The organism is Microbacterium sp. PRC9 (genome assembly GCF_031844125.1).
GTDB lineage: Bacteria > Actinomycetota > Actinomycetes > Actinomycetales > Microbacteriaceae > Microbacterium.
The window spans coordinates 1-230,686 of sequence record NZ_JAUZUR010000005.1 but is presented as its reverse complement, the minus strand read 5'-3'; the positions used below and the strand labels follow the sequence as shown (position 1 = coordinate 230,686).

General features: G+C 69.6%; 192 protein-coding genes, 2 tRNA genes and 2 pseudogenes (1 of these 196 cut by a window edge). 98 read left to right on the top strand and 98 right to left on the bottom strand.

What is annotated here, in order from left to right:
• The 4 genes from Q9R33_RS12715 to Q9R33_RS12700 form a co-directional block, all read right to left on the bottom strand.
• A protein-coding gene (locus Q9R33_RS12715) for a dihydroxyacetone kinase family protein (protein ID WP_311294000.1) crosses the window boundary here: on the bottom strand, positions 1-808 show its beginning. The gene continues 974 nt to the left of window position 1, outside the view; only the first 808 of its 1,782 coding nucleotides appear in the window; the start codon lies at positions 806-808; its stop codon lies beyond the left edge, outside the window.
• Entirely contained in the window at positions 805-2,232 is a 1,428-nt protein-coding gene (locus Q9R33_RS12710; protein WP_056371778.1) for an MFS transporter, read from the bottom strand. Before Q9R33_RS12710 ends, Q9R33_RS12715 begins: the two co-directional genes overlap by 4 nt.
• 151 nt (positions 2,233-2,383) lie before the next feature.
• Positions 2,384-4,066 carry a hypothetical protein gene (locus tag Q9R33_RS12705; RefSeq protein ID WP_311293999.1) on the bottom strand — a complete coding sequence of 561 codons (1,683 nt, stop codon included), beginning with the start codon at positions 4,064-4,066 and terminating at the stop codon, positions 2,384-2,386.
• Positions 4,067-4,141: 75 nt separating this feature from the next.
• Positions 4,142-5,455 carry an ABC transporter substrate-binding protein gene (locus Q9R33_RS12700; RefSeq protein WP_056371774.1) on the bottom strand — a complete coding sequence of 438 codons (1,314 nt, stop codon included), beginning with the start codon at positions 5,453-5,455 and terminating at the stop codon, positions 4,142-4,144.
• A 146-nt stretch (positions 5,456-5,601) separates the two neighbouring features.
• Between Q9R33_RS12700 and Q9R33_RS12695 the strand changes: the two genes are divergently transcribed.
• From Q9R33_RS12695 to Q9R33_RS12680, 4 genes are all read left to right on the top strand, one after another.
• Positions 5,602-6,339 (top strand): FadR/GntR family transcriptional regulator, encoded by a 738-nt coding sequence (locus Q9R33_RS12695; protein WP_056371772.1) that lies wholly within the window; start codon positions 5,602-5,604, stop codon positions 6,337-6,339.
• A 24-nt stretch (positions 6,340-6,363) separates the two neighbouring features.
• A complete protein-coding gene (locus Q9R33_RS12690) occupies positions 6,364-7,614 on the top strand; it encodes a D-arabinono-1,4-lactone oxidase (RefSeq protein WP_311293998.1) in 1,251 nt (416 codons plus the stop codon).
• 115 nt (positions 7,615-7,729) lie between these two features.
• Positions 7,730-8,776: a nucleoside hydrolase gene (locus Q9R33_RS12685; protein WP_311293997.1), complete on the top strand. Its 1,047-nt coding sequence runs from the start codon at positions 7,730-7,732 to the stop codon at positions 8,774-8,776.
• On the top strand, positions 8,773-10,269 hold the full coding sequence (locus Q9R33_RS12680; protein WP_311293996.1) for a DUF1593 domain-containing protein: 1,497 nt from the start codon (positions 8,773-8,775) through the stop codon (positions 10,267-10,269). Before Q9R33_RS12685 ends, Q9R33_RS12680 begins: the two co-directional genes overlap by 4 nt.
• Before the next feature lie 89 nt (positions 10,270-10,358).
• Here the strand turns inward: Q9R33_RS12680 and Q9R33_RS12675 are convergent, their stop codons facing one another.
• From Q9R33_RS12675 to Q9R33_RS12645, 7 genes are all read right to left on the bottom strand, one after another.
• A complete protein-coding gene (locus tag Q9R33_RS12675) occupies positions 10,359-11,876 on the bottom strand; it encodes a glycoside hydrolase family 43 protein (protein WP_056371768.1) in 1,518 nt (505 codons plus the stop codon).
• A gap of 22 nt (positions 11,877-11,898) precedes the next feature.
• Positions 11,899-13,029, bottom strand: coding sequence for a serine hydrolase domain-containing protein (locus Q9R33_RS12670; protein ID WP_311293995.1), 1,131 nt, complete (start codon positions 13,027-13,029; stop codon positions 11,899-11,901).
• The gene (locus tag Q9R33_RS12665; RefSeq protein ID WP_311293994.1) at positions 13,026-15,455 is read right to left on the bottom strand and encodes a glycoside hydrolase family 3 C-terminal domain-containing protein; all 2,430 of its coding nucleotides are present in this window, start codon (positions 15,453-15,455) and stop codon (positions 13,026-13,028) included. Before Q9R33_RS12665 ends, Q9R33_RS12670 begins: the two co-directional genes overlap by 4 nt.
• Positions 15,456-15,542: 87 nt before the next feature.
• Positions 15,543-16,391, bottom strand: a complete 849-nt coding sequence (locus Q9R33_RS12660) for an ATP-binding cassette domain-containing protein (protein ID WP_310249064.1) — start codon at positions 16,389-16,391, stop codon at positions 15,543-15,545.
• Entirely contained in the window at positions 16,388-18,250 is a 1,863-nt protein-coding gene (locus Q9R33_RS12655; RefSeq protein ID WP_311293993.1) for a dipeptide/oligopeptide/nickel ABC transporter permease/ATP-binding protein, read from the bottom strand. Before Q9R33_RS12655 ends, Q9R33_RS12660 begins: the two co-directional genes overlap by 4 nt.
• Complete coding sequence (locus Q9R33_RS12650; protein WP_056371757.1) at positions 18,247-19,188, bottom strand: ABC transporter permease; 942 nt, start codon at positions 19,186-19,188, stop codon at positions 18,247-18,249. Before Q9R33_RS12650 ends, Q9R33_RS12655 begins: the two co-directional genes overlap by 4 nt.
• A gap of 64 nt (positions 19,189-19,252) precedes the next feature.
• The gene (locus Q9R33_RS12645; RefSeq protein WP_056371755.1) at positions 19,253-20,785 is read right to left on the bottom strand and encodes an ABC transporter substrate-binding protein; all 1,533 of its coding nucleotides are present in this window, start codon (positions 20,783-20,785) and stop codon (positions 19,253-19,255) included.
• Between the two features lie 196 nt (positions 20,786-20,981).
• Between Q9R33_RS12645 and Q9R33_RS12640 the strand changes: the two genes are divergently transcribed.
• Together Q9R33_RS12640 and Q9R33_RS12635 are read left to right on the top strand one after the other, a co-directional pair.
• On the top strand, positions 20,982-21,719 hold the full coding sequence (locus Q9R33_RS12640) for a TetR/AcrR family transcriptional regulator (RefSeq protein ID WP_056372038.1): 738 nt from the start codon (positions 20,982-20,984) through the stop codon (positions 21,717-21,719).
• Positions 21,716-24,139, top strand: coding sequence for a glycoside hydrolase family 2 TIM barrel-domain containing protein (locus Q9R33_RS12635; RefSeq protein ID WP_311293992.1), 2,424 nt, complete (start codon positions 21,716-21,718; stop codon positions 24,137-24,139). Before Q9R33_RS12640 ends, Q9R33_RS12635 begins: the two co-directional genes overlap by 4 nt.
• An 18-nt stretch (positions 24,140-24,157) precedes the next feature.
• Here Q9R33_RS12635 and Q9R33_RS12630 read toward each other — a convergent pair whose 3' ends face one another.
• Both Q9R33_RS12630 and Q9R33_RS12625 read right to left on the bottom strand, forming a co-directional pair.
• Positions 24,158-25,519 (bottom strand): MFS transporter, encoded by a 1,362-nt coding sequence (locus tag Q9R33_RS12630; RefSeq protein WP_056371750.1) that lies wholly within the window; start codon positions 25,517-25,519, stop codon positions 24,158-24,160.
• Positions 25,516-25,989, bottom strand: a complete 474-nt coding sequence (locus Q9R33_RS12625; protein ID WP_056371749.1) for a MarR family winged helix-turn-helix transcriptional regulator — start codon at positions 25,987-25,989, stop codon at positions 25,516-25,518. Before Q9R33_RS12625 ends, Q9R33_RS12630 begins: the two co-directional genes overlap by 4 nt.
• Before the next feature lie 110 nt (positions 25,990-26,099).
• Between Q9R33_RS12625 and Q9R33_RS12620 the strand changes: the two genes are divergently transcribed.
• From Q9R33_RS12620 to Q9R33_RS12605, 4 genes are read left to right on the top strand one after another with little or no spacing between them, the layout of a single operon-like run.
• The gene (locus Q9R33_RS12620) at positions 26,100-26,951 is read left to right on the top strand and encodes an alpha/beta hydrolase (RefSeq protein WP_056371747.1); all 852 of its coding nucleotides are present in this window, start codon (positions 26,100-26,102) and stop codon (positions 26,949-26,951) included.
• Positions 26,952-27,008: 57 nt separating this feature from the next.
• On the top strand, positions 27,009-28,058 hold the full coding sequence (locus tag Q9R33_RS12615) for a biotin/lipoate A/B protein ligase family protein (RefSeq protein ID WP_311293991.1): 1,050 nt from the start codon (positions 27,009-27,011) through the stop codon (positions 28,056-28,058).
• Complete coding sequence (locus Q9R33_RS12610) at positions 28,037-29,071, top strand: site-specific DNA-methyltransferase (protein WP_235560281.1); 1,035 nt, start codon at positions 28,037-28,039, stop codon at positions 29,069-29,071. The genes Q9R33_RS12615 and Q9R33_RS12610 overlap by 22 nt, the downstream gene beginning before the upstream one ends.
• A gap of 10 nt (positions 29,072-29,081) precedes the next feature.
• Complete coding sequence (locus Q9R33_RS12605; protein WP_311293990.1) at positions 29,082-30,068, top strand: LLM class F420-dependent oxidoreductase; 987 nt, start codon at positions 29,082-29,084, stop codon at positions 30,066-30,068.
• Between the two features lie 97 nt (positions 30,069-30,165).
• Here Q9R33_RS12605 and Q9R33_RS12600 read toward each other — a convergent pair whose 3' ends face one another.
• Positions 30,166-31,668, bottom strand: a complete 1,503-nt coding sequence (locus tag Q9R33_RS12600; RefSeq protein ID WP_311293989.1) for a carboxylesterase family protein — start codon at positions 31,666-31,668, stop codon at positions 30,166-30,168.
• 24 nt (positions 31,669-31,692) lie between these two features.
• Complete coding sequence (locus Q9R33_RS12595; RefSeq protein WP_311293988.1) at positions 31,693-33,000, bottom strand: MFS transporter; 1,308 nt, start codon at positions 32,998-33,000, stop codon at positions 31,693-31,695.
• Between the two features lie 188 nt (positions 33,001-33,188).
• On the opposite strand from Q9R33_RS12595, the gene Q9R33_RS12590 reads away from it, so the two are divergent.
• Both Q9R33_RS12590 and Q9R33_RS12585 read left to right on the top strand, forming a co-directional pair.
• The gene (locus Q9R33_RS12590) at positions 33,189-33,974 is read left to right on the top strand and encodes a histidine phosphatase family protein (RefSeq protein ID WP_311293987.1); all 786 of its coding nucleotides are present in this window, start codon (positions 33,189-33,191) and stop codon (positions 33,972-33,974) included.
• A gap of 50 nt (positions 33,975-34,024) precedes the next feature.
• Complete coding sequence (locus Q9R33_RS12585; RefSeq protein ID WP_311293986.1) at positions 34,025-35,227, top strand: ROK family protein; 1,203 nt, start codon at positions 34,025-34,027, stop codon at positions 35,225-35,227.
• On the opposite strand, the gene Q9R33_RS12580 is transcribed toward Q9R33_RS12585, so the two are convergent.
• On the bottom strand, positions 35,228-35,902 hold the full coding sequence (locus Q9R33_RS12580) for a helix-turn-helix domain-containing protein (protein WP_311293985.1): 675 nt from the start codon (positions 35,900-35,902) through the stop codon (positions 35,228-35,230). It abuts the gene before it with no gap.
• A 111-nt stretch (positions 35,903-36,013) separates the two neighbouring features.
• Between Q9R33_RS12580 and Q9R33_RS12575 the strand changes: the two genes are divergently transcribed.
• Entirely contained in the window at positions 36,014-38,296 is a 2,283-nt protein-coding gene (locus Q9R33_RS12575; RefSeq protein WP_311293984.1) for a glycoside hydrolase family 3 C-terminal domain-containing protein, read from the top strand.
• A 66-nt stretch (positions 38,297-38,362) separates the two neighbouring features.
• Here the strand turns inward: Q9R33_RS12575 and Q9R33_RS12570 are convergent, their stop codons facing one another.
• From Q9R33_RS12570 to galT, 3 genes are all read right to left on the bottom strand, one after another.
• Entirely contained in the window at positions 38,363-39,205 is an 843-nt protein-coding gene (locus Q9R33_RS12570) for an alpha/beta hydrolase (protein WP_311293983.1), read from the bottom strand.
• Between the two features lie 306 nt (positions 39,206-39,511).
• Positions 39,512-40,708, bottom strand: coding sequence for a galactokinase (gene galK / locus Q9R33_RS12565; RefSeq protein WP_396654104.1), 1,197 nt, complete (start codon positions 40,706-40,708; stop codon positions 39,512-39,514).
• A complete protein-coding gene (gene galT / locus Q9R33_RS12560) occupies positions 40,705-41,901 on the bottom strand; it encodes a galactose-1-phosphate uridylyltransferase (protein WP_056372034.1) in 1,197 nt (398 codons plus the stop codon). Before galT ends, galK begins: the two co-directional genes overlap by 4 nt.
• A 99-nt stretch (positions 41,902-42,000) precedes the next feature.
• On the opposite strand from galT, the gene Q9R33_RS12555 reads away from it, so the two are divergent.
• The gene (locus Q9R33_RS12555) at positions 42,001-43,005 is read left to right on the top strand and encodes a LacI family DNA-binding transcriptional regulator (protein WP_311293982.1); all 1,005 of its coding nucleotides are present in this window, start codon (positions 42,001-42,003) and stop codon (positions 43,003-43,005) included.
• 180 nt (positions 43,006-43,185) lie between these two features.
• On the opposite strand, the gene galE is transcribed toward Q9R33_RS12555, so the two are convergent.
• Entirely contained in the window at positions 43,186-44,172 is a 987-nt protein-coding gene (galE, locus tag Q9R33_RS12550; RefSeq protein WP_056371721.1) for a UDP-glucose 4-epimerase GalE, read from the bottom strand.
• Positions 44,173-44,372: 200 nt separating this feature from the next.
• On the bottom strand, positions 44,373-45,065 hold the full coding sequence (locus Q9R33_RS12545) for a ThuA domain-containing protein (protein ID WP_311293981.1): 693 nt from the start codon (positions 45,063-45,065) through the stop codon (positions 44,373-44,375).
• Between the two features lie 87 nt (positions 45,066-45,152).
• On the opposite strand from Q9R33_RS12545, the gene Q9R33_RS12540 reads away from it, so the two are divergent.
• Positions 45,153-46,280, top strand: a complete 1,128-nt coding sequence (locus Q9R33_RS12540) for a glycerate kinase (protein ID WP_311293980.1) — start codon at positions 45,153-45,155, stop codon at positions 46,278-46,280.
• Between the two features lie 109 nt (positions 46,281-46,389).
• Here the strand turns inward: Q9R33_RS12540 and Q9R33_RS12535 are convergent, their stop codons facing one another.
• The 7 genes from Q9R33_RS12535 to Q9R33_RS12505 all read right to left on the bottom strand — a co-directional run bounded on the left by Q9R33_RS12535 (position 46,390) and on the right by Q9R33_RS12505 (position 54,431).
• A complete protein-coding gene (locus Q9R33_RS12535; protein WP_311293979.1) occupies positions 46,390-47,853 on the bottom strand; it encodes an aldehyde dehydrogenase (NADP(+)) in 1,464 nt (487 codons plus the stop codon).
• A 31-nt stretch (positions 47,854-47,884) separates the two neighbouring features.
• Positions 47,885-49,009 (bottom strand): mandelate racemase/muconate lactonizing enzyme family protein, encoded by a 1,125-nt coding sequence (locus Q9R33_RS12530; protein WP_311293978.1) that lies wholly within the window; start codon positions 49,007-49,009, stop codon positions 47,885-47,887.
• On the bottom strand, positions 49,006-49,905 hold the full coding sequence (locus Q9R33_RS12525) for a 5-dehydro-4-deoxyglucarate dehydratase (RefSeq protein WP_056371714.1): 900 nt from the start codon (positions 49,903-49,905) through the stop codon (positions 49,006-49,008). The genes Q9R33_RS12530 and Q9R33_RS12525 overlap by 4 nt, the downstream gene beginning before the upstream one ends.
• Complete coding sequence (locus Q9R33_RS12520) at positions 49,902-50,876, bottom strand: NAD(P)-dependent oxidoreductase (protein WP_056371712.1); 975 nt, start codon at positions 50,874-50,876, stop codon at positions 49,902-49,904. Before Q9R33_RS12520 ends, Q9R33_RS12525 begins: the two co-directional genes overlap by 4 nt.
• Positions 50,873-52,228 carry a Gfo/Idh/MocA family oxidoreductase gene (locus tag Q9R33_RS12515; protein ID WP_311293977.1) on the bottom strand — a complete coding sequence of 452 codons (1,356 nt, stop codon included), beginning with the start codon at positions 52,226-52,228 and terminating at the stop codon, positions 50,873-50,875. The genes Q9R33_RS12520 and Q9R33_RS12515 overlap by 4 nt, the downstream gene beginning before the upstream one ends.
• A gap of 67 nt (positions 52,229-52,295) precedes the next feature.
• Positions 52,296-53,306, bottom strand: coding sequence for a LacI family DNA-binding transcriptional regulator (locus Q9R33_RS12510; protein WP_311293976.1), 1,011 nt, complete (start codon positions 53,304-53,306; stop codon positions 52,296-52,298).
• A 90-nt stretch (positions 53,307-53,396) separates the two neighbouring features.
• Entirely contained in the window at positions 53,397-54,431 is a 1,035-nt protein-coding gene (locus tag Q9R33_RS12505) for a LacI family DNA-binding transcriptional regulator (protein ID WP_056371706.1), read from the bottom strand.
• A gap of 85 nt (positions 54,432-54,516) precedes the next feature.
• Between Q9R33_RS12505 and Q9R33_RS12500 the strand changes: the two genes are divergently transcribed.
• Positions 54,517-56,817 (top strand): beta-L-arabinofuranosidase domain-containing protein, encoded by a 2,301-nt coding sequence (locus Q9R33_RS12500; protein WP_311293975.1) that lies wholly within the window; start codon positions 54,517-54,519, stop codon positions 56,815-56,817.
• Positions 56,818-56,979: 162 nt separating this feature from the next.
• Here the strand turns inward: Q9R33_RS12500 and Q9R33_RS12495 are convergent, their stop codons facing one another.
• The 7 genes from Q9R33_RS12495 to Q9R33_RS12465 all read right to left on the bottom strand — a co-directional run bounded on the left by Q9R33_RS12495 (position 56,980) and on the right by Q9R33_RS12465 (position 68,722).
• Positions 56,980-57,861, bottom strand: coding sequence for a sugar phosphate isomerase/epimerase family protein (locus Q9R33_RS12495; RefSeq protein ID WP_311293974.1), 882 nt, complete (start codon positions 57,859-57,861; stop codon positions 56,980-56,982).
• Positions 57,862-57,949: 88 nt separating this feature from the next.
• Entirely contained in the window at positions 57,950-59,167 is a 1,218-nt protein-coding gene (locus tag Q9R33_RS12490; RefSeq protein WP_311293973.1) for a dihydrodipicolinate synthase family protein, read from the bottom strand.
• An 11-nt stretch (positions 59,168-59,178) separates the two neighbouring features.
• Positions 59,179-60,381, bottom strand: a complete 1,203-nt coding sequence (locus Q9R33_RS12485; protein WP_181911818.1) for a Gfo/Idh/MocA family protein — start codon at positions 60,379-60,381, stop codon at positions 59,179-59,181.
• A 145-nt stretch (positions 60,382-60,526) separates the two neighbouring features.
• On the bottom strand, positions 60,527-61,831 hold the full coding sequence (locus Q9R33_RS12480; protein ID WP_311293972.1) for an alpha-galactosidase: 1,305 nt from the start codon (positions 61,829-61,831) through the stop codon (positions 60,527-60,529).
• A 28-nt stretch (positions 61,832-61,859) separates the two neighbouring features.
• Positions 61,860-64,058 (bottom strand): beta-galactosidase, encoded by a 2,199-nt coding sequence (locus Q9R33_RS12475; RefSeq protein WP_311293971.1) that lies wholly within the window; start codon positions 64,056-64,058, stop codon positions 61,860-61,862.
• 163 nt (positions 64,059-64,221) lie between these two features.
• Positions 64,222-65,754 (bottom strand): alpha-N-arabinofuranosidase, encoded by a 1,533-nt coding sequence (locus Q9R33_RS12470; protein WP_311293970.1) that lies wholly within the window; start codon positions 65,752-65,754, stop codon positions 64,222-64,224.
• A 61-nt stretch (positions 65,755-65,815) separates the two neighbouring features.
• On the bottom strand, positions 65,816-68,722 hold the full coding sequence (locus tag Q9R33_RS12465) for a glycoside hydrolase family 2 TIM barrel-domain containing protein (protein ID WP_311293969.1): 2,907 nt from the start codon (positions 68,720-68,722) through the stop codon (positions 65,816-65,818).
• A gap of 242 nt (positions 68,723-68,964) precedes the next feature.
• On the opposite strand from Q9R33_RS12465, the gene Q9R33_RS12460 reads away from it, so the two are divergent.
• From Q9R33_RS12460 to iolG, 7 genes are read left to right on the top strand one after another with little or no spacing between them, the layout of a single operon-like run.
• A complete protein-coding gene (locus Q9R33_RS12460) occupies positions 68,965-70,242 on the top strand; it encodes an ABC transporter substrate-binding protein (RefSeq protein WP_082497184.1) in 1,278 nt (425 codons plus the stop codon).
• A gap of 2 nt (positions 70,243-70,244) precedes the next feature.
• Positions 70,245-71,210 (top strand): carbohydrate ABC transporter permease, encoded by a 966-nt coding sequence (locus tag Q9R33_RS12455; protein ID WP_056371687.1) that lies wholly within the window; start codon positions 70,245-70,247, stop codon positions 71,208-71,210.
• Entirely contained in the window at positions 71,207-72,067 is an 861-nt protein-coding gene (locus tag Q9R33_RS12450) for a carbohydrate ABC transporter permease (protein WP_056371685.1), read from the top strand. Before Q9R33_RS12455 ends, Q9R33_RS12450 begins: the two co-directional genes overlap by 4 nt.
• Before the next feature lie 3 nt (positions 72,068-72,070).
• Positions 72,071-73,765, top strand: coding sequence for a hypothetical protein (locus Q9R33_RS12445; RefSeq protein WP_311293968.1), 1,695 nt, complete (start codon positions 72,071-72,073; stop codon positions 73,763-73,765).
• A complete protein-coding gene (locus Q9R33_RS12440) occupies positions 73,762-74,658 on the top strand; it encodes a deoxyribose-phosphate aldolase (RefSeq protein ID WP_311293967.1) in 897 nt (298 codons plus the stop codon). The genes Q9R33_RS12445 and Q9R33_RS12440 overlap by 4 nt, the downstream gene beginning before the upstream one ends.
• A 39-nt stretch (positions 74,659-74,697) precedes the next feature.
• Entirely contained in the window at positions 74,698-75,615 is a 918-nt protein-coding gene (locus Q9R33_RS12435) for a sugar phosphate isomerase/epimerase (RefSeq protein ID WP_311293966.1), read from the top strand.
• Between the two features lie 40 nt (positions 75,616-75,655).
• Positions 75,656-76,666, top strand: coding sequence for an inositol 2-dehydrogenase (gene iolG, locus Q9R33_RS12430; protein ID WP_311293965.1), 1,011 nt, complete (start codon positions 75,656-75,658; stop codon positions 76,664-76,666).
• Positions 76,667-76,683: 17 nt separating this feature from the next.
• Here the strand turns inward: iolG and Q9R33_RS12425 are convergent, their stop codons facing one another.
• The 11 genes from Q9R33_RS12425 to Q9R33_RS12375 all read right to left on the bottom strand — a co-directional run bounded on the left by Q9R33_RS12425 (position 76,684) and on the right by Q9R33_RS12375 (position 91,580).
• Positions 76,684-78,744: a beta-galactosidase gene (locus tag Q9R33_RS12425; RefSeq protein ID WP_311293964.1), complete on the bottom strand. Its 2,061-nt coding sequence runs from the start codon at positions 78,742-78,744 to the stop codon at positions 76,684-76,686.
• Positions 78,745-78,826: 82 nt separating this feature from the next.
• Positions 78,827-80,110, bottom strand: coding sequence for an ABC transporter substrate-binding protein (locus Q9R33_RS12420; RefSeq protein ID WP_056371675.1), 1,284 nt, complete (start codon positions 80,108-80,110; stop codon positions 78,827-78,829).
• Between the two features lie 32 nt (positions 80,111-80,142).
• A complete protein-coding gene (locus Q9R33_RS12415) occupies positions 80,143-82,233 on the bottom strand; it encodes a beta-galactosidase (RefSeq protein WP_311293963.1) in 2,091 nt (696 codons plus the stop codon).
• Between the two features lie 48 nt (positions 82,234-82,281).
• A complete protein-coding gene (locus Q9R33_RS12410) occupies positions 82,282-82,929 on the bottom strand; it encodes a DUF624 domain-containing protein (RefSeq protein WP_311293962.1) in 648 nt (215 codons plus the stop codon).
• 33 nt (positions 82,930-82,962) lie between these two features.
• Positions 82,963-83,886 (bottom strand): carbohydrate ABC transporter permease, encoded by a 924-nt coding sequence (locus Q9R33_RS12405; RefSeq protein ID WP_310250473.1) that lies wholly within the window; start codon positions 83,884-83,886, stop codon positions 82,963-82,965.
• A complete protein-coding gene (locus tag Q9R33_RS12400) occupies positions 83,883-84,878 on the bottom strand; it encodes a carbohydrate ABC transporter permease (protein ID WP_056371667.1) in 996 nt (331 codons plus the stop codon). Before Q9R33_RS12400 ends, Q9R33_RS12405 begins: the two co-directional genes overlap by 4 nt.
• Positions 84,879-84,953: 75 nt before the next feature.
• On the bottom strand, positions 84,954-86,258 hold the full coding sequence (locus Q9R33_RS12395; protein WP_310250470.1) for an extracellular solute-binding protein: 1,305 nt from the start codon (positions 86,256-86,258) through the stop codon (positions 84,954-84,956).
• 366 nt (positions 86,259-86,624) lie between these two features.
• Positions 86,625-87,593 carry a family 43 glycosylhydrolase gene (locus tag Q9R33_RS12390; protein ID WP_311293961.1) on the bottom strand — a complete coding sequence of 323 codons (969 nt, stop codon included), beginning with the start codon at positions 87,591-87,593 and terminating at the stop codon, positions 86,625-86,627.
• On the bottom strand, positions 87,590-88,684 hold the full coding sequence (locus Q9R33_RS12385) for a Gfo/Idh/MocA family oxidoreductase (RefSeq protein WP_311293960.1): 1,095 nt from the start codon (positions 88,682-88,684) through the stop codon (positions 87,590-87,592). The genes Q9R33_RS12390 and Q9R33_RS12385 overlap by 4 nt, the downstream gene beginning before the upstream one ends.
• Before the next feature lie 101 nt (positions 88,685-88,785).
• Positions 88,786-90,573: an ABC transporter ATP-binding protein gene (locus tag Q9R33_RS12380; protein ID WP_311293959.1), complete on the bottom strand. Its 1,788-nt coding sequence runs from the start codon at positions 90,571-90,573 to the stop codon at positions 88,786-88,788.
• A complete protein-coding gene (locus Q9R33_RS12375) occupies positions 90,570-91,580 on the bottom strand; it encodes a LacI family DNA-binding transcriptional regulator (RefSeq protein WP_311293958.1) in 1,011 nt (336 codons plus the stop codon). Before Q9R33_RS12375 ends, Q9R33_RS12380 begins: the two co-directional genes overlap by 4 nt.
• Before the next feature lie 330 nt (positions 91,581-91,910).
• Here Q9R33_RS12375 and Q9R33_RS12370 point away from each other — a divergent pair, with 330 nt between their 5' ends.
• Genes Q9R33_RS12370 through Q9R33_RS12360 form a run of 3 tightly spaced genes read left to right on the top strand, consistent with a single transcriptional unit; the run spans position 91,911 to position 95,675 of the window.
• Positions 91,911-92,912, top strand: a complete 1,002-nt coding sequence (locus tag Q9R33_RS12370; RefSeq protein WP_200919530.1) for a sugar ABC transporter permease — start codon at positions 91,911-91,913, stop codon at positions 92,910-92,912.
• 11 nt (positions 92,913-92,923) lie between these two features.
• Positions 92,924-93,880, top strand: a complete 957-nt coding sequence (locus Q9R33_RS12365; RefSeq protein ID WP_211255851.1) for a carbohydrate ABC transporter permease — start codon at positions 92,924-92,926, stop codon at positions 93,878-93,880.
• A gap of 43 nt (positions 93,881-93,923) precedes the next feature.
• Complete coding sequence (locus Q9R33_RS12360; protein WP_056371653.1) at positions 93,924-95,675, top strand: hypothetical protein; 1,752 nt, start codon at positions 93,924-93,926, stop codon at positions 95,673-95,675.
• Between the two features lie 327 nt (positions 95,676-96,002).
• On the opposite strand, the gene Q9R33_RS12355 is transcribed toward Q9R33_RS12360, so the two are convergent.
• From Q9R33_RS12355 to Q9R33_RS12345, 3 genes are read right to left on the bottom strand one after another with little or no spacing between them, the layout of a single operon-like run.
• Positions 96,003-96,608, bottom strand: coding sequence for a YesL family protein (locus Q9R33_RS12355; RefSeq protein ID WP_311293957.1), 606 nt, complete (start codon positions 96,606-96,608; stop codon positions 96,003-96,005).
• A 13-nt stretch (positions 96,609-96,621) separates the two neighbouring features.
• Entirely contained in the window at positions 96,622-97,608 is a 987-nt protein-coding gene (locus tag Q9R33_RS12350) for a LacI family DNA-binding transcriptional regulator (RefSeq protein ID WP_311293956.1), read from the bottom strand.
• Positions 97,602-100,259 (bottom strand): glycosyl hydrolase family 95 catalytic domain-containing protein, encoded by a 2,658-nt coding sequence (locus tag Q9R33_RS12345; protein ID WP_311294139.1) that lies wholly within the window; start codon positions 100,257-100,259, stop codon positions 97,602-97,604. Before Q9R33_RS12345 ends, Q9R33_RS12350 begins: the two co-directional genes overlap by 7 nt.
• A 115-nt stretch (positions 100,260-100,374) precedes the next feature.
• On the opposite strand from Q9R33_RS12345, the gene Q9R33_RS12340 reads away from it, so the two are divergent.
• From Q9R33_RS12340 to Q9R33_RS12330, 3 genes are read left to right on the top strand one after another with little or no spacing between them, the layout of a single operon-like run.
• On the top strand, positions 100,375-102,423 hold the full coding sequence (locus Q9R33_RS12340) for a beta-galactosidase (protein ID WP_311293955.1): 2,049 nt from the start codon (positions 100,375-100,377) through the stop codon (positions 102,421-102,423).
• Complete coding sequence (gene yicI / locus Q9R33_RS12335; RefSeq protein WP_311293954.1) at positions 102,420-104,801, top strand: alpha-xylosidase; 2,382 nt, start codon at positions 102,420-102,422, stop codon at positions 104,799-104,801. Before Q9R33_RS12340 ends, yicI begins: the two co-directional genes overlap by 4 nt.
• Complete coding sequence (locus tag Q9R33_RS12330; RefSeq protein WP_311293953.1) at positions 104,798-107,479, top strand: glycoside hydrolase family 3 C-terminal domain-containing protein; 2,682 nt, start codon at positions 104,798-104,800, stop codon at positions 107,477-107,479. Before yicI ends, Q9R33_RS12330 begins: the two co-directional genes overlap by 4 nt.
• A 163-nt stretch (positions 107,480-107,642) precedes the next feature.
• Here Q9R33_RS12330 and Q9R33_RS12325 read toward each other — a convergent pair whose 3' ends face one another.
• The gene (locus Q9R33_RS12325) at positions 107,643-108,557 is read right to left on the bottom strand and encodes a PmoA family protein (RefSeq protein ID WP_311293952.1); all 915 of its coding nucleotides are present in this window, start codon (positions 108,555-108,557) and stop codon (positions 107,643-107,645) included.
• Positions 108,558-108,741: 184 nt separating this feature from the next.
• Between Q9R33_RS12325 and Q9R33_RS12320 the strand changes: the two genes are divergently transcribed.
• Positions 108,742-109,023 (top strand): GlsB/YeaQ/YmgE family stress response membrane protein, encoded by a 282-nt coding sequence (locus tag Q9R33_RS12320; protein WP_056366820.1) that lies wholly within the window; start codon positions 108,742-108,744, stop codon positions 109,021-109,023.
• 89 nt (positions 109,024-109,112) lie between these two features.
• Here Q9R33_RS12320 and pgm read toward each other — a convergent pair whose 3' ends face one another.
• Positions 109,113-110,756 carry a phosphoglucomutase (alpha-D-glucose-1,6-bisphosphate-dependent) gene (pgm, locus tag Q9R33_RS12315; RefSeq protein ID WP_311293951.1) on the bottom strand — a complete coding sequence of 548 codons (1,644 nt, stop codon included), beginning with the start codon at positions 110,754-110,756 and terminating at the stop codon, positions 109,113-109,115.
• Between the two features lie 193 nt (positions 110,757-110,949).
• Between pgm and pheA the strand changes: the two genes are divergently transcribed.
• Positions 110,950-111,930: a prephenate dehydratase gene (gene pheA, locus Q9R33_RS12310; protein WP_056366826.1), complete on the top strand. Its 981-nt coding sequence runs from the start codon at positions 110,950-110,952 to the stop codon at positions 111,928-111,930.
• A 15-nt stretch (positions 111,931-111,945) separates the two neighbouring features.
• Here the strand turns inward: pheA and Q9R33_RS12305 are convergent, their stop codons facing one another.
• A complete protein-coding gene (locus Q9R33_RS12305; RefSeq protein WP_311293950.1) occupies positions 111,946-113,010 on the bottom strand; it encodes an LLM class flavin-dependent oxidoreductase in 1,065 nt (354 codons plus the stop codon).
• A gap of 106 nt (positions 113,011-113,116) precedes the next feature.
• Entirely contained in the window at positions 113,117-113,758 is a 642-nt protein-coding gene (locus Q9R33_RS12300; protein ID WP_311293949.1) for an NAD(P)-binding domain-containing protein, read from the bottom strand.
• Positions 113,759-113,874: 116 nt separating this feature from the next.
• Between Q9R33_RS12300 and Q9R33_RS12295 the strand changes: the two genes are divergently transcribed.
• Positions 113,875-114,861, top strand: a complete 987-nt coding sequence (locus tag Q9R33_RS12295) for an aldo/keto reductase (RefSeq protein ID WP_311293948.1) — start codon at positions 113,875-113,877, stop codon at positions 114,859-114,861.
• A 21-nt stretch (positions 114,862-114,882) separates the two neighbouring features.
• On the opposite strand, the gene Q9R33_RS12290 is transcribed toward Q9R33_RS12295, so the two are convergent.
• Both Q9R33_RS12290 and Q9R33_RS12285 read right to left on the bottom strand, forming a co-directional pair.
• Complete coding sequence (locus Q9R33_RS12290; RefSeq protein ID WP_311293947.1) at positions 114,883-116,238, bottom strand: deoxyribodipyrimidine photo-lyase; 1,356 nt, start codon at positions 116,236-116,238, stop codon at positions 114,883-114,885.
• A 60-nt stretch (positions 116,239-116,298) separates the two neighbouring features.
• Positions 116,299-117,660, bottom strand: a complete 1,362-nt coding sequence (locus Q9R33_RS12285) for a diacylglycerol kinase family protein (protein ID WP_311293946.1) — start codon at positions 117,658-117,660, stop codon at positions 116,299-116,301.
• A 97-nt stretch (positions 117,661-117,757) separates the two neighbouring features.
• On the opposite strand from Q9R33_RS12285, the gene serS reads away from it, so the two are divergent.
• The 3 genes from serS (at position 117,758) to Q9R33_RS12270 (ending at position 120,074) form a co-directional block, all read left to right on the top strand.
• The gene (gene serS / locus Q9R33_RS12280) at positions 117,758-119,023 is read left to right on the top strand and encodes a serine--tRNA ligase (protein WP_310250416.1); all 1,266 of its coding nucleotides are present in this window, start codon (positions 117,758-117,760) and stop codon (positions 119,021-119,023) included.
• Entirely contained in the window at positions 119,020-119,928 is a 909-nt protein-coding gene (locus tag Q9R33_RS12275; protein ID WP_056366845.1) for an HAD family hydrolase, read from the top strand. Before serS ends, Q9R33_RS12275 begins: the two co-directional genes overlap by 4 nt.
• A 61-nt stretch (positions 119,929-119,989) precedes the next feature.
• Positions 119,990-120,074 (top strand) — tRNA-Ser (locus tag Q9R33_RS12270).
• A gap of 38 nt (positions 120,075-120,112) precedes the next feature.
• On the opposite strand, the gene Q9R33_RS12265 is transcribed toward Q9R33_RS12270, so the two are convergent.
• Positions 120,113-121,957, bottom strand: coding sequence for a DUF4012 domain-containing protein (locus Q9R33_RS12265; protein WP_311293945.1), 1,845 nt, complete (start codon positions 121,955-121,957; stop codon positions 120,113-120,115).
• A 394-nt stretch (positions 121,958-122,351) separates the two neighbouring features.
• Between Q9R33_RS12265 and Q9R33_RS12260 the strand changes: the two genes are divergently transcribed.
• A complete protein-coding gene (locus Q9R33_RS12260; protein WP_056366852.1) occupies positions 122,352-123,638 on the top strand; it encodes an LCP family protein in 1,287 nt (428 codons plus the stop codon).
• An 80-nt stretch (positions 123,639-123,718) separates the two neighbouring features.
• Positions 123,719-124,954 (top strand): LCP family protein, encoded by a 1,236-nt coding sequence (locus Q9R33_RS12255; RefSeq protein ID WP_311293944.1) that lies wholly within the window; start codon positions 123,719-123,721, stop codon positions 124,952-124,954.
• A gap of 46 nt (positions 124,955-125,000) precedes the next feature.
• On the opposite strand, the gene Q9R33_RS12250 is transcribed toward Q9R33_RS12255, so the two are convergent.
• On the bottom strand, positions 125,001-125,693 hold the full coding sequence (locus tag Q9R33_RS12250) for a DUF2278 family protein (protein ID WP_311293943.1): 693 nt from the start codon (positions 125,691-125,693) through the stop codon (positions 125,001-125,003).
• Between the two features lie 121 nt (positions 125,694-125,814).
• Here Q9R33_RS12250 and Q9R33_RS12245 point away from each other — a divergent pair.
• Positions 125,815-125,903, top strand: a tRNA-Ser gene (locus Q9R33_RS12245).
• A gap of 145 nt (positions 125,904-126,048) precedes the next feature.
• Here Q9R33_RS12245 and Q9R33_RS12240 read toward each other — a convergent pair.
• Together Q9R33_RS12240 and Q9R33_RS12235 are read right to left on the bottom strand one after the other, a co-directional pair.
• Complete coding sequence (locus tag Q9R33_RS12240; protein ID WP_311293942.1) at positions 126,049-127,194, bottom strand: tyrosine-type recombinase/integrase; 1,146 nt, start codon at positions 127,192-127,194, stop codon at positions 126,049-126,051.
• On the bottom strand, positions 127,187-127,777 hold the full coding sequence (locus tag Q9R33_RS12235; RefSeq protein ID WP_311293941.1) for a helix-turn-helix domain-containing protein: 591 nt from the start codon (positions 127,775-127,777) through the stop codon (positions 127,187-127,189). Before Q9R33_RS12235 ends, Q9R33_RS12240 begins: the two co-directional genes overlap by 8 nt.
• Before the next feature lie 112 nt (positions 127,778-127,889).
• On the opposite strand from Q9R33_RS12235, the gene Q9R33_RS12230 reads away from it, so the two are divergent.
• The 7 genes from Q9R33_RS12230 to Q9R33_RS12200 are packed head-to-tail and all read left to right on the top strand — an operon-like array spanning position 127,890 to position 131,340.
• Positions 127,890-128,117 (top strand): hypothetical protein, encoded by a 228-nt coding sequence (locus tag Q9R33_RS12230; RefSeq protein ID WP_311293940.1) that lies wholly within the window; start codon positions 127,890-127,892, stop codon positions 128,115-128,117.
• Positions 128,110-128,805, top strand: a complete 696-nt coding sequence (locus Q9R33_RS12225; protein ID WP_311293939.1) for a ParA family protein — start codon at positions 128,110-128,112, stop codon at positions 128,803-128,805. Before Q9R33_RS12230 ends, Q9R33_RS12225 begins: the two co-directional genes overlap by 8 nt.
• A 2-nt stretch (positions 128,806-128,807) precedes the next feature.
• Positions 128,808-129,320, top strand: a complete 513-nt coding sequence (locus tag Q9R33_RS12220; protein WP_311293938.1) for a hypothetical protein — start codon at positions 128,808-128,810, stop codon at positions 129,318-129,320.
• The gene (locus Q9R33_RS12215) at positions 129,317-130,393 is read left to right on the top strand and encodes a hypothetical protein (protein WP_311293937.1); all 1,077 of its coding nucleotides are present in this window, start codon (positions 129,317-129,319) and stop codon (positions 130,391-130,393) included. The genes Q9R33_RS12220 and Q9R33_RS12215 overlap by 4 nt, the downstream gene beginning before the upstream one ends.
• Positions 130,390-130,698, top strand: a complete 309-nt coding sequence (locus Q9R33_RS12210; protein ID WP_310244859.1) for a hypothetical protein — start codon at positions 130,390-130,392, stop codon at positions 130,696-130,698. Before Q9R33_RS12215 ends, Q9R33_RS12210 begins: the two co-directional genes overlap by 4 nt.
• Positions 130,699-130,736: 38 nt before the next feature.
• Positions 130,737-130,952: a hypothetical protein gene (locus tag Q9R33_RS12205; protein ID WP_311293936.1), complete on the top strand. Its 216-nt coding sequence runs from the start codon at positions 130,737-130,739 to the stop codon at positions 130,950-130,952.
• Between the two features lie 40 nt (positions 130,953-130,992).
• A complete protein-coding gene (locus Q9R33_RS12200; protein WP_310244862.1) occupies positions 130,993-131,340 on the top strand; it encodes a hypothetical protein in 348 nt (115 codons plus the stop codon).
• Between the two features lie 8 nt (positions 131,341-131,348).
• On the opposite strand, the gene Q9R33_RS12195 is transcribed toward Q9R33_RS12200, so the two are convergent.
• Genes Q9R33_RS12195 through Q9R33_RS12185 form a run of 3 tightly spaced genes read right to left on the bottom strand, consistent with a single transcriptional unit; the run spans position 131,349 to position 133,152 of the window.
• Entirely contained in the window at positions 131,349-131,918 is a 570-nt protein-coding gene (locus Q9R33_RS12195; RefSeq protein ID WP_311293935.1) for a recombinase family protein, read from the bottom strand.
• Positions 131,915-132,925, bottom strand: coding sequence for a zeta toxin family protein (locus Q9R33_RS12190; RefSeq protein WP_311293934.1), 1,011 nt, complete (start codon positions 132,923-132,925; stop codon positions 131,915-131,917). Before Q9R33_RS12190 ends, Q9R33_RS12195 begins: the two co-directional genes overlap by 4 nt.
• Positions 132,922-133,152 (bottom strand): hypothetical protein, encoded by a 231-nt coding sequence (locus Q9R33_RS12185; RefSeq protein WP_311293933.1) that lies wholly within the window; start codon positions 133,150-133,152, stop codon positions 132,922-132,924. The genes Q9R33_RS12190 and Q9R33_RS12185 overlap by 4 nt, the downstream gene beginning before the upstream one ends.
• 204 nt (positions 133,153-133,356) lie before the next feature.
• Between Q9R33_RS12185 and Q9R33_RS12180 the strand changes: the two are divergent.
• From Q9R33_RS12180 to Q9R33_RS12130, 11 genes and pseudogenes are all read left to right on the top strand, one after another.
• A pseudogene (locus tag Q9R33_RS12180) lies at positions 133,357-134,391 on the top strand (IS256 family transposase); the annotation flags it as partial.
• A gap of 255 nt (positions 134,392-134,646) precedes the next feature.
• On the top strand, positions 134,647-135,729 hold the full coding sequence (locus Q9R33_RS12175; RefSeq protein WP_311293932.1) for an IS110 family transposase: 1,083 nt from the start codon (positions 134,647-134,649) through the stop codon (positions 135,727-135,729).
• A pseudogene (locus tag Q9R33_RS12170) lies at positions 135,725-135,925 on the top strand (transposase); the annotation flags it as partial. The gene Q9R33_RS12175 and the pseudogene Q9R33_RS12170, both read left to right, overlap by 5 nt.
• Positions 135,926-136,498: 573 nt before the next feature.
• Positions 136,499-137,683, top strand: a complete 1,185-nt coding sequence (locus tag Q9R33_RS12165; RefSeq protein WP_311293931.1) for an IS110 family transposase — start codon at positions 136,499-136,501, stop codon at positions 137,681-137,683.
• A gap of 156 nt (positions 137,684-137,839) precedes the next feature.
• On the top strand, positions 137,840-139,708 hold the full coding sequence (locus Q9R33_RS12160) for an alkyl sulfatase dimerization domain-containing protein (RefSeq protein ID WP_311293930.1): 1,869 nt from the start codon (positions 137,840-137,842) through the stop codon (positions 139,706-139,708).
• Positions 139,709-139,929: 221 nt separating this feature from the next.
• Positions 139,930-140,937 carry a TIGR00341 family protein gene (locus Q9R33_RS12155; protein ID WP_052676663.1) on the top strand — a complete coding sequence of 336 codons (1,008 nt, stop codon included), beginning with the start codon at positions 139,930-139,932 and terminating at the stop codon, positions 140,935-140,937.
• Positions 140,938-141,660: 723 nt separating this feature from the next.
• Positions 141,661-142,887 carry a chromosome partitioning protein gene (locus Q9R33_RS12150; RefSeq protein WP_311293929.1) on the top strand — a complete coding sequence of 409 codons (1,227 nt, stop codon included), beginning with the start codon at positions 141,661-141,663 and terminating at the stop codon, positions 142,885-142,887.
• Between the two features lie 77 nt (positions 142,888-142,964).
• Entirely contained in the window at positions 142,965-143,204 is a 240-nt protein-coding gene (locus Q9R33_RS12145; RefSeq protein ID WP_311293928.1) for a glutaredoxin domain-containing protein, read from the top strand.
• Positions 143,201-143,362 (top strand): hypothetical protein, encoded by a 162-nt coding sequence (locus Q9R33_RS12140; RefSeq protein WP_311293927.1) that lies wholly within the window; start codon positions 143,201-143,203, stop codon positions 143,360-143,362. Before Q9R33_RS12145 ends, Q9R33_RS12140 begins: the two co-directional genes overlap by 4 nt.
• A 145-nt stretch (positions 143,363-143,507) precedes the next feature.
• Positions 143,508-143,789, top strand: coding sequence for a hypothetical protein (locus tag Q9R33_RS12135; protein WP_311293926.1), 282 nt, complete (start codon positions 143,508-143,510; stop codon positions 143,787-143,789).
• 160 nt (positions 143,790-143,949) lie between these two features.
• Entirely contained in the window at positions 143,950-144,159 is a 210-nt protein-coding gene (locus Q9R33_RS12130) for a hypothetical protein (protein WP_311293925.1), read from the top strand.
• 104 nt (positions 144,160-144,263) lie between these two features.
• On the opposite strand, the gene Q9R33_RS12125 is transcribed toward Q9R33_RS12130, so the two are convergent.
• From Q9R33_RS12125 to Q9R33_RS12110, 4 genes are all read right to left on the bottom strand, one after another.
• Complete coding sequence (locus Q9R33_RS12125; protein ID WP_311293924.1) at positions 144,264-144,920, bottom strand: helicase associated domain-containing protein; 657 nt, start codon at positions 144,918-144,920, stop codon at positions 144,264-144,266.
• 178 nt (positions 144,921-145,098) lie between these two features.
• On the bottom strand, positions 145,099-146,589 hold the full coding sequence (locus Q9R33_RS12120) for a hypothetical protein (protein WP_311293922.1): 1,491 nt from the start codon (positions 146,587-146,589) through the stop codon (positions 145,099-145,101).
• Positions 146,590-146,848: 259 nt separating this feature from the next.
• Positions 146,849-147,475: a DUF2510 domain-containing protein gene (locus Q9R33_RS12115; protein WP_311293921.1), complete on the bottom strand. Its 627-nt coding sequence runs from the start codon at positions 147,473-147,475 to the stop codon at positions 146,849-146,851.
• Between the two features lie 374 nt (positions 147,476-147,849).
• Entirely contained in the window at positions 147,850-148,821 is a 972-nt protein-coding gene (locus tag Q9R33_RS12110) for a G5 domain-containing protein (protein ID WP_311293920.1), read from the bottom strand.
• Between the two features lie 182 nt (positions 148,822-149,003).
• Here Q9R33_RS12110 and Q9R33_RS12105 point away from each other — a divergent pair, with 182 nt between their 5' ends.
• The 4 genes from Q9R33_RS12105 to Q9R33_RS12090 all read left to right on the top strand — a co-directional run bounded on the left by Q9R33_RS12105 (position 149,004) and on the right by Q9R33_RS12090 (position 153,649).
• The gene (locus Q9R33_RS12105) at positions 149,004-149,816 is read left to right on the top strand and encodes a nuclease-related domain-containing protein (protein WP_311293919.1); all 813 of its coding nucleotides are present in this window, start codon (positions 149,004-149,006) and stop codon (positions 149,814-149,816) included.
• A gap of 152 nt (positions 149,817-149,968) precedes the next feature.
• Positions 149,969-150,730, top strand: a complete 762-nt coding sequence (locus Q9R33_RS12100) for a thermonuclease family protein (RefSeq protein ID WP_311293917.1) — start codon at positions 149,969-149,971, stop codon at positions 150,728-150,730.
• Between the two features lie 137 nt (positions 150,731-150,867).
• Positions 150,868-151,638 (top strand): hypothetical protein, encoded by a 771-nt coding sequence (locus Q9R33_RS12095; RefSeq protein ID WP_311293916.1) that lies wholly within the window; start codon positions 150,868-150,870, stop codon positions 151,636-151,638.
• Between the two features lie 250 nt (positions 151,639-151,888).
• Positions 151,889-153,649 (top strand): hypothetical protein, encoded by a 1,761-nt coding sequence (locus Q9R33_RS12090; RefSeq protein WP_311293915.1) that lies wholly within the window; start codon positions 151,889-151,891, stop codon positions 153,647-153,649.
• A gap of 264 nt (positions 153,650-153,913) precedes the next feature.
• Here Q9R33_RS12090 and Q9R33_RS12085 read toward each other — a convergent pair whose 3' ends face one another.
• From Q9R33_RS12085 to Q9R33_RS12075, 3 genes are all read right to left on the bottom strand, one after another.
• Positions 153,914-154,861, bottom strand: coding sequence for a hypothetical protein (locus Q9R33_RS12085; RefSeq protein ID WP_311293914.1), 948 nt, complete (start codon positions 154,859-154,861; stop codon positions 153,914-153,916).
• Positions 154,862-154,974: 113 nt separating this feature from the next.
• Entirely contained in the window at positions 154,975-156,351 is a 1,377-nt protein-coding gene (locus tag Q9R33_RS12080; protein WP_311293913.1) for a DUF1214 domain-containing protein, read from the bottom strand.
• 135 nt (positions 156,352-156,486) lie between these two features.
• The gene (locus Q9R33_RS12075) at positions 156,487-157,311 is read right to left on the bottom strand and encodes a type II CAAX endopeptidase family protein (protein ID WP_311293912.1); all 825 of its coding nucleotides are present in this window, start codon (positions 157,309-157,311) and stop codon (positions 156,487-156,489) included.
• Positions 157,312-157,804: 493 nt separating this feature from the next.
• On the opposite strand from Q9R33_RS12075, the gene Q9R33_RS12070 reads away from it, so the two are divergent.
• Positions 157,805-160,900 (top strand): AAA family ATPase, encoded by a 3,096-nt coding sequence (locus Q9R33_RS12070; protein WP_311293911.1) that lies wholly within the window; start codon positions 157,805-157,807, stop codon positions 160,898-160,900.
• Positions 160,901-160,926: 26 nt separating this feature from the next.
• On the opposite strand, the gene Q9R33_RS12065 is transcribed toward Q9R33_RS12070, so the two are convergent.
• A complete protein-coding gene (locus tag Q9R33_RS12065; protein ID WP_311293910.1) occupies positions 160,927-161,193 on the bottom strand; it encodes a hypothetical protein in 267 nt (88 codons plus the stop codon).
• Between the two features lie 382 nt (positions 161,194-161,575).
• Here Q9R33_RS12065 and Q9R33_RS12060 point away from each other — a divergent pair, with 382 nt between their 5' ends.
• On the top strand, positions 161,576-162,196 hold the full coding sequence (locus Q9R33_RS12060) for a PadR family transcriptional regulator (RefSeq protein ID WP_311293909.1): 621 nt from the start codon (positions 161,576-161,578) through the stop codon (positions 162,194-162,196).
• 71 nt (positions 162,197-162,267) lie between these two features.
• Positions 162,268-163,788 (top strand): DHA2 family efflux MFS transporter permease subunit, encoded by a 1,521-nt coding sequence (locus Q9R33_RS12055; protein ID WP_396654108.1) that lies wholly within the window; start codon positions 162,268-162,270, stop codon positions 163,786-163,788.
• A gap of 140 nt (positions 163,789-163,928) precedes the next feature.
• On the opposite strand, the gene Q9R33_RS12050 is transcribed toward Q9R33_RS12055, so the two are convergent.
• Entirely contained in the window at positions 163,929-164,834 is a 906-nt protein-coding gene (locus Q9R33_RS12050) for a siderophore-interacting protein (protein ID WP_311293908.1), read from the bottom strand.
• 237 nt (positions 164,835-165,071) lie between these two features.
• Between Q9R33_RS12050 and Q9R33_RS12045 the strand changes: the two genes are divergently transcribed.
• The 4 genes from Q9R33_RS12045 (at position 165,072) to Q9R33_RS12030 (ending at position 169,719) form a co-directional block, all read left to right on the top strand.
• Entirely contained in the window at positions 165,072-165,971 is a 900-nt protein-coding gene (locus Q9R33_RS12045; RefSeq protein WP_311293907.1) for an amidohydrolase family protein, read from the top strand.
• A 1-nt stretch (position 165,972) separates the two neighbouring features.
• Positions 165,973-167,667: a thiamine pyrophosphate-binding protein gene (locus Q9R33_RS12040; protein ID WP_311293906.1), complete on the top strand. Its 1,695-nt coding sequence runs from the start codon at positions 165,973-165,975 to the stop codon at positions 167,665-167,667.
• Between the two features lie 69 nt (positions 167,668-167,736).
• A complete protein-coding gene (locus Q9R33_RS12035; RefSeq protein ID WP_311293905.1) occupies positions 167,737-168,774 on the top strand; it encodes an Ldh family oxidoreductase in 1,038 nt (345 codons plus the stop codon).
• 3 nt (positions 168,775-168,777) lie between these two features.
• Positions 168,778-169,719 carry an NADP-dependent oxidoreductase gene (locus Q9R33_RS12030; RefSeq protein WP_311293904.1) on the top strand — a complete coding sequence of 314 codons (942 nt, stop codon included), beginning with the start codon at positions 168,778-168,780 and terminating at the stop codon, positions 169,717-169,719.
• 116 nt (positions 169,720-169,835) lie between these two features.
• Here Q9R33_RS12030 and Q9R33_RS12025 read toward each other — a convergent pair whose 3' ends face one another.
• Positions 169,836-170,261 carry a cupin domain-containing protein gene (locus Q9R33_RS12025; RefSeq protein ID WP_311293903.1) on the bottom strand — a complete coding sequence of 142 codons (426 nt, stop codon included), beginning with the start codon at positions 170,259-170,261 and terminating at the stop codon, positions 169,836-169,838.
• Positions 170,258-173,092: a family 78 glycoside hydrolase catalytic domain gene (locus tag Q9R33_RS12020; RefSeq protein ID WP_311293901.1), complete on the bottom strand. Its 2,835-nt coding sequence runs from the start codon at positions 173,090-173,092 to the stop codon at positions 170,258-170,260. The genes Q9R33_RS12025 and Q9R33_RS12020 overlap by 4 nt, the downstream gene beginning before the upstream one ends.
• A 131-nt stretch (positions 173,093-173,223) precedes the next feature.
• On the opposite strand from Q9R33_RS12020, the gene Q9R33_RS12015 reads away from it, so the two are divergent.
• The 7 genes from Q9R33_RS12015 (at position 173,224) to Q9R33_RS11985 (ending at position 180,836) form a co-directional block, all read left to right on the top strand.
• Positions 173,224-173,808, top strand: coding sequence for a carboxymuconolactone decarboxylase family protein (locus tag Q9R33_RS12015; protein ID WP_311293900.1), 585 nt, complete (start codon positions 173,224-173,226; stop codon positions 173,806-173,808).
• 41 nt (positions 173,809-173,849) lie between these two features.
• Positions 173,850-174,902 carry a hypothetical protein gene (locus Q9R33_RS12010; RefSeq protein ID WP_311293899.1) on the top strand — a complete coding sequence of 351 codons (1,053 nt, stop codon included), beginning with the start codon at positions 173,850-173,852 and terminating at the stop codon, positions 174,900-174,902.
• Positions 174,903-175,296: 394 nt separating this feature from the next.
• Positions 175,297-176,202, top strand: a complete 906-nt coding sequence (purU, locus tag Q9R33_RS12005) for a formyltetrahydrofolate deformylase (RefSeq protein WP_311293898.1) — start codon at positions 175,297-175,299, stop codon at positions 176,200-176,202.
• A gap of 41 nt (positions 176,203-176,243) precedes the next feature.
• Complete coding sequence (locus tag Q9R33_RS12000) at positions 176,244-177,077, top strand: methylenetetrahydrofolate reductase (protein ID WP_311293897.1); 834 nt, start codon at positions 176,244-176,246, stop codon at positions 177,075-177,077.
• A 40-nt stretch (positions 177,078-177,117) separates the two neighbouring features.
• Entirely contained in the window at positions 177,118-178,470 is a 1,353-nt protein-coding gene (locus tag Q9R33_RS11995; RefSeq protein ID WP_311293896.1) for an aminomethyl transferase family protein, read from the top strand.
• 61 nt (positions 178,471-178,531) lie between these two features.
• A complete protein-coding gene (locus tag Q9R33_RS11990) occupies positions 178,532-179,875 on the top strand; it encodes an ATP-binding protein (protein WP_311293895.1) in 1,344 nt (447 codons plus the stop codon).
• A 28-nt stretch (positions 179,876-179,903) separates the two neighbouring features.
• Positions 179,904-180,836 carry a bifunctional methylenetetrahydrofolate dehydrogenase/methenyltetrahydrofolate cyclohydrolase gene (locus Q9R33_RS11985; RefSeq protein ID WP_311293894.1) on the top strand — a complete coding sequence of 311 codons (933 nt, stop codon included), beginning with the start codon at positions 179,904-179,906 and terminating at the stop codon, positions 180,834-180,836.
• 61 nt (positions 180,837-180,897) lie between these two features.
• Here Q9R33_RS11985 and Q9R33_RS11980 read toward each other — a convergent pair whose 3' ends face one another.
• The gene (locus tag Q9R33_RS11980; RefSeq protein WP_311293893.1) at positions 180,898-181,380 is read right to left on the bottom strand and encodes a MarR family transcriptional regulator; all 483 of its coding nucleotides are present in this window, start codon (positions 181,378-181,380) and stop codon (positions 180,898-180,900) included.
• Between the two features lie 132 nt (positions 181,381-181,512).
• Here Q9R33_RS11980 and Q9R33_RS11975 point away from each other — a divergent pair, with 132 nt between their 5' ends.
• The gene (locus Q9R33_RS11975; RefSeq protein WP_311293892.1) at positions 181,513-182,892 is read left to right on the top strand and encodes an aminomethyl transferase family protein; all 1,380 of its coding nucleotides are present in this window, start codon (positions 181,513-181,515) and stop codon (positions 182,890-182,892) included.
• A gap of 151 nt (positions 182,893-183,043) precedes the next feature.
• Here the strand turns inward: Q9R33_RS11975 and Q9R33_RS11970 are convergent, their stop codons facing one another.
• On the bottom strand, positions 183,044-184,378 hold the full coding sequence (locus tag Q9R33_RS11970) for an aminomethyl transferase family protein (RefSeq protein WP_311293891.1): 1,335 nt from the start codon (positions 184,376-184,378) through the stop codon (positions 183,044-183,046).
• Positions 184,379-184,729: 351 nt separating this feature from the next.
• Here Q9R33_RS11970 and Q9R33_RS11965 point away from each other — a divergent pair, with 351 nt between their 5' ends.
• From Q9R33_RS11965 to Q9R33_RS11900, 14 genes are all read left to right on the top strand, one after another.
• Complete coding sequence (locus Q9R33_RS11965; protein WP_311293890.1) at positions 184,730-186,274, top strand: ABC transporter substrate-binding protein; 1,545 nt, start codon at positions 184,730-184,732, stop codon at positions 186,272-186,274.
• A gap of 97 nt (positions 186,275-186,371) precedes the next feature.
• A complete protein-coding gene (locus tag Q9R33_RS11960) occupies positions 186,372-187,319 on the top strand; it encodes an ABC transporter permease (protein WP_311293889.1) in 948 nt (315 codons plus the stop codon).
• A complete protein-coding gene (locus Q9R33_RS11955) occupies positions 187,316-189,220 on the top strand; it encodes a dipeptide/oligopeptide/nickel ABC transporter permease/ATP-binding protein (protein ID WP_311293888.1) in 1,905 nt (634 codons plus the stop codon). Before Q9R33_RS11960 ends, Q9R33_RS11955 begins: the two co-directional genes overlap by 4 nt.
• Positions 189,217-190,125 (top strand): ATP-binding cassette domain-containing protein, encoded by a 909-nt coding sequence (locus Q9R33_RS11950; RefSeq protein WP_311293887.1) that lies wholly within the window; start codon positions 189,217-189,219, stop codon positions 190,123-190,125. Before Q9R33_RS11955 ends, Q9R33_RS11950 begins: the two co-directional genes overlap by 4 nt.
• 141 nt (positions 190,126-190,266) lie before the next feature.
• A complete protein-coding gene (locus tag Q9R33_RS11945) occupies positions 190,267-191,169 on the top strand; it encodes a LysR substrate-binding domain-containing protein (RefSeq protein ID WP_311293886.1) in 903 nt (300 codons plus the stop codon).
• Positions 191,170-191,251: 82 nt separating this feature from the next.
• Complete coding sequence (locus tag Q9R33_RS11940) at positions 191,252-191,788, top strand: MarR family winged helix-turn-helix transcriptional regulator (RefSeq protein WP_311293885.1); 537 nt, start codon at positions 191,252-191,254, stop codon at positions 191,786-191,788.
• Between the two features lie 4 nt (positions 191,789-191,792).
• Positions 191,793-192,731 (top strand): VOC family protein, encoded by a 939-nt coding sequence (locus Q9R33_RS11935; protein WP_311293884.1) that lies wholly within the window; start codon positions 191,793-191,795, stop codon positions 192,729-192,731.
• Positions 192,728-194,215, top strand: coding sequence for an NAD-dependent succinate-semialdehyde dehydrogenase (locus Q9R33_RS11930; protein ID WP_311293883.1), 1,488 nt, complete (start codon positions 192,728-192,730; stop codon positions 194,213-194,215). The genes Q9R33_RS11935 and Q9R33_RS11930 overlap by 4 nt, the downstream gene beginning before the upstream one ends.
• A 34-nt stretch (positions 194,216-194,249) precedes the next feature.
• A complete protein-coding gene (locus tag Q9R33_RS11925; RefSeq protein WP_311293882.1) occupies positions 194,250-195,104 on the top strand; it encodes a fumarylacetoacetate hydrolase family protein in 855 nt (284 codons plus the stop codon).
• On the top strand, positions 195,101-195,577 hold the full coding sequence (locus tag Q9R33_RS11920; protein ID WP_311293881.1) for a VOC family protein: 477 nt from the start codon (positions 195,101-195,103) through the stop codon (positions 195,575-195,577). Before Q9R33_RS11925 ends, Q9R33_RS11920 begins: the two co-directional genes overlap by 4 nt.
• Before the next feature lie 63 nt (positions 195,578-195,640).
• Entirely contained in the window at positions 195,641-196,447 is an 807-nt protein-coding gene (locus tag Q9R33_RS11915; RefSeq protein WP_311293880.1) for an alpha/beta hydrolase, read from the top strand.
• Position 196,448: 1 nt separating this feature from the next.
• Complete coding sequence (locus Q9R33_RS11910) at positions 196,449-196,916, top strand: heme-binding protein (RefSeq protein WP_311293879.1); 468 nt, start codon at positions 196,449-196,451, stop codon at positions 196,914-196,916.
• Positions 196,917-196,929: 13 nt separating this feature from the next.
• On the top strand, positions 196,930-197,982 hold the full coding sequence (locus Q9R33_RS11905; RefSeq protein ID WP_311293878.1) for a hypothetical protein: 1,053 nt from the start codon (positions 196,930-196,932) through the stop codon (positions 197,980-197,982).
• Positions 197,979-198,266 (top strand): antibiotic biosynthesis monooxygenase, encoded by a 288-nt coding sequence (locus Q9R33_RS11900; RefSeq protein WP_311293877.1) that lies wholly within the window; start codon positions 197,979-197,981, stop codon positions 198,264-198,266. Before Q9R33_RS11905 ends, Q9R33_RS11900 begins: the two co-directional genes overlap by 4 nt.
• 245 nt (positions 198,267-198,511) lie before the next feature.
• Here Q9R33_RS11900 and Q9R33_RS11895 read toward each other — a convergent pair whose 3' ends face one another.
• The 15 genes from Q9R33_RS11895 to Q9R33_RS11825 form a co-directional block, all read right to left on the bottom strand.
• Positions 198,512-199,795, bottom strand: a complete 1,284-nt coding sequence (locus Q9R33_RS11895; protein ID WP_311293876.1) for an MFS transporter — start codon at positions 199,793-199,795, stop codon at positions 198,512-198,514.
• Positions 199,792-200,235 (bottom strand): flavodoxin domain-containing protein, encoded by a 444-nt coding sequence (locus tag Q9R33_RS11890; RefSeq protein ID WP_311293875.1) that lies wholly within the window; start codon positions 200,233-200,235, stop codon positions 199,792-199,794. The genes Q9R33_RS11895 and Q9R33_RS11890 overlap by 4 nt, the downstream gene beginning before the upstream one ends.
• 11 nt (positions 200,236-200,246) lie before the next feature.
• A complete protein-coding gene (gene lhgO / locus Q9R33_RS11885; protein ID WP_311293874.1) occupies positions 200,247-201,548 on the bottom strand; it encodes an L-2-hydroxyglutarate oxidase in 1,302 nt (433 codons plus the stop codon).
• Positions 201,548-202,996, bottom strand: coding sequence for an aldehyde dehydrogenase family protein (locus tag Q9R33_RS11880; RefSeq protein ID WP_311293873.1), 1,449 nt, complete (start codon positions 202,994-202,996; stop codon positions 201,548-201,550). The genes lhgO and Q9R33_RS11880 overlap by 1 nt, the downstream gene beginning before the upstream one ends.
• Before the next feature lie 453 nt (positions 202,997-203,449).
• Positions 203,450-203,896: a single-stranded DNA-binding protein gene (locus Q9R33_RS11875; protein WP_311293872.1), complete on the bottom strand. Its 447-nt coding sequence runs from the start codon at positions 203,894-203,896 to the stop codon at positions 203,450-203,452.
• Complete coding sequence (locus tag Q9R33_RS11870; RefSeq protein ID WP_311293871.1) at positions 203,893-204,414, bottom strand: hypothetical protein; 522 nt, start codon at positions 204,412-204,414, stop codon at positions 203,893-203,895. Before Q9R33_RS11870 ends, Q9R33_RS11875 begins: the two co-directional genes overlap by 4 nt.
• Entirely contained in the window at positions 204,411-204,806 is a 396-nt protein-coding gene (locus Q9R33_RS11865) for a hypothetical protein (protein ID WP_311293870.1), read from the bottom strand. The genes Q9R33_RS11870 and Q9R33_RS11865 overlap by 4 nt, the downstream gene beginning before the upstream one ends.
• The gene (locus Q9R33_RS11860) at positions 204,803-206,644 is read right to left on the bottom strand and encodes a TraM recognition domain-containing protein (protein WP_311293869.1); all 1,842 of its coding nucleotides are present in this window, start codon (positions 206,642-206,644) and stop codon (positions 204,803-204,805) included. Before Q9R33_RS11860 ends, Q9R33_RS11865 begins: the two co-directional genes overlap by 4 nt.
• A 14-nt stretch (positions 206,645-206,658) precedes the next feature.
• Positions 206,659-207,978 (bottom strand): AAA family ATPase, encoded by a 1,320-nt coding sequence (locus Q9R33_RS11855; RefSeq protein ID WP_311293868.1) that lies wholly within the window; start codon positions 207,976-207,978, stop codon positions 206,659-206,661.
• 2 nt (positions 207,979-207,980) lie between these two features.
• Positions 207,981-209,588: a hypothetical protein gene (locus tag Q9R33_RS11850; protein WP_311293866.1), complete on the bottom strand. Its 1,608-nt coding sequence runs from the start codon at positions 209,586-209,588 to the stop codon at positions 207,981-207,983.
• A complete protein-coding gene (locus Q9R33_RS11845; RefSeq protein WP_311293865.1) occupies positions 209,588-211,081 on the bottom strand; it encodes an SCO6880 family protein in 1,494 nt (497 codons plus the stop codon). Before Q9R33_RS11845 ends, Q9R33_RS11850 begins: the two co-directional genes overlap by 1 nt.
• The gene (locus Q9R33_RS11840) at positions 211,078-212,523 is read right to left on the bottom strand and encodes a hypothetical protein (RefSeq protein ID WP_311293864.1); all 1,446 of its coding nucleotides are present in this window, start codon (positions 212,521-212,523) and stop codon (positions 211,078-211,080) included. Before Q9R33_RS11840 ends, Q9R33_RS11845 begins: the two co-directional genes overlap by 4 nt.
• A 14-nt stretch (positions 212,524-212,537) precedes the next feature.
• Positions 212,538-212,834: a hypothetical protein gene (locus Q9R33_RS11835; protein ID WP_159841709.1), complete on the bottom strand. Its 297-nt coding sequence runs from the start codon at positions 212,832-212,834 to the stop codon at positions 212,538-212,540.
• Between the two features lie 21 nt (positions 212,835-212,855).
• Positions 212,856-213,455 carry a M23 family metallopeptidase gene (locus tag Q9R33_RS11830; RefSeq protein WP_311293863.1) on the bottom strand — a complete coding sequence of 200 codons (600 nt, stop codon included), beginning with the start codon at positions 213,453-213,455 and terminating at the stop codon, positions 212,856-212,858.
• 13 nt (positions 213,456-213,468) lie between these two features.
• Positions 213,469-214,011, bottom strand: a complete 543-nt coding sequence (locus tag Q9R33_RS11825; RefSeq protein ID WP_311293862.1) for a hypothetical protein — start codon at positions 214,009-214,011, stop codon at positions 213,469-213,471.
• A gap of 576 nt (positions 214,012-214,587) precedes the next feature.
• Here Q9R33_RS11825 and Q9R33_RS11820 point away from each other — a divergent pair.
• The 3 genes from Q9R33_RS11820 to Q9R33_RS11810 all read left to right on the top strand — a co-directional run bounded on the left by Q9R33_RS11820 (position 214,588) and on the right by Q9R33_RS11810 (position 216,551).
• Entirely contained in the window at positions 214,588-214,911 is a 324-nt protein-coding gene (locus Q9R33_RS11820) for a helix-turn-helix transcriptional regulator (RefSeq protein WP_311293861.1), read from the top strand.
• 216 nt (positions 214,912-215,127) lie between these two features.
• Positions 215,128-215,364, top strand: a complete 237-nt coding sequence (locus Q9R33_RS11815; protein WP_311293860.1) for a helix-turn-helix domain-containing protein — start codon at positions 215,128-215,130, stop codon at positions 215,362-215,364.
• 164 nt (positions 215,365-215,528) lie between these two features.
• Entirely contained in the window at positions 215,529-216,551 is a 1,023-nt protein-coding gene (locus Q9R33_RS11810; RefSeq protein ID WP_311293859.1) for a tyrosine-type recombinase/integrase, read from the top strand.
• Between the two features lie 345 nt (positions 216,552-216,896).
• Here the strand turns inward: Q9R33_RS11810 and Q9R33_RS11805 are convergent, their stop codons facing one another.
• The 7 genes from Q9R33_RS11805 to Q9R33_RS11775 form a co-directional block, all read right to left on the bottom strand.
• A complete protein-coding gene (locus Q9R33_RS11805; protein ID WP_311293858.1) occupies positions 216,897-217,643 on the bottom strand; it encodes an SDR family NAD(P)-dependent oxidoreductase in 747 nt (248 codons plus the stop codon).
• Complete coding sequence (locus Q9R33_RS11800) at positions 217,640-218,476, bottom strand: carbohydrate ABC transporter permease (protein ID WP_311293857.1); 837 nt, start codon at positions 218,474-218,476, stop codon at positions 217,640-217,642. Before Q9R33_RS11800 ends, Q9R33_RS11805 begins: the two co-directional genes overlap by 4 nt.
• Before the next feature lies 1 nt (position 218,477).
• Positions 218,478-219,452, bottom strand: a complete 975-nt coding sequence (locus Q9R33_RS11795) for a sugar ABC transporter permease (protein WP_311293855.1) — start codon at positions 219,450-219,452, stop codon at positions 218,478-218,480.
• A 3-nt stretch (positions 219,453-219,455) separates the two neighbouring features.
• Complete coding sequence (locus tag Q9R33_RS11790; protein WP_311293854.1) at positions 219,456-220,784, bottom strand: sugar ABC transporter substrate-binding protein; 1,329 nt, start codon at positions 220,782-220,784, stop codon at positions 219,456-219,458.
• Between the two features lie 164 nt (positions 220,785-220,948).
• On the bottom strand, positions 220,949-221,719 hold the full coding sequence (locus Q9R33_RS11785) for a DeoR/GlpR family DNA-binding transcription regulator (protein WP_311293853.1): 771 nt from the start codon (positions 221,717-221,719) through the stop codon (positions 220,949-220,951).
• Positions 221,720-221,812: 93 nt separating this feature from the next.
• Positions 221,813-222,682 (bottom strand): aldolase, encoded by an 870-nt coding sequence (locus Q9R33_RS11780; RefSeq protein WP_311293852.1) that lies wholly within the window; start codon positions 222,680-222,682, stop codon positions 221,813-221,815.
• A 73-nt stretch (positions 222,683-222,755) separates the two neighbouring features.
• The gene (locus tag Q9R33_RS11775; RefSeq protein ID WP_311293851.1) at positions 222,756-223,622 is read right to left on the bottom strand and encodes a PfkB family carbohydrate kinase; all 867 of its coding nucleotides are present in this window, start codon (positions 223,620-223,622) and stop codon (positions 222,756-222,758) included.
• A 302-nt stretch (positions 223,623-223,924) separates the two neighbouring features.
• Here Q9R33_RS11775 and Q9R33_RS11770 point away from each other — a divergent pair, with 302 nt between their 5' ends.
• From Q9R33_RS11770 to Q9R33_RS11745, 6 genes are all read left to right on the top strand, one after another.
• Entirely contained in the window at positions 223,925-224,728 is an 804-nt protein-coding gene (locus Q9R33_RS11770) for a DeoR/GlpR family DNA-binding transcription regulator (RefSeq protein WP_311293850.1), read from the top strand.
• Positions 224,725-225,747, top strand: a complete 1,023-nt coding sequence (locus Q9R33_RS11765; protein WP_311293849.1) for an alcohol dehydrogenase catalytic domain-containing protein — start codon at positions 224,725-224,727, stop codon at positions 225,745-225,747. Before Q9R33_RS11770 ends, Q9R33_RS11765 begins: the two co-directional genes overlap by 4 nt.
• Entirely contained in the window at positions 225,744-226,823 is a 1,080-nt protein-coding gene (locus tag Q9R33_RS11760; protein WP_311293848.1) for a tartrate dehydrogenase, read from the top strand. The genes Q9R33_RS11765 and Q9R33_RS11760 overlap by 4 nt, the downstream gene beginning before the upstream one ends.
• A 19-nt stretch (positions 226,824-226,842) precedes the next feature.
• Positions 226,843-228,258: an aldehyde dehydrogenase family protein gene (locus Q9R33_RS11755; RefSeq protein ID WP_311293847.1), complete on the top strand. Its 1,416-nt coding sequence runs from the start codon at positions 226,843-226,845 to the stop codon at positions 228,256-228,258.
• A gap of 81 nt (positions 228,259-228,339) precedes the next feature.
• Positions 228,340-229,656, top strand: a complete 1,317-nt coding sequence (locus Q9R33_RS11750; RefSeq protein ID WP_311293846.1) for an MFS transporter — start codon at positions 228,340-228,342, stop codon at positions 229,654-229,656.
• Between the two features lie 15 nt (positions 229,657-229,671).
• The gene (locus Q9R33_RS11745) at positions 229,672-229,812 is read left to right on the top strand and encodes a hypothetical protein (protein WP_311293845.1); all 141 of its coding nucleotides are present in this window, start codon (positions 229,672-229,674) and stop codon (positions 229,810-229,812) included.
• A gap of 679 nt (positions 229,813-230,491) precedes the next feature.
• Here the strand turns inward: Q9R33_RS11745 and Q9R33_RS11740 are convergent.
• On the bottom strand, positions 230,492-230,686 hold a 195-nt coding region (locus Q9R33_RS11740), incomplete at its 5' end, for an IS3 family transposase (protein ID WP_311293844.1).

Sequence of the window (230,686 nt, the reverse complement as noted above, 5' to 3'; positions counted from 1 at the left end):
CCTCGTACTTCAGCGACCCGAGGCCGTTGAGGATCGGCACCACTCGGGCGCCGGCGACCTGCACCCCGGCGGGCACCTCGCCCAGCAGCCGCTCCACGAGCAGCTCCGCCAGTCCGTCGGCGGTCGGGATGCCGGTCTCGTCGATGCCCGGCTCGCCGTGGATGCCGAGACCGATCGCCATCCGTCCCTCCGGGACGGTGAACAGCGGCTTCTCGGCGCCGGGCAGCGTGCAGCCGGTGAACGCGACCCCGAACGAGCGGGTGCGCTCGTTCGCGAGGCGTGCGAGCCGGGTGACCTCGGCGAGGTCGGCGCCCGCCGCGGCGGCCGCGCCGGCGATGCGGAACACCGTCAGGTCGCCCGCGATACCACGGCGCTTGTGCTTCTCATCCGGGGTGGCGCTGACGATGTCGTCGGTCACCGTGACGGTCTCGCACGCGATGCCCTCGGCACGCAGCCGCTCCTGCGCGGCGTTGAAGTTGAGCACGTCGCCGGCGTAATTGCCGTAGGAGAAGAACACGCCGCCACCGCCTTCGGCGGCCTTCGCCACGCTGTACACCTGCTGCGTCGAGGGCGACGCGAACAGGTTGCCCATCGCCGCGCCGTGCGCGAGCCCCGGACCCACCAGCCCCCCGAACGCGGGGTAGTGACCCGAACCGCCGCCCACCACGACCGCGACCTGACCCGCCGGTGACACCGTCGAACGCACCACGCCGCCCGGCACCCGCCGCACATACCGCTCGTTGGCCGCGACGAAGCCGTCGATCATCTCGTCGGCGAAATCCGCCGGCTCGTTCCAGAGCCGCGTCATCGCGCATCCCCCTTGGGCTCTGCCGCGGTGTGCAGAGCCTCGGCGTCCACGGCGGGTGCAGGGTCCGTGCTCACGGCTGCGTCGTCGACGACGACCGGGTTGATGCGGTTGCTGCGGGCCAGCAGCACCATCAGCACCGCCGAGACGAGCATGACGAAGCCGACGATGAACATCGGAACCTCGTAGCCGCCGGTCCAGTCGTGCACGAAGCCCGTGACGAACGGAGCCGAGAAGCCGGCCAGGTTGCCGATCGTGTTGATCAGCGCGACACCGGCCGCCGCGGCAGCGCCCGTGAGGAAGCGCGTCGGGAGCGTCCAGAAGTTCGGCAGCGCCGCGAAGATCGCGCACGCGGTGATCGTGATGACGGCGATGGTGGCCGCCGGCGATCCCATGAACAGCGCGAGCGGGATGCTGACGGCGCCGGCGATCGCGGGACCCGCGATGTGCCACGTCTTGAGGCCGCGCTTGGAGGCGTCTCGCGACCAGAAGTACATGACGACGGCGGCCGGCAGGTACGGGATCGCGGTGATGAGGCCCTTCTGCAGCGTGTCGAAGGTCTGACCGGTCTGGCTCTGGAACCCCTCGATGATCGTGGGGAGGAAGAACGCGAGTGCGTACAGGCCGTAGATGAAGCCGAAGTAGATGAACGAGAGCACCCACACGCGACCGCTCTTGAAGGCGAAGCGCGCCGACACGTGGCCGTGCTCCTTCTTCTGCGTGGCGGCCTTCTCGCGGTCGAGCGCGTCGGTCAGCCAGACCTGCTCGTCACGGGTGAGCCAGGTCGCGTCGGAGGGCTTGTCCTTGAGGTAGAACCACGCGATGACACCGACGATGATCGCCGGGATCGCGACGCCGAAGAACATGAAGCGCCAGCCCTCGAGGCCGAAGAACACCTCGTGCTGCTGGATGAGCCACCCGGCCAGCGGGGCGCCGATGACCGTGGTGAGCGGCTGCGCCAGGTAGAAGAGCATGAGGATGCGGCCGCGGTACTGCGCGGGCACCCAGAGGCTGAGGAAGAGGATCGCCCCGGGGAAGAAGCCGGCCTCGGCGACGCCGAGGAGGAAGCGCAGTACGACGAGCTGCTCGAAGTTCTGCACCCATGTGAACAGCAGCGCGACGATGCCCCAGCTCACCATGATGCGCGAAAGCCAGCGGCGGGCGCCGAACTTGTGCAGCGCCAGGTTCGAGGGCACCTCGAGAAGGATGTAGCCGATGAAGAAGACGCCCGAGGCGAATCCGAACTGAGCGGCGCTCAGTGCGAGGTCTTCGTTCATCCCGTTGGGGGCGGCGAAGCCGATCGCGGTGCGGTCGAGGTAGTTGATGAAGAACATCAGCGCGACGAACGGCACGAGGCGGATCGACACCTTGCGGATGGCGGATCGCGCGACGGGGGGCGCGTCGGCGACGGTCTGGTTCTGGTCCACGGTGACTCCTGCTCATCGACGGTGATCGAGGTGGTTTCCGACGACCATTGTGACAAACCGGTTGACCAATTGCAAGTGAGAAGGGATGCCGCGGCCGCGCCGCCGCGTCACGCACGGAGCTGTGCGCACGCCGGTGCGAGGAAGCGCGGGTTCAGGCGACGCGGCGGGTCGCAGCATCCGCGATCTCGAACTCGAGCGTCTCGCCGCCGGGACTCGTCGCGGAGATGCGCAGATCGACATCGCCGAAGCGCTGCGTCCAGACGTCGGGCTCGCCGGCGTGTGCGGCGATCGCGTCCTGCGCGGCGTCGTCGTCGAGCGTCTCGTACACGATCCAGCTTCCGCGGCCGACCCGCGCGGACCGCGGACGCTCGGGATCGCACAGCCAGGCGGCGATGAGCACGGTCGCGCCGGCCTGCGCGTGGGCGCGCAGCGCCTCGAGCGTCGTGCGGGGGAGCCGGCTGCCCGCGACCACGACCAGACCCGCGTCGGCGAGCTGATCGGCACGCACATGCTCGTCGAACACGAGCGTGCTGCGGGTCGGCTGGAACAGCCCGTGCATGCGGGTCGGCTCGGCGGCGCCCGCGTCGAGCGGGAACTGCGGCCGGGGGATGCCGTTCAGCTCGTGACGGGGGAAGTCGTAGCCGGGGATGTGGAGGCAGCTCCCGTGGTCGGGAAGCTGCCCGTGGCTGAGCGCGTGCCAGGCCTCGAAGACGCTGCGGGAGGTGGCGGGCGCCGTCGTCGCACGGTTGCCGAACGGCCGCGCGCCACGGCCGAAGTCGCTGTCGTCGGCATGGACGAGGGCGATGTCGGCGCGGGCATCGCGATGGCTCCAGCGGAGTGGATGCCGCGGCACGAAGTCGCGGACGAACTCCCGCCAGACCTGGCCGTGGGCGGTGCGCTCGAACGCTCCCGAACCGCGGTGGCGCACCAGCACGTCGATGTTCTCGACGAACAGCCGCGTGGGGGCGAAGAGGTAGGCCAGGCGCAGCGCCGACGCGAACTCGGCGGGCGAGTGGCCGGGGAAGCCCGGGGCGCGGGTGAGCCACGGCCCGATGTCGGGGCCCCACAGATCCGCGCAGATCCACAGTTCGCGCCCGTACTGGACGGCCGCACCGAGCGCGGTGCCGAGCTGCAGCGGCTGGAACGACTCCTTCATCACCTTGGGCGCCGGCGTCATCCCGGCGCGGGCGAGCGTGTGGAACATCACGGGGAACACCTGCTCGGCGAGCACCGGAACGGACGCGGAGCCCGTAGCGGAGGTCGCGGCGTCGACGTCGCGCACGATGCCGCGCACGGCGTCGTCGATCACCGCGACGGCCTCGTCCGCCCCGAGGCCCTCGGTCTGACCGAAGTGGGGCAGGTGGGCGTCGTGCCGGTACTGATCGGCGTGGATCTGGAGGTGTTCGGGCTCGTCGTACAGCACGCCGGCGAGCACGCCGGCGGCCGCAGCATCCCGGATCAGATCCGCCGGGAGGTCGTACCGGTTCGTGCCGTCGGCGAAGGGCCCGTTGATGTTGCCGTACTCGTTGCCCAGCACGAGGTCGATGCCGGCGTCGGCGAGGTCGCCCAGCAGCGCGCTGCGGTCGGCGTGGGTCGGGATCACGTGGTGCACGTAGAAGTCGGCGCCGAGGTCGCGCAGCACGCCCACGAACTCGCGCGGCGTCGGCGGCGGATCCTGCGACGGGATGGGGATGCCGGTCCCCGTGCGCATGATCTCGTCCGAGGCGGCTCCCGCCCAGGGGTCCTGGAACGCGACGACCGGCCCCTGGATGCCGAGCGACGGACGGGGCGAGGTGGGGGCGGATGAGGGGGCGGCGGATTCGTCGACGGGCACGGGGAGGCTCCTCGGAGGGTGAAAGCGAGGTGCGGCGGCCGACGTTCCCTGGAGTCGGCCGCCGCACGGAACGGGCTACTGGTTCAGCACCACGTCCATCTCGGCGAAGAACTGCTCGACGGCCTGGTCGACCGTGAGCGTGCCGAAGTTCAGCTCCTCCGTCAGCTCACGGAACTTCTCGTGCAGCGAGCCGTAGCCGACGATCGGCGCCGGCGGCGCCTCGCCCAGCCGGTCGGCGATCGACGCCTCGTAGTCCACGATGTCCTGGCTCACCGGATCGAGGTCCGCGGCCTCCCGCGCCGTCGCCGAGGCCGGCAGGCCGCGGTTGGTGCCGAAGATCTCGCCCGACTCCGGCGAGTTGATGAGGAAGTCGATGAGCGTGGCCGCCGCGGCGGGGTGCTCCGAGTTCGCCGCGATGGAGTACATCTGCGACGCCTTGAGGTAGAGGTCCTTCGCGCCGTCCACCGACAGCGGAGGTGCCTGCAGCGTGACCTCGTTGCCCTCGCCCAGGTTCGCGAGGTAGCCCGCGAGGAAGTTGTCCGTCTGCGTGTCGCTCGCGCCGAGTCCGGCATCGAAGGCGGTCAGCGGCTGCACCTCGGCGACCCGCTGCTGGGGCACGAAGGCGCCGCCCTCGCGCGCGTCGGCGCCCTCTTCCCAGTACTCCGTGAGGCGCTCCTCGTCGAAGCCGGGGTTGCCCTCGTCGTCGAAGAGATCCTTGCCCTCGGCGCGCAGCTGCATCTCGAAGTTCACGAAGCGCGAGGACGGGTCGACGCCGCCCCAGACGTCCGGCACGCCGGCCGCCTGCGCGGCGTCGGTCACCTCGGCGACCCACTCGTAGTACTCGTCCCACGTCCCGCCGGCGAACGGCTCGACGCCGACCTCGTCGAGCGTCGTCGTGTTCATGAACATCGACCAGGCGTTCGTGGAGATCGGCACCGCCGTGGTGACCCCGTCGACCACGCCTGCGCCGAGCACCGACGGCTCGATCGGGTCGGTCTGGATGATGCTGCCGAGGTACGGCTCGAGGTCGAGCAGCGACCCGCTCTGCGAGTACTGGCGGATGTAGGCGAGATCCATCGTGACCACGTCGGGCAGGCCCCCGCCGCTGGCCTCGATCTGGCGCTTCTCCCAGTAGTCGTTGGGGGAGAGGAACAGCACGGAGACATCGATGTTGGGGTGCTGCTCCTCGAACGCGGCGATCGCTTCGTTGTAGAGCTCGGCGCGCACGTCGTTGCCCCAGAACGTGAAGGTGATCGATGCTTCCTCGTCGGGGTCGAGGGTCGGCTGGCTGCTCACGGGGGCAGCGGACGCGCAGCCCGTGAGTCCGGCGAGGGCGATCAGGCCCACTCCCGCCACTCCCGCGATGAGCCTCCTGTTTCGGAACTTCATTGTGATCGACCTCTCGTCTTCGAGCTTCAGGAAACGTTTTCTCATTCGGCTGTGAGAAAGGCGACTGACGTCGCCGATCCACAGTCTGACAAACCGGTTGACCGAAAGCAATCCCAGAGTCGTCGCGACTGCCGTAAGTTGTTCGCATGCCCGCCTACCCCGACGATCGCTCGGCCGAGATCACGGCGGCCCTGGGCGCCCTCCCGGCCGGCACACCGGTCTCGGAGGTCGCCCGCCGCCTGATGGACCTCTTCACGAGCGGCGACCTCGAGGCGGGCACCCGCCTGCCCCCGGAGCGACAGCTGGCGGCGACGCTGGGCGTCGGGCGGTCCGCGGTGCGAGAGGCCCTCGCTGCGCTCGAGATCCTCGGCATCGTCGACGTCCGCCCCGGCTCGGGCACGTACCTCCGCGGGACCGCGAGCGAGCTGCTGCCGCAGACGCTGCGCTGGGGGCTCCTCATCGGCCAGAAGAACACGGCCGAGCTGCTCGAGCTGCGCTCGGGGCTCGAGATCTACGTCGCGCGGCTCGCCGCGGGCCGGGCCGCAGCATCCGATCTCCGCGCGATCGCAGGGTCCCTCGAGCGCATGCGGTCCGGCGTGGGCGACCTCAAGGCCTTCGCGCGCGCGGACCTCGACTTCCATCACGCGCTCGCCGCGGCCGCGGGCAACGACACGCTGATCGACCTGCTGCATGTGGTGCGGTCGCTGCTGCAGGTGTACGCGGACCGGGCCGTCCACGACGAGGCCGAGGCCCGCACCGCCATCGACGAGCACGACGCCGTCTTCCGCGCGATCGAGGCGCAGGACGAGGATGCCGCCGCCTCCGCGATGGCCCTCCACATGGCGACCGCCTCGCAGCGCCTCGCGGCCGAAGCCGCACACTGACCCGGATCGTCCGAAGGAGGCGCGATGCCGCGCAATTGGGCTGGAACGTACGAGTACGCCGCGCACCGGATCGTCGAGGCGACGTCGGTCGACGACGTGCAGCGGGTGCTGCGTGAGCCGGGGCGCGTGCGCGCGCTCGGCACGCGGCACTCGTTCACCGACCTCCCCGACACCACCGGCACGCTCGTCGATGTGACCGGGTTCGCGGCCGAGTTCGAGCTGGACGAGGCCGCGCAGGCGGTCACGGTGCCCGCCGGCATCCGCTACGGAGTGCTCGCCGTGTGGCTCGACGACCGCGGGTGGGCGCTCGGGAACATGGGTTCGCTGCCGCACATCAACGTCGGCGGCGCGACGGCGACGGGCACCCACGGGTCGGGCGACGCGAATCGGGTGCTCTCGGCCTCCGTCCGGGCGCTGCGCTACGTCGGAGCCGACGCCGAGGTGCACGAGGCGCGCCGCGGCGAGCCCGACTTCGACGCCCTCGTCGTGGGCCTCGGCGCCTACGGCATCGTGGTGTCGCTCACCCTCGACATCGTGCCCGCGTTCCGCATGCGCCAGGACATCTACACCGGCATCACGTGGGAGGCCGCGCTCGCCGACTACGACGCACTCACGTCCGCCGGATACAGCGTGTCGGTGTTCTCGCGCTGGGAGGAGCCGTCGGTCGGCTACGTGTGGCTGAAGACGCGCCTGGCCGCGGACGACGACTCGGTGCCCGACACGATCCTCGACGGCGTCCGCGCGACGGAGGGCGACTCGCCCCTCGGCGTGGAGGACAACATCACCGAGATCGCAGGCGTCCCCGGACCGTGGATGCTGCGCCTGCCGCACTTCCGCCTCGATGCCGAGCCGTCGTTCGGCGACGAGATCCAGAGCGAGTATTTCGTGGCGCGCGCCGATGCGCGGGCAGCGCTGGAGGCGGTGCGGACGCTGGGCGACAGCATCCGTCCCCATCTCATCTGGACCGAGCTGCGCACCGCCGCCGCGGACGAGCTGTGGCTGAGCCCGGCCTACCGTCGCGACGTCGTGATCATCCACTTCACCTGGCACAACCACCCCGACGACGTCGCCGCCGCGGTCGCACGCGTCGAAGCCGCGCTCGAGCCGTTCGACGCGCGCCCGCACTGGGGCAAGCTCCACGGCTTCGACCGCGCCGCGATCGAGCGCGTGCACCCGCGTCTCGCCGACGCACGCGCGGTGTTCGAGCGCCTCGACCCCGAAGGCCGCTTCTCGAACGCGCACCTCGAGCGCCTCGGCGTACGCGACCCCCGCTGACCCGGCGCGTCGCGTGGAGGACCGACAAGGCGGGAGTCGACCGTGAATTGGTCAACCGGTGTTACAGTTATCCGGGAGATCGTTCGTGACGCCGCGGCGAAAGGGAAAGTCGAAGATGACGCAGATTCCGAGCGGGGACACCCGCCCGACCGACCGCGCCGCGCGCAGCTGGAGCCTCGGGACCACGCCGTGGCAGAAGCTGCCCCCGCTGGGCCCTCCGCGCGCGAGGATCATCATCGACAACGACTTCTCGGGCGATCCCGACGACCTCTACCAGCTCGTGCACCACCTGCTGTCGCCCAGCGTCGAGGTGCGCCTCGTCGTCGCCTCGCACCTTCGTGCCGATGACGGCTTCGACCCCTCCGGCCGGAGTGCGCAGAACGCCGCCGTGATCGCGAACGACGTCTTCGTCCGCATGGGGCTGACCTCCACCGAGGTGATCGTGGTCGGGTCCGACGAGCCTCTCGCTGACCGGAGCACTCCGCGCCCGTCGCCGGCCGTCGACGCGATCATCGCCGAGGCGCTGCGCGACGACGTGTCGACCCCGCTGTTCTACGTCGCCGGCGGCGGGCTGACCGACATCGCCTCGGCCTACCTCGTCGAGCCGCGCATCGCCGAGCGGCTGACGCTCGTGTGGATCGGCGGCGAAGAGCACGAGGGGCTCGCGGTGCCGCCGCCGAGCGCCATGCCGATCGAGTACAACCTGCTCATCGACCCGGTCGCGGGGCAGGTCGTCTTCGGCGACTCGCCGATCCCGCTGTGGCAGGTGCCGCGCGACGTGTACCGCCAGTGCCTCGTCTCGGATGCCGAGCTGCGCGTGCGCGTCGCCGAGACGGGTCCGTTCGGGCGCTACCTGTACGACGAGGTGGCCTTCGTCATGCGGATGGTCGCGACCCACGTCGGCGGCGGAGCAGAGACCTACGCCCTCGGCGACTCGCCGCTCGTGCTGCTCACGGCGCTGCAGTCGGTGTTCGAGGCCGACCCGTCCTCGAGTCGGTACGTCGAGCGCCCGACCCCTGCCCTGAGCGACGACGGAGGGTATGTCGACGTCCCCGGTGCGAGACCGATGAGGGTCTACACGTGGGTCGACACGCGGCTCATGTTCGAGGACTTCTACGTCAAGCTGGCCGAGTTCGGCCGGTGGCAGGCGGCGGGCGCGTGACCGCCCCGCCGAACGTGGCCCCGCGGCCCCGGACCATCGTCACCGCCGACCCTGAGCTCGACGACCTCAACTCGATGATCCGGCTTCTGCTGTTCAGCAACGAGGTCGAGATCGAGGGCCTCGTCTACGCGAGCAGCAGGTTCCACTGGCGCGGTGACGGCGCCGGCACGGAGTTCTTCCTGCCCGGTCGCGAGTACGACGCCCCGCAGACCTCCTGGCGCTGGGCGCCGGGGGAGCGCTTCATCGACGACGCCGTCGACGCCTATGCCGAGGTGTACGACAACCTCGTCGTGCACGACCCGCGGTATCCGGATCCGTCCCACCTGCGCTCGCTCATCCGTGAGGGCAACGTCGACTTCGAGGGCGACATCTCGTCGGAGTCGCCGGGCTCGCGCCTCATCGCCGACGCGCTCCTCGACGATCGGCCCGGGCCGCTCCACCTGCAGCTGTGGGCCGGGCCGAGCACGGTCGCTCGCGCACTCCTGTCGATCGAGGAGCGCTTCGCCGACACCGCGGACTGGGAGCGGATCCGCGCAGAGGTGTCGGCGAAAGCCGTCATCACGAAATTCGCCTCTCAGGACGCCACCTACGACGAGTACATCGCGCCGACGTGGCCCGGCATCCGGGTGATCGAAGTGGCGACCCTCGCCTGGGGGTACATGGCACGCAAGACCGTACCGGCGCGTGATCAGCATCTGCTCGGTGCCCGGTGGATGCGCGACAACGTCACGAGCGTCGGTCCGCTCGGCGCGCTCTACCGCGTGTGGGGCGACGGGCGGCAGATGGTGCCCGGCGACGTCACGGACTACTTCCACCTCTCCGGTGTGTCGGCCGACGACTTGCGGGCGCAGGGTTACCAGGTGTGGATGGACCCGCAGCCCGTGGGCGAGTGGATCTCCGAGGGCGACACCACGAACATGCTGAACCTTCTCGCGCCGGGGCTGCGCGCCCACGAGCATCCGTCGTACGGCGGCTGGGGCGGCCGCTACGTCCGGACCGACGAGGGCGCCGACACGTGGGGTCTCGCGGATGCCGCGTTCCGGCCCGGCGGAGCCGAATGGGCGGACGGCGCCCCCGCGGGCGACGAGGGATCGGTGGTGCGGTGGTTCGCCCACGCACAGGCCGACTTCGCCGCACGCCTCCGGTGGAGCGTGACCCCGCGGTTCGAGGATGCCGACCACCACCCCACGCTGACGATCGAGCAGGGTGTCGACCTGGAGGTCGTGGCGGGCTCCGACACCCGGCTCTCGGTCGTGGTCGGCGGACCGGGCGGCGCGCATGCGCAGGTGGGCTGGTGGATCCACCGCGAAGCGGGCACGTGCACGGCCGCCGTCGTGCTCGAGCCCGCCGAGGGTTCGCAGGTCACCGTCCGGGTTCCTGGCGACGCGCGCCCCGGCGACACGATCCACGTGGTGGCCGAGGCATCCGACCCCCGCACACCGCTGCCGCTCCACGCCTACCAGCGAGTGATCCTCACGGTCGTCGCCGGGTAGCGCCCCCGGTTCGCCGAAACAGGGGACCCTCGCCGAACCAAGGGCCGAAGTCCTCGGTCTCGTCGCGGATCCCCTGTCTCGGCCCGCCGTCAGACGTCGTCGCCTTCTGCGACCCAGCGCAGCACGGCGACGTCGCCCTCGACGGCGTACACGCCGATCACGCGGCCGGTGAACGACTCCGTCGTCTCGGACGACAGGAAGCGGCCGTCGACCTCGGCGAGCTCGACACGCTCACCTCCGGCCGCGGTGAAACCGAGGTGGAAGACGTCGCTCGTGCGCGGGAACCCGCGAGTCGGCTCGGGCGCCCGCGACTCGAGATGCAGATCGACCACGCCGCCGCCGAAGGGCGCGCGCCACTCCTGCACGAGGCCGCCGAGGACGGCGCGGCCGACGACCTCGCCGCCGCGCGCCTCGATCTCGACGTGGAAGCGCTCGTCGTAGCGCACGGCCAGGCCGCCCACGCCGGCGGAGGCATCCACGGTCACCGTCACGGCGTTGGTGAGGTGCTCCTGGCGGCGTCCGACGAAGACCGGGTGCGCATCGTCGAGGGTCGAGCCGTCTGCGCGCAGAGTGAGCCAGCCCGGCCGCGCCGAGAGATCGGCGTGGTCGGCGGGCAGCGAGCGGACGGCGATCCACTCGCCGTCGAGCGCGCGGTCGGGGGCGAAATCCACCTCGACGCGCGTGCCGGGTCGAGGGTTGAGCAGCACCGGATCGATCGCGGGCCAGCCGTCGTCCTCCCAGCGCACGGGCGTGACGAAGGTCTCGCGACCGAGAGCCGAGAATGCGCGGGTCATGCTCCGGGGCCGCACCCCCAGCAGCACGCACAGCCAGTCGCCGTCCGGACCGATCACCAGGTCGCCGTGTCCGGTGTTCTGGATGGGACGGATCGTCGAGCGGGCCGAGACGAGCGGGTTGTGCGGCGCGGTCTCGAACGGGCCCTCGGGCGAGTCGCCGCGCGCGATCGAGATGCCGTGCCCACGCTCGGTGCCGCCCTCGGCGATCATCAGGTACCAGCGGCCGTCGACGTCGTAGAGGTGCGGCGCCTCGGGGAACTGGCCGCCCGTGCCCGACCACAGCGATCGGGGCTCCTCGAGGGCGAGGTGACGCTCGAGGTCGACCTTCACCTGCTGGATGCCGAGGTGCTGCCCGACGTTCTCGCCGCCGAGGATGAGGCCCGAGAACGTGATGTACACGTTGCCGTCGGAGTCCCACGCGATGTCGGGGTCGATGCCGTCGACGGATTCCGACCCGTCCGCCTTCAGGATGAGGTCGCCGTCGCTCCACGGGCCCGCGGCGTCCGTCGCCGTGAAATGCAGCATGCCGCGGCCCATCGCGTCGGTGATGACGAGGTGGAACACGCCGTCGCGGTGACGGATCGTCGGCGCCCAGGCGCCTCCGGCCGTGGGCACGTCCTCGACGGCGAGCTGCCCGGGCCTGGTCGCGACGTGGCCGATGAGCTCCCACGTCTCGAAGTCGGTCGAGCGGTGGATCGGGATGCCCGGCAGGTACTCGAACGTCGAGGTCGCGAGGTAGTACACGCCGTCCACCGCCACGACGCTCGGGTCGGGGTGGAAGCCGTTGATGAGGGGGTTGTAGAGCGTGGTCACGAGGTTCCTTCGGAGGCGAGGTTCAGGACGAGAGACGGATGCCGAGTTCCCGGGCGAGTGCCACGGCGCGCGGGTCCGCCCCGCCCGGCCACGGGCCGCGCGCGATGGTCCATGCGAACGCGAGGCCGGTGTCGGGGTCGACGCAGGCCAGCGCGCCGGCCGCGCCATCGTGGCCGAACGCGCGCGGCCCGCCGAACGCGAGCTGCTGCGACGGCTTCTGGAACACGATCGCGTGGGCGCGATCCTGCTGGTGCAGCACCTCGTCGTACCCGCGGATCTGCTGCTGTCCGATCTCGGCGACCGTGTCGGCGCTGAGGAAGGGCTCGGCGCCGTCGACGCCGGTGACGGCCGCCGCGAACAGTCGCGCGATACCACGGGCCGTGCCGGTCCCCGAGCCGGCCGGGTGGCCGTACTCCCAGCTGCGGCGCGAGTTGCCGAGGTCGACGTCGCCGCCCATCGAGCCGAAGACGACGGGGCCCAGGGCCGAGAACGTCGGCGCGGACGTGTCGGAGACGGGCTTGATCATCGGCAACACGTCGACGCGACGGCCCTCGTGCTCGGGCGGGAGGCCGAGGAAGAAGTCGATGCCGTGCGGCGCGCGGATCTCCTGCTCGTAGAACTCGTGGAGCGTGCGGCCGGTCACCCGGAAGACGAGCTCGTCGCCCAGGTTGCCGATCGTGATGGCGTGATAGCCGAACGCGCTTCCCGGGTGCCAGTACGGCCGGCTCGCCGCCAGGCGCTCCGCCGCCGCGTGGTGGTGGAGCAGCTCGTCCCAGCTGAGCGCGGGGTCCGCCTGCGGGAGGCCCGCCTGGTGAGACAGCAGCTGCCGCACCGTCACATGCTGCTTGCCCTTCGCCGCGAACTCGGGCCAGTAGGTCGCGACGCGCTCGTCGAGGTCGAGCTCGCCGCGCTCGACGAGCAGGCCGACCGAGAGCCCGATCGTGTTCTTCGTGACCGAGTAGGGCACGATGACCGAGTCCTCGGCCAGGTGCGGTCCGCCCCACGCGTCGAGCACCGGCCGGCCCTCGTGGAACGCCGCGACCTGGAACGACAGATCGGGGTCGGCCCCGAGCAGGCCGTCGAGGCGCGTGACGACCTCCTCCAGCCGCTCGTCTGCGCTCCCGCTCAGGTGGGCGGTGTCGAGCGCCTTCACGCAGCGGTCCAGTCGACCGCGAGCGGCAGGTCCACCACCGACGCGCCGGCACGGAGCGTGAACGCGCCCGGCTCGACGACCCACTCGCCCGCCCAGTGGGCGAGGCGGCGGGCCGGCACGGGGACGGTCGCGGTGACGGTCTCGCCAGGTGCGGCGTGCACGGTCGCGAAGCCGACGAGCCAGCGCTCGGGGCGCTCCACCGCGGACTCCGCGCGCTCGGCGTACACCTGCACGACCTGCTTGCCGGCACGGTCGCCGGTGTTCGCGAGCGTCACCTCGACCGTGTCGCCGATGCGCTGCGCCGCACCCCACGACCATGTCGTGTAACCGAGCCCGTGACCGAACGGGAACGCCGGCTCGGCATCGGCCTTCAGCCACGCGCGGTAGCCGATGTGCAGCCCTTCGCGGTAGTCGAGCCGGCCGTCGGTCGGAACGACCTCGGTCACCGGCACGTCGGCGAGGGCCGCGGGCCACGTCGTGGGCAGGCGCCCGCCGGGCTCGGCGGCTCCGGTCAGCACGTCGGCGATCGCGTGCCCGAACTCCTGGCCCCCGAAGTACCCCTGCACGACGGCCGCGACCTCGTCCGCCCACGGCAGCACGACCGGCGAACCGGCGTTCACCACGACGATCGTCGGGGTTCCGGTGGCGGCGACGGCGCGCACCAGGTCGTCCTGGCGGCCGGGGAGGTCGAGGCTGGTACGGTCGTAGCCCTCCGACTCGACCTTCGCGTTCGTGCCCACGACGACGATCGCGACCTCGGATGCCGCGGCCTCCGCGACCGCGCGCGCGATGAGCTCGTCGGGATCGGTGCGCTCGGGCGCGATGCCCAGCGTGGCGCTGAGGGCGCCGGACAGTGCGCCGTGGCTCTCGCGCGTGAACTCCACGCGGACGGCGGTCTCGCGGCCGGCCTCGACGGCGACCGTGGCGGTGATCGACGGCGGGTTGAGGAAGGCCGCGCCGAGGTCGGTGCCCTCGATCACCGGGGCGTCGTCGAGGACGAGACGCTCGTCGACGTACAGCCTGCCCGGGTTCGCGCCGGCGAAGCCGAGCTCGATGTCGCCCGACTCGGCGGGCGTGTACACCGTCTCGAACACCACCGTGGCGCTCGCCGAGATCGGGGCGTCGCCGCCGAACCAGACCAGCGCCGTGGAGCGACGGTTCTCGGCGAACAGCTCGGTGCCGTCGGCGTCGAAGAACGCGACACGGATGCCGGCCTCACCGGTCGCCGGGTTGGTCAGCTGTGCGAGGGGGATCTCGGCGACCCCCTCCTGCACGACTGCGCCGATCTCGAACTTCACCTCGGCCGCCGGCACCGCGGCGCGGATCGCCTCGAGCGGCGAGACCACGGACTCGGGGATCACCGTGGCGCTGCCGCCGCCCTGCGTGCGCGCCTCGCGGGCGTTCTGCCCGATGACGGCGACGCGGCCGAGGGACGAGGCATCCAACGGCAGGACGCCCTCGTTGCGCAGCAGCACCGTGCCCTCGATGGCGGCATCGCGCGCGAACGCGGAGCCGTCGAGCGGAGCGGGCTCGAGAGGGGTCGCGTCACCGAGGGCCCCGACGCGCTCGGCGAGCAGCAGCAGGCGCAGCACCTTGCGGTCGAGGTCGGCCTCGTTCACGCGGCCGTCGCGGATCGCGTCCACCAGGTCGGCCCACGCGGGAGCGGGACCGGGCATCGCGAGATCCTGCGCGGCCGGCACGGAGCCGAGCGAACGGACGGCGGTCCAGTCGCTGATCACGACGCCGTCGAAGCCCCACTCCGAGTTGAGCGGCGTCTCGAGCAGGTCGTTCTCGGTCATCGTGACGCCGTCGACCGCGTTGTAGGCGCTCATGATGGTCCAGGCTCCGGCCTCGACGGCGCGCTCGAACGGGGCGAGGTAGAGCTCCCGCAGCGCCCGCTCGTCGACGCGGACGTCGACGGTGAAGCGGTCGGTCTCGGAGTCGTTGGCGACGTAGTGCTTCGGCGTCGCGGCGACGCCGTTGTCCTGCAGGCCCCGCACGTACGCGGCGGCGAGCTCGGCGCTCAGCTCGGGATCCTCGCTGAAGCACTCGAAGTGGCGGCCGCCGAGCGGCGAGCGGTGCAGGTTGATCGTCGGTCCGAGGACGACGTCGACACCCTTGCGACGGGCCTCGGATGCTGCGGCCGCCCCGTACCGGTAGGCCAGGTCGACGTCCCAGGAGGCGGCGAGCGCCGATCCCGACGGCAGGTTGAGCGACGGCTCGCGCTCGTCCCAGCGCGGACCGCGGACGCCGGCCGGGCCGTCCGACAGGGTCATCGCGCGCAGCCCGATCTCGGGCACGGGGACGGTCGTCCAGAAGTCGGCACCCTGCACGAGAGCCGCCTTCTGCTCGAGGGTGAGGCGCTCGAGCAGCGGCACGAGGTGCAGCACCGACTCGGGGTGCGTGGAGGTGGCGGTCTCGGTCATCGGGGGAGTTTCCGTTCTCGGAAGGAGGGTCAGTGGGGGCGGATGCAGCGACCCGGCCCTCATGGGCCGGGTCGCTGCTTCGTCGTGTCAGAGGACGCCCGCGGCCGCCTCGGCGTCGAGGAGTGCACGTCGCGCGATGCGGCGCTCCTCCTGCTTGTCGGGGTCGGGCACGGGCGCGGCCATGAACAGCCGCTGGGTGTAGGGGTGCTGGGGGTCTGAGGTCACCCGGTCGCCGTCGCCCGTCTCGACGATCTCGCCGCGGTACATCACCGCGACGCGGTGGCTGATGTGGCGCACCACCGCGAGGTCGTGCGTGACGAAGAGGTAGGCGACGCCGGTGCGGTTCTGGATGTCGATGAAGAGGTCCAGCACACGAGCCTGGGTCGACAGATCGAGCGCCGACACCGGCTCGTCGCACACGATGAGCCGCGGCCGCAGGGCGAGCGCCCGGGCGATCGCGACGCGCTGGCGCTGGCCGCCCGAGAACTCGCGGGGGAGGCGTCCCCGCGCGTCGGCGGGAAGCCCCACCTGGTCGAGCAGATCGCGCACCCGCGACTTCGCCTCGCTCGACGAGACCCCGGCCGCGGTGAGCGGCTCGGTGAGGATCTGCTCGATCGTCATCGACGGGTTCAGCGACGAGTACGGGTCCTGGAAGACGACCTGGATCTCGGAGCTGAGCGCGCGGCGCTCCTGGCGCTTGAGGTGCGAGATGTCCTTGCCGTCGTAGACGATCGACCCCTCGGTCACCGGTGCGAGGCCCAGGGCCGCGCGGCCGAGAGTGGTCTTGCCAGACCCCGACTCGCCGACGAGTCCGACCGTCTCACCAGGAAGGATGTCGAGCGACACGCCCTTGAGGGCCCGGAACGGCTGGGCGCGGAAGCCCTTGCCCGGGTACTCGACGACGAGGTCCTTGATGTCCAGCAGCGGAGTGCTCATGCCCGTGCTCCCTTCGTGACGAGCGGACCGCGGGCGGGACCCTCGTCGAGGATCGCGTCCAGCAGTGCCTGCGTGTACGGGTGCTGCGCGTCGTTGAAGATCGCGCGCACCGGTCCCTGCTCGACGAACCGGCCACTCTGCATGACGGTCACCCGGTCGCACAGGTCGGCGACGACGCCGAAGTTGTGGGTCACCAGGAGCATCGCCATGTGGCGCTCGGCCTGCAGGTCGCGCAGCAGCTCGAGCACCTCCGCCTGCACCGTGACGTCGAGGGCCGTGGTCGGCTCGTCGGCGATGATGAGGTCGGGGTCGGTCGACACCGCGCCTGCGATGAGCACGCGCTGCGCCATGCCGCCCGAGACTTCGAACGGGTACGCGTCGAACGTGCGCTTCGGGTGGGGGATGCCGACCCGGGCGAGCAGCTCGAGCGAGCGGTCGGTGGCCGCCCTCTTCGAGAGACCGAGGTTCTTGCGCAGCGGCTCGACCAGCTGGCTGCCGATCGTGAACGACGGGTCGAGGTTCGACATCGGCTCCTGCGGGATGTACCCGATGCGCTTGCCGCGCAGGCCCGCGTAGGCGCGGTCGTCGCCACCGGCGATCTCGGTGCCCTCGTACAGGATGGAGCCGCCGGTGACGTGGCCGCCGCGGGGGAGCAGGCCCAGCACCGCGAACGCGGTCTGCGTCTTGCCCGAGCCGGACTCGCCGATGAGACCGTGTACCTCGCCCTTGCGGATGTCGAGCGAGACGCCGTGGACGACCTCGATGTGCGAGCCGTCGGGCTGGTCGTAGCCGACGTGCAGGTCGCGGACGTCGAGCACCTTCTCGGTCGCCTTGCTGCGCGCGTCGCCCTTGTGGACGATGACGCCGTCGGTCTCGAAGATCGGCGGCTCGTCGAGGTCGACGACGTCGCCCCCGCTGAGTCCCACCGACGTCGTGACGGCGGCGACCGAGCCGGTCGCGGTCGCGACCGCGCGGCGGCGCTTGCGCCGCACCGAGACGGTGCGCTCGATCTCGTCGCGCATCACGTTGGCCAGGAGCGTCAGCGCGATGCAGGTCAGGGCGATCGCGAGCGACGGCCAGAGCATCAGGAGGGGCTCCTTGTAGATGTTCTTGAAGCCGTCGTTGAGCATCTGGCCCCAGGTGGGCACGGCGATGTCGCCGAGGCCGAGGAACTCGAGGCCGGACTGGATCGCGATGGCGATGCCGGCGATGATCGCGGACTGGATGATGATCGGAGCCCGCACGACCGAGAGCACGTGGCGGCCGATGATGCGCGTGTCGCTGAGGCCCGACACGCGGGCGGCGTCGACGTAGAGCTCGGTGCGCACCGCCGTCACCGACGCGTACACCAGTCGGTAGAACGCCGGCGCGAGCAGGATGCCGAAGATGAACATCGAGATCCAGACCGACGGGCCGAGCACGGCGCGCGCCGCGAGCAGCACCACGATGCCGGGAAGGGCCATGTTCAGCTCGGTGACCCACGTGGCAGCGTTGTTGAACCAGCCCTGGTAGTAGCCGGCGATGAGGCCGCTGACCACACCCAGGACGAGCGCGACCACGAGGGCGAGAAGAGCGGCGAGGACGGTCGTCTGGGTCGCGGCCAGCAGACGCGAGAACACGTCGCGGCCGCTGCCGTCGGTGCCGAGGAGGTGCTCTGCGCTGGGCGACGCGAGGACGTTGCGGATGTCGGCGTAGTTGGGGTCCTGCGGAGCGATCCACGGCCCGATGATCGCGATGATCCCCAGGAACACGAGGAAGATCAGCGAGGCGAGGCCGACGGGGCGGCGCACCAGCCGGCGCCAGAGCGAGACGCGTACCGGCGCGACCGGTACGTCGAGGGGGACGTCGATGGCGGTCATGAGAGTCGCACCTTCGGGTTCAGCGCCGCCTGGGCGAGGTCGATGAGGAGGTTCACGATGACGACGATGACCGCGAAGGCGATCACGACGCCCATGACGACCGGGATGTCGCCGAGGGTGGTGGCGCGGACGGTGAGCTGGCCCATGCCGGGGATGGCGAAGACCTGCTCGACGATGACGGCCCCACCGAGGAGGCCGATGAACTGCACGGCGAGCACCGCCAGTGCGGGGCCGCCGGCGTTGCGGAGCACGTGGCGGTATACGACCGCGTTCGTGCTGAGGCCGCGCGAGCGGAGCGTGCGGACGTAGTCCCGCGACATCGCGTCGATGACCGAGCCGCGGACCTGCTGCGACACCGCCGCGATCGCGCCGATCGACAGCGCCACGATGGGCAGCGTCACGGACGAGAGCCAGCCCGACACCGAGGTGGTCGCAGGCACGTATCCGGTCGCCTTGAACCAGCCCAGGTTGATCGCGAACACGAGCACGAGGCCCAGTGCGATGAGGAAGCCGGGGATCGCGAAGCCGATGAGGGAGATCACCTGGACGCTGCCGTCGACCCAGCCGCCGCGGCGGGCGGCGAGGATGCCGAGCACGACCGAGACGATCGCCGAGACGACGGTCGCGCCGATCACGATCGCGAGGGTGACCGCGAGGCGGTTGCTGACGCTCGTCGAGACGAGCTCGCCGGTGAACCAGCTGCGACCGAGATCGCCCGTGAGGGCGCCGGTGACCCAGTTCCAGTACTGCTGCAGCAGCGGCTGGTCCAGCCCGAGCTGCTCAGTCTTCTTGGCGACGGTCTCGGCGGTGGCGTTCTCGCCGAGGATGCGGCGGGCGATGTCGCCGCCCGCGGCGTACAGGAGGACGAACGCGAGGAACGAGATCACCGCGATGAGGATGACGCCCGACAGTACGCGCCGGAGGATGAATGAGAGCATGTCGCTTTCCCGTGGGTGGTGTCTCCCCGCCCGCCCGCGGCGTGCGGGCGGGCGGGGAGAGGTTTCAGTTCTTCGGCGAGAAGTCGAAGATCGACGGGTAGGCGTTGGTGGGCCAGAACTCGAGGTTCGTGTTCGCGTCGGTCGCGTACGTGCCCTGGACCCGGTAGAACGGTGCGAACCAGGCCTGCTCGACCAGGTAGGCGTTGAGGTCCTTGGTCGCCTGGTCGGCCTCCTCCTGGGTTCCCATCTGGATCGTCGAGATGTACTCGTCGACCTGCGGGTCCTGCGAGTGGAACGGGTTGAACGTCGCATCAGGAGCGATCATGAAGTTGATCAGCTGCCAGTCCGGGTTCTGCTCGAGCGCCATCCACGTCGCCGGGTACTTCGGGGCGAGCATGTCGGTGATGAAGTTGCCCGTGCCGGGGTCGGTGTAGTTCACCGTGATCCCGATGTCGGCGAGCTGCTGCGCGACCAGGTCGAACGTGGTCTGGAACGCCGGGGTCGACATCATGTCGATCGAGAACCCGTCGGGGTAGCCGGCCTCGGCGAGGAGCTCCTTGGCGCCCTCGGGGTCGTACTCGTAGGTGCTGTCCAGGGCCTCGTCGTAGCCGACGGAGGTCGCAGGGAAGACCTGCTCGGTGACCGTTCCGTAGCCTGCCTGCAGCGCCTCCAGCAGCGCCTCGCGGTCGAACGCCATGTTGATCGCCTGGCGCACCTTGACGTCGGCGAGCTCGGGCGCCATCGTTCCGGCGCGGTCGAACAGCAGCAGACCCTGGAAGTCGAGCTCGTTGGACTCGATCGTCCAGCCGGATGCCTCGATCTCGGGGATCGTGTCGTTGTTCACGATCTTCGCGCCGTTGGCCTCGCCGGCCTTGAGGGCGTTGAGCGTCGCGGTCGGGTCCTCGATGACGTTGATCGTCAGGTTGTCGTACTTGACGGCATCCGGGTTCCAGTAATCCGGGTTGGCCGTGTAGACGTACGTGGTGCCGGTGACGGTCGCCGCGGTGTCGAGCACGTACGGGCCGGAGCCGATCGGCTCGGTGGCCGAGTCGGGGTCGTCGAACGTGGACGGCGCCTGGATGAGGCCGGGGGCGATCGAGAGCATGTTTACCAGGGACGGGTCGGGCGCGTCCTGCGTGATGGTCACGGTGGTGGCGTCGACGGCCGCGAACTCCTTGCCGGCCAGCGTCGCGGCCTGCGGCGAGGTGCCGTCGCGGAAGCGCTCGAGGCTCGCCACGACGGCGTCGGCGTCGAGCTTGGTGCCGTCGGTGAACTCGACGTCGTCGCGGAGCGTCAGCGTCAGCACCGTGTTGTCTTCGTTGTACTCCCACTCCGTGGCGAGCCAGGGCTCGATCTCACCGTCGGAGTTCTTCTGCAGGAGCGTGTCGAACACGGCCTGGAAGAAGGGGCTGCGGTTGCCGTACTCGGCGCCCTGCCCGATGTCGTAGCTCGTAGGGCCGATGATCGCGGTGAGCGTGAGCCGGTCTGCCCGACCGGAGTCGCTCCCGCCCGACCCGTCGTCTCCTGCACCGGCGCAGCCGGTGAGGGCGAGTGCGGCGATCGCGATGGTGGCTGCTGTGGCCTTCCAACGGAACATCCTTGGTCCCTTCATCTGTGGCGATGCCCCTGCGGATCGCCATCTGCCGGGAGACGCTAACAGCAATTTCTAGCGACCGCTAGGTTTTTGGGCTAAAAAACTAGCGAGCATTAGGAATTCGTTATAGAACGGAAGAAGAGGACCCCGACGGGCACCGATGGAGGTGCCCCGGCTGATGCGGGGATACGGTGTGACGATGACCGAGACGACTGCCGCTCAGACAAAGGCGGGGACCGCTCCCACGAGGACGCGCAAGCCGCGGGGCGAGTACGCCAAGTCGGCAGAGACACGCACGGCGATCCTCGATGCCGCGCTCGAAGTGTTCTCGCAGTCGGGATACCGGGCAGGATCCCTCCGGGAGGTCGCGGAGCGCGTCGGCATGAGCGAGGCGGGCCTCCTGCACCACTTCCGGAGCAAGAGCGCCCTGCTGATGGCGCTGCTCGAGCACCGCGACGAGCTGTCGCGCGCCCGCGTCGACTTCGACCTCCCCGACGGCGTCGAGGCGCTGCGGGCGCTCGCCGAGCTGGCGCGGTTCAACGCGGCGCAGCCCGGCATCGTCGAGTTGTACACGACGCTGTCGGCAGAGGCGACCGCGCCGTCCCACCCCGCGCACGACTACTTCGTCAACCGCTACAACGAGGTCCGGACCAGCGTGACGGGCTCGTTCGAGCGCGCCGCCGCAGTGGGACGCCTGGTAGACGGCGTCGACCCCCGGCGTGCGGCCGTCGCCATCATCGCGCTCATGGACGGTCTGCAGGTGCAGTGGCTGCTCGCTCCCGACTCGACCGACATGGCGGAAGCGCTCCACGAGACCCTCCGCGCCCTCATCCGCGGCTACGACCTCGTCTCGATCGAGAACGCTCTGGATGCTCAGGCGGCAGCCGTCGAGGCCGGCAGCGAGTCCGCTTCGGAGCGGTCGGAGGAGCAGGCATGATCCGCGAGCCGTTCCTCGAAGGCTGGACAGCAGGTCCGAAGCTCGGGGCGTTCGAGGCGCCGACGCCCGAGTCCGCACCGCGACCGGTGCGGCTGCCGCACGACGCGGTGCGGGACCTCCCGCGCTCGGCCGACAGCGACCAGGGCGTGCACACGGGGTACGTCCCCGGCGGTGTCTTCGAGTACGCGAAGACGTTCGACGTTCCCGACGACTGGCGTGACAAGACCGTGCGCCTCGAGTTCGAGGGCGTCTACCGCGACGCCGTCGTGTTCGTCAACGGCGATGCCGTGACGCACGAGCCGAACGGATACAACGCGTTCGAGGCCGTGCTCGACCCGTACCTGCGGCCGGGCGAGCCCAACCGCGTGACGGTCGAGGCGCGCGCACACCGCGACAGCCGGTGGTATTCCGGCGCGGGAATCTATCGCCCGGTCCACCTCGTCGTCGCCGATCCTGTGCACATCCCGCTCGACGGGACGCGCGTCACGACGCCCGACATCGACGCCGATCGGGCGGTGGTGCAGGTCGCGACCACGGTGCGAAACGGCACGCGCCGCACCCGCACGCTGCGACTCACCTGGACGGTGGAGGCGCCGGACGGCTCCGACGTCGCGACGGGAACGGCGCCGGTGACGGTGCTTGCGAACGCCGAGGCCGTGGCCCGCGTGCGCCTCGCGGTCGACGACCCTGCGCTGTGGAGCGTCGACGCCCCCGCGCTGCACCGCGTGCGGACGATCCTCGCCGACGAGGGCGGGGACCTGATCGACACGGATGCCGCGACCTTCGGCATCCGTCGCCTGCAGGTCGATGCGGCGCGCGGGCTGCGGATCAACGGCGAGACCGTCAAGCTGCGGGGCGCGTGCGTGCACCACGACAGCGGGCCGCTCGGCGCGGCGACGTTCGCCGTGGCCGAGGACCGGCGTGTGCGTCTGCTGAAGGCCGCCGGGTTCAACGCGCTGCGGAGCTCGCACAATCCCATGAGTCGCGCCATGCTCGACGCGTGCGACCGGCACGGCGTGCTCGTGATGGACGAGCTCACCGACACCTGGACCCGCTCGAAGGTCGCGTTCGACGCCGCTCCGGGCTTCCCCGACCGGTGGCGCCACGACGTCGAAGCGCTTGTCGCCAAGGACGTCAACCACCCGAGCGTCATCATGTACTCGATCGGGAATGAGATCCTCGAGCTGGCGACGCCCGCGGGGTCCGCGTGGAGCCGGCGACTCGCCGATGCCTTCCGTGAGGCCGATGACACGCGCCTCGTCACGAACGGCATCAACGGGATCATCGCGAATCTCGACAAGATGGGCCGCCCCGAGGACTCCGACGAGACCGGGCCGACCGATCCGAACACGATGATGGCGACGATGGGCGACACGATGGCGCGCGCCAACGCGTCGGAGCTCGTCACCGCGTCGACCGAGGAGTCGGCATCGGTGCTCGACGTCGTCGGGTTCAACTACGCCGAGTCGCGGTACGAACTCGATCGCGGGCTGTTCCCGAACCGCGTGATCGTGGGGTCCGAGACCTTCCCGTCGCGCATCGAGAAGATGTGGGACCTCGTCGAGCGGCTCGACCACGTCGTGGGCGACTTCACCTGGACGGGCTGGGACTACCTCGGCGAGGCCGGCATCGGCCGCGTCGATTACACCGACGAGCCGGGCTACGAGCCGACCGGCACGGCGGGCCCGTATCCGCACCTGCTCGCCGGGTGCGGCGACATCGACATCACGGGCTTCCGGCGCCCGGTCTCGTACTACCGCGAGATCGTGTTCGGCCTGCGCGCAGAGCCCTACCTGGCCGTGCACCCGCCGCGGCACCACGGCCGGCCCACCGCGACGACGCCGTGGTCCTGGGACGACTCGGTGTCGTCGTGGACGTGGGATGCCGAGCCCGGCGCCCGCGTCACGGTCGACGTCTACGCGCCGGCCGAGGAGGTCGAGCTGCTGCGGGATGGCGTCTCGCTCGGCGTCACCGCGGTCGGAACCGAGAAGGCGTTCCGCGCCCGCTTCGAGACCGAGTACCGCCCGGGCGAGCTCGTCGCGATCGCGCGCAGCGGCGGCGTCGAGGTCGGGCGCACGGCGCTGCGCACGGCCGGCGAGGTGGGGCTCGCAGCATCCGTCGAGGAGTCCGAGATCTCTTCCGACGGGCTGGGGTTCGTCGCGATCTCGCTGGCCGACGCGGACGGCGTGGTCGCCGTCGACGCCGACCGGCTCGTCACGGTGACCGTCGACGGCGACGCCGAACTCGTCGGACTCGGCACCGGACGCATCCGCACCGAGGAGTCGTTCGCGGGCCCCGCCGTCACGACGCACGACGGGCGCGCCCTCGCGATCGTCCGGCCCACGGGGCCGGGATCGGCGACGGTGAGGGTGACCGCCGACGGGCTGGCCGCAGCATCCGTCGCGCTCACCGTCTCCTGAAGTCGCGGGATCGGCGGGTCAGCTTGCGCGGGCGCGAGCGCGGAGCTTGTCTTCCTCGTCGCTCGGAAGCACGCGGATCGGCGTGGTGCCGGCGACCTCGTCGCTGAACTCCTCGGGGGCGACGATGGTGAGCGGACGCGTCTCGTCGAGCGTGAGGCGGAACCGCTTCTGCTCGTGGCGGTGCAGGCGCCCCGACCAGAGCAGCCACGTGGCGCCGATCGCGAAGGCGACGAACGCGGCGACGGCACCGACGAGGATCGCCGCGCGCGGTCCGAACTCGCCGGCCACCCATCCCACGATGGGCGCGCCGATCGGGGTGCCGCCCATGAGGATCGCCATGTACAGCGCGAGCACCCGGCCGCGCAGCACCGGGTCGGTGGTGGTCTGCACGTAGCCGTTCGCGGTGGTCATCATGGTGACGACGGCGAAGCCCGTGAACATGAGGGTGATCGCGTAGAGCCAGTACGTCGGCATGAACGCCGACACCACGGCGGCGATCCCGAACATCGCGGTGCCGCTGATGAGGACGCGCAGCCGTGCGCGGTCGCGGCGGGCGGCGAGCAGCGCGCCCGCGACGGAGCCGATCGCGAGGATCGAGCTGAGCAGGCCGAAGCCGTCGGCCTCCTTGCCGAACTCGACGGCCATGGTCGACGCGAGGATCGGGAAGTTCATGCCGAACGCGCCGATCAGGAACACCATCGCGCACGTCACGATGAGGTCGGGGCGGCCGGCGACGTAGCGGAATCCGTCGGCGAGGCGCGAGGACTGCGGCGCCTTCACGCGTGGCACGAGCTCATGGGTGCGGATCAGCACGAGCGCGGCGAGCATCGCGAGGAACGTCACGGCGTTGGCGACGAACACCCACCCGGTGCCGATCGCGACGATGACGATGCCCGCGACCGCCGGACCGATCATGCGGGCGCCGTTGAACGACGCCGCGTTGAGTGCGACCGCGTTCGACGCGTTCTCGCGGGCGACGAGGTCCGACACGAAGGCCTGGCGGGCGGGGTTGTCGAACGCGGCGACGACGCCCAGTGCGAGCGCGAACCCGTACATGATCGGCAGCGTCATCGCGCCGGCGAAGATGAGCACGCCGATCGCGACGCCGAGCAGGAGCAGCAGGCTCTGCGTGACGAGGAGCAGCTTGCGGCGGTCGAAGCGGTCTGCGACCAGCCCGGTGACGCCGACGAGAAGCAGCGGCGGGGCGAACTGCAGCGCCATCGTGACGCCCATCGCGGCGGCGTCGTTGTCGGTCAGCTCGGTGAGCACCACCCAGCTGATCGCGGTGGCCTGCATCCACGCGCCGATGTTCGACACCAGCGCGCCGATGAACCAGACGCGGTAGTTGAACGCGGAGAACGAGCGGAACATGGCGCTCATCGGGCCACCATCCGCTCCATGATGTCGGCCGCGGCGGCGAGGGTCTCGCGCTCGGCGGGCGAGAGTTCGGCGAGCGAGGCCTCGACCCACGCATCGCGGCGACGGGCGGTCTCTTCGACGACCGCCACGCCCTCGGGGGTGAGCGAGATGACGACCTTGCGGCCGTCCCGCTCGTCGGCGCCGCGCACGATGTATCCGGAGTCCTGCAGGCAGTTGACGGTGCGGTTCATCGACGGGGCAGAGACGCGCTCACGCTCGGCGAGATCGCCGAGCGTGTGGGGTCCGTGCACCTTGAGGGCGGCGAGCACCGCGAACTGCCCGTCGCTCATCGAGTCGACGGCGCGCTGCGTGCGCATGCGTCGGGCGAGGCGGAACGTCGCGATGCGCAGCTGCGAGGCGGCGGGCGAGAGGTCGGCGTGAGGGCCGGCATCGGGGCCGGTGTCTGAATCTGAAGTCTCGTTGCTGCTCATCCGGTTAGTTAGCCTAGCTCATTAGTTTGGCTAAATAAAGCCGGATGATACGGATGCTGCGGGCCGAAGCACCGCCGAGGGGCGGGGAGCGTCCCCCTAGACTTCTCCGCATGCCCGAGTTCATCGATGCGCACGACATCACGATCTACTACGACGTCCATCCGGCGCAGGTGGAGCCGCGGGCGATCGTGCAGCTGCTGCACGGCGTCGGTGAGCATGCCGGACGATACGGCGACCTGATCGCCGCCCTCACCGGCGCCGGGTACATCGTGTACGCCGCCGATCACCGCGGCCACGGCCGCACGGGCATGGCGCAGCACGGCGGTGACGTCTCCCGCCTCGGTCATCTGGGTCCCGGCGGCCTGCGCGGAGCGCTCGCCACGATGTGGCAGTTCACGCAGCAGATCCGCGCCGAGAACCCGGGGCTGCCGCTCGTGCTGCTGGGTCACTCCGGCGGCTCGGTGCTCGCCCAGATGCTCGTCAACGAGCACCCCGATGCGTACGACGAGCTCGTGCTCACCGGCACGGCGCTGCGCATGCCGGGTTCGATCCACACCAGCGGCCTCAACAAGCCGTGGGACGGTCCCGGCGCCATGGGCACCGAGTGGCTGTCGAGCGACCTGTCAGTGGGGCGGGCCTTCCTCGACGATCCGCTCACCACCAGCGAGGATCCGATCAAGCTCATCGGCGTGATCGACTCCCTGCGCATGTACGGCAAGCCGCGCAAGAACCTCGGCGTCGACATCCCGACGCTCCTCATGATCGGCCGCGACGACACCGTGGGTGGTCCGCGCAGCGTCCACCGGCTGGCCGATGCGTACCGCACGCGCTCGGGCTTCACCGACGTGACGACGCTCGTGTACCCGGACGCGCGCCACGAGATCTTCAACGAGGTCATGCAGGCAGAGGTCCGTGCGGACCTGCTCGCCTGGCTCGACAAGCACATCGCGGACCGCACCTGAGTGCGGCGGCGCCCCCCGATCGGCGTCCGTGCCCGCCGCGCGAATAGGCTGAAGCCCATGCACGGCGAATACAAGGTGCCCGGCGGCAAGCTCGTGGTCGTCGACCTCGAGGAGCGCGACGGACGCATCGCGGACTTCCACCTCGCGGGGGACTTCTTCCTCGAACCCGACGACGCGCTCGCCGACATCGACGCCGCCGTCAACGGGCTCCCGATCGAGGCGGACGTCGCGGCCATCGCCGCCGCCGTCCGCTCGGCTCTCCCCGACGGGGCACAGCTGCTCGGCTTCACGCCCGAGGCCGTCGGCACGGCGGTCCGCCGCGCACTCGTGACGGCCCCGGGCTGGCGCGACTTCGACTGGGAGATCGTGCACGAGAAGCCGGTCTCGCCCCGCATGAACCTCGCGCTCGACGAGGTGCTCACCGGCCGGGTGGGCGACGGCCGCCGGCGGCCCACGCTGCGCATCTGGGAGTGGGACGAGAACGCCGTGGTGATCGGCTCGTTCCAGTCCCTCCGCAACGAGGTCGATCCCGACGGCGCTGCCGCGCACGGTTACGACGTGGTCCGCCGCATCTCCGGGGGCGGCGCCATGCTCATGGGCGCGAACTCGATCGTCACCTACTCGCTGTACGTGCCGGCATCCCTCGTCGCCGGGCTCACGTTCGCGGACTCGTACGCGTTCCTCGACGACTGGGTGCTGCAGGCGTTGCGCTCGCTCGGCATCGAGGCGACCTACCAGCCGCTCAACGACATCGCCTCGCCGCAGGGCAAGATCGGCGGCGCCGCGCAGAAGCGCCTCGCGAACGGGGGAGTGCTGCACCACGCGACCCTCAGCTACGACATGGACGGCGAGGTCATGACCGAGGTCCTGCGTATCGGCCGCGAGAAGCTGAGCGACAAGGGCACGACGTCGGCGGCCAAGCGCGTCGACCCCCTGCGCCGCCAGACGGGCCTGCCGCGCGAGGCGATCATCGCCAAGCTCGAGGAGACCTTCACGAACCTGTACGGCGCGGTCCCCGGGCACATCACCGACGACGAGTACGCCGAGGCTGAGGCGCTCGTGGCGTCGAAGTTCGCGACGGACGCATGGCTTCGCCGGGTCCCGTGATCGCGGAGCCCGCACCGGTCCCTGACCCCGCACCGGTCCCTGAGCCGGCCGGAGGGTCCGTCGAGATCCACCAGGGCGACAACCTCGAGGTGATCCGTCGGCTGCCCGACGCGTCGTTCACCCTCATCTACCTCGACCCGCCGTTCAACACCGGCCGTTCGCAGGAACGCTCGCTCGAGACCGCACGCTCGGTCGACCGTTCTCAGGACCGGTCCGCCGAAACCGCGTCCGTCGCCCCGGGTTCCCGCGGGGCCGCCGGCAGCGCGCCCGAGGCGGTCCTGAGAACGGCGACGGCGCAGGAGGCGGCATCCGTCGTGCGTCGGGGGTTCCACGGGCGCGAGTACGAGCGCATCCGCGGCGACCTGCGCGCGTACGACGACCGGTTCGACGACTACTGGGGCTTCCTCGAGCCGCGGCTCATCGAGGCGTGGCGGCTGCTGGCCGACGACGGCACCCTGTACCTGCACCTCGACTACCGCGAGGCCCACTACGCCAAGGTGCTGCTGGACGCGCTCGTCGGGCGCGACCGCTTCCTCAACGAGCTCATCTGGGCCTACGACTACGGGGCGAAGACGCGCAAGCGCTGGCCCACGAAGCACGACACGATCCTGGTGTACGTCAAGGATCCGAAGGCGTACTGGTTCGATTCGGATGCCGTCGACCGCGAGCCGTACATGGCGCCCGGGCTCGTCACCCCCGAGAAGGCCGAGCGCGGAAAGCTCCCGACCGACGTCTGGTGGCACACGATCGTGCCGACCACCGGCCGTGAGAAGACCGGGTACCCGACGCAGAAGCCCGAGGGCATCCTCCGGCGCATCGTGCAGGCCTCCTCGCGCCCCGGCGACCGCGTGCTCGACTTCTTCGCCGGCAGCGGTACGACCGGCGCGGTCGCGGCGGCGCTCGGCCGCGATGCGGTGCTCGTCGACCACAACCCCGCCGCGATCGCGGTGATGCGCGAGCGGATGCCGCACGCCCGGGTGTTCGGTGCGACGCCGGAGCGGACGCGTCCCTAGGCTGGGGACCATGCGCTTCGGAACCTTCATCCCCCAGGGCTGGCGATTCGATCTCGTCGGCATCGATCCCTCCGAGCAGTGGGCGGTGATGAAGGGGCTCGCCCAGCGCGCCGACGCCGGGCCGTGGGAGTCCCTCTGGGTCTACGACCACTTCCACACGACCCCGGTGCCGAGCGACGAGGCGACGCACGAGGCGTGGACGCTCATGGCGGCCTTCGCGGCCTCGACCGACCGCATCCGTCTCGGCCAGATGTGCACCTGCATGGGCTACCGCAACCCCGCCTACCTCGCCAAGGTCGCGGCCACCGTCGACATCGTCTCGGGCGGACGCACCGAGATGGGCATCGGCGGCGGGTGGTACGAGCACGAGTGGGAGGCGTACGGCTACGGCTTCCCGCCGGTTCCCGAGCGGCTCCGGATGCTGCGCGAGGGCGTCGACATCATGCAGCAGGCCTGGACGACCGGGCGTGCCACGCTCGACGGCAAGTACTACCAGGTGGACGGCGCCATCGTGCAGCCGCTGCCGCTGCAGGACGGCGGAATCCCCCTCTGGGTCGCCGGCGGCGGCGAGAAGGTCACGCTCAAGATCGCGGCGAAGTACGCGTCGTACACGAACTACGCCGGGTCGCTCGACGACATCGACCGCAAGAGCGCGATCCTGCGCGAGCACTGCGACGCGCTCGGCCGCGACTTCTCCGAGATCACGCGCACGTCGAACTTCAACACGATCGTCGGTGCGACCGAGGCTGAGGCGCGCGACCGCCTGGCCGCGGTCAAGGCGCGCCTGCTGCCGCACGTCGGGCAGGAGCGCGCCGACCACATCGAGCACGACTACCTGACGTCGCCCGCGTTCGGCACCCCCGAGCAGGTCGCCGAGCGTCTCGCCGAGCGGGAGCGCCACGGCATCGCCTATGCGATCAACTACTTCCCCGAGGCCGCCTACGACCTCTCGGGCGTGGAGCTGTTCGAGCGCGAGGTCGTCGCCGCGCTGTCCTGACGCGTCGCGTACACGAAAGGGTGGGTCCTCACCGCTGGATCGGCGGGCACCCACCCTTTCGCGATTCCCGCGCTGCAGGGGCGGCGGGAGTCCGAGGTCAGAGCAGCGACGCGACGGCGGCGTAGCCGTGGGGGTCGACGTCGGGGGAGCCCGCCGGCGCGCCGAAGACCCGAGTGGTGCCCGGAGCGCCCGACCATGCCGGCCAGCCGGGATCGGCGTCGACGATCAGGCCCACCGCAGCAGCGTGCGTCTGGTCGGCGAGCTGCTGCGGCGGGTTCGGGCCGGTGAGCGGCTCGATCTGCACCGAGTCCAGGCAGTCGAACCAGAACGGGACGTCGATGCAGTGCACCGCCGATCCGTTCACCGCTCCGGGCCGCGAGGAGCGGAACGCGTAGCGGTAGACCCACGTCGGCGCGGCGCCGCGTGCCCGCGCCGTGCGGACGACGGCGCTGCGGAACATGCGGTCGGTGATGTAGCGGCCGAGCACGGCCGCGTGTCCGCGCGCCACCACGTCCTGGTTCGCCGCGAGGTACGCCTTGCGCTGCGTCCCCGTGAGTCCCGACCGGCCGAGCAGGAGTCCGAGTGGGATCCAGCGGAGCGTCTTCGCCCGTCCCGCCACGACCATCGAGAACTCGTCGTCGGTCGCGCCGAGCACGAGAGGCTTGTCGGCGCCGACGCCCGCCGCGAGCGAGGCGATCGTGGGCCGGGTGAGCAGGTCGCCGTCGATCGACGGGCCGAGCAGCAGTCCGTCGTCGAGCAGCTTGGTGATGGCGTCCGGGCCGGCCACGCTCGTCGCCTTCTTCTGCGCCTCGATGAGGCGCTCCTCCGGCACCGTCGACAGCGCGGCGCGCGTTGAGGCGACGCCGACGCGCGCCGCGACGTCACGCCCGATGGCCTCCCAGCGATCCGTCGCGACGTCGGCGGTGGCGCCGGACAGCGCCCACACCGAGTGGAAGAGGTGCTGGGCCGCCGGCATCCCGAGCAGTGTCAGCACCGCGCCGCCGCCGGCGGACTGTCCTGCGATCGTCACGCGCGACGGATCGCCGCCGAAGTTCGCGATGTTGTCCTGCACCCACTGCAGGGCGAGCAGCCAGTCGCGCACGCCGCGGTTGGAGGGGGCGTCCTCGATCCAGCCGAACCCGTCGAAGCCGAGCCGGTACGAGATCGTCACGGTGACCACGCCGTCGCGGTTGAACGACCGGCCGTCGTACCAGGGGCTCGCGGGCGACCCCGCGAAGTAGCCGCCGCCGTGGATCCAGACGAGCACCGGGAGCGCAGCATCCGTCGCTCCGGGAGCCGGCGTGAAGACGTTGACATTGAGGGTCGACTCGCCTGGCACCGACGGCTCGGGGATCAGGGTCACGCCGGGGTCGCCGCGCTGCGCGGTGGCGCCGAACGCGAGGGCGTCGCGCACGCCCTCCCACGGCTCGGCGGGCACGGGGGCGGCGAAGCGCAGCGCGCCTACGGGCGGCTTCGCGAACGGGATGCCGAGGAACGCGGCCGATCCGCCGGCACCCGGCTCGCCCCGCCAGGAGCCGCGCACCCTCCCGGTGAGGGTGTCGGCCTCCGCGTAGCGGACTGCGCTGGTGGTGTCTGTCATGGGGTGGGTCCCTTCTCGCGGACTCTAACGGACGCCCTTGATGGGCGCCGTGGCGATCGCTGCCAGGATGACGAACACGATCGCGAACACGAACAGCATGGCGTACCCGCCCATCGCCGAGATGATCAGCAGCGCGATCGACGGGCTGAGCGCCTGCGGGATGTTGGTGGCGACGTTGAGGATGCCGAGGTCTTTGCCCGCGGCGGTGCCCTCGCTCGGCAGCACCTCGGTCATGAGCGCGGCGTCCACCGACATGTACAGGCCGAAGCCGACGCCGTTGATGATGCTCATGAGGATCATGCCCGTCATGTCCGGCATGATCAGCGGCATCGCGAGCCCGACGACCATGATCGCGGATGCGACGTAGATGAAGACCTTGCGGCGGCCGACCTTGTCGCTCCACCATCCCGACAGCGCGATCGCCAGCAGCGTGGGCACGAACGCGACGAGCGTGAGCGTCAGCACGGCGCCCTGCGCCTCGCCGAGCGACAACCCGATGTACTGCTGCAGCAGGTACAGCTGGTAGGTCGAGACGACGAAGTAGCCGAGGATCAGCAGGAATCGCGCCGTGAACGCCCAGAAGAAGTCGGGGTGCCTGCGGGGGTTCACCCAGAAGCTCCGGAAGAACGCGCCCCAGCGGAACGGGTCGACGGCGGCGTCCTTGGACGACCAATCACGGTTGATGAGCACGAACAGGAGCGTCACGACGATCACAGCTCCGCCGAACACGGAGTAGGCGACGCCGAACTGGGCGGCGAGGGCGCTCGCGACCATGATGCCGACGGTCATGCCGAGCTGCGTGCCGAGCCCGATCATCGCACTCGCCCCGCCGCGCTGGGAGCGCGGGAACCGGTCCGCGGTGATGGTGGTCAGCGGCGCCTGGAGGAAGTTCAGTGCGACCTGGATGACGACCCAGAACACGGTGATCCAGACGAGGTCGGTGAGCGAGCCCATTCCGAAGAGCAGGATGCCGCCGACCAAAGCGCCGAGCACCATCCACGGTGAGCGACGGCCGAACCGCGAGCGCGTGCGGTCGCTGAAGGCGCCGGCGATCGGCTGGGCGAAGAGCGTGAAGACGAACGAGACCGTGGTGACGATCGCGAGGTTCGCCTCCTTCTGCTCGTCGCCGAACAGCAGCTGGATCTGCGTCGGGAGGAGGATCGCGATGAGGCCGCCGTAGGTGGCGAACAGCGTCAGCGCGGCGACGAGCATGCTCGGCAGCAGCGCTCTGCGCGCGGGCGGGCTGGCGGGCGGCTCGCCCGGCGCCGGCGGTGTGCTCCGGATGAGGCCGGTGGGCGCGATGTCGAGGGCGGGGTCGGGCTGTGCGGTCATGGCGACTCCTCTTCGTCGAGATGTCTCGGGGCGGATCGGGGGTGAAATGCGAACGGCATTCGGGATCAGTGTGGCTCATGCCGTCACAAAGTTCAAGACCTGAACTATGTGTAACGATCGCGCAACGAGGTGGCCGACCCAATCCCGAATGCCGCTAGCGTTTGGCCCGTCCGATCGAAGGAGATGACATGACCAGATTGATCCCCCGTCTTGCGATCGCCGCTGTGGCGGTGCTGGGTGCCGCCGCACTGGGCGGCTGGACCACGGTCCCGGCCGCCGCGGCGCCGCCGACTTCGAACCGCGACCCGGTCGTGCAGGTGTATCTGACACGCCATGGCGAGACGATTCTCAACGCGCTGCACCTCGTGCAGGGCTGGTCGGACTCGCCGCTGACCGCGGCGGGCCGTGCGACCGCGACGACCGTCGGCACGAACCTCGGCGCCGAGATCGGGCAGGTGGACGCCGCCTACTCGGCCGACATGGTGCGCCACTACGAGACGGCGACGCGCATGCTGCAGGGCATGGGCTCGAAGCTGTCCGCGACGCGCGTCGAGGGCCTGCGCGAGCTGAACTTCGGCGGCTGGGAGGGGGCGAAGCAGAGCGCCATGGGCGGCGCCGCCTTCGCGTATCTCACCCAGCAGGGGATCCCTGAGCCCACGCTCGGGCAGTTGACCGATGCGATCGGCGCGACCAACCCGGTGTCGGCGCTTCCCGCCGAGAATTGCGATGACGTCGCGGATCGCATGCTGAGCTCGCTGGATGCGATCGCGAAGGATGCTGCGAAGCACCGTGACGACAAGATCCTGGTGGTCTCGAGCGGGCTGTCGATCTCGTGCCTGCTCGTCGACCTCGGCGCGATCGACCGGGTTCCCGAGACGGGGATCGCCAACGGCGCCGTCAACCTGCTGACGTACAAGGCCGGAGTCTGGACCGTCGAGTCGGTCAACGACACGCACTACGCGACGCAGCCGTGACCCGGGCCGGGGCGGGGTGCACCGCCCCGGCCCGGCCTACGATGGCGATCATGCCCCTCGCGACCCCCGACGTGCGCCGACACAACCTCGGCCTGGTGCTGGGGCGCGTGCTCGAGGGGGCGGGTGAGGCGCGTGCCGACATCGCCGGCGCCACCGGCCTGTCGCGCGGCGCGGTGACCTCACTCGTCGCCGAACTCATCGATGCCGGCCTCGTCGAAGAGAGCGACGTCGTCGCCCCGGCGGGGATGGGGCGACCGCGGACGACGCTCGCGCTCGCGGCCTCCGCCCCGTGTGTGCTCATCGCCATGCTCGACGCCGACCACGCGACGGCGGTCGCCGGCACGCTGGCGGGTGAGGAGCTCGCGCGCACCTCCCGCAGTCACGGGCGGCCGATGGGCGACCCCGCCGCCATCGTGGGTGTTCTGGCAGACGCTCTGGACGACGTCGCCGGCCGCATGGCCGCGGCCGGCCGGCGCATCGCCGACGTCTGCGTCGTCGTGTGGGCGCCGGTGGGCGGAACGCCGGTCCGCGTCCTCGCCGACACCGATCTGGCGTGGGGCGAGGTCGACCTGCTGGGACTGCTCCGTGCGCGGTCGACGGCCCTCGCCGCTTTCGAGCGCGGGGGCGGCGAGCCCCGGCTGGTGTCGGACGCCGAGGTCGCGGCGCTCGCCGAGCACGCGGCCGTCGGCGGCGACACCCTGCTGTATCTCAAGGCCGACTCGGGAATAGGCGGTGCGGTCGTGCTCGCCGCGGGCGACGACTCCGGCGCACGCGTCCTCCCTGCGGCGCTCGGGCATCTGCCCGTGGTGCCGGACGGCGAGCGCTGCGCGTGCGGCCAGCGCGGCTGCCTCGTCACGGTGGCCGGTCCCGACGTGCTGCTCGCCCGCTCCGGGCTCGGAGCCCTGGCGGCCGACGAGGGACTCACCCTCGCGCTGGAGGCGTTCGTGACGCAGGTGCGCACGGGCGAGGAGCCCGCCGCGTCGGTGTGGCGCGGGGCGGCACGCGAGATCGCGCGCACTCTCCAGATCGTGGCGCTGACGGTTGCGCCCGACGTCATCGTGCTGGGCGGATTCGTCGCAGGGCTCGCCGCAGATGTCGATGAGAGGTTCCGGGCGATCCAGCCTCGCATCGCGCACGCACCGGTGCTGCCGGTCGCGCCGGTGCTCGGCAGCGCGCTCGGCGCGGAGGCGGCCCTGCGTGGTGCGCAGCGCGACGCCCGCGTGCGGCTCCTCGCAGACCCGCTCGCGATCTGATCAATCGCCCTCGCGCGCGGCGTCGCCCTCGTCGGGGGCGGGTGACGCGGGCGCGAGAAGCTCGAACAGCGCCGCCAGCGGAGCGGCCATGTCGACGTCGGGTTCCAGCATCCACTGCACCTGCATGCCGTCGGCCACCGCCTGGAAGAGGCGGGCCACCGTGTCGGGATCGACGCGATCGGTGATCTCCCCGGCCCGCTGCTGGGCCGCGACCGCCGCGGCGAAGAACCCGCGCAGACTCTCGCCGCGGGCGACGAAGAACTGGTGAGCGGGATGCTCGGGATCGGCCGCGTCGACCGACAGCCGGGCGAACAGGTGCACGAGGCCGGGGACGTCGGCGTTGTGGCGGATGATGTCGAGGTAGCCGGACCGGATGTCGAGCTGCTCGCCGCTCTCGGCCGCGACGAGACCCTGCTGGAGGTCGCCGCCGAGGCCCTGCCCGACGGAGTCGAGCTCGTCGCGTTTGCGGAGGATCTCGGTGAAGAGCTCCTCCTTGCTGCCGAAGTAGTGGAGGAGTCCGGCCTGGCTGAGGCCCACGGCATCGGCCAGCTCTTTCACCGACGCACCGCGATAGCCCTCACGGGCGATGACGTCCAGCGCGCGGGCGAGGATCTCCTCGCGCTTCGCGACGCCCTTCGCATAGGAGCCGCGTCGCCCCGGTCCGGTCTCTGTCATGAGAGAAGTAAACCCGAGTATCGCTTGATTTCTCAAAACCAAATAACGTAAGGTTTTCGCGAGCGGGCTCACCGCCGAGCGCTCGCCACCCCTCAGCATGGAAGGACCTCCATGAGCATCCCCGATGTCACGGAACTCACCCTCGAAGAGAAGGCGTCGCTGACCAGCGGCGCGAGCTTCTGGTACACCAAGCCGGTCGAGCGCGTGGGCGTGCCCGCGATCATGGTGACCGATGGCCCGCACGGCCTGCGCAAGCAGCGCGAGGGCGGCGACCACCTCGGCATCGGCGACAGCGTGCCCGCCACCTGCTTCCCGCCCGCCGTGGGCCTCGGCTCGTCGTGGGACGTCGACCTCGTCCACCGCGTCGGTGAGGCGCTCGGCACCGAGACCTCGATCGAGGGCGTCGCGGTGCTGCTCGGACCCGGCATCAACATCAAGCGCTCGCCCCTGTGCGGCCGCAACTTCGAGTACCTCTCCGAGGACCCGATCGTCTCGGGCGTCCTCGGCGCCGCGATCGTCCAGGGCATCCAGTCGAAGGGCGTGGGCACCTCGCTCAAGCACTTCGCCGCCAACAACCAGGAGAACGACCGCATGCGGTCGTCGTCCGACGTCGACCCGCGGCCGCTCCGCGAGATCTACCTGCGCGGGTTCCAGCGCGTCGTCGCGGACGCCCAGCCCTGGACCGTTATGTGCTCGTACAACCGCATCAACGGCGTGTACGCGTCAGAGGACCCGTGGCTGCTCACCCAGGTGCTGCGCGACGAGTGGGGCTTCGAGGGCCTCGTGGTGTCGGACTGGGGCGCCGTCAACGAGCGCGTGCCGGGCCTCGCCGCGGGCATGGACCTCGAGATGCCGTCGTCGAACGGCGTCACCGACGCGCAGATCGTGGCGGCCGTGCAGGACGGCTCGCTGGACGAGTCGGTGGTGGATGTCGCGGCCGGCCGCGTGCTGGACCTCGTGCGCAAGGCGACCGAGGGTTCCGGAGCCGTGGCAGGACCGCTCGACGTCGACGCCCACCACGCCCTCGCCCGCGAGGCCGCCGGCCGCTCGATCGTGCTGCTCAAGAACGACGGCGGCGTGCTGCCGCTCGCGAAGGACGCGAAGCTCGCCGTCATCGGCGAGTTCGCCGAGAAGCCCCGCTACCAGGGCGCGGGTTCGTCGATGATCAACCCGACGCGCCTCGACACCGCCCTCGATGGGATCCGCGCGCTCGCGAGCGGTCACGTCGCGTACGCGCAGGGCTTCAGCAACGCGCTCGAGGTCTCGGCCGACGAGACCACGGCGCTGCGCGACGAGGCCGTGGCCGCAGCATCCGTCGCCGACGCGGCCCTGCTGTTCCTGGGCCTGCCCGCCCGACTGGAGTCGGAGGGCTACGACCGCGACGACATCGACCTGCCCGCGGCGCAGCTCGAGCTCGTCGACGCGGTGCTCGCGGCGAACCCGAACACCGTCGTGGTCCTGTCGAACGGCGGCGTCGTCTCGCTGCCGTTCGCCGACCGCGTGCCGGCGATCCTCGAGGGCTGGCTGCTCGGTCAGGCCGGCGGCGGCGCGACCGCCGACGTGCTGTTCGGCGATGTCAACCCGTCGGCCAAGCTCACCGAGACGATTCCGGCGCGCCTCGAGGACACCCCCGCGTTCCTCGACTTCCCGGGCGAGTTCTCGCACACCCGGTACGGCGAGGGGCTGTTCGTCGGCTACCGCTGGTACGACGCGCGCCGCCTCGAGGTCGCGTTCCCGTTCGGGCACGGTCTGTCATACACGTCGTTCTCGTACGCGGATGCTGCGGCGCAGGTCGACGCGAGCGGCGACGTCGAGGTGACCGTGGCCGTCACGAACACCGGCGACCGCGCGGGCCGCGAGGTCGTCCAGGTCTACACGTCGCTGACCGGATCGTCGGTGCAGCGCGCGCCCCGTGAGCTGAAGGCGTTCGCGTCGGTCGCGCTCGAGCCGGGCGAGACCCAGGTCGTGACGCTGACCGTGCGTCGCAAGGACCTCGCCTACTGGGACATCCGTGCCGACCGCTGGGTCGTCGAGGGCGGCGAGTACACCGTCGACGTCGCGGCGTCGAGCCGCGACATCCGATCGTCCGTCGCCGTGACTGTCGAGGGCGACGTGCTCACGCTGCCGCTGTCGCGCACGTCGTCGATGGGCGAGGTGCTGAGCCACCCGGTCGCGGGCCCGGTGGTGCAGGCCGCGATCGCGCAGATGATGGGCGGCCTCGGCGACAGCGCGGCGTCGATCATGCCGGAGGGCGTGGACATGTCCAAGATGATGGAGTCGTTCCCGATCGGCCGCATCGGCATGATGGGCGCGCTCGCCGGTGACGGCGCGGGCGCCGGCCCCGAGATGATCGACGACCTCCTCGCGATGGCCAACGCCCCGCAGCAGGACTGATCCACGACCGGATGCCTCGGCGCCGAGCCCTTCGAGGGCGCGGCGCCGAGGCACCCGTCGTCTGTCTCAGCTGTTGAGGAAGGCGAGCAGCGCCTCGTTGACCTCGGCGCCGTGGGTCCACAGCAGGCCGTGCGGGGCGCCCTCGATCTCGACGTACGTGGCGTCGGGGAGGAGCTCCTTGAAGCGCCGGGCCGTCTTGTCGATCGGCAGGATGTTGTCGGCGGTGCCGTGCAGGATGAGCGCGGGGACGTCGACGGCGGGGATGTCGGCGCGGAAGTCCGTCGGCCAGGTCAGTGGCGCAGCGGCGATCGCGGCGTTGCCGGCGTAGGTCGCGACCTGGATGCTCGCGTCGAGCGCCTCCTGCGAGATGCGCGAACCGAGGGTGTCGTCGAGGTTGTAGAAGTCCTTGTAGAACCCGGCGATGAAGGCGTAGCGGTCGTCGCGCACGGACTGCGCGATCCCGTCGAAGAACTCCTGCGGACCGGCCCCGTCGGGGTTGTCGTCCGTGATGAGCAGGAACGGTTCGAGCGAGCCGAGGAACGCCGCCTTCGCGACGCGGCCGCTGCCGTAGCGCGACAGGTAGCGCGCGATCTCGCCCGTGCCCATCGAGAAGCCCACGAGCACGGCATCGCGGAGGTCGAGGTCCTCGATGAGCGCATGCAGGTCGCCGGCGAACGTGTCGTAGTCGAACCCCGAGCCGGCCTTGCTCGACTGGCCGAATCCGCGGCGGTCGTACGCGATCACGCGGTACCCGGCGTCCAGCAGCGCCGCCTGCTGCTTGCCCCACGACTCGCCGTTCAGCGGAAAGCCGTGGATCAGCACGACGGGCTGGGCGTCCGTCGGTCCCTGGTCGGTGTAGTAGAGGTCGATGTCCACCGAGTTCTCGGCCCCGACGGTGATGTACGCCACGATCGCTCCTTCCGGATCGCGAACGGATGCCGCGACCCTGCGTTCGACGCTAGGCCGCGGCATCCGTCCTCGCCAGTGTCTTGCACCGGCGCGTCACGAGCGTTCACACGGCGTTCAAGAGCGAGGTGTCTGCGCCGCGCCCAGGCGTTTCGACTCGCTCGTTCCTCGCTCGCTCAACGAACGGAATCCCCCGGGGCGTTCGACTCGCTCGCTCGACGACCGGAATTCCCGGTCGTTGAGCGAAGGGCGCTCTGGCGCCCGCAGTCGAAACGCGTCGGGCCCGCGAGCAACCCGGGCGCGAGACCGTCAGTCGCGCGCGGCGCCTGCCGACGGAGTGACTGTGAAGATCGTGGGAGCGGCGAAGCCGGCGGCCGCGAAGGCGGCGGTGGCGGCATCCGTCACGGCCTGCACCTTGTCGTGGGCGACCAGCGCGATCGCGGCGCCGCCGAAGCCGCCGCCGGTCATGCGGGCGCCGACGGCACCCGCCGCAAGCGCGGCCTCGACCGCCGTGTCGAGCTCGGGGACAGAGATCTCGAAGTCGTCGCGCATCGAGGCGTGCGACGCGACGAGGAGGTCGCCGATCGCGGTCGGGCCCTGCTCGCGGAGCGTGCGCACGGTGTCGAGCACGCGCTGGTTCTCGGTCACGACATGGCGTACGCGGCGGTACGTGACGTCGTCGACCAGCTCAGCGAGGCGCGGGAGGTCGTCGACACTCACGTCGCGGAGCGCCGGGACGCCGAGGGCGGCCGCACCGCGCTCGCAGGCGGCGCGGCGCTCGCCGTAGCCGCCCGTCGCGTGGGAGTGCTTCACACCGGTGTCGATGACCACGAGCTCGAGGCCGGCGTCCGCGAATCCGAGGTCGATCACCTGCGCGTCCAGCGAGCGGCAGTCCAGGAAGATCGCCGCGTCGGCGCGGCCGAGGAGTGACGCCATCTGGTCCATGATTCCCGTGGGCGCGCCCACGGCCTCGTTCTCGGCGCGACGCCCGACCTTCGCGAGCGCCACGCGGTCGAGGGAGATTCCCCACGTGTCGGCGAGGGCGACGGCGGTCGCACCCTCGATCGCCGCGGACGACGACAGGCCCGCGCCCACCGGCACGTCCGACGCGAAGGCGAGATCGACGCCGGTGACGGCCCGCGGATCGGTTCCGGATGCCGCGAGCAGCGCCCAGGCGACGCCCAAGGGGTAGCGGGCCCACTCGGGGACGTCGTCACGCTGCGCGGGGAAGATCTCGTCGAGGTCGTCGAGGGCGACCTCCACCGTCGCGTCGTCGAAGGTCGAGGCGACGCGCACGCGGAAGACGCCGTCGGCCCGCGGGGCGAGCGCGACGTGGGTGCGGTGCTGGATCGCGAACGGCAGCACGAAGCCGTCGTTGTAGTCGGTGTGCTCGCCGATGAGGTTCACCCGCCCGGGCGCCGACCAGGTGCCGACGGCGTCGGCGCCGAAGCGGGCGGCGAACAGGGCCCGCGCGATGGCGGCGGTGCGGATGTCGGTGGCGGTCACAGGGTCTCCTCGGGGATGGATGCGACGGCGTCGCGCAGCGACGCTGCGGCCGTCTCGGGGGGGACGTCGCCGATCCAGGCGCCCATGGCGGCCTCGGACCCGGCGAGGAACTTGAGCTTGTCTGCCGCGCGGCGCGGCGACGTCAGCTGGAGGTGCAGGCGCGCGCTGTCGCGGCCGCGGTGCACCGGCGCCTGGTGCCAGGCGGCGATGTACGGGGTGGGGGTGTCGTAGAGCGCGTCGACGCCGCGGAGCAGCCGCAGATAGAGCGGAGCGAGCTCGTCGCGCTCGGCATCGGTCGTCTCGGCGAAATCCGCGACGTGGCGGTGCGGCAGCAGGTGGATCTCGATCGGCCAGCGCGCGGCGAAGGGCACGAACGCGGTCCAGTGCTCGCCCTCGAGGATCACGCGGTCGCCGGCGCGCTCGAACTCGAGGATGCGGGAGAACAGGTCGGGCCCCTCGCGGTCGATCGAGGCGAGCAGGCTCGTCGTGCGCGGGGTGATGTACGGGTACGCGTAGATCTGCCCGTGCGGGTGGGGGAGCGTGACGCCGATCGCCTCGCCGCGGTTCTCGAACGGGAAGACCTGCTCGATCCCCGGCAGTGCCGAGAGCGCGGCGGTGCGGTCCGCCCACGCCTCGATCACGGTGCGGGCGCGGGTCGCCGAGAGCGAGCCGAACGAGCCCGAGTGCTCGGGGCTGAAACAGACGACCTCGCAGCGGCCCACGCTCGTGCGGGTGCGGCCGAGACCGGGCGCGACGAGGTCGTCGAGGTCACGGGGAGCGTCGACGCCGGCGGGCGCATCGCCGTGCGTGACGGCGAGCGCGGGCCCGAACGACGGCGACTTGTTCTCGAACACGGCCACGTCGTAGAGCGACGGGATCTCGGACGGGTTGGTCGGCGTCTGCGGGGAGAGCGGGTCGAGGTGCGCCGGCGGCAGGAAGGCGCGGTTCTGCCGGGCCGCAGCGACCGACACCCAGTCCCCGGTGAGCACGTCACGGCGCATCGTCGCGGTCTCGGGCCGCGGCGCGAGGTCGCGTGCGTCGACCGCACGGTCGGGGCCGAGCGTCGTCTCGGGGTCGTCGTAGTAGATCAGCTCGCGACCGTCGGCAAGGCGGGTCGGGCGCTTCACCACTCCCGCGCCGAGCGTCTCGGCGGGGAGGTCCTGGGCGGACACGACGGTGTCATCCTGAGGCATGTTCACGTCAACACGGTACCAACTCGGCTATGTTATCGTCAACACGGATGCTGCAACCCGGTGTGACATCGACGGCATCCCAGCGAATCGGGGTGGGGCATGACGGCCAGGCGCGTGTCGATGGCGGACGTCGCGGAGCGCGCGGGCGTCTCCGGTCAGACCGTGTCGCGGGTGGTGAACGCGAGCCCCCGCGTCGACCCCGAGACCCGCGCGCGCATCGAAGCGGCGATGACGGAGCTCGGCTACCGCCCGCACCGTGCCGCGCGGGCCCTGCGCACCGGCCGCACGCAGACCATCGGGCTCGTGGTGTCGACGCTCGCCTCGGTGGGCAACTCCCGCATGCTGCAGGCGGTGGCGGATGCCGCGGCCACCCGCGGCTACGCGCTCACGGTGGTGACGCTCGGCGCCGACGGAGACGTTGCCGCGGCATTCGAGCGACTCGCAGAGCAGGGCGTGGACGGCGCGATTGTGCTCAACGAGGCGACGGCCCGCGTCCGCGGAGCCGATGTCGGCGCCGCGGGGCTGCGGCTCGTGGTGGTCGACTCCCCGCGCGACGATCGCTTCGGCGTGGTCGAGACCGACCATGCCGGCGGGGCTCGGCACGCCACCGAGCACCTGCTGGCGCTCGGGCACGCGATCGTACGCCATCTCGCCGGCCCCGACGGGTCGTTCGCCGCCGCCGAGCGCGAGCGCGGCTGGCGCGAGGCGCTGACGGCAGCCGGCGCGTCGGTGCCGCCTGTGGTGCGCGGGGATTGGACGTCCGCGTCGGGCTTCGCGGCGGCATCCGCTCTTCTCGAATCCGGTGCGACCGCCGTCTTCGCCGCCAACGACCAGATGGCGCTGGGGGTCCTGCGCGCCGTCGCCGAGTCGGGGCGCGCCGTGCCGGGAGATGTGAGCGTGGTCGGCTTCGACGACGTGGCGGATGCCGCCGACTACCGGCCGCCTCTCACCACGGTGCGGCAGGACTTCGACGCCCTCGGCGCGCGCGCGGTCGCGGCCCTCGTCGACGGGATCGAGGCGGGCACGCCGGCCGCGTTCGAGACCGTGCCCACGCGCCTCGTCGTGCGCGAGAGCACCGCGCCCGCCCCACCTCCCGGTCGTTGAGCGAGCGAAGCGAGTGCGCCGCGCCCGCCCCGACTCCCGGTCGTTGAGCGAGCGAAGCGAGTGCGCCGCGCCCGCCCCAATCCCCGGTCGTTGAGCGAGCGAAGCGAGTCGAAACGCCTCGAACCCGGCGCAGACCGCGGGGTCGAGGCGTTTCGTCTGCGGCGCCGGAGCGCCCTCCGCTCACCGAGCGGGGGTCGCCGCCTGGCGGGCCTCCCAGCCGGTGCGGACCATCTCGTCGACGCTGTAGCGGTTCTTCCAGTCCAGGTCGCGGGCCGCGAGCTCGCCGGTGGCGACGATGCGGTCGGGGTCACCGGGCCGGCGGGGTGCGATCTCGGGCGTGAAGTCGATGCCGGTGACGCGGCCCATCGCGTTCATGATCTCGCGGACGCTCAGGCCGTTCTGCGAGCCGAGGTTGTACGCGGGCTCGATCGGCCGGTTCGCCAGCAGGCGCTGAGCGGCCGCGACGTGGGCCGCCGCGATGTCGGCGACGTGCACGTAGTCGCGCACGTTCGTGCCGTCGGGGGTGTCGTAGTCGTCGCCGTTGATGCGGGGCGTCTTCCCCGCGAGCAGCGCCTCGAACACGAGCGGGAAGAGGTTGTGCGGGCTGGTGTCGTACACCGACGGGTCACCCGAGCCGACGACGTTGAAGTAGCGCAGTGCGGTGTAGCGGAGGGCGTGCTCGGAGGCGGCAGTCGCGATCGCCTGGTCGCGGATGATCCACTCGCCGATGAGCTTCGACTCGCCGTAGGGCGAGGCCGGGCGCTTGGGCAGGTCCTCGGTCACGAGCGGGACGTCGGGGGTGCCGTACACCGCGGCTGACGACGAGAAGACCAGGTTCGCGACACCCGCCGCCTGCATGGCGGCCAGGAGCACGCGCGTGCCCTCGACGTTCTGCGCGTAGGTGTGCAGCGGACGCTGCACCGAGACCCCGGCGTACTTGAAGCCGGCGAGGTGGATGACGCCCACGACCTCGTGCTCGCGCAGGGTGCGCTCGACGAGTTCGCCGTCGAGGATCGACCCCTGCACGAACGGCACGCCCTCCGGCACGAACGACGCATGCCCGCTCGAGAGGTCGTCGATCACGACGGAGTTCAGGCCCGCATCTGCGAGCGCACGGACGATGTGGGCGCCGATGTAGCCGGCGCCTCCGGTCACGAGCCAGGACATGTCACTCCGGATTCAGGTGGGGGCGAATGCGCCGAGCGGCGCCGCCTCCATTCTGCCCGGTCGGACGGATGCCTCGAATCCGCTGTCGGCCGGGGGTCGGCGTGCACGGCGTCGGAGGTTTCGGCCGACACGCCGGGTCGCGGCATCCGTCATCCGGCGTGTCGTGCGAGAGCTCCGATTCTGTGCACCGGTGTCGAGCCTCAGACCCGCGCGGCCCAGCGTGCCGCGCGCTGGAGCAGTGCCACGTGCTCCGGGGCGTCGTAGGAGCGCTCGTCGTGTCCGAGCGAGCACACCACCGCGCGCGTCGGCGCCTCCCGCACCCACACGGCGGCGTGCTCGGCGCCGTCGACGTCGTGCACCGCGAGGATGCGTGCGCCGTCATCGACCACGAGGTCGCTGTAGCGCTCGTCGAAGACGTCGAGGTGCGGCATCCGTCCGCTCACGGGGTGATCGCCGTCGACGACCCGCACCCGCGCGTCGCCGATCGGCGGATGCCACGAGACTCCGGGCTGCCATTCGCCGCCGATCGCCTCGCGCCAGGCGGGGTGGTCGCGCAGGCTCGAGAGCGCGGCGTGCACGGCGATGAGCCCGATGCCGCGGGCGATCGCGGAGCGGAGGCCGGCGTCCGCCGCGGGGTCGGCGCGATGCCCCAGCTCGGTCGCACCCTCGCGCCACGGGTCGCCGGCGTTGACGACGAGCAGATCGAACCCGTCGAGGCTCGAGAGCGCATGGTCGACATCGTCATCGACCGTGACGTCCCAGCCGTCCGCGCGCAGCGCGTCGGCGATGCGGGAAGAGGTCGCGGGGAAGGGATGCCACGGGTCGGCGTACCGGCCGGTTCCGGTCGCGATCACCGCGCGGCGTGGGCTGGACTCGGCTTCCGGTCGCTCCATGGATACCATGATCTGCAGGATAACGCTTTCCCGCGCTCCTGTCGGCCGGAAAAGACAACACCGTGCATGTCCGAGGAGAATGACGCCATGGCTCACACCGTCGTGATCGCCCCCGATTCGTTCAAGGGAACGATCGGCGCGGCCGCCGCCGCCGAGGCGCTCGCCGCTGGGTGGCGCCGCGAGAGCACCGACAGCGACCTCCGGCTCCTGCCGATGGCTGACGGCGGCGAGGGTACCGTCGACGCCTTCGCGGCCGCGGTGCCGGGCGCGCAGCGCATGCCGGTGACGGTGACCGGCCCCGAGGATGAGCCCGTCGAGGCGTCATGGGTCCTCCTGCCGCCGACGCCCGACGCACCCCACGGGACCGCCGTCGTCGAACTCGCGAACACGAGCGGCATCGAGCTGCTCGGCACCCCGCCGCGCCTGCGCGCCTTCGACGCACACACGCGCGGCTTCGGCGAGGCGATCGCCGACGCCCTCGCGCACGGCGTCTCGCGACTCGTGCTCGGCATCGGCTCGAGCTCGTCCACGGACGGCGGCACCGGCATGCTCACCGCGCTCGGAGCGCGATTCACGGATGCTGCGGCCCGGCCCGTCGTCGCCGGCGCACGCGGGCTCGGCTCTGTGGCGGCGGTGGACCTCTCAGGGCTGGCGCCGCTCCCGCCCGGCGGTGTGACGGTGCTCAGCGATGTGACCAACCCGCTGCTGGGCCCGCGCGGGGCCGCTGCGGTGTTCGGGCCGCAGAAGGGTACGCTGCCCGACGACATCGCGGTGCTCGACGCCGGGCTCGCGCGACTGGCCGCGTTGGTCGACGCCGACCCCGAGACTCCGGGCGCCGGGGCGGCGGGCGGGACGGGGTTCGGCCTGCTCGCGTGGGGCGCGCGCCTCGTGCCCGGGTCGGCGGCGGTCGCGGAGCTCGTGGGACTCGACGCGGCGGTAGGCGAGGCATCCGTCGTCGTCACAGGCGAAGGGTCGTACGACGGTCAGTCCGCGGCGGGCAAGGTGCCCGCCCACGTCGGCGCGGTCGCCGCCGCGGTCGGCGTGCCGGTCGCCCTGGTGGCGGGCCGCATCGCGGCGGACGCCGACACCTCGGGCTTCGCCGCGACCGCGTCGCTCACCGAGCTCGCGGGCTCGGGCGAGGCCGCGATGGCCGAGACCGCGCGGTGGCTCGAGGAAGCCGGCGCTCAGCTCGCTCGCGAGCTCGACCCCCGCTGACCTCGGCCGCACAACCCATCATCCGGAACCGGGTGGGCAAGGTCCCGGTCGTTGAGCGAGCGAGTCGAAACGCCCCGGACCAACGGCAACCGGGGCCCTCGGAACCGCGTCAGCGGCCGGTGTGGAGCACGCCGTTCCGGCGGTGCGGCAGGCGCGTCAGCGACTCGTCGCGAAGCGCCTCGGGAAGGAGCGCCTCGGGGGCGTCCTGGAACACGACCGGCCGGAGGAACCGGCGGATCGCGGTCGCGCCGACCGAGGTGTGCAGCGACGTCGTCGCGGGCCACGGGCCGCCGTGGTGCTGCGACCAGGTCACGGCGACGCCCGTCGGCCAGCCCGCGAAGAGCACGCGCCCGGCCTTGCGGGTGAGCACCTCGAGCACCGCCGCGACGTCATCGCCGGACTCCGAGTGCAGCGTCGCGGTGAGCGAGCCGGGCACCGCCTCGAGCGCGGCGTGCAGCTCCTCGTCCGAGGAGTAGCGCACGAGCAGCGTCACGGGACCGAAGCACTCCTCGAGAAGCGTCTCGGGGCGCGCGGCGACGGCCGCCGCATCCGTCGACAGGACGACCGGCTGCGCCGACCCTGCCTCGGCCGGAAGACCCTGGGCGACCACCGACACCGAAGGATCCGCCTCGAGGTGCTCGATGCCCGACGGGAACGCCGCGGTGATGCGGTCGGTGAGGAGCGGTCCGCCCGCGGCGCCGGCCGCGAAGCCGGCGACGAGGTCTTCGAAGCCGGCGCCCTCAGGCACGAACACGACTCCGGGCTTGGTGCAGAACTGGCCGACCCCGAGCGTGAACGAGCCGACGAGGCCCTGCGCGAGCGCCTCGCCGCGCGCCGCGACGGCGGCCCGCGTGATGACGACGGGGTTCACCGAGCCGAGCTCGCCGTAGAACGGGATCGGGTCGGGACGCCCCGATGCCAGGTCGAACAGGGCGCGGCCGCCGCCGAGCGAGCCGGTGAAGCCCGCGGCCTGGATGGACGGATGCTGCACCAGCGCGTTGCCCGCCTCGCGGCCTTCGACGAGCGCGAGGGAGCCCTCCGGCGCGCCGGCCTCGACGAGCGCGGCGGCGACGATGGCCGCCGTCCGCTCCGACAGCCGCGGGTGGCCTGAGTGCGCCTTCACGATGACCGGGTTGCCGGCCGCGAGGGCCGATGCGGTGTCGCCGCCGGCGACCGAGAACGCGAACGGGAAGTTCGACGCCGAGAAGACCGCGACGGGGCCGACGCCGGTCAGCATGCGGCGCAGCTCGGGGCGGGGCGGGGTCGCCGACGGGTCGGCGTCATCGACCGTGAGCTCCAGGTACGAGCCCTCCTCGACGACGGTCGCGAACAGGCGCAGCTGCCCGGTGGTGCGTCCGACCTCGCCGCGCAGACGGGCTTCACCCAGGCGGGTCTCCTCGTCGGCGATCTCGACGAGCTCGTCGATGTTCGCATCGAGCGCGTCGGCGGCGGCGCGCAGCCACGACGCCCGGGTCGCAGCATCCGTCGCCCGCCAGATCGGTGCCGCCGCGGCGGCGGCCTGCGCGAGAGCGTCGAGTTCGGTCGCGCTCGTCGTGGTGGTGGTGGTGGTCATGAGGGTGAACCTTCCCGATGAGGATTCGATGTCAACAGAAGCGGAGGCCGAGGCCCGCGTGGGGGACCTCGGTGAGGGCGCCGTCGGCGATGCGCACGGGCGACGGGTCGCGGAGCGCGCCGAGGGCGCCGAAACCGGCGTCCTCCACATCCTCCGCCATGGGCTCGGGAACTCCCGGCACCGAGCGCAGGCAGAGGGCGAGCTGGCCCGAGAGCTCCGGCAGCAGATGCGGGTGCACGGCGGCGCCGTAGACGCCCGCGATGGCCGCGATCCCGAGGAACGGGGTGATGCCGCCGACGCGGACGATGTTCGGCTGCACGATCTGCGCGGCGCCGGTGCGGAGGAAGTCGTCGAACCGGTACACGTTGTGCAGGTTCTCGCCGACCGCGATCGGGATGCCGCTCGACGCCGCCAGCCGCTTCGACAGCTCGTAATGGCCGTACAGGTCGTCGGCGCGCAGCGGCTCCTCGATCCAGGCCGGCGTGACCTCCGCGAGCACCTCGAGCGAACGCGTCGCGCGATCGAGGTCCCAGCGCTGGTTCGCATCGATCATGAGCTGCCGGTCGGGCCCGAGAACCTCGCGCACGGCCTTCATGCGGTCGAGGTCTTCCGCGACGTCGGGCTTTCCGACCTTCACCTTCACGGCGTCGAAGCCCGCGTCGACCCAGCGGCGCACCTGCGCCACCAGCTCGTCGGTCGAGTAGTGCAGGTTCACGCCCGACCCGTACGCGCGCACGCTCTCGCGCTGCGGACCGAGCCACTGCGCGACCGACCGCTCGTCGGCGCGTGCCGCGGCATCCCACAGTGCCAGGTCGAGCCCGGCCATCGCGATGGTCGTGATCCCGCCGCCACCCGCCTCATGGAGGTGCTCCCAGAGCGGCAGCCACCCTTCGCCCGGCTCGGCCGAGCGCCCGATCGCCCACGCCGTGATGTCGTGTGCGAGCAGGGCGTGCACCGCTTCGGCGCCGATCTGCGGCGTCCACGAGAAACCCCAGCCCTCGGCGCCGTCCGAGCGCACGACGTGGGTGGCCACGACGCCCACCGACGTCACGTCGGCCGCCCACGGCCGCGTCAGCGGCACGCGCACGAGGCGCGCGTCGAACGAGGCGATCGTGGTGCGGGGCGAGGCCGCCGTCGAGGGCGCGGCGGAGGTCACAGGAGTGCTCGCCCCGCCTCGAGGATCTCGGCCAGGCGCGCCTCCTGCGCCGGGGTCGGGTCGACGAGCGGCGCGCGCACCGACCCGACGGGCAGGCCGCCCAGGCGAAGGCCGGTCTTGATGAGCGAGACGCCGAAGCCGGGGGTCTCGTCGCGCAGCGCGACGAGCGGCGAGTAGAAGCCGTCGAGCAGTTCGGCGCGGCGCGCCTCGTCGCCGTCGACGTACGCGCGGTAGTACGCGTTCGCGACCTCGGGGATCATGGCGAACGCCGCCGACGAGTACAGCGGGATGCCGATGCCGCGGTACGCGCCCTGGGTGAGCTCCGCAGTGAGCAGGCCGTTGAAGAACGCGAAGTCCTCGCGTCCCTCGGCTGCGACGGCGCGCACGATCTGCTGCGCGAGGCCGACGTCGCCGACGCCGTCCTTGAACCCCACGACCTTGGGGTTCTGCGCGAGGCGGCGCACCGAGTCGACGGAGTACTGCGCGGTGCCGCGGTGGTAGATGACGACGGGAAGATCGGATGCTGCCGCCACGGCCTCCACGTAGGCCACGAGCCCTGCCTGCGGACCGCCGACGAGGTACGGCGGCAGCACGAGCAGCGCGTCGGCTCCGGCGTCGGCGGCAGCACGCGCAAGGGTCGTCGCGTGGCCGAGCGGACCGCCGGTGCCGGCGACGACCGGCACGCGGCCGGCCACGGTCTCGGTCGCGATCTGCACGACGCGCGTCGCCTCGTCGGTCGAGAGGGCGTGGAACTCGCCCGTGCCGCACGCGGGGAAGACTCCGCCGGGGGAGTGCGCGAGGGTCGTGTCGAGGTGCTGCCGCAGCAGGCCTTCGTCGACGCGGCCGTCGGCGTCGAACGGGGTGACGGGGAAGAAGAGGATGCCGTCGAAGTTCACGCCAGCACGTCCTTTCGGGCGGAGTCGGTGGTGGGGGCGGAGTCGAAGCCGATCGGGTTCGCGGGGCCGGCAGCGGGCTCACCGAGCTCGCCGCGCCAGGTGTGGGCCGGGCGCCAGCCCAGCACGCGCCGGGCCTTCGCGTTCGAGAACGCGGGCGCCGTGCCGGTGAGCTCCGCCGCGAGCTCGTCCGAGCCGGGCACGAACTGCGGCAGCAGCTCGGCGAGCGGACGGCGTGCGAGCGCGTCATCGGCGCCGACGAAGAACACCTCGGCGTTCGGGATCTCGGGAAGTGCGACCAGGAGGGTGTCGACGAAGGTGGCGACGTCGCGCGCGTCGACATAGTTGAAGAGCGCGGGCGCCGACAGTGCGGGGTCGGCGAGACGCTCACGCACAGTGTGGCCCTGCTGCGTGAGTGCGCCCTGCCACTCCTCGGGGGCGATGACGTAGCACGGCCGGAACGCCGCGAAGCGAGTGGCATCGCCGGTCTGGCGCGCCAGCATCGCGATCGTCTGCTCGGCGAGGTGCTTCGACAGCGCGTACGCGTTCCACGGCTTCGGTGTCGTCTCCTCGTCGAGGGGGAACCGATCGGGGAGCCAGCCTGTGGGGCAGTTGTACCCGAGGACGGTCGGGCTCGACGCCGTCACGATCTTCGGGATGCCCGCGGCCACGCCGGCCGACATCACGTTGAGGGCCATCGTCGCGTTCGTGCGGAGGATGACGTCCTCGGGGGCGCTGAACGGCACGGCGATCGCGGCGAGATGGATGAGCGCGTCGGCCCGGGTGCCGGCGATCGCGCGGGTTGCGGCATCCGTGTCCGTCAGATCCACGGCGATCTGCTCGAGGCCCTGAAGCTCACCCGCTTCGGACACCGCGCGGTCGAGCGAGACCAGTTCGTGCCCGGCCGCGGCGAGTCCCGCGACGAGGCTGCGGCCGAGGCGCCCCGCCCCGCCGGTGACGGCGATGCGCGTCATGACCGGACGGCCTCGGCGCGCGCCGCGTCGCTCGCGAGGAAGCGGATGCCGAGGTCGGCGACCTGCACCGGCAGGCCGGTCTCGAGGGAGCGGTTGCCGGCGATGCCGACCGCGATGGAGCGGACGCCGTCTCGCCAGTCGGCGGGGCGGGCGAGCGGGTCGTCGCCCGGGCCCTCGAACACGTCGGCGAGCAGGAGCGCGTCGCCGCCGCCGTGGCCGTCGCTGTTGCCCTCGAGCGGCACTTCGTAGGCGGCCTCCCAGTGACGCTGGACGATGAGGCGTTCGCCCTCGGGGCGGAGCGACCCGGTCGTGCCGGCGTCGCTGGCGGACGGGTCGAGCACCGGGTGCAGGCCCTCGTCAGCCAGGACGGCGCCGCGTTCGACAACCTCGAGCTCGGCCCGGCCGAGGGTGCCGTTGACCGCGACCCGGTAGCCCTCCCAGGGCGAGTGGGCGTTCAGCGAATAGCTCAGCGTCGCGCCGGAGGCGTAGTCGACCACGAGGGCGAGGTTGTCCTCGATGGTGATCCCCTCGCCGAACACGTCGCGGTCGCGCAGGTACCCGTCGTGCTCCTCGGCGTCGAGGTACAGAGCCTTGAGACGTTCGTCGTCGCGGAGGTCGAGCTCGAAGGCATCGCCACCGTCGTGCGTGCCGCGGGCAGGACGGTCGCCGAGGCCGCGGGCGGCGGCGTTGTCGGCGCCGTAGAACCGCAGCGCGCCCGACGCGTAGACGCGGCGCGGTGCGGAGCGGATCCACCAGTTCACGAGGTCGAAGTGGTGGCTGGCCTTGTGCACCAGCAGTCCGCCCGAATGCTCCTTCTCGCGGTGCCAGCGGCGGAAGTAGTCCGCGCCGTGCTTGGTGTCGAGCACCCACGAGAAGTCGACCGAGGTGACCTCGCCGATGGTGCCGTCCTGGATGACCTGACGCAGCGCGGAGTTGCGCGGCGAGTATCGGTAGTTGAACGTGATGACGACCTGCCGGCCGGTGCGGTCGATGGCGTCCTCGATCGCCGCGGCGCTCGGCCCGTCGATGGTCAGCGGCTTCTCGACGACGACGTCGGCGCCCGCATCGAGCGCCCGCACGATCAGCGGGGCGTGCAGATCGTCGCGTGCACAGATGACGACGCGGTCCACCTGCTGCTCGCGGATCATCGCCTCGAGGTCGTCGGGCCCGTAGACCGCGGGAGCGGCGAAGCCGGCTTCGACGACACGATCGACGTAGTACTGCGCGCGCACCGGGTTCGGCTCGCAGATCGCGACCAGGGCGGCGTCGTCGCTGTACCGTCCGATGATCGCGTCGACGTGCATCTGGGCGCGGTGTCCCGCGCCGACGAGGGCGTACCGGCGGTGGCTCATCTCACTCCTTCAGGAAACGTTTTCTCAGAGTATCATGCTGCGCGTCGGAAAGCGCTCGCCGCGGTGATCAGGCCGCCGGGCCGGTCGTGCCGCGGATGGTCAGCTCGGGAAGGACGGTCAGCGGATGCCCCGGCTCCGCGCCCTCGAGCAGCTCTCGCATGCGCGACCAGGCCTGCACGCCGAGCTCCGTCGCGGGCACGGCTGCCGTCGTCAGCGGGGGAGTCGTGTACCGGGCGAACGGGATGTCGTCGAACCCCACGATGGAGAGGTCCTCGGGTACGCGGCATCCGCTCGCCTGCACGGCGCTCAAGAGGCCCATCGCGACGAGGTCGTTGAAGGCGAGCGCGGCCGTGGCCCCTGACGCCAGCACGGCGCCACCTGCGGCGGCACCCGCCTCGAAGTCGACGCCGCACGGGATCTCGGTGACGTGCGTCTCGGGATGCTCGGCGGCGAACGACGCGATCGCCTCGAGGCGCGCGGTGTTGGCGACGCTGCCCGGTGCGCCGGCGAGGAAGACGATGCGCCGGTGCCCGAGACCGTGGAGGTGGTCGAGCTCGGCGGCCAGTGCCGTGCGGTAGTCGGCGCGCACGTGCGGCACGTCGCCCGAGGCGCGATTGATGAGCACGACCGGCCGCAGTCCGCCGACGAGCCGGTCGAGCTCGTCCTGCGGCAGGCGCGGCGCGCAGAGGATCACGCCGTCGGTGCGCCGCCGTGTCGTGCCCGCGAGCACGCGCTCCTCTTCGACGGACTCCGCCGAGTCGGCGACGAGCACGTGGTAGTCGTCGGCCGCGGCGGCGTGGCTGAGTCCCCGCAGGATCGCCTGGAACGTCGGGTTGCCGAGGTCGGGGACGACCACCGCGACGGTCTGGGTGCGACCCAGCACGAGGCTGCGCGCGACCGGGCTCGCGGTGTAGTCGAGCTCCGCGGCGGCGGCCTTCACGCGTTCGGCGAGCGCCGGATCCACGGTGGGGTTGCCGTTGAGCGCGCGCGACACCGTCGACAGCGACACCCCCGCTCGGGCGGCGACGTCGGCGATGGTCGCGCGCGTCGAGCGATCGGCGCGGGGCGGTCGAGGCATCCGTGTCTCCCTGGGTCTCGGCGCGCTCAGCCTACCCGGAAACGTTTCCTCACCCGGCCATATCGCCGCCGGCGCCGACCTCCGCGCCCGTCAGCTGCGCGGCGGCGTGCTGCCCCGCACGATCACCTCGAGCGGGAGCTGCGGCTCGGCCGCCTCCCACTCCGGGTCGGTGGCGGCCTGCAGGGCGCGGTAGCCGAGGTCCTCGAGGGGCACGCGCACGGTCGTGAGACCGGGGCGGATGTCGCGGCCGGTGGCGATGTCGTCGAAACCCGCGACCGCGATGTCGGCGCCGACCTGGCGTCCGGCGTCGCGCACGGCCGACATGATGCCGATCGCGACGACGTCGCTGATGCCGAAGATCAGCGTGCCCGCGGGCACGTCGGCCTCGAGCAGCTCCGACGCGGCCGTGTAGCCGGCGTCGCGCGTGAACCCGGTGCGTCGTACTTCGCGGACGCTCCCGCCCGCGGCCGTGAAGCCCTCGGTGAAGCCTTCGAGGCGGTCATCGGACGTGCGGATGCCCTCGGATGCCGCGACCACGATCGCGTCGCGATAGCCCAGCCGCGCCAGCTCGGCGCCCAATGCCGCCGAGCCCCCACGGTTGTCGACGGCGACCGAACGGGCGGTGCCGCCGCCAGGGCCGACGACGACCACGCGGCCGCCCATGTTCGAGAACGCCTCGAGCTCGCCCTGCAGCCCGACGGCGTCGGGGCCTTCGACGCGGGAGGCCGCGAGGATCAGGCCGCGCGGTCGTTGTCCGCGCAGGGCCCGCACCAGCTTGACCTCGCGCTGCGGATCGCGCTCGGTGATCGCGATCGTGACGACGAGGCCAGCCTCGTCGGCGCCGCGCGCGACGCCGGAGGCGAGTTGACCGAAATAGGGGTCGGCGATGTCGGCGACCAGGAGCGCGACGATGGCGGCGGTGCCTCGCGCGGTGGCCTGGGCGGAGAGATTGGCCGTGTAGCCGAGCTTCTCGGCGGCGGTCTCGACGCGCTCGCGGTAGCTCTCGGCCACCTTTCGCGTCGAGCCGTTGAGCACCCGTGACGCGGTCGCGAGCGAGACCCCAGCCTCGCGCGCGACATCGTGAAGGGTGGCGGCGCCTCGGGTAGGCGCGATGATGTCGCTCACAGGCCAGAGTCTAGAGCCTGTGTCCGGTTCCGGCGATAGATTGGGAAGCGATTTCCCCCCTCCTTTTCCCCAGTTGAGGACCGACATGCCCCGCACTGCAGCGCCGCACTTCGCCTCCGCCTCCGAGGTGCGCCTCACCGGCGCCGACCTCGACGCGCAGCGGACCGTCGGCGTGACGCTCCAGCGACTCGATCCCGAGCGGCTCCTCGCACCGTTCCGTCGAGAAGCCGGGCTCCCTGCGCGGGCCGAGAACTACGGCGGGTGGGAGTCCGACGGCCTCGACGGGCACACGGCCGGTCACGTGCTGTCGGCAGCGAGCACGCTGGCCGCTGCGGGGGACGCGGACGCGGCGGCTCTCGCGCAGACGCTGGTGCGCGGCATCCGGGAATGCCAGCTCGCCAGGGGGTCGGGCTATGTGGGCGGCGTGCCCGACGGTGAGGCCCTGTGGGACGAACTGCGCGCCGGGCGCGTCGAGGTGGGGGCGTTCCACCTCAACGGCCGCTGGGTGCCGCTGTACAACCTGCACAAGATCGTCGCGGGGCTCGTCGACGCGGTCGAGCTGACCGGCGACCCGGCCGCGCGCGAGACGCTCGAGCACCTGGGTGCCTGGTGGCTGCGCACTGCGGGCGACCTCGACGACGAGGCGTTCGAGCGCATCCTCGAGTGCGAGTTCGGCGGCATGACCGAGGCGTTCGCGCGACTGGCGCTGGTGCTGCAGGATGCTGCGTACCTGCGGCTCGCCCGCCGGTTCGCGCGGCGCGGGCTCGTGGAGCCGCTCGCGGCCGGCCGCGACGAGCTCGACGGCCTGCACGCGAACACGCAGATCCCGGTGGCAGTGGGCTTCGCGACCATCGAGCGTGCGGCGCGCGTGCTCGCGCCCGAGCTGCTGCCCGACATCGAGCCCCGCGAGGGCGCCGCCGCGCGCGTGTTCTTCGACCGGGTCGCGCGCCACCGCAGCGCCGCGATCGGTGGCGACAGCGTGCGCGAGCACTTCCCGTCGGGCTTCGCGAGCATGTTCATCGCCCGCGAGGGCCCCGAGACCTGCAACACGCACAACATGGTCAAGCTCGCGGCCGAGCTGCACCACCTCACCGGCGACGACGCCTACCTGCTGTGGGCCGAGCGCGCGCGGGCCAACCACCTGCGTTCGGCGCAGCATCCCGGTCACGGCGGACTCGTGTACTTCACGCCGCAGCGCCCCGCGCACTACCGCGTGTACTCGCCGGAGGCGGAGGGCTTCTGGTGCTGCATGGGATCGGGCTTCGAGGCGCAGGCGCGCCACGGCGCGCTCGTCTACGCGACCACGGGCGACGAAGTGCGCGTCAACGCCCTCGTGCCGTCGCGCGCCGTGCTCGGCGGGGTCGAGGTCGCGCTCGACGTGGACGACACCACCGATCCGTCGTGCGTGCGCGCGACGCTCGAGGTGGTCGCGGCCCACGCCGTGCGCCTCGCCGTGCTCGTCCCCGACTGGGTCGACGGCGACGCGCCCGCCGTCATCGACGGGACTGCGCAGACGGATGCCGCCACCGCCGCCGCGGGCACGCGCCTGGTGGTCGAGCTCGGCGCCGGGACGTCCGTCGTGACGCTGACGCTCCCGCGACGGCTGCGCTTCGAGCAGCCCGCCGATGGCTCGGCGTGGGCCTGGATCGTCGACGGACCCGACGTGCTGGCGCAGCGACAGCCCGACGACGCCGTCGCGTACCGGGGCACCGGCGCGCGCATGGGGCACATCGCCGTCGGGCCGCTGCGCCCGCTTGCGGAGACGCCGGTGCTCGCCCCCGGCGCGCTCGCTCGCGCGCTGCGTCTCGGCGCCGGCCGGGTGCGGGTGCCCACGGCCGACGGCAGCAGCGTCGAGCTCGAGCCGTTCGCCGGCATCCACGACGCGCGCTACACGCTGTCGTGGCCACTCGCCGCGGACAGCAGCACCGCGTCCGCCGCCGAGCGTCGCGCGGCGCTCGAGCGGATCGACGCCTCCTCGCTGGGACTCGAGGCACGTACCCGCGACGTCATCGCGTTCGGCGAGCAGCAGCCGGAGTCGGATCACGGCCTGTCCGCATCCGACGAGGAGATCGGCGTGCACGCAGACGCGCGCTGGCGCCGCACCCGAGGCGCGATCACAGCGACCCTGCGCGACTGGAGCGGCACGGCCGAGACGTTGCGTGTCTCTTGGCTGGGCGGCGACGACGACGCGCACCTGCGGATCACCGTCGGCGCAGCTGTGGTCCTCGACGAGCCGGTGCCCGCAGGGTCCGGTGACGAGACCCGCGAGGTGCCGCTCGGCGCTGCGACCGGCACGGTGGAGCTTCCCGTGCGCCTCGAGGCTGCAGGCTCGGCGACGCCCCGCCTGCGCGAGCTCCGGCTGCTGTCAGCGGCATCCGACCGCTGACTCCGAGCACGCCCTGCTCCGCAGTCTCGTTCGGCGACTTCGCTCGTCGCGGACTCGCCGGAGGTGACTGCGGAACAGGCGTTTGCGGTGATGACGAAGCGCCCGCGGGGACGCCGGTGGGTCGGCGTGCCCGCGAGCGCTTCTGAGCTCGCGGAAGCGTCGTCAGCTCGCGACGCGGGCGCGGAGGGAGGGCGAGACGGATGCTGCGAACCCGGCGGCCGTGCGCTGCACGGCGATGAGCGGGTCGGTGGCCCAGATCTCCTCGTTGAAGATCTCGACCTCGATGTCGCGGTCGTAGCCGGTCGCCTCGACGGCCTCGGTCAGCGACGCGAAGTCGATGACGCCGTCGCCCGGGTAGTGGCGGCTGAGCAGCGGGTCCGCCGCGAGCGGCGTCTTCCAGTCGCACACCTGGTACGTCGCGATGCGGCCCTCGCGGCCCGCGCGCTCGATCGAGGCCAGCACGTCGGGGTCCCACCAGATGTGGAACGTGTCGACGGTGGCGCCGACGACGGAGGAGTCGAAGTCCGCGGCGATGTCGAGCGCCTGCCCGAGCGTCGAGACGACGCAGCGGTCGGAGGCGTACATCGGATGAAGCGGCTCGATGGCGAGCGTGACGCCCGCGGCCGCAGCATCCGGTGCCAGCTCGCCGATGGCGTCGCGCACCCGCTCGCGCGCGCCCACGAGGTCGCGGGACCCCTCGGGCAGCCCGCCCGCGACGAGCACGAGGATCGCGGTGGACCCCTCGGCGCCCGCCGCAGCGAGCGTCGCGGCCTCTTCGATCGCGACGCGGTTGTCGTCGATCGACGCGCGGCGCGCGGGGCCTTCGGGCATCGTGAAGAAGCCCGAGCGGCAGTGCGTCGTGAAGCGCAGGCCCGAGTCGGTCAGCATCGAGGCCGCGGCCTTGAGGCCGACCTCCTGCACCGGCTCGCGCCACAGGCCGATCGCATGCACGCCCGCCTCAGCGGTCACGCGCAGGGCGGTCGCGAGGTCGGCGTGCTTGATGGTGGCCTGGTTGATCGACAGGCGGGGGTCGGGGGCGTTCATGCGCGGCCCTCCTTCAGACGTGCTCCGAGCGTGGCCGCCGACGCGCCAGCAGGCGACCACACTCGGAAGGCGATGGCGGTGGCCGCGCTCACGCGATCACCCCGGGAACATCGATGCCGTTGTGGCGCAGCATCCCGTGCCAGCGGATGGCCGCGAGCTCGGGACGCTCGAGGGCGAGCGACGAGTTCGCGAGTTCGACGATGCGCGACAGGTGCGGAAGGCTCCGCGCCGAGTGCAGCCCGCCGACCATCTGGAACGCGGGCTGGTGCCCGTTCAGCCACGACAGGAAGGCGACGCCGGTCTTGTAGTAGAAGGTCGGCGCGGCGAACACCTGACGGCTGAGCTCCTCGGTCGGGCCCAGGATCTCGAGATACCGGGCAGGATCGCCGGCGTCGAGCGCCTGGATCGCGGCCGATGCGACCGGCGTGATCGCCGCGAACGCGCCGAGGAGGGCGTCGGAGTGCTGGCGCGGGCTCTCGGGGTTGCGCTCCGGCTGCGTCGCGTCGGGCACGTCCTGGCCGCCGATGAGGCCGACGTAGTTGAAGTCGTCGCCGGTGAACATGCGCACGCCCTCGGGCAGGCGCTCGCGCACCGACACCTCGGATGCGGCGTCGAGCAGGCTCATCTTCACGCCTGCGACCTTGTCGACGTTCTCCGCGATGATCTCGAGGAGGACCGCGGACGCCTCGCGCCAGTCGGCCGAGCCGAAGTAGCCCTCGAGCGCCGGGTCGAACGCCGTGCCCAGCCAGTGGAGCACGACCGGCACGGTCGCCGACTGCAGCACCTCGCGGTAGACGTCGCGGTAGTCGTCGGCCGACTCCGCGACGCGCGCCAGGTGGCGCGACGCCATGAGGACGGGGCCCGCGCCCTGCTCCTCGGTGAAGTGGAGCTGCTCCTTGTAGGCGTCGATGACCTCCTGCAGCGAGATGCGCTCGGCCTCGACGTGATCGGTGTTGACCCCGACCACGACCGACCCGCCCTCTTCGCGCGCGACCTCGGCCGATCGCGCGATGAGGTCGCGCGTCGCGGCGGCGTCGAGGCCCATGTTGCGCTGGGCGGTGTCCATGGCGTCGGCGACGCCCAGACCCCACGAGTACACCGCGCGGCGGAAGTCCAGCGTCGCGTCCCAGTCGACCTCGGCCGGCTGACCGGGGGTGTTGTCAGCCCAGGTCTTCGGCACGACGTGCGCGGCGGCGTACGCCACGCGGCTCTGGAGCGGGCCCTCGGGCTTGGTGTAGCCCGGCGACTCGTTCAGCTCGACGGGGGTCAGGGCTCCGGCGTCGGAGAGAAGTGTGAGCTTCGGCATCCGTCGTCCGATCAGTCCAGCGACAGCGTGGGCAGCTCGACCTTGCGGCCCTCGCGGCTCGACTGCAGGCCGGCCTCGGCGAGCAGCACGCCGCGCGCGCCCGACAGCAGGTCGAACTCGTACTCGGTGCCCTCGACATACGAGACGAGGAACTCCTCCCACTGCTGGCGGAAGCCGTTCTGGAACACGTCATTCGTGGGGACCTCGGCCCAGTCGGCGTCGTAGTCGTGGTCGTCGGCGAGGTCGGGGTTCCACACCGGCTTCGGGGTGGCGTTGCGGTGCTGGATCTTCGCGCCGAACAGGCCCACGACGGCCGAGCCGTGCGTGCCGTCGACGTGGAACTCGACGAGCTCGTCGCGGTTCACGCGCACGGTCCACGACGAGTTGATCTGCGCGACGATGTCGCCCTCGAGCTCGAAGATGCCGTAGGCGGCGTCCTCGGCGGTGGCGGTGTAGTGCTCGCCCTTCTCGTCCCAGCGGTCAGCGATGTGCACGGCGGCCTGCGCGTAGACCGTCTTGACCTCGCCGAACAGGTTCTCGAGCACGTAGTTCCAGTGCGGGAACATGTCGACGATGATGCCGCCGCCGTCCTCGGCGCGGTAGTTCCACGACGGGCGCTGGGCCGGTTGCCAGTCGCCCTCGAAGACCCAGTAGCCGAACTCGCCGCGCACCGAGAGGATGCGGCCGAAGAAGCCCGAGTCGATGAGGCGCTTGAGCTTCTGCAGGCCCGGGAGGTACAGCTTGTCGTGCACGACGCCCGTCTTGACGCCCGCCTCCTGCGCGAGCTTCGCGAGCTCGAGGGCCTCGTCGACCGTCTCAGCCGTGGGCTTCTCGGTGTAGATCGTCTTGCCGGCGGCGATCGCCTTGCGCAGAGCCGAGGCGCGGGCCTTCGTGACGAGGAAGTCGGCGTAGATCTCCCAGCGCGGGTCGGCGAGGGCGGCGTCGAGGTCGGTCGTGTAGTCCTCGATGCCGTGCTTGGCGGCGAGCTCGGCGAGCTTGGCCTCGCTGCGGCCGACGAGGAGGGGCTTCACGGTGACCTTGGTGCCGTCGGGCAGCTCGATGCCGCCCTGCTCGCGGATCGCGAGGATCGATCGCACCAGGTGCTGGCGGTAGCCCATGCGGCCCGAGACGCCGTTCATGATGATGCCGATCTCACGCACGGTGGGACGGACGGATGCCTCGGCCGAGGCCGGGGCGAGAGTCGTGTCAGTCATGGGGTCCTGCTTTCTGCTCTGAAGGCTGTGGGTACCCTGCTTCACGGTCGTGACCGGAAGCGAATGGGTAAACGCTTTCCAATAGTGTGACACGGGATCGGACCCTGCGCAAGCGCTTTCCCAGCAGCATCCGATCACCGTCTGTTCAGGCGCGCAAGAGCACACACCCGTGGGGCTCGAGCGAGACCCGTACGACCGAGCTGCCGGGGGCGACGCTGCGCGCGGTATCGGACTGCTCGTGCACGGCTTCGACGGGCAGGGATTCTGAGCTCCAGACGTCGAGGACCGCCCTCAGCGCGGGACCCAGCCCGAGGGAGCGGGTGTCGAACGGCACCTCGCGCGCCTCGTCGGCGGTGTTGAAGACCGCGACCCAGCGCGTGTCGCCGCGCTCGGCTGTCCAGATCACGAGGTCCCGCTCGCGCAGCAGCTCGCGGTTGCCCGTGGAGTCCCGCAGGATCTCGAGCACGTCGTCGTTCTGGAAGAGCGCGATCGTCTCGGGCGCGCTCGTCGGCAGATCGCCGCCGATCATGAGCGGGGATCGCGCCATGACCCACAGCGTGACGAGGGTCCGGCGCTCGGCGAGCGTGAGCGCACCCTCGCGCGGCTCACCGCGCTCGGCGCGGAGGCCGATGCGGCCGAGCGGCAGCATGTCGGCGTCGGGCCAGCCCTCGGGGCCGGCGAACGGCGCCCAGCGGGCCAGTCGTGCGAAGTTCGCTTCGACGTCCTCCCACCGGTCCCACAGATCGTCGCAGATGCGCCACATCGTGGCGTTCTCGCGAAGATGCTCGAGATGGGCGGCCGACAGGTCACGGCCCGGCGACAGCGACAATGCGATCTCGCGCGGCGCGGTCTCGATCGCGGTCGAGAGGGCCTCGATCTCGGCGGCCTGGTACGGCCACAGCATGTCGTCGGCCTTGATGAAGTCGACGCCCCACAGCGCGTACTGGTCGGCGATCGAGTGGTAGTAGGCGGCCGTGCCGGGCGTGCCGTGGTCGAGACCGACGTAGTGCGGGTTCCACTCGCAGGCGTTCGACGGGTCGGCGATGCCGGCCGCGGTCGCCTCGACGCCCAGTACCGGCAGGTCGCGATCGACCGCGATCCGCGGGATGCCGCGCATGATGTGGATGCCGAACCTCAGCCCCAGCTCGTGGATGCGCTCGGCGAGCGGCCCGAAGCCCGCACCGCCCGCCGCCGAAGGGAAGCGCACCGGGTCCGGCTGGACCCGCCCGAACTCGTCGATCACCAGGGGTGCGGACTCGTTGTAGCCGTGCGACCGGGCGGTCGGATCCGCCCAGTCGATGTCGACGACGATCGTGTCCCATCCGTGGGGGAGCAGGTGCTCGGCCATGAACTCGGCATTCGCCAGCACCTCGGCCTCGGTCACTGTCGTGCCGTAGGAGTCCCAGCTGTTCCAGCCCATCGGCGGGGTGGCGGTCTTGCGCAGCGTCATCGCTGTCTCGTCTTCCTTGTCGTGGCGCTCAGCGGATCTCGCACCAGAGAGCGCGCTGGTCGATGCGGGCATCGGCGAGCTCGCACAGCCCGTCGGTCGACGCCGCGAGGCGGGCGGCGGCGTCCGCCGGCAGATGCACGCCGGTGTCGCGGCGCAGGGGAAGGATGTGCAGCTCGACGTGGGCGTCGGGGCCGGCGCCGATGTCGCGGAGGTTCGCGACGAGCTCGGAGCCGTCCCAGAACCGGTCGGTCGCGGTCGCGCCGTCGACGCGCAGCTGCGCGATGTCGCCCGCCCAACGCACGCGGAGCACGGCGTCGGCATCGAGGCCCTCGGGAATCTGGAGCCGGTACACCGCCGCGTGGGCGTCGAGCACGGTGTCGTCGGGCGCGGCCTGCCGGCCGTCGCGCGCGCCGTACTCCCCGGACGGCGAGGTCGCCTCTCGGAGGAGACGGACCGCGACAGTGGCTGTGACCGGCGCCCCGTCCAGATGCTCCCGGTCCGGCGCGTGCCAGGACCCGCCCACGTACTCCCGTACGTCGGGAGCGTCACCGCTCGTGCGCACCCGCACGCGGCCTGCGGCGTCCCACGTGAGCTCGTCCGATGAGACCAAGAGGCGTCGCCCGCCCGTCGCCGCGTCGACGACCCACACCCGCGGGGCCTCCGCGGCGGGGAGCACGAGCACGTCGAGCGCGGGGCCGTCGGCCCCTTCGATCCGCAACGGCGCGGCACCCGGCGTGGCGGCGTGGGCGAAGCCGCCGTGAGCGACTTCCACGGGGATGCCGGCGTCCTCGATCAGGACGAGCGTCGGCGGGGTGCCCGCCGACTCCGGCAGCACGGTGACCGCGGACGCCGTGGCCCAGTCGATCGTGACGCCGCCGACCTCGAGACCGAGCGGCCAGCGCGCGAGGGTGCCGGGCGGGATGTCGACCTGCGCACTCGGCAGCTCGATCGTGCCGTGGCTCGTGTCGACGCTGAGGCGCGCGCCGCGATACGCCGGCAGCGGCACGTGCGGCTGGTGCCGGCCGATGAAGACGAACCCCGAGCCGTCGTCGGCACGCACGGCCCAGCGAAGGGTCTCGGCGTCGTCGACGCCCGCCGGTCGCACCTCGGGAAGGTACGACGCCATCGGCGCGAGCCGCTCGCCGAACGCCTCGACGAACGCGTGCTGCAGGCGCAGCGCCGCATGGCTCGGCGCCGTGCGGCCGGACTCGCCGATCGGCGCGTGGAAGTCGTAGCTCAGCCGCGTCATGTCGTTGGGGTAGCCCGTGGCCTGCGTCTCCTCGAGACCCGGCCCGGGGTTCGTGCCCCCGGCGTACATGTAGTAGCCCTGCCACGCCGAGCCGCTGCCGAGCTTGGCGTGCGCGACGGCGGCGATGTCGAGCGCGTCCAGGCGCGGTCGGCGGTGGTAGGCCGTGGCCATGCCCCCGCCGAGTTCGCACGTGGCGGCGGGGAACCACGGCGACAGCTCGGCGCGGTGGCCGGCCTCCTCGCCGCGCACGTCTGCGCCGATGCCGGGATCGTCCCAGGTGTCGGAGAAGAAGTAGTGCGCGCGGAACGTCGGGTCCCACGGCTCGCCGGGGTCGACCCAGAAGCCGTCGCCGTACCCGCCCCACAGCGGAAGGACCTCGGGGTCGGGCAGATCCGCGCCGCCCCACGCCGTCGCGGTCCACAGCGGCGCCGACAACCCTGCCTCGCGGGCCAGCCGCTTGAGGGTGACGAGGTGGCCGGGCTGGTCGTACAGCTCGTTGTCGAGCTGGATCCCGAGCACCGTGTCGGGCGTGCAGCGGCCGTCGAGCGCGGCCGCGAGCCGGCCGAACCACTCCCCAACCAGCTCGAGATACGCGGGGTCGTCGGTGCGATGCTGCACGGGCAGCTGCTGCACCCAGTCGGGGAAGCCGCCGTTGCGCATCTCGCCGTGCGCCCACGGCCCGATCCGCAGGATGATCTCGAGGCCCTCGGCGCGCACGGCGTCGACGAAAGCCGCGACGTCGTAGCGCCCGTCGAAGCGGGTCTGACCGCGCTCCGGCTCGTGGTGCAGCCAGAACACGTAGGTCGACACGACCGAGATGCCGCCGGCTCGCATCAGCCGCAGCCGCTCAGTCCATCGCTCGCGCGGCACGCGCGTGTAGTGCAGCTCGCCCGACACCGGCAGCCACGGCCGGCCGTCACGCAGCAGCCCGCGGCTGGTGAGAGAGAGTCCGGGGCGCACGTCCTCCGTGTTGGCCATGGCAGGGAGCAGCGTTTCGCGGGGCTCTCCCGTGGCGTCGGCTCGCAGCATCCGCGTGTCCGTTCAGTGGGTCAGGTCAGGGAAGGAGGGGATGCGAGGAGCGGAGGAGAGAATGCCGGCCGAGGATCCTCCGCCGGTCACATCTCCTCCGCCCGTCGCGGTTTCAGGCGAGCCGGATCGCCGTCCACGACACGGCCGGCAGTGCCAGCGACAGCAGTTCGCCGTCGACGGATGCCTCGGCCTCGCGCACACCGACACGCTCGGGGTCTTCGAGCGTGTTGGCCGCGTACAGGTCGTCGTCGTGCAGGAGGTGCGACTCGACGACCGCGACCTCGCGGCCGAGAGAGCGCACCAGCGGAGCGAGGTCGACGCGGAGGTCCGCGGCATCCGTCGTCGAACGGTTCACGACGAACAGCGACACGCCCTCGTCGTCGATGGTCGCGACGGCGTTCACGGTCTCGACCTCGCCGAGCTTCTCGCTCGTGAAGGTGCCCGCCGACACCGGCACGCGCACAGCGCGGCCGTGGGCGAGGCGCGACGTGATCGAGAAGGGGAAGAACGTGGTCTGTCGCCACGCGGGGCCGCCGGGCTCGGTCATGATCGGCGCGATCACGTTGACGAGCTGCGCGAGCGACGCCGAGCGCACGCGGTCGGCGTGCTGCAGCAGCGTGATCATGAGGTCGCCGAAGACCACCGCGTCGAGGGCGTGGTACTTGTCTTCGAGCAGTCGCGGCGCGACCGGCCAGGCGCCGCCCTTGAACTCGTGGCCCGACTCGCTGCCGTCGGCGTTGTGGAGGTACCAGACGTTCCACTCGTCGAACGAGATCATGATGCGCTTGTCGCTCTTCTTGGTCGCCGCGACCGTGTCGGCGATCGCTGCGACCGACTCGATGAAGCGCGCCATGTCGACGCCCGACGCGAGGAACTCCTGCGCGTCCCCGTCGTGCTCCTGGTAGTACGAGTGGCACGAGATGAACTCGACGTCGTCGAAGGTGTGCTCGAGCACGGTGCGCTCCCACGAGCCGAACGTCGGCATGCCGCGACCCGACGACCCGCAGGCCACGAGCTCGACACCCGGGTCGATCATCCGCATGGCCTTCGCGGTGCGCGACGCGAGCTTGCCGTAGTCCTCCGCATTGAGGTGCCCGACCTGCCACGGGCCGTCCATCTCGTTGCCGAGGCACCACATCTTCACGCCGAACGGCGTCTCGCGGCCGTTCTCGGCCCGCTGGTCGGTCCAGGCGGTCTGCGTGTCGGCGTTGGCGTACTCGAGCAGGTCGAGCGCCTCCTGCGTCCCGCGGGTGCCGAGGTTGACGGCGAGCATGAGCTCGCTCCCGACGCGGTCGAGCCACGTCTGGAACTCGTGCAGCCCGACCTCGTTGGTCTCGGTCGAGTGCCACGCGAGGTCCAGGCGGCGCGGGCGCTCGGCGACCGGGCCGACGCCGTCCTCCCAGCGGTAGCCCGACACGAAGTTGCCGCCGGGGTAGCGGATGGTCGAGACGCCCAGCTCCTTCACGAGCTCGATGACGTCGGTGCGGAAGCCGTCGGCGTCGGCGGACGGGTGCCCCGGCTCGAAGATGCCGTCGTAGATGTGGCGGCCGAGGTGCTCGACGAAGCCGCCGAACAGGCGGCGGTCGATGTCGGCGATCTCGTAGTGCGGGTCGAGCCGCGCGGTGGCGTCGGTCGAAGAGGTCATGGATGCTCCTTCATCGGATCGGTCGGGGCCCGGCGTGCGACAGCGCCGCCGGTGGCGCGGATCAGCCGAGCGTGGGCTCGTGCCGCAGGATCAGCGAGATGGCCGCCGGCTGTGCGTGCAGCCGGTGCCGCGGCAGCACGCCCGGCCCGCACGTCGCGGTGCCGACGCCCGACTGGGCGAGATCGATCGACACGAACGTGCGTCCTTCGGGGGTCAGCTCCCAGTTGTGCGCGGCGGCGGCGAGGGACTGCCGGCTGTGCTGCGAAACCGTGAGCGCGAACGGGTGGTCGAGGGTCGACACGTGGAGCGCGCCGCCTTCCGTGACGATTCTGGCATCTCGGACCCCGGTTCGGGAACCGCTTTCCTGAGGTTTCACGTTGTCGACCGTGAGGTCGTGGGGGCCGAGGTGCCACCAGCCGAACCGGGCGCCCGAGCGGAGGTCGGGGTAGCTGTGCATCGGCCCGTAGCCGGCGACGTCCGCGCCGAGGGGCTCGCCCTCGAGCACCAGGTCCAGACCGAGCCGTGCCCACTCGGTCGTCCAGGTCGCGTTGGGCTCGAGCTCGACGTCGAGGCGCACGGCCCCGTCACCGACCGCGCTCCATCGCAGGGTGGCGTCGATCGCGCTGTCGAGGATGGGCGTGCCGGTCCGGGTGCGCACGACGACCCCGTCCGGGCCGTGGCGCAGGTCGACGAGGCGCGTCACCATGCGGTCGATGCCCGCGGCGCGCCAGCGCTCGGCATAGGGCGGCAGGTCGAGCTCGTCGTTGCCGAGATCGCGGTCGTTGTCTGTCGGTGCTCGCCACACTCCTACCGTCGGGCCTGTGATCTCCAGGTCGCCCAGGCGCACGAGCCCGCCGGTCACCCTGTCGAAGTGCGCCGCGCCGACGCGGTCCTCGGTCACCTCGGCGACGATGCCGGGCGGCACGACAGGGCGGCCGTCGCGCACCTGCTGACCGCTCGCGAGCACGTGACCCGCGCCGGCCCACGGCGTGGCCACCGTCGTGAGCGCTTCGACGGTGAGCACGTCGGCGACCTCGGCCGAGGCCGGCGTCCGTGCCTCGTCGGGCAGTTCGAGGGTGGCGACTTCGCGGGGGCCGCACGGCGGGACGGCGAGCGTGCCGGACGCGGTCCCCTGACCGTCGACGACGCGCGACCACCGCAGTTCGACGTGCCCGAGGTCGAGGAAGTCGTACCGGTTGGCGATGCGGACCGTCGTGCGCGCGCCGCCGACGTCGATGACCACCGGCGCGATCACGGCCGCGTAGTGGAGCAGGCCGGGGCGCGGGTTGCGGTCGGCATCCACGAGGCCGTCGATCACGAAGTTGCCGTCGTGCACGGCCTCGCCGAAGTCGCCGCCATAGAGGATGCGACTGCTGCCGTCCGGCCCGTCGACCGCGATGCCGTGCTCGATCCACTCCCACACGAACCCGCCGGCGTGCCGCGGGTAGGCCTCGAACAGGTCCCAGTACTCCTGCAGGCCGCCCGGACCGGTACCCATCGCGTGCGCGAACTCGCACTGCAGGAACGGCAGGGTCAGGCGGTGCGCCTGGGCCGGGGTGGCGTCGAAGGGAGCGGGCCGGAGCGTCTCCTCGCCGATCTCGCGTACCTCGTCGTGCGGCGCGTACATGCGCGAGTACACATCGACGTAGCGGCTCTCCCCGTCGCCCTCGTAGTGGATGAGGCGGCTCGGATCGGCGGACCTCGTCCACCGGGCCATCGCCTCGAGGTTCGGACCCACGTGCGATTCGTTGCCGAGCGACCACATGATGACGCTCGTATGGTTCTTGTCGCGGTGCACGGTGCGCTGTATGCGATCGAGGAAGGCGTCCCGCCACGCCGGGTCGGCGCTCGGGTTGCCGCGCCAGCCGACGTGCTCGAAGCCATGGGTCTCGAGGTCGCACTCGTCGATGACCCAGAACCCCAGCTCGTCGAAGAGGTCGAGCACATCCGGGTGCGGGGGATAGTGCGACGTCCGGACCGCGTTGATGTGGTGGCGCTTCATCAAGAGCAGCTCGTCGCGCGCGACCGTGGCGTCGAAGACGCGGCCATGCCGTGGGCGGTGCTCGTGACGGTTGACGCCGCGGAGCATGATCGGCTCGCCGTTCACGAGCAGGCGCGCATCGCGCACCTCGACCCGGCGGAAGCCGACCTTCAGTGAGACGGTCTCGGTCTCGGTGCGGACCTCGACGTCGTACAGGCGCGGTCGCTCCGCGTTCCAGGGCTCGACTCCGCCGAGCCGGATGGAGCCGTCGAGGGGGACGTCCACACCGAGCTCCTCGATCACGAGGCGGGCGCCGCCGCCTCCGTCGACCTCCGCCGCGACCTCGAGAATCCCTTCCGCTGCCTGATCGTCCCAGTCGGCGCGCACGAACAGGTCGTGGACGCCGCCGTCGGGGCGCGCGAGGAGGGTGACGCTGCGGAAGATCCCCGGGAGCCACCACATGTCCTGGTTCTCGAGGTATGTCGCGTCGCTGAACTGCGCCACCCGCACGGCCAGGCGGTTGACGCCCGCCACGAGCATGTCCGACACATCGAACTCGTGGGTGAGGCGGCTCCCGCGGGTCGTCCCGACGAGGGTGTCGTTCAGCCAGATCTCCGCCGCCGACTCGATGCCGTCGAAACGCAGCAGACGCCGCCCGTGAGCGAGCACACCCGTGTCCGCGGTGAAGTCGAGGCGGTAGTCGCCGATCGGGTTCGCATCCGGCGGGAACGGCGGATCGACCGGGAACGGCATCTGCACGTTGGAGTACGCGGGAGAACCGTGCCCCTGGAGATTCCAGTGCCCGGGTACGTCGATGGTGCTCCATGAGGCCGTGTCGGCGTCGCTCCAGTCCGCGGGCGCGCTGCGCAGCGAGGGGGAGACCCGGAATCGCCAGCGCCCGTCGAGCGACTGCTGCGGAGCATCCGAACGCAGACGCGCGCGCGGAGCGATGGTGCCGGAACCGGGGCGGGTGGTGGCGATCTCCATGGATTCCTCGTCGATGAGTGGTGAAGACAGGCAACAGGCGCCCGCGCGGAAGGCGCTTTCCGACTCGCTGAGGCGAACCTGGGAAGACGCTTGCCCGATGGCGTACTTTGCATTAATGTCCTAACATCGTATCAGCGATCGACTCCGCCCCACGGTTCCGGAGCCGCACACAGGACGCGAAATCCCGCGCCCGATCGACAACGATGTTGGCCCCTGGTTCCCCGGGGCGAAAGGGAAATCCAATGAAGCATTCAATCCCAGCCCGCATGCGGGTGACTCTCGCCTTCGCCGCCGCGGCCGTCACCGCTGTCGCCCTCACCGGGTGCAGCGGCTCGGGCGACGCCGGCCCGTCGGACGAGCCCATCCAGTTCTTCCTCTCGGGCGACGCCAACCAGGGCGGCGGCTACGCGCACATGGCCGAGAAGTACGAGGAGGAGACGGGCGTCAAGGTCGAGATCGTCGACATCGCGAACGACGACCTCGCCACGAAGCTCCGCAACGCGGCCCAGGCGAACGACCTCCCCGCGATCGCCCGCGTCGGCGCTGTCGACCCGGTGTGGCGCAGCGAGGCCACCGACCTCTCCGACATCACCGACGGCAGCGAGATCCGCACCGAGCTGTCCGACAAGGACGACGACGGCAACGTCATCTCCCTCCCGTCCGACATCACCGCGGTCGGCATGTTCATCAACAAGACGCTGTTCGACGAGGCGGGGGTCGCGTACCCCACCAGCGAGGACGACATCTGGACGTGGGACGAGTACGTCGCCGCCGTCAAGCAGGTGCAGACCGCGACGGGCACCAGCTACGGCATGGTGATGGACAAGTCCTCGCACCGCCTGAAGGCGTTCCTGTACGAGTTCGGCTCGGACTACTTCCAGCCCGACAAGTCGGGTGAGTTCAGCACCAACGACCAGACCAAGGTCGCGCTCGAGTACTTCAACTCCCTGAACGACGACTCGTTCATGCCGCGCTCGGTGTGGCTGTCGGACGCCGACGGCAACGCGCTCTTCAAGAGCGGCGACGTCGTCTCGTACCTGTCGGGGTCGTGGCAGATCGCCGACTTCGCCGTGAACATCGCCGACTTCGAGTGGGCCTCGGTGTACATGCCGCAGGACGAGGAGCGCGCGACGAACTACGGCAACGCCGCATCCGTCGTCGTCTTCGACGGTCCGCAGCAGAAGGCCGCGCACGACTTCATCAAGTGGCTGTACGAGCCCGAGAACTACACCGAGCTCTCGGAGACCTCGTCGTTCATCCCCGCGATCGACGGGCTGGACATCACCTACGCGTCGCACGCTGAGGCGTTCGACATCTACAACCAGGACATCGCGGCGTCGCCGGCCATCGTGGGCGACATCAAGGCGATGGAGCTGCAGTACGGCGCGCAGAACGTGACGACCGACGGCGACCCGGTGCGCGACGAGACGGTCAAGTACCTGAACGGCGAGCAGGACGTCGACACCACGATCAAGAACATCAACGCCCTGTTCACCGACCAGCTGGGTCCGCTGGAGTGACCATGTCCACCACCAAGTCCGTCGATGGTCGCAGCGCGGAGACGTCTGCGGTCATCACCCTGGAGCGGCGCGCGAAGCGCGCGCGCCGCTCCCGGCGGAGCTCGACGAGGTTCGTCCTGGCGCCGCTGTCGTTCATCGCGGTCGCGGTGGTGCTCTTCGGGCTCTTCTTCCTCTGGCCGGGCGCGCTCGGGCTCTGGTACTCGTTCACCGACTACAGCGGTGTCGGCACCCCTGACTTCATCGGGGCCGAGAACTACATCGAGCTCGCCCAGGACCCGGTGTTCTACTCGGTGCTCGGCCGCACCTTCCTCTATACGATCCTGTCGGTGCCGCTGCACTTCGCCGCGGCGCTCGGCATCGCGATGCTGCTGACGAGCTCGCTCGCCAAGGGCAAGTCGGCGGCCCGGATCATCTTCTTCCTGCCGTGGCTCATCTCGCCGATCGTCGCCGGTGTGATCTGGAAGTGGCTCTTCGGCGAGAACTTCGGCCTCGTGAACTACCTCATCGAGCTGATGGGCGGCAACGGCCTGCAGTGGGAGACGGACCCCAACCTCGCGCTGGTGCTCATCCTGATCGTGAGCACGTGGGGCGGAACGGCGTTCAACATGCTGCTGTTCATCGCCGCGATCCGCAACATCCCGCAGTCCTATCTCGAAGCCGCTCAGCTGGACGGCGCGAACGGATGGCAGCGCTTCCGCCGCATCATCCTGCCGCTGCTGCGTCCGACCTCGTTCATGGTGATCCTCCTCACCACGATCGGGTCGATGAAGGAGTTCGCGATGGTGCAGGCGCTCAACGGCGGTGGGCCCGGCACGTCGAACATGTTCATCGTGCAGTACATCTACCGCACCGGCTTCGAGCGTGCCGACGTCGGCTACGCCAGTGCCGCGTCCATGGTCCTCATGGTGATCCTCATCATCATCGCGCTCATCCAGATGCGCTTCGACAAGAGGAACGATCTCGCATGACAACTCTTCGATCCGCGAAGCGCTCGCGCCCTCGTGCCTCCCGGCCGCTGCGCTCCCTTCCGAGCACGCTGCTGCTGTGGATCCTCGCCCTCGGATTCCTGATCCCGGTCGCGTGGTTCATCCTCAGCTCGTTCAAGCCCGGCTCTGAGCTCTTCAGCCTTCCGCTGACGCTCTTCCCGAAGGACTGGACGGTCAGCGGCTACTCGACCGCCTGGAACCGCTTCAACTTCGCGCAGTACTTCCTGAACACGTCGATCGTGGCGATCGTCACGACCGCACTGACGGTCTTCGTCAGCGCGCTGACCGGCTACGCGTTCGCCAAGTACAAGGCGTGGTGGCTGAAGGCCTTCTTCATCTGCATCCTCGCCACGACGATGCTGCCGACCGAGGTCATCATGCCGAGCTCGTTCGCGGTGGTCCGCGACCTCGGCATGTACAACACCCTCGCGGGCATCATCGTGCCGTCGATCGTCACCGCGACCGGCATCTTCATGTTCCGTCAGTACTTCAAGACGGTCCCGGACGAACTGCTCGAGGCCGCGCGCATCGACGGTGTCTCGGAGTTCGGCGCGTTCTGGCGCATCATGCTGCCGCTCGCGAAGCCCATCGCTGTCGTGCTGGCCATCTTCTCGTTCCAGTGGCGCTGGAACGACTACATCTGGCCGCTCATCGTGCTGCGCGACCCCGACCGCTACACGCTGCAGGTGGCGCTGCGGTCGATCGTCGGCGCCGACAACGTGGACTGGTCGGTGCTGCTCGCTGCCTCCGTGATCTCGCTCGTCCCGATGGTGATCCTGTTCGCCGTCTTCCAGCGCCAGATCATGAACGCCGACATCAACTCGGGGCTGAAGGACTGACCCGTGTCGGACTCCGAATTCGAGACGGCGCTCCAGGCGGCCGTCGCCGACGAGGTGCGCCGCGCGCTGGAGGCGACCCTCGGGCCTCACGAGCGGCACCGGCACCTCATGGATCGCGCGCGGCTGTTCGTCGCCGCATACGTGTGGCCGCGCTCCGCGCACGCCGGCGACCCGGAGCTGATCGCCGCCGCGCGTGAGAGCGTCCGGGCGCTCCGCGCGCTGCAGGGGCCGGGCGGGCTGTTCGTCGGGGGCGACAACGTCGACTCGCCGCCGGACTCCTCCTTCACGGTCAACGATCTGTGCGACGCGCTCGAGCTCATCGTGCGGGCGCCGGCCGATGAGCGGGCGGCGCTGGCCGACCTCGAGGACGAGCTGACGGCGATCGCTGACGCGATCGAGCCCGCGCTCCTCGTGGGCGGCGTCCACACGCCCAACCACCGCTGGGAGATCTCGGCGGCCCTCGCCCGTCTGCACCGGCGGCGCCCGTCGCCTGCGCTGCGCGATCGCGCGGAGCAGTGGCTCGCAGAGGGGATCGACATCACGCCCGACGGTGTCTACTCGGAGCGCAGCGCCAACTACGCGGCCTACGTGTCGAACCCGTCGCTGACGGTGATCGCCGACGTGTTCGATCGCGCGGACGCGCGGGAGGCCGTCATCCGCAATCTCGAGAGCACGCTGGGGCTCATCCACCCCGACGATTCGGTCGAGACCGTGCACTCGCGACGCCAGGACCAGCTGAATCGGTTCCCCCTCGCGCCGTACCTCGTGGCCTACCGCCGCGCCGCGATCGATCTCGACCGTGGCGATTTCGCCTGGGCGGCCGGGCGCGCGCTGGAGGGCGGCATCCCTCATCCCTCCGCGGTGCTGACCGAGCTGCTGCTCGCGCCCCGCATCGGGGAGGAGCTTCCGGATGCTGCGCCCCCGGTGCCGCAGCGCGCATGGGAGCAGTCCGGGCTCGTGGTCGACGCCACGGCCCACCGGCGCCTGGTGGTCTTCGGCGGCAGCGACTACGCGCGGTTCCGCCGCGTGCGGTCGGGACTGTCGGCGAACCCGACCTTCCTTCGGATGTTCGCGGGCGACGTCGTGCTCGAGTCGGTGCGGCTGTCGCGCGACTTCTTCGGTCTCGGTCCGTTCCGCGCGGACCGGTTCACACCGCGATCCGGCGAGCGCGCGCCGGGCTACCGGCTCGCAGAGACCGTCTCGGCCCACTACTACCAGCCGCTCGACGCCGACCGTCGGTCGCCGTCGGGGGAGTACGCCCTCACGGACGACGGCCGGTTCTACGGCTCGATGTCGTTCGGCGACCGCGCCACCGATGACGTGAGCCTGCACACCGTCATCGACGTCGAGCCCACGGTCGACGGCGCCGTCGTATCGATCGCGATCGACGGTCCTGACAGCCCGTGGGCGCTCGAGCTCGCGTTCCGCGACGGGGGAGTGTTCGAGGGTGTGACCGAGCGTGAGGACGGCACCGCGGTGCTGGACTCCGGTGCCGGCCGCTACCGTGTGGGTTCCACCGCGATCGCGTTCGACGCCGGCGACGACTACCGCGCCGACGGCGCCGGTCGGTACCACCCCGGCGAGGACTATGCGTTCCTCGGGGCCAGCGACGCCGCAGCGGGACGCCGCGTCTACCTGACCGGACGCGCCCCGGGCCGGCTCGTCCTCACATTGCACGCGGAAGGGGCCGGCGAATGAGCGCCGTCATCGACGCCGTCGGCTTCGACACGCTGCGCACGCTCCGCGCCGAGCGCCCCGACGCCGTGCGGGAGGCGCTGTCGAACCGTGTGCGGCGCGATGTCGTCCGCGGAGACGGCCGGCTGTTCATCGTCGCGGCCGACCACCCCGCGCGCGGCGCGCTGGCGGTGGGCGACCGCGACGACGCGATGGCGAGCAGGTACCTGCTGCTGGAGCGCCTGGCGGTGGCACTGAGCCACCCCGGCGTCGACGGCGTCCTCGGGACGCCCGACATCATCGACGACCTCGCGATGCTCGGCCTCCTCGACGACAAGGTCGTCGTGGGCTCGATGAACCGCGGCGGGCTGCGCGGCTCGGCGTTCGAGATGGACGACCGCTTCACCGGCTACGACGTGCCGTCTATGGTGCGCTCGGGGATCGACTTCGCGAAGGTGCTGCTGCGGGTGAACCTCGCCGACACCGGCACGGCGTCGACGCTCGAGGCGACCGCGCACGCGGTGACCGCGGCGGCCGAGGCGCGGATGCCGATCATGGTCGAGCCGTTCATGAGCCGCTGGGTCGACGGCCGCATCGTCAACGACCTCGCGCCCGACGCCGTGGTGCTGTCGCTCGCGATCGCCGCGGGTCTCGGGGTCAGCAGCGCCTACACATGGATGAAGCTGCCCGTGGTGCCCGACATGGCGCGGGTGATGGAGGCGACGACCCTCCCCACCCTCCTGCTCGGCGGCGACTCGGGCGCCGGCCCCGACGAGACCTTCTCCTCGTGGGAGGATGCTCTCGCCCTTCCGGGCGTGCGCGGTCTGACCGCCGGACGAGCGCTGCTGTACCCGCCGGACGGCGATGTCGCCGGCGCCGTCGACGCGGCGGCCCGCCTCGTCCACACCGATCTCTGACCCGAAGGGGGACTGCGTGAGCATTGCCGGAGAGACCCGATGAAGGCCACCGTCGCGGGGGCGCCCGTGAGCTTCGGGGTGTTCGAGATGACCCCTGAGGGTGCGGCCACTGTCGCGGCCGACGACATGCTCGAGGTGCTGGCCGACGCGGGGTACGGCGGGGTCGATCTCGGCCCCGTCGGCTTCCTCGGCCGGGACGCCGACCTCCGCGCTCGACTGGCCCGCTTCGGGCTCGAGCTCGCCGGAGGCTGGGTGCAGCTGCCGTTCTCGGACGACGAGGCGTTCGAGGCCTCCCTCCCGTCGCTGCACGGCGCACTGCGCGTCTTCTCCGACGCGGCGGAGGCGGGACCGAACCGCCTGCCGCTGCCGACGCTGGCCGACGACGGCTCCTTGGCGCGTCGCGCCCGCCCCGGCCGCGGCCAGGACGTCGACCCGCTCACCGCCCCGGCCTGGGAGCGGCTCTTCGCGAACACCCAGCGCGCGGCCGACCTCGTGCGCGCCGCCGGCTTCGAGCCGACCTTCCACCATCACGCCGGCACGTTCGTGGAGTCTCCTGACGAGATCGACCGGTTCCTCGCGCACGTCGACGTCGGCCTCACGCTCGACACCGGGCATCTGCTCATCGCCGACGGCGACCCGCTCGACGCGGTGACCCGCTGGGGTGCCCGCATCAACCACCTGCACCTGAAGGACGTCGATCTCGCCGAGCTGCGGAGGGTGCTGGCGTCCGGCGGTGGGATGACCGAGGTGTGGTCGTCGGGCTCATTCGTGGCCTTCGGGCGCGGCGACCTCGACCTGGTCGGCGTGATGGATGCCGTCGAAGCACGCGGCTTCGACGGGTGGGTGGTCGTCGAGCAGGACGTCCTGAACGCCCCCGACGTGGCGATCGACGCCTTCCGGGCCGCACGCGGCGACGACCAGCGCGTCAACCGCGCCGCCCTGCGCCGCTGGGCCTGACCGGCTCCGTACCGAACCCCTGACGAGAAGGACAACCGCAGTGACACATGCCCCGCTCCGCTTCGGACTGATCGGCACCGGCCGCATCGGCCAGGTGCACGCCGCCAACATCGCCGCGAACCGCGACACGACGCTGTCGTGGGTCGCGGATCCGTTCGTCGACGGCGCGCGGTCCGTGGCCGAGAGCTTCGGCGGCCGGGTCACGGCGGATGCCGACGAGCTGTTCGCCGCCGACGACGTGGATGCGGTGCTCATCGCCTCGCCGACGCCGACGCACGTCGACCTCATCGAGCAGGCCGTGGACCGCGGCATCCCGGTGCTCTGCGAGAAGCCGATCGACCTCGACATCGCCCGGGTGGAGGCTCTGCGCCCGAAGGTCTCCGCAGCCGGCGTTCCCGTGGCGCTCGGCTTCAACCGCCGCTTCGACCCCGCTTTCGTCGAGGTCCGCGCGCGCGTCGCGGCGGGCGAGATCGGGGCTCTGGAGCAGCTGACGATCATCAGCCGCGACCCGTCCGCCCCTCCCGCCGCATACGTCGCCGTGTCGGGCGGAATCTTCCGCGACATGACCATCCACGACTTCGACATGGCCCGCTTCTTCCTGCCCGACATCGTCGAGGTCAGTGCGGTCGGATCCACCACGTTCGACCAGGGCGCGCGCGAGCACGGCGACTTCGACACCGCCGTCGTGACCCTCCGCGCCGCATCGGGCTCGGTCGTCACGATCATCAACTCCCGCCACAGCGCGGTCGGCTACGACCAGCGCCTCGAGGCCTTCGGCGCCCTGGGCACGCTCCAGGTCGCGAACCGTTCGACGAGCCTGGTCAGCCTCTCCACCGCCGAGCGGGTCGAGGCCACCGCGCCCTACGAGGACTTCTTCCTGCAGCGCTACGCCGAGGCCTACGGGGCCGAGCTGAGCGCCTTCGTCGAGCTCGTCCGCGACGGTGCGTCGGCGAGTCCCACATTCGACGACGGCCGGGCGGCACTGCTCCTCGCCGACGCCGCCCAGCGCTCTGCCACCGAGAGGGTCGCCGTCACCGTCAGCCTCGACTGACCGTCACACGCGCGGGATCAATCGACGGATGCCGCGACCGTCGTGTGCACGACCGCGACGCCGGCGGGCTCCAGCGAGAGCGTGTCGCCGACGTCGAGAGTGCGGTCCGTCAGCAGATCGGTCCCCGCGCGGTCGAGCGTCACGGTGCGGACGTCATCGGAGTGGTTCAGCAGGAAGAGGAAGTCGCCGCGATCGTTGCGTCGCTCGGCGATCTCGACGCCGGGCGCGAGCGTGCGCGGCGCGATCCCGGCGCGGCGCAGCGCAGCATCCGTCACCGCCTGCTGGGCGTCCGGGGCGAGCCGGGTGCCGACGTAGAGGACCGCACCCGCGCCGTTCTCGTGCAGGGTGATCGCCGGCTCGCCGGCGAGATACCCGTCGCGGTAGACGGCCAGTGCCCGCGCGCCCTCGAGCACGATGTCGTCCTGCCAGAAATCGGCGCCGGCTGTGAAATCGACGTCGAGCTCGGGGCCGGCGACGCCGTCGACGTGCACGGTCGCTCCATCGGCGAGAGGCGAGAACTCGCGGACGTGCGCGCCGATGAGCGCGCGCAGGCCGCCCGGGTAGCCGTTCTCGATGACCCGGTCGCACTCGTCGACGATGCCGGAGAAGAACGACACCACGGCGACGCCGCCGGCCTCGACGAACCGGGTGAGCGACGCGCGCTGGGTCTCGGTGATGAGGTACTGATTGGGCACCACGACCATGGCGTACGCCGAGAGGTCGTCCGCCAGATCCACGACGTCGACGGCGACGTTCGCGTGCCACAGAGGGCGGTAGTGGTCGACCGCAGCCCTGGCGTAGGAGAAGGCGTTCGAGGGATGCGCGGCCCCCTCGACGGCCCACCAGTTGGGCCAATCGAACGCGACCGCGACCCGTGCGTCGGTGCGTGCGCCGGTGACCGCCGCCACGCGCGGCAGTTCGGAGCCGAGGTCGCGGACCGCCTGCCACGATCGCGTGGCGGTCCCGCCGTGCGGCAGCATCGCCGAGTGGAACTTCTCGTTGCCCTGCCGTGACGCCCGCCACTGGAAGAACATCACCGCGTCCGCGCCCCGAGCCACCGCCTGATAGGAGCCCAGCCGCATCCGGCCGGGTTGCTTCACGAGGTTCGTGCGCCATTGGCTGACCGCGTTCGCGGACTGCTCCAGGAGCAACCAGGGGCGGCCGCCGCGCAGCGACCGCATCAGATCGTACTGGAGGGCGGCCTTCATCAGGCTCTCGGGATCGGCCGGGTCGGGGTAGGCGTCCAGCGACACGACGTCCTCTTCGGCTGCCCACGCCCGGTAGTCGTTCGGATCGACGTACTGCATGAAGTTCGTCGTCACCGGAATGCCCGGCGTGAGCTCGCGCATCACGTCGCGCTCCGCCGTCATGAGCTCCAGCTGCCGATCCGACGAGAAGCGTGCGAAGTCGAGCTCGCGGCTCGTCGTGACCTTCCCTTCGACAGGGCCGGGAACGTGCACCTGTTCCCACGCGCTGTAGCGCTGGCTCCAGAACATCGTGCCCCACGCGTCGTTGAGCGCGTCGAGCCCCCCGTATCGAGCATGCAGCCAGCCGCGGAACCGCTCGTCGCAGAGCTCGCAGTAGCACTTCGCGTAGTACTCGTTGCCGAGGTGCCACATCGCGAGCGCCGGGTGCGTGCCGTAGCGCTCGGCGAGCAGTCGCGCGATGCGCAGACTGCGGTCCCGGTAGACCGGCGACGACGAGCAGTAATGGGCGCGGCTGCCGACGCCGACGCGCGTGCCGTCGAATCGGCGGAGTCGCACTTCGGGGTGATCCTCGACGAGCCACGGGGGCGGTGACGCGTTGGGGGTGGCGAGGTTCACGGCGATGTCGTGCGCCCACAGCACGTCGATCACCTCATCGAGCCATTCGAAGACGAAGACGCCGTCGGCCGGTTCCAGCGCCGACCATGAGAACACGCCGACGCTCACGAGATTCACCCCGGCTGCCTGCATGAGACGTGCGTCATCGTGCCAGATCTCGCGCGGCCACTGCTCGGGGTTGTAGTCCCCGCCGTACGCGATGCCGCCGAGGCGGGCGCGCAGCTGCGACAGGCGTTCGTCGGATGCATCGGACACGGGGGCTCCTCCGGGGTGAGTACACGGATGCCGCGGCACGAGGCACGTGCCGCGGCATCCGTTTCCGTCATTCGGTCCGGCGTCAGCCGAGGATGGCGTCCGCCTCGGCGAAGAACTGGGTCACGGCGTCGTCGACCGAGAGCACGCCGAGGCCGATCGATTTGCCGGCGTCCCAGAAGGCCTGCTCGAGCGAGCCGTAGCCGACGACGGGGACCGGCGGGGCGTCGCCGATGCGGTCCGCGGCCGACTCGATGTAGTCGGCGACCTGCTTGTCGGCGCCCTCGAGGGTCGTGCCCTCGAGCTTCGACGACGATGCCGGGAAGCCGAGCGTGGTGCCGAAGATCTCGCCGGCCTCGGGGCTGTTCACCACGAAGTCGAGGAAGAGGGCCGCGGCCTCGGGGTGCTCGGTGTTCGCGGCGATCGCGACCTGGAGACCGGCCTGACGATACAGGTCCTTCGAGCCCTCCTTGGCGGTGGGCGGGGCGACGAGCGAGATCGAGGACGCGCCCGAGTCGGCGAGGTAGCCGCCGAGGAAGTTGCTCCAGCTCATCTCGCTCGCCGTGATGGCGGCGCCGAAGCCGGACTTCGGCGAGAGCTCCTCGAGCTTCTGCTGCGGCACGGTGACGCCGTCGCGGATCTCGGCGCCGGATTCCCAGAACTCGCGCAGGTCGTCCTCGGTGAAGCCGAGCTCGCCGTCGTCGGTGTAGAGGTTGCCGCCGTTCGCGCGCAGCTGCAGCTCGAAGACCTGGATGCGCTGGGTGTAGTCGGTGCCGCCGTACACGGCGCCGCCGGTGGCGTCGGTGACGGAGGCCATCCACTCGTCGAAGTCGGCGAAGCTCGTGCCGCCCTCGGGCGCCTCGACCCCGGCCTCGGCGACGAGGTCGTCGTTGACGAAGTTCGCCCACAGGCTGTAGCCGGTCGGAAGCGAGTACTGCACGCCGTCCAGGGCGCCCGTGCCGAGCAGCGATTCCTCGAACGTGGTGGTGTCGATGTAGTCCGACACATCGGCGAGGTCGAGCAGGTTGCCGGATTCCGCGTACTGGCGCAGGTAGCTGTCGGAGAACTGGAAGACGTCAGGAAGGCCACCGCCCGCAGCCTCCGTCTGGCGCTTCTCCCAGAAGCTCGGGAAGTCGGTGAACGACGAGTTGATCGTGATGTTCGGATACTCCTCGTTGAACGCCGCGATCAGGTCGTTGTAGCGGGTCGCGCGGTCGTCATTGCCCCAGAAGGCGAAATCGAGGGTCACCTTCTCGTCGGGGTCGAACGCGGCGGCGTCGTCCGCGTCGCCGCCGGAGCAGCCCGAGAGGACGAGCGCGGCGCCCGCGGTCAGGGCGGCGGCCGCGAGCAGGGTGCGAGGTGCAGGCATGGAGATTCTCCAGTCTTCTGTTCTGATAAGGGTCAGGATTCGGCGACGGCGACGGCGACGGCGGCGTGTGCGGAGTGCGCGGCGGCACCCGCGGTGTCGACGGGGGCCGACACGAACGCGACCCCCTGACCGTCGAGCACGACGCGCTCGACGGCGACGCCGGTCTCGGCATCCGTCCCGTCGATCGTGATCTCGACGCGCGCGTCGCCGTGGTTGATGAGGGTGACCAGGTCGCCCCGGCGCGCGGCCTCGACGCCTGCGGGCAGATCCGCCACGACGGGACGGACACCGGATGCCTCGACCACGGCACCGACGATCGCGTCGATCGCGTCGGCACTGGGTTGGGTCGCGGTGTACCAGGCCTCGCCCGAGCCGAAGCGGTGGCGCGTGAGCGCCGGCGAGCCGGACTGCAGGCCCGAGGAGAACGTGGCGACCGCCGTTGCGCCGGTCGCGTGCACCGCTTCGGCGACCAGGCGACCGGATCGCTCCACCCCGCCGAAGTCGAACGTGACCGCGCCGCGGCCGGCGGCGTCGCGCGCTGCCTGGACGGCGTCGGCGCTGAGGGCTCCGACGCCCGCGCCGCCGGAGGACTGACCTGCCAGGGCGCCGAAGTCCTCGAAGCGCAGGCCCAGCACCGGGCCGAGCTGCGTCAGGAAGCCGCCGTCGCGGAAGTGGTCGTGCGCGTCGACGATGTCGGTGAACGGCCCGGTGAGGAGCGTTCCGCCGTCGTCGACGAAGCGGGCGAGCGCCGAGGCGCCCTCGTCCCGGAGGAGATACAGTGCCGGCGCGACCACGAGGGCGTAGCCGTGGTCCCCCTCCTCGGGACCGACGATGTCGACCTGGATGTTGCGCGCGTGGAAGGCGCCGTACCACTCGAGCACGACCGCGAGGTAGTCGATCTCGGTGGGGTGGTCGCGCTCTTCGACGGCCCACCAGTTCTCCCAGTCGAACACCAGGGCGACCTGCGCGTCGCGGCCCGGTGCCGGGAGCTTCGGCAGCGCGGCCAGGCGCGCGCCGAGCTCGGTCACCGCGTCCCACGTGCGGGTCTCGGTGCCGGCGTGGGGCAGCATCGCCGAGTGGAACTTCTCGCTGCCGGCGCGGGACTGCCGCCACTGGAAGAACATGATGCCGTCGGCGCCGCGGGCGATGGACTGCGCGGACTCAGCGGCGAGGGCACCGGGCCGCTTGCCGGGGTTCGCGGGCCGCCAGTTGACGGCATCCGTCGCCTGCTCCCACAGCAGCCATGGCACGCCGGGCTTGAGCGAGCGGACGAGGTCGCGCTGGAACGCGGCGTCGCGCACGCGGTTCGGGTTCGCGGGGTCGGGGTAGCAGTCGTCGGCGATGACGTCCATGTGCGGGGCCCACTTGCGGTAGTCCGCGGGCTTGAACGGGCCCATGAAGTTCGTCGTGATCGGCTGCGTCGCGCCGGCTTCGAGCAGGATCTGGCGCTCCATGAGGTAGCACTCGAGCAGCATGTCGCTCGTGAACCGTCGCCAGTCGAGCATCGACGACGGGTTGTGGCTGTAGGGGGCGAGGCGTGGCGGGAAGATCTCGTCGAACGAGCCGTAGCGCTGCGACCAGAAGCTCGTGCCCCAGGCGTCGTTGAGCGCGTCGACGGTGGCGTAGCGCTTGTGGAGCCAGTCGCGGTACGCGTCGCGCGCAGCATCCGAGAAGTCCATCCAGAGGTGGCAGCCGAACTCGTTGCCGACGTGCCACATCACCACGGCGGGGTGGTGCACGTAGCGCTCGGCCAGCCGGCGCACGAGCTCGCCGGCAAGTCGCCGGTAGGTCGGCGACGACGGGGCGAAGTGCTGACGGCTGCCCGGCCAGTACGACGCACCCGACTCGTTCGCGGGGAGCGTCTCGGGGTGGTTCCTGCTCACCCACGGCGGAGGAGAGGCGGTCGCGGTCGCGAGGTTCACCGCGATGCCGCCGGCGTGGAGCTTCTCGATCACCGTGTCGAGCCACGCGAAGTCCCAGACACCCTCCGCGGGCTGGATGCGCGACCACGCGAAGATGCCGAGGCTCACGATGTTGACGCCGGCCTCCTGCATGAGGCGGACGTCCTCGTCCCACACCTCCTCGGGCCACTGGTCGGGGTTGTAGTCGGCGCCGTACAGCACGTCGAGCAGCTCCTTCTGGCTGGTCTTGCGTTCGAGACAGGTGTGGGTTCAGCGACGGGCGCGGCGCGCCGGGAGGGCCACGACGGCGAAGACGGCGCAGCCGAGTCCGGCGATGATGAGCGGCGCGAGCATCCAGGTCATGACGCCGACCAGCACGGCCGCGGCCGCGAGATAGAGCGCGGCGATCGGGTCGCCGACAAGGGACGACGGGATGCTGCGCACCGCCGCCCGCCAGCCGCGCTCGGGTGTCCACGCGCCCGCGGCGACGAGCAGCGCCACGGCGCCGACGACGAGGCCGGCCCAGCCGACGAGGGAGATGAGGCCGCCGCCGGGGAGGGCGCCGGAGTTCGCGAGGTAGATGTCGAGCGTCAGCACGAACGTGACGAGCACCGCGGCGACGCCGACGACCAGGCCGCCGGGCAGTGCCCGCTTCCAGTCCTGCCAGAACGTCTTCGCGTGCGACTGCTCCGCGTTCACGTAGCGACGCAGATGACGGATGCCGGCGGCCAGCGCCGCGGGCAGCGTCACGACGAGCAGGCCTGCCGCGGTGACCAGCAGTCCGGTCAGCAGCACCTCGCCGAACAGGCCGAAGGCTCCCTTGGCGCCCGGGTAGCGGGCCGGAGCCCGCTCCTCGAGCGTCGGTCCGGCGCCGGACGCGTCGGCGCGACGCGCGGCGCGGAGTTCTCGGCGGTCCATGGGATGTCCTTGTCGTTGTGGCTCGGCGGGCCGTCAGCCCTTGAGGCCCTGCGTCGCCACGCCATCGACGAGGAAGCGCTGGAACACGAGGAAGAAGAGCAGGACGGGGATCAGCGCGATGAACGACGCGGTGACGGTGGCGCCGTAGTCGCTGACCGAGGTCTGGTCGTTGTAGAGGCGCAGCGCGATGGGCAGCGGGTAGTTCTCGGGGCTCGTCAGGTAGAGCAGGGGGCCGAGGAAGTCGTTCCAGGCCCAGATGAACGCGAAGATCGAGCAGGTGATCAGCGCCGGCTTGATCAGCGGCAGGATGATCGACCAGAAGATCCGCATGTGCCCGGCGCCGTCGATGCGGGCTGCCTCGTCCATGTCGCGCGGCATCTGACGGATGAACTGCACGAGCAGGAACACGAAGAACGCCTCGGTGGCGAGGAACTTCGGCAGCAGCAGCGGCCAGAACGTGTCGATCATGTCGAGGCGCTGGAAGATGATGTACTGCGGGATGATCACGACGTGGAACGGCAGCAGCAGCGTGCCGATCATCGCGGCGAACAGGATGCCGAGGCCCTTGAACTGGATGCGGGCGAACGCGTAGGCGGCCAGCGACGACGACAGCAGCACGCCGATCACGGAGCCCGCGGCGATGATGAAGCTGTTCAGGAAGAACCGCCACATCGGCACGCCCGCGATGCCCTCCATCACCTTCGCGTAGTTGGCGATGGTGGGGTTCTCGGGCAGCAGGCCCATGTTGGAGCCGAACTCGCTGTTGGGCTTGAACGTGGAGAACAGCAGCCACACCAGCGGGTAGAGCACGACCGCGGTGACCGCGATCAGCACGACGAACCAGATCACGGTCTGCCACGTGCCGCGCTTGACCTTGCGGCGCGGCTGCTGCGGGGTGGCGTCGACCTGGTTCTCGAGGGTGGCGATGGCGGGCTCGCCGAAGCTTGTGGTGCTCATCGGTTGTCTCCGGCGTAGTGGACCCAGCTGCGCTGGGTGCGGAAAAGGATGAAGGCGATGATGGCGACGACGATCAGCAGCACCCAGGCGATGGCGGCGGCGTAGCCCATCTGGCCGTCCGAGAAGCCGCGCTTGTAGAGGTAGAGGGTGATGAAGTTCGTCATGCCGGCGGGGCCGCCGGTGCCGTTGGAGATGATGTAGGCCGAGGCGAACACCTGGAACGCGCCGATCAGGCCGAGCAGCAGGTTGAAGAAGATGACCGGCGAGAGCATGGGCAGGGTGACCGCCCGGAAGCGGTGCCAGGGGCCGGCGCCGTCCATCTCGGCGGCCTCGTACAGCTCCTTGGGGATCTGCTTGAGGCCGGCGAGGAAGATCACCATGGTGGCGCCGAACATCCAGATCGCGAGGAGGATCATCGCCGGCAGCACCAGCGCGGGGTTGCCGATCCAGCCGCCCAGGTCGATGCCGATGGCGGAGAGGGCGTTGTCGACGGGGCCGTCGGAGGCGAACATGGCGCGCCATACGATCGCGACCGACACCGAGCCGCCGATGAGGGAAGGGGCGTAGAAGGCCGAGCGGAAGAATCCGGCGCCCTTGTCGCGGTAGTTCAGGAGCATCGCCACGCCGAGCGCGGCGGCCAGCGTGATGGGGGTGCCGACCAGCACGTAGATCATCGTGATCTGGGCGGACTGCATGAACGCCGGGTCGTTCGTGAACATCCGGACGTAGTTGTCGAAGCCGATCCACTTCGGCGGCGCGAAGATGTTGTACTTCGTGAACGACAGGTACAGCGAGTACGCCATCGGGATCAGCGTGAGGCCGAAGAACCCGACCAGCCACGGAACGAGGAACCCGTACCCGGCCAGCGTCTCCTTCACGACGCGCTGGCGCTGACCCGGCCGGTTCACATGCTCAGGGCTGCTCCGGCGGAACAGGGACCGGCGTGAGGACTTCTCACCGGTCACAATGACTCTGGTCGCTGTGGTGCTCACGAGACTCTCCGATACGGGTTGTGGAGTAGTGGTTTTCCGGGCCCGGGCGCATCGTACGCCCGGACCCGGAAGCTGTCACTGGTTGAGGACGACGTCCATCTCGGCGAAGAACTGCGAGACCGCGTCATCGACCGTGACGGTGCCGAAGTTGAGCTCGGTACCCAGCTGGCGGAACTTCTCCTCGAGCGTGCCGTAGCCGACGATCGGAACCGGCGGGGCGTCGCCGAGACGGTCGGCGATCGACGCCTCGTAGTCCTTGACCTGCTGGCTCAGCGGGTCGAGCTCGGCCGCCTCAAGGGCGGTCTCCGAGGCCGGCAGGCCACGGTTGGTGCCGAAGATCTCACCCGACTGGGGCGAGTTCACGAGGAAGTTGACGAGCGTCGCCGCCGCCTCGGGGTGCTCGGTGTTGGCCGAGATCGTGTGGAGCATCGACGGCTTCAGGTACAGGTCCTTCGCGCCTTCCTTGGTCACCGGGGGAGCGATGAGGCCGAGCTCGGTGTAGCCCTCGCCGAGACCGGCGAGGTAGCCCGCGCCGAAGTTGTCCCAGGTGAGCTCGCTCGCCGTCAGCGCGCTGTCGAAGGCTCCCTTCGGGGCGACCTCTTCCACGCGCTGCTGCGGGATGCCGATTCCGTCCTCGCGGATCGGTGCGCCGGACTCCCAGAACTCGGTGAGGCGCTCCTCGTCGAAGCCGGGCGTGCCGTCCTCGTTGAAGAGGTTCTTGCCCTCCGCGCGCAGCTGCAGCTCGAAGTTCTGGATGCGGCCGGTGAAGTCGCCGCCGCCCCAGAACTCGCCGCCGGAGCCGTCGGTGACCTCGCCCATCCAGTCGGTGTAGTCGTCCCAGCTGCCGCCTTCGAACTCTTCGACGCCGGCCTTCTCGAGCAGGACCGGGTTGGTGAACAGGCCCCACGCGTTGGTGGAGGTCGTGATGCCGTAGGTGGTGTCGTCGACGACGCCGATGTTGAGGATGTTCTCGGGCAGCGGGTCGGTCTCGATGATGTTGCCGAGGTACGGGTCGAGGTCGAGCAGCAGGCCGTTCTCTGAGTACTGGCGCAGGTACGAGTAGTCGAACTGCATGACGTCGGGGAGGTTGCCGCCGGCGGCCTCGGTCTGACGCTTCTCCCAGAACTCGGGGAACGTGAGGAACGTGGAGTTCACCGTGATGTTCGGGTACTCCTCGTTGAACGCCGCGATGGCCTCGTTGTAGAGCCCGGCGCGGACGTCGTTGCCCCAGAACGCGAGGTCGAGGGTGACCTTGTCGTTCGGGTCGAATGTGGGTGCGGCGTCGGGGGTCTCGTCGCTGCCGCCGGCGCAGCCGGCCAGCACGAGGGCGGCGCCGGCCGCGAGGGCGGCGACGGCGAGTGCCCGCTTCTTGCTGAACATCCTTGTCCTCCTTGTGAACGTCTGCGTTCGCTGTTCCGCGTGAGACGTTCGTCGTCTGTGTATGCGGTGTGGGGCGCTCTGTGGTGCAGGTCCTGCGATGCTGGAAAGCGCTTGCCCGCTACGGTACTCGGTCTAAAAACGTTTCGCAAGGCGTTCGCGCGAGTTTTTTAAACGATTCAGTAACAGCAGTGATCTTGCGGTGATGACGGACTGTGCTCGGTCCCAGCCCTCGACGCGCCGCCGCCGCCCGGTTCCGACAGGTCAACCGGCCTTCTGCAGGAGAGATTCGCTCTCCCGCATCGTGCGGAACCCCGGTTGACCTGTTGAAGGAGGGTGAGCGGAAGGGCGGGGGAGGGATGCCTCGGGTCAGCGCTCGGCGACCAGCTCGCCGTCTACCACGCGCAGGCGGGCGACGTGGACGGCGCTGCGGCGATGGCTGCGCTCCTCGGTGTCCGCGAGCTCGCTGCCGTCCCACCAGGGGTGGGTGAAGAAGTAGAGCCGTGCCTCGTCGCCCAGGACCACCACCGAGCCGTGCCGTCCGATCTGGATGCCGTCCCGCGGAGGGGTGCTCTCGCCCAGGATGACGGCATCCGTCCCGCCCTGCCGCTCCCACGTGACGGCGTCGGCACTCCGGTGCACGGCCATGCCGCGCCACTCGTCCGTGAGGAGGAACCACGTGCCGTCGAGCGCGAAGACGAACGGGCCCTCGTGCGGGCGCCCGCCGACGGCGGTGCCGTCGAGCCGCCACGAGTCGAGGTCGTCCGACACCGCGACCGCGGTCGTCGAATCGGCGGCCTCGTCCTTGTACCAGAGGCGCCACAGGCCGTCGGGGCACCGGGTGACGGCGGCGTCGATCACGCGGTCGCTCGCGAGCGCGATGACGCCCCGGCGGCTCCAGGTGCGCAGGTCGTCCGAGACGTACTCGACGATCCGGCGGGCGTGCCCCTCCCATCGGGTCGGCACGCCGTCGATCTCCGTGAGGTACATGCGCCAGCGCGTGCCGTCGTGGATGATCTCGGGCGCCCAATGCGTCTCGCCGACCGCCGCGGGCGGCGGCCCGTCCGCCAGGCGGAGGCCCGCGGCATCCGGTTCCAGCGTCCCGGCGTAGCTCCAGCGCAGGCCGTCCTCGCTGCGGGCGACCCCGATGCGCGAGCCGTGCACCCACGCGACGCCGTCGCCGGGATGCGGGTGCGTGGCGCGGCGCTGGGTGTAGAACATCCACCAGCCGTCGGCGTCCCGCACCACGGTGGGATCGGTCGCGCCGTCGTAGACGGGATCGCGGTAGATCTCGCGGGGTGCTGCGGCGTCGGGGTCGAGTGAGGCGTCGACCGTCATCGGGCCGGTCGCAGGTCGATGACGGTGCTCGCGAAGCTCTTGCGGTGCGTCGGGTGCGCGGCGAGGTCGGCGGGGGTCACCACGGCGCCGTCGGCGTCGGCCGACGCATAGATCGCGGCGACGAGCTCGATCGAACGCGCCGGCGCCTCGGCCGTCGGCGGCAGGGGTGCGCCCGAACGGAGCGCGTCGAACACGTCGCGCAGCAGATACACGTGGTCGCTGCGCTCTTCGGGCCCGCTGATCTCCCAGGTCGCGGCCTCGGCGGCGTCGACGTGGGGAGCCGGCGTGATGCGCCAGTTCTCGTGGCCGTGGCCGTACAGGTGGTCGACGGTGATCGTCGCCTTCTCGGTGTCGATCCGGATCGTGCTCGTCTCGCGCGGCGACAGCGTGCTCGACACGACCTGTGCGACGGCGCCGCCCTCGAACACCACGGTCGCCGTCGACACGTCCTCGGTCTGCGTCTCGCGGTCGAGTCGCCAGAGCCGCCCCTCGACGCGCGTCCAGTCGCCCAGCAGGAACGCCAGGAGGTCGAGCTGGTGGATGGCGTGGCCGAGCGTCGTCCCGCCGCCCTCCGTCTCCCACTTCCCGCGCCACGGCACCGCGAAGTACGCGGCGTCGCGGTACCAGAGCGTCTGGCACTGGGCGACGAGGGGCCGCCCGAGCGCGCCGGAATCGAGAAGGCGCTTGACGTGGGCGGGCGCGGTTCCCGTGCGCTGCTGGAAGACCACCGCGAGCTGCCGGCCGGCGGCGGCCGCGGCATCCGTCATCTGCTCGAGCTCGTCGAGAGACGGTGCCGGGGGCTTCTCGACCACCACGTGCGCGCCGGCCGCGAACGCCGCGAGGGTCTGCGCGGTGTGGGCGCCCGGGGGAGTGCAGATGTGGACGACGTCGGGGTGCTCGGCGGCGAGCAGCGCCTCGAGGTCGTCGTAGACGGCGGGCGCGCCGTACGTCGCGGCGAACGCATCGGCCGAGGCGCGGCTGAGGTCGGTGACCGCGACCAGCTCGGCGTGCGGGTAGGCGGCGATGGCTCGGATGTGCGAGTGGGCGATCGCTCCCGTGCCCACGATGGCACAGCGGAGGGTCTCGGTCACGGTGGCTCCTTCGGGTGGATCGCGAACGGATGCTGCAGCCCCGCGGCATCCGCTCCTCCAGGGTAGGCGGTGTCGACGGAAAGCGCTATCCCACGGTGTGGTCAGTGCGGGAGGCCGGTCTGTGTCGCGTGCAGATGGGCGTAGCGGCCCTCGGCGGCGACGAGCGCGTCGTGGCCGCCGACCTCGATGACCTCGCCGTGCTCGAGCACGACGATGCGGTCGGCCTGGCGGATCGTCGACAGACGGTGGGCGACGACGAGCGTGGTCCGGCCCTTCATGAGGCGGTTGAGCGCCTCCTTCACGAGCTCTTCCGACTCGGGGTCCAGCGCCGAGGTCGCCTCGTCGAGCAGCAGGATGCGCGGGTCGCGCACCAGCGCACGCGCGATCGCGAGCCGCTGGCGCTGCCCGCCCGAGAGTCGCGCGCCGCGTTCGCCGACGACCGTGTCCCACCCGTCGGGCAGCCTGTCGACGAACTCGGCGGCGTTCGCGTCGCGCAGAGCAGCACGCACACGGTCGTCCGAGACGTCGTCGAGGCCGTACGCGATGTTCTCGCGGATCGTGCCCTCGAAGAGCACCGACTCCTGCGGAACGACCGAGACCGATTGCCGCACGGTGCGCAGGTCGAGGTCCTGCATGTCGACGCCGTCGAGCAGGATCCGGCCCGCCGTCGGGCGCACGAAGCCCAGCACGAGGTTGAGCATCGTGGACTTGCCCGAGCCGGACGAGCCCACGAAGGCCACGGTCTCGCCGGGCGAGATGTCGAGCGAGATGTCGTGCACGGCATCCCGTTCCGCCTCGTCGTAGCGGTGCGACACGTGCTGCAGCTCGAGGTGGCCGCCGACGTGCAGGGCGGCGCGCTTGCCCTCGTTCTGCTCGAGGTCGGGCTCCTGCAGCACCTCCGAGATCGACCGCATCGACTCCATGCCGCGCGCGCCGACCGGGATCAGCATGAGCAGCTGCGTCAGGCCGCCGGTCAGCAGCGTGAAGTACGTCGACAGCAGTACGACCTCACCGGGGGTGATGGGGAGCAAGCCCGTCAGCGAGAAGATGGCCGCGAGCACGAGGCATCCCACGCCCAGCAGCTGCATCGCGACCCACGAGATCGACGCGACGTGGCCGTTCAGCATGTCCAGGTGCAGGCCGGCACGGCGCACGCCGTCGGCGCCCGAGGCGACGCGGGTGACGGCGGTCCGCTCGAGGCCGTGCGCGCGGGTGACGGGGATGAGGGAGGCCATCTCGCCGACCCGTGCGGAGAGGGTCTCGACCTCGCGGCGGAACACTTCGTTGCGCTCACGCGAGCGGTTGCGCAGTCCGTAGCGGATGCCGATGGCGATCGGGATCGCGAGCGCGTAGACCGGGAGGAACTGCGGCACCGTGATCGCGGTCATCGAGATGGCGCCGATCATGACCATGGTGGCCGACAGCAGCGGGTGGGTCACCTGCTGGAGCATGAGCTCGATGTTCTCGACGTCGCGCACGACCTTCGTCTGCACGATCGACGAGCTCACCCGCGTGTGGTAGCCGATCGAGAGGCTCTGCAGCCGCGCCGCGAGCGCGTTGCGGAGGTCCGCGCCGGTGTCGCGCACCACGGTCATGAAGTTGCGCGTGTACACGATGTGCATCGGGTAGTTCTGGATGAGCAGCACCGCCGCGACGGAGAACCAGATGAGCACGGTCGAGACCTCGCCGCCGGTCGCGACGATGTCGATGATCTTCGCCGTCACCACCGGCAGGAACCACAGCGGGACCTCTTTGCAGGCGAACGCGAGGATCGCCACCGCCATGCGCCCGGGCCGGCGCGCGAGCAGCTTCAGCACGGAGCGGCCGGGGCGCGGGTTCTGGGCGATCGAGATGATGCAGATGGATCCGGTAAACGCTTTCTGCGTCATGCAGACATGGTACTGGCGCGGACGATCAGTTCGGGCCGGTAGACCACGTTGCCGAGATCTGCCCCCGCGGTGCCGCCGATGCGTGCGAGCAGCAGCTCGGCCGCAGTGCGTCCCATCTCGCGCGCGGGCTGGCGCACCGAGGTGAGGGGAACACCGGCGATGGCCGCGAACTCGATGTCGTCGTAGCCGACGACCGCGACGTCGTCCGGCACCCGCACGCCGCGCGAGATCAGTCCGTGCACCAGGCCGATCGCCAGGTGGTCGTTCGAGGTCACGATCCCGTCCGGGCGGTCGGCGGGGGAGCGGGCGGCGAGCTGCTCGCCGAACGCCACGCCGAGCTCGGACGTCGTGCGATCGGTCCAGATCGGCTCCAGGGTCGCACCCGGGTGGGCGGCGACGGCGAGCCGCGTGCCCTGCAGGCGTTCGCGCACCTGTCGCACCGCTTCGCGCGCGCCCACGAAGGCGAGCCGCCGGCGTCCCGTCGAGAGCAGGTGCTCAGCGGCGAGGCGCCCCCCGGCGACGTCGTCGAACGACACCGAGGGCAGCTCGCCGGTGTCGTCGATCGCATCGACGAGGACGACCGGGATGCCGCGGCCGCGCAAGCGCTGCAGCCAGGGCTCGAGGGGGCCGAACGGGCTCACCAGCGCACCCTCGACCTGCACCCGCTCGAACAGCTCGAGGTGGTCGCGCTCCTTGCCGACGTCGTCGCTGGAGTTGCCGACGAGCACGCGCATCCCGGCTGCCGAGGCAGCGTCTTCGGCGCCGGCGACCATGTCGCCGAAGAAGGGGTTCGCAATGTTGATGACCGTCATCCCCAGCAGCCCGGAGCGCCCGGCGCGCAGCTGCTGGGCGGCCTGCAGCGGCACGTAGCCGAGCTGGTCGGCGGCCGAGCGCACCCGGTCGACGAGACGCTCGCTCACCATATGAGGGCGGTTCAGCGCGTTCGATACGGTGCTGATCGAGACGCCCGCGCGCTCGGCGACATCGCGGATGCCGACTCGCTTCATGTCGTTCGTCCCGTCATGCTCACCCCGGCACGGGTCCTGGCCGGACGCCCCCGCGCGTCCGATCCGACTATGGTAGGCGCTTTCCTGAGCGCGGAAGAGCGCTCGCGACACGGTCGATCGTTACCCCCGCGTTACGAGGAGACATTTGACGAATCGAGCAGTGCCGCCTACTCTTCAATCGAAGCGGTTCGAAATCGAAGCGGTTCGATGAACGAACCTCGGATCCCGCCCCTCGACAGAGCGGCAGCCACGTACACGAAGGAGTGACATGGAACGGCATGCTCACCCGGCGGCCCCCTCGGCGGATGCCGCGAGCCAGGGCGCGCTCCGATGACCACTCAGGCGCAGTCGCAGGTCGTCTTCCAGGAGGCGGCGGTTCACAACCTGGACCACAACGCCAAGAAGGGGCGCGGCCGGCGGCTGCGTCCGGCGGGCAGCCGGACGTCGTTCACGCTGTTCCTGTGCATCGTGCCGTTCCTGGTGCTGGCGTTCCTGTTCTCGTACCTTCCTCTGTACGGCTGGATCTACTCGCTGTACGACTACAAGCCGGCGCTCGGCCTCGAGGGCAGTGAGTTCGTCGGCCTGCAGTGGTTCCAGATGCTGGTGAGCTCGCCCACTCAGATGGCGCAGATCGGCCAGGTCCTCCTCAACACGCTCGCGATCAGCTTCCTCGGGATCGCGACATCCGTCCTGCCGCTCTTCTTCGCGATCCTGCTCAACGAGATCAAGGCGCCCTGGTTCCGCAACTCCGTGCAGACGCTGACGGCCCTGCCGAACTTCATCTCGTGGGTCCTCGTCTACATGATCGCGTTCTCGCTCTTCTCGAGCTCAGGCCTCGTCAACGACGTGCTCAACGACGCCGGACTCATCACGGCGCCCATCAAGTTCCTCGACACCGACCAGAACGTGTGGATCACCATGACGCTCTGGAGCATCTGGAAGGGGCTCGGCTGGGGCGCGATCATCTACCTCGCCGCGATCGCCGGCATCGACCAGTCGCTGTACGAGTCGGCCCGCATCGACGGGGCCGGCCGCTTCCAGCTGATGCGGTACATCACGGTGCCGCAGCTGATGCCGACGTATCTCGTGCTCCTGCTGCTGTCGATCGCCAACATCCTCAACAACGGCATGGAGCAGTACTACGTGTTCCAGAACGCCTTCAACAAGCAGTGGATCCAGGTGCTCGACCTGTACGTGTACAACATCGGCATGACGGGCAACAGCCTGTCGATGGCCACCGCGATCGGCATGCTCAAGAGCCTCATCTCGGTCGCCTTGCTGCTCACCGTCAACGCGGTCTCCAAGCGCGTCCGCGGCGAATCGATCGTCTGAGAGGCCAGGACATGACCACGACGATGACGAAGACGCTCACCACGACGAAGAAGGGCGACACCTCGGCCCGCTATGGCGGGACCGTCGGCGATGTGGTGTTCCGCCTCGCGAACTACGCGCTGTTCTTCCTCTTCGCGCTGATCTGCGCGTACCCCTTCTACTACCTGATCATCAACTCCGTCAGCGCCAACGACATCTCGGCGCTCGGCGACGTGCGCCTGTGGCCGGTCGGGTTCCACCTGTCGAACTACGCCCAGGTGTTCCAGCTGCCCGGTCTGCCGATGGCGACGGTGGTCAGCATCGGCCGCACGGTGATCGGAACGGCCCTCACGGTGCTCGCGTCCGCCTTCCTCGGGTTCATGTTCACGCAGACCCGCATGTGGGGCCGCAAGTTCTGGTACCGCTTCCTCATCATCACGATGTACTTCAGCGCGGGCCTGATCCCGGTGTTCATCATCATGAAGACGCTGGGGCTCACCAACAACTTCTGGGTCTACGTGCTCCCGTTCGTGGTGCAGCCGTTCAACGTCATCCTCGCGAAGACCTACGTCGAGTCGATGCCGAAGGAGCTGCAGGAAGCGGCCGAGGTCGACGGCGCCAACATCCTGCAGGTGTTCTTCAAGGTGTACCTGCCCAACATGACGCCGATCCTCGCGACGATCGCGATCTTCAGTGCGGTCACGCAGTGGAACAGCTTCCAGGACACCCTGATCTACATCACCGACCAGAGCCTGTACACGCTGCAGTACCTGCTCTACATGTTCATCAACCAGGCATCGAGCCTCGCCCAGGCGGCACAGAACGCCGGCGGCAACATCGGCCAGATCGCCGGGCTCGCCACCGAGCAGACGCCGACCTCGATACGCATGACCGTCTCGGTGCTCGTCGTGCTGCCCATCATCTTCATCTATCCCCTGTTCCAGCGCTTCTTCGTGAAGGGCATCATGCTGGGCGCCGTCAAGGGTTGACGGCGGCCACGAACCACCACAGAACCACCAAGAAAGGAAAGCAATGACGCTTCGAAAGAAGGTGTCCCTGGCTCTCGTGGCGCTGCTCGCCGCGGGCTCGCTCGCCTCGTGCAGCGCCGGCGGCGGCGACGACCAGGGCGCGATCGACCAGTTCCCCGAGAAGTGGGACCAGGAGATCACGATCGACGTGTTCGACGGTCTCGCCAACTACATGGGCGTCCAGCAGGGCTGGTTCGCCAAGATCGTCAAAGACAAGTTCAACATGAAGCTGAACATCATCGCCCCGAACGTCGCGGGCGGCGGTGACACCCTCTACAACACGCGCGTCGCGGCCGGCGATCTCGGCGATCTGATCATCACCGACAAGGGCCAGAAGCTCGACGAGCTCATCGAGGGCGGTCTGGTCAAGGACTCGGCGAACTACTACGGCGCGATGGACAACCTCGCGAAGTTCGACGCCGCGGTCGAGCACCTCAACGACGGCAAGGACGGCGTCTACGGCTTCCCGTCGGCGGTCTCGTCGCTCAAGCCGACCGAGCCCTCCGAGGGTCTCAACCCCACTTTCGGCCCGTACCTCCGCTGGGACTACTACAAGGAGGCCGGCTACCCCGAGATCGGCACCCTCGAAGACCTCCTCCCGGTGCTCGCCGACATGCAGGCCGCGCACCCCACCGCCGACAACGGCCAGCCCACGTACGCCTTCTCGCTGTTCAAGGACTGGGACGGCAACATGATGGTCACCGCGAAGCAGCCCGCCTGCTTCTACGGCTACGACGAGATCGGGTTCGTGCTGGCCAAGGCCGACGGCTCGGACTACCAGAGCATCCTCGACCCGGACGGCGAGTACATCCGCAACCTGAAGCTCTACTTCGACGCCAACCAGCTCGGCCTCGTCGACCCGGAGTCGACGACGCAGAACTACGACACCCTCTTCTCGAAGTTCCAGAACGGCCAGGTGCTGTTCTCGTGGTGGCCGTGGCTGGGTCAGTCGGCCTTCAACACCGAGGAGAACATGGCCGCGGGCAAGGGCTTCGAGATGGTGCCCCTGGCCGACCAGAACATCTTCTCGTACGGCGCCGAGGCGTACGGCGGCAAGCAGGTGTTCGCGATCGGCTCGAAGGCCGAGGACCCGGAGCGCATCGCCGCCTTCATCGACTGGCTCTACTCGCCCGAGGGCGCGTATGCCAACAGCAGCCAGACCGGTGCGTCGGCGGGACCCAAGGGCCTCACGTGGGACGTGAACGACGCGGGCGAGCCCGAGCTCACCGACTTCGGCAACGAGGTCTTCCTCCAGGGCGGCGCGACAGTTCCCGAGGAGTGGGGCGGCGGCGAGTACGCCGACGGCGTCTCGGCGCTCAACCTCAGCGCGGTGCTTCCGATCGACACCGACCCCGAGACGAGCCTGCCGTACAGCTACACGTTCTGGCCCACCTACCAGGCGTCCATCGCCAACCCGCTGACCGTCGACTGGTCGGCGAACATGGGCGACGCGACCTCGACCATGGAGTACCTGCAGACCAACGACCAGGTGCTCGTCGCACCGGGCGCGAGCTACGCCGCCCCCGCCGACGACTCCGAGATCGAGACGCTGCGCAACCAGGTCAAGGAGATCATCAAGCAGTACTCGTGGCAGATGGTGTTCGCCTCGAACGAGGCGCAGTTCGACTCGCTCCGCGACGAGCTGATCAAGACCGCTGAAGGCCTCGGCTACGACAAGGTGCTCGAGTTCGACATGACCAACGCGAAGTCGCAGAACGACGCGCGCGTGGCCGTGGCGAAGGAGTTCGCAGGCTGATACGCCGGTAACCAGCGGAAGGGCTCGGGATGCAGCATCCCGAGCCCTTCGTCGTGCCGCTCGCGCGGGCGTCCTCAATTGAGGCGATGCGCCGAGATGAGGACGTCGGCGTCGTGATCGGTCCGCAGCTCGGCTCTCGTCCTCAAATGAGGTTGACGGATGCTGCGGGCCCCGGGCCTCCGTCCCCGCGTCGCGTCCTCAATCGAGGGGATGCGCCGAGATGAGGACGTCGGCGTCGTGATCGGTCCGCACTTCGGCTCTCGTCCTCAGTTGAGGATCACGGATGCTGCGGGCCGCGGCATCCGTCACCGCCAGAGCCCGAAGGGGTCAGGCCTCGTGGCGGGTGAAGACGCTCCGGAAGAGGAAGGCCGTGGCGTAAGCCCCGACGGAGAAGCCGATGGTGGCGATCAGGATCGCGACGGGAGGGAACAGGATCGTCAGCGCGACCGCGGTCACCGGGATCACGAGCACGCCGAGGGTGCGCACCGGCTCGGCCGCCGGGAGCAGCAGCGAGTTCTTGAGGGTCTGGCGCACGGGGCCCGTGAGGAACGCCACCTGGGCCATCGCATAGAGGAACGTGGCGAAGAGGTACACCGCGCCGATCACCGCCACGACTCCCGCGACTCCGGCGAAGAGCGCGGGGTACGCGAACCAGAACACGCTCGAGAATCCGAGCAGCGCGGCGGGCAGCAGCAGGCACAGCATCAGCACCGTGGCGCGGCCGAAGTTCGCGCGGAACGCGGGGAGGAAGTCCTTGAGGGGGCGTCCGCTCTCGTCGTCCGAGTAGCGGATGGTGACCTCGTACAGCGCGCTCGTGGCGGCGCCGATCGTGACGATCGGCAGGCACACGAGGATGTAGAGCAGGTTGAGCGCGACGAACGTCAGGAACGTCGAGAAGCCGCCGAGCGCGCGGCTGTCGGGATCGATCCTCATGCGGGCGTCACGATCACGGCGTGGGTGCTCCGGTGAGCGCCGGCGGCAGCAGGCGCACCGCGGGCTTCGCGCCGCTCGAGAGGATCTCGCAGATCATGTCGGTCGCCGCCGCGCCGATCGCCTCGGCGGGCACCGCGATGCTGTCGGCGAGCCCCGGCACCGAACGCGCCACGTCGTCGGGGCACAGGGCGACGATGGCGGTCCCGCCTGCGCGCTGCCGGCCGCGCTGGGTGATCGTCGTCGCGACGTGGGGGAGTGCGCCCTCGTTGTGCACGAAGAAGCCGGTGATGCCCGGGTCCTCGGTCATCACGCCGTCGACGGTGGCGATGGACTCGGACGAGCTCGGGCAGGCGTGCACGGTGCCCGTCACGCCGTTCGCGTCGCACGCCGCCAGGAAGCCGCGTGCGAGCCGGTCGGCGTACGAGGTGTGGCGCGACATGACCTCGGGCGGCGAGCCGATGAGCGCGATGCGCTTGTGGCCGAGCGCGACGAGCCGGTCGACCGCGAGCCAGCCCGCGGCCTCGAAATCGAAGTCGACGCAGGGCACGGAGCGCCGCCCCTCGGGAAGACCGATGAGGACGCTCGGATGCCCCAGCCCCGACAGCGTGTCGATGCGCGGGTCGTCGGACTCGACGTCCATCACCAGCAGCGCGTCGACCATCGAGCCCTTCGCCGCACGCTGGAGCGCCTTCGAGTCGTCGCTCGCAAGCAGCAGGATGTCGTAGCCGTGCTTGCGCGCCTGCGTGACGACGCCGGTGACGATCTGCATCACGACGTGCACGTCGACGCCGGTGCGCAGGGGCGCCTGCAGGCCGATGACGTTCGTCGAGCGCGACGCCAGCGAGCGCGCCCCCGCGTGCGGGCTGAAGCCGAGGCTGTCGATCGCCTTCTCGACGCGGTCGCGCGTCTCCTGCGAGATGGCTCGCTTGCCGCTCATGACGTATGACACCGTCGAGATCGACACGCCCGCCTTCTGCGCGACGTCCGCGATCGTCACCATGAGATCCCCTGCTCTCCTCGTTCGATCACCCGTGTGGTTCCGGGTGCGAGCTCGTATGTTCCGATCGAACCGTCCGGCCCGTGCACACTCATTGTGACGGCTCGCGCCCGCGCGCGAAGCCGCGCCCGCACGAGTCGTCCGCCCACCCATTCGACGTCGACGGAGACGTCGCCGCGGGAACGGATGCCGCGCACCCCGCCATCCGGCCATTCCGGCGGCAGCGCGGGCAGCAGTCGCAGCGTGACGCGCGGCGCCTCCCGGTCGTCGACAGGGTTCGGGGCGTCATTCCTCCGTTGGGGCGCAGATCCTGCGCCCCAACGGAGGTTCTGCGCCCCAAACCCGGAAGTGACGGGGCGTGAGGGCTCGAGGAAGGACTGCACGAGGGCCTCGGCGATCGCTGCGGTCAGTCCGAGGTTGCCGTCGATCTGATACGGCGGATGCGCGCTGAAGAGGTTGGGGTAGACCCCGCCGCGGTGAGCATCGGAGCCCTCTTCCGCGGGCCGGAGCGCCATCCGCAGCTGCGCGTGAACGGCCCCGCCGTCGCGCAGGCGAGCCTGCATCGCGGCACGCCAGGCGAGCGCCCAGCCGGTCGATTCCGGACCGCGGCGGCGAATGGATTCGGATGCTGCGCGCGCGAGTCCGGGCGTCGCGTCCGGCGTGATCTGCGCCAGAGGGAACAGCCCCATCAGATGCGAGAGATGGCGGTGCTCGGGCTCGGCCTCGACGCGTTCGCGGTCCCACTCGAGCAGGTCGCCGCGTGCCGACACCTGCGGGTCGGGAAGCGCATCCGTGAGCGTGGTCAGCTCCGCGATCCACGGGTCGTCGACGTCGAGCACCGCCGCGGCGGCGCGGCAGACCGCGGCGAGCTCGCGCAGCAGGGCGACGTCCATCGCCGCCGACACCGCGACCCCGCGCTCGCGCCCCTCGGCGTCGAGGTAGTGGTTCTCGGGCGAGGTCGACGGGCTCGTCCACGCGCGCTCGCCGTCCGTCTGGATCCACGACAGCGCGAAGGCCGCAGCCGAGGCGAGCGCCGGCCAGGCCTCGCTCTGCAGGTACGCGCGGTCTCCGCCGAACGAGTAGTGCTCCCACAGGTGCAGGGCGAGCCACACCCCGCCGAGCGACCAGTTCGCCCACGCCGGGTCGCCGTGGCCTGCGCCGACCGGCGCGGCGAAGGCCCAGGCATCCGAATTGTGATGGGCCACCCAGCCGTCCGCGCCGTACAGCTCGCGCGCGACGGCGGGGCCCGTCGTCTCTGAGAGCCGCCGCGTGAAGCGCAGGAGGGGCTCATGGCACTCGGCGAGGTCGGTCGTCTCGGCCGGCCAGTACGCCATCTGGGTGTTGATGTTGAGGGTGTACGCGCTCGACCACGGCCCCGGAAGCTCGGCGTTCCACAGCCCCTGCAGCGTGACCGGCAGCCCGCCGGGCTGCGACGAAGCGATGAGCAGGTACCGCCCGAAGTGGAACATGAGGGCGGCGAGAGCCGGGTCGTCGCGCTCCTGCGCGCGACGCACCCGGTCGACGGTGTCGAGTGCCTCGACGTCGCCGGGTACCGGCAGTTCGAGCGCGCACCGCGCGTAGAGCTCACCGTGGGCGGCTTCGTGGGCGGTGAGCAGGTCGGCTGCGGTCGCGTGGACATCGAAGGAGCCGCGGTCCCCACGCCCCCTCCACACAGCGCTGGCGCGCTGCGCGGAGCCTCCGGGCGCGTGGGCCCCGCCGCGCTGCAGCAGCGCCGCAGCGTGCCCCTCTGCGTCGCGGGCATCGGTCGGGTCGCCGGGCAGCGACGGCGCGGTGGCCGTGGCGATCGCGAAGAGGTGCGTCGTCGCGGACGCGCCGACGAGGACTCCGTCGACGACCTCGGAGGCGCCGCGCGCCTGGACCACGATCGCGCCATGGCGCCCGTGCTCCTCGTCGTAGCGGATGGGCTCGGCGGGGCTCTCGTGACCGGGAGCGACGTCGACGGGAAGCCACCACTCGGTGGCGAGGTCGCCGCCCGCCGAGCGCGGCGCCGAGCGCGGGCGCAGGAGCGACCCGATCTCGAGGTGCACGCGCACCGGCTCGTTCGCGGTGACTTCGTGCATGATCGCACCGGTCACGAGGTCCGCCCACGTGCGGTGCCGCACATCGACGTCACCGAGCGCGTAGTGGTGGGTCGCGACGCCGGTGGCGAGATCCAGGCGCCGCACATACTCCTGCGGCTCCGACCCCCGGTCGTTGAGCGAGGGAGCGCCGGCGACCGCGTCGAAACGCCCCGAACCCGGCTGCGAGCCGGAGTGCGCAGCATCCGTCTCCACCGTCAACTCGACCCAGCCGAGCGGCAGGTAGGCCTGCACCCAGGGCGCCTGCATGCGCTGCAGGAGCGCCTCGGCGCGATCGAGGTCGTCGGCGTCGATCGCCGCGCGCACGGCCTCGAGTGCCTCACGGCCGCGATCCGCGACGCCTTCCAGCGGGTCGGCGCCGGCGCGGCCCGACCACGCCGTGATGTCGTTCAGCCACAGCCGCTCGCCGCCGGTGAGCCCCGCGCACATCGCGCCGCGCACGCCGTTGCCGACGGGGTAGGCCTCGAGCCACCGCGAGGCGGGCGTGGAGGCGCGCAGGACGTGGAGGCCTTCGGAAAGGACCTGCGGGGCCGCATCATCGCGGCGCGTGGACATCGTCACAGTCGTAGTATACCTTCTCAGTGTTGAAGCGCTTCGAAAGTTCGACGCCCTTCTCGCCGACATTCCCGCCAACGTCCGATCGAAACTCAGCGAAGAGGTTCCCCGCTCCATGGCCACCACGCCCGACCCGCGACGCATCGACGCGTTCTCCGAGATCACCCGCGACCTCGGCATCTGCTTCGGCGGTGACTACAACCCCGAGCAATGGCCGCGAGAGATCTGGCAGGAGGACGCCGAGCTCATGGTGCGCGCCGGCGTCAACCTGGTGACGGCCGGGGTGTTCAGCTGGGCGCGCCTCGAGCCGTCGCCGGGCGCGTACGACTTCGCGTGGCTCGACGAGGTGCTCGACCTGCTGCACGCGCACGGCATCGCCGTGGATCTCGCGACCCCGACGGCGTCGCCGCCGCCGTGGCTCGGCATCCTCCATCCCGAGACCCTCCCCGTGAACCCCGACGGCGTGCGCCTCGCGGCCGGGTCGCGCAACCAGTTCACGCCGGCCTCGCGCGTCTACCGCGACCGCGCCCTCGCGATCGCGACCGCCCTCGCCGAGCGCTACGCCGCCCACCCCGCCGTGCGCATGTGGCACGTCGGCAACGAGTTCGGCCAGATCGACTTCGGCGACGAGGCGGCTCGCGAGTTCCGGCTGTGGCTGCGCGAGCGCTACGGCTCGATCGACGCCCTCAACGAGGCGTGGGGAACCCTCGTCTGGGCGCAGGGCTATCGCGACTTCGACGAGATCCTGCCGCCCCGGCGCATGCCCTACCTCGTGAACCCGGCGCAGTCGCTCGACTTCCGCCGGTACACGTCGTGGGCGCTGCAGCGCGTCTTCACCGAGCAGCGCGACGCCATCCGCGACGCCGGGGCCACCCAGCCGGTCACGACGAACTTCATAGGCTTCGAGCCGCTCACCGACCTGTGGGAGTGGGCGGAAGAGGTCGACGTCGTCGCCGACGACCAGTACCCCGACCACGCGACCACCACGTCGTCGGCCGACATCGCGCTCGTGCAGGACCTCATGCGCTCGCTCGGTGAAGGGCGGCCGTGGGTGCTCATGGAGCAGGCGGTGAGCGCGACCTCATGGCGCCCGCACAACCTGCCCAAGAGCCGCGACCGCGCTCGTCTCGACTCGCTGCAGGCGGTCGCTCGAGGGGCGGACGCGATCTGCTTCTTCCAGTGGCGCCAGGCCCGCACCGGCGCGGAGCGCTTCCACTCCGCGATGCTGCCGCACGCCGGCGCCGACACCGAGGTGTTCGAGACCACCTGCGCGCTGGGCGCCGACCTGCGCAGGCTGCGGCCCATCGTCGGCGGACGGGTCGAGGCATCCGTCGCGCTGCTCTTCGACTGGCCGTCGCGGTGGGCAGCGGACGAACCGGGCCGCCCGACCCAGCGGCTCGACACGCTCGAGCAGGTGCAGCGATGGCACCGCGCGCTGTGGCGCCGCGGCATCGCGGTCGATCTGGTGCGTCCGGGCGCCGACCTGTCGGCCTACGCCACGGTGCTCGTGCCGCACACGTACATCGTGCAGACGGATGCTGCCACCGCCCTCCGTGCGGCGGTCGAACGCGGGGCGAGCCTCGTGGTCGGCCCGTTCTCGGGGGTCGCCGACGGCAACGCCGGCATCCTCACCGGTCGCTCGCCGGTGCTGCTGCGCGACCTGCTCGGCGTCAGCGGGGAGGAGTGGGTCGGTCTTCCCGACGCGCCCACTCCCGTCGTCGTGGAGCAGACCTGGGCGACCGCGCCCGCGGAGGTCGAGGCATCCGTTCTCGGTGAGCGCCTCCGTGCCGAGGGGGCCGAGGTGCTCGCCCGCTTCGGGGCCGGCCACCTGTCCGGGGGACCCGCCATCACCCGCCACCGCGCCGGCCACGGCGCGGCCTGGTACTTGGGCGCCATCGTCTCGGACGACGCGCTCGCCGCGGTGCTCGACGACGCGCTGGACGCCGCGGGTGTCACGGGTGTCCTGCCGGATCGCGTGCTGCCGGACGGCGTCGAGGCGGTCCAGCGCGGCGAGGCCCTCTTCCTCCTCAACCACGGCGATCAGGACCGGCGCGTCACGCTGCCCGGCCTGCGCCGCGATCTCCTGTCGGACGCGGACGTCGAGGGGCAGCTGACGCTCGCTTCCGGCGCCGCCATGGTGCTCATCGAAAGGCACGCAGAGTGAAGTTCACCGATGGCTACTGGCTGACCAGGCCCGGTCTCGCCCCGCTGTACGCGGTCGAGGTCGACGACATCCGCGTCGACCAGGCGGCGGGCACGATGACCGTGTACGCGCCCACCGCCGCGATCCGCGACCGGGGCGACACCCTCAACCGCGCGATGCTGACCGTGACGTTCTCGGCGCCCGCGCCGGGCGTCGTCAAGGTGCGCGTCGAGCGCCACGCGGGTGCCGTGCACCGTGGGCCCGACTTCGAGATCTTCGGCGCGGAGGGCTTCCGGCCCGACATCACGGTCGACGACGACGAGGGCGTCCTCGACGCCGGTCCGCTGAAGGTGCGCGTCGTGCGCACCGCGGGGCAGTGGCGGGTCGACTTCCTCGAGGCCGATGGGCGCGTGCTCACGAGCTCCCTCCCGCGGTCGATCGGGCACTACACCGACACGACGGGCAAGAACGGCACCGCCGCGACCGCGGGCACGGCCGGCACCGCCGGCACGGCCGCCGGCGGCACGAAGCCGACGTGGGTGCACCAGCAGCTCAGCATCGAGCCGGGAGAGCGGGTCTACGGGCTCGGCGAGCGGTTCGGCGCGTTCGTCAAGAACGGCCAGGTCGTCGACACGTGGAACGCCGACGGCGGCACCTCCAGCGAGCAGGCGTACAAGAACGTGCCGTTCTACCTCACCTCCCGTGGGTACGGCGTGTTCGTCGACCACCCCGAGAACGTCTCGTTCGAGGTCGGCAGCGAGGTCAACTCGCGCGTGCAGTTCTCGGTGGGGGGCGAGTCCCTCGACTACTACGTCATCGCCGGCCCCGAGCCGAAAGACGTGCTCCGTCGCTATACCGCGCTCACCGGCCGGCCGGCGCGCGTGCCCGCGTGGTCGTTCGGACTGTGGCTCACGACATCCTTCACCGCCAGCTATGACGAAGACACCGTCAGCGCCTTCGTCGACGGGATGGCGGAGCGCGACATCCCGCTGTCGGTCTTCCACTACGACTGCTTCTGGATGCGGGAGTACCAGTGGAGCGACTTCGAGTGGGACTCCCGCGCGTTCCATGACCCCGTCGGGCAGATCGCCCGCATGCACGAGCGCGACGTGCACGTGTCGCTCTGGATCAACCCGTACATCGCGCAGCGCTCGGTGCTGTTCCGCGAAGCGGCCGACAACGGCTATCTGCTCAAGCGCACCGACGGCAGCGTGTGGCAGTGGGACATGTGGCAGGCGGGCATGGGCCTCGTGGACTTCACGAACCCCGATGCCGCGGACTGGTACGTCGCGAAGCTGCAGGGTCTGCTCGATCAGGGCGTCGATGCGTTCAAGACGGACTTCGGCGAGCGGATCCCCGTCGAAGGGGTCGTGTGGCACGACGGGTCCGACCCGCACCGCATGCACAACTACTATGCGAAGCTCTACAACGAGGTCGTGTTCCGCGCGCTCGAACGGCACCACGGTGTCGGCGACGCGGTCGTGTTCGCCCGTTCCGCGACCGCCGGCTCGCAGCAGTTCCCGGTGCACTGGGGCGGTGACAACGACTCGACGTTCCTGTCGATGGCGGAGTCCCTCCGCGGCGGCCTGTCGCTCGCGATGTCGGGCTTCGGCTACTGGAGCCACGACATCGGCGGGTTCGAGGGCACGCCCGACCCGGGCCTGTTCAAGCGCTGGCTCGCGTTCGGCCTGCTCTCCTCGCACTCGCGGCTGCACGGCTCGTCGTCGGTGCGCGTGCCGTGGGCCTTCGACGACGAGGCCGTCGACATCGCCCGCTCGTTCACGAAGCTCAAGATGCGGCTCATGCCGTACCTCGCCGGCGCCGCCGAGCAGGCGCATCGCTGCGGGACGCCGATGATGCGCCCGATGGCGCTCGAGTTCCCCGGCGACCGCTCGGGCTTCGACGCCGACACGCAGTACATGCTGGGCGACGCGCTGCTCGTGGCGCCGATCTTCACCGCCGACGGCAGCGTGGAGTACTACGTGCCGGAGGGCGAGTGGACCTCGCTCCTCGACGGCTCCGTCGTCGACGGCCGCCGGTGGATCTCCGAGACCCACGGCTACGACTCGGTGCCGCTGCGGGTGCGCCCGGGCACGGTGCTGCCCTTCGGCGCCGACGACAGCCGCCCCGACTACGACTGGTCCGACGGCGTCACGCTCCGGTGCTTCGAACTGCCCGACGGCTACGACCGCGAGACGCGGGTGCCGGGCCACGACAGCAAGGGATCCATCGACGGCGTCGGCGCCACCACTTTCCGCGTGCGTCGTGAGGGCCGGGCGATCATCGCGTCGACGGACGACGCGCACGCCCCGTGGGCGCTGCAGGTGGGTGAGCGGATCGCCCGCGCCGCAGCATCCGGAGAGATCCGTCTCGAACTCGACGAGGAGAGCGCACGATGACCGACACCGCGACGGTCCCCACTCCCCCTCCACACGGCGCTGGCGCGCCGCGCGGAGCCTCGGGGCGCGTGGGCCCAGCCACCGCCACCGCGATCGCCGAAGACCACACGCCCGGCCAGCCGCTGTTCAGGCGGGTCGACCAGCCGCTCGCGGCGCGCGCCGGCGACCTGCTCGACCGGCTGACGCCCGACGAGCGGATCGCGATGCTGCACCAGGCCGCGCCCGCGGTCGAGCGGCTCGGGGTGCCGGCGTGGCACACGGGATGCGAGGCGCTGCACGGTGTCGCGTGGCTCGGGCGCTCCACGGTGTTCCCGCAGTCCGTGGGACTCGCCGCGACCTGGGACACCGACCTCGTCGAGAAGGTGGGCGAGGTCGCCGCGGTCGAGGTGCGTGCCAAGCGCGCCGAGAACCCGCTGGTGAGCCTCAACGTCTGGGCGCCGGTCGTCAACACGCTGCGTCACCCCGGCTGGGGGCGCAACGAGGAGGGCTACTCCGAGGACCCGCACATCACCGGGGTGTTCGGCACCGCGTACTCACGCGGACTGCGCGGCGACCACCCGCGCGTCTGGCGCACCGTGCCCGCGCTCAAGCACTTCCTGGCGTACAACAACGAGACCGATCGCTCGGTGACCTCGTCGGAGATGTCGCTGCGCACCCTCCACGAGGAGGAGCTGCCCGCGTTCCGCAGCGCGATCGAGGAGGGTGTCGCGGGCGGCATGATGCTCGCCTACAACCGCGTGAACGGCGTCCCTGCCCACACCCAGCCCGAACTCGTCGCGGAAGCCCGGTCGTGGTCGGACGAATCGATCGCGGTGGTGTCGGATGCCGGCGCCCCGACCTTCCTCGTCACCACCCAGCGCACCCAGCCCGACCATGTGCACGCCGCCGCCGCCCTCGTGACCTCGGGCCTCGACTCGTTCACCGACAACGACGCGAACGCGGAGCCCACCATCGGCTACGTGACGGAGGCGCTCGCCGCGGGCCTGCTCACCACGGCCGACGTCGACCAGGCCGTGCTGCGGCTGCTCGAGCTGCGCATCCGCACGGGCGAGTTCGACGGCGACGCCGACCCTTACGCGGGGATCGGCGCCGACGCCATCGACGCACCCGGGGCCCGTGAACTCGCCCGGGAGGCGGTGGCGCGCTCGGTCGTCGTGCTGCGGAACGACGCCGACGTGCTGCCGCTCTCCCGGGCGTCGCGGGTCGCGGTCGTCGGCCCGCTCGCCGATCTCGTGCTCACCGATTGGTACGCCGGCACTCCGCCCTACGCGGTCGGCATCGGCGCCGCTGCCACCGAGCGCTTCGCCGAGGCCGAGGTCGTGACCGGCGCCGACACGATCGCGCTCCGGGCCTCGTCGAACGGCCGCTACGTCGTGGCGAACGCCGACGGCTCGGTGGTCGAGGCGGCCGGCGACGCCGCGGCAGACGACGCGCTGTTCGACGTGACGGACTGGGGCGACGGCATCCTCACCCTCCGCTCTCACGCGAGCGGGCTGCTGCTCACCGGTGCGAAGTGGCCGATGCGCGCGGACGCGACGCGCGTGGGCGAATGGGTCGTGCAGGAGAGCTTCCGCACGCACGTCCACGCCGACGGCACGTGGTCGCTGCTGCACCTCGGCTCGGGCCGGTGGCTGCGGGTGTTCCGCGACTCGGGGCTGCTCGCCGCCGAGGCGGTCACGCTCGACGACGCCGAGCGCTTCGGCGTGCGCATCGTGCGATCGGGCGCGACCGCGGTGGCCGAGGCGGCCGCGCGTGCCGACGCCGTCGTCGTCGCGGTCGGCAACGACCCCCACCTCAACGGCCGCGAGACCCAGGACCGCCCGCACCTGCGGCTACCCGCCGCGTGGGCCGAGGTGTGGCGCGCCGCGCGCGAGGCGAACCCGCGGGCGGTGCTCACGATCGTGTCGAGCTACCCCTACGTGCTCGACGGTGTCGACGCCGACACCGTCGCGTGGTCCAGCCACGGCGGCCAGGAGCTCGGGCACGGCGTGATCGATGTGCTCTCGGGCGACGTCGAGCCGTCGGGCCGTCTCTCGCAGAGCTGGCCCGCGACAGAGGCGCAGGCGGGCGACCTGTTCGATTACGACACGCTCCGCCAGGGTGCGACCTACCGCCATCAGCCCGACGAGCCGACGTTCGCGTTCGGGCACGGACTCACCTACACGACGGTCGCGTACGAGTCGGTGACGCTGATGGTCCCCACGGCCCCTCCACTCGCCGCTGGCGCGTCGAGCGGAGCGAGCGGAGCCTCCGGCCGCGTGGGCCCAGCTGCGGTCCCCGCGCCCGCGGCGACCCACCGCCACGCCGGCTTCGCGCCACGGGAAGACGAGGCCGTGGTGAACGCGGTGGTGCGGGTGCGCAACACCGGGGACCGCGATGCCGAGGAGCTCGTGCAGCTCTACGCGCTGTCGTCGGGCCTCCCGCTGCCGACGCCGCGGCGCCTGCTCGTGGCCTATCGCCGCGTGCGGCTCGCGCCCGGCGAAGTCCGCGACGTCGAGCTGACGTTCTCACCCGCGCGCCTCGCCGTGTGGGACGACGCCGTGCGCCTCCCCGGCGCGGTCGACGACTGGCTCCACGAGGGTGCGCTGCGCGTCCAGCCCGGGACCTACACGGTGGCCGCAGGCCCGTCGGCGTGGGATCTGCCCGTGCGGGCTGAGCTGGAGGTCACTGCGGGCTGAGGCTGCGGCATCCCACCCTGCGGGCTTGGCAGCCGACGCCGCCCGTCCTCAACAGGTCAACCGGGCTCCTGCAGGGACGTTTCGGTGCACGTGCTCCTGTAGAAGCCCGGTTGACCTGTCGGAGGCATGACGCGCGAGGAGGCGGGAACGCAGTCCCGCTCGACTACGGTGCGAGTTCCTCCGCCAGGGCCCGCGTCTCGTCCGGGGTCCACACGCGGTCGCCGAAGACGTGGCGATGCGCGAGCGACACCTCGGCGCCCGGGGCCAGCACCACGTACTCGTCGAACGAGGGCGACGGCGCCAGCACCGGGATCGGCTCGCTGCGCACGAACCAGCGGATCGGGGGCGCTCCGGTCGAGGCGCCCGCGAATGCGAGCACGGTGGCGCCCCCGTCCACGTCGTCGTGCTCGCCTGAGAAGGCCACCCACGGCGCGACCTGGCCCATCACACCGTCGTCGCCGGCGTCGTCGGGAAAGCCGCCTGCCAGCACGCGGCCTCCGGTCCAGGCACGAGGCATCCGGATCATGAAGCCGGTGTAACCGGCACCGGGGCGCCCCTCGGTCGTCGGGCTGCCGAGTTCGAGCTCGCGTCCCGACACGTTGCGCAGTGTCGTGGAGAAGTCGAGTATCCAGAGGCCGCGGGCGGTGTCGACGCCGTGGAAGCGGTGCGTGCGGGTCTCGGCGAGCCACTCCTGGCCGCCCTGCGTGATCCACGTGAGCTCCTCGGTGAAGGAGACCTCGGGCCCGGCGTCGGCCACCGCCGTGAAGCCGTCGTGCCGGATGGTGCCGACGTTGTCGAGGAGCGCGTAGTCCCCGTGCGCGGGGCGGAACGTGTTCCCGCCCCAGAAGTTCTGGCCCGACACGTGGGTCCAGGTCATCTGGAGGCCCTTGTGCCACCGGTGGTCCCACGGGCGGAAGCCGGTGAGCAGCGCGCCGTCGAGCGCCCGGAGCGGGTGGAGGAAGGGTTTGGGGCCTTCCGAGATCTCGCCTCCCGGGTTGAACGCGTATCGCGCGATGTCCACGCCGGCGGCAACGACGGTCGCATCGGTCTGGTCGAGGCGGAGGGTGAGGTCGGTCACGGTCCCATTGTGGCCCAGATCGACGGAAAACGCTTCCCCGCCGCTCCTGCGGGCGCGTAATGTACCTCTCCCGAGGCCCGAGCGGTAGAGGCATCCCCGCGCGCCACGGCGGGGATAGCGTCGTCGTCATCTCATACGAGACCCCGCACCCCCCGCGGAGTCCACGAGACAGAAGGAGAGAAACATGCTCTGGACCATCCTCGGCCTGATCATCATCGGCCTGATCGCCGGCCTCATCGCTCGCGCCGTCATCCCCGGTAAGCAGAGCATGGGCATCCTGCTGACGATCGTCCTCGGAATCGTGGGCTCGTTCGTCGGCGGCTTCCTCGGCTTCCTGCTGTTCGGCAGCGACCCGAACGGCGGCTTCCTGCAGCCGTCGGGCATCATCGGCTCGATCCTCGGCGCGATCGTCGTGCTCGGCCTCTACGTGCTCTTCACGCGTCGCCGCGGCGTCAACCGCGCCTGACCGGCTGGCCCGGGTTCGAACGCACAACACTTCGCCCGGATCCGTGCGCTCCCTCGCACGGGTCCGGGCGTCGCTGTGTGTGGCGGCGGTCAGGCGCCGGCGAGGGCCTGCGACACGACCTCGCGGGCCTCGGCCTGCACCTGCGCGAGGTGCTCGGGTCCGCGCAGCGACTCGGCGTACAGCTTGTACACGTCCTCGGTGCCCGACGGACGCGCGGCGAACCACGCGTGCTCGGTCTGCACCTTGAGGCCGCCGATCGCGGCGCCGTTGCCCGGCGCGTGCGAGAGCTTCGCAGTGATGGGCTCGCCGGCGAGCTCGGTCGCGGTGACCGCCTCCGGGGCGAGCTTGCCGAGTGCGGCCTTCTGCGCGGGCGACGCCGGGGCGTCCACGCGCTGATACGCCGAAGCGCCGAACTCGGCTTCGAGCTCCGCGTAGCGCTGCGACGGCGTCTTGCCGGTCACCGCGAGGATCTCGGATGCCAGGAGGCACAGCAGGATGCCGTCCTTGTCGGTGGTCCAGACGGAGCCGTCCTTGCGGAGGAACGACGCTCCCGCCGACTCCTCGCCGCCGAAGGCGACGGATCCGTCCAGCAGCCCGGGCACGAACCACTTGAACCCGACCGGAACCTCGAGCAGCTCGCGCCCGAGCGATTCGGCCACGCGGTCGATGATCATCGAGCTCACGAGGGTCTTGCCGACCGCGGCATCCGTCGGCCAGTCCGGCCGGTGCGAGTACAGGTAGTCGATCGCGACGGCGAGGTAGTGGTTGGGGTTCATCAGCCCGGCGTCGGGAGTCACGATGCCGTGGCGGTCGGCGTCGGCGTCGTTGCCGGTGAGGATGTCGTACTCGTCGCGGCGCGCGACGAGAGCGGCCATCGCTGACGGCGACGACGGGTCCATGCGGATCTTCTCGTCCCAGTCGAGCGTCATGAACTTCCAGGTCGGGTCGACGTCGGGGTTCACGACCGTGAGGTCGAGTCCGTGCACCTCGGCGATGAGCGCCCAGTACTCGACCGAGGCGCCGCCCAGCGGGTCGGCGCCGATGCGCACGCCGGCCGAGCGGATGGCCTCCACGTCGATGATGTTCGCGAGGTCGCGCACGTAGGCGTCACGGAAGTCGTACTCGCCCAGCTTGTCGCCGTCGAGGTCCTTGAACGGCGTGCGGGCCACGCCGTCGAGGTCCGCCGCGATGAGCTCGTTCGCGCGGTTGGCGATCCAGCCCGTGGCGTCGGTGTCGGCGGGCCCGCCGTTCGGCGGGTTGTACTTGAAGCCGCCGTCGCGCGGCGGGTTGTGGCTCGGCGTCACGACGATGCCGTCGGCGCGGCCCGGGTCCGCGGCATCCTTCCCGCGGTTGTAGGCGAGGATCGCGTGGCTGAGCGCCGGGGTCGGCACCCACGAGTCGCGGGCGTCCACGCGCACATCGACGCCGTTCGCGACGAGCACCTCGATCGCGCTGCGCTCCGCCGGCAGTGACAGGCCGTGCGTGTCGCGTCCGAGGAACAGTGGGCCGTCGATGCCCTGTGCCCTGCGGTAGTCGACGATCGCCTGCGTCGTGGCGAGGATGTGGGTCTCGTTGAAGCTCGCCGACAGCGACGAGCCGCGGTGTCCGCTCGTCCCGAACGCGACGCGCTGCTCCGGGACGGCGGGGTCCGGCTTGAGGTCGTAATAAGCGGCGATCAGCTCATCGATGTCGATGAGGTCGGATGCTTCGGCCGGCTGTCCTGCGCGAGTCATGCGTCCCAGTCTGCCCGTCCTCGGCCTGCCGCGCACGGTCCGTGACACCCTGCGCCGGTGCGCAATTCAGGACCGGTGCGCCGCGCCGTGGGCGCGGCCCCCGGAATTCCGCGGGCGGGGTCGATGTCGCGCGACCTCCATCCTGAGTTACGGACGGGATCGGGCCCACGGGGCCCGGGCTAGGCTGGCACGCGTGACTTCCGAGGTCGCCTCCGCCGAGGCATCCGTTCCCGTCCGCCGCACGTACAGCTTCCTGGGCCCCGCGGGCACGTTCACCGAGGCGGCGCTCGCCCAGGTGCCGGAGGCCCGCGGCCACGAGTGGCGGCCGGTGCGCAACGTGGGGGAGGCGCTCGCCGACGTCGTCGAGGGGCGCTCCGACGCCGCGATGATCGCGATCGAGAACTCGGTCGACGGCGGGGTCTCGACGGCGCAGGACGCCCTCGCGACGGTGCCGGGACTGCGCATCGTCGGCGAGTATCTCGTGCCCGTCGAATTCGTCCTCGTCGGGCGTCCGGGTGCGCGACTCGAGGACATCTCGCTCATCGCCGCACACCCCGTCGCGTACGCGCAGTGCCTGCAGTGGCTCTCGGCCGCGCTTCCCGCCCACGCCCACGTGCCGGCGGCGAGCAACGTCGCGAGTGCGATGGGCCTGCTCGACGGATCGAGCGACGCGGATGCGGCGATCGCGCCTCCCGGGATCCTCGAGCACCACCAGCTCGAACTGCTGGCCTCGAACATCGGCGACAACCCCAACGCGGTGACCCGCTTCGTGCTGGTGAGCCGCACCGTCGTGCCGCCGCCGCCCACCGGCGCCGACAAGACGTCGCTCATCGTCGAACTGCCCGACGATCACCCCGGCGCCCTGCTCGAGATGCTGGAGCAGTTCGCCACCCGCGGCATCAACCTGTCGCTGCTGGCCTCGCGCCCGATCGGCGACGAGCTCGGCCGGTACCGCTTCGTCGTCGACGCCGACGGGCACCTCGAGGACGAGCGCATGGCCGACGCGCTGATGGGCCTGCGCCGGTTCAGCCCCCGCGTCACGTTCCTCGGGTCGTACCCGCGCGCCGATCGCGCCGTCGTGCGCTACCCCGAGCGCTACGCCGATGACGTGTTCGTCGAGGCGCGCGACTGGCTGCGGGGTCTCCTCTCCGGGGAACCCGAAGTCCAGGACTGACGAGGCCCGCAGGCCTCAGAGCCCGAGCTCGGCGGCCAGCAGTTCGAGGGTCTGCAGGCGGCCGGGTGCGGCATCCATCGGCTCGTTCTCGTACGATCCGGCGATCGGGGAGATCATCACCTCGTCGACGCCGTGCTTCGCGGCGAAGGAGCGGAGATCGGATGCCACGGCCGACGCCGTGCCGACGAACCACTTCGCACGGGCCGAGGCCATGAAGGTGTCGCCGAGGCCGGCGAAGTCGGCCGCGTTCGCGAGCGCGTGCTCGACGGTCTCGAGCGGGACGAGCGGCTTGTTGGTGCGCAGGCGCGCCGTCATGCGGAGGTTGGGCAGGGCGCGCGCCTCGGCCTCGTCCTGCGTCGGCGCGACGAGCACGTTCGCGGTCAGGAAGGTGCGGGGCGCCGCGAGCGCCTCGGAGGGTGTGAACGCCGAACGGTAGAGGTCGAGCGCACGCTCGAGGCCCTCGCCCGAGAAGTGGTTCGCGAACACGTACGGCAGGCCCAGGGAGGCGGCGAGCTGCGCGGAGTAGTCGCTCGAGCCGAGCAGCCACACCTCGGGCGTGGTCGTGGCGGCCGGCGTCGCGTGCACGTCGTAGGTGCCGCCGGACGTGAAGCGCAGCGAGGCGCCGTCCGGCGCGACGAGCGACATGATGTCGCGCACGTGGTCGGGGAACCGCTCGACGTCGCTCGTGGTGCCGCTCTGGCGCAGCAGCTGCGTGATGACCGGGTCGGAGCCCGGCGCCCGACCGAGGCCGAGGTCGATGCGCCCCGGCGCGAGGGCCTCGAGCGCCGCGAACTGCTCGGCGACGACGAGCGGCGAGTGGTTCGGCAGCATGACGCCGCCCGACCCGAGCCGGATGCGCGACGTGCGGGCTGCGGCGGCCGCCGCGAGCACCGGGGGAGTGGTCGAGGCGACGGCCGGCATGTTGTGGTGCTCGGCGAACCAGTACCGGCGATAGCCGAGCCGATCCGCCGCGTCCACGAGGGAGAGGGATGCCGCGACCGCCTGCGCGCTCGTCTGCCCGGTGCGCACCGGAACGAGGTCGAGAACGGACAGGGCCGGGGCGGGGGTCGCAGTGCTCATCGCTGAAGGCAACCCGCGCCCCGGCATCCGCATTCCGGATCACCTCTCCCGCTCGTTGAGCGAGCGAGGAACGAGCGAGACGAAACGCGCCGAGCGCGGTCAGAACTCAGGGCAGGCGGTTCGCCTTGGCGAGGTTGTCGCGCAGCTCGTCGGTGGTCTGCGCGACGACGTAGGCCGGGCGGTCGCGCTCGAGGCGCCACGATTCGCTCAGCGCACCGGCGCTCACGGTGTCGAAGCCCAGCGCGTCGTAGACGCCGGTGACGAACTCGATGGCGTCGGCGTCGTCGCTCGCGGTGCCGAGTGCCCGGCGCTGCGGGTCGCCGGCGGCGAGGCCGCCGGCGTTGATGTCGGACGCGTACAGGTGGTTGAACGCCTTCACGACCTTCGAGGTCGGCAGGTGCTGCTGGAGGAGCCCCGAGGTCGTCGCCTCTCCGCGGTCGAGGGCGTCGATGTGGCCGTCGCGCTCGAAGTAGTAGTTGTTCGTGTCGAGCACGATCTTGCCGGCGAGCGGTTCGACCGGCACGTCCTTCAGCGCCTTCAGCGGCACGGTCACCACCGCGATGTCGGCGGCCGCGGCCGCGTCGGCGGCGGTCGCCGCGGTCACCTTCGGCCCCAGCTCGTCGACGAGCCCCGCGAGGCTCTCGGGTCCGCGTGAGTTCGAGATCACGACGTCGTAGCCGAGTCCCGAGAAGGCGCGGGCGAGCGCGCTGCCGATGTGTCCTGCACCGATGATTCCGATCGTGGTCATGTCGACACGCAACCTCGGGGCGCAGCATCCCATTCCGGATCCGTCACGGAAGGATGTTCAGGAAGCGTTTTCGCGATTCGGCCCGCCGCCGCACGAGGCCGTGTGACGATGTCGGCATGGATTACACCCACCTCGGACGAACCGGCACCTCCGTCTCGCGGATCGTGCTCGGAACGATGAACTTCGGCGACCGCACCTCGGAGGAGGACTCGTTCGCCATCCTCGACCGCGCGCTGGAGCTCGGCGTCAACTTCATCGACACCGCCAACGGCTACGGCGGTTCGGGTGGCCGCGGCGCCACCGAAGAGATCATCGGGCGCTGGTTCGCCGCCCGGCCCGGCGTCCGCGATGACATCGTGCTCGCCACCAAGGTGCACTCGCCGATGGTCGATCCGACCGCCGACGGTGACGTGGTCAACGCCCGCGGCGCGTCCGCGTGGCAGGTGCGGCGCGAGGCGATCGGGTCGCTCAAGCGCCTGCAGACCGACCGCATCGACCTGTACCAGTTCCACCACATCGACCGGCACATCCCGTGGCAGGAGCTCTGGCAGTCGATGGAGGTGCTCGTCGCGAAGGGCGAGGTCGTCTACACCGGCAGCTCGAACTTCGCGGCGTGGAACATCGCGCAGGCGAACGAGATCGCAAAGCAGCGCCACTTCCTCGGGCTCGTGAGCGAGCAGTCGCTGTACAACCTCACGCAGCGCTCGATCGAGCTCGAGGTGATCCCTGCGGCGCAGAACTACGGCCTCGGCATCCTGCCGTGGTCGCCGCTCGCGGGCGGACTTCTCAGCGGCGGATCGACGGATGCCGCGGCCCGGTCCGGATCCGAGCGCATCACGTCGCAGCGTGAGCAGCGCCGCGACCAGATCGCCGGGTACGAGGCGTTCGCGAAGGAGCGCGGCTGGACGCCGTCGGCACTCGGCCTCGCGTGGCTGCTGCACCAGCCCGGCGTCACGGGTCCGATCATCGGGCCCCGCACGGTCGCCCAGCTCGAGTCGGCCGTGTCGGCGCTCGACATCCACTTGAGTGCCGAGGATCTCGCGGCCCTCGACGAGCTGTTCCCCGGCCCGGGCGGGCAGGCGCCGGAGGCCTACGCCTGGTGACGCCTCGAGCGGGTCGTGCGCTCAGGAGCGCGCGGCCCGCTTGACGTGCTCGTACGCCGCCAGCGCCGTCTTGCGGGTCTCGCCGAGATCGACGAGAGGCTCGGGCCCGTCGTCGCCCAGCGACTCGGGAGCCCACTCGCGCTGGTAGTGCCCATCGGCGTCGAACTTCTTCGCCTGCAGCTCCGGGTTGAAGATCCGGAAGTACGGTGCGGCATCGGCGCCCGAACCGGCGACCCACTGCCAATTGAAGGGGTTGTTCGCCTCGTCGGCGTCGACGAGCGTGTCCCAGAACCACTCCTCACCGCGCCGCCAGTCGATCAGCAGGTTCTTCACGAGGAACGATGCGGCGACCATCCGCACCCGGTTGTGCATGTAGCCGGTCGTCCAGAGCTCCCTCATGCCCGCGTCGACGAGCGGGACGCCGGTGCGGCCCTGCTGCCACGCCGCGAGGTGCGTGGGCTTGAGCCGGGGCCACGGGAACGCGTCGAACTCGGGCCGCAGGTTCTTCGTCGCGAGCTCCGGGAAGTGGAAGAGCGTGTGCCACGCGAACTCGCGCCAGCCGACCTCCGAGAGGAAGCGCCCGCCGTGCCCGGCGTCGACCGTCTCGTGCCACACGGTGTAGGGGCTCACCTCGCCCCACCGGAGCCGGGGCGACAACAGCGACGTCGCGCCGGCCGCGGGCTCGTCCCGCGCCCGGTCGTACGTGACGAGGTCGTCGTCGAGGAACGCGCGCAGTCGCCGTCGTGCCGCGGGCTCGCCCGGTTCCCACGTCTCGCGCAGCCCGCCCGCCCAGTCCGGGTGGCGGGGGAGCAGTCCCCAGTCGTCGAGGGAATCGGATGCCGCACCCCTGCGCACGCCGTCGACCTCCCGCGGCTCCGGCAGCGGTGCCCGCGGCGACGGCAGTGCGAGGCACGCGCGCCAGAACGGCGTGAACACCGAGAAGTGCGTGCCGGCGCCGGTCTTCACGGTCCAGGGTTCGAAAAGCAGCGAGCCGGCGAAGGAGGCGACCTCGACGCCCTCCTCGCGCAGCCCCGCCTTGAGCGCGGCGTCGACCTCCCGCTCGGGGCCGCCGTAGCGCCGGTTCCAGAAGACGGCGCCGGCCGAGGCATCCGTCACCAGCTCCCGCACGACGCGCTCGGCGGGGCCGCGGCGCAGGACGAGGGTTGCGCCGCGCTCGCGCAGGCGCTCGCCGAGCGAGGCGAGCGAATGGTGCAGCCACCACCGTGCGGCGCCGCCGAGCGGGCGGATTCCGGGAGACTCCTCGTCGAGCACGTAGAGCGCGATGATCGGCTCGCTGCGATCGATCGCCGCACGCAGGGCGGGGTTGTCGGCGAGGCGGAGGTCATCGCGGAACCACACGATCGACGGTCGGGCCATGGCCCCATCCTGCCGGGGCGGAGGCGCCGGATCGGCGGTCTTGACAACGGCGAGGCGCGGTCAGAGGCCGTCGGTGGTGTGGCCCTTGGGGACCACGACGAGGAGGGCGGAGGCCTCGACCCGGGTCTTGACCGAGAGTGCCTCGCCGAACTCGTCGCCGTCGAGCTGGACCGGACGTGCCTCGTGCGTCGCGAGCTCGATGCCGGCGCCGCGCGAGTAGACGACGGCGCTGTCCTTCGTGCGCAGCGACAGCACGCGGCGACCGGCGCGGAAGCGGCGCAGGAAGCTGTTGTCCCACGCGACCCGTCGCCAGACGAAGAGCCAGCCGAACAGTCCCTTGGGCTGGAAGATGACGATGTCGAGCGCGCCGTCGGCGATGGATGCCTCGGGGATGAGGTCGAGCCCGGCCGGGAGCTTGCCGCAGTTGGCGAACAGCACGCTCTGCACCTTCGACGAGTGCAGCCGGTGGCCAGGCAGCTCGTACACGACGCGGAAGGGCTTCGCGTTCGGCAGCGAGCGCGCCGCGCCGTCGACGTAGGCGACCCAGCCGACGGTCTTCTTCAGCTGCGGGTTCGTGTTGGCGATCATGGCGGCGTCGAGGCCGATGCCGCCCATCACGACGAACGCGTGCTCGGCCGTCGTTCCGTCGGGTCGGGCGAGTTCGGTCCAGCCGACGTCCATGGCGAGCGTGTCGCCGTCGAAGACCGCCTGCACCATCGCGGCGGGCTCGGTGAGGGGGAGCTTGAGGTTGCGGGCCAGCAGGTTGCCCGTGCCGCTGGGAACGATCGCGAGGGGCACGCCGCTGCCGCTCATCGCCTCGGACACGGCGCGCACCGTGCCGTCGCCGCCGGCGACGAGCACCGCGTCCACGCCCTCCTCGAGGGCTTGGCGTGTGACGTCGTCGCCGAGGTCGTCGACCGTGGTCTCGTAGAACAGGGGCTCCGACCATCCGGCCTTCGCCGCGAGGCGCGTGACCGTGTCGCGCAGCGTGCCGGCGTCCACCTTGATCGGGTTGTACACCAGCGCCGCCTTCGGCGAGGGGCGCTCGCCGTCCTCCGAGATCGGGCGGGTGGCGCCCTCCGGGCCGACACGACGCGCGTTGCCGCTCTCGTCGTGGGCCGTGTCGGGCTCCACGTCATCGGGCTGACGGATGACGTCGTCGGGCTCGGCGGCCTTCGCAGGGTCGGGGGCGTCGGACTCGGACGAGGGCGCGGCGGCCAGAGGCGCAGCATCCGATATCTCCTGCTGCACCTCGGCGAGGTCGAGCTCGGAGGTGCCGGGTCCGTCGGCGTAGACCTTGTCGGCGGGGTGGGGAGTGAGGTCGGCGGGGATCTCGCCGGTGCGCACGTCTTCTGCGGGCACTCGGCCGGTGGGGACGCCGTCGGCGGGAACCTCGTCGCCCGATCCGGATGCCGTCGCCATGAGGTACAGATTAGGACCCGAATCTCCCGCCGGGCGCATCCGGCGTGGGGCTTGGCACCCCGGGTCTCCGCTTGCGCTCGCCGACTAAGCTTGCAGGGTGATCGATCCCGTGCTGCTTCGCGACAATCCCGAGCTGGTCAAGCGCTCGCAGGAAGCGCGGGGAGAGTCACCCGACACCGTCGACGCCGCCGTCGAGGCCGACCGCGCGCGACGCGCCGCGATCACCGCCTTCGAGGAGCTCCGCGCCGCTCAGAACGCGCATGGCAAGAAGGTCGCGCAGGCTCCCAAAGAGGAGAAAGCCGCGCTCGTCGCCGAGGCCAAGGACCTCAGCGAGCGCGTGAAGCAGGCCCAGCACGCGGTCGCCGCGGCGGAGGAGGCGTCCGCCGAAGCCTTCGGAGCGCTCGAGAACATCGTCATCGAGGGGGTGCCGGCGGGCGGCGAAGACGACTTCGTCACGCTGCGCACGCACGGCGAGATTCCCGCGTTCGGCTTCGAGCCGCGCGACCACCTCGAGCTGGGCGAGAAGCTCGGCGCGATCGACATGGAGCGCGGGACCAAGGTGTCGGGGAGCCGCTTCTACTTCCTCACCGGCATCGGCGCGCGGCTCGAGATCGCACTCATGAACCTCGCGCTCGACCGGGCGCTGCAGGCCGGCTTCACGCCGATCATCCCGCCGACGCTGGTGCGTCCCGAGGTCATGCGCGGCACCGGCTTCCTCGGCAAGCACGCGGCCGAGGTCTACCACCTCGAAGACGACGACCTGTACCTCGTCGGCACGAGCGAGGTGCCCCTGGCCGGCTACCACATGGACGAGATCCTCGACCTGTCGCGCGGCGCGAAGCGCTATGCCGGGTGGTCGACCTGCTACCGCAGCGAGGCCGGCTCGTACGGCAAGGACACCCGCGGCATCATCCGCGTGCACCAGTTCAACAAGCTCGAGATGTTCGTCTACACGACGCCCGAGCAGGCGGAGGAGGAGCACCTGCGCCTCGTCGCGCTGCAGGAAGGGATGCTGCAGGACCTCGGCCTGTCGTACCGCGTGATCGACGTCGCCGCCGGCGACCTCGGCTCGAGCGCCGCCCGCAAGTACGACGTCGAGGCCTGGGTGCCCACGCAGAACGCGTACCGCGAGCTCACGTCGACGTCGAACTGCACGACCTACCAGGCGCGCCGGCTCGACATCCGCTACCGGCCCGAAGGTGGCAAGACACAGCCCGTCGCGACGCTCAACGGCACGCTCGCGACCACCCGATGGATCGTCGCACTGCTCGAGACCCACCAGCGCGAGGACGGCTCCGTCGCGGTGCCGGAGGTGCTGCGGCCCTTCCTCGGTGGGCTCGAGGTTATGGAGCCCATCGCGTGAGCGAAGCGCACCTGCCGAAGACCGGCTCCATCAAGGTCGTCGCGCCGAAGAAGGCCGCGAAGCTCGTCGAGCGGGTCGCGCGCGACACCGAGGACCCCGCCGTCGCCACCGAGCAGCTTCTGATCGCCCTCGACATCGACGGCACCGTCCTCCTCGAGGACGAATCGCTCAGCCCCGGCGTCGTCGACGCCGTCGAGCACGCGCACCGCGCCGGCCACGAGGTGATGGTCGCGACCGGGCGCAGCTGGGAGGGCACCCGCGGCATCGTGCGCGTGCTGGGCATCGCCCCCGAGTTCGTGGTGTGCTCCAACGGCGCCGTCGTGCTCAAGCGCGTCGAGGCCGACGAGCTGCGCTACGAGCGCTGGCATGTCGAGACGTTCGACCCGCGCGAGGTGCTCGAGCAGCTGCGGGTGCATCTGCCCGACGCCCGCTACCTCGTCGAACTCGCCGACGGGCAGCGCCTGTACACCGAGTACCTCGAGGACTGGAACCTCGTCCACGCGCGCCGCGTGCCCTTCGAAGAGCTCGGCGCTCAGCCGGTCTGTCGCGTAGTCGTCGTCTCGCCCGACAAGGGCGAGCAGGACTTCGTCGACCTCGTGAAGCGCATCGGCCTCAACCACGTCTCCTACGCGGTCGGATGGACCGCCTGGCTCGACATCGCGCCGAAGGGCGTCGACAAGAGCACCGGACTCGAGCTGGTGCGCACCGAGCTCGGCATCGACCCCGCGCACGTCCTCGTCATGGGCGACGGTCGTAATGACGTCGGCATGTTCCGCTGGGCGCTCGACAACGGCGGCCGCGCGGTCGCGATGGCGCAGGGGCCGCAGGAAGTGCGCGACGCCGCGGGCGAGATCACCGACTCGGTGCACGAGGGCGGCGTGGCCGCGGTGCTCCGCCGCCTCTGACGCCGTCGGCTAGACTCGACGCTTGTTCGACGGATGCCTCCGCCTGCGGTCGCATCGGTCGGGAGGGTTGTCCGAGCGGCCGATGGACCTGGTCTTGAAAACCAGTGGGCAGCAATGTCCCGTGGGTTCGAATCCCACACCCTCCGCAGAGCGCCTCTGACGCGGCATTCCGCGGCGTCGAGGCTCAGCCGATCTTCGACAGCCTCACGTTGCGGGAGCCTTCGGGGCTGGCGAAGAGCGCGCCGCAGTTCGCGTCGACGGTGACCTCGGTGTCGTTGGGTCCGGGCGAGTGCCGCAGCTCCAGCGGGCCCAGGTCGCCATCGGGAAGCTCGACCTCGTACGAGATCGTCCGCTTCTCGCCCATCTCGAGGAGAAGGGTCCGGCTGACCGCGGTGTTGTCGTGGTCGACGCCGGAACGGTCGCGGAAGCGATTGCCCTGCCAGTTCGCGGAGTCCTGCCAGTCGCCCCGCTTGGGGTCGGTCCACAGGATCTCCGCGCCGGGAGGGGCGAAGAACAGCACGTCCAGCATCATCGTGCGCGGATCGATCCCGCGGAACTGGTTGCGCAGCCCCAGTGTGTACTCGCTCTTGATGTCCTCGCTCATGCGACTGTGCAGATCCATCGTGACCGTGATCGTGCGCTCCTCCACATTGCAGCTGGCACGCTGCGTGTAGTCGAGCCAGTAGTTGAGCTTGCCGACTGTGTAGTCGTTGAAGTAGATGCCGAGCTGGGTGGCTTCCGTCGTGTCCTCCCGGAGGACTCCGTCCAGGCCGTACTCGTGCGCGAGCGACTGCAGGCCGTCATCCTCGAACCACGCGAACACGCGGTCCTCGGCTGCGCTTCGCACGAGCTGATCCCACATCGCGCCGATCTCCCAGCCTCCGCCGGTGAGAGCGTCGAACATGACCGACGTCACCTCGCTGAAGTACGCGTCCATCGCGGCGTTGTCGGTCCCGAACCGCTCGTACGGCTCGCTCATCAGCAAGGAGGCGGTGTTCTCGGAGCTCACTGTCTCGCCGGAGGCGAGGGTCAGCGGACCCGTCGCCTCGAGCATGTGGGCCAGCACGATCGGGTCGATGGAGATCACCCCGTCGAACTCCTGCTTCCCGGTCAACTCGCGCGTCGCCTGGAACAGCTCCACGGCACGGGGGAAGTGCGGGGTCATCGTGAAGTTCGACGACCAGTTCGCCAGCTCGAAGGGATACAGCGAGCGGGTCCCCGCCGGCAGCTTGATGAGCGACCCGTTGACTGTGTCGAAGCCCAGCGACGGAAGTTCGCTGTACATCAGGTCCACGCCGTTCTCCTGGCCGAGCAGCTCCATCCTGCCGTTGTCGACCTTCAGCACCAGCCAATGGGCGGGCCCGCCGCCTGTCGCACGGATCTCCGCCGGCGTCTGGATCATCAGCTGGTACAGCATGGGCTTGTCCGCACCGGCGGCGTGCAGGATCGCCGGCAGGTGCTCCTGCACGATGTTCAGGGCCGGAACGGCCACCGCGATCAGCTCCACCATCCCGTCGAGGGGTTCGTACACGGCCGGGAGCACACCCGTCCGATCGATACCTGCGGCGATCGCCGACGCGTCCTCGAGGGACGAGATGATCGTCGGCAGGACCGGCCCGGCCCCGAGGAAGGGCCGCAGGTCTATCCCGAGGCTGTCCTCGCTGCGCTCATCCGTGCCGGCGGCGGCCATCATGGCGACCAGGGGCGGAAGTGACTGCGACGTGATCGTGTTCACCGCTTCTGCCACGGTGCGCACTGCGAGCACGTTGTTGCCGACCTGGGGGAGTTCCGCGGCGAGATCCCACAGGACGCCGTTCGACGTGGCTCGCGCCCGTTCCGTCCGGATGACGACGTCGTCGCTCGCCTGCTGCAGCCCGGCGATGTCCATCGAGACGGCGGCCGCGGCGAGCACCTTGAGCTGCTCCTTCGCGGCTTCCATGTCGTCGCGGACCTGCAGCACCTGCTGCACGAACGCCCCGACGGTGAACAGCCCGGCGAGAAGCACCGTCGCGACCGGTCCCACCACCACACACAGCAGGAGGTTCCTGCGCCTGCGACGGAGCTGCGCCCTCGTCTCCCGCGCGGCGTGGCGGGCAAGCGGGGTCGCTGCCGACCGTCTCCGGGCAAGGCGATGCGTCGTGGCTGGATGCGGTGCCGGCGAGGGCCCAGAGGCGGTCACGGCCAGGATGCTACCGGGTGACGGTGACGGGATCCTGACACGCGGGAGTCGGTCGTCGTCGCGGCGCGCGCCCTCAGCGCACCCACAGGGCGGTGTGGGAGGATACCCCGGTGCTTCGGCAGCGCTCTGACGTTGTGCGAGCGAATGATGGAACGACTGTGGAATTCTTGTCCGCAGTGACGTCGTGCGGGTTGCCCCACCGCTTCCTCCGCGGTGTGACGACCCTGATGGGGAAAGGAATCGAGTGAGCTCGACGCACAAGCCCACGAGGCGCGGCCGCCGCACGGTGGCCCGTCACGGTGAGCTGTCGTCTCCGAGCCCGTTCGGTTTCATCCTGAAGCTCGTCGGCATCGTCGCCGCCGTCGTGCTGGTATCGGGTGCCGGCGTCGCCGCGTACGCCGCGACGGACTTCACGGCGAGCTTCACCGAAAGCGCGGTCGAGCTCGAGGGCCAGGGCGCCGTCCCGCCCGACATCGGCGCGATCGAGGGCGGCGTCGATGTGCTCCTCGTCGGCACCGACGAGTGCGAGGAGGAGTTCGCCTCCATCTTCGGCGATCGCTGCACCGGCGCGGACGCCGAAGGGCAGCTCAACGACGTCAACATGCTCGTGCACATCTCCGACAACCCGCGCCGGGTGACGGTCGTGTCGTTCCCTCGTGACCTCATGGTGCCGATCCCGTCGTGCACGCGCGAGGACGGTTCGACCACCTCCGCCACGAACAAGACGCAGATCAACGAAGCGTGGAGCTACGGCGGACTCTCCTGCGTCGCGAAGACGATCAAGGAGCTCAGCGGCCAGAACATCCCGTTCGCCGCGAAGGTGAGTTTCGGCAACGTCATCAACATCACCGACGCGATCGGCGGCGTCGACGTCTGCATCGGCAACGGCGGCATCAAAGACAAGTACACCGGCATCAACTGGCCGTCCGGACCCCGCACGATCCAGGGCGTCGAGGCGCTGCAGTTCCTGCGCACCCGCCACGGCCTGCAGAACGGCAGCGACCTGGCGCGTATCAGCAACCAGCAGCAGTACATGTCGAGCCTCGCGCGCAAGCTCGTGAGCGACGAGGTGCTGTCGAACCCGGCGACGCTGTACAAGCTCGCGGCGACCGCGGTCGACAACATCACGCCGAGCAAGTCGCTGACCAACCCGATGACGCTGGTGCAGATCGCGCTGGCCGTCAAGAACGTGCCGTTCGAAGACATCGTGTTCGTTCAGTACCCGGTGCTGACCGACCCCGCCGACGTCAACCGCGTGGTGCCCGACTACGACTCGGCCGAACAGCTGTGGGCGGCGCTCGCGGCGAACGAGTCGCTCGAGGTCACGCATGACCAGGACCTCACCGGAGGAGTGATCGTGGCCGACCCGCAGCCCACCGAGGCGCCCGCCGACCCCGCACCCACGGCGACCGCCGATCCCTCGGCGACGCCCGCACCGAGCGAGACCGCCGTCGCGCTCCCCGACAACATCCCGGGACAGAACGCCGCTCAGCAGACCTGCTCCGCCGGAAACGTCAGGTCCAACGGCTGATGGCGTCGGACAAGCGGCCCTCGAGAGAGGGCCAGACGCCCCTTGCGCGCCACGGAGTCCTGAAGTCGCGGCATCCGTTCATGACTCTCGTCGCGATGCTCGGCGTCGTGCTCGGCGTCTTCGGCGTCAGCGCGGCCGGCATCGCCGCGTACAACCTGTTCGACGCGTCGCAGACGATCACCGCGAACGCCGTCGTGCTCGATGAGGAGAAGCCGCTGCCGCCGTCGCTGGGGGCGATCGAGGGCGGCGTGAACATCCTCATGGTCGGCACCGACTCGTGCGAGGGTGCGAACGCCGCGCTGTCGGGGGCGTGCCAGGCCAAGGCGACCGAGGGGGAGCGCAACGACGTCACGATGCTCGTGCACATCTCGGACGAGCCCCGTCGCGTGACCGTGGTGTCGTTCCCGCGCGACATGCTCGTGCCGATCCCGTCGTGCCCGAAGGAGGACGGCAGCGGCAGCTACTCGGCGATGTCGTCGCAGATGCTCAATGCGTCCTACGAGTACGGCGGGCTCGCGTGCACGGTGCTCACGATCGAGTCCCTCATCGACGACCAGATCGACTTCGCTGCGGCGATCCGCTGGACCGGTGTCATCAACATGTCCGACGCCATCGGCGGCGTCGACGTGTGTGTCGCCGGCGACATCAGCGACTCGCACACCGGACTCAAGCTCACCGCAGGCACCCACACGCTGCAGGGTGTGCAGGCGCTGCAGTTCCTGCGCATCCGCCACGGCATCGGCGACGGCTCCGACCTCGGCCGCATCTCGAACCAGCAGCAGTTCATGTCGTCGATGGTGCGCAAGCTCCAGTCCGATTCGGTGCTCGCCAACCCCGCGACGCTGCTGAACCTCGCGACCACCGCGATCAGCCAGGTGCAGCAGGAGCAGCTCGTGCTGAGCTCCGGCCTCACGAACCCGACGCTCATGGTGCAGATCGCAATGGCGGTCAAGGACGTGCCCTACGAGGACATCGTCTTCGTGCAGTACCCGACCCGCTACGCCTCGGGCGACGGCGCCAGCCGGGTCATGCCGGTGAAGGACGCCGCGACGATGCTCTTCGACGCGCTCAAGGCCAACCAGCCGCTGACGCTGACGGGCGACGCGAGCCAGGGCTACGGCGTCGAGGTCACCGGCGAGGCTGTCAAGCCCGAGGTGGCTCCGACGCCTGCCGCGACCGAGGCGGCTGGCGAGACACCCGCGGCTGAGGCTCCGGTCACCGAGACTCCGGCGGCGGAGACGCGTGTCGAGCTGCCGTCGGCGATCGCGGGGCAGACCGCGGCGCAGACCACCTGCACGCAGCCCGAGGGTCGGTAGCCGCTCGGCCGCTCGGCCGCGCTGATTCGCCCGTGTGGGTTCCGGCTCACACGGGGTGGCCGAGGCTGTCGGTGCGGTCGGACTGCGTCGAGAACTTCGAGATGAACACGACCCAGCTGCCGTCGGGCTGCTGCGTCGCGACCCCGCCGTCCTGCCAGATCCCGTTCTCGGGGAACCATTGCGACCCGGCGGGGTCGCCCTGGTTCTGATGGACGTTATGGATGCCTTGCACCGACGCCGCAGCCGCGCCCTCGGGGAACGGCTCGCCCCACACGAGCGTGGGCGCCCCGACGCGCAGCGTCGCCTCCAGCCCCTGCGACGCCTGGAGCTGGTCGCCGGAGCGCCACGGCCGGAGGAACGGCACCCAGAAGGGCGAACGGTCGGCGGCCACGGCATCCCGTGCGCGCACCAGCCACTGCAGGAACCAGCGGATGCCGACGACCCTCAGCTCGCGATGGCGGATGACGTCGAGGGCACCCGAGGCGGGGGAGGAGAGAAGCTTCGTGAAGGCCGGAGCCGGCGGCGCCAGCCAGCCGAGCCTCGCGCCCGTGGTGCGGATGGTCTTCCACTGCACCCCCGCGGCGGAGTTCTTGCTGTCGACGTCGACCGCGACGCGGTAGTCGCGGGCACCGCTGCGCAGCTTCAGGTTGACGTGCCACCACCGTCCGAACTCGTCGGGGTCGTCGCGCTGATGCGACACGAGGGTTCCGCTGAGCACTCCGTACTGTGTGAACGGCATACCGGGATGAGCGAGCCGCGACCGCGGGTGATACCCGGCTGCTGATTCCACGCGTGCAAGAAGCGGTCCCGGTCTCGGTTATGATTGCTGGGTGCATCCGCGCTCTCGCGGCCGGATGCCTGGAGACGTCGCATAGTCAGGCCTAGTGCACCACCCTGCTAAGGTGGAGTCCTCGTAAGGGGACCGAGGGTTCAAATCCCTCCGTCTCCGCACTACCTCCTCGCTCGAAACCGTTGATTTTCCGCGGTTTTCTCGGATCCTCGAAGCTCTTCCACAGGGGCCGTGCCCACATTCTGCCCACATCCGTTCTGCAGCGGGGTCGTCGAGACGATGCTGTGGGAGGGGAGCGGGCCGGTCAGTCGCTTGATGTGGTGGGCGTCGTCTGGTCTGGGCGGGTGCCTCTGCGCGCATCGAGTTGCGCTGCCCGCGCCTGATCCAAAGCGGTCGACACAGCATCGAGGTCGTCGTCGAAGAGATCGGCGTATACGTCCAGCGTCATCGCGGCCGAGGCATGACCCAGCATCCGCTGAATCGCTTTCACGTTCCCGCCGGACTGCACCGCGAGGGACGCCGCGGTATGGCGTAAGTCGTGGATGTGGAGTTGCGGCATGCCGATCGATTCTGCGGCGGTCTTGAACCACGACTTCGACGCCGCGCTGGTGCGCACGCGCCTCATGTAGGTTCCAGCTTTACTCGGAAACACCAGATCGTCGGGGCCGAGTCGTGCAACGCGCCCCGCCAGCTCATCCCGCAGGAAGCGGGGCATGGGCACGCTTCGTATCTTGTGAGACTTCGGGGTGCCGACGTAGATCTCGCCATTGACCTCGACGGCGCTAGTGACGACCCAGATCCGGGAACGAGCGAAGTCGATGTTCTGTGTACTGAGCCCCGATACTTCCGCCCACCGCATCCCGGTGTACGCGAGAGTTCGCACCAGGGTCGCATACTCCCCGCTCGCGCTGGCCAGATCCTCGACCTGCGCATGATTCAAGTAGACGTGCCGCGAGGTGGTCTTCTTCGGTAGGCCAATCTTCCCGCCACGGGCCGGATTGACGGCGATGCGACGATCGTGGACTGCATCATCGAGAATCGACGCCAGCACGCCGTAGGTGCGGATCACGACCGAAGCCCCCAGGCCTTGGTTGAGTTCCGCGACCCATGACTTGACATCCGAGTGCGCGATGTCCGTGATCGCAATCCGCCCCCATCGCGGCTGTACACGCAGCCGCCATGCCGTCTCGATCGGCGAGTAGGCCGAAGGCTTGAGCGACGCCCGCTTCGAGACGAGCCACGGGATCGCGAGTTCGGCGACTGCCACGCGAGATCTGCTCGGATCCAGAAACGTGCCCTGAGCCTTGCTGACTTCGACGCTCGCGAGAAATACCTCCGCGTCCCGCTTCGTCTTGAACCCGCGCTTGTCCGTCTGGGAGCCGTCGGGCCGGCGATATCGCACCCGGTAACGCCTGCCCTGCGTCGTCGCGTAGGGAGCGACACTACCCATGGGCTGGCCTGCCCACGTTTGAGGTGAGGCCCGTGAGCCAACCGGCGGCGCGGGCTTTCTGGATCCAGTCTGAGGCGGTGCGCTCGGGGATGTTGAGTTCGGCGGCGATGAGCTTCACCGGTGGCAGGTCCGCGAGAGCGGCTGTGCCGTAGAGGATCTCGATGACCTGCCACCGTTCGTCCTTGATGCCCCGTTTCACGACGGCTTCTGCCATCCAAGGCGGGATGATGCGGCCGTCGTTGCTGGTGAGGTCTGCGATGGTCGTCCAGCTGGCACCGGGACTGTCGTCGAGTTGCAAGGCGACGCAGCGGGGGATGGCGGTCTGCACGATCGCTTGCGGTGCGGTGTGCTTGAGTCGGTCCTCGTTGAACTCGTCGGCGATCGCGCGGTTGATGATCGTGGTGATGACATACCGCCCACGCTGCGGTGCGTAATGCGCCTCGAGCGTGGTCTCCACGCCGGCGTCATCGTCGACCGCGGTAGCGACGAACGCGGGCGCGATCCGCAGCGCCGACCCGACGGGCTGGGTGGCGCTTGCCGCCGACATCTTCGTGCCATCGAGAGTCTTCACATCGACCTTCACCTGATCAGTTTGTCTTACTTCTGCAGCGTTCCGCAGATACCTCTTGCAAAGTATACGGTTTAGGAGTGTACTACTGCTGAAGGGAATGAAAGTTCCGCAGAAGGAGTGGGAGATGGCGACAACGGCGCATCCGGCAGAGCCGGTGCTCAACAAGCGGCTTCTGACCCCGAGTGACGTCGTGGCGTTGATTCCGGGGCTGAAGCTGAAGCTGCTGGCGGAGTGGCGGTACAAGAAGACCGGGCCGCGGTATTACAAGGTCGGCCGAATCATCCTGTATCCCTTCGACGATCTCGAGGTGTGGTTCGAAGGGCTCGAGCGTGGCGGCGATCCCGATGACTGAGACCGAACCGCGCGGGGCGACGGCGTCGATGGTGATCGTCGCGGTCGCCAATCAGAAGGGCGGGGTAGGGAAGACTACCGTCGCGATGCAGGTGGGTGCGGAGTTGTCGCGCCGGCATCGGGTGCTGGTGGTGGATGTGGATCGTCAGCAGTCGACGGTGTGGTGGGCGGAGAACGCCCGCGACCGGCTGCCGTTCGACTTCGCCGGCAGTCAGCACCCGAACATGCTGAGTCGACTTGGGGACCTGCGCGCGGACTACGAGTTCGTGCTGGTGGACACTCCGGGCAGCCTGGAAGACACGGCCGTGCTGGAGACGGTCCTCGACGCCGCCGATTATGCCTTGGTGCCGGTCACCCCAGAGCCGCTCGCGGTCGACCCCACCCTCCGTACGCTCAGCCGGCTGATCGAACCACGCCACCTGCGCCATGGGGTGCTGCTGAACCGGGTCGACCCGCGGGTGCCGCACCAACTGAACACGTGGCAGCGGTTGTTGGACTCGGAGCTGGGGGTGCCGCGGCTGGATTCGTATCTGCGGCAGTACAAGGTCCACGCCGATGCTCCGGTGATGGGGGAGCTGGTGACGAGCCTGCGCCGCAACCGCCGCACCGAGGGCACGATCGCGGACATCGCAGCCATCGCCCGGGAACTGGAGCAGCTGCTGTCGCCGGCGTTGATGGGAGCGTGGTGACGATGGGCCGGGTCGATCTCGCCGGCAAGCTCAGCGACGCCCGTGCCCGCGTCGCTGCCGAGACCCCGTTGAGCGAGCCTGCCGCGCCGATGTTCGCCCAGCTGGCGCGGAAGGACGCGCGCCTCCGCGACGATCAGGTCACCGCGCTGGCGGCGCTGGCGGATGCGGTGATGCGGCGTCGACGGTTCAAGGCGGAGCGGATCACGGAAAACACGCTGATCCGGGTCGCGATCGATCTACTCCTCGCCCACGGCGACCGGTTGCGGGGCTCGACCGAGGACGAATTGCGGAACTCCGTGACTTCCCCAGTCCGGGAGTCCGGTAGTCAGGAAGTCACGGACTCCGGAGCCTCCGGCGGAACCGCCCACGAGCAGGCGATCATCCCCGCCACAGGCGCTCAGGACGCACTCGCGCACTCGGCGACTCCGGCACTCACGCACCTCGGAACTCCGGAGGTTCCTGACTCCGGCGGTCCCGGACTGCGCGCCTTCACCGGATCGGAGGATTCCGCATGACCGCCCGGTCGGAGCGCGCCGAGGGGGCGGCGGGCGCGGAACGGGAGAGGCAGGCGCGCCGGGCGTACCGGGAGCGCAACGCGGAACGGATCAGTGCGGGGAAGCGGGCGTGGCGGGAGCGCAATCAAGAGCACATCCGGGCGTATCGCGCCGCGTACAACGCGGAACACCGCGAGGAGGTTCTTGCGAAGAAGCGGGAGCACGCGGCCCGCAGCAGCGCCCGGAGGGTTGCCGAGCGGCGCCGGAAGGAATCCAAGCGGGCCTCGTCGAAGAAGTACTACGAGGCACACAAAACCGAGCACCGTGAATACACCCGGCAGTGGCAGGCGCGCAAGCGTGCGGAGGACCCCGAAGGGTACCGGGCGACGCGCGCCAAGGCGCAACGCCGCTGGTGGGACACCCACAAGGACGAGTACAACGCGAAGCTCCGCGCCCAGCACCGGGAGAACCCGGAACCGCGACGCGCCGCCGCTCGCGAGTACTACGCCGCGCACGCCGAGGAGATGAAGGCGAAGAAGCGCGCCTACTACGCCGCGAACCGAGAGAGGGTGCTCGCGGGCAACCGGGCGTGGAAGGAACGCGAGAAACGCCGCCTCGACGCCGGTCTCCCACCCCGACGGATCCGCACCACCCCGGCCGCGGAGCGCCGCGCCAACACGGCCGCGGCCGACGGTTTCTTCACTCGAGAGCGGACCCCGGACGAGATCGCCGCGCTGCGACGCAAGTCACACCCGACCGTTGAGCTGCTGCAGCGGACGCCGCCGGAGCTCGTCGCAGCGTTCGAACGCGACAGCAAACGGACACGGATCGAGCACGCCCTCGCCACCGACGGCAGCTACGCCAGCCGTCAGCTGCTCGCCGAAGCACGCCGCCAGCTTGCCGCACAGCAACGTGCGGCGCTCCGCGAGCAGCGAGACGCCACGGAGAACGCCCGGTTGGACGCGATCGGCAAACAGGTCAACGACCGGCTCCGTCACCGCGAACCCGCGCGCCGGCGCCATCATCTCGACCCCGATCCCGCCGCCCCGCACCCGATGCTGAACCCGAACTCCACGATGGGAATGAACCGATGACCACCACCACTCCGAACTGGGATCCGATCATGATCGACCGCGCCCAAGCAGAAGCCGCCCGCTGGCGCATCGCCGTCAGCGCCTTCGAGTACTACCCCGAAAAGCACCTCGACGAACCCGGCTACACCATCGACGAAGACGTCGCGTGGTGCATCGCCCCGCTCACCGGCCTCCCCGACGCGGAACTCGATCAGATGCGGGCGACAATCCTGACGCTCATCACGACCCCGACCGCGGACAGGCAGGCGTTCATCCGCCACCTCGCCGCCCTCACCGCCGACGATCCCGCGACCGACGGGCCGTGACCATATCGGCCACACCCTGACAGAGAAGGAGAAACATCGTGAACGTCACCGATCACCTCGAACCACTCATCGCGGTCACCGCGATCGCGTCCACCGCGGCCGTGCTGCTGCTCCTGATGCTGGCGGTTCAGCTGCTTCGCAGGCGCCTGCGCCGAGCCGCGGGCAGCCTCGCCGTCGTCGCCGTGCTCGCGCTGGTCGGGTTCGCGGCCTCAGTCCCACTTGCAACCGCTTTTGTCGGGATGCCGTCACCCTGACTCGCCGCACCCCACGAAGTCACGAAACGAGGTAATCGAAATGAACACGACAACGACGTCCCCCGCTGCATCCCTGCCGACGGCTGGGAGCGTCAACGCGATCGCCGCGTGGGATCACCTGGAAGACACCGTCGACCGGCTCGCCGACATCGTCGACGACCTCCTCACCCGCCACGACGAGCAGCTGGTCTGCAGCCTGCAGTTCCTCGAAGCGGAAGCCCTCGCCGAAGTCCTCGACGCCGGCCGGCACACCCGCACCGCGGCGCGCCTGATGCACCACTGGGCCCTCACCGAACCCGATTGGGAAGACGACCCGGACCACGAAGCGATCATCCGCAGCTGGCTCGCCGTCGACACCCACCGGCAGCTCGACATGCCGAGACCGTAGAACGGGGGCTACAGGGTGCGGGGAAGGTGGTCGAGCGCGCGCTGCACAGAGTTCGGGCTCACCCCGAGCACCCGCGCGATGTGGGTCATCGGACGGTCGAGCCTGCGCAGCTCGAGCGCCATCGCCACCTTCTCCGGTGTCATCACCGTGGGCCGTCCGGGACGCTTCCCCGACGCCGCCGCCGACGCCATCCCCGCGCGGGTGCGCACGCTCACCAGCCGCCGCCGCAGAGCCTCCAACGCCGCGAACACCTCGGTCGGGCCCGCACCCGACGGGGCATCGGTGCACAACGCCGGTTCCGACAACGAACGAAACTGCACGCCGCGGTCGCTCAGGCCGGTCAGCGTGCTCAGGAAGTGGGTCACGGCGTGCGACAGCTGTGCCGAACTCGACACCACCAAAACATCTCCCGGTTCAAGGAACGCCAGGCACTCGGCCAGCCCGGGCCGCTTCCGCGGGTCCGTGGTCGCGCCGTCGGTGAACACCCGGACCGCGCCAGCCGCCGTCAGGTCCGCGGCGTCGGCCTCGGTTCCGGCGCCGGGCGTGAGCTCCCGGGTGTACCCGACCAGCCGCGTCACCGGGACGGTCCTTCCACCCCCGGCCCGCCGGGCACGATGACCGGAGCCGCGACGTCGACGGGACGGGCGGACGGCAACGTCTGGCGCAGCGCAACCAGTCGGGCGACGGTCTTCTGCTCCATAGCGGTCGTGAACTTCCCATTCGCCGGCACCCGCAGCCCCGGGATTACCTCCCGCAACGACGTCTCATGCAGGTCCACAAGCAGTTCCGCGACCTCGTTCGGCAACCCCCGTCGGCCTGACGCGAACTCGGTGGCGTGATGCAGCTCGCTCAACCATTGCGTCGCATCGAACCGGCTCAGCCGCTCCGTCTGCGCCTCCACCAGGGCCGCGGTCGCACCGTCAAAGCTCGCACCGTCCGAGCCTGTGACGTCGAAGATCACGCGTCCGTCGCGGCCGATCACCGTCAGCCGGTCTGTCCACCCGGACTCCTCGACGGACGCGACCATGCTCCGGGTCGCGGCGAAGCCTTCGTCGTGGGTCGCGCGGGATGTCGGCGTCGCGCGGCGCCCCACTTGGACATCCCGGAGGTATCCCGACAGGACCGACAGCAGGCTCTCCGCCCGGCGAGAACCGACCACCACGACCCGGGTGCTGAACCCCTCCGCCCCGAACCTCTGCGCCGTGCCCGCGGCCGCTGTCACGTTCCCGAACGTCCCCTCCAACGCGAGCGACCGCCGATGCTGACGCGCATACCGAATGCACCCGGACACCCACCCCGCCACGGACTGCCCAACCTCGCTCAGCGCATCAGGGTCTGTCGTCGAACTCGACTCGAGGAAGGCGGGGTGGAACGCGCGCAGGTCGTCAGCGTTCAGCACCGCGACCTCCACCTGACCTCCACCTGCGAGGGATGATGCGGCGCGGGAGCGGCCGGCGCCTGGCTGTCCGGCCACGAGCACGAATGTCGGCCGCTCAGACTCGATGTCGTCGGGGAAGTACAGCGGCAGGATGTCGCGGCGCAGGATCTCGTCGCGCTCGCCCTGCTCCAGGCGTGCCGGGCTCATGCGTCCGCCGCCGACAGTTCACGCAGACGGCTCTGGAGCAACGCCGTCAGGGCATCCACCGCCGAACGGTCGTACGCGTCGACGGTGAACACGTCGCGCCGCAGGTTAGCCAGTTCTTCTGGTTGCGATGCCGCGTGCAGCAAGGCGAAGACCGTCGTCGCGGTGTCGCGCATCCGGTCGTACGCGACGACATCGTTGACTCGCCATGGCGAGGTCGTTCGGGACATCGACCCTCCTTGAGGGCCATCGTACCGACTGCCAAAAAGGTTGTGTCGCCTCTTTTGACGACCCATCGCTGCGGCATGCCGGGTGACGTCCCGTGGAGTGGTGGGGATTCTGACCGGGTTGCCGGCGTCGTAGACGTTGGTGAGCCATCGTGCGATGGTCAGTGAGAACCGGCTAAAGCTACTCACAGAAGGACACAACGCACGATGGCTCTTGACCAGTCTGCCCTCCTCGAGCTCCTCGGGGAACTGAAACTCACCGACGTCAGCGACCGGATCCGGGTCGCGACCGAAGCGCTCTACCAGGAGCTGATCGACGCGGAAGCGGCCGCGTTCATCGGCGCCGCCCCGTATGAGCGCAGCGTCGACCGGGTCGCGGTCCGCAACGGCTCCCGACCGAAGACCGTCAGCACCACGGCCGGGGATTTGGAGTTGCGGATCCCGAAGCTGCGTACCGGGTCGTTCTTCCCGTCGCTGCTGGAACGGCGCCGCCGGGTCGACCAAGCACTGTTCGCGGTCGTGATGGAGGCCTATGTCCACGGCATCTCGACTCGCAAGGTCGACGATCTCGTGAAGGCGCTGGGCGTGGACACCGGGATCTCGAAGTCGGAGGTGTCGCGGATCTGCGCCAACCTGGACGAGGACGTCGCCGCGTTCCGCGACCGGCCGCTGGCGGACACCACCTACCCGTACGTGTTCCTCGACGCGACCTACTGCAAAGCCCGCGTCGGCCGGCGGGTGGTGTCGCAGGCCGTGGTCGTCGCTATCGGGGTCGCCGCGGACGGGCGCAGGGAAGTGCTCGGCTTCGAGGTCGGCGAGACCGAATCGCAGCCGTTCTGGACCACGTTCCTCCGCTCGTTGAAGGCCCGAGGGCTCGGCGGGGTGAAGCTCGTGATCAGCGACGCGCACACCGGGCTGATCGCCGCGGTCGACACCGTGTTCCAAGGCGCCAGTTGGCAAAGATGCCGGGTCCATTTCATGAGGAATGTGCTCACCGCGGTTCCGAAGGCGGCCGGGCCGATGGTCGCGTCGATCATCCGCACGATCTTCGCGCAGCCCGATACCGAGCACGTGTTCACCCAGTTCCACGAGGTCGTCCGCATGCTGAGCCGGTCGCACCCGAAGGTCGCGGACATGCTCGAGGACGCCAAGGACGACCTGCTCGCGTTCTGCCAGTTCCCGTTCCAGCATTGGCGTCAGATCTGGTCCACGAACCCGCTGGAGCGCGTCAACAAGGAGATCCCAGTGTTGAGCTGGAGGCGCCTTCCGGCCGTTTCGGTGGCCGCCTAGGTTGTGACCGTGGCGGGTTTGACTCGAAAGAGATCTCGACGACCGCTCCGCTCCAACGGCGCTGGCCTGTCTTCCGTTTGAAGTGTCGGTCCGCCGCGGTCACAAGGGGAACCAACGCTGACTTGATGAGAGCGTCGACTACTCGACTGGGATGTTGTCGCGCTGGCTCCCCGCAACCCAGATTAGGCAAGCGGCAAGGGAGCCACCATGGCCAGCATCATCGTCGGCATCGATCCACACCGAAAGGTATTCACCGCCTCCGTTCTCGACGAGCGCGGGCGCCATCTCGATCATCAGCACTTTGCGAATAGTCGGCGAGGGCATGAGGACGCGCTGGCCTGGGCACAGTCAATAGGGTCCATCGACAAGGTGGGGATCGAAGGGGCCAGCGGGCTGGGCCGCCCGTTCGCGGAGTTCCTCGTCGAGCGCGGAGTTGACGTCAGAGACGTGCCGCCCCACAAGACCGCCCAGCACCAACGAGGAAGGCATGAAGGAAAGACGGATCGGCTCGATGCTCACCGCATCGCGGTGGAAACGCAGATCAACGACCGCCTTGCCCACGCCTTCAAGAGCTCGACCGTTGCCGCTCCAGACAGCATCAGCGACCAGATCGCGCTCTGGCACAACGCCCGCATCTCGCTGCGCAAGATCCGCGTCCGACTCATCGGCGAGCTCGACGCCCTCATCCACGATCTCCCTGAACCGCTCAGGGCACGCCTCCCCGAGCGAGTCACCGCGCGCGCTCGGATCACAGCGATGGCAAAGCTGGGGCGTGTCCGCAGCACTGATCCGGTTCAGCAACTGCGCCTGACGCTCATTCGACACCGCATCGGGATGCTCAAGGACGTGCTCGACCAGGACAGAGCCGCGGCGAAAGAGCTGGCCAAGCTCGTTACCGCAAGCGGATCCACCCTGCCATCGATCCCGGGGATCGCCGCCCGATCCGCGGCTGAGATCCTCCTCGAGGTGGGCGATCCGCGCCGGTTCACCGAGGCCGGCTTCGCCAGATTCAACGGAACTGCCCCGATCCCCGTCAGCTCCGGAGAAGCCGGAGGCCGCCCCCGCCGCTACCGGCTCAGCCGCGGCGGAAACCGCCGACTCAACGCCGCGATCCACCGAGCAGCAACCACACAGCTCCGCTGCGAACCACGAGCCCGCGAACTCTACGAAACCGCGCTCAGCCGAGGACACACCCGCCGCGAAGCCATGCGGATTCTGAAGCGACACCTCTCCAACACCATCCACCGGACGATGCTCCGCGACGCAAACAAACCCCTCCTCTTGACATGAGAGCTTCAAACGCCGCACCGACGTCGTCGGCACGTTCCCCAACCCGGCCGCGCTGCTGCGCCTGGCCGGGCACGTCCTGATCGAGCAGCATGACGAATGGGACGGCGCCGACCGCCGCTACTTCAGCGAGCACTCCATGGCCTTGCTCCTCGCCGAGACCGAGGAGGTGAGCATCCCGGAACTGACCGCGGCATAATCAGAACAGCTGACCCGCACGGTGTCGAGAAACTCCACCAACAAGCGGGACGTCACCGCATGCCGCGTCGAGGGAGAAGCGTCGTCGACGGGGTCGCGGGTCGATTGGTCAGCCGCGGGCGGCTGGCTGTGTTTTCCGCCCACGTCCGCGGGCGTTGTTCGCCGTGAAGCCTGCGGCAGTCTACGGTCGGCGCCGCTGCGCGCAAGCAGCTGACGCTGCCGGCTCCTCCGAGACTTTCGGCACGCGGTCGCAAGCTCCCTTATTTCGCGCCGAAACTCTCTCCCCCTCCGCCCTTCGGGTTGCACTCCGCGTCGCGCTCCCTGACAGGCACTGCGTGCCTTCCTTACTGTGAAGCCTGTGGATCCGGGGCGCCCGTAAGCTTCGGAACGCGCCAGGGGTCCCGGGTATGGTTTCGTGCCTTCTGCCCATCTGATGGCATGCCGTGAATAGCCGCCCGGGATCCCGCAACGGCAGGACCGCTCATTGAGAATCGCGCGAGAGATCGCCCCGTAAGGACATGCCGGCGTGGTCGTTGATGGCGCGCACCCACATCCGAGAGAAAGGGACATCTGCGTGCCGCAGCTATGGGCCGGAATCGATGCCGGCAAGTCACACCACCACTGCGTCGTCATCGACGGCGACGGGAACAAACTTCTGTCTCGCAGGTTCGCGAACCGAGAACGCGAGATCCGTACTCTGCTGGGCGATGTCGCGAGCCTGCCCGGCGGCGTTGAGGTCGCGTGGGCAACCGACCTCAACCACGGGGGCACCGGATTGCTCCGCGCGGTGTTCACGGAGCATCGCCAGCCTTTGCACTACATCTCCGGCCGGGCGATCCACCACGCCGCGCACACTTACCGCGGTGAGGCGAAGACCGATGGGAAGGATGCAGCGATCATCGCCGACCAGGCGCGCATCTGCCGCGACCTGAATCTCATGCGACCCGTCGATGACCTCACCGCCGAGCTGCGGTTGCTTTCCGCTCGACGTGAGGACCTCGTCCACGACCGCACCCGCACGGTCAACCGGCTGCGCGCGATCCTGCTGCACTACTTCCCGACGCTGGAGGCCGCGTTCAACTACGCCACATCGAAGGGGCCATTGATCCTGCTGACGAAGTATCAGACTCCCGGCGCGATACGACGCGTCGGGCATCGTCGAATCACGACATGGCTGAAAGGAAAGCACTGCCGTAAGGCGACGGATGTCGCCACCATCGCCCTCCAGGCTGCCGCCGACCAACATGCCACGGTCGCGGGCGAAGCCGCAGCGGCTCGACTGGTCGGCACGATCGCTCGAGACCTGCTCCGCCTCCGCGAGCAGATCCTGGAAGTCGAGGCCGAGATTACGGCGGTCCTGCCCGCCAACCCATTGGCCGCGTCGTTGATGTCCATCCCCGGATTCGGGCCGCGACTTGCAGCAGACTTCCTCGCCGCGACTGGCACCGACCTCTCTTACTTCGAAACTCCGGACCGGCTCGCAAGCTTCGCCGGTCTCGCGCCGGTTCCGCGCGACTCGGGAAAGATCTCCGGCAACCACTACCGTCCCCGGCGCTACGACCGCCGACTACTGAACGCCTGCTTCCAGTCCGCATTCATCGCAGCCAGAAACTGTCCAACATCTCGAGCGTTCTACGAACGAAAGCGATCTGAAGGCAAGAGTCATAAGCAAGCTTTGATCGCACTCGCGCGGCGACGCATCAACGTCATCTGGGCCGTCCTTCGCGACGGGACAGTCTTCGCAGCACCAGCCACATAAGGAGCGCGGCTCGCTCCACGCCGATCCGCACCCACACACCCTCGACTTCAACGAGATGGGCCGGCCAGACCGGCTATGGTGGCGAGTTTGCTTGCGCTCGCTCCACGGGTTCGGAAGGGTGGCGGTGGGCGTTTCCGCCCGCGAGAGAGGATGACTATGGACCAGCTGGATCCCTCGGCGACGATCGCGCAGAACAATGGCGCGTTGCTGTCGACGTTGCCCTTCGATGACAATGCGGACTTCGACGCGAACGCGCGGGGCTTCGTCGGGACGCTGGATTCCCCGGAGGTGCGTAACGCCGCCGGTGAGGTGGTGTGGGATGCGTCGTCGTTCGATTTCGTCGACGGTGACGCGCCAACGAGCGTGAACCCCAGCCTGTGGCGGCAGTCGACACTGATGCGCACCCACGGACTGTTCGAACTCGCCGACCGGGTCTATCAGGTGCGCGGTCTGGATCTATCGAACATGACCCTGATCGAGACCGACAACGGAGTCATCGTGGTCGACACGCTCCTTTCCAAGGAGACCGGCGCCGCCGCGCTCGCGTTGTACCGCAAGTTCCGCGGCGAACGCCCCGTCAAGGCGGTGATCTTCACCCACAGCCACGCCGACCACTACGGCGGCGTCCTCGGCGTCGTCACCGAGGAGGAGGTCGCATCCGGGGCGGTCGAGGTGATCGCACCGGAAGGGTTCCTCGAGCACGCCGTGTCGGAGAACGTGTATGCGGGTGTCGCCATGAACCGTCGCGCCGGATACATGTACGGGGCGGCGCTCGCCCGGGGCCCGCAGGGGCAGCTCGGCGCCGGGCTCGGGATGACGTTGTCGACGGGCGAGGTGACGCTCATCGAGCCGACCCTCACGATCACGGCCACCGGTCAGACACACACCGTCGATGGCGTCGACATCGAGTTCCAGATGGCGCCGGGCACGGAGGCGCCCGCCGAGATGCATTTCTACTTCCCGCAGCTGCGGGTGCTGTGCATGGCCGAGAACGCGACCCACAACCTCCACAACCTGCTCACCCTCCGCGGTGCGGTGGTCCGTGACCCGCACATGTGGTCGCAGTACCTGACCGAGGCGATCGAACTGTACGCCGACCGCACCGACGTGCTGTTCGCCTCCCACCACTGGCCCACCTGGGGCACCGAGAACATCCGCACGTTCTTGGAGTCGCAGCGCGACCTCTACGGCTACATCCACGACCAAACGCTGCGGCTGCTGAACAAGGGACTCACCGGACCGGAGATCGCCGAGGCCATCGAGTTCCCCCCGGCGTTGGAAGGTTGGAGCTCGCGCGGCTACTACGGCTCAGTGAGCCACAACGTGAAGGCGATCTACCAGCGCTACCTGGGCTGGTTCGACGGCAACCCTGCCCGGCTGTGGCCGCACCCGCCCGTCGAAGCCGCGAAACGCTACGTCAAGGGCTTCGGCGGAATCGACCAGGTCATCGCGCAGGCGCAGGCCGCCTTCGATGAAGGTGACTACCGGTGGGCGGCAACCCTGCTCGACCACGCCGTCTTCGCCGAGCCGGACAACACTGCCGCCAAGGCACTACTGGCCGACACGTTCGAGCAACTCGGCTACGGAGCGGAGAACGGAACCTGGCGCAACTTCTTCCTCGCCGCCGCAACCGAACTGCGCGAAGGCAACTTCGGGACCCCGACCGAGACGAACGCCCCCGGCGTGCTCGCGCGCCTCACCCCGGAGCAGCTGTTCGACGCGGTCGCAATCACCATCAACGGCCCGGAAGCCTGGGATCTGCACCTCACGATCGACATCACTCTCACTGATCTCGGTCAGTCCTTCCGCCTCACCCTCCGCAACGGGCTGCTCACCTACGTTCGAAAGGAGCCGGCCGGCGACGCGCAGTTGCACCTCACGCTCACCAAGCAGCGACTGCTCGCGCTCTTCAGCGGCGACACCACCTCCGCGGGAGTCGGCATCGTCGGGGACATCGGAGTCGTGCAGCAACTCCAGGCCGTGCTAGACCCGGGCGACAAGTCCTTCAACATCGTCACACCATGACCGAGGAGGACCGGCGGACAATGGCCGCCGGTCCTCCTCTTCGGCAACCACGCGACCGCAGGATCTCCCACCTGCACGTGCCCGGCGATCACCAATACACGACCGAGAGTGTGTGTCCGAAGTCCGCTCCGATCACCTGATGGGATGCGGTGACGCCGCCAGAATGGACGCCGCGTCGCGCCGCTCGCGCTCAACATGAGCGTGTACGCCATGATGTGCGCATGGCGACGCTCTCGGAGATGCTCCAGGCACTCATCCCGCCAACGCAACGGCAGACCGCGGCTGAGGTCACCGAGGCGCTCGACCTCGGCTCCGGTGACCGCGCGGGCAAACGCAGCGGGTTCCTCATCATGCTGACCCTCGCCGGGATCATCGCGATCGCCGGGGTGCTGACCGACTCGACCGCGACCGTCATCGGTGCCATGATCATCGCGCCGCTCGGAACCCCGATCCTCGCGATCGGCCTCGGCATCGTGACAGGCCACCTCAGCCTCGTCGTGCGGTCCATCCTGTGGGTACTGCTGGGCCTTGCCATCGTGGTCGTGCTGGGCCTTGCGTTCTCAGTGTTCGTCGCGACACCCGAAAGTCTGGAGACCAACTCGCAGGTGCTCGGTCGGACATCGCCGAGCTTCATGGACCTCCTCGCGGCACTAGCGACCGGGTTCGCGGGCGGATTCGCGATGTGTCGCAGGGACCTCAGCGCAATCCTCCCCGGCGTCGCCATAGCGATCTCGCTCGTGCCGCCGCTGGGTGTCGTCGGCGTCTGCGCCGGACAGGGCCTATGGGCGGACGCTCTCGGCGCGCTGTGGCTGTTCCTCTCGAACGTGCTTGCCCTGATCATCGCCGGCAGCATCGTGTTCACTCTGGCCGGCTATGCGCGCGACCCCGGATCGTCTCCGGTGGCGAACCGTCGCCGCGCCTACATCATCGTCTCTGTCCTCACAGTTGTCATCGCCCTGCCGCTTGTGGCGAACTCGATCGTCTCCGTCGCGTTGGCGCGGTGGTCGGTGAGCATCCAGGACGCGGCCAGCGACTGGCTCGCCGACGACGACGGCGCCCGTGTCTACGGTGTCGACTGGTCCGGGACAACCGCCACTGTCGAGGTCACAACCGACGACGGACAGACGCCGCCGATAGACGATTTCCGCGATTCGCTCGCGAGCGTGATCCCGTCGTTCCTCGGCGTTGTTGTGGACGTCGGGCAGGGCGTGGAGGTCACGATTCAGTAGGCCTGCCTACCGCCACTGCTGATCGAGACCGGCTCCGACGGCCGGCCAGGAGGCGCTTCCCGCTCAGCACCAGAACCACTGCATCAGCGGCCACCCGACTCCGCTCGAGACTCGCGCTCGCTAACAGGGTCCACGCAAGCCGGGACCGAATCCACTGGATCGCCCGCCGTCCTGTGGGCGCCTCGTTAGAAACCGCGGACGACTGGAATGCAACCGGGGCATCACCCGTAGCGTCCAGGCGGTGGCCGGCCTGCGGCCGAGGTGCTCTCTGCGCTGCGCGCGTTTCGTCTGGAAGCCTTCGGCAGCATACGGGCCGGTGGCGTCCGCGCAAGCGGCAAGCCGCTGGCTCCTCCGAGATTCTCGGCACGCGGTCGCTGCGCTCCCTTGTTTCGCACCGAGATTCTCTCCCCCCGCCACCCTCCGGGTTGCACTCCCGCCCCCACCCCTCCGCGGCACTACGTGCCTTCCAGGTGAAAAGCACTGGGGGAGTGAGGAACAACCAAGACCGATCGAGCCCACCTCGGCTTGACAAACCTGATTGAGATTCACGGCAAACAACGACAGGGAGAAAGACATGACCATCACCACCACCCCCACCGGGACCGTCGGGCACATCGACCCCAGCACGCTCATCGTCGAGACCAACGTGCGCACCACCGCGCCCCTCGATCCCGGGTTCGTGGACAGCATCCGACACATCGGGGTCCTCACCCCGCTGCTGGCGTGGCGAGACCAGGACGGGGGAGTGCACGTGCCGGACAACGCCGCACCCTCGCCGCCCGCGAAGCAGGCATCGCCACCATCCCCGTCTACGTCGTCGAAGCAAATGATGACGACACGGCGCGGCGGATCGTGGAGCAGTTGGTCGAGAACGACCAGCGCGAAGCGCTCACCGACGCCGACCGCATCCAGGCCTGGCGTGCCCTCGAACTCGAGGGTCTGTCCGCGACCGCGACCGCGATCGCCAAGCGCACTGGCATCAAGCGGGACAGGGTGAAGACCGGTCTCGCCGTCGCTCAGAGCGTCACCGCGACTGAGGCGGTCAGCGAGGGCGGGCTGACGCTGGATCAGGCGGCGATCCTGCTGGAGTTCGACGGCGACACCGACACCGTGACGGAACTGACCGAGGTTGCGACCACGGATCCCGGCTACTTCCCGGTCGCGGTGGAGCGGGTACGGCAGGACCGGGTCACGCGGGAGGCGAAGGAGAAGGTCGAGCAGGAGGAAGCGGCCAAGGGTCACCGGATCCTCGACGAACGGCCCAGCGACTACAACACCGCCCCGTACCGGGTGCGGATGCTCCGCACCGCCGACGACGAACCCGTCGACCCCGACACCCTCCAAGGCAAGCCCGGCGTCGCCGTCTACGTCGCGACGTACTTCGGGGGAGAGGCGCGAGCTGAGTACTACCTCGACGACCCCGCCACGCTCGGGTACACGGTCCGCGAAGAGGCTGGCTACGGAAGCGGCGGTGCGCCGTCGGGACCGATTACCGACGAACAGAAGGCGGAACGGAAAGAACTGATCGCCCACAACAAGGAATGGGACGCCGCCGAGACGGTGCGCCGCGAATGGCTCACCCAGTTCCTCGCCCGCAAGGCCACCCCGAAGAATGCCCAGACCGTGATCGCCGAAGCCCTCACCACCGCCCGATGGAAGATCGCCGACGGCCTCACCCGAGGCTCCACCACAGCAAAGACGCTCCTCGGCATCGACACCGCCGACTACGGCGACCAGATCGCGGAGTACCTGACCGCGCACCCGCACCGTGCCGTGCACGTCACCCTCGCCGTGCTGCTGGGTGGCATCGAGCAGAACACCAACCGCAACACCTGGCGCGCCCCCAGCCCGGACACCGCCTGGTACCTGAGCACCCTCCAGGGCTGGGGCTACCCACTGTGCCCCGTCGAACGCATCGCCGCGATGCTCACCCACAACACCACCGAATAGCCGGCCGCGGGTGGGCATCCCCGACGGATGCCCACCCGCGTCCCGACTCCCAGCCCTACCCAAAGGAAGGAAATGTCATGAACACCGTGACCGTCTACACCACCGGACCCGGCTGCCAACGCTGCAAGCTCACCAAAGACATCCTGACCCGCAGAGGCGTGGCCTTCGTCGAGGTGGACATCCGGGAACAGCCCACCGCCCGCGAGTACGTCGTCGACGAACTCGGCTACACCGAGGCTCCCGTGGTGGTCGTCGACGAACACGACCACTGGAGCGGGTTCCGCCCCGACCAGATCGACCGGATCTCCCGACCATGACCACCTTCATGGAGCTCTGGCTCGAAGCTGCCCACGAGGCGTATGCGCTCCGGGCACAGCTGGCCCACCTCGAGGACGCCTGGCTCCGCGCCGAAGCCGACGCGGACTACTGGTACTTCCAGGCCTGCAACAGCAATCTCCCGGCAGCGCCACGCTAAGCACGACAACCCCGACGCAGTGACAGACGCAGGTGCCGTAGCCGAGGTGCGCCGGATTACCGGGACGCAACCGAACGCATCCCTGAAATCGGTCAAGGGCTGGTGAAGCGAGCGGCGAGGGCGCACTGTTGGTTCGGAGGTTCAGATGATCACTGTCGATCAACAGAATCTGGTGTTCGAACCGCTCGACGAATCAGCGTGGCGGCTCTGCGACACCAACATCGACGAGCACGACGCCGCGCGTCTGGTTGCCTACGTCGAACGAGTGGACGGCGGCTACGAGGCAATCTGGCTGGGGCTTGGCATGCGCCCCAGCTGGTATGCATCGCGGGACGATGTGCTCCGTACCGCTCGAGGCCTGCGGCGACCGGACGTGACGATGACGCAGTCTAAGCCGGACCCGATTCCCCGGGTCGCGCCGGTGTGAACCCTGCGCCCCGGGCGGGCCATCCCCGTGGTGATGCACACCGGGCCTAGCGAGCTGCCCCGGAATCGCCTTGCCTCCCGGCGTTAACAAGGGTGTCGTAACATCGCATCAGCACCGCTACCACTCCTGAGAGACAGACCCGGGATGAGGTGAATCCATCGTGACGGCACCGGGGTACGAGGTCGGCGTCTGGGAGCGCTACGCCACCGAGTTCACACTTGCTTTCGGTGAAAATCCGTCGCGCATCCGGGCGGTGCGGGTGGCTTACTACGAGCACGGCTTCGACGTCGACTTGATTGCGCAGCTCAGCGGCTTCCCAGTCTGGAGGATCCGCCAGGCGTTATCCCAGGGACCTCGACAGGCGAGCTGAAGAGTCGTCGATCAGAGGCCCAGACCGGCCTCGCCCATCTACCATCCTCATTCGGGCACTGCTCGCTGAGCGGACGTGTGCGTGCGGTCGGGGAAGCCGTGAGGTCAACCCCACGTCCAACCGGGGACTGACGCGAGCGCTGCCTCTCGCTCATGTCCAAGTTGCCCGCGCCGATAGTCGCGCCGACGCGCCGCGATCCATTGCCCGAGCGCCATATCTGTATCGGGATCGCGATAGCTTGAAGGCGGCAGAACCCCGTGCTTCTCGACATAACTACGCGTGAGCGCCACGGAGTCCATGAACCGGGCCAACTGCTCATCCCAGACCCAGCCTGGGACGGCATCAAGGGCGGCAATCTGATCGTTCGAGAGGCGACCCCACTTACGGTCAGTACGACGCGCCTTAACCCAGACTCCGAGTTCAGATCGAACTCCGTCGGACAGTTGAGACACTCGGGCTGTGCCGTTCGTTTCCACGTAGCGGAGCAGCTCGCGGAAGCCATCGTCGAAATTGGCCTCGTGATCGCGACGGCTTCGTTGTGCGGTTGCAGTCCAGTCCCACCCCGCTAGGGAGTCGAGCTGTCTGACCCGGCGATCACCGAGTCGCCCAGCGCGTTCGCGGATGTCCTCGACCCACCGCCCCAACGCAAAGTACCCCTCGTGATGGTTCCGGAGCACTCTTGAATGCCCCGCCCTCTGAATGAAGAGCCGCAGATGGGCGATGCCCATGTCGAACGCACCCTCAGGGTCGTGAAGATCCACCCGACCATCGTGGCATGTTCCGGAGCTCGAGAATCTCCTCGAGCGAAGCGTCCAGTCGACGAATGATCCTCATTCGGGCATCGCTCGATGAAGGCACCATGAGTACTCCGCCCGACCGGGTTCGTTTGCGATCCGGTGCGGGCATTGCCCGCGAGCGGGGCGTCAACGCGCGCATGATCTAGGGGTTGGAACTAGGGAGCGACGCTTCGGCGTCCTGATCAGCCTGGTTGGTGGCGGCGTCGTCCTCGGCCGTGGACACCCAGTTGCCCTCATCGTCGCTGATACGCACCTGATTGGTTTCGAACTGTTGACGCACAGTCCACAGCTCCGAGCCCGCCCGATACCTGCCGAGCAGATCAGTGGCCGATCCCGTCAGGTTGGCGGCGAGGAGCCGCACCACAAGTTCGTTGATCACGCTCACGAGATAGGTCTCAACGTGGTCCGGGAAGGCTCCGTTGTCAGCGTGCTTGACCCGCCGGTAGTTGTTCGAGATGGCGCGAGCCAGTCCCACCTGGCTATGGATGTAGTCACCCCACTGGATACCGAGTAGCTCGAGGCAGCGGTAAACGTAGGTGGCCATCGTCGGGCGACCGCGTGCGCGATCGTAGGTCGCGTCTTCGCCCGGACGTGGCCCTATGAGTTGTCCTGCGGCCTCGAGCGCCATGGATGTTGACATGACGACGTCCTCGGTGAAGCGCTGCCGCCGTCCTATCACCGCGACGGCGGGCAGGATGAAGCGATCCCACTGGTCGTAGACCGCGGCCCAGCGGGCGAGCCCCTCAGCGCCGACCTCTTGCAGCACCAGGTGTGGCAGTCCGAGCTTCTTGTCGGTCGGGATCGGCTGCGCCCTCTCGCGGATCGTGCGCGCGCTGATCAGCTCGACGAACGGATGATCGTACACCTCGCCACCCATCAGGCGCGCCGGAATCGATTCGTCCTGCACCCTATGCTCGCGAACCGACAGCGCCGTCCCGAACAAGAAGATCAGCAGGTGCGCAACCCTTCGCAGTTCGACGAGGTGGTCGAAAAACGGGCGCGGCTCTGCCCACTCGGACTCGATCACCACGTTGTTCGCGACAACATGGGAGCGCTCGTAGCCGTCGCTGGTTTCGCTCGACGTCCAGGTCGTACGAATACGCATCGTGGCTTCCCCTTGAGCCCACTCGACAAGCTCGGGGCTCTGCACCGTGATGTCGACGGCGGCGGAGCGTCCGTTACCGTCCCGACGGGGCTCGGACTCCACTGCGCTGAGCCGCGACCACCGATTCAGCCCGTCCATCCGGCTCCGGCATGTCTTGACGGTGAGCGGATCGGACAGGGCGCCATCGCGTTCGAAGAGCAGCGTCTCCTGCGGCGCGATCCGACCACTGCCGATCCGTGAACCCGCCGCTTCGGAGTGTCCCGACCAACGACACCCGAAGAGCATGACGTTGCCGTCGCGTGTACGGAGCAGCAGGTTCTCCTGAGGATTCATCCGCCGAAACCACTCATCGACGTGCGCGAACTGATCGACCGCGAATCCAGGAAGATACGGAATCTCGACCTCGACGCCGGTGTCGCTGAGGCGAAGCGTCGCCCCGACGTAGGGGGTAGATTCGACGCCATCAACGAGGAGGCCGGCGAGGCTGTCCCCGAAGCCGAGGTGTTCAACGCTCACGTCGAGGTCCATTCTGGTCGTGTTCGCTGAGGCCAGTTCGCAGGGGCCAAAGCTGCCTTTACCGATTGCAGAGACAGTACCGATGGCTTCAGACGCCACCGCACCCGATAGCTCAGAGGCGACGTACGGCGGTTGAGATGCTGTACCGGATGGGAGTCGCCGCCGCGCGGTCGTGAACGTCGCTCTATCCCTTATGCGGGCACCGCCCGGGCGTCCACCCATCACGGGCGGCCGCGACGTTGGGTGGCCAGGCGTCGCACCCCGCGGGCCGCTAGACCGGATCGGCGGTCACTACTCCGTCGTTTGACACGTGCTCTGTCCAGCGCGCTCCATCCCACCATCGATGCTGGTGACGCCCGTGCGGATCAGCGGCCCACTGAGCGGGGACGGGCGGCGGAGGCGCCGGGGTTGTGGGAGGGGGCGCTGGTTGGGCCGCCGCCTGCACGGCCGCCGTGCTCGCGCTCGATGAGGGCTTCCCCTCGCGTATCCTCGCAGCTTCGTTCGTCACGTCTGCCTTGGCGCGGTCCATGGCGGCAATCGCGCGGTCCACGCTGGACTTCGCTGCCGCGTAGGGCTGCAACGCCGCAGCCTGGCTCGACGCCAATCGACGACCTTCTGCCGCACGTCCTCGAGCCATGGCGGCGCGCGTCTTACTGCCGACGAACATGCCGACCGTCTGACCCGACGAGCGGTTCTTCAACTTGGCATCCTGGAACTGCTCACGGATTGACCGCTCGGCCTCGGTAAGTTCCCGTTTGTAGTCACGAAGATCGCGGATGCCGCTTGAGATGACACGCTTGGCTTCAGCCAGGTCGCCCGCGTCTGCCGCACGCTGCGCCTCGGCTTCGGTGGCTGCGGCTATGTCCAGGATGCGCTTGTTCAGGTCGTTCTTCCCCACGGCCACATACTGGCAGAAGGTCGCTCCGTCGCCCGCGATCTGACGCAATTGGCGTGAGGCGCCGCCCGAAGCCGACCCGCGATCCCTAATCGGGCAGTGCGCGTTGAAGGTGCATCACGTGCCGGCCTAATCGCGTGCGATTCCATCCCCATGCGGGGCAAGGACCGAAAGCGGAGCCGCCAGGAATTCGAACCATCCGCGATGCTGATCGCGCGGAGTTGCGCCGCCGGATTCCCAACGCGTGATTCGGATCGGTCCGCGAGGGCCGCCTGATAGGGCACGTTTGCGTGCGTGTTGATGCTGCGATTCCCCGCTCGCGGGCGAGCGCGTTGGCCCGGCGATGTCGGAGACTGTGCTGGGTGGTGTTCGCCCTACTAGTAGGGTTCGCAGGCGAGTCCGTCGCCGTCGCGGTCGAGGTCGTAGATGTCGCTGCCGACGACGCGTGCGATGCCGTTGAAGTAGGAGGGGCCGTTGCCGCTGCCGCCGGCGCAGTCGACGTCGCTGTCGATCGGAACGCACGCGTCGGCGTAGTTGGAGTCGCAGTTCCCGGCCGGCGCCGCAGGGGCCGGGGCGGGCGGTGGTGGTGGTGCGACGTAGGTGCCGTTCGCGATCACCTGGGTGATCGGCTCCGTCGTGATGACGTCCGAGATGAGTTCCCGGCTGACTTCCTGCCCATCCAGCAGGTGCACACGGTAGGTCAGCGACCTCTCGCCGTTCTGCCCGGGAGTGCGAACCTGCGTCTGCCCCGCAGGCAGGGCGCCGTCATCGACCCGGGTCTCGGTGAACGGCACGACCTCGGTCACGACCTCGTCCCGTGTGCTCGCGACCGGGGTGGGCGTCGGCGTCGGGGTGGGGCGCGCATCCCTCGATTCCTCGGAGCGCTGCGCGTCCTCGGGTGACCGCAGTTCAGCGAAGGGGGCGGCTTCGACCTTGCCACCCGCACCAGTATTGGGCAGCACCGCAGCGCTGACGCTTCCGGTCACCAGCAGCACTCCGGCCGCGGCGGCCGTGACCGCGATCGCGGCTTTGCGGGAGTTGAGGCGCAGCCAGGTTCGGGTGCCCCTTGTGAGGGCGACGATCCCGGTGATGAGCACGACCAGTGCGATGACGGCCACCACCGGCGAGAGCAGGATGATGGGGATCAGCGCGACCGCGCCGATGAGGATCCACGCCCACACCGGCATCCGACGCGAGGCGCGTGCTGTGGTCGGCGTGGTCGGCGGCAGCGGCTCGACCCGGGTCGTGCCGTTGCTGGCGACATGCACGCCCCACGCGTTACCGTCCCACCAGCGTTGCCTGTTGGCGTTGACCGGATCGGGATACCACCCAGGCGGCTGTGTCGTCATTGAATTCTCCCCAGAAATCCATCCGACCATAGCGACCAACTCGGCCCACCTATGCCGAAATACGCCGAATCCGAACCCGTATTGGGTAAACCTGACGAGACCTTGAGGAACCACCTCCACCCGCGGTGCATGGTGACCGAAGGGGCAGCTTCGGCCGGGGTGTGACTGGTACGGTCGGCGTCGTGACGCTGGAACTGGGACCAGACGACAAGCGGATGCGGCTGCGCTACGCCGGCACCTGCCGGCTGTGTGGGGAATCGCTCGAGGCGGGAACGGATGCCGTCTACGAGCGCGGCACCAGGACCGTGCGCTGCGTCCAATGCCCTACCGCGGGCGAGACGGCAGCACCGGGATCTGGCACCGCCGGCGCCTCGGCACGTCGCGAGTATGAACGCCGCAAGCAGGACCGGGAACAGCGGATCCGTGCCGCGCACCCCAAGCTCGGTGGGCTCATCCTCGCCTTGTCCGACGACCCGCAGAGCACCCAGGCGTGGGCACAGGGTGCCATCGGCGAGGAATTGTTGGCGCAGCGCCTCACCGACTTGCCCGACACGTTCCGCGTCCTGCACGACCGCCGCATTGCCGGCACCCGCGCGAACATCGACCACATCGCCGTCGGCCCCACCGGCGTGTGGGTCATCGACGCGAAACGCTACAAGAACAAACGTCCCGTCCTACACGTCGAGGGCGGCGTCATCCGGCCCCGCACCGAACATCTCCGGATCGGCGGTCGCGACGGCAGCAAGCTCATCGAAGGCGTCCGCGCACAGGTCGAGCGGATAGCCGCCGCTCTCGACGACCGCGAGGTACCGGTAGCCGGCGCGCTCTGCTTCCTCGAGGCAGACTGGCCCCTCAGCGGCGGCTCCTTCACCGTCGACGGCATCCACATTCTCTGGCCCCGGCTCCTCGTCAAACGGGTGACGGAAGCGGCACCGCAGACCGTCGACGTGGACACCATCCACGCCCGCCTCGCGAAGGCCTTCCCCGCCGCGTGACGTTTCCTGCTCAAGGATCGAACGCGAGACGCCCAGCGCTCCTGATCCTTGACGCGACCATCTGTGGCACGGGCTGGTCGCGTCGCAACTGCTAGGTTCGATCGGTCTGGGGACCGGGAGGCGTCACGATTCAGCGCCAGCGAAGGAACGGGGTGGTCATGCGGGTCGGACGGGTGCTCGTGACGGTCGGAGCTGTCTTCGCGGCAACTCTCGGGGTGTCAGCGTGCGCACCGCAGCCGCCGGCGGTCGATGCGGTCGCGCCCACTCCCACATCCGCAGCCGAGGTGGGGTCGACGAGCGCAGAGTCCGCGTCAGAACAGATCACGTTCGTGTCGGTAGTCGATGGCGACACCATCGAGACCAGCGCCGGCACGGTGCGCATCATCGGGATTGACACGCCCGAACGAGGCGAGTGCGGCGCCGACGACGCCTCCGGCGAGATCGAAACCCAGCTCGCTCCCGGCGACACACTCACGCTCGAGCTGCCTGCGGGAGAGAATGATCAGGATCAGTACGGCAGGCTCATCCGCTATGCCACTACCACTGCCGGTGTCGATCTCGGACTTCTCCAGCTCCAGGGCGGTAACGCGGTGGCCCGCTACGACTCGAGCGACGGCTACCCGGCTCACCCGCGCGAGGTTGACTACCACGCCGCGCAGCTGGCCACGCTTGGCTCTGACGGATCCGTGATGACCGTTGCCTGCCAGGCGGCCGCGGCGGTCCCACCCCCGACTGCCGTCGGCGGGTGGTGGGAGCAGTACTCGTCGTGCACGAAGCTGAAGAAGAACGCCGTCGGGCATCCGACCGGACCTTTCAACCGCGATGACCCCGCCCAAGCGGAACCTTTCGACTGGTTCGCCAACCGCACCGGCAATGGCGGCGACGGCGACGGCGACGGGCTCGCCTGCGAGTAGTTGCCGAGCCATGGACTGTGCTGCTCCCCGATCCCCACACCGGCGATGTGCGATGGCGGGACATAACCGGGCGATGCTCGGCATGCGGCGCTCCCTGCAGCGGTCGGCTGTCTGAGCCTGGTGCCACAGTGGGCACTGTGACCAGGGATCCCGCGCTCCCGCGCGATGACGAGATGAGCGCGTTCCTCTTGCGCTTCATCCAAGGTGAGCGGCGCCGAGACCGGATTGACGTGCCGGTTGGGAATCAGTCCGAGTTCCTCCTGCTGTTCGCGCTTGTGCAGCGAGTTCGTCGACTGACCCAGGCGTTTGTCCGACTGCAACGATCTGGATTCGTCAGCGAAGCGAGCCTCCTCGTGCGCGCGGCTTTGGAACATGCGGTGACCGCTCAGTGGGCGTACCTCACCCCGGGAGGTGTCACGCGGCTGCACGTCAGTTGCGCCCGAGCTCAAGCGGATCTCGCGGCTGGAATGATCAGCTACTCGAAGGACCCTGGATGGGTGGACCTGGCGGCCCGACTACGCGCCGATGTGCCCGCAGGCCCCGGGCTTCCCAAGTTCACGGGGCGCGAGGGGATCATGGCCGAGCTTGACTCCATCCACTTTCTCTCCGCTAGTTATCGAGTGCTCTCCCAAGTGGGGCATGTCACTCATCAGGCTGCCCTTGATTTCCTGGTCGAGGAGGAAGGCGAAGTGCATTTGCGTGCCGAGCCCGAAGTATTGGAGCAAGAGCAGCTTCGCTATGCGCTGAGCGGGTTCTGCATGCTCGTCGCGTGGATACAGGCGCGGCTCGAGGAGGACCATGACGAAGTTGCGCGACTGAAGGAAATCTCCGTCCGGCTACATGTCCCGTGGCGGCTCGATACTCACCTTCCGCCAATCAGGCGTCGATTCCCGGGCGAGGAGTCCTGACTCGATCTCTATGCGCGCGATGGGCAGTAGCCGGGGCGGTCATCGCGCAATCCAGCCCGAGTCCACGTGAATGAGCACCCCAGCGATGGCGCCAGGGAACGCGATCGTGCGGATCGCGTCGCCGGGCTGTACTTGATGGCACATCACGCGCAGGTCGTGCGCGCGCGTCGCAGGTCCGGTGATGGACGATGGGCTGCGTGTCGAATGCCGGCAGCCGCGAACGCCGGGAGCTTGACGACAAGATAGATCAATGCCCGCCGGAGACGCTTTTCGCCGCCCCCAGGTCGACCCCACCGAGAAACGAACTGGCGACCACCGCCAACGAGAGTTCGTGAGGCAGCCATGGCTCACCCGCGACGGTTTCACTGAATACGACGAGGCATTCCTACGCTGTTACCCAGCCGCGCGTCGCCGAGCGATGAGCCAACTACTCGACACGCTCTCCGTACCGCAAGACGACGCCATCCTCGAGGGGGAAGCCGCCTTCACCTACATGGTGACCTTGCGCGAGTCGATGGTCGCGGCGGCTACCGAGGTAGCCGCCGCGTATCACTCGACAAGCTGGTTGCACCTCATCAGGCGACTCAACCCGATCGCGTTGGCGTTCGCCGAATCTGGCGTCACGGAGTACAAAAGCGACGAGACGGAGCGGGTCGCCGAGAATCTTGTCGGGAATGCCCAGGGCGCGGTTCTCGACCTCGCCTCGGGCCCTGTGTCGACGGATGTCTCAATGAAGCTCGCGCGACTGCTGGCTCTAGCGGCGATGGTTGACAGCCTGGAAGGCGCGATCCGCAGCGCAACCAAGGGCGTCAAATACCACGTCCGGCGCAACCACCGGCCGCGCCCGTTTGACAGCGACGCCCTCCGCAACGCGCTGGACGAGTTCGACCTCCGCGGCCGCTGGAACAACGCAGAGAAAACCCCCCGACTCGATGGCGGCTCAGGTGACGACTTCGATGGCGATCCTCCGATGCTCGCCGCATACCGGTTTCACCACGGGCTGGCTCCTGATCAGGTCTGGCAAGGCCCGTTCCGAGCGGCGAAACCTGCGACAGAGCCGGTGCAGTTCACGATCCGGGCTTTCACGACCGGCGATGAAACGTACGCCGTTCTCGGTCGCGACGGAGTGCTTGCGACGTTCGATGACCCGGGCTTGGCGGCATCGCTCATCGTTTTCGGAAACGCCCTGCTTCACCACGTCCTTGACGGCGAATCAGAGGCTGGGACCTCCCTCCCGCACCTCGGAACTCTGTGGCGAACCAGCCACCTCTTGCTTGCAGACATCTCCGATGCCCTGCACAGGCCGGCGGTCCGTGACTGGCTCGCTGAAAATGGCCAGGCGCTGCTGACTGCCGCTAGTGTTCTGGACAATATTCGCGGCCTGTACGAGCACGGGCGTCGCAGTCTTCCGGGCCCAGTCATTCACGAACTAGGCGAGGACACGCTGATTGATGTATGGGCGTACACGTGGCACGTCACAGATGGCCTCAAGATCTCCCCGCACACAGGTGGCGTCGTCGCCAACCTGAGCGCCGAGCAATTCGAACTTGCAGCGCAAGCGCTTATTGACAGCAGCAAGTTCGCTCCAACTCCCGCACTGCGTGAATTGCGCGGGAGGACCCTGCGGCTGGACGGCAGGGCGATAACGGATGTTGACGCGATCTTGCTGGCAAGCAACAAGGTCTTTCTCGTCTCGTGCAAGAAGTTCGTCATCCGTCTCGACTATCTCGCCGGTGAGTACACGGCTGCCCGCAATGCTCGCCAGCGGCTCGAGGCAGCCCTCGACGAATGGCGTGAACGACTTGAGGTCCTCCGCAGGGCACCTCGCGGTGACAACTACAACCTCGAGGGGTACGAGATTGACGGGTTCATCGTGCTCCCGCAGCTCGTCTTCACGCCTCGCAGCGATTCGCGCGAACTTCTTCGGTTCGGTGATCCGAAGCTCTTCTTCACGAGAGTCGAAAGCTTCGATCAGTTTGCCGCCACTTTGGAGATGGCGGGCTGGGACTGAGCACGCAATACACCTCGAGGGGCACCGGTTCCCGTAGTCGATCATCGGGACGAAGTCGATCCCCAGCGTGCGCGAAACGATTCCCCGGGCCTTCGGCGTGCATCGCGCCGGGTGGCGGCGGCCGATACGCGTCGTCGTGTGCACCGACAGCTTCGCGGTCGAAGCTAAGCGTGAATTGGCGCGGCGTAGCTGTGGTGGACGCCAGCGGCGCGCCCGCCATCCCCGAACCCCCGAATCGCCGGAGTTGGCGAGCGGCGGATCACATCAGGGGTGGTGCTCTCCGTCTCGGATCCGCTGGATGTATGGCGCCAGGATTGCATCAATCCTCGCCTGGTCTTCCGGGGTCAGTATCGGCGTCATAGGGCCACTGCCGATGATTTCACCGGCCATGATGGCAAAGATGGGGTACCCATCGTCCGGATCACCGTCGCCGTTTGGCGGAACGAAGTTGCAAGGTACGGAGTCCGCTCGAAATCGTTCGATCTGGATGCGGTCCACAATTGCGTTGAGCTGGACGGCAAGGAGCGTAAGGACGCGATCCTCGTCTGGAGCCACGAACATCCACGCATCGTCGGGCAGCAGTGCGATTTGATCAGTCGATTCGGTGTCTGCGATCAATTCCGCGCCGTCAGGAATGTTCCCAGACTGTCCCGCCGGTCCATGAAGCATTGCTCGTAACTGCCCGTCGCCATCCTCCACCAAACCCCACTCGAATGGCTGCTTAGATGCTGGATGATCGATCAGCGTGCGAAAGTCCCGTGCGGATCGAAGGGTGTCCCAGTGTTCGTCGAACAGCGCAATATCCCGCAGCCATTCGAGGAACCTCTCGTTGCTGCGGTGCGGGACCTCCCCAAAGATCGACTGGAACCGCTTGACGACGCCAGCGAAAGCTGACACTGCCGAATAGAAGCTCAAGTAGAAGTCTTTCGTCGCGTCAAATAGCCCTTGCTGCTCGGTCGGACTGGGCTTGCGGCGCCCATCGAGTTTGCTGACCGGAATGAACGTCCGACGCGCGGCTTCGATCGCGTTGCGATGACGAACGAGTTGCCCTAGCGACTGGCCCAAGGCGAGCATGGCCCTGCGTTGGCGATCATCGAGAGTGTTGTGATGTATCGCGTTGTGCATCCAAAAGGCGATGTAGCCTGGCCCCACCCTGAATAACTCGGGTAGCGATTGGTCTTGGGCTTTGTCCTCCGCAGGTGCAGCGTTCACGATGGCAACGATAATGTCTCTGCGTTGCCCGGTTCCAACTGCTTCAGGTGACGCAGGCGTGTGGGCGGGTGCGGCCCCTCCGGTGGTGGACGCGCCGCCCGGTATAGGGTCGCTCAGCGCGCAGGTTGGGCGGTTGGGTCGCCGGGTTTCCAGGTGCCGTCGAACGCGGCCTCGCTCGGCCCGTATATCCGGAAGTACGCGAACCAGCCCCGCCCGGGAAGGGTCTGCACCCACGGCGCCGCGTCAGCTGGGGCGTCGGGCCCGAAGTGGAGGTCGACGTGGTCGCCCCCGAGCTTCCCGTCGAGTTCGAACAGCGACCGCAGTGCCGCGTTGCCCTGCGGCGTGGAGATCTGGCTGCGGGTCTCGGCGTCGTAGACGGTGAACGACCAGAACAGTCCGGCGGGGACCGGAAGCGGCACGCGCACGCGGTAGGACGTTCCGCCCTCTAGGTATGCGCCGTCGCCGTCGCGCGCGATGAACCAGTACAGCGACCCTGATCCGGCTTGGCGTCGAAACATCACCGGCGACGTCGCGATCGCTTGGTAGAACCAGGTCTCGCGCGCATCAACGTCGGTGCGCGTGTCGATCTCGAAGTCCGGGTTCTCGGGACGCAGCGTCACCCATTCCCACTGCCGATCCGGCCACACCACCCGGTCGGGCCGCCGGTCCGCGAGGGACTGCACGCGCAGTTGGGCGTCTGCGTCTGCGGCCGCCTGCGCGAGGATGCCGCGCATTCGGTCGTCGGGTGCGAACGGTTCGCCGGCACGGATGCCGACAGCGGCGAGCTCGCCGAGGTAGGCGACATCACCGGGGTGGGCGGGTTCGGTGTCGATGTACTGCTGGAGGAGCTCCCAGTAGCCCAGCGTGCCCTGCACCGCGAGGGGCGTGGTGTCCTGCGGCACACCCGTCAGGTCCGTCCACGAAGGCTCCGTCCATTCGGCGCTCTCATCCAGAGGTGCGACCTGCACCGATCGAAGCAGCGTGATCGCGCCGTCCACGTCGCCGTGCTGTGGGATGGCGCGCAGCCCGACCACGACGCGATTGCCGGCCGGCCGGTGCACGAACCCGTCCGAGGGTTCGTCGCCAGCCCATCCCGGCGGGAGGAAGATGTGACGGCCGCCGTGGCCCTGGTCCGGACCGGGGATGCCGATGTCGGAGATCCAGCTCTGGTCCGTGTTCAGCGCCGCACCGATGATCGGTCCCGCCGGCACCGTGACCACGAGCGGACCTACCGCGAGATCCAGCAGGACCGGGCCGTACGGGGTGTCGGAGTTCAGCGTGAACCCGACCTGGCCCGGCCGGGTGTCCATCGTCCCGAAGACTCGGTTGGGCACCACGCCCGCCGCCTGTGTCCCCGCCCAGATCGCCATGCCGGACACCGCAGGAAAGAAGTGCTTGTAGCAGACAACCGCTCGGGCATGATCGGCCGCGTCGTACGCCGCCTGCACCGTCGCCGCCGTCGGAAAACCACCCTCGAACCGATATTCCACTGCCGCGCTCCTCACCCGAAGTTCCCCTCGGAGACTTCCACACCGGTCGCTCCGCCGCCAGCAGCCACTCCCAACGGGAACCGAACACGTTCAACGATCGCCGGGTGCAACGCCTGCACCAGGGTCCTTGAGCGTTCAGGCGGGGTGGGTAGCTGCGCGTGCTTTTCGTGCGCGGCGGTCTTCGAGGATCACGCTGATGAGTACGGCGACGGAGAGGACGGTCATGATGATCTGGGTGACGCCTGCCGGGGTGGCGGTGCTGTCGTCGTTTTCGGCGGTGAGCCAGCGTCCCCAGTCGCCGAGCCCGTGCAGCACGATGGGGACCCAGAGTGTCCCCGCCGCTCGTAGCGCCGCGTAGAACAGCACACCCTCCATCGCGGTCACGCCGACCTGGAACGCGATGGTGCCGAGTGGGACACCTGCCAGTGAACTTCCGAAGGCGTGCGCGACGCCGAAGGCGATCGCGGTGACCAGGAGGGTGACGGTTTCGCCGTGGTGGGCGCGGACGGATTCGAGCAGGATGCCGCGGAAGAACAGTTCCTCGCCCAGTCCGACGAGCAGGTAACACAGCAAGCCGACGAATATGTAGGCCGCTGACAGCTGGGCCCACGGCGTGGCGATAAGGAGGACCACGATCTGTGCGGCGATCGCCAGCGGGACCAGCAGCATCCACCATCGCCGCGGTTTGGTGTGGTGGATCGGCGGGTCGGTCCAGATGTCATGCCACCACCCCGACCGCCACGCGAACAGGAGCCCGGCACCGATCGCAATCGGCAGGGGGATCAGGTGGCTCGCGGCGAGTTCTATCACCGGATCTGGGTCGGCGCCGAGGGCCGCGTCGACGAGCAACCCCCCGCCGGCGGCGATCAGCACGTACGCGATGGCGGCGACCAGTCCCACCCACAGGACGCGGGGAATCCGATCACGGGTGGGGGTCTCCTGGCCGGTCGGCGGCTTCATCCAGCTCCTCCTGCAGCCAGAACCGGCCGCGTCCTCATCTCTCTGATCTCAGCGTGGCACACGGAGCCAGCACCGGAAGGATCCGCGCGGACAGCGGTCGGCGCGAAGGCGGTGATCGCTCGAGGCGTGAGGCGTGCCGGCCAGACCGCGTTCGGTTGGGGGTCGTTGCTCGAGGCGCCAGGGGAGGGCGGCAGCGCCATCGTAGTTGTGGCAAGTGCGGTTGCGGATAGCCGGGTCGATGAGGTGCGCGACGGAGGCTCCGTTTGCGAACGCCGGGTTCAAACCCACAGACGTCGCGCGCCGCGCACGAAGCCCGCGCTGACGAAGATCGCCCGAGCAACGAGCAACGAGCGACGAGCGACGAGCGACGAGCGACGAGCGACGAGAGACGAGTGCCACGAACGAGGAAGCGCGACCAAGAAAATCGGAATGCACGCAGGCACTTTCTGTGGAAGTCATTTTGAGTTAAGCAGTTTGCGGCTACTCTGGTGAGATGCGGGGTGGCCTCGAGCGGTGGAAGCGGGGTGTCGAATCGCAAGGGGTTCGGCAGGCGCTCTCGTACGCGCTGAAGGGGACGTGCGATTCCCACCTCCGTTCAGCCGGCGTCGACGCGGTCGCCGCCTACGGCGACACCGAGCAAGCCGGCGTGACCCGGTTCATCGTGGAGGACGGCGTCATCCGGACGGACCTGCTCGACGAAGCGGCGTTGCGGTTGTGGGTGGATGGCTGTGATCCCCGGACCGGGGAGCGGCGGGGTCGAGATCTGGTGTCGGCCGATGCGGATCTGATCCTGGATGGCACGATCAATGCGCCGAAGTCGTACAGCATCGCGGCGCTCATCCATCCGGAGTTGGCGGTGGCGTTCGGGGCGTTGCAGGACCGGTTGCGGGACCGGATCATCGCGATCTGGCAGGCGGAGTTGAATGCCCGCCGCGGCGCCGGCGGCCGGATCCGGGAAACCCTGCATCGAGTGGAGGTCGTGGAGTTGCAGCACCGCCGGTCCCGAGCGCTGGACCCGCACATCCACCGTCACCTGTGGCTGAACGTGAAAGTGCTCGGACAGGACGGCAAGTGGTCCAACGTCGACTCCCGGGTGGCGATGAAACTGCACACCCTCATCAACGCGGAAGGGGAGCTTGCCGCCCGCACCGACCCGGACTGGGTGAACGCGCTGGCCCGCCACGGCTACACGCTGAACGCCGATGGTGAGATCGCAGAGTTGGCGCACGCGGTGCGGCCACTGTCCCGCCGGTCGACGCAGATCGAAGCCAACCGCGCCACCCTACTGGCCGCCTGGCGGCGGGACCGCCCCGGTCAGCAGCCGAGCCCGGGTCAGCTGCACCAGATCGACCGGCTCGCGTGGGCGAAGGCCCGCCCGAACAAACCAGGCGACATCGACGAGGCGTCGTGGGAGCACCTCATCATCGACGAGCTCACCACCATCGACCCGACTCTCGCGAACCACCGACCCGCCGTCACGCCGCATCCCGTCGCCCTCGACGACTTGGATCTGGACCTGCTCGCCGCACGTGCCACGATCGAGGCGGATGCCCGCGCCACCGGGTGCGGGGGACGGTTCAGCATGATCGACCTCCGCGCTGGCGCGATGCGGGCGGTGGCATCATCCGGGGCGGTCGCGAGTCGGGGCGCGTTGCAGGCGACGATCGACGAGATCACTGACCGTGCCCAGGGGCTGACGGTGGATCTGCTGCCGGACGAGGCGCAGCGTCCCGCCCATGTGAAGGCGTACATGGCCGCCACCACTGCAGCGCTCAAGCTCGAAATCGCGGCCCGACTGGAAGCCCTGACCCGGGCCGGGATCCCGGTGGATGAGTCGGAGATCACCGGGGCGGCTTCTGGGGTGCTGCGCGACGCTGCGGAGCTCGATTCGTTGCAGGTACGTGCGGCGGCCGCGATCGCGGGCACGGACCGGCTGGTCTCGATCACCGGCCCGGCCGGAGCCGGGAAGACCACGATGCTGCGGGTCGCGAGGAGCGTGCTGGCCCGGCAGGGCAGGCGGATGGTCGTGGTCGCGCCCACCAAGAAGGCTGCCTCGGTCGCCGGTCGCGAACTCGGCACCACCGCATCCAGCCTGCACGCGCTGCTCGCCGACTACGGATACCGGTGGAACCGAGACGACGCCGGCGCCGAGGTGTGGACCCGCCTCGCGGCCGGTGACGTCGACCCGACGACCGGTCGCGCCTACGAAGGCCCACGGCGGTTCCCGCTGGTCGCGGGGGACCGGGTGGTCGTGGATGAGGCGGGCATGATCGACCTGCACACCGCGAACGCGCTGACCACCGTCGGCGCCGACACCGGCGCCGGCATCGCCATGGTCGGTGACCACCTGCAGGCCCGCCCGGTCGGCCACTCGGGTGCGATGGCCGCCCTCACCCGACGGGCCACCGCGGTCGTCGAACTCACTGCCGTGCACCGGTTCCGCGACCCGGACTACGCCGCCCTCACCCTGCGGATGCGGGAACCCGCCTCCAAAGAAGCCGCCCTCGCCGTCGCCGCCGAGCTCGATGAGCGCGGTTTGATCCACCGGGTTGCGGACCTTGTGCAGGCGCGGGACGTGATGGTCGAGGCGTACTTTCGGTGGACCCGGGAGCATCACCGGGTCGCGCTCGTGACCAGCACCAACGACGAGGCCGACGCGATCAACGAAGCCATCCAGCAGCGCCGCGTCGACAGCGGCGACCTCACCCTGCACCGGATCGCGGTCGGCCAAGGAGAGCAGCGACTCCTCGAAGGCGACGTGGTGCAGACCCGCCGAAACGACCGCACCGCCGACGTGGAGAACCGGGCCGTCTGGACCATCAGCCACATCACACCGACCGGTCTGGAACTCGTCAGTCTCGGCGACAGTGCCGACATCCGCACCGTCACGATCGACTACGCCGCCCAGCACGTGCACCTCGCCTACGCCTCCACGGTGCACGGCATTCAGGGTGAGACCACCCACGCCTCCATCGTCGGCCCCGGCGTCGACGCGTCCGGCCTGTACGTCGGGATGACCCGCGGCCGCACCCACAACGAGGCCATCGCGATCGCCGGCACCGCTCCCGCCGCCCGGCACCGGATCGCGGACAGCATTCTTCGAGGCATTCCCGAAGTCAGTATCGACGACTCCATCCACGCCGCCCACACTGAACTCAGCCGGGCCGCCCACCCACCCGAAACCACCCGACCAACCGACCGCACCAATGCCTCCCAGCATGTGTTGCCGGACGACGGGCCGACGAGGGCCGAGCACGCAGCCCGGATCGCGCTCGACGACGCCACCGACTGGCTGCACACCACCTGGCACACCCTGCTCGATCTCGACGCTCGCATCGCCGGCGATAACGCGACCGGGCACGGACGTACCGCCATCGTCGACGACCGGCTGCGCGACGCCCGCGCTCAGCTCGCCGACCGGTACCAGGCCCGAAGCCAGGACTATCCGGCGCTGATCCGGGCGTACGAGGAAGCGCAACGCCGCCAGGTTGCGGTCACCGAACGGTCAATTCGTACGGTGTTGCATTCACCAGATCCGGCGGCGCCCTTCAGTGCGCCAGGTACGTCGACGACCTCGCTTCGCCGCTGATCGTCCCGACACCGCGGCGAGGGTGCTCAAGTGATGGGGCTGACGGCGTTGGCCCAGACCCAGCAGCGCATCTCTTTCTCGCCGACGGTGAACTGGACGCCGCACGCGAGGTCGTTCCACACCACGACGACCGCGTCGACGAGCATCGCGTGCGGCCCGAACCGCACCCACGCCCTACATGCCTTGGGCGCCGGATCCCGCGTCACCGGCAGAGTGTCCTCGCGGCGTTCCTCCGGCGTCAAGGATTGCAGCGGGTTCTCCTCGGCAATGCGCCGCAGGATCCGGTTGTCCATCTGCCGGTCGTAGTAGGCGGCATATCTGCGGTTCGAAGACAAGGCGCCGGATCCCCTCCTCCGCCGATCACCACGACTCTACCCATTATCGAACATGTGTTCTATTCTCCTCGCTCATTACGCCGACATGGTCCACCCCGAAGTGACGGCATGAAGGTTCTATGTCTTTCGTCAAGTCCCGGCCCGCCCCGAGCCGAAGGCAACGCTGACGGCGGTAAGTACTGTCGCGGTGCCCTCCGCGCGGGGCGCCGAGGAGGACGTCGCTGCAGATCCAGGGCAAGAAGCCCGCAAGTAGCAGAGCGCAGGCCCGAGCGCGGCCCTGCGCGATGCGGCAGTCGCTCGTCGGATATAGTTCATGTGGACTATACGGAATGGACTCATCATGGAGGACCAGATCGCGCGCCTGACGTCGCTTGGGGTGGCCGTGCTCGCGCTGCTGAGCGAGGGCGACATGCACCCGTACGAGATGATCCGGCTGATGCGGTTTCGTCGTGACGACCGGCTCGTCACGATCACCAACGGCACGGTCTACCACACCGTGGGGCGGCTCGAGCGGGCGGGACTGATCGCCGAGGTCGGCGTCGACCGCGACGGCAACCGACCCGAGCGCACCACCTACACGCAGACGGATGCCGGCGCCGCCGCGGTGCTCGAATGGGTGCGCCGCGAGCTGCCGCGTGTGGACCGCCCGGCGGAGTTCCGCGTCGCGCTCGCCGAGGTGCACGGCCTGGATCGCGATGAGGCGATCGAGCTGCTCCGTGCCCGTCGTGCGGCGCTCGCCGCGTCGCTCGGCTCCCTCGAGGACGGCCAGCGTCACGCCCTGGAGAAGGGTGTGCCCGCGCAGTACCTCATCGAGATCGACCGTGAGCTGGCGCTCCTGCGCGCGGAGCTCGTGTGGATGGACGCGGTGCTCCCGCGGATCGCCGATCCCGGCTTCGCCTGGGGTCCCGCCCCGACCCCCTCGGAACGCTATCTCGCCCAGAGAAAGGCAGCACGACAGTGACCACCCCCGAAACGCCGGAGTCCCGCCCCACGGCGGGCGCGGCATCCACTACCGCTCGGGTCGCCGGCCCGATCACCGGTGCCTACGCCGTCGGGCACAAGCCAAAGAGTCCCTGGCCCGCCCTCTGGGCGCTGGTCATCGGCTTCTTCATGATCCTCGTCGACACGACGATCGTCTCGGTCGCGAACCCCGCCATCAAGGCCGCGCTCGACCCCGACACCAACAACCTCGACAACGTCGTGTGGGTCACCTCGGCCTACCTGCTCGCTTACGCCGTGCCGCTGCTGATCACCGGACGCCTCGGCGACCGCTTCGGGCCCAAGTACATGTACCTGGGCGGTCTCGCGATCTTCACGCTCGCCTCGCTCGGCTGCGGCCTATCGCCGACCCTCGGCGCGCTGATCGCCTTCCGGGCGGTGCAGGGCCTCGGCGCGGCGCTGATGACGCCACAGACCATGGCGATCATCACGCGCACCTTCCCGCCGAACCAGCGTGGCGCGGCGATGGGACTGTGGGGCGCGACATCCGGTGTCGCCATGCTCGTCGGCCCGCTCGCGGGCGGCCTCCTCGTCGACGGCCTGGGCTGGGAGTGGATCTTCTTCGTCAACATCCCGGTCGGCATCGTGGGGTTCGTGCTCGCGTGGATCCTGGTGCCCAAGCTCGAGACGCACCCCCACAAGTTCGACCTCGTCGGCGTGTTCCTGAGCGCCGCCGGCCTGTTCCTCATCGTCTTCGGCCTCCAGGAGGGCGAGACCTACGACTGGGGCGTGATCTGGGGTCCGATCACGGTGTGGGGCCTGATCATCGCGGGCGTCATCGTCATGGGCCTGTTCATCTGGCAGCAGGCGAGAACCAAGAGCGAACCCCTCGTGCCGCTCGAGCTGTTCCGCGATCGCAACTTCTCGGTGGCGAACATCGGCATCGCGACGGTCGGCTTCACCGTGACGAGCATGTCGCTGCCGCTGATGTTCTTCCTGCAGCTGGCCCGCGGCCTCACGCCCACGGAATCGGCGCTGTTGCTCATCCCGATGGCGGTCGCCGCCGGCGTGCTCTCGCCGCTCGCCGGCCGCTGGCTCGACCGCACCGACCCGCGCGTGCTGCTGGTGCCGGGCCTGCTCCTGGTCGCCGGCTCGCTCGTGCTCTACTCGGTGCTGATGAACCTCGACACCCCGATCTGGGCGTTCCTCATCCCGTCGTTCCTCATGGGCGTCGGCAACGCCGGCATGTGGGGCCCGCTCGCGACCACCGCCACGCGCAACCTCGCCCCGCGGCAGGCCGGTGCGGGTGCGGGCATCTACAACACGACGCGCACGATCGGCTCGGTGCTGGGCTCGGCCGCGATCGCCGTGTTCATGCAGAGCCGCATCGAGGCGAACATCCCCGGCGCCGCCGACGCTCCGGGCGGCAGCTTCAGCTCCGGCGCGCTGCCCGAGGTCGTCGCCGAGCCGTTCGCGACCGCCATGGCGCAGTCCGTGCTGCTGTCGGCGGCAGTCATGCTGATCGGCGTGGTGGCGGTGCTGTTCCTGCGCCGGCCGAAGGCGAATGCCACGGAGGAGTGGCGCGCCGCGCACGTCACCGACGTCATCGACTGACGCTCGCACGCACGAACGGCCCCGCAAGTCGGGACCGTTCGTGCGTGCGCCTCCGGCGGCGTCGCGGTTCAGTGGGCGCGTTCTGTCGCGGAACGGCCGGCTGGCGGCGGCTTGCGCCGCGGGAAGGCGAGCGCGACGAGTCAGTCCGGGTCGGAGGGGTCGATCGGGGCGTGGTGGTCGAAGGCCGCCGTGCCGCGCTTCCAGTAGCCCGAGAGGGCGACCTGCTCGGGTGAGAGTGCGAGCGTGCGGCGCAGGTGGCGGCGGAGGGGGATCAGGACGGACGCCTCGCCCGCCGCGAACACGAAGGTCGAGGCATCCACTCCCACGGCGTCGAGCGCTGCCACGACGGTGTCGGGGTCGCCGGTGCTGTCGAGGTGGTGCATGGCGACATCGCCTCGCCCCGAGGTCTCCGCCACGTATTCCGCGACCCAGGCGCCGTCGTCGGCGGTGAGCGCGATGAGCTCGACGGCGGTGCTCGCGGGCACCTCGGCGGCCCAGCGCGTGGCGGAGGGAAGCGCGGTCTCGTCCACGATGAGCACGAGGCGTCCCGCCCGCTGAGGTGCCGCCTTCGAGCCGCGAGGGCCGACGATCACGAGCTCGTCGCCCATGCGCGCTGCGCTCGCCCAGCGGGAAGCGGGACCAGGGGACGGGTGCAGGTAGAAGTCCAGGTCGACCGCGACCTCGCCGCCCACGGTCGTCACGTGGAGCGGGGTGAAGTCACGGGCATGGGTGGGCGCGTCAGGTCGCACGATCCCGTCCTCGCCGGGGCCGACAGCGGTCGGCGCGACCAGCTCGCCCGTCTCGGGGTCCGGGAAGAACACCCGTACGTGGTCGGCGGGTCCGCCGCTGGTGAAATCGGCGAAGTCGGGGCCGGCGACGCGAACGCGCAGTAGCACCGGTGCGACCTGCTCGACGGAGACGACCCGTGCACGGCGGGCCGTGAAGCGGTTGCGGCCGCCGGCGCGGAAGAAGGGCGACCCAGGGTCGACGCCCGGTCGCGCGGCGCGGGCGCCCCGCGCGGGCGCCGTGGTCGAGGCATCCGTCATGTCTTCACTCCTCACGTGGACGGGCGGAGTCCGCCCATTCCAGCAAACCATCCGAGGCGGCGCGCAGGCCCGGGAAAGCGTGCACGATCCGTCAACCTAAACGTGCGTCCGCGACCCTGGATAGGCCCCAGCCCCCGGGATACGTTCGCTTGCACTGGAGCCGACTGGCCCAGCCGGTGACCGCGTCATCGCCGACTCGGCAGACCGGCACGCAGCACACGAACGTGAGGAAGACCGTTGTTCATCGTCGATTCGCAGATCCACCTCTGGAAGGAAGAGACGCCGGACCGTCCCTGGGTCCCGGGCGCTCGCGAGCGCATCCGTCTCAACGGCCACCGCGAGGAGGCATTCCTCGCTGAAGAGGCCGTCTCGCTAATGGATGAGGCCGGCGTCAACCGCGCCCTCATCCTGCCGCCGTCATGGGAAGGCGACCGCATCGATTACGCCCTCGAGGCCGCCGAGCATTACGACGGCCGCTTCGGCATCATGGCGCGCATCCCGCAGAACGACCCCGAGGAGGGGGAGCGGCTGCTGCACGAGTTCAAGGACAACCCCTACATCCTCGGCACGCGCCTGACCTTCCACCGTCCGCAGGACCGCAACTGGATGATCGACGGCACCAACGACTGGTACTGGCCGATCGCCGAGAAGCTCGGAATCCCGACCATGGTCCACGCGCCGATCTGGAAGCGCGAGCTGGGCCAGATCGCGGAGAAGCACCCCGACCTGAAGATCATCATCGACCACATGGGCATCATGGCCCGCTGCGTCGACGACGCCATCGGCTACTGGGTGCAGGAGACCGCCGACCTGCACGTCTACCCGAACATCTCGGTCAAGGTGTCGGCCCTTCCCGGCTACTCGACGCAGCCCTTCCCGAACTACAACATCGAGAAGTACGTGCGCGAGGTCGTCGACAAGATGGGCCCGGAGCGCGCCCACTTCGGCACCGACATCACCCGCCTGCTCGGCCACGGCCTCACCTGGACCGACACGATCGAGCAGTTCACGAAGTACTACACGTTCTCGCCCGAGGAGCTCGACTGGATCATGGGCAAGGGCATCTGCAAGGTGCTGGACTGGGACATCCCCGAGACGGCGGGCGTCGGATCCGGCGCGAAGGCGGAGACTGTCTGACGTGACTGCGAAGAAGTATGACGGCGGCGAGCTGCTCATCGAGGCTTTCGACGATCTGGGCGTCGATGTCATCTTCTCCTCGCCGGGTTCGGAATGGGCCCCTGCCTGGGAGGCGCTCGCCCGCCGCCAGGCGGACGGCGTTCCGACCCCGCGGTACCTGGACCTGATGCACGAGACCGTGGCCGTGGGCATGGCCACCGGCTACGGTCTCGTCACCCGGCGCGTGCAGGCGGTCCTGCTGCACGCGACCCCGGGACTGCTGCAGGGGTCCATGGCCGTGCACGGCGCACTGCTCGCCGGCGTCGGGATGGTGGTCACGTCTTCGGAGTCCACCACCTATGGCGACGGGCCGGGGCAGGATCCGGGCGGCCAGTGGTACCGCAACCTCTCGATCGTCGGCGGCACCCACCCGGTCGCCGAACCCTGGACCAAATGGTCGCAGCAGGCGGCATCCGTGTCGACCCTGTACGAACTGGTCAAGCGCTCCGGCGAGCTCGCCGGGCGTCAGCCGACCGGCCCGGTGTACTTGAACCTCCCGCTGGAGGTCCTTCTCGAGCCGGCCGAGGAGCCGCTGCGCAAGAAGGTCGTCGAGCGCGGGCGTCGCATCTCGGCGCCGGAAGACGTGGATGCCGTCGCCGAGCTCCTCGCGAAGGCGAAGCGGCCCGTCATCATCACCGAGACCGCGGGACGCGAGCCCGGAGGTTTCGAGGCGCTGAAGGCGCTCGCCGAGGACCTCGGGATCGGCGTCATCGAGCCGACCTCGGCGGTGTGCGCCAACCTGCCGAAGTCGTCGCCGGTGCACCTGGGCGGCGAGCTCGAGCCGCACATCGACGAGGCCGACCTGATCCTCCTCGTCAATTGCCGGGCGCCCTACTACCCGCCCAGCCGCAAGCCGCTGAAGGCCACCACCGTCGTCATCGACGAGGTGCCGCAGCGCCCGCACATCGTGTACCAGGTGCTCAACGCAGACCACTACCTCGAGGGCGCGCTTCCCGAGACGCTGGGTCAGCTGCGCGAGGCGACGCTCGCGCGTGGCGGTGACTTCGCAGCCCGAGCCGCGTCGTTCCGCGAGGCTCACGATGCCTGGGCGGCGCAGACCGCCGCCATCGAGGCGAAGGCGATCGCCGCGGAGGGGATCGACCCGGCCGCACTGGCCGTGAAGCTGCGTGAGGTCGTGGCCGCTGAGCAGGCCACGGTGGTGGACGAGACCATCACCCACGGCCGCGTCGTGCAGCGCCACATCGGCTGGGAACGCCCCGACTCGTTTTTCTACGTCCAGGGCGGGCTCGGCCAGGGGATCGCGGTCGCGCTCGGTGTGAAGCTCGCCGTCGAGGACGGCTTCGTGCTGTTCACCGTCGGTGACGGCGCGTACCTGTACAACCCGATCGTGCAGTCGCTCCTGGCCTCCAAGGACTTCGGCCTGCCGGTGCTGATCGTGATCTTCAACAACAAGAGGTACCTGTCGATGAAGATGAACCACCTGCGGTTCTACCCGCAGGGCGCCGCTGTGCAGACGAACAACCACCTGGGTGTGGACCTGTCCAGCCAGCCCGAACTGAGCGCCTTCGCCGCCCCGTTCGACATGTTCGCCGCCGAGGTCGACGACGCTGCCGAACTGGACCGCATCCTCGCCGAGGCGGTCACCGCGGTGAAGAGCGGAACGACCGCCGTCCTCAACGTCGCGGTCACCCGATGAGCCCGGAGCGGGCCGGCAGTCAGCGGCCGGCCCGCTTCGCACCACTTCCCTGATCCGAAAGGCAGAACCATGCCCATCACCGTTCCCGCGGACGCCCTCGAAGGCTTCATCCGCGACATCTTCGAGGCGGCCGGCGTGAGCGCCGAAGACGCCGCCGCCGCTGCACCGTCATTCGTGTGGGCAAGCTTGCGCGGCGTCGACTCCCACGGCGTCTCGCGCGTTCCCCGCTACGTCGAGATGTTCGGCTCGGGGGTCGCGAACCCGCGACCCTCCATCGTCATCGACGACTCCGCCCCGGGCGTCGCTGTCGTCGACGCCGACTTCGCACCCGGTCCGGTTGCCCTCACACAGGCCGCCGACCTCGCGATCGAGAAGGCACGCACCCAAGGCGTCGCCGTCGTATCGGTGCGCAACACCGTGCACACCGGCGCGATCGGCTACTACGTGAGCCGCATCGCCGACACGGGCCTCGTCGGTATCGGCATCGCGGCAGGATCGCCGATGATGTCGTACGAGGGCGCCGTCGGAGCCTCGGTGGCCACCAGCCCTCTGGCGATCGCAGTGCCCGGCACCGGCGACAAGCCCACCGTGCTGCTCGACATGGCGAGCTCCCTCATCGCGCTCGGCAAGATCGCGCAGTACAAGCGGGAGGGCAAGCCGTTGCCCGAGGGATCCGCGACCACCGCGGACGGCACCCCGACGACCGACCCCGAGCTCGCGAAGATCCCGACGCCGCTCGGTGGACCGAAGGGATCGGGACTCTCGCTCATGTTCGAGCTGCTCACCTCCGTGCTCGTCACGGCGCCGATCCTCACCAAGTACCACGCGGGCGAGAAGAAGCACCGCCAGAACGCGACGCTCATCGTGCTCGACCCGGCGGCCTTCGGCTCTGCCGAAGAGTTCGCCGCGAACGTCGACGCGACGATCGACACCATTCACGGTCTGCCGAAGGCGGAAGGCGTCGAGCGGATCCTGGTTCCCGGGGAGCGCAGCGCCGGAACCCTCGAGAAGCGCTCGGCCGCCGGCGTCCCGGTCGGCGACAAGTTGTGGGCCGAGCTCGTCGAGACCGCGGCCGGACTCGGCGTCGCGGTGCCCGAGGCGGCCTGAGCGATGGCGCGCAGGTGGGTGCTGCCGGACTACGGTGGGATCGACGCCCTCCAGCTCGAGGAGTTCGCGCCGCGCACGCCAGAGGCCGGGGAGGTCGCTATCCGTGTGACGGCAGCGGGGCTGAACCCGTCCGACTACAAAGGGCTGTCGGGAGGCTGGAACGCCGACCCATCGCTGCTGCCGCTCGGCGTCGGGCAGGAGGCCGCCGGCGTTGTGACGGCCGTCGCGCCGGGAACCGAGATCGCCACCGGTCCGGTGGCTGTGGGCGACCGGGTCGCCGCGTTCAAGATCGCCGGAGCGCTCGCGAGCGACCTCGTGGTGGCCGCGTCCGACGTGTTCGCCCTCCCGGACGAGGTCGATGACGTCACCGCCTCGGCACTCCTCCACGTCGGCGTCGTCGCGGCCGAACTGTTGGCCTTGTCCGGTGCCCGGCGCGGCGAGACGCTCGTCGTGCACGGGGCATCCGGCTCGGTCGGGGTGCTGGTGACGCAGCTCGCCGTGCGGGAAGGAGTACGCGTGATTGGCACCGGCTCCGGGGCAAGCCTCGCGAAGATCACGTCGTTCGGCGCCCAGGCGACCACTTACGGCGAGGGACTCGCCGATCGCGTGCGTGCGCTCGCACCAGATGGCGTCGACGCGGTGATCGACGCCGCGGGCACCGACGAGGCGCTCGCCGTCTCGCTCGATCTCGTCGCGGATCCCGCCCGCATCGCGACGCTCGCCCCCGGGCCGAAGGCGCGCGAGGCCCGTGTCGGGATCTCCGCGGGTGCGGCGCCCGCGAGCATCGCGTTCCGCAAGCCCGCGCGGCGTCGCATCCTCGCTCTCGCGGCCGCGGGCGACCTCGTGCTTCCCATCGCGCACACGTTCCCTCTGGACGAGGCACAAGAAGCCCTGCGGCTCGTCGCCACGGGGCATCCCGGCGGCAAGGTCGTGCTCACAGCGTAGAGGCCGGCCACGTTCAAGGCCGCTGCCAGAGATGAGCCGCTGAGAACGCCGGCGCCCGTGTCTTTCCAATGAGCGGCGTCGGCATCCTCGGCTCTGGCGGGCGGGGCCGGTCGCCTTCAGCGCCCGCCCATGGCGTCTTCGGGGGTGAGGTGCTCGACCGTCTTGCCGGTGTCGGCGAACGTGCGCGTGACGTACGCGCCGGGGTAGATCCAGAGGATCCGCATCGGCACGTCCCCGGTGTTCTGATAGCGGTGGAACGTGTCGGCGGGCACGTAGGCGGTGTCGTCCTTGACGAGATCGCGGTGGATCAGCCCCTCCTCGGGGTCGTGCACCTCGACGAAGCCCTGCCCCTCGAGGATGAGCACCTGCTCCCCGCAGTTGTGCGAGTGCAGGGGTGCGCCCGCGCCGACCGGGTACACGCTGATGCCCGTCGTCACCTCGTTGCTGCCGCCGGCCGTGTCCTTCGTGATCAGCGGCCACGTCTTCACGGCGCCGCCGCGGTCGAGCACCTCGATCTCGTCGAAGATCCGGATCGTCGTCATGGTGTGCCTTTCAGGTCGTGGGCGGTGGCGAGGGCGTCGGCGGCGGCCGCGAGGGTCGCGTCGTCGGCGAAGACGAGGGCGTCACGGATGCTGCGCCCCGGTGTGTACAGCGCGTTCGAGCTCACCGCACCGGCCAGGAAGCGGTTCGGCCGCGCAGTCAGGGCGCCGAAGAATGCGCGGTGCGCTGCGGGGTCGTCGGCGAGCTCGGCCATCGAGGACTCGAGCGTCACGGGCGGGCGCGGGGGCGCAGCATCCGTCTCGGTTAGCGTCCATTCGTGGATCCCGGCGCCGACCTCGAAACGACGGCCGTCGGGCAGTTCGACCAGTGCCGTCGTGTTCGCCGGGATCTCGGCGAACACCCGCAGGCCGCCGTCGATGCGCTCCCACCCCGACTCGGCCGGCCCGTACGGGGTGTCGTGCCGCGCACGAGCGTGACTCAGGCGCGCGAGCGGCTTGGGTGCGACGCGCACGACGCGATAGCCCGGCTCGCCGGCCGACAGTCCGGCGATCTCGGCGTGCAGCCACGCGGCGACGGAGCCGAGCGCGACGTGGTTGAACGAGATCATGGCGCCGGGGTTGAGCGAGCCGTCCGGGCGCAGGCCGTCCCAGCGCTCCCACACCGTCGTCGCGCCCACGGTGACCGGGTACAGCCACGAGGGCGACTCCGTCTGGAACAGCAGGCGCTCCGCGGCCTCGAGGTGTCCCGTCGCAGTGAGCGCTTGCGCGATGACCGCCGTGCCGACGAGCCCCGTCGCGATGCGATAGCCGTCACGACGCACGACGAACGCGAGGCGGTCGCCGATACGCTGCCGCAGTCGCGGCTCGTCGACCAGGTCGAACGTGATCGTCAGCGCGTACGCGGTCTGGGTGTCGCACATCATGCGCCCGGTCGGCGTCACGAACGCGTCGAGGTAGGCGCGGCGCGACGCCTCCGCTTCCGTCAGCAGGCGGTCTGCCTCGGCGTGATGCCCGAGGCGCCGCGCGACATCAGCGGTGAGCCGCGCCGTGCGCACAAGGTAGGCGGTCGCGACGATGTCGGTGTCGGTCCGCCCGCGCGAGGGAGCGTTGGGCGGCGCGTTCGGGTCGAGCCAGTCGGCGAGCTGACGGCCGCTGGTCCACAGCCCCTCGGCGTCGCGGTGCGAGAGCACGAGGTCGATCCAATCGCGCATGCCCGGGTAGAACTCGGCGAGCACCGAGCTGTCGCCCGAGTTGTCGGCGAGCACGTGCGGCACGATCGCGATCGCATCGCCCCACGCCGCGACAGGTCCGCGGTCGCTGAAGCCCGGCAGCACATCGGGGGCAAACAGGGGCACCAGTCCGCCGAGCCGCCGCTGCTCGAGCGCGAGGTCGCGCAGCCAGGAGCGCAGGAAGGCGTGGCAGTCGAAGAGGAACGCCGCGGTCGGCGCGAACAGCTGCGTGTCGCCGGTCCAGCCCAGGCGCTCGTCGCGCTGCGGGCAGTCCTGCGGCACCGCGAGATAGTTGCCGCGCAGCGTCCACACGACGTTCTCGTGGAACCTGTTCAGCAGGGGATCGGATGCCTCGAACCATCCGGTGCGCCGCAGGTCGGTGCCGAGCACCACGGCCTCGACGGCGCCGTTGAGGAACTCGGCGGGGTCGAGCTCGCCCGGCCACCCGTCGATGTCGACGTACCGGAACCCGTGGAACGTGAACCGCGGCTCGAACACCTCCCCTCCGTCGCCGGACAGCGTGAAGGTGTCGGTGGCGGAGGCGCGGCGGAGGGGGCGGAGGGCGAGCTCCGCCCCCTCGTCGAACGCGCCCTCGAGCACCTCGGCGTGGCGCACGGTGACGACGGTGCCGCGCGGGCCGCTCACGCGCAGCCGCAGCCGGCCGACGAGGTTCTGCCCGAAATCGATTAGGACGCGTCCCGCCGCCGTGCGCGAGACCGCGATCGGCGGGATCTGTTCGATCTCACGCACCGGCGGTGCCATGCGCGGCTCGAGGGTGGGCAGGGGTTCGTCGACGACGGATGCCGCGGCCCACGCCGCGTCGTCGAAGCCGGGCGCGTCCCATCCGCGGACGACGCGACGGGCGTCGACCTGCTCGCCGGCATAGATGCCGCTCGCCACGATCGGGCCCTGGCCGGACGCCCGCCAGCCATCGCCGGTGGCGACCGTACGGACGGAGCCGTCCTCGAACTCGACGCGCAGCTGGGCGAGTGCGCGGGGCTGGTCGCCGTAGAACCGCTTCGGCGCCGTGAGCACGTGATACTCCTCGGTGTACCAGCCACCGGCGAGCGAGAGGCCGAGGGCGTTCTCGCCCGCGCGGAGCAGTGCCGTCACGTCAGCGGTCTCGTAGACGAGGCGCTCGCGGTAGCTTGTCCAGCCCGGGGTGAGAACGAGGTCGTCGACGGGGGACCCGTTGAGGGACGCATCGACCACGCCGAGCGCAGTCCAGTGCAGCGTCGCGGTGCGCACCCGCCGATCGATGACGAACGACGTGCGCAGTAGCGCGGGCTGCGCCGCCGCTTCGGGATCGGGGAGGGCGATCGGCTTCGCGACCCACTCCTGGGCGAACGTCGCCCACACGAGCAGGGGATCGCTCCACGGGGTCTCATGCCCGTGGGTGGAGCCCACGCGTACCTGCACCTCGGCGCGTTCGCCGGCCGACAGCGGGGCGAACGGCCAGTCCACGAGCACGCTGTCGCGCCCCTCGCGTCGCACCACCTCGGTGCCGCGACGCAGTTCCGCCCACTCCTGGCGCCAGCCCGGTTCGTCGGACGAGACCGTCCACGACAGGCGCGGGGTCGGAGAGGCGACGGCTGCGGAATCGACGCGCAGTTCGGCGGTAAGGGCGGCGACACGGGAGGGCACGATCTCACGCTAGGTCGGGCCTCGCTTCGCAGGGTGCACGCTTACGTTGCCCAGGGCGCTCTCCCCGCGGCATCCCTCCCCGCCTAGTCTCGCCCCGAGAACACAGCGACAAGCCGAGCACGGAGGACGACATGCGACTCGACGTGACACCCATCGACGAGATGACACCGCGCCAGCGGGAACTCGCCGACCGCATCATCGCGAAGCGCGGCAAGATCGGCGGCCCCTTCAAGGTGTGGCTGCACAGCCCCGAGCTGTGCGATCGCGTCGAGGCGCTCGGCGCGTTCGTGCGATTCGACTGCAGCATGCCCGAGCGCATCCGCGAGTACGCGCTGCTCGTCGCGGCCCGGTACTTCGACGCCCAGTTCTCGTGGAACGCCCACGTCGACAAGGCGATCGAAACCGGCGTGCCCGCCGAGGCGATCGAGGCGCTCGCCACGTGGGGCGAGCCCGATTTCGGCGACGATGTCGAGCTGCAGACGTTCCACGACTTCGCCGTCGAGCTGCTTACGACCCATTTCGTGTCGGACGAAACCTACGCCCGCCTGACGGCCGTGTTCACGGATCAGCAGTTGGTCGACGCGATCGGCCTGCTCGGCAACTTCACGCTGCTGTCGATGTGCCTCAACACCTTCCAGGTCGACCTGCAGAAGGATCGCGTGCCCCCGTTCCCCGACGTGCGCGGCTACGCGAAGGTCGCTCCCGCGGGCGTCTGACACCTGGATCGAGGTCCTGTCCCGATCGAACAAGGAGAACCATGGCCCAGCCCCAGGGCGCCCATCTCGTCGGCAGCGTCAACTACGACGACGCCGAGACGACGATCCTCACCGCCGCCGAGGTGCTCGGCGGTCACCTCAAGCGCATCCCTGACGGCGAGATGGGGCCCCGGTTCCACTGGATCCTCTTCCAGCCCGATGTGCTCGCCGGAGCCGACGGGATCGAGCGTGTCGGCGACCACCCGATCCCGGTGAAGATGCTCGACGCGCGGCCTGTGCGGGTCGCGGACGGCGTCGACCCCGCGACGATCGAGTTCCCACCACTCGGCTACGCGGCCGCGGCGATTGAGTCGTACGCGGTGTTCCGGCGGCTGCGGGAAGAGGGCGCCGTGCCCGCGGGGGTGCGGTTCCAGGTGTCGCTGCCGACGCCGCTGGCCGTCGTCGGCGCGTTCTTCCCCGCCGAGCAGCGTGCCGCGATCGAGCCCGTGTACCGCGCCGCCATGTACCGCGAGCTCGACGAGATCCTCGCTGCGATCCCGCACGACGACCTCGCGATCCAGTGGGACAACGCGGTCGAGTTCCAGCTGATCGAGCAGGTCGAGTACCGCGGCAAGCCGGCCGTCGAGCCCTGGTGGGGCGACGACCTATGGGGCGGCCTGATCGCCCGCTCCGCCGAACAGGCCGATCTCGTGCCGGCTGCCGTCGAGGTGGGATTCCACCTCTGCTACGGCGACGTCGCCGAGAAGCACTTCGTCGAGCCGGCCGACGCCGCCAACCTCGTGCGGTTCGCGAACGGGCTGTTCGAGGCATCCGCTCGCCCGATCACGTGGCTGCACCTGCCGGTGCCCATCGAGCGCAACGACGAGGCGTACTACGCACCGCTCACCGACCTCGCCCTGCCGGAGGGCACCGAGCTTTACCTCGGGCTGATCCATCGCGAAGACGGCGCCGCGGGCGCTGCCGGCCGGATCGAGACGGCGCTGCGCTACGCGCCGGTGTTCGGCGTCGCGACCGAGTGCGGCATCGGGCGCGCACCCGCCGGGACGACCGAGGACATCCTCGCGGCTCACGCGGAGGTCGCGGCCGCCTGGTGACGGCCGCACGCGACGAAGCCGGCGCCCCTCGTGGGGCGCCGGCTTCTCGTTTGTGCGGGCGCGCCGTCAGTCGGTCTCGGGTGCGCCGCAGTAATCGCAGTCGCTGTCGTCGCAGTACCAGTCGGCCGTGCGGTTCATGGCGAGCTCCCTCCGGATGGTCGCGTGTCGTCGGGCAGCTGGGCGGGGTCGCCTCTCGGGTGCTCGACGTCCGGCGATCGGGTGGTCACCTTCGTCGTGGTCCTCCCGCGAGTGGCGGGTGGGAACTCCATCCTCCCACCGGGGACCGCGCACGATCTGCATGCGAATGATGCAGGAGAAGACAGGGTGCCCGGACTTCCCGGTGTTGCAGACGACTGTTAGAGTTTCAGTCATCTGTAACAAGGGAGTACGGACCATGACGATCGTGGCACCGAAGACGCCGAACCTCGCACTGAAGCTGCCGACCGACGAGGGGATCCTGCTCGTCGAGGGCGAGGATCGCCCCGGCCTCGTGCGCGCGATCTCGTCGGCACTGTCCGAGAGCGGCGCCAACATCGTCTCTCTCGACCAGTACACCGACGATCCCGAGGGTGGGCACTTCTTCCAGCGCACCGTCTTCCACGTCGACGACTTCGCAGCCGTGCGGCTCGCGATCGAGGCCTCTCTGGACGCGGCGCTCGGGGGCGGCCTCGACCTCACCTGGACGCTCGCGGATCGCTCGGCCCCGAAGCGCGTGGCGATCCTGGCGTCGACGTCCGACCACTGCCTGCTCGACCTGCTGTGGCGCCAGCGGCGCGGCGAGATCCCGATGACGGTGCCCATGGTCATCTCGAACCACACGGTCGTGGCCGATGACGTGCGGTCGTTCGGCATCCCGTTCGTGCACGTGCCGTCGCAAGGGCCGGACAAGTCGGCCGCCGAGGAGCGGATCCTCGAGCTGCTCGTCGGCAATGTCGACGTGGTCGTGCTGGCGCGCTACATGCAGATCCTCTCGGAGGACTTCCTCGAGCGCATCGGCGTTCCCGTCATCAACATCCACCACTCGTTCCTGCCTGCCTTCATCGGGGCCGCGCCGTACCGCAAGGCGAAGGAGCGCGGCGTCAAGCTCATCGGCGCGACGGCCCACTACGTCACCGGCGACCTCGACGAGGGCCCGATCATCGAGCAGGACGTCGTGCGCGTGACGCACGCCGACACCGCCGTCGACCTGCAGCGCCGGGGCGCCGATGTCGAGCGCGCCGTGCTCGCCCGCGCCGTCGCGTGGCACTGCCAGGACCGCGTCATCCGCCACGGCCGCGAGACCGTCGTCTTCCAGCCCTGACCACCTCACCCCCGAAAGGCGATTCGAAGATGAAGACAGCCATGAGCACCACGCTCCTCACCGACTGCTCGCTCGAGATGACCGGGAAGGATGTCGACGACCTGCGGGCGGCAGCATCCGTGATCCCGGCCGGCACGCGCATCAACGTGACGTTCCTCGGTAACGAGGACCTTCCGATGCGGCTCGCCGCGGCGAAGGCCGTGCTCGAGGGCGGATTCACACCGGTGCCGCACATCTCCGCCCGGCGGCTGCACGACCAGGCCGAGCTCGAGGAGTACCTCGGCGCGCTCCGCGACGCCGGAGCGAGCGGGAGCATCTTCGCGGTCGGCGGCGACCCGGCGACGCCGGAGGGGCCGTATGCCGACTCGGAGTCCGTGATCCGCACCGGCCTGCTGCCCGGGTACGGCGTGCGGCACGTGAGCATCGCCGGCTACCCCGAGGGGCACCCCGACATCCCCGACGACGTGCTGTGGGCGGCGCTGCGCGGCAAGGCCGCGGCGCTCAAGGAACAGGGACTCGAGGGCACGATCATCACCCAGTTCGCGTTCGACGAGGAGCCCGTGCTCGCCTGGATCGAGCACGTGCGCGCCGAGGGCATCGATCTGCCCATCCGCATCGGCGTGCCAGGTCCCGCCGGCGTCAAGCGCCTCATCGGCTTCGCGCGCCGGTTCGGCATCGGCGCCAACGCGATGATCGTCAAGAAGTACGGGTTCTCGCTCGCCAATCTCATCGGCACGGCCGGACCCGACAAGCTCATCGGCGCGCTCGCCGCCGGCTACGACCCCGCACGCCATGGCCGCGTGCACCTGCACTTCTACACGTTCGGAGGCCTCACGGCCACCAGCGAGTGGATCCGAGACTTTCGCGCCCGGTGATCCCGAACACGCCCCCGACGCGCCGACCCAGGAGAACATCATGAACGCACCCGCCACCTCCACCCTTCAGGACGCCATAGACGAGGCCGGATCCCCGATCCAGCTGCTCTGGAAGCCGGGCGCGCCGGCGTGGACCGTCCCCGTCGTCGAGCCGGAGTTCTCGGGGTGGGGCACCGAACAGGCGGCATGGCGACAGAACGTCGCCCTGTTCGACCTGTCGTTCCACATGTTCGACACGTTCCTCGAGGGTCCCGACACGGTGCGCCTGTTGAGCGACGTCAGCGCCAACAACTACGCGAGCTTCGCCGTCGGCCAGGCCAAGCAGTTCGTGCCGGTCGCCCACGACGGCAACATCGTCGTCGACGGCATCCTGCTGCGCACCGGCGACCAGGCGTTCACGCTCACCGGCGTGCCCGCGGCGCAGAACTGGGTGAAGTACCACGCCGACAGGGGCGGCTACGACGTCGCGTACTCGACCGACCCCGACTCCTCGGTGCGCAAGGATCGCGATCCGAAGCTGTTCCGCTTCCAGGTGCAGGGCCCGCTCGCGGCGTACGCCGTCGAGCGTGCGTTCGGGGGACCGCTGCCCGAGGTGAAGTTCTTCCACTCCGTCGAGGTGTCGCTCGGAGGCATCCCGGTGCGTGCGCTGCGCCATGGCATGGCGGGGCAGGCCGGGTACGAGTTCATCGGCGACTTCGCCCATTACGGCGCCGTGCGCGAGGCGCTGCTCGCAGGCGGGGAGCCTTTCGGCATCCAGCCCGTGGGTGGCAAGGCGTACTTCACGAACGGCGTCGAGAGCGGGTGGATCCCCACGCCGACCCCGGCGATCTACACCGACCCTCGCCTCGAGGACTACCGTCGATGGCTGCCGAAGTTCTCGTACGAGGGCATGAAGCCCCTCGGCGGCAGCTTCTACTCCGACCGCATCGAGGATTACTACATCTCGCCGTGGGAGCTCGGCTACGGCCGCTCGATCTCGTTCACCCACGACTTCATCGGCCGAGACGCGCTGCTCGCCGCCAAGGATGAGGTGCGCCGCAGCAAGGTCACGCTCGAGTTCGACCGCAGCGACGTCGGGCGCGTGCTCGGTGCGGCCGGCGCCGACTACCTCAACTCGTACGGACGCTTCCGCATCGAACAGGGCGGGCAGCTCCAGGGCATGACGTTCTGGACCTCGAACATCGCCCCCGTTGGCACCGTCCTGTCGCTCGCCCTCGTCGACCACACGGTCGCAGCGCCCGGCGCCGAGGTCGAGGTCGTGTGGGGCGAGCACCCCGGGCACGGGACGGCGACGGATGCCGACCTCGGTCTGCCACGCATCCGCGCCACGGTGCAGAGCTCGCCGTACAACGAGTTCGCCCGCACGACCTACCGCGCGAACGTCGCGGTCTGAGACGCCGGATCGGACGGATGCCGCGGGCCGCGGCATCCGTCCGCGACACGAGGTTGGGGCGATGAACCAGCGCAGTCACGCGCACATCCGCGATTTCCACGACGACGACCTCGAGGGGATCGTGCGGCTGTGGGAGCTGTCGCACGAGCGCGGCGAGACGCCGGTGTACTCGCTGGCCGAGGTGATCGCGTCGTGCCAGGCCGACCATGCGGTCGTCGCGGTCTCGGGGGAGCGGATCCTCGGTGCCGCCGTCGGCCGCGCGGCGCACGCGCAGGGCTGGATCGTGTTCTTTCGCATCGACGACGACCGGACGCCGCCGCTCGACGCGGAGCGGATTGGGGCGGCCCTCCTCGACCGCCTCGAGCGGCGCATGGCGCCCCTCGGCCTCGGGAAGCTGTCGGTGATCGTGTCGGACACGGCACAGGGTGTGCCGCACCTCACCGGCAACGGCTTCGAGGTGCGCCACCAGCTGCGGTACTTCGAGCGCCCGCTGCCGGTGCAGCGGCGCGAGCTCGATCTGCTCAAGGAAGTCGGAGGCCGCATCCTTCCGCGCCGGCTCTGGCACAACGTCGCCGGCATGGCGCGCGAGAAGCTGCTGCTCGAGGAGCGACTCGTCACGCCTCTCGCTCACCCCGAGCTCGCGGCGCGGTACGGCGTGCTGCCGCCGCGCGCCGTCGTGCTCTTCGGACCGCCGGGCACCGGCAAAACGACGTTCGCGAAGGCCGTCGCCTCGCGCTTGGGCTGGCCCTTCGTCGAGGTGTTCCCGTCGCGACTCGCGGACTCGCCCGCCGGCTTGCCGGCGGCACTGCGCCAGACATTCGAGGTGATCGCCGAGCTGGAGCACGCGGTCGTGTTCATCGACGAGGTCGAGGAGATCGCGTCGCGGCGGCGCGGCGACCCGCCCTCGCCCACGCAGGGCGTGACGAACGAACTGCTGAAGCTGCTGTCGGAGTTCCGCGAGCTCGAGGGGCGCCTCCTGATCTGCGCCACGAACTTCGTGCGCGCGCTCGACGCGGCGTTCCTGCGCCACGGCAGGTTCGACTACGTGCTGCCGATCGGACTGCCGGATGCTGACGCCCGGCGCGCGATCTGGATCCGCTACGTGCCCGCGGGCGTCGTCGCCGGGGTCGACCTCGACGCCCTCGTCGACGCGAGCGAGGGGCTCACTCCCGCCGACATCGAGTACGCGGTGCGCCGCGCCGCGCAGGACGCGCTCGCCGGCGCGCTGCAGGGCGCCCTGGTCGCGACGACGACCGGGGCGATCGTGCTCCCCGACGTCGACGAGTCGCCGGTGCAGCTCGAGACCCGCCACTACCAGCGCGCGCTGCGCTCGACCCGCGCCACGGTGTCGAAGAGCGCCGTGCGCGACTTCCTCGAAGACATCGACGCGCTCGCGCGTCTCTGAGTTCCCTCACACCACCGATCGGAGAGACATGACCGCTATCGTGCTGGACGGCGTCGCCACGGCCGCCACCGTCAAGGAAGAGCTCACGGCACGCGTGCGCGCCCTGCGCGAGCGGGGCATCGTGCCCGGCCTCGGGACGCTGCTCGTCGGCGACGACCCCGGATCGCGGTCGTACGTCACCGGCAAGCACCGCGACTGCGCCGAGGTCGGCGTGCAGTCCATCGCCGTCGAGCTGCCGGCGACTGCCACTCAGGCCGAGGTCGCGCAGGCGGTGCGCGAGCTGAACGCCGATCCGGCCGTCACCGGGTTCATCGTCCAGCTGCCGCTTCCGGCCGGGATCGACGAGAACGCGATCGTCCCCCTCATCGATCCCGCCAAGGACGCCGACGGACTCCACCCCGCGAATCTCGGTCGCCTCGTGCTCGACGTCGACGCGTCGGACGACACCGTGCCGCTGCCGTGCACGCCCGCCGGGATCGTGGAGCTCCTCACCCGCAACGGCGTCGCGACCGCCGGCCGGCATGTCACCGTGATCGGCCGCGGCATCACCGTCGGCCGGCCGCTCGGGCTGCTGCTGTCGCGCCGCGGGATCGACGCGACCGTGACGCTCACGCATTCGCGCACACCCGACATCGCCGACCAGGTGCGTCGCGCCGACATCGTGGTCGCCGCCCTCGGGGTTGCGCACTTCGTCCGTCCGGAGTGGATCCGTCCCGGCGCCGCAGTGCTCGACGTGGGGGTCACGCGAGTGGGCACGACGGCGTCGGGGCGGGCGAAGCTCGCCGGCGACGTCGACTCGGAGGTCGCCGCGGTCGCAGGGTGGATCTCGCCGAATCCGGGCGGCGTCGGCCCGATGACGCGGGCCATGCTCGTCGCGAACGTCGTTGCGGCCGCGGAGCGCGTCGTGACGCCCGACTCGCGGGAGCTCGTCGACGCCGGATGGAGTTCCGGACACGCCTGACCCGCAAGCCTCTTCGAGACGGGATGCTGGGGCCGCAGCATCCCGTCTCTCGTTCTCGGTGTCAGCGCACCGGCCACATCGTGCCGGTGGGGACCTCCTCGTCGAACGTCGATGTGATGAGGTGCAGCGCGGTCGACAGTGCCGCCTGGTCGACGTCGCCGAGGGCGGCCTCCACCTCGCGGTTCACCGCGGCCACGCGCTTACGGCCCTCGTCGGCCACTTTGAGGCCCTCGGGAGTGACCTCGTACCAGATGACACGGCGGTGGATCGGGTGGGGGACGCGCCGGACCCACTCCTCGGACTCGAGCCGGTTGAGCGCCGTCGTCGTGCTCTGGGGGGTGAGCCGGAACAGGCGGGCGAGGTCGGAGGCCGACATGTGGCCGAGCTCGTCGAGGTGCACGATGATGCCGAGCTGGGTGACGGTGAGTCCGAGGTCGTCGATCGCCTCGACCACTCGGCGGTGCAGGGCCTGATTGGCCCGCCACAGCCGGTAGGGGATGCCGCCCAGCCACTCCGATGGCCGCTCGGGCTCGTTCCGCACCATGTCGCCTCCTCGCGTTGTCGGTTCACATTATCAGGAATTCCAATCATTGAAGAGGGATGACATGTTTACAGATGATTGATACTGTCGATCCAGAACCCGCACCGAGGCGGGTCTGGAAGAAAGCGAATAAGCATGCCCAGTCTCGAAGACGAGATCCAGAAGGCCGGCGGGCCGCTCCAGCTCCTGCGCAGCGGACGCTCCGGCGCGTACGCCTTTCCGGTCAAGCCGGAGTTCACCAACTGGCGCGACGAGCAGGAATCGTGGCGCTCGACGGCCGCACTCATGGACCTGTCGCTGCACATGCCCGACCTCATCGTCGAAGGGCCGGACGTGTTCCGCCTGCTCGAGCACATCGGAGCCAACAGCTTCCGCAACTTCGGTCCCATGAAGGCGAAGCAGCTCATCGCGGTCGGACACGACGGCAAGATGGTCGGCGACGCGATCCTGTTCTGCCTCGGCGAGCAGCTCGTGCGCATCGTCGGCCGGCCGCCGGCACTCAACTGGGTGCAGTTCCACGCCGAGACGGGCGACTGGAACGTCACTGTCCGCAAGGACGAGCGTTTCGTGCTCAACCCCAACCGCGAGTACTACCGCCTGCAGCTGCAGGGGCCGACAGCCGGCGAGATCTTCGAGAAGGTCAATGGCGGGCCGATGCCCGACATCAAGTTCTTCCACATGGGGCGCTTCAAGATCGGCACGTACGAGACCACCGCGCTGAACCACCGCATGTCGGGGTTCCCCGGACTCGAGTTCTTCGGGCCGTACGAAGAGCTCCAGGGCGTCCGCGAGACGCTCCTTGAGGCCGGCGCGGAGTTCGGCATCACCCAGATCGGCGGCCGGGCCTACGCCTCGGTCGCCACCGAGTCGGGGTGGATCGCCAACACCCTGCCCGCCGTGTACTCGCAGCCTGAGATGAAGCCGTTCCGCGAATGGCAGAACGCACGCTCGTTCGAGGGCACGCTCGCCATCGCCGGTTCGTTCGTGTCGGATGCCATCGAGGACTACTACGTGACGCCGTGGGACCTCGGCTACACCCACATCGCGAAGTTCGACCACGACTTCATCGGCCGCGAGGCCCTCGAGGCGCGCATCGACGAGCCGCACCGCCGCAAGGCGTGGGTCGAGTGGAACAGGGACGACGTCGCACGCATCTTCGCGAGCATGTACAACGACGGCGCGGACCGCTTCAAGTACCTCGAGATGCCGTTCGCGACCTACACCGCCACGCAGTTCGATCGGGTCGACAAGGCCGGTGCGCACGTCGGCAACATGAACCTGACGACCTACTCGTCGAACACCCGCAGCTGGATCTCGCTCGGTTCGCTCGACGAGGAGGCGCAGGTCGGCGACGAGGTCGAGCTCACATGGGGTGAGCCCGCCGGCAGCGTCGACAGCCCGTTCTACGAGCGCCACACGCAGACCACGGTGCGCGCCGCCGTGATCGCGCGGCCGTTCTCCGAGACCACCGAGGGCTCAGGGAACCGGCAGGTGGCAGTCGGCGCCGTCGCCTGACGCTCAGAAGAGGGGGACGGATGCTGCGGCCCGCGGCATCCGTCCCCTCGTCGGTCGTGGTCAGTCCAGGGGTGGGGCGCGTCGGTGCCGTTCGGGGCGCACGATGCGCGCCCCGAACGTGCGGGACCCGCCCTCCTGGAGCAACCCCAGGTCAGTCCTTCCGGTACGTGGTCCGGGCGTACTCGTCATACGGCGCGGGCTGCACGGTGGCGCGGATGCGCGGGAAGCCGAGGTCCGCGTCGGGATCGGTCCCGTGGCCGGGGTGGTCGCCCCACACCACCTCGACCTGTGTCCCGGGTGCGGCGTGCGCCGTTTCGACGAGCGACAGCGCCAGCACCCTGCCGAGCGGCGCGATGCGGGCTGCCTGGAAGGTCGTGCCCACCAGCTCGTCGCCGGCCTCGATGCGCTGGCGGCCGTAATTGTTGAGGTACGCGTCGTCGGCGCCGAGCGCGCGCACGTCGTCGGCGTCGAGCTCGAGCGTCACCTTGGTGCGGTGCACCTGGTCCTTTGCCGCTTGCAGGGCGTCGCGGCCGATGAAGTCGTGGTTGAACGAGATCGAGCGGCCGTATCCCAGCTCCCACGGCGACGTGTAGTAGTCCTCGATGCGGTCGGAGTAGAACGAGCCGTAGAGCGGGTTCTGGCCCTCGTAGGTGAACAGACCCAGGCGCTGCCGGTAGTCGGCCAGCGACGGATCCGTGTAGATGGCCGGCGTCGGTGTCGGGATCCAGCCGCTCTCGATGCCGTTCGTCGCGTACGAGAGCGCCCCCACGAGCGAGATGCCGAACTCCTCGCCCGCGGCGGTGAGCGCCTCCTTGGCGGCGTCGTGGTCGGCGTAGTCGCCGATGAACTCGTAGCCCGCCTGGCCCGCCATGCCGTGGCGCAGGGCCCGGAACGAGCGGCCGGCGAGGGTGACGGGCGTCGAGTGGAAGAACTTCGTCTCGGGCAGCGGTCCGCCGAATGCCTTGTGCACGACATCGAGGGCACGCGGCCCCTGCACCTGCATGCGGAACAGTCGCGGCTGCTCGCCGAATCGGAACTCCATGGAACCGTCGGTCGAGAACTCGACGTCGTAGCCGCCGGCGACCGCGTGCGAGGTCACCCAGTTCTGCGCGGCGGGGACGCCGCTGAGCACGAACGACTCCTCGCCGTCGCGCAGCAGGATGCCGTCGGTGATGATGTTGCCGTCCGCGGCCACGGGTACGAACTGCTTCGCTTGCCCGATCTCGAAGTTCTCGACGTTGTTGGCGCTGACTGCGCCGAGAAGGCGCCGGGCATCGGGGCCGCGCAGGAACGTGTCGGACATATGGAACGACAGATCCGACAGCGTCACGTCCGTGCGCCACGCGGCCTGCTCGGCACGCCACCCGGCGTACTCGTCGTCGATGACCGGCGGCTTCCACGGCTCCGAGCCCGGCTTCCAGAGCAGGCGGATCGGCGATCCGGCCTCGTCGATGCCCTGCTGCAGGCTCACGAACTCCCATGCCATGTGCGGCTCCTTTGCCTCGGGGTTGCGAATCGGATGTCGCGGTGTCCCAGATGTATGCAGAAGTGTAAGTCAACTGAAACATCACGCCAAGAGGCGAACCGGACGCCGCGCCAGTGGTTCGCGACTGGCTTCGAGGAGCCCTGTTATGGTCGAGGCTCGCGCCCGCTCCCCGCGGGCGTGCAGGGCTGGGCGAGGACCCCGCAGATCGTGCACGGTTAGCTTGCCGGTTGGGGTCTGGGTCCGCCGCGCGGGGCGTATGTACCGTGGCAGGACCCGAGCACCAAGGCGGGTGTTCTAGCCCAACTCCGAGCGTGCAGACGCGCTCGAATGAGACGCGAGGAGGCGTCCCACATGGCATTTGAGAAGCGTTGGATCAAGGTGGTGGTCCCACTGGCCGTCGTCGGCGCGATGCTCGCCGGCTGCTCCGGAGGAGGTGGCGACACGACCCCGACCAGCACCGCGACGGCAGGGCCGCCGAGCGAGCCCACCGGCACGCTCCGCATCAACTGGGGCTCCGCACCGAGTTCCTGGGCACCCGGTGCACGCATCGAGCCCGGGTACTACTACGTCCCGTACGAGTCCCTCGTCCTGCTCGGCGACAACAACGAGATCCTCCCGAACCTCGCGACCGAGTGGGTCGAGGAGCCGATGGCACTCACCCTGAAGCTGCGCGACGACGTCACCTTCCACGACGGAACGCCGTTCAACGCCGAGGCGGTCAAAGCCAACCTCGAGTACGTGCGCGACAACCCGGGCGCGTATTCCGGCCCCCTGCAGGCGGTCGCCTCGATCGACATCGTCGACGACTACACGGCCAAGATCAACTTCAAGTTCCCGGCGCCGACGTTCCTGACCATGCTCACACGCAACAATGTGCTCATCGCCAGCCCGACCGCCATCGCCGACGGCACCGTGCTGACGGAGCCCGTCGGCACGGGGCCGTGGAAGTACGACGCCGAGAACTCGGTCGACGGCACCAAGTGGGCCTTCACCCTCAACGAGGACTACTGGGGCGACCCGGTGTACTTCGAGAATGTCGAGCTGTACGCCATCGCCGACGACACGTCGGCCGTCGCCGGTCTCCTCGGCAACGAGCTCGATGTGACCGACGTTGAGAATGACCAGTTCTCACGCATCGAGGGCGTCGAGAACATCGACTGGTACGACTACAACGCGGTCCGCAACAACGTCGTCTTCTTCGACCGCGCCCCGGGCGGGGTCTTCGGGGACGTGGACGTGCGCAAGGCGATCTGCTCGACGCTCGACACCGAGGCCTACCAGCAGTTCGACCCGATGACGCTCGAAGTCCCTCAGCAGCACTTCCTCGAGGGGGAGGTCGGCTACAACCCCGACATCGTCGGCTACCCGGCCGATCTCGACGAGGCGGCCGACTTGCTCGGCGACGCCACCGTCGAGGCGACCTTCCCGTCCGCTCCGTTCCTCAAGGGACAGATCGAATTCTTCGCCGACCAGATGAACCAGCTCGACGGCGTGAACGTCACGGTCCAGGACCTCGCCGTCCCCGACTTCCAGTCGACCTGGAATTCGGGCCAGTACGCGCTGGGCATCGGTCAGAACGCCGAGATCACGCCGTTCGACTGGTACTCGAACTGGTTCGCATCCACCGCGCGCCAGAACCCGTCGAAGTACGAGAGCGCGGAGCTCAAGGCGGCTGCCGACGCGGCCAAGGCTGCGGGCGACTCGGAGGAGGCCGACGCCCTGTGGCAGGAGGTCATGAAGATCATCATCGACGACGAGGCGCTCGCCTGCGGCTTCGCCGTCGGCGGCCAGCGAATCGGATGGAACACCGACACCGTCGCCGGCGTGCAGGAGTCGACCCAGCCCTGGATGATCAACCTGATCGACTACCGCACCGTGTACCCGGTCACCGAGTAGCAGCCGTCGGCTGACACCAGCACACCACCCCGAGACAGATCGAACGCAGGAGGAACAGCGCCATGGGATCGCGAGCGATGCAACGGAGCATGCCGCCATGCTGAAGCTCATCAGCTATCGGCTCGTCCTCGCGATCCCCCAGCTGCTGATCGTCTCGCTGCTGGTCTTCTCGCTCACCTACCTCGTGCCCGGCAGTGTCGCGGCGGCCATCCTCGGAGATGCCGCCGCGACACCCGAGGCCATCGCCGAGGTGGAGGCGCACCTGGGCTTGGACCAGCCCTTCCTAGTCCGTCTGTTCGACTGGTACGCCGCAGCGCTCCAGGGCGACCTCGGCACCTCGCTCCTGTCAGGTCAGCCGGTGACCGAGATGGTTTCCCAGCGACTTCCGGCCACGCTGTCGCTCGTGATCGGGGGCCTGGTGGTCGCCATCATCATCGGAATGGGCCTGGGCATCTACGCCGGCGTCCGGGCGGGTCAGCCTCGCGACCGTGCCGTGACCGGGCTCACCGCGTTCTTGCAGTCGATCCCGGAGTTCTGGCTCGGCCAGATCCTCGTCGTCGTCTTCGTCATCCAGCTCCATCTCGCTCCGGTCCTCGCCTGGACGCCGCCGTCCCAGGACGTCGGCAAGTGGCTCTCCGGCCTCATCCTCCCCGCGATCGCACTGGGGGTGGGCACATCCGCGCTCATCGCCCGCCAGACCCGCACGGCGGTGGCCGAGGCGCTCGGTTCCCGCTACATCGACACGCTCGTCGCGGCGGGAGTTCCGCGCCGGCGGATCCTGTGGACGTACGCGTTCAAGAATTCGCTCGTCCCGGCACTCGCGGCGATCGGTCTGGCCGTGGGCGTGCTGTTCGGCGTCAGCCTCGTGATGGAGAAGGTCTTCAGCTTCCCGGGCCTCGGCACCCTCATGCTGCAGAGCGTGATGGCCAAGGACTTCCCGGTGGTTCAGGGCGTCGCCCTCGTCATCGGCATCATCGTCATCCTCGTCAACATGGTCCTCGACATCTCGTACGGACTCATCAATCCGAAGGCCCGACCCGCATGACCGACACCCAGTACGGCGCGACCGTCGCGATCAAGACCGAGAAGCCGGAGCAGAAGCAAGGCGCCAAGGTGGTGCGCCGGCTGCTGCGCCAGCCGCTCACCCTCATCGCGATCGGTTGGCTGCTCGTCGTGGTCGTCTGGGCGATCTTCGCGCCGTGGCTCGCTCCCTACGATCCCCTCGAGAATGACTTCACCTCTGTGCTGCAGGGGCCGTCTGCCGAGCACTGGCTCGGTACCGACGAGAACGGTCGCGACACCCTCAGCCGCATCATCTACGGTGCGCGGGTAGCCCTGGCAGTCGGCTTCGGCGCCGTCATCGTCGCGATGCTGATCGGTGTGCCGATCGGTCTGCTCCTCGGTTTCCGCGGCGGCTGGACCGACCGCGTCGGCACCCGGTTCGTCGACGTGTTCGACGCCATGCCCGGCATCCTCGTCGCATTCGCCGTCATCTCGATCCTGGGCCGGGGTCTCGCGCCCCTGCTTCTCGCGATCGGCCTCATGTTCTGCATGAACTTCGCCCGCATGGCGCGCGCCATCACGATGGCCGAACGCAGCAAGCTCTACGTCGACGCGGCACGGGTGACCGGCCTGCGTGAGAGTTCGATCGTGTTCAAACAGGTGCTGCCGAATCTGGCCTCACCCCTGATCGTTCAGGCGGCGATCATGACCGGAACCGCGATCATCATCGAGTCCGCGCTGAGCTTCCTCGGGATCGGACTGGAGTCGGCGGTCCCGTCATGGGGTGGACTGCTGGGAGTGGCGGCGGCCAAGCTCGGCGTGCAGCCCTTCATGGCGATTCCCCCCGGGGTCGTGATCGTCTGCACCGTGCTCGCATTCAACCTCATTGGCGACGGCCTCAACGAGGCGCTCGGTGTGGGCAAGCGAAAGCCGTTCCGGCGGCCGAAGAAGATCTCCGACAACGTCGCGCAGGCGGCCCTCATCGAGGGCCCGGCGGCCGGAGCCGTGGCGGCGGCCGACGCCGGCGGTTTCCTGACGCCGAGCGCGCCGGTGGGCGTTCCGGAAGGTGTGGTGGTCGAACCGATCGCTCGCGACGACGAGAACGTCGTGCCGGCCCCGGCCGACGAGGGGAACATCCTCGAGGTCCGGGATCTGCACATCGAGTTCCAGAGCGTCGAGAAGGGCGCGGTCGAGCTCGTCAAGGGCGCGTCGCTCAGCATCGCCCGCGGCGAGATCGTGGGCCTGATCGGCGAGTCGGGTTCGGGTAAGTCCACGTTCGCGCGTGCGGTGCTCGGGTTGCTCGCGCCGGGAATCGGCGTCTCGCACGGCGCCATCCTGCTCGACGGCGAGGACCTCGTCGGCAAGACGGAGAAGCAGCTGCGCGGTGTCCGCGGCAGCAAGATCGCCGCGGTCTTCCAGGACCCGATGGCCGCCCTCTCGCCGGTTCACACGATCGGCAAGCAGCTCGCCGAACCACTGCGGGCGCACTTCGGCCTTTCCAAGGCTGAGACCCGGGCGCGCTCGATCGAGTTGCTCGATCGCGTCGGCGTGAAGGATGCCGAGAGCCGCCTGAGCCACTACCCGCATCATTTCTCCGGAGGCATGGCGCAGCGTGTCGCGATCGCGATCGCCCTCGCCTCGCGGCCCGAGCTGATGGTCGCCGACGAGGCGACGAGTGCGCTCGACGTGACGACGCAGGCCCAGGTGCTGGATCTGCTTCTGGACCTGCGCGACGAGTACGGCATGGCGATCCTGCTCATCACGCACGATATGGGTGTCGTAGCCGAAGCATGCGATCGTGCGGCGGTCATGTACCAAGGGGAGTTGGTCGAGATCACCGACTCTGCGGCGGCGCTGTTCGATGAGCCGCAGCATCCGTACACGAGGTCGCTGCTCGCCGCTCGCGATCGACGTCCGCGTCCCACGAAGGAGGCGGCGCGATGAAGACCGAGCTGAGCACCCCCGTCAGCGAGACCCTACCGGAGGCCGGCCGCGACCCGCTGCTCGAAGTCACAGGTCTGTCGATCAGTTACGAAGCTCGCAGCATCTTCCGCAAGGAACGGAGGAACGTCGTCGAGGACGTGACCTTCGACATCCTGCCGGGCGAGACCCTGGGCCTGGTCGGCGAGTCGGGCTCGGGCAAGTCGACCGTCGGTCGCGCGATCCTGCGTCTGCTCGCGCCGTCTGCGGGCTCCATCCGGTTCGACGGAACGGAGGTCACCACGCTCGGCCACCGCACCCCGCTGGCTTACCGCAGAGACGTGCAGGCGGTCTTCCAGGACCCTTCGATGTCGCTCAACCCACGGCAGCCCGTCTCGATGGCGGTGACGTCCGCGCTCCAGCGGCACGGTCTGGGCAACGCCGCCGAGCGTGCGCGGATCGCCGCCGAGACGTTCGATCACGTCGGCCTGACCCGCGCGCATCTCGAGCGGTACCCGAGCGAGCTGTCGGGAGGGCAGCAACAGCGTGTGGCAATCGCACGTGCCCTCGTGCTCAAGCCACGCCTCGTCGTCTGCGACGAGGCGCTGAGCGCGCTCGATCTCTCGACGCAGAACCAGATCATCAACCTGCTGGTCGACCTTCAGGCCGAGACGGGGATGAGCTACCTCTTCATTGGGCACAACCTCGAGATCGTGCGGCACATCTCCGACCGGATCGCTGTCATGCGTCTCGGCCGGCTCGTGGAGTTCGCCGATGCGGCTCGCGTCTTCGACGATCCGCAGCATCCGTACACGCGCAAGCTGCTCGGCGCGACACCGGCGCAGCACCCGGCCGGTCGCGACGAGCGGCGCGCCGTACGCGCGGCGTTCGCGAAAGCCCATGCGGAAGGACTCGTGCCGGTCGTCTGACGGCGGGCGGCAGCATCCGTTCTGCGGTGTCTTCAGACTGAGGTTGCGATCCTTGCAACCTCGGAATAAATCTGTGCAGATCCTGCATAGGTAGGCTCCATTCAGTTCACGACGACGGTCGTCGGGAACAAGGAGGTCGCCGTGGATCGTCTGGTCGTCATGAAGACGTTCGTCACCGTCGCGAAGTCGTCGAGTTTCAGCGCTGCAGCGCGTGAGCTCGCGATCTCGGGCTCGCTCGTCTCGCGCCACGTCGCGGACCTCGAGCGGCAGGTCGGGGTGCGCCTGGTGAACCGCACGGCGCGCTCGGTGAGTCTCACCGAGTCGGGGAAGCGCTACGCCGAGTTCGCCGAGCGCATCCTCGACGAGATCGACGACGAGGATGCCTCGCTCTCGGGTTCACGCGACGCGCCTGAGGGGACGCTGTCGATCATCTGCCCGAAGTGGATCGGCACTCTCGAGGTGGGGGATGCCATCGCGGCGTTCGTGCGCGAGCACCCGAAGATCCAGGTGCGCTTCGAGCTCGGTGGCATGTCGGACCGCAACTACGACTTCCTCGATCGCGGGTACGACATCGCCTTCCACACCCGCGATCTGCGCGACTCGAATGTGCTGGTGCGCCGTGTCTCGGAGCTGCCGTTCGTGCTCGCCGCTTCGTCCGACTACCTGCGGCGCAAGGGCACGCCCGCGACGGTCGCCGAGCTGAACGATCACCTGTGCCTGCTGCATCCCAACGACCCGGTCTGGCGGCTCGGGTCGGGTGCCGACACGATCCACTTCAAGGTGCAGGATGCCGCGGTCATCGCCAACTCGTACCTCGTGATCGAGAAGCTCGTCGAGGAGGGCTGTGGCATCGCCCTGATTCCGCGCCGTCCCGCCGAGGCGCGCCTCGCGGCCGGGGAACTCGTCGAGCTGCTGCCGCAGCACCAGCCGCCGGCCCGGGCCCTCTACGCCGTGCACGGCCCGGGGGGCCGCACGCCGGAGCGCGTGCGGATCTTCCTCGACTTCATGACGACCTGGTTCCGCACTCGCGCCGCCGCCACCTGAGCCTTCAGCAGCGGACGGCTGCCGCCGCCTTGCGCCGAGAAAGTGATTATGTTTTGATAATCAAATCGAGCAAGGAGGTCCGATGAGCGAAGATGCGAACACCGACCCCACCTTCCGGCTGCTGGCCGAACTGGTGATCGACATCGCCCGCGAGATCCAGCTCCGGGCGGTGCAGACGACGCCCGTGGTCCCCCTGACCCAGACGCAGGGCCAGGTGATGCGGTACGTGCACGACCACCCCGGATGCTCCGCCTCCGACATCGCCGACGGCAGCGGGCTGCAGCGGGCCAACGTGAGCGTGGCGCTGCGCGATCTCCGTGGTCGCGGCTACATCACATCGCAGCGCGACGAGGCCGACGGCCGCGCGATCCGCATCGACGCGACGCCCCTCGCCGACGCGACCATCGGCAAGCTCCGCGCCTCCTGGGCGGGTCTCATCGAGAGCGCCTGGCACGCCGCCTCGGACGGCGCCGACGTGCCCGACAGCGCCGTCGACGCCCTGGTTCGCATCCGCGCCGGCCTCCATGCAGACCGCGCAACGAAAGGGTTCGCGTCCGAGGCTCCCGCCCTCTCCGGCCAGGGCGCAGACTCGACCGCGAACCCCCACGGAGAGGCCTGAGGTCATGTCGATCGAACGCATCGAGTCCGTCGTGTACGGCGTCGACGACCTCGACGAGTGCGCGCGCTTCTTCGTCGACTTCGGTCTCGAGCTCGTCGAGAAGTCCGACACCGAGGTCGTGCTCACCACGCAGGTCGACCAGCGACTCGTGCTCAAGCGCATCGACGACCCGTCGCTGCCGCCCTCGGTCGAAGAGGCGTCCGGCATCCGCGAGGTCGTCTGGGGTGTGGACACGCAGGAGGCCCTCGACGCCCTCGTGGCCGACATGCGCACCGACCGCGAGGTCACCGTCGACGATAACGGCGTCGCCCACACGCACGACGAGACCGGCTTCGGGCTTGCGCTCGCCGTCACGTCGCCCGAGCACGTCGACTACGACCCGCGCCGCTACAACAGCCGCGGCCACGTCGAGCGCTGGAACCAGTCGCACTCGCCGATCGCCGACATCCGTCCGATCCGCATGTGCCACGTGGCGCTGAACATCCCGAAGGCGGGCAAGGACGAGGCCATCGACTTCTACCTCGACCGCCTCAACTTCCGCGCCGTCGACATCGTCAAGCCCATGGGCGTGTTCATGCAGATCGAGGGCGACGACGACCAGCACAACTTCCTGCTGTGCCACCGCCCTGATCGCGCCGGCACGAACCACGTGTCGTTCGAGGTCTCGGGCTTCGACGACGTGATCGAGGGCGGCAACCACATGATCCAGAAGGGTTGGCGCGAAGCGCGGCGCCTCGGCCGGCACACCGTCGGCTCGAACGTCTTCCGCTTCGTGCACTGCCCCGCGGGCGGCCGCGTCGAGTACGCCGCCGACATGGACCGCGTCGACGACTCGTACCCGACGCGCGTGCACGAAGAGACCCCGCCGCACCACATCTGGGTGCTCGAGACCAACCGCGATTCCGCGGTCCCCAACACGTCGGAAGGAACGGCCCTGGCATGACCATCGCAGCCGATACCCGCACGGATGCCGCGTCCCGCGCCGCCGAGATCTACTCGGCCGCGCGCCTCGGCCTCTACATCGACGGCCGGTGGCGCGAGGGCGCCCAGGGTCGCACGTTCGATGTGCTGAACCCGGTCGACGACTCGGTGATCGGGCAGGTCGCCCGGGCCGAGGCATCCGATCTCGACGATGCCCTCGCCGCGGCAGACCGGGCCTTCCCCGCCTGGCGCGACACCTCGGCGTTCGAGAAGGCGCGCATCCTGATGAAGACGGTGGCGCTGCTGCGCGAGCGGGCTCCCGAGATCGGCCGGCTCATGGCCGTCGAGCAGGGCAAGCCGGTGAAGGATGCCACCACCGAGGTCATGCGCGTGTCGGGCACGCTCGAATGGTGCGCGCAGGAGACCCGGCGCCTGTACGGCCGCATCATCCCGACCGACGTCGACACGTCGCTCACGGTGCGCTACGAGCCCGTCGGCGTCGTCGGCGCGATCGTCCCGTGGAACTTCCCGGCCGGATCGCCGATGCGCAAGATGTCCGCGGCGATCGCCGCCGGCTGCACGCTCGTGATCAAGGCCTCGCAGGAGGTGCCGGCGACGGTGTGCGCGCTGGTTCAGGCGTTCCACGACGCCGGGCTGCCGGCCGGCGTGCTCAACCTCGTCTTCGGCCGTGGCGCCGAGACCGCCGAGCACCTCATCGACTCGTCGACCACGCGCCTCATCGCCTTCACCGGCTCGGTGCCGGTCGGCAAGGAGCTCAACGCCCGCGCCGGCGGCCTCATGAAGCCGACGATCATGGAGCTCGGCGGCCACGCCCCCGTCATCGTCGCGGCCGACGCAGACCCGATCCAGGCCGCGCGCCGCGCGTCGGCGGCCAAGTGGGCGAACGCCGGACAGGTGTGCACGTCGCCCAGTCGCTTCCTGGTGGACGAGTCGATCGCCGAGGCGTTCACTGCCGAGATGGTCCGGCTCGCCGAGGCGCTCGTCGTGGGCGACCCGCTCGACGACGACGTAACGATGGGCCCGCTCATCAACGCCAAGCGCGTCGAGTCCACCCACGCACTGGTGACGGATGCCGTGGCCCACGGCGCGACCGTCGCCACGGGCGGGCACCGCATCGGCGAGAAGGGCTGCTTCTACGCCCCGACGGTGCTCACGAACGTGCCGCTGGACGCCGAGGTCATGAGCGAGGAGCCGTTCGGTCCTATCGCCCCGATCACGACGTTCACCGACCTCGACGAGGCGATCCGCATCGCGAACTCGCTGCCCTTCGGACTCGCCGCGTACGGCTTCACCGAGTCCGCGTCGACCGCCGACGTCCTCGCCCGCGGGTTCGAGGCCGGCATCCTCTCGATCAACCACTGCGGCGGCTCGGTGACCGAAGCACCGTCGGGCGGTGTCAAGGAGAGCGGTCTCGGCCGCGAGTCCGGCCCCGAGGGCGTGCAGGCGTACCTCATCACCAAGCGCATGTCGCACAAGCTGCGCTGACCCTTCGACAGGCTCAGGGACCAAGGAGAGACGAATGCGGTACGCCCGGTGTCTTCTACCGGCTGTTGAGCCTGTGGAAACACGCGAGTTCTTCGCCGTGGTGGAGGGCGATGACGTCGTCGAGCTCGACGCCGCGCCGTGGCAGCCGCACGAGCGGGGGGCGCAGCATCCGCTCTCCTCCGTCGTCCTGCTGCCGCCGGTGATGCCGCGCACGTTCTACGCCGCAGGCTTCAACTACAAGACGCACAACCGCCACCACGAAGAGCTCGGGTACGACCCCGTCAAGGTCGGACCGCACCCCGAGGTCGGCTACCGCGCGCAGAGCGCGCTCGTCGGCCACGGTGCCGCGATCGTGAAGCCGGGCGAGGTCGAGGGGCGGTTCGAGACCGAGGCCGAGGTGGTCGCGGTGATCGGGCGCACCCTGCGCCACGCGTCGCGCGACGAGGCGAAGGCCGCCGTCTTCGGCTGGACGATCGGCAACGACGTCAGCGCGCGGGAGTGGCAGCACGCCGACCGCACGTTCTGGCGGGCGAAGAACGCCGACACCTTCAAGCCCATGGGGCCGTGGATCGAGACCGACGTCGACCCGCTGCAGTCCACCACGACGGTGCGGCGCAACGGCGCCGTCGACGCATCGTTCGCAACGGGCGACATGATCTTCGACCCGTACGACTTCCTCGTCGAGATGACGAAGTACATCACCGTCCACCCCGGCGACGTGCTGTGGATGGGGGCGGACGGCAACACCCCCATGGGTGTCGGCGACGTCATCGACATCGAGATCTCGGGGATCGGAACGCTCACCAACACCGTGGTCGCCGAGGGCGGCCGCATCGACACCAGCGTCGGCGTGGCCGCCGGCACCGACAGAGAGGGAGTGCCCGTATGAGCACCACCGACACCACCCAGGCAATGCCCGAGGCCGCTGCCGGCCCGAGCCACGTCGAGAAGGGCTTCAGCCTGCCCGAGCCGAAGTTCGACGACCAGGGTCGCAGCATCGAGCCGAAGTACATCCACCACGTCAACTTCCCGACGACCAATGTCGACCGCACGGTCGAGTGGTACACGAAGGTGTTCGGCCTCAAGCGCGTCATGCCCAAGAGCAACACCCGCGTGGTGCTCATGACGAAGGGCCGCTTCGACCTGCACTTCACGCCGGTCGAGGAGATGGACCGCATGGCGCCGTACCACTTCGCCATGGAGGTGGAGGACTGGGACGGCTTCCTCGGGCACCTCGACAGCCTCGGCATCCGCCACACGCGTCCGGTCGAGCGCCCCGAGAACAACTCGAAGTTCTGCTACATCCACGACCCCGACCACACGATGATCGAGCTCGTCTTCCACGGCAAGCGCCCCGCCTGACCCGTACTTCTCCTTCGCCGGCGGCGACGCCGGCTTCTCACTCATGCCCCGAGGAGGGAAAGCATGCCCACCGTTGACAACAACGGCACACAGATCTACTACGAGGTGCACGGCGAAGGCTCGCCGATCGTCTTCGTGCACGGCTCCGGCGGCCACCACGCCGCGTGGTGGCAGCAGGTCGCCGCCCTGCGCGACCAGCACACGATCGTGACGCTCGACCTCCGCGGCTTCGGCAACTCGGACAAGGACGAGACGTACGACAGCCTCAACTTCCCCGGCGACATCGTGGCCGTCATCGAAGACGCCGACCTGACGGATGCTGTGCTCCTGGGCCAGTCCATCGGCGCGGCCGCGGCGCTCAAGGCGGCGCTGCGCGTGCCGGAGCGCGTGCGTGGGGTGATTCTCGCGCATTCGCTCGGCGGCATCGACGCCCCCGAGGTCACGCCGCTGGTCAAGGCGGACCGCGCCGAGGCAGAGAAGCTCCCGGTGATCGACCGGCTTCTCACGAAGCGATTCCGCGAAGAGGAGACCGCCAAGACATTCCTCTTCACCCAGATGGGCACCTTCAACAAGGCGCGCATGCAGGATCTCCGCAACCTCTCCAGCGACGGCCCGACGGCCGACGATGTGGCCGGGTCCGGCATCCGTGTCGCCTTCCTCGCGGGGGAGAAGGACGCGGTGCTGAGCCCCGCGACCGTGACGGCCGCGCACGAGCTGATCGAGGGGTCGCTCCTCGAGATCGTGCCGGACGCCCCGCACTCCATGTACTGGGAACGGCCCGAGCAGTTCAACGCGGCCGTGACGAAGCTCGTCGACGCCCTGGCGCCCGTCGCCGTGGGCGCCGCATCCGCCGTGACGAAGGAGGCCTGAGATGCCGAAGAACGTGATGCAGGACGAGGCCGAGAAGATCATGGAGGTCGCCGAGCGCGAGGCACTGCGGCTCGGCAAGGGGCTGTCGATCGCGGTGGTCGACTCCGGCGGCTTCATCGTGAGCATCCGCCGCTTCGACGGGGCGCGCCCGATGACCCCGCTCATCGCCCTTTCCAAGGCCTACACGTCGGCGGTGATGCAGCGACCGAGCGGAATGCTCAAGGGCTGGTCGACGTCCGACCCCGTCTTCTTCAGCAAGGTCGGCGACCTCGGGCAGTTCCCGATCGTCGCTACCGGTGGTGGCGTCACGCTCAAGCTCGAGGGCGAGTTCGTCGGCGGTGTCGGGGTCTCCGGCGGCACGCCACAGGAGGACGAGGCACTCGCGCAGTCGATCCTCACCGAGCTCGGCTACGAGACGGACTTCGACGAGTGGGCCGGCGCCAAGGGTGCCGGCGACCCCAAGCACTGAAAGGCGGCCGACGATGGCCAATCTGTTTTCCTACCGCATCGACAACCACGGCGACAACGTCCGCCCCGATTCGATCCAACAAGCGCGCAAGAAGTTCCGCGCCGGCGAGATCACGGCCGAGGAGCGCCAGCAGGTCGAGGATGACGCGATCCTCGAGTTCATCTCCTTCCAGCGCCACCTGACGCTCTCGTGTCTGTCCGACGGCAACTTCCGTGACGGCGACTATCGCAGCGCCGTACTGCAGTCGGTCGCTGGCTTCAGCCGTGTGCCCGACGCTATGGAGCCCTCAGGCCTCGGCACCTGGACCGTCGACGGCCCCCTGAAGCAGCGCAAGCCCATCGCCACGGACGCTGCGCGGTTCCTGTTGGACAACACCGGGTTCCCCGTCAAGGTGAAGCTGCCGTCGGCCGCCCACATCGCCGCACACACCTACACGCCGGACGCGCGACGTGCCTACCCGGGCGCGGCCGCCGTCGGCGACGTGGTCGCCGAGATGCTGCGCGACGAACTCGAGCTGCTGTTCGAGATCGGCGTCAAGTTCGTGCAGTTCGACAACCCCGACTACTTCACCTACCTCGCGGGCGGAGAGGTCGGCGAGATGTCATTCGACGAGGCAATGTCGATCGACGCCGCAGTCGTCGCCGGCCTCGAGAAGGACGAGGACCAGAAGGTCGCCCTCACGATCGGCTGGGACGACGACCTCGCGGGCGATCTCGACGTGAAGCGCGCCGAGGCCCTGTTCGCGTCGGACTACGACAAGTTCACCTTCCCGTTCCACACCGACGCGATCGTGGCACGCAACATCCCGACCCTCGTGCCCGACGACAAGCAGATCGGCATCGGCATCGTCGATGCGTTCGATCCGGCGCTCGAAGACATCGACACGGTGATGGCGCGCCTCGACGTCGCGCTCGACCAGCACGACTACGACCGCATCGGGCTGCTCCCCAACCGGGGCTTCCAGCCGATCCACTATCGCGACGCCCCGCTTAACATCGCGCAACAGCGCAAGAAGCTCGAGCACGTCGAGACCTTCGCCACGATGGTCTGGGGGAACGAAGCATGACGGAGGCTGTGACGGTGGTGGCCCGCATCCATCCCGATCCGGAGAGGATCACGGATGCTGCCGCCGCCGTCCGCGCGGCGGTGGAGGGCATTCGAGCCGAAGACGGGTGCGAGCAGTACGACCCGCACCTCGCCGACGACGGTGCGATCGTCATCGTCGAGCGCTGGAGCACGCGCGAGGCGCTGGCCGCCCACAACACCGGCGCGCCGGTGCAGGTGCTGCGCGACGGGCTCAAAGGTCTGACGGTCGCCCCCACGGAGGTCACGGTCGCCGCCTCCCTCTGACCAGCTCCGGTCGAGCGCCTCGCCCCTGCGGCGCGCTCGGCGACCGGTGCCGTGAGTTTCACTACTCAGACGGTTGCCGCAGCTCGCGGTCGAGCGCGCGCAACGCATCGACGGCCGCTGACAGCGCCTCGCGCTGCCGGTCGTCGAGACTCGCGGTCGCCAGGTCCACAGGGGCGGCCCAGGCCGTGGAGATCGCGCGATGCTCCTCGAGGCCGAGCCTCCGATCGGCGATCCGCAGCGCGGGGTCAGCGGTCGTGTTCCGCGTGCGGGACGTAGCGAGGCACGTACACCGCGAACCCCACCGCGCCCAGGAGGCCCAGCGCACCGACGATCGCTGTCGCGATCGGCAGCGACAACACAGCGGTCACGCCTGCGATGAGGAGCGGTGTGGCGGCCGCTCCGGCATCCGTCAAGGTCCGCCATGACCCGAGGAACGGCGCCGGATCTGCCGCGGGCGCGACGTCGGCGCCGAGGGTCATCAGGATGCCGCTCGACAAGCCGTTCCCTACGCCCACGACGATCGCTCCGGCGACGAACCACGCGGTCGAACCATCCAGGTCGTGCGTGAAGGCGAGGCCGACGAACGCCCCGCCCATCAGCACCATCGACGGGACGCAGGCCCACAGGCGACCCCACCGGTCCATGATCTGCCCGCTCGAGTAGAACAGCGCGAACTCGAGCGCGCCGGTTAGCCCCACGATGAGCGCGATCGCTTCGGCATCGAGCCCGAGCGAGACGCCCCACAGCGGCAGCAGGTATACGCGCGCCTGGCGGAGCCCGGAGAGGGATGCCGCGGGCAGGCCCATCCGCACGAGCACAGCGCGATTGCGCCACATCGTGCGGAAGACGCCGGCGGATTCCCGGCCCCGAGCCCCGTCCGCCGGTGCCTGAGCCTGTCGAAGGGCGGAGTGCGACGGCAGCATTCCCTCGGCCTCGAGCTCCTCCTCGGGATCGCTGCCCACGAGCACGAGCACCACGAGCGCGACGAGCATCGCGAGGAAGAACCAGACGGCGGCGTCGGTCGAGCCTGACCACGCCAGCAGCGCGGCGGCGATGAAGGGCCCCGCGAACATCCCGAGCCGGAACGAGCCGCCGAGCACCGACAGCGCTCGGGCTCGGTAGCGGAGAGGAACCCGGGTCGTCATGAACGCGTGCCGCGCGAGGCCGAACGCTGACGCGCACAGCCCGATGAGGAACGACGCGACGGCGAGCACGCCGACACCGGGAGCGAGGAGCACGCCGACGCCGCCGGCGAGGGCGAGGCATCCGGCGATCGCCATCGTGCGCCGTTCGCCGATCCGCGCGACGAGCCAGCCCGCGGGCAGGTTGCCGATGAGCCGCGCGACCACGATGACCGAGACGATGAGCGCCGCCTGCGCGACGTCGGCGCCGAGGTCGGCGGCGACCACCGGCAGCAGCGGCAGCAGCGCGCCCTCGGCCAGCCCGAACAGCAGCGTCGGCCCGTAGATCATCGGCGCGAACCGCCACAGCATTCGCCGGGTGCCCGGGTCGAGGGCAGGCTCGGTCATGTGCCGCCGGTCTCGGCGAGGACCTCGCGCGCCCACGCCACGCCGCGCTCGGCGGGGTCGGCGCGCGTCATGACGTCGTGCTCGCCGAACGGGCCGACCCGCGTCGCGCCGAGCGAGCGGAGGACCTCGTCGAACTGGTGCGCACCGCGGTTGTAGCGCTCGTCGTACGAAGTGTCGCCGAGGCCGAACATCGCATACGCCACACCGGCGAGGTCGGGGGAGAGGTCGAGCAGGTCGTCGTGCAGGAACTGCGCGAACCCGGGCAGCTCGCCGCCGCCGTGGGTCGCGCACGAGATCAGGTACAGCGCGCCAGGCTCGAACACGTCGACGCCGGCGTCTGCCATGTTCACGACCTCGACGCCCGGGAGCGCCTTCGCGATGCCGAGCGCGACCGCCTCGGCGTTTCCCGATTCGGTGCCGTACAGGGCGACGATGCGCATGGACGGATGCCTCAGCTCGTGGCCTTCGCCGCCGCAGGCGCCTGAGCGACCGGCGTGGCCGGGGGCGCAGCATCCGTCGCCGTCGTCTTGGCGGCACGAGCAGCAGCGCTCGGCGTGTCGAGGTAGTGGTCGATGACGTACTCGGCGATCGCGATGGAGCTGGTCGCGGCGGGCGAGGGGGCGTTGCGCAGCAGCGTGACCGGGCCGACCTGGTCGACCGCGAAGTCGTCGAGCAGCTCACCCGCGCGGCCCCACGCCTGCGCGCGCACCCCGGCGCCGTGCTTGTGGGACAGGTCCGACGAGCGCAGCTCGGGGATGAACCGGCGTGCCTTCTGGAAGTACAGCGGCTTGATCAGCGACCCGGTGATCTCGTCGACGCCCATCCGCCAGTGCTGCTTCGCGAGTGGCCACGCGCCCGGCCACCGCAGCGACTCGAGCGTGTCCTTCACCGACCACTGCAGCCAGTTGTACCCCTCACGGGCGAGGGCCGGTACCGCGTTCGGCCCGACGTGCACGTTGTCGTACACGCCGCGGGTGAAGTGCACCCCGAGGAACGGGAAACGCGGATCCGGGACCGGATAGATCATGCCCTTGACGAGGTCGGTGCGCTCCGGCGCGAGCTCCCAGTACTCACCGCGGAACGGCAGGATCTTCGGCGACGGGTCGGCGCCGACGAACCGGGCCACCACGTCGGACTGCAACCCGGCGCACACGATGACCCGGTCGAACACGTCCTCCGACACCGGCGTCACCACCCGCACCCGGCCGTTCTCGAGTGTCATCGCGGTGACCTCGTGGCCGAGCCGCACCTCGCCGCCGCCGGCGCGGACGTCCTGCGCCATCGCCTCGGTGATGCTGGCGTAGTCCACCACGGCGGTGTGCGGCGAATGCACGGCCGCCACCCCGGCGACGTGCGGCTCGATCTCCCGCAGCCGCTCGAGATCGTCGATGCGGGTCAGGTCGGGCACGCCGTTTTCGAGCGAGCGCCGCTCGATCTCGGCCAGCGCCCCGAGCTCGGACTCGTCCACCGCGACGACGAGCTTGCCGACCTCCCGGTACGGGAGCCCCTTCTGTTCGCAGAACTCGCGGATCGACACCCGCCCCGCCGCGCACAGCGTCGCCTTCAGCGACCCCGGCTTGTAGTACAGGCCCGCGTGCACCACGCCGGAGTTGTGCCCGGTCTGGTGCTGCGACAGCCGGCCCTCCTTCTCCAGCACCGTCACCTCATCGCCCCGCGCACTCAACGCACGGGCCAGGGCGACACCCACGATCCCGCCACCGACGATCCCGGTTCGCCGTGTCTCACCGGCCATCAGTGGGTCCTCACAGCCGCGGTCTTGACGCGCGTGTAGAAGCGCAGCGCTTCGAGGCCCTGCTCCTTGAACGGCGAGCCCGACTCCTTGAAGCCGCCGAACGCCTGGTGGATGTCCCACCCACTGGTTGGCTGGTTCACCGAGACCTGTCCGGTGTCCACTTCATCGACGAAGCGGAACGCCGCGTCGAGGCTGCGCGTGTACACGGCACTCGACAGGCCGTACGTCGAGTCGTTCACGGCTTCGATCGCCTCGTCGAGGGTGTCGACCTCGATCATCCCGAGCACCGGTCCGAACACCTCGTCGCGCCACAGGCTGTTGTCGCGGTCGAACGCCACGAACACAGGCTCGACGAACGCCCCGCGCTCGGCGAGCCCCTCGGCCAGCGGCGCGCGGGCGATGACCGTGGCGCCCTCGCTGAGCGCGGCATCCACCCGGTCCGTGATGTCGCGCTGCGCGGTGCGGCTGACCACCGGACCCACGTCCGTGCCGTCGGCGCCGCCCGCTCCGACGCGGAGGGCTTGGACGGATGCTGCGACCCGGGCTTGCAGCTCGGCCGCGACACCGCTCTGCACGATGAGCCGACTCGTCGCGGTGCAGCGCTGACCGGCCTGCCCGAAGGCACCCGCCATCAGCACCGGAACGACGAGGTCGAGATCGGCGTCGTCGAGCACGACGGCGGCGTTCTTGCCCCCCATCTCGGTCTGCACACGGATGCTGCTGCCCGCGAGCTTGTGCTGGAGGCCGAGGCCGACGGCGGTCGAGCCGGTGAACGAGACGGCGGCGAGGCGCCGGTCGGTCGCGAGCACGTCGCCGATGACGCTGCCGCGTCCGGTCACGGTGCCGAGGACGCCAGCGGGCACCCCAGCGCGGTGCAGGAGCTCGGCGAGCCGCAGCGTGATGAGCGGGGTCTCGGTCGCGGGTTTGATGACCACGGCGTTGCCCGCAATGAGGGCGGGCGCCATTTTGCGCGCCGGGGTGAGCAGCGGGTCGTTCCACGGCGTGACGAGGAGCACCACGCCGATCGGCTCGCGCTTCTGCAGCGCGAAGGTGCCGGGGCGCGCGTCGGGGATCAGCTCGCCGAAGGCAGCGCGCCCGAGTCCGCCGTAATACTCGAAGAACTCGGCAGCCTTGCCGACCTCGCCCCGCGCCTCGGCGGTGGTCTTGCCCATCTCGGTGACGATGAGCGACGTCAGGTCCGCGGCATCCTTCCGGATCAGCGCCGCCGCGTCGAGCAGCACCCGGCCGCGCTCGATCGGCCCGGTCGCTCGCCACGCCCTCGCGCCCCGCACCGCGGCGTCGAGCACGACGTCGACGTCGGCGGGGCCCATCGCCGGGACCAGCCCGACGAGGTCGCCGTTCGCGGGGTCGCGGACCTCGATCGGATCGCCCGACGCATCGGACGAGAAGCGGCCCTCCACGAGGTTGGGGCTGACGGTGGTGCTCACGGAATCCTCCAGACGCCTCGCCGACGGACGCCGAGCACGGCGCGGGAGGCTCGTCCCAGCTTCGCCGCACGCCGCACGACCGGCAACGCGCACGACCCACCAGATCCGCAACCGTTGGTTGTGATTCGCTCAGTCTCGGGCCCCACTGCCAACTGCTCGGCCGGCAACCCAGAGGAGACGCTGATCTGAGCATTGGATAGAAGCGCCGTCTTAGGTGCTTGGGCTGCTCCAGCCTCCAACTGTGGGGCAGCGAGGAGTCTGCGTATTGGCGCGGAGTTTGCGCGTTGGCGTAGGCGTCGCTCATGTCGGAGAAAGCCCGCGCGAGATCCCGCCCGCTCGGATGCTGTCACGATGTGGCGCCCCTGAGGAGTCGCCCTGGGATGCCGGCTCGGGTGGGCAGAGTGGCGGGGCGAGAGTACAGTGACTCTCGCCCCGCTTGCTTGTTGGTTCAGGTCAGCGTGACAGTTCGGCGCCGGCGTACGAGGCCGGTGTCGCTATCGGCCCCGAAGCGTGTGCTGCGGGGCCGTTAGCTTTTGGGGAACGGTCGACGATGACGTCGGCGAACTTCAGCGAGGCGCCGACGTTGTCCGCGACGATGTCGCGGGTCTCCCGGGACTGTCCGGTCTCCTTGTCGACGTAGGTGCCGAACCGGAGGTCGCCGGCGACGATCACGCTGTCGCCTTTGCGGAGTGAGTCGGCGACGTGCCGGGCGTGCTGGTTGAACACGACGACCCGGTGGAACACGGTGCCGACGTCTTCCCACCGGTTGGTGGTCTCGTTCAGGCGGCGGTCGTTGACGGCGACGGTGAACCGGGCGTACTCGTTGCCCGATTCGGCGTTGCCGTGTTCGGGGTCACTGGTGAGGTTGCCCTCGATGGTGACGGGGATCCTGGTGGTCATCCTTCTTCCTTCCTGTCAGAGACACCCTCGGTGTCTCGGTGGGCGTGGGCCTTCCTGGTCCACGCGTTCCATTCCTGCTCATCGGTGATCCCGTCCCATGAGCGGGGTTTGAGGGGGTCGTGTCCGCGGGCGCAGCCGCCGGAGTACGCCTTGCCCATCCGGGGCAGGGCGAGGCTGAGTCGCTCGTGCCAACCAATCGGGCCGAAGCCGGCGTCGGTGGAATCGAAGGCGACGGTGTGCGCGGTGTGCAGGGCGGAGAGTTCTTCGACGAGCTGTCCGTGCTTGTACCAGCAGGCCGGCACCACGGATTCGGAGATGCGGTAGCGGACGGTGAACCATTCCACCCACTCGCGGAGTGCCTTCCAGACGTCGGGGGCGTTGTGGTCGGGGAGGGTGCGCCAGTTGATGATGTGCGCGCCGAGCGGGTCGGACGGCCCGTACCGCTGGTTCGGGTCATACCCGCTCACATCGTTGGCGACAGCGTCGTCGTAGTCCGGGGGCGGGGGCAGGTCGCTCATGCGGCGTCCCCGTGGTCGGGCTGCAGCTTCTGCCGCAGCCGGGCGAGCGCGAGATGGGAGGCGGTGCGGCGGGTGCGGTTGCGGGCCAGGACGGCGTCGCGGTCGATGAGCCGGTGCAGCAGGTCGTGGCAGTACGGGTGCATCGACACCAGGTCCTCGTCCGGCTCCCCGGCGCTCCAGGCGCCGTCGAGAAGTCTCACGCCGCGGTAGTCGAGGTGATGCAGCTCGAGCTGGCCGCGAGTGGCCGTCCGGCCGCAGCCGGCGCAGGTGAGCGGCTGTCCGGTGGTGGCGTGGTGGGTGAACCAGCGGTCGCGGCGCGCGAACCACGCCTTCGAGCGAAGGAACTCGTTCCGATACAGGTTGAATAGTGCCGGCCGGCGACGATTGCTCATTCCTCCCTCACCCCCTCCACCGTTTCCGCACTCCCGGACTCCGGAACTTCCGCAGCCCCGGAGTTCGCGACACGCGCGTTCGTGTCGAACACGGCCCGCTGCTCCTGCTCGGTCTCTCGCTTGCCGGACTGGATGATCTCGGCGTCGCGGCGTTCGTCCCACCCGGCCAGGTCCAGCAGCACGCTACGGCGGTTCCGGTAGGCGAGCAGGCCGACGCTGGGTGGCAGTCGGCGGATCTCATCGACTGACATCAGGGCGCGGCGCTCGAGATGTTCGCTGGTGGAATGCCCGACCTCGCGGGTGGACCAAGACCGCTGCTCACGACGAGTGTCTCTCGTGCCGAGGAGGGATTCGATGTCGCGGAGGTGACCGACGTGGCTGGCGCCGCCGAGGAGGACTTTGGCGGTGGCGGCGGCCCAGATGGTGTCGGCTTCCGCACGGGACCAGGACGTCTCGGCCTGGGAGAGGGCTTGCAGCACGATGAAGGTGCAGATGCCGCGGCCGCCGCCGTCGGCCATGATGCGGGGCAGGGTTCCCCACCGGAACATGTTCGCTATCTCGTCGAGGATGAGTCCGAGCGGGTGGGGGAGGCGCGAGCCGGGGGAGGCGAGCGCGGTGGTGCGGGCGACCTCGACGATGTCGTCGAGCACCGCGCCGAGCCAGCCGCCCATCGCCGACGCCCCCGACGACGACCCGATCAAGTAGAGCGTGTTCGCGGCATCCAGGAACTCGCGCGGGTCGAACACCTCATCGCCCGGTCGGGGGAGGAGAGCGTCGCGGATCTGCGGGACCGCGAGCGGGGCGACGGCGCCTTGGACGCCGAACCAGATGGAGGAGACCAGCTTCTCGTCGGCGGAGATGGTGGCGTCGAGGCTGTCGCCCCACCCGGGGGTGCCGTCGGTCTTGAGGATGTCGACCGCGGCACGGGTCTGCGCAGGGCTTGTGCCCCAGTCATACAGTTCTGCGATCGTCTTGCCGCCGACGGCCGCGGCGTGCAGCAGGCGGCCGAGCACCACTCCGGAGGCCTGCGCCCATTCCTCGTTGGTGCGGGAGGCGCCGAGCGCGGTGCCGGTGATGATCGCGGCGCCGCGCTGCATCGCGACGAGGGGGTCTTCGCAGCCGGCGATGGGGGAGATTCGGAGGGGGTGGCGGATGCCGGAGAGGCCTTGCGGGTCGAACACGTGTACCTGACCGCGGGTCTGCCGCATCCGCATCGTCGCGGTGAGGTTGTCGTTCGTGGTTGACGTGGTGATCAGCGGGCCGGACCAGTCCAGGATCGCCGAGATCAGCACCCGGTACCCCTTCCCTGATCGAGGTGGGCCCTCGAGGGCGACGGAGTCCTCGATCGACACATACACGTCTTGCTCTCGCGACCGGCCCACCCGCCACCCCACATCCGTCGCCGTCGGCTTCGGAATATCAGGGCGAAGCTGCGTGGCACGGCGGAGCACGGCTTTGGCGGAGAGGTGATCGCGGATCTCCGAGGAGGTGGCGAATCCGGGGCGGGTGCGCAGGTCGGTGATGAACGCCCGATCCGACTCCCGGTACCGCCGCACCGCCACCACCACCCACACCGCGAGCCCGCCGATCAGTAGTACCGCCACCACATCCACGATCCGGATCAGCGCGAGCGGCACAGTGCAGCCGGCGGGGGCGGTGTAGCTGTCGGGGTTGCCGGAGACTGCAAGCGCCAACCCGGAGAACAGGCTCACGGGCACGGGGCGGATGCCGCAGCTGAGCCAGGTGATGGCTTCGGCGATGAATCCGAACGCGAGCGCGAGCAGCATCGCCGCCGCTACGAGGATCGCCGCCGCCTTGCCAAGGATGCTCTGATTCACCGGTTACCCCGTCTTTAGAGGCCTTCGGCGGCGGACGCGGCAGCGCTGAGCCACGCGTCGCGGGTGCGGGGCCGGAGGGTGTCGAACCGAAGTGGTCCGGCTTTGAGGGCCGGGTCGAATGGGATGGTGTGGACTGCCCGGACGTGCCCGGTGAACCCGTCCGCGATGCGGCGGGCCGCGGTGGTGCCGGTGGGTTCGGATTGGGTGACAAGCACCACGGCGCGGTCGGCGAGGGCGGCGGAGCGGTCGTCCCGGCCACGGAGCGCGTCGAGGAGGAGGGCGGCGGATTCGGCGGACTCCGGGCTCGCCAGAGTGGGGATCACGAGCTGGTAGGAGGAGTCGATCATCCGCAGCCAGCGTTCGGCGGATTCGTCGTTACCGGAGTCGAAGACGACGAGGCGGTAGAACCGGGCCGCGACCTGCATCAACAGGTCGAAATCCGCAGCTCCGATGCGCTGGTCGGTGGCGAGCAGTTCCGGGTTGGAGCGGAGCACGTCGTACCGGTCCGCCGTCTGGTGGTGTACGAACCGGCTGATGTCCGACACCCCCGCCCCGGGTGTGAGGAGTGTGGGGGCGGCGGGGAGGAGGTCGCGGAGGGTGGTGTCGTACAGCCCTTGCTCGGTGCGCCAGCCGAGGGTGCCGCGGGTGTCGTTGTTGTCCCACGCCAACACGTTCCCGCCACCTTCCCGGGCGTAGACCGCGGCGAGCATTGCGGTGGTCATGGTCTTGCCCACCCCGCCCTTGCCGTTGACGACGGCCAGGGTGCGGCATCCCGCCCACTGCCTGGCGACCAGCGCCCGCTCCTCGGCCCGTCGCACCTCGGCGGCGGAGGGGCGGACGGTGATGCCGAGGCCGGCGAGCATGCCGCGCCACCCGGTGACCGGGGGTGTGGGGTTGGTGGTGGGGGTGAGGAAGGTGGGGCGGGGGGACTCCGCAGCCGGCGCGGAACCTGCGAGGAGTGCGTCCGGCTGCGAAGCCTCTTCCCTCACCTCCTCTCCGCGTTCCGTCGTGACGGTGTCGTCGATGTCCTGGTACGGCCCCAGATCCAACCCCTCCTCGTCGTCACCGAGCTCGGCTTCCGCCTCGGGGGGGAGGAGGGTGAGGTCGCCGGTGGGGTCGACGAGCAGGTGGTGCTGGCCGCGGTCGCCGGAGGTGACGAGCTCGACCGGGGTGCCGGTGCGGCGGGCCTCGTCGCTGGCGCGGCGGATCACCGCGTGACGGATGTCCTCGTCACCGGTCGCGGTGACGGGTTCGGTGTGTCCGTCGGTGGTGATGAAGGTCGCATTCGGTCCGGTGACAGTCGCGTAGGTGCGGGGGTGGATGACGGTGGTCATGATCACAGCTCCTCGGTCAGGTCGCGGGTCTCAGCAGTCAGCCAGCCATCCACACCGGCATCCGCAGGTTCGGGTTGGGGCCAGTAGTCGTCGAGCGCGCCGGCGTCGATGACCCGTACGGTGGCGTCGTCCCGGTCGGCGGGGTTCACGGCGTCGTCGGTGGCGAACAGGTCGTACTCCCACGGCGTGGAGGTGGCGAAGCAGTCCACCAGGTAGGAGTACTGGCCGACGTAGGCGAGGAACTCGCCCTTGCGCAGCTGCCTCGCCATCTCGACATGCGGGGCGGGCAGGTTGAGTCGGGTGCGAAGCGCGGCTTGTTCTTGGTGGTTGACGCGGAAGATGAACTTGTTCTCGATGTCCCCGACGATCGAATAGGCGAGGGAGCGTTCCAGGGAGTCGGCGTCGCCGACGGCGTCGAGGTCGCCCATCTTGTGCAGGATGACGATGTTGCTGATCCCGTAGTGCCGGGACAGTTTCAGCCATTGCTGGAACATCTGCAGTGACGCCAGCGACGTCATGTCCCGCCACCCCTCCTCGCGCACCACATAGCGGGTCCGCCGCGCCGCCCGATCCGAGATCACCGCCTGGATCCACGCGGTCGAGCACACCTGGGTGAGCTGTGCGGCGAGGTCTCCGCGGGCGAACAGTTCGCTGGTGTCGGTGACGACGATGGGGGCGTCCTGGTCGAACTCCACCGTGGACTCGTCCTCGAACAGCCCGGAGAGGTCGCCTTCCACGAAGCGGCGCAGCACGAACCGGGGCTGGATCGCGCCGTCTGCCGCGCGGAATGCCGCTTGGGTGTCGCCGGCGAGGTGGCCCAGTTCCTCGTAGACGCCGCGGAGGGTGGGGCGGTCGCTGGTGCGGGTGATGCAGCGCTCGAGGGCGTCGAGGATGTCGGCGTGCTCGACCGCGGTGAGCCGGTTGCCGAGGGTCATCTCGATCAGGGCGATGAGGGTGCCGATGCGGCGTTGCTTCACCATCTGCTCGTGCTGCTCATCGGACGCGCCCGTGCGCCGCGGACCTCGGTCGAGCGGGTTGAGGCGGGTGCCGGTGCCGCCGCCGAGCCGGATCACCCGCCCACCCGGGATCGCCTCCGCGACGGTCACCCACTCGCCCTTCGGGTCGGACGGCACCACCACCTGATGGCCGAACGCGATGGAGCGGGTGACGAGGGTCTTCACCGTGGCGGACTTCCCGCCCCGGTACGCCCCCAAGACGAGGATGTTGGTGGAGAAGGTGCCGCGTTCGGTGGAGTCGACGTACGCCTCCCACGGCGAGAAGTGCCAGAGTGCGTCCGCGTTGAGGTCTACGCCGAGGATGGGGCCGCGGTGCCCGAGGCCACTGTCGGCGACGAACGGGTAGATACCGGCGATGTGCTGCGAGGTCGCTTGATGCGCCGGGATCCACGCCTTCGCGAGGTTCCAGTACCCGCCCTGCGTGATCCCCGGCCCGAACGGCCCGGGCACCGCCGGCTCCGGCAGGTTCCGGTCGCGCCGCGACGAGCGATCGGGCTGCTCCTCCTGCTGCGCCTGGCTGATCTGTTTCTGCAGATCCCGGCGTTCCTTGCGGGTGAGGCCGGTGGGGGTGAAGGTGGCGGCGTGGCGGGTCATCACTTCATCCCCAACCCGACCGGGATCGCGTTCACCATCAGCGCCTCGGCCTGCTGGCAGTACAGGATCTGCGCCTCCATGCCCGCCCGCGACAACGCGTTGCGCATCCCGGCGATGGCCTGGTCGAGTCGCTCTTCGTCGGGGGCGGTGACGGTGAGGTACGCGCCGTACTGGAATTCGCCGTGCCCGTTCGCGATCTCCTGCTCCTGCTGCTCCAGCGCCTTCCAGTCCGCAGCATCCGCCGCCGACCCGTCCGCGCCACGCTTCGCGCGCAGCTTCTCGTTCCCGCGCCACACCTTCTTCTCATCCCGGATCCGCTTCAACGCCTTACTGACCGGGACAGGGGTGAGGACGATGGACAAGATGTGGGTGATCGCCTCCCCGGTGTGCGGGTGACGGGCGAACACCACCGGCGCCAGGAACCCGACCGGGGAGTCGGAGCGGGGCCATTCGTGCACCCACATCGTGGTGTGCACCGCGGAGTCGGTGACCACGATGCCGTTGCGGCCCTTCGGCTCGTCCAGGTACATCGGCCCGATCGCCACCGGGTCCACCCCGGTGAGAGTGTCGGGGCGGTTCTGCACCGTGGCGGCGAACTCCGGGTCGAACGCCAACCTGCCCAACGCGGCGACCTCGCGGGGGGACAGCCAGCGGCGCACCTTGATCTTCGCGGCCGACAGGGCGTCGGCGAGGTTCCCGGCCTCGATCTGCGCGATCGCGACGATCGCGTCCTTCCCACCGCCGAGCGCCTTCAGCTGGGAACCGAGGGTGACCAGGTCGAGGGTGAGGACGAGGTAGTTGCGGTGCGCGACCTCGAACCGCTCCGCGTGGTCCATCACGTCGTGGTAGTTGCGGGCGACCGGCGACTCCGGGTTCAGGTCCCGCACCCGCCGCACCGTCTCGTAATGCTCACGGGCAGCCCGGATCGTGGTGGGCAGGGTGCGTTCCTGCAACGTCACCCGCTTCACCCCCGGCCGTTGCGTGAACGGGCCGAGCACCCGGTCGAACTGCTCGGCCAGGTCGAACCGCTCCGGCAGGTCGTGCATCAGGAACCCCTGCACTTCGAGCTCCGCAATCACACTCACGGACCGGTCGTGCGGGTTGTATGCCGCGGCCGTCCCGTTGCTGTCCCACAGCTGAATCGACGCGCGGGTGCCCGGCAGGTTCAGCGTCCCGGTCAGGCGAGGCTGTTCGGGGCGGAAGGTCTGGGTGGTGGCGCCCGCGGTGTGGCGGACCTGCTTCATCAGCCACAGGCCCGCCATTCGCGGCGTGGAGACGCTGTGAATGCTGGTGAGCGCGGTGACCCCGAACAGCAGGTACAACGGGGCCCCGTAGAGCAGCCCGAGGGGCCCGAACCGGTTCACGAAGATCAGCACGACGAGTGCGGCGGCGGTGAGGAAGGCGATCTGCCACTCATCCATGCCCATGACCACGCCCTGCCGGGACCGGCGCGGCAACCGCACCGGACGCAGGTACTCAGGTGTGGTGCTCATGACGGGCTCCCCTCAGCTCGAGGCGGTTGCGGTTGAGGTGACGACGGCGGCCTCACCGACGGAGATCCCGGAGGCGAGGAGGTCGACGGGCGACCACCACCCGGGGCGGGGGTGCGGTCGCCCTGTGCGGGTGCGGCGGCACCCCGTGGAACGTTCGCCTGCGCGGACCGCGCGGACGTGGGCTTCGCTGCAGGTCCGCTCGAGGATGGGCCGGTGCTGGAGGGGCGGACCCCGGAGGGGAGACCGCCGAGACGGGTGGGGATGGCGGCGACCCCGCGGGCACCGTTCGCGGCCATCCGGCCACCGTGGGAGCCGAGCCGGGAACCGATGCTGTCGGCAGCGACCGCTCCGGTGAAGCTGAACAGCCCGAAGATCGCGAACGGCGCGAACGCCACCAGCACCAGACCGATCAGCAACGGCCACGACTGCGGGTTCCAGATCGTCTTCACCGACGCAAGTCCCTGCACGATGAGCGTGACGAACCCGATCGTGAGCGGCGCGGTCAGCAGCAGCACCATCACCGCCGACAGGTACCCGACGACCCACTGCGGGCCGATGCGGCGCACCGGGAACAGCATCCACGCCACCGGGCCCACCATGATGAGTGCGGCAAGGGCGATGTTGCGGAACGCGAACACCAACATCAACAAGAACATCCCCAGCATCAGCAGCCCGTGGATCAGGAACGCGAAGAAGTAGTTCGCCTGCCCGCCCGCCCACATCACCGACTGCAACGTCGAATACAACGACGCCGGGCCATCGCCGTTGAGGATGTACCAGGTCATGTCGTCGACCGCGTTCAACAGGTGCCCGGTCAGCCACAACGTGATCGGCACCGCCGGGATCGCGATGAACGTCCGCACCAGCGCGCCGACCAGCTCGTCCCGATCGCCGGAGACGACGGCGGCGGCGATCGCCCACACCATCGCCCCGAATGTGACGATCAGGATCGCCCACTGCCAGAACGACCACTGATCCACCGCCGCCGACCACAACAGCGTCGACGTGTCGAACCGCATGTTGTCCGCCACCAGAAACATCACCCCGGTCGCTGCCAGCGCCATCCCCCGGCCCGCATTCTCGAATGTGCCGCAGACCAGGTCACCGAGACTGCACCCGTACTTCACGACTAGAGGAGTCCCGCCGTCGGCTTGAATGGCCTGGACGTGCCGCTCATAGGTGGTGCAAACTGTCGCGCGTTCCCCGCTCATCGACACCCCCATGAAGCACTGCTGGGCCGAGACTGCCTGGGGGTTGGTGGGAGTGCAGGTGACTTGTCCGCTGGCGCCCTGGCAGTCAACTGGGAAGGTCGGCGCTGACCACGGTTCTCCGCTGATCGCGTCCATCTGTACCGGCGCCGTAGCGTTGGCGGTGTTCCCGTGTGCGGCAGTGCCCGAACCGAGCACGATCGCAAGGCCCGTGGCGAGGCCGAGCCGAAGCACCCAGCGGAGGTTCATCAGAATCCGAAGTCGAAGTTCACGAACCAGGCGAACAGTCCGGATGCGGCGCCGAGCACGGCGGCGGCGATGAAGATCCACAGGATGTTCTCGCCCGCCCAGGTTCTCACCCGATCGTTAGCCAGCCCTCGGAACGCCAGCGCGGCGCCCGCGATGATCAACATGACGAGTACCACCAGCATCGCGCCCGCGAGGATGTAGGACGCGACGACTTGGAAGCCTTGGAAGAACGGGGCGGAGAAGTCCGGTTGGATGTCGGGAACGTCGACATCACCCGGAACGATGAGTGTGCGCATGAGGCTGCTCCTTGCTGGTTGCTACTTCAGTTGCAGGCCGAGGCCGGCCATGAACGGCTCCGGATCTACCGGAGTTCCGGACTTCTGAACTTCGAAATGCAGATGGCATCCAAACGACTTGCCGGTGTTGCCCTCCGCCCCCAGCGGCGCCCCCGCCACGACCTGGTCGCCGACCGAGACGCGTAGTGATCCCCATTGCATGTGCCCGTAGAGCGTGACGAGCGCGTCCCCGTGATCAATGCGGACCGTGTTTCCGTAGCCCTGCCACGATCCGGCAGTGATTACCCGTCCGGGACCTGCGGCGTAGATCGTGGCGCCGCAGCCCTGGGCCATGTCATAGCCCTGGTGGTTCGTAGAGCAGTAGCCGCAACCCTGCACCGGGTTGTATCCGAACCCGCGCCCCTTCGAATAGCCGCCGCCCAACGGGAAACCCCACACCCCGCTCGCGGCGGGAGCGGCCTCGACCTTCGTCGGCACCGAGCTCGCGGCACTGCCGGCGACCGCGAACGGGATCGCCAGCAGCGGGGTCAGCACGAGCGCGGCGACGAGCGCAACGATCAGGAGTGCCCCTGTCAGGATCTTCCGGCCAGTCCTCGAGTTGAGGGCTGCGGCGGCGATCACCGGGGCTCCCATGTCAGGGCTCCAACGGCTCCGTGAAGTAACGGACCACCTTGCAATCGCCCGCCCGCTGCGACGAATCCGGTGTCGGCACCGAACCCGGACCGCACAACACCTGCACGCTGACCCGTACCTGCTCTTCGTACGACGTCTCCCCGCCGCTGCCGTCGGATCGCGTGAACGTCAACGTCACATCCGACGTGCCGATCGACATGTCAGCCGACGTGTCATCGGTGACGGGCACGTACACGAGGTCACCCCTGGCCGTCGCGACGACGCGACCCTCCTCGTTCGCGAGGGAGTCCCACTCCTCCTGAGGCAGCACAACAGCCTGTCGGAGCAAGCCCTGCGACTCAACCATCGCGGCTTGCTGATCTGCTTCCGCGATGAATCTCGTGTCCGGGGTGAACCAACTGTCGAGGTGGGCGAGCCAATCGTCGCGCTCACCCTTCTGAGTGTCGAATGTCGCCGCAACTTCGAGGGCGGCGCGGATGTACATTTCGCGGTCCGTCGTGATCGGCTCCGGAAGCCAACCTTGATCGACGACCGACGCGTCCACGACGTCACCCGCTGATGGCTCCGCCGTTGACGTCGAGGCAGTCGGCTGGGGTGTGTTGTTCCCGGTGGGACCTGGTGCGGGCTGTGCGAGCAGAGAGCTGACAACGATCGCCACGATTCCGGCGATGAGGACGAGACCGCCGACGATGGCCCACACGAGTCCGCGGCGTCCAGAGGTCGGGTTCGTCGTCACCAGTCAGCCCTCCTGATCATTCAGGACGGCAACCGTGCGCATACGGGACGCGCTGGGGGACGGTCGCCGTGCACGCAGTCTACGCACGGCCCAGCAGCCGGTGGACTCCAGAATCAAGAGATTGTGTATAACTCCGTGCATTGGTGCACTTGGGGAGGAGTGACCTCGCAGACCAGGGCCGGCGCCGGATTTTAGACCCCCAATCAGGCCGACGTCTGTCCGCCGTTCGGGGGACACGACGCGTTCAATCGACCGTCTGGCCGATCGAATGGATGCCTGATGTTCGGCCATGAACCATACGGTATAACGAGATGGTCGCGAAGTAAACAACTAAACGGGATGGATTGCTGGACCGACGCGTGGTCGGCGCGGCACAATGGCGTCATGCCCCGACTCGCGCAACCGGCCGGCTCCGAAGACGCCAAAGAACCCATCGCGCTCTTGGGCAACCTCGTCAAAGCTGCGATCCTGCGCTATGTGCGTGCCAACCCGGACACCACGATGAAGCCGATCTGCGACTCTCTGGCCCTCGGTCCCACGACGATCCATCCCCGCCTCGTCGAACTGGAGACCGCGGGACTCGTCATCGCCGACCCTCCGATGAGTGAGGGCCAATCCCGCGGCGGAGTGTGGGTGAGGTACCGGGTCAACAACGAAGCAGTCACTGACCTGTACCTTCGCCTCGGCATGGCGCTCGGTGAATTCTGAGCTGCAAACGTGAGGTCGCGGGTTCAAGCCCCGCTCCTGCTACAGAAGAATCTCGCTTGACCAGGGTTTCTTGTCCCATTTGAAGCGGCAGCGATTCGATGTCGTCAACGTTTATCCACCGTTTTTGCGTGAGCGTGCGTGATCCACGCTCGTTCAGCAGGAAGGTGCTCGCCCCGGCCTCGGCTTATCTGGGGGTGCCTCGGGCACCTACTGGATATGAACACCGAACGTCTCGCTGGGCTCGGCCTCGAGCCGATGCTCACGACCAGCGAACTCGCCGAGTATCTCGGCGTGCACGTGCAGGCGATCTATGACCTGCGCGCCGACGGTCGCGGTCCCGCCGGCATCCGAGTCGGTCGCGAACTGCGATACCGAGTCTCCGATGTGCGGAACTGGCTGGACCGGCTCCACGAACCCGTGCCAAGCCTCGCTGCGAGTGGCGGTGAGCGTTGATGGCCGGTCGTCCCCGGTTGCCGATCGGCACATTCGGCGAGATCACGGCCACCAAGGTCGCCGCGGGACGCTTCCGGGCGGCCACCCGCTTTCGAGACTGGGACGGACAGACACGTCAAGTAACGGCATCCGGCTTGTCTGCGAACGCCGCGAAGAATACATTGATGGAAGCGCTCGCGGGGCGGATGCGCGTCGGCGGCGCGGGGGATGGGCTCACCGCTGACTCGCCGTTCTCAGCGCTCGCCGATGCATGGCTCGACGACCTGAGGGTCGACCCCAGCAGGTCTGAGGGCACCAAGGAAGTCTATGAGCGCGAGTTGAACTCGCTCGTGCTTCCGACGTTCCAGCACTTCACCATCCGTGAGATCACCGTGGGTCGCGTCGAGCACTTCCTCAAGACACAGCACAGCAAGTCGTACGCGCGCGCGAAGCACTCGCGCACGATTCTGAGCATGATTCTCGCCTTCGCGGTACGCCGTGAGATGATCGCCCGAAACCCCGTGAAGGAGACCTCGCGACTCAAGAAGCCGAAGCACGTTCCGAAAGCGCTCACGACGAATCAGATACGTGCTATCCGGATAGCCGCGCGCGACTGGCGAACCGGGCCTGGTGCGCTGGGGCCACACCCGGATGGTCAGGTGCGCGAGATTATCGAACTCATGCTGGGATCGCTGACGCGCATCGGAGAGGTCTTGGCTCTCCGAAAGTGCGATGTCGACATGGCGGCGGAGCCGCCCACGGTGCACGTCTGCGGGACGATCGTTGTTCGCAAGGGTATCGGCGTCCTCCGGCAGCACAAGCCGAAGACGGACGAGTCGAACAGGGTCGTCGCGATCCCGACGTTTGCGGCAGCAGTGGTTCGGCACCGGCTGGCAGTCATCCCCGGGGATGAGCCGGAGCACCTGCTGTTCTATTCGCGCAAGGGCACACCACTTGCACCGCATAACGTACGGCGGACGTTTCGGGAGATAGTGAAGCGAGCAGGGCTAGACGGACTCGAGATTACGCCCCACGCATTCCGTCGGACCGGTGCGACGCTGCTTACGAACGAACTCGGTATCGAGACGGCGGCGGATATTCTCGGGCATACGTCGACCAAGACGACCAAGGAACACTACGCTGAGCCGGATCGGGCCGTGAACCCGATTCCCGCGGCGATCCTGGAACGGCTTGCACCAGCCGAGTGACCTTACATCACGAACGGCGATGTCTTCGAATGATGGGACATGCGGCCCAGCATCGCCGACGCCCGCGGTGTGCGGCCTGGCGAGGATCAGCCCCTCGCGTTGGCGGACTGGATCGCCGCGGCCGCGATCCGTAACGGCCGATCACCGACGTGATCGGTTACTCGCACGCGCGCCGACAACGCGTTCGCCACACCGCGGACGGGACCGCTATACCCGCACGCGCCGAACCTGTACTGCTGAGCACGATCGCGCTGCGCCAAGCGGGGTTCGCGGACTGCATCGACACGGAGGAGATGTTCCGGTACTGGCTCGGCAGGATCCGGGAACTCCGCGTCGTGCCATGATCTACCGGTAGGACCCACCTCCGGTGGGCGTGATCACCAATTCGTTCACGCATACCGAGGCTGGCGAACTGGCAATGAATGCCACCGCGCGGGAGACGTCTTGGGGGTCGAGCATCTGCGCTCGCGCGCCCGCGGGCACTTCGGTGGGGCGGTGGTCGAGGAAGTCGGTGTTCACGTCGCCGGGGCAGAGGTGGCAGGCGCGGATGCCGTGGCGTCCTTCTTGGGCGTTGAGGGTTTCCGCGATCGCGCCCAGTGCGGTCTTGCTGGCCGCGTACGCGACGCCGGCTCCAGGCGAGTGCCGCCAGGCAGCCCAGGAGGAGATCAGGATCAGCTGTCCCGTTGCGTGTTCGCGCATGCGGGGGAGCAGCGCGGTGGTGGCTTCGACGATGGATGACAGATTGAGCTCGAGGATGCGACGGAACTCGTCGGGGCGCAGCCCGTCCCACATCCGCTCTTTCGTGTTCAGCCCGGCGGAGAACACTGCTACCCCGACGGGACCGAACTCGTCCGCGATTCTTTTCACGGTCGTGCTCGCGGTGCCGGGGCGGGAGAGGTCGGCGGGGACGACGAGCGCGGACCCACCGCTGGCCCGAATCTCGTCGGCGGTGCGTTCGAGCTGGTCGGCGCGGCGAGCGGTGAGCGCGACGGGATGACCCTGTTCTGCCAGAGCAAGGGCTGAGGTACGTCCCATCCCGGAGGAGGCCCCGGTCACCCACGCGACCGGGGCCGTCATGCTGTCGGTGGTCATCCCTTGACTGCTCCGCCGGCCAGGCCCTGCACGATGTGGCGCTGGGCGAACAGGGCGAGGATGACGACGGGGATGGTCATCACGGTTGCGGCGGCGGCGATGGCTCCCCAGTTGATCTGCCCGTACGACATGAACTCGAACACCGCGACCGGGAGGGTGCGGGTGTTCCGGCCGGCGAGGACGACGGAGAACATGAAGTGGTTCCAGGAGAAGATGAACGCCAGGATCGCCGCGGCCGCGATGCCGCCGCGGGTGACGGGGAGGATGACCTGCAGGAAGGTGCGGATGGCGCTGGCGCCGTCGACCCGAGCGGAGTCGATGAGCTCCTGCGGAAGCTCTTCGAAGAACCCGATCATCAGCCAGGTCACCATGGGCAGGGTGATGAGCAGGTGGGCGATTATGAGCGCCTGGTAGGTGTCGATCCAGTCCAGCCCACTGAAGATGATGAACAGCGGGATGAGGAAGGTGATGCCCGGAGTAATGCGGGACGACAGGATGACCAGCGCCAGTTTCGGGGCACGGTAGCGGGCGATGGCGTACGCGGCGGGTAGGCCGAGCAGCAGCGCGATGGCGACGGAGCCGAGGCCGACGATCATCGAGTTCGCGGCGAACTGGAGGAAGTCGGTCTGCTGCAGCACCGCTGTGTAGTTGTCCAGGGTGGGGGTGAACGTCCATTGGAAGGTGGATGCGGACAGGTCCTGGGGCGATTTCAGGGACGTGGTGATCATGTACCAGAACACGAACAGGAACGGCACCAGCATCGCCGCGAGAAGCAGGTAGAACCCGATGGCGCGGATGGTTTTCCGAGAGGTGCGCAGCGCGGTGGTGGACATATTAAGACTCCTTCGAGCGTCGCAGCCGCAGCACGGATGAGGACACCAGCAGTACGAGCAGGAAGAACACGATGAGCAGCGCGGCGGCGTATCCCAGCTGCTGGTACTGGAAGGCGATGTTGTAGGCGTAGATGTTGAGGGTTTCGGTGACGAAGCCGGGTCCGCCGTTGGTCATCACGAGGATGATGTCGAAGGTCTTGAGTGCTTCGATGAGGCGGAACACGACGGCGACGACGACGATGGGGCGCACCATCGGAAGCGTCACGTGCCAGAACCGCTGCCACCCGTTCGCGCCGTCGATGGACGCCGCTTCGAACGGTTCCTCGGGGAGAGCGGTGAGGCCGGCGAGGGTGATGAGTGCGATCAGCGGCGCCCATTCCCAGGTGTCGACGAGCCCGATGAGCCAGAGCGCAAGGTTCGGGTCGGCGAGCCAGTCGCTGGCGGGCAGGCCGAGGCGCTGCAGGATGTCGTTGAAGACCCCCAGCTGGGGGTTGAACATCAGTCGCCAGACCAGGGCCACGGCGACCGGGGTGGCAATCATGGGCAACAGTACGACGCTGCGGACCAGGCCGCTGAGGACGAACTTGCGGTGAAGCAGCACGGCGATCGCCACCCCCAGGACGGTCTGGGCCAGGACCGCGCCGGTGGTCAGGGCGATGGTGCGGAACGTGGCACCCCAGAACCGGGGGTCGTCGGTGAACAGCCGGATGAAGTTGTCCAGCCCGACGAACTCCGGGGGCCGGTTGGCGCCACCGACCCAGTGCGTGAGCGACAGGTAGATAGTGAACACGACCGGGAACGCCATCGTGAGGACGATGAACGCGGCCGCGGGTGTGGCGAAGACGGCGAGGACGTGACGGTCGATGAACGCTGAGATGCGCTGGCCAGGGGATTGCCACGGGGGAGTGGGGGTGGGCCTTCCGGCCCCGCCCGCGGAAAGCGTGGGCGGGACCGGAAGGACAGTCGATGAGGCCATCGGTCAACGCGCCTCGAGCTCGACGATGCGGTTGAACTGTTCGGCTGCGGTGGCCGTGGCAGCTTCCACGTCGTCGCCCTGGATGGAGGAGACGATCGCGTCGCCGATGACGTCGCGTACCTCGGGCACCGACTGCACCTGCGGCAGCTGCGGCTGCGCGGTGGCCAGCGCGGTCTGGAACGCCTCGACGAACTCGGTCGGCACGTCGGGCCCGAACTCGACTGACTGCCGTCCGCCGGGGATCCCGGTGGCCTGCAGCGCCGCGACGGTCTCCGGGGAGGTCAGCCACTGCAGGAACAGCCAGGCGGCACCCTTGTGCTCGGAGTTGGAGGAGATGGCGGACGCCCACCCGAAGAAGGTTTGCGCGTCGCTCTCAGGACCGGCGGGCATCGGCGCGTAGCCGACCTGGTCGGCGAACGGGGTCTGTGCCGGGTCGCGCAGCGCCGCGGCCTGGCCGCTGTTGTCGGCCCACTGGGCGAGGCTGCCGGCCTGGAACAGCGCCAGAAGCTCTTCCCAGCCGTTGTTGGTGGAACCGCTGGGGCCGTACTCGCGAATCAGGCGCCCGTAGTCCTTGATCGCGGCGACACCCTCGGGGCTGTCGAACGCGGCCCCACCGTCGACCATGTACTCGGCGCCGTGGTTGAGGATGAAGCTGGTCAGCTGCGTCACTGCCGCGGCACGCTTGCCACGCGCGGCCCACCCGTACACATTGTTGGCCGGGTCGCTGGTGGCCTCGGCGATCTCCTCGAGCTCGTCGAGGGTGGCCGGCGGTGCGTCGTACCCGGCGGCCTCCAGCAGGTCCTTGCGGTAGAACAGCATCTGCACTTCCAGCTGGATGGGAAGGGCAGAGAGCACCCCGTCGAAGGTGTGTCCCTCCAGCACGCTCTCACTGAAGTCCGCGAAGTCGTAGTCCGGGGAGGTCAGCGACTTGTTCTCGATGTAGGGGGTGAGGTCTTCGTACCAGCCGGAGCTGGCGAACCGGGCACCGTCCTGCTGAATGGAGGACATGAACACGTCGATGGCGTCGGAGCCTGCCGTCAGCTCCACCTGCAGGCGCTGGCGGAACTGGTCCTCGGGCAGCGCCTCCATCTCGACGTCGATCCCGGTGAGTTCCTCGAACTCAGCGATCATCGGCTCGATCTGCGCCTGCCACGGCTGCAGCCCCGCGACGAAGCGAATTGTTTCACCTTCGTAGCGCTTCCAATCGAAGGCGCCGCTCACATCCCCGGGATCCTCGGCCGCGGTTGAACCCCCCGCGCAGCCGGTTAGCAGTAGTGCAGCTGCGGTGACGACACCAAGTGTCTTGACGACGATGGACTTGCGACGTTGCATTGTTCCTCCACAGATCGACTCTCAGAGCCGGGAATCGACGGACATGTCCGTGCGACTCTGAACCGGGACTGTTGCTAAAGCAACAACCATGGAGGAGAGATTACCAAAACTGTGCGAAAAACAACACTGCGTGATGCAGTCGTGATGTTTTGGCTGTGCGAGCCCTATGAAGGAGCGATGATCAGCTCGGCGCCGCCGCTTTGCAGCAGGTCGGCGCCGGCGGTTTCTATGTCGGTGTCGGTGATGACGTGGTGGAGCTTGTCGAAGCCGCAGATGCGGGCGAAGGAGCCGCGGCCGAGCTTGGAGGAGTCGGCGAGCAGGACGACGGTGTCGGAGACGTCGATGAGGGCGCGTTTGGTGAGTGCGTCGAAGTCGTTGGCGCAGAACAGGCCGCGGGCGCCGATGCTGGAGGCGCCGAGGAAGAGGGTGCCGATACTGAGGTTCTCGATGGCGTGAGCGGTCATCGGTCCGGCGTAGGAGAGCGAGTCGCGGTGTAGTACGCCGCCCAGGCTCACCTGTTCGATATTGGTCATTCGGGCGGTGGCGGTCAGGACGGGCAGCGAGTAGGTCGCGACGGTCAGGGGCCGGTCGGTGGGCAGCAGCGGGCACAGCTCGGCTGTGGTGGTGCCGGCATCGATGGCGATGATGCCGCTGCTCGGCAGGAACCGGAGTGCGGCACGGGCGATCGCGCGTTTGTGTTCGGCGTGGGAGACGGCGCGTTCGTCGAATCGGGTGCCGGTCAGGTCGGCCGACCCGGAGAGGGTCACCCCGCCGTGCACGCTGCGGAGCCTGCCGCCGGCTTCTAGGCGTGCGACGTCGCGGCGAACGGTCATCTCCGAGACGGCGAGGACTCGGGCCAGCTCTGTGGTGGTGCAGTATCCCTGCTCGACCACCATGGCGAGGAGGGTGCGTCGTCGGTCTTCTGCTGCGCTCATGCCTCTATCCTGCTGGACGCGGGCTCGGTGGCCGGAAGGCCGCGGTGCTGGTAGTGGACGGGACCGCGCGGCGGGACCCGTCCACCCTTTGGGTCAGCGGGTGACGACAGCGGTCAGTGCGCGCAGTCGCGCGGTGGATTCGGCGGCGAGGAATGCGTCGGTCTCATCGGCGCGGAGCGCATCCGCCCACACTGCCCGGCCGGCGAGGAATCCTTCCGCGCCGCCGTCCAGGCATGCGGCGACCGCGGCGGGAAAGTCGTCGGCCGTGACCCCGGAGGAGAGCACTACCCAGGGGCAGTCCAGGACGTTGGTGATGCGAGCACTGACTTCGGTGATGACGGTCGCAGGACCGCGACCGTACGAAGGGATCTCAGCCTTGTAGAGGTCGGGCCCGGTGACGGCGAGGTCTTTGGCGGCCTGCACCAGGGCGGCGTCACGGCGTTCGTCCGACCAGCTGGCGATATCGGCGGGCCGCACGACACCCTCGACGATTCCAGGGACGCCCGCCGCCCGGCAGAGGTCCATGAACGCGGCGGACAGCGCAATCGCCTCGTCGCGGGCGTCAGGCAGCCACGGCACCAGCATCTTCAGGGCGGCCGCGCCCACTGACGACACCAGCTCAGGGTTGACACCCTCGTCGAGTGAGGCACCAGTGACTGGTCCGCCCGGCTCCTGGTGGAGGATGTCCGCGGCGAGGATCACTGGGCAGGCCGCGACGGCGGCGGCCGGAAGCCCGTACGCACGGTCCAGGAGCACGGCGGTGGCGTATGGGGTGAGGAGGCGGGATGCGGTGGTTTTGAAGTCGACCAGATCCTGGTCGGTTGCCGTGGCCGTGGGGGATCCGGCGGCGATCATCGCGCGCAGCGACTCGCGCTGGTCGATCGCGAGCATCGCGAACGTGCCGCTCGGCCCGCGCAGTGCATCGATGGTCGGCGCGACGGTGGTGTCAGTGGAGTCAGTCATCTTCCTCGTTCTTTTCTGGTGTCGTCGGTTCAGGGGTACGGCAGCGCGGCGCCTGCCGAGGATGCGGCGGCGGTCAGGGCAGGTCGCTCAGCGCGGCTTCCACTTCGGTACGGTCGGGAATCCCGCTGCGACCGTCCAGTGCCCGGCAGGACAGCGCGGCGGTGACGTTGGCGAAGCGGATCGCCTCCTGCAGCGGCTTACCCAGCACGATTGCCGCGAGCAGCGCGCCGTGGAACACGTCCCCCGCCCCCAGGGTGCTCAGCGGGGTGATGGGAAGGCCCGGGGAGTGAACCAGCTGGTCTCGGGTGGCGGCGAACGAGCCGTGAGCGCCGTCGGTGGCCACGACGGTGGTCGTGCCCAGCCGCAGCGCCTCCCGGGCGCCGTCCTCTGCGCTCTGGCCGGGGAAGCGTTCCCGCAGCACGATCGCGGTCGGCACGTACAGGTCGATGAGATTGAGGTCCAGGCCCGGCACCGGATTGCCGTCGTCGAGGGAGACTGCTGAGGAGATCCGACCGCCCTGTGCCAGGGCGCGGTAGCCGGCCTTGTCGACGTGGACCCAGTCGAACCCTGACGGGATGCGGTCCGGGGTGACGGCCGGACGGGTGAGAATGGCGCGCGCCCCGGACTCGCGGGACACGACGACCACGCTGTGCGATGTCTCGACTCCGGCGCGCCGCTCCACCAAGGAGGTGCCGACGCCTTCGGCCTCGAGCTGGGCGAGCACTGTTGCGCCCGCCTCGTCGTCGCCGACGATGCCGCTGAACTCCACGTCCACGCCGAGTCGGGCGATGGCGACCGCCGAGGTGGAGGCGTTTCCCCCGCCGGCGATGACGACTTGGTCGGCTTCCACCCGTTGGTCTTCGCCGGGGAGCCGGTCGACGAGGGCGATGGTGTCGAGGATGGCGCTGCCGACGCAGACGACGGATGCTCTGTGGGCCATGGGTGCTTCCTCGCGATCTCCGGTGTGTGGTGCCCCGCCAGTATAGGCGGAAGATGTTCGAACACAAACATGTCAGGACGTCTAATGTTGTTTTTCGAACGCACTTGTTCTAGATTCGGTGGCGAAGCACGGCAGTGTGGCGGGTCGGGCAGTGAACCGGCGAGCTACTTGGAAGCTTCGAGGTCCTCACCAGGAAGTGGTCTCGACGAGGAGATAAGAATGATGATTGGCAGCGTGCAGACCGGCGGCGGTCCGGCCGCCTCGGGTTTTGTGCGGGAGCGTGCGGTCGCGGGATGAGCGTCATGGCTGAGTTGTCGGCGCCTGCGCGGCGGGCACGTCTGCTGCGGATGTTGGAGGAGAGCGGCTATTGCACGACCGCGGAGCTGGCGGTGGAGTTCGGGGTGTCGGAGATGACGATCCGTCGGGACATCAGCCGGCTGGAGGGTGAGTCGACGGTGCGGAGCGTGCGCGGCGGGGTCGTCAGTGTGAGCGCCGCGTCACAAGGGGGGAGAGATTTCGCGGAGCGGTCCGAGACCTCACGCAGCGTGAAGCGGCTCCTCGCTGCGAGGGCTGCTGCGGACCATCTTCCGGGCAACGGCATCATCGCGATCGATGCGGGGACAACCACCGGGATGGTCGCAACCTCTCTCCCAGCCGGCTCGCAGCTGCACGTCATCACGCACAGCCTGCCTGTGCTCACTGCTATCGCCTCCTTGCCGGAGGTGGAGCTCACCGTGCTGGGCGGCACGTTCCACGCCACGTCGCTGTCATTCAGTGGTCCGATGACGACTGCGGCGATCTCGCACCTGCATGTCGGCACCCTTTTCCTCGGTGCCAGTGGGATCAACGACCGTGGCGTGTTCTGCGGCAACGACTACGACGCCGGCGTGAAACGCGCACTGATCGAGGCGGCCGACACGGTGGTGCTGGTGTGCGATTCCTCGAAGTTCGGCACCACCGCGATGGCTCGGGTGGCCGCCCTCGACGCTCTCGACCATGTCATCGTCGACGACGCTGTGGACCCCTCCCTGCTCGTCTCCCTTCAGGGGCGGGGCATACCCGTCACCCTCGTACCCATCCACCTAATCAGTGAGGACTCACAATGAAAGCCGTCCGCTTCCTGGGCAACCATGTCGTCAGCGTCGACGAGATTCCCGGCCCTACCTACGGACCGCACGATGTGCTGCTGCAGCCGCTCGCGGTGGGCGTCTGCGGAACCGACACGCACATCGTTGACGGGGACTTCGTCAGCCGCCCGCCGATGGTCCTCGGCCACGAGATCTGCGCCCGCGTCGCCGAGGTCGGCTCCGCCGTCACCACCCTCGCCGTGGGCGACCTGGTCACTGTCGAACCGCACATCTATGACGGCACGTGCATCTGGTGTCAGCTCGGCAAACCGCACATGTGCCCGAACCGATTGGCGCCGGGGGTGCACCTGGACGGGGGGATGGCGGAGCTACTCGTCGTCCCGGAAACCATCGCCTACAAACTCCCCGCCGACACCCCGCCGCACTTCGGCGCACTGACCGAACCGATCGCCTGCTCCGTGCACGCGATGGACCGCCTGGACGCCCGCTCCGGCCTGCCCATCGCGATCTTCGGCGCCGGACCGGCCGGCGCGATCCTGATCGCCCTGGCCAAGCTCGCCGGCCTTGCCCCGGTGGTGTCCATCGAGATGCGTGAGCAGCGCCGCGACCTGGCACTTCGGGTCGGCGCCGATATCGCGATCGACCCGCGCGACCCGAACTTCGACCAGGTCGTGAAGGACACGACCGCCGGCAACGGCTTCCCGTACGTCGTGGATGCGGTGGGCTCCTCCCGCATCCTCGAGTCGGCCATCAGCATCGCCGCCCGCGGCGCGAACATCCTGCTGTTCGGTGTCGCCCGCCCCGACGATGTCGCCTCCGTGAAGCCGAACGAGATCTACGCGAAGGAACTCACCCTGCTGGGCACCGCGCTGAACCCGTTCACCCACCGCCGCGCCGCGAACCTGCTGCCCTCACTACCGCTGTCCGAACTGCACGCCGGGTTCTTCGGCCTGGACGACATCGAGGCCGCGTTGCAGGCGCAGCGGGACGGCACGTTCGACAAGGTCTTCATCACCCCGCAGGAGGCAACCCGATGAGCACCCAGACAATCGCGGTCATCGCCGGAGACGGCATCGGCAAGGAGGTCGTCCCCGCGGCGATCCCCTGCATCGACGCCGCCCTCGCCCGGTACGGCACCACCGTGGAATGGAACCACCTCCCGTGGGGGTCGGACCTGTACCTGCAGACCGGGGCGATGATGCCGGAAGACGGCATCCAGGTGCTCGGCGAGCACGACGCGATCTTCCTCGGCGCCGTGGGGCTCCCCGAGATCCCGGACGTGGCGACGCTGTGGGGGTTGCTGATCCCGATCCGCCGGGAGTTCCAGCAGTACATCAACCTGCGCCCCGTGCGCGCCCTGCCCGGCATCAGCAGCCCGGTGCGCGGTGGCGACGACATCGACCTGCTGCTGGTGCGGGAGAACAACGAGGGCGAGTACTCCGAGATCGGCGGACGCGTGTTCCGGGGCCTTCCCGAGGAGGCCGCCATCCAGGAGAACGTGTTCACCCGTAAGGGCGTCAGCCGGGCCGCCCGATACGCCGCGACCCTTGCCACTACCCGGCGTGGACTGGTGACCTCCGCCACGAAATCCAACGGCATCATCCACACCATGCCGTTCTGGGACGAGGTCGTCGAGGAAGTGCTCGCCGACTACCCCGGTGTGCAGCTGGAGAAGATCCTCATCGACGCCCTCGCCGCCAAGCTCATCCTGCGGCCTGGCGCGTTCGATGTGATCGTGGCATCGAACCTGTTCGGCGACATCCTCTCCGACCTGGCCGGCGCCATCGCCGGGTCGATCGGTGTCGCCCCGAGCGCGAACCTGAACCCGGAGGGGGAGTTCCCGTCGCTGTTCGAACCTGTGCACGGCTCCGCCCCCGACATCGCCGGGCAGGGCATCGCGAACCCGATCGGGCAGATCTGGACCGGCGCGATGATGCTCGAGCACCTCGGCCACACCGACGCCGCCGCCGACCTGACCCGCGCGTTCGAATCCGCACTGCGAGACGGGGTCCGCACCCGTGACCTGGGCGGCACGGCGAGCACGACCGAAATGAGCGACGCGGTGCTGCAACGCCTTGTCGCCGCAGACCGCGAACCCACCCCCACCCACTGACAGCCAGGGAAGAAGACCAATGCGCGAGCAGAAACTGTTCATCGACGGCACCTGGCGTGCCGCGGCCGAAACCACCCAGGTCGTGGATCGGTGGAGTGGGGAGCCGATCGGGGTGGTGCACCGGGCCTCCGCCGCCGACGCGAAGGACGCCGTGGACGCCGCTGAGGCCGCGCTGCGCCGCGGGTTCCCCGTCCACCAGCGGGCGGAAGTCCTCGAACGCACCGCCGCATACATCGCCGCGCATGCCGAGGAGTTCGCGGCGATGATCACCGCGGAGGTCGGCAAACCCATCACCGCATCCCGCACCGAGGTGTCCCGCGCGGTCGGCACCCTCGGGTTCGCCGCGGAGGAGGCCCGCCGGCTGCCGTCCGAGACGGTGCCGATGGACGCCACCGAAGGCGGGGTGGGCATGATCGGGTTCACGATCGCACAGCCGCGGGGGATCGTGGCGGCCATCACCCCGTTCAACTTCCCCGTCAACCTCGTCATCCACAAGATCGGCCCCGCGATCGCGGCCGGCTGCCCGGTGGTGCTGAAGCCGTCCGATCGCACCAAGCTCACCGCCGGGCTGCTCACCGAGGCATTCGAAGCGGCCGGGATCCCCGCCGGGTACCTCAACCTGGTCACCGGCACCCCGGCCGAAGTGGTCACCACCTGGCAGGAGGACCCGCGGGTCGCGGTGGTCACCTTCACCGGCTCGTCCAAGGTGGGGTGGCAGCTGAAAGCCGCCGCACCGCAGAAGATGCACGTGCTCGAGCTCGGCTCCAACACCGCCATGGTCGTCGCCGCCGACGCCGACGTGGAACGCGCCGCGACCGACACCATCACCGCCGCGCTGAGCAACTCCGGTCAGGCCTGCGTGTCCCTGCAGCGCGTCTACGTCGAAGCGGCCGCCGCCGACCAGTACCTGCACCTGGTGGCTGAGAAGTTCGCGGCCGTGCCCACCGGGGACCCGAACCTGGACACCACCCTGGTGGGTCCGCTTGTCGCCGACGCCGAAGTGGAGCGGATCAGCAGCTGGCTGGAAGAGGCGACCCAGCGGGGCGCGAAGATCCTCGCCGGCGGAACCGTCGAGGGATCCGTGCTCGCCCCCACCCTGGTCGCCGACGCCGCCCAGGTCGACCGGATCGTGTGCGAGGAAGTGTTCGGCCCGGTCGTGTCCGTCGTCACCGTCCCCGACGTCGACTCCGCCATCGCCCAGGTGAACGACTCGAAGTACGGGCTGAACACCGCCATCTACACCGCGTCGCTCGCCACCGCGATGCGGTACGCCCGCGACGCGCAGGCCGGTTCGGTCCTCGTCAATGTGCCGCCCTCGTTCCGCGCCGACCACATGCCCTACGGCGGCGTCAAAGACTCCGGGCAGGGCCGCGAAGGCGTCAAGTACGCCGTCGAGGAGATGACCGAGCAGAAGCTCGTCGTCCTCAAAGCCTGACCAAGTGGTGTCGGGGCCACCCCGATCACGCGGCCGGCTCCGACACCACCTCCCCCCTTCACGTACCAGACGGAAACCTCAATGAACGCGGTCTACTCCAAAATCACCTGGCGGCTGCTGCCGCTGCTCGTCGTCATCTACCTGTTCGCCTACATCGACCGCACCGTGGTCGGGTTCGCGAAACTGCAGATGTCCGTGGACATCGGACTCAGCGACGCCGCCTTCGGGTTCGGCGCCGGTGTGTTCTTCATCGGCTACGCGCTGTGCGAGATCCCCAGCAACCTGATCCTCACCCGCGTCGGACCCCGCCGCTGGTTCGCACGCATCATGATCTCCTGGGGCATCGTGACCGTCGCGATGGCCCTCACCAACAGTGAGCTCACCTTCTACATCCTGCGCTTCCTGCTCGGCGTCGCCGAGGCCGGCTTCTACCCCGGCATCCTCTACCTCATCACCCGCTGGTACCCCAGCACCCGCCGCGCCCGCATCGTCGGACTGTTCCTCCTCGCCAACCCCATCGCCCTGGCCATCGGCGGACCCATCTCCGCGACCATCCTTGACGGGATGGACGGGGTCGCCGGGATTGCCGGCTGGCAGTGGCTGTTCATCATCGTCGGCATCCCCCCGGTCCTCCTCGCCTTCGTGGTGCTCAAGACCCTCCCGGATACGCCCGCGGATGCGAAGTGGCTCACCCCGGCCGAGGTTGCCCGCGTGCAGAGCGACCTCGAAGTCAGCGACGTCCGCACCGGCGCGGTGAAACTGCACAGGCCGCTGCGTGTGCTGCTGGACGGGCGGGTGTGGCTGCTCGCCATGTTCTTCATCGCCTACTCCCTCATCGGCTACGGGCTCGGACTTTGGCTGCCGCAGATCATCTCCAACATGGGCGTCGGCACCATCGCCACCGGATGGCTGTCCACCCTCCCGTGGCTTGCCGCGACGGTCGCGCTGGTGGTCATCCCGCGCAACGCGGAACGCACCAAGACCCCCTACCTGCACATGTGGGTCACCCTCGGGCTCGCCGCTGTCGGGTTCACCTTCAGCGCCGTGCTCGCGCAACCCGCCCTGCAGATGGTGTTCCTCTGCGTTGCAGCGTTCGGGATCTTCGCCGGTCAGCCCATCTTCTGGAGTCTGCCCTCCCAGGTCCTCACCGGCGCCGCCGCCGCCGCAGGGCTCGCCATGATCAACACCCTCGGCGCCACCGGGGGCTTCCTCGGTCCGTTCGGCGTCGGGTACATCAGCCAGGTCACCGGCGACCCCCGCAACGGCCTGTTCTTCCTCGTCGCCGTCGCCGTCTACGCCATGATCATGCTGATCTTCGTGCGGATCATGATGAAGCGACACCGGGCCCGGTACGGCACGCCCGAGCCAGAGCACACGGACGCGGAGGTCCGCTCGTAGGTGGCAGCACGCCCCATGATCGTCTTGACAACGCCGGGAGGGTGCTACGAGTTCGACGCCGTGCTGTTCGATATCGACGACGCCCTCACCGACTCGGACGCCACCATCGATGCCGCCCGGTGCCCTGTCGCCGAGCGGTTCGGGTGTACCCGCTGACGCGGTCGTCGCCGAGGCCGCCACACAACGGGCACTAGACGTGGTGGACAAGTTCTTCCCGCCGGAGGCCCGTGCGGCCGCGCTCGCCATGTCGGCATCCACCGCGGTCGCCGCCGTGAGCCTTGCCGGGGCGCGTAGTCTGCTTCAGAGTCTCCCGCCTAGTCGCGGGGCATGTGTCTCGTCCGGGCGACAGGCCGTTCAGCGCGCGCGTCTTTCGGCGGAGCGCCTCCTCAGCCGCGCGTGAGGATCGCCGCGCAATAGGGGGCTCGGGGCAAGCCGAGCTCAGAGGGGTACCTTTTGGCAGCCAAGTTGCTCGACAACCCCGTCAGCAGATGCCTCGTGCTTGAAGACTTCTGCGTCGGGATCAGGGCGGCCCGAGTCGCGGGCGAGGGACGTGAAGTTGTCGCGCTGCTCCGCGAAGGCGGGTATGTCGAAGCTCGGCAGGGAGGGGGACGCAAGTGCTCATCCCCGGACGGCAGGAGAACAGCTCATACCTCCCTTCTCGGTCGGACCCCGGTCGAGAGCCGACTCGTGTCCACCCCGACCGCGAAACGTCGTAGCTCAGGCGGGGACGATCGAGACCGTCCCCGCGCCTGCGCATGTGGCCGCGGCGCTCGGGGTGGGGGCAGGCACCCTGATTCATCGGATCCAGCGGTTTGAATCGGCCTGACTTTCGTTCCTATCGGATTTCTTGTCCGGCACGTGCCGGTTGGGCTGATTCCAGGTCAGCGTAGTACGCGGTCTCGACCTCGATCGGGGTGCGCATATCGAGCTCGCCGTGGAGGCGCTGGTTGTTCCACCACCACACCCATTCGAGGGTCGCGAGCTCGACCTGCTCGACGGTCCGCCACGGCCCGCGCTGACGGATCGGGAC

Bases quoted from the DNA above. Each gene is read 5' to 3' on its own strand.
- Q9R33_RS12700 (WP_056371774.1), bottom strand. From the start codon at position 5,455: ATGAAGTTCCGAAACAGGAGGCTCATCGCGGGAGTGGCGGGAGTGGGC.
- Q9R33_RS12695 (WP_056371772.1), top strand. From the start codon at position 5,602: ATGCCCGCCTACCCCGACGATCGCTCGGCCGAGATCACGGCGGCCCTG.
- Q9R33_RS12690 (WP_311293998.1), top strand. From the start codon at position 6,364: ATGCCGCGCAATTGGGCTGGAACGTACGAGTACGCCGCGCACCGGATC.
- Q9R33_RS12685 (WP_311293997.1), top strand. From the start codon at position 7,730: ATGACGCAGATTCCGAGCGGGGACACCCGCCCGACCGACCGCGCCGCG.
- Q9R33_RS12665 (WP_311293994.1), bottom strand. From the start codon at position 15,455: ATGACCGAGACCGCCACCTCCACGCACCCCGAGTCGGTGCTGCACCTC.
- Q9R33_RS12660 (WP_310249064.1), bottom strand. From the start codon at position 16,391: ATGAGCACTCCGCTGCTGGACATCAAGGACCTCGTCGTCGAGTACCCG.
- Q9R33_RS12655 (WP_311293993.1), bottom strand. From the start codon at position 18,250: ATGACCGCCATCGACGTCCCCCTCGACGTACCGGTCGCGCCGGTACGC.
- Q9R33_RS12650 (WP_056371757.1), bottom strand. From the start codon at position 19,188: ATGCTCTCATTCATCCTCCGGCGCGTACTGTCGGGCGTCATCCTCATC.
- Q9R33_RS12645 (WP_056371755.1), bottom strand. From the start codon at position 20,785: ATGTTCCGTTGGAAGGCCACAGCAGCCACCATCGCGATCGCCGCACTC.
- Q9R33_RS12640 (WP_056372038.1), top strand. From the start codon at position 20,982: ATGACCGAGACGACTGCCGCTCAGACAAAGGCGGGGACCGCTCCCACG.
- Q9R33_RS12635 (WP_311293992.1), top strand. From the start codon at position 21,716: ATGATCCGCGAGCCGTTCCTCGAAGGCTGGACAGCAGGTCCGAAGCTC.
- Q9R33_RS12630 (WP_056371750.1), bottom strand. From the start codon at position 25,519: ATGAGCGCCATGTTCCGCTCGTTCTCCGCGTTCAACTACCGCGTCTGG.
- Q9R33_RS12625 (WP_056371749.1), bottom strand. From the start codon at position 25,989: ATGAGCAGCAACGAGACTTCAGATTCAGACACCGGCCCCGATGCCGGC.
- Q9R33_RS12620 (WP_056371747.1), top strand. From the start codon at position 26,100: ATGCCCGAGTTCATCGATGCGCACGACATCACGATCTACTACGACGTC.
- Q9R33_RS12615 (WP_311293991.1), top strand. From the start codon at position 27,009: ATGCACGGCGAATACAAGGTGCCCGGCGGCAAGCTCGTGGTCGTCGAC.
- Q9R33_RS12610 (WP_235560281.1), top strand. From the start codon at position 28,037: ATGGCTTCGCCGGGTCCCGTGATCGCGGAGCCCGCACCGGTCCCTGAC.
- Q9R33_RS12605 (WP_311293990.1), top strand. From the start codon at position 29,082: ATGCGCTTCGGAACCTTCATCCCCCAGGGCTGGCGATTCGATCTCGTC.
- Q9R33_RS12600 (WP_311293989.1), bottom strand. From the start codon at position 31,668: ATGACAGACACCACCAGCGCAGTCCGCTACGCGGAGGCCGACACCCTC.
- Q9R33_RS12595 (WP_311293988.1), bottom strand. From the start codon at position 33,000: ATGACCGCACAGCCCGACCCCGCCCTCGACATCGCGCCCACCGGCCTC.
- Q9R33_RS12590 (WP_311293987.1), top strand. From the start codon at position 33,189: ATGACCAGATTGATCCCCCGTCTTGCGATCGCCGCTGTGGCGGTGCTG.
- Q9R33_RS12585 (WP_311293986.1), top strand. From the start codon at position 34,025: ATGCCCCTCGCGACCCCCGACGTGCGCCGACACAACCTCGGCCTGGTG.
- Q9R33_RS12580 (WP_311293985.1), bottom strand. From the start codon at position 35,902: ATGACAGAGACCGGACCGGGGCGACGCGGCTCCTATGCGAAGGGCGTC.
- Q9R33_RS12575 (WP_311293984.1), top strand. From the start codon at position 36,014: ATGAGCATCCCCGATGTCACGGAACTCACCCTCGAAGAGAAGGCGTCG.
- galT (WP_056372034.1), bottom strand. From the start codon at position 41,901: ATGCCTCAGGATGACACCGTCGTGTCCGCCCAGGACCTCCCCGCCGAG.
- Q9R33_RS12555 (WP_311293982.1), top strand. From the start codon at position 42,001: ATGACGGCCAGGCGCGTGTCGATGGCGGACGTCGCGGAGCGCGCGGGC.
- galE (WP_056371721.1), bottom strand. From the start codon at position 44,172: ATGTCCTGGCTCGTGACCGGAGGCGCCGGCTACATCGGCGCCCACATC.
- Q9R33_RS12545 (WP_311293981.1), bottom strand. From the start codon at position 45,065: ATGGAGCGACCGGAAGCCGAGTCCAGCCCACGCCGCGCGGTGATCGCG.
- Q9R33_RS12540 (WP_311293980.1), top strand. From the start codon at position 45,153: ATGGCTCACACCGTCGTGATCGCCCCCGATTCGTTCAAGGGAACGATC.
- Q9R33_RS12535 (WP_311293979.1), bottom strand. From the start codon at position 47,853: ATGACCACCACCACCACCACGACGAGCGCGACCGAACTCGACGCTCTC.
- Q9R33_RS12520 (WP_056371712.1), bottom strand. From the start codon at position 50,876: ATGACGCGCATCGCCGTCACCGGCGGGGCGGGGCGCCTCGGCCGCAGC.
- Q9R33_RS12515 (WP_311293977.1), bottom strand. From the start codon at position 52,228: ATGAGCCACCGCCGGTACGCCCTCGTCGGCGCGGGACACCGCGCCCAG.
- Q9R33_RS12510 (WP_311293976.1), bottom strand. From the start codon at position 53,306: ATGCCTCGACCGCCCCGCGCCGATCGCTCGACGCGCGCGACCATCGCC.
- Q9R33_RS12500 (WP_311293975.1), top strand. From the start codon at position 54,517: ATGCCCCGCACTGCAGCGCCGCACTTCGCCTCCGCCTCCGAGGTGCGC.
- Q9R33_RS12495 (WP_311293974.1), bottom strand. From the start codon at position 57,861: ATGAACGCCCCCGACCCCCGCCTGTCGATCAACCAGGCCACCATCAAG.
- Q9R33_RS12490 (WP_311293973.1), bottom strand. From the start codon at position 59,167: ATGCCGAAGCTCACACTTCTCTCCGACGCCGGAGCCCTGACCCCCGTC.
- Q9R33_RS12485 (WP_181911818.1), bottom strand. From the start codon at position 60,381: ATGACTGACACGACTCTCGCCCCGGCCTCGGCCGAGGCATCCGTCCGT.
- Q9R33_RS12480 (WP_311293972.1), bottom strand. From the start codon at position 61,831: ATGACGCTGCGCAAGACCGCCACCCCGCCGATGGGCTGGAACAGCTGG.
- Q9R33_RS12475 (WP_311293971.1), bottom strand. From the start codon at position 64,058: ATGGCCAACACGGAGGACGTGCGCCCCGGACTCTCTCTCACCAGCCGC.
- Q9R33_RS12470 (WP_311293970.1), bottom strand. From the start codon at position 65,754: ATGACCTCTTCGACCGACGCCACCGCGCGGCTCGACCCGCACTACGAG.
- Q9R33_RS12465 (WP_311293969.1), bottom strand. From the start codon at position 68,722: ATGGAGATCGCCACCACCCGCCCCGGTTCCGGCACCATCGCTCCGCGC.
- Q9R33_RS12460 (WP_082497184.1), top strand. From the start codon at position 68,965: ATGAAGCATTCAATCCCAGCCCGCATGCGGGTGACTCTCGCCTTCGCC.
- Q9R33_RS12455 (WP_056371687.1), top strand. From the start codon at position 70,245: ATGTCCACCACCAAGTCCGTCGATGGTCGCAGCGCGGAGACGTCTGCG.
- Q9R33_RS12450 (WP_056371685.1), top strand. From the start codon at position 71,207: ATGACAACTCTTCGATCCGCGAAGCGCTCGCGCCCTCGTGCCTCCCGG.
- Q9R33_RS12440 (WP_311293967.1), top strand. From the start codon at position 73,762: ATGAGCGCCGTCATCGACGCCGTCGGCTTCGACACGCTGCGCACGCTC.
- Q9R33_RS12435 (WP_311293966.1), top strand. From the start codon at position 74,698: ATGAAGGCCACCGTCGCGGGGGCGCCCGTGAGCTTCGGGGTGTTCGAG.
- Q9R33_RS12420 (WP_056371675.1), bottom strand. From the start codon at position 80,110: ATGCCTGCACCTCGCACCCTGCTCGCGGCCGCCGCCCTGACCGCGGGC.
- Q9R33_RS12410 (WP_311293962.1), bottom strand. From the start codon at position 82,929: ATGGACCGCCGAGAACTCCGCGCCGCGCGTCGCGCCGACGCGTCCGGC.
- Q9R33_RS12405 (WP_310250473.1), bottom strand. From the start codon at position 83,886: ATGAGCACCACAAGCTTCGGCGAGCCCGCCATCGCCACCCTCGAGAAC.
- Q9R33_RS12395 (WP_310250470.1), bottom strand. From the start codon at position 86,258: ATGTTCAGCAAGAAGCGGGCACTCGCCGTCGCCGCCCTCGCGGCCGGC.
- Q9R33_RS12390 (WP_311293961.1), bottom strand. From the start codon at position 87,593: ATGACGGTCGACGCCTCACTCGACCCCGACGCCGCAGCACCCCGCGAG.
- Q9R33_RS12380 (WP_311293959.1), bottom strand. From the start codon at position 90,573: ATGACGCAGAAAGCGTTTACCGGATCCATCTGCATCATCTCGATCGCC.
- Q9R33_RS12375 (WP_311293958.1), bottom strand. From the start codon at position 91,580: ATGAAGCGAGTCGGCATCCGCGATGTCGCCGAGCGCGCGGGCGTCTCG.
- Q9R33_RS12370 (WP_200919530.1), top strand. From the start codon at position 91,911: ATGACCACTCAGGCGCAGTCGCAGGTCGTCTTCCAGGAGGCGGCGGTT.
- Q9R33_RS12365 (WP_211255851.1), top strand. From the start codon at position 92,924: ATGACCACGACGATGACGAAGACGCTCACCACGACGAAGAAGGGCGAC.
- Q9R33_RS12360 (WP_056371653.1), top strand. From the start codon at position 93,924: ATGACGCTTCGAAAGAAGGTGTCCCTGGCTCTCGTGGCGCTGCTCGCC.
- Q9R33_RS12355 (WP_311293957.1), bottom strand. From the start codon at position 96,608: ATGAGGATCGATCCCGACAGCCGCGCGCTCGGCGGCTTCTCGACGTTC.
- Q9R33_RS12350 (WP_311293956.1), bottom strand. From the start codon at position 97,608: ATGGTGACGATCGCGGACGTCGCGCAGAAGGCGGGCGTGTCGATCTCG.
- Q9R33_RS12345 (WP_311294139.1), bottom strand. From the start codon at position 100,259: ATGTCCACGCGCCGCGATGATGCGGCCCCGCAGGTCCTTTCCGAAGGC.
- Q9R33_RS12340 (WP_311293955.1), top strand. From the start codon at position 100,375: ATGGCCACCACGCCCGACCCGCGACGCATCGACGCGTTCTCCGAGATC.
- Q9R33_RS12330 (WP_311293953.1), top strand. From the start codon at position 104,798: ATGACCGACACCGCGACGGTCCCCACTCCCCCTCCACACGGCGCTGGC.
- Q9R33_RS12320 (WP_056366820.1), top strand. From the start codon at position 108,742: ATGCTCTGGACCATCCTCGGCCTGATCATCATCGGCCTGATCGCCGGC.
- pgm (WP_311293951.1), bottom strand. From the start codon at position 110,756: ATGACTCGCGCAGGACAGCCGGCCGAAGCATCCGACCTCATCGACATC.
- Q9R33_RS12305 (WP_311293950.1), bottom strand. From the start codon at position 113,010: ATGAGCACTGCGACCCCCGCCCCGGCCCTGTCCGTTCTCGACCTCGTT.
- Q9R33_RS12300 (WP_311293949.1), bottom strand. From the start codon at position 113,758: ATGACCACGATCGGAATCATCGGTGCAGGACACATCGGCAGCGCGCTC.
- Q9R33_RS12295 (WP_311293948.1), top strand. From the start codon at position 113,875: ATGGATTACACCCACCTCGGACGAACCGGCACCTCCGTCTCGCGGATC.
- Q9R33_RS12290 (WP_311293947.1), bottom strand. From the start codon at position 116,238: ATGGCCCGACCGTCGATCGTGTGGTTCCGCGATGACCTCCGCCTCGCC.
- Q9R33_RS12285 (WP_311293946.1), bottom strand. From the start codon at position 117,660: ATGGCGACGGCATCCGGATCGGGCGACGAGGTTCCCGCCGACGGCGTC.
- Q9R33_RS12255 (WP_311293944.1), top strand. From the start codon at position 123,719: ATGACTCTCGTCGCGATGCTCGGCGTCGTGCTCGGCGTCTTCGGCGTC.
- Q9R33_RS12250 (WP_311293943.1), bottom strand. From the start codon at position 125,693: ATGCCGTTCACACAGTACGGAGTGCTCAGCGGAACCCTCGTGTCGCAT.
- Q9R33_RS12240 (WP_311293942.1), bottom strand. From the start codon at position 127,194: ATGGGTAGTGTCGCTCCCTACGCGACGACGCAGGGCAGGCGTTACCGG.
- Q9R33_RS12230 (WP_311293940.1), top strand. From the start codon at position 127,890: ATGGCGACAACGGCGCATCCGGCAGAGCCGGTGCTCAACAAGCGGCTT.
- Q9R33_RS12225 (WP_311293939.1), top strand. From the start codon at position 128,110: ATGACTGAGACCGAACCGCGCGGGGCGACGGCGTCGATGGTGATCGTC.
- Q9R33_RS12220 (WP_311293938.1), top strand. From the start codon at position 128,808: ATGGGCCGGGTCGATCTCGCCGGCAAGCTCAGCGACGCCCGTGCCCGC.
- Q9R33_RS12215 (WP_311293937.1), top strand. From the start codon at position 129,317: ATGACCGCCCGGTCGGAGCGCGCCGAGGGGGCGGCGGGCGCGGAACGG.
- Q9R33_RS12210 (WP_310244859.1), top strand. From the start codon at position 130,390: ATGACCACCACCACTCCGAACTGGGATCCGATCATGATCGACCGCGCC.
- Q9R33_RS12200 (WP_310244862.1), top strand. From the start codon at position 130,993: ATGAACACGACAACGACGTCCCCCGCTGCATCCCTGCCGACGGCTGGG.
- Q9R33_RS12190 (WP_311293934.1), bottom strand. From the start codon at position 132,925: ATGAGCCCGGCACGCCTGGAGCAGGGCGAGCGCGACGAGATCCTGCGC.
- Q9R33_RS12185 (WP_311293933.1), bottom strand. From the start codon at position 133,152: ATGTCCCGAACGACCTCGCCATGGCGAGTCAACGATGTCGTCGCGTAC.
- Q9R33_RS12175 (WP_311293932.1), top strand. From the start codon at position 134,647: ATGGCCAGCATCATCGTCGGCATCGATCCACACCGAAAGGTATTCACC.
- Q9R33_RS12160 (WP_311293930.1), top strand. From the start codon at position 137,840: ATGGACCAGCTGGATCCCTCGGCGACGATCGCGCAGAACAATGGCGCG.
- Q9R33_RS12155 (WP_052676663.1), top strand. From the start codon at position 139,930: ATGGCGACGCTCTCGGAGATGCTCCAGGCACTCATCCCGCCAACGCAA.
- Q9R33_RS12145 (WP_311293928.1), top strand. From the start codon at position 142,965: ATGAACACCGTGACCGTCTACACCACCGGACCCGGCTGCCAACGCTGC.
- Q9R33_RS12140 (WP_311293927.1), top strand. From the start codon at position 143,201: ATGACCACCTTCATGGAGCTCTGGCTCGAAGCTGCCCACGAGGCGTAT.
- Q9R33_RS12135 (WP_311293926.1), top strand. From the start codon at position 143,508: ATGATCACTGTCGATCAACAGAATCTGGTGTTCGAACCGCTCGACGAA.
- Q9R33_RS12120 (WP_311293922.1), bottom strand. From the start codon at position 146,589: ATGGACCTCGACGTGAGCGTTGAACACCTCGGCTTCGGGGACAGCCTC.
- Q9R33_RS12110 (WP_311293920.1), bottom strand. From the start codon at position 148,821: ATGACGACACAGCCGCCTGGGTGGTATCCCGATCCGGTCAACGCCAAC.
- Q9R33_RS12090 (WP_311293915.1), top strand. From the start codon at position 151,889: ATGCCCGCCGGAGACGCTTTTCGCCGCCCCCAGGTCGACCCCACCGAG.
- Q9R33_RS12075 (WP_311293912.1), bottom strand. From the start codon at position 157,311: ATGAAGCCGCCGACCGGCCAGGAGACCCCCACCCGTGATCGGATTCCC.
- Q9R33_RS12070 (WP_311293911.1), top strand. From the start codon at position 157,805: ATGCGGGGTGGCCTCGAGCGGTGGAAGCGGGGTGTCGAATCGCAAGGG.
- Q9R33_RS12065 (WP_311293910.1), bottom strand. From the start codon at position 161,193: ATGGACAACCGGATCCTGCGGCGCATTGCCGAGGAGAACCCGCTGCAA.
- Q9R33_RS12060 (WP_311293909.1), top strand. From the start codon at position 161,576: ATGGAGGACCAGATCGCGCGCCTGACGTCGCTTGGGGTGGCCGTGCTC.
- Q9R33_RS12050 (WP_311293908.1), bottom strand. From the start codon at position 164,834: ATGACGGATGCCTCGACCACGGCGCCCGCGCGGGGCGCCCGCGCCGCG.
- Q9R33_RS12035 (WP_311293905.1), top strand. From the start codon at position 167,737: ATGCCCATCACCGTTCCCGCGGACGCCCTCGAAGGCTTCATCCGCGAC.
- Q9R33_RS12030 (WP_311293904.1), top strand. From the start codon at position 168,778: ATGGCGCGCAGGTGGGTGCTGCCGGACTACGGTGGGATCGACGCCCTC.
- Q9R33_RS12025 (WP_311293903.1), bottom strand. From the start codon at position 170,261: ATGACGACGATCCGGATCTTCGACGAGATCGAGGTGCTCGACCGCGGC.
- Q9R33_RS12015 (WP_311293900.1), top strand. From the start codon at position 173,224: ATGCGACTCGACGTGACACCCATCGACGAGATGACACCGCGCCAGCGG.
- Q9R33_RS12010 (WP_311293899.1), top strand. From the start codon at position 173,850: ATGGCCCAGCCCCAGGGCGCCCATCTCGTCGGCAGCGTCAACTACGAC.
- purU (WP_311293898.1), top strand. From the start codon at position 175,297: ATGACGATCGTGGCACCGAAGACGCCGAACCTCGCACTGAAGCTGCCG.
- Q9R33_RS12000 (WP_311293897.1), top strand. From the start codon at position 176,244: ATGAGCACCACGCTCCTCACCGACTGCTCGCTCGAGATGACCGGGAAG.
- Q9R33_RS11995 (WP_311293896.1), top strand. From the start codon at position 177,118: ATGAACGCACCCGCCACCTCCACCCTTCAGGACGCCATAGACGAGGCC.
- Q9R33_RS11990 (WP_311293895.1), top strand. From the start codon at position 178,532: ATGAACCAGCGCAGTCACGCGCACATCCGCGATTTCCACGACGACGAC.
- Q9R33_RS11985 (WP_311293894.1), top strand. From the start codon at position 179,904: ATGACCGCTATCGTGCTGGACGGCGTCGCCACGGCCGCCACCGTCAAG.
- Q9R33_RS11980 (WP_311293893.1), bottom strand. From the start codon at position 181,380: ATGGTGCGGAACGAGCCCGAGCGGCCATCGGAGTGGCTGGGCGGCATC.
- Q9R33_RS11975 (WP_311293892.1), top strand. From the start codon at position 181,513: ATGCCCAGTCTCGAAGACGAGATCCAGAAGGCCGGCGGGCCGCTCCAG.
- Q9R33_RS11970 (WP_311293891.1), bottom strand. From the start codon at position 184,378: ATGGCATGGGAGTTCGTGAGCCTGCAGCAGGGCATCGACGAGGCCGGA.
- Q9R33_RS11965 (WP_311293890.1), top strand. From the start codon at position 184,730: ATGGCATTTGAGAAGCGTTGGATCAAGGTGGTGGTCCCACTGGCCGTC.
- Q9R33_RS11960 (WP_311293889.1), top strand. From the start codon at position 186,372: ATGCTGAAGCTCATCAGCTATCGGCTCGTCCTCGCGATCCCCCAGCTG.
- Q9R33_RS11955 (WP_311293888.1), top strand. From the start codon at position 187,316: ATGACCGACACCCAGTACGGCGCGACCGTCGCGATCAAGACCGAGAAG.
- Q9R33_RS11950 (WP_311293887.1), top strand. From the start codon at position 189,217: ATGAAGACCGAGCTGAGCACCCCCGTCAGCGAGACCCTACCGGAGGCC.
- Q9R33_RS11940 (WP_311293885.1), top strand. From the start codon at position 191,252: ATGAGCGAAGATGCGAACACCGACCCCACCTTCCGGCTGCTGGCCGAA.
- Q9R33_RS11935 (WP_311293884.1), top strand. From the start codon at position 191,793: ATGTCGATCGAACGCATCGAGTCCGTCGTGTACGGCGTCGACGACCTC.
- Q9R33_RS11930 (WP_311293883.1), top strand. From the start codon at position 192,728: ATGACCATCGCAGCCGATACCCGCACGGATGCCGCGTCCCGCGCCGCC.
- Q9R33_RS11925 (WP_311293882.1), top strand. From the start codon at position 194,250: ATGCGGTACGCCCGGTGTCTTCTACCGGCTGTTGAGCCTGTGGAAACA.
- Q9R33_RS11920 (WP_311293881.1), top strand. From the start codon at position 195,101: ATGAGCACCACCGACACCACCCAGGCAATGCCCGAGGCCGCTGCCGGC.
- Q9R33_RS11915 (WP_311293880.1), top strand. From the start codon at position 195,641: ATGCCCACCGTTGACAACAACGGCACACAGATCTACTACGAGGTGCAC.
- Q9R33_RS11910 (WP_311293879.1), top strand. From the start codon at position 196,449: ATGCCGAAGAACGTGATGCAGGACGAGGCCGAGAAGATCATGGAGGTC.
- Q9R33_RS11905 (WP_311293878.1), top strand. From the start codon at position 196,930: ATGGCCAATCTGTTTTCCTACCGCATCGACAACCACGGCGACAACGTC.
- Q9R33_RS11900 (WP_311293877.1), top strand. From the start codon at position 197,979: ATGACGGAGGCTGTGACGGTGGTGGCCCGCATCCATCCCGATCCGGAG.
- Q9R33_RS11895 (WP_311293876.1), bottom strand. From the start codon at position 199,795: ATGACCGAGCCTGCCCTCGACCCGGGCACCCGGCGAATGCTGTGGCGG.
- Q9R33_RS11890 (WP_311293875.1), bottom strand. From the start codon at position 200,235: ATGCGCATCGTCGCCCTGTACGGCACCGAATCGGGAAACGCCGAGGCG.
- lhgO (WP_311293874.1), bottom strand. From the start codon at position 201,548: ATGGCCGGTGAGACACGGCGAACCGGGATCGTCGGTGGCGGGATCGTG.
- Q9R33_RS11875 (WP_311293872.1), bottom strand. From the start codon at position 203,896: ATGACCACCAGGATCCCCGTCACCATCGAGGGCAACCTCACCAGTGAC.
- Q9R33_RS11870 (WP_311293871.1), bottom strand. From the start codon at position 204,414: ATGAGCGACCTGCCCCCGCCCCCGGACTACGACGACGCTGTCGCCAAC.
- Q9R33_RS11865 (WP_311293870.1), bottom strand. From the start codon at position 204,806: ATGAGCAATCGTCGCCGGCCGGCACTATTCAACCTGTATCGGAACGAG.
- Q9R33_RS11855 (WP_311293868.1), bottom strand. From the start codon at position 207,978: ATGACCACCGTCATCCACCCCCGCACCTACGCGACTGTCACCGGACCG.
- Q9R33_RS11850 (WP_311293866.1), bottom strand. From the start codon at position 209,588: ATGACCCGCCACGCCGCCACCTTCACCCCCACCGGCCTCACCCGCAAG.
- Q9R33_RS11845 (WP_311293865.1), bottom strand. From the start codon at position 211,081: ATGAGCACCACACCTGAGTACCTGCGTCCGGTGCGGTTGCCGCGCCGG.
- Q9R33_RS11835 (WP_159841709.1), bottom strand. From the start codon at position 212,834: ATGCGCACACTCATCGTTCCGGGTGATGTCGACGTTCCCGACATCCAA.
- Q9R33_RS11820 (WP_311293861.1), top strand. From the start codon at position 214,588: ATGCCCCGACTCGCGCAACCGGCCGGCTCCGAAGACGCCAAAGAACCC.
- Q9R33_RS11815 (WP_311293860.1), top strand. From the start codon at position 215,128: ATGAACACCGAACGTCTCGCTGGGCTCGGCCTCGAGCCGATGCTCACG.
- Q9R33_RS11810 (WP_311293859.1), top strand. From the start codon at position 215,529: ATGGAAGCGCTCGCGGGGCGGATGCGCGTCGGCGGCGCGGGGGATGGG.
- Q9R33_RS11805 (WP_311293858.1), bottom strand. From the start codon at position 217,643: ATGACCACCGACAGCATGACGGCCCCGGTCGCGTGGGTGACCGGGGCC.
- Q9R33_RS11800 (WP_311293857.1), bottom strand. From the start codon at position 218,476: ATGTCCACCACCGCGCTGCGCACCTCTCGGAAAACCATCCGCGCCATC.
- Q9R33_RS11795 (WP_311293855.1), bottom strand. From the start codon at position 219,452: ATGGCCTCATCGACTGTCCTTCCGGTCCCGCCCACGCTTTCCGCGGGC.
- Q9R33_RS11790 (WP_311293854.1), bottom strand. From the start codon at position 220,784: ATGCAACGTCGCAAGTCCATCGTCGTCAAGACACTTGGTGTCGTCACC.
- Q9R33_RS11785 (WP_311293853.1), bottom strand. From the start codon at position 221,719: ATGAGCGCAGCAGAAGACCGACGACGCACCCTCCTCGCCATGGTGGTC.
- Q9R33_RS11780 (WP_311293852.1), bottom strand. From the start codon at position 222,682: ATGACTGACTCCACTGACACCACCGTCGCGCCGACCATCGATGCACTG.
- Q9R33_RS11775 (WP_311293851.1), bottom strand. From the start codon at position 223,622: ATGGCCCACAGAGCATCCGTCGTCTGCGTCGGCAGCGCCATCCTCGAC.
- Q9R33_RS11770 (WP_311293850.1), top strand. From the start codon at position 223,925: ATGGCTGAGTTGTCGGCGCCTGCGCGGCGGGCACGTCTGCTGCGGATG.
- Q9R33_RS11765 (WP_311293849.1), top strand. From the start codon at position 224,725: ATGAAAGCCGTCCGCTTCCTGGGCAACCATGTCGTCAGCGTCGACGAG.
- Q9R33_RS11760 (WP_311293848.1), top strand. From the start codon at position 225,744: ATGAGCACCCAGACAATCGCGGTCATCGCCGGAGACGGCATCGGCAAG.
- Q9R33_RS11755 (WP_311293847.1), top strand. From the start codon at position 226,843: ATGCGCGAGCAGAAACTGTTCATCGACGGCACCTGGCGTGCCGCGGCC.
- Q9R33_RS11750 (WP_311293846.1), top strand. From the start codon at position 228,340: ATGAACGCGGTCTACTCCAAAATCACCTGGCGGCTGCTGCCGCTGCTC.
- Q9R33_RS11745 (WP_311293845.1), top strand. From the start codon at position 229,672: ATGATCGTCTTGACAACGCCGGGAGGGTGCTACGAGTTCGACGCCGTG.